Origin of the sequence: Caniella muris (assembly GCF_943193035.1) — a bacterium.
GTDB classification, from domain to species: domain Bacteria; phylum Actinomycetota; class Coriobacteriia; order Coriobacteriales; family Atopobiaceae; genus Granulimonas; species Granulimonas faecalis.
In genome coordinates this window covers 1,201,951-1,432,636 of the sequence record NZ_CALPCK010000001.1, presented here as the reverse complement: position 1 = coordinate 1,432,636, position 230,686 = coordinate 1,201,951, and the positions used below count along the sequence as shown (strand labels likewise).

The 230,686-nt window shown below is 69.8% G+C and carries 161 protein-coding genes, 8 tRNA genes, 1 other RNA gene and 1 riboswitch (2 of these 171 running past the window's edge); of the genes, 124 read left to right on the top strand and 46 right to left on the bottom strand.

What is annotated here, in order from left to right; translation table 11 throughout:
• A protein-coding gene (locus tag NFR49_RS06130) for a helicase C-terminal domain-containing protein (RefSeq protein ID WP_338032528.1) crosses the window boundary here: on the top strand, window positions 1-1,912 show its 3' portion. 1,040 nt of this gene lie to the left of the window's left edge; only the last 1,912 of its 2,952 coding nucleotides appear in the window; the start codon falls outside the window, past its left edge; the stop codon is at window positions 1,910-1,912.
• Between the two features lie 511 nt (window positions 1,913-2,423).
• Entirely contained in the window at window positions 2,424-4,943 is a 2,520-nt protein-coding gene (locus NFR49_RS06125) for a M28 family peptidase (protein WP_251158740.1), read from the top strand.
• A gap of 117 nt (window positions 4,944-5,060) precedes the next feature.
• On the opposite strand, the gene NFR49_RS06120 is transcribed toward NFR49_RS06125, so the two are convergent.
• Both NFR49_RS06120 and NFR49_RS06115 read right to left on the bottom strand, forming a co-directional pair.
• Complete coding sequence (locus tag NFR49_RS06120) at window positions 5,061-5,294, bottom strand: glutaredoxin family protein (protein ID WP_251158739.1); 234 nt, start codon at window positions 5,292-5,294, stop codon at window positions 5,061-5,063.
• 28 nt (window positions 5,295-5,322) lie between these two features.
• On the bottom strand, window positions 5,323-5,601 hold the full coding sequence (locus NFR49_RS06115; RefSeq protein WP_251158738.1) for a glutaredoxin family protein: 279 nt from the start codon (window positions 5,599-5,601) through the stop codon (window positions 5,323-5,325).
• 472 nt (window positions 5,602-6,073) lie between these two features.
• On the opposite strand from NFR49_RS06115, the gene NFR49_RS06110 reads away from it, so the two are divergent.
• From NFR49_RS06110 to NFR49_RS06065, 10 genes are all read left to right on the top strand, one after another.
• Window positions 6,074-13,174 carry an InlB B-repeat-containing protein gene (locus tag NFR49_RS06110; RefSeq protein ID WP_251158737.1) on the top strand — a complete coding sequence of 2,367 codons (7,101 nt, stop codon included), beginning with the start codon at window positions 6,074-6,076 and terminating at the stop codon, window positions 13,172-13,174.
• A 209-nt stretch (window positions 13,175-13,383) separates the two neighbouring features.
• Window positions 13,384-15,231, top strand: a complete 1,848-nt coding sequence (locus NFR49_RS06105) for a hypothetical protein (RefSeq protein WP_251158736.1) — start codon at window positions 13,384-13,386, stop codon at window positions 15,229-15,231.
• Window positions 15,228-19,457 carry a hypothetical protein gene (locus NFR49_RS06100; RefSeq protein WP_251158735.1) on the top strand — a complete coding sequence of 1,410 codons (4,230 nt, stop codon included), beginning with the start codon at window positions 15,228-15,230 and terminating at the stop codon, window positions 19,455-19,457. Before NFR49_RS06105 ends, NFR49_RS06100 begins: the two co-directional genes overlap by 4 nt.
• A gap of 263 nt (window positions 19,458-19,720) precedes the next feature.
• A tRNA-Gly gene (locus NFR49_RS06095) sits at window positions 19,721-19,795 on the top strand.
• 58 nt (window positions 19,796-19,853) lie between these two features.
• The gene (locus NFR49_RS06090) at window positions 19,854-20,360 is read left to right on the top strand and encodes a hypothetical protein (RefSeq protein WP_251158734.1); all 507 of its coding nucleotides are present in this window, start codon (window positions 19,854-19,856) and stop codon (window positions 20,358-20,360) included.
• Window positions 20,361-20,417: 57 nt separating this feature from the next.
• Window positions 20,418-21,695 (top strand): aminopeptidase, encoded by a 1,278-nt coding sequence (locus tag NFR49_RS06085; protein WP_251158733.1) that lies wholly within the window; start codon window positions 20,418-20,420, stop codon window positions 21,693-21,695.
• A 39-nt stretch (window positions 21,696-21,734) separates the two neighbouring features.
• Window positions 21,735-21,810: transfer RNA gene (locus NFR49_RS06080), tRNA-Lys, on the top strand.
• 101 nt (window positions 21,811-21,911) lie between these two features.
• Window positions 21,912-22,187, top strand: coding sequence for a DUF4177 domain-containing protein (locus NFR49_RS06075; protein WP_251158732.1), 276 nt, complete (start codon window positions 21,912-21,914; stop codon window positions 22,185-22,187).
• Window positions 22,188-22,189: 2 nt separating this feature from the next.
• Entirely contained in the window at window positions 22,190-22,420 is a 231-nt protein-coding gene (locus tag NFR49_RS06070) for an RDAC family protein (protein ID WP_251158731.1), read from the top strand.
• Window positions 22,421-22,804: 384 nt separating this feature from the next.
• Window positions 22,805-23,353, top strand: coding sequence for a hypothetical protein (locus tag NFR49_RS06065; protein ID WP_251158730.1), 549 nt, complete (start codon window positions 22,805-22,807; stop codon window positions 23,351-23,353).
• A 1-nt stretch (window position 23,354) separates the two neighbouring features.
• Here NFR49_RS06065 and NFR49_RS06060 read toward each other — a convergent pair whose 3' ends face one another.
• Window positions 23,355-24,251, bottom strand: coding sequence for a hypothetical protein (locus NFR49_RS06060; RefSeq protein ID WP_251158729.1), 897 nt, complete (start codon window positions 24,249-24,251; stop codon window positions 23,355-23,357).
• 136 nt (window positions 24,252-24,387) lie between these two features.
• On the opposite strand from NFR49_RS06060, the gene purB reads away from it, so the two are divergent.
• The 9 genes from purB (at window position 24,388) to NFR49_RS06015 (ending at window position 33,202) form a co-directional block, all read left to right on the top strand.
• Window positions 24,388-25,734, top strand: a complete 1,347-nt coding sequence (gene purB, locus NFR49_RS06055; RefSeq protein WP_251158728.1) for an adenylosuccinate lyase — start codon at window positions 24,388-24,390, stop codon at window positions 25,732-25,734.
• Between the two features lie 92 nt (window positions 25,735-25,826).
• Entirely contained in the window at window positions 25,827-27,218 is a 1,392-nt protein-coding gene (locus NFR49_RS06050; RefSeq protein ID WP_251158727.1) for a Sapep family Mn(2+)-dependent dipeptidase, read from the top strand.
• Window positions 27,219-27,471: 253 nt separating this feature from the next.
• Window positions 27,472-27,732 carry a TIGR03905 family TSCPD domain-containing protein gene (locus NFR49_RS06045; RefSeq protein WP_251158726.1) on the top strand — a complete coding sequence of 87 codons (261 nt, stop codon included), beginning with the start codon at window positions 27,472-27,474 and terminating at the stop codon, window positions 27,730-27,732.
• Between the two features lie 3 nt (window positions 27,733-27,735).
• The gene (locus tag NFR49_RS06040) at window positions 27,736-29,139 is read left to right on the top strand and encodes a Tat pathway signal protein (RefSeq protein ID WP_251158725.1); all 1,404 of its coding nucleotides are present in this window, start codon (window positions 27,736-27,738) and stop codon (window positions 29,137-29,139) included.
• 148 nt (window positions 29,140-29,287) lie between these two features.
• The gene (locus NFR49_RS06035) at window positions 29,288-30,007 is read left to right on the top strand and encodes a response regulator transcription factor (RefSeq protein WP_135977842.1); all 720 of its coding nucleotides are present in this window, start codon (window positions 29,288-29,290) and stop codon (window positions 30,005-30,007) included.
• 3 nt (window positions 30,008-30,010) lie between these two features.
• Entirely contained in the window at window positions 30,011-31,540 is a 1,530-nt protein-coding gene (locus NFR49_RS06030; RefSeq protein ID WP_251158724.1) for a HAMP domain-containing sensor histidine kinase, read from the top strand.
• 75 nt (window positions 31,541-31,615) lie between these two features.
• Entirely contained in the window at window positions 31,616-32,512 is an 897-nt protein-coding gene (locus NFR49_RS06025) for a phosphoribosylaminoimidazolesuccinocarboxamide synthase (protein WP_251158723.1), read from the top strand.
• Window positions 32,499-33,104, top strand: a complete 606-nt coding sequence (locus NFR49_RS06020; RefSeq protein ID WP_251158722.1) for a hypothetical protein — start codon at window positions 32,499-32,501, stop codon at window positions 33,102-33,104. The genes NFR49_RS06025 and NFR49_RS06020 overlap by 14 nt, the downstream gene beginning before the upstream one ends.
• A gap of 22 nt (window positions 33,105-33,126) precedes the next feature.
• Window positions 33,127-33,202 (top strand) — tRNA-Arg (locus NFR49_RS06015).
• 411 nt (window positions 33,203-33,613) lie between these two features.
• Here NFR49_RS06015 and pknB read toward each other — a convergent pair.
• The 9 genes from pknB to NFR49_RS05965 form a co-directional block, all read right to left on the bottom strand.
• On the bottom strand, window positions 33,614-35,491 hold the full coding sequence (pknB, locus tag NFR49_RS06010; RefSeq protein ID WP_251158721.1) for a Stk1 family PASTA domain-containing Ser/Thr kinase: 1,878 nt from the start codon (window positions 35,489-35,491) through the stop codon (window positions 33,614-33,616).
• A 137-nt stretch (window positions 35,492-35,628) separates the two neighbouring features.
• A complete protein-coding gene (locus NFR49_RS06005) occupies window positions 35,629-38,526 on the bottom strand; it encodes an FtsW/RodA/SpoVE family cell cycle protein (RefSeq protein ID WP_251158720.1) in 2,898 nt (965 codons plus the stop codon).
• Window positions 38,523-39,749 (bottom strand): Stp1/IreP family PP2C-type Ser/Thr phosphatase, encoded by a 1,227-nt coding sequence (locus NFR49_RS06000; protein WP_251158719.1) that lies wholly within the window; start codon window positions 39,747-39,749, stop codon window positions 38,523-38,525. Before NFR49_RS06000 ends, NFR49_RS06005 begins: the two co-directional genes overlap by 4 nt.
• Window positions 39,746-40,159, bottom strand: a complete 414-nt coding sequence (locus tag NFR49_RS05995) for an FHA domain-containing protein (protein ID WP_135977836.1) — start codon at window positions 40,157-40,159, stop codon at window positions 39,746-39,748. The genes NFR49_RS06000 and NFR49_RS05995 overlap by 4 nt, the downstream gene beginning before the upstream one ends.
• Window positions 40,159-41,292 (bottom strand): FhaA domain-containing protein, encoded by a 1,134-nt coding sequence (locus NFR49_RS10160; RefSeq protein WP_275557141.1) that lies wholly within the window; start codon window positions 41,290-41,292, stop codon window positions 40,159-40,161. Before NFR49_RS10160 ends, NFR49_RS05995 begins: the two co-directional genes overlap by 1 nt.
• Window positions 41,279-43,024: a serine/threonine-protein kinase gene (locus NFR49_RS05980; RefSeq protein ID WP_251158717.1), complete on the bottom strand. Its 1,746-nt coding sequence runs from the start codon at window positions 43,022-43,024 to the stop codon at window positions 41,279-41,281. The genes NFR49_RS10160 and NFR49_RS05980 overlap by 14 nt, the downstream gene beginning before the upstream one ends.
• A gap of 175 nt (window positions 43,025-43,199) precedes the next feature.
• Complete coding sequence (locus tag NFR49_RS05975) at window positions 43,200-44,132, bottom strand: hypothetical protein (RefSeq protein ID WP_251158716.1); 933 nt, start codon at window positions 44,130-44,132, stop codon at window positions 43,200-43,202.
• Between the two features lie 282 nt (window positions 44,133-44,414).
• Window positions 44,415-44,501 (bottom strand) — tRNA-Leu (locus NFR49_RS05970).
• A gap of 398 nt (window positions 44,502-44,899) precedes the next feature.
• Window positions 44,900-45,100 (bottom strand): DUF6724 family protein, encoded by a 201-nt coding sequence (locus NFR49_RS05965; RefSeq protein WP_135977832.1) that lies wholly within the window; start codon window positions 45,098-45,100, stop codon window positions 44,900-44,902.
• Between the two features lie 163 nt (window positions 45,101-45,263).
• Here NFR49_RS05965 and serS point away from each other — a divergent pair, with 163 nt between their 5' ends.
• On the top strand, window positions 45,264-46,559 hold the full coding sequence (serS, locus tag NFR49_RS05960; protein WP_251158715.1) for a serine--tRNA ligase: 1,296 nt from the start codon (window positions 45,264-45,266) through the stop codon (window positions 46,557-46,559).
• Window positions 46,560-46,705: 146 nt separating this feature from the next.
• The gene (locus tag NFR49_RS05955) at window positions 46,706-47,596 is read left to right on the top strand and encodes a helix-turn-helix domain-containing protein (RefSeq protein WP_251158714.1); all 891 of its coding nucleotides are present in this window, start codon (window positions 46,706-46,708) and stop codon (window positions 47,594-47,596) included.
• 64 nt (window positions 47,597-47,660) lie between these two features.
• Here NFR49_RS05955 and NFR49_RS05950 read toward each other — a convergent pair whose 3' ends face one another.
• Window positions 47,661-48,602 carry a patatin-like phospholipase family protein gene (locus NFR49_RS05950; protein WP_251158713.1) on the bottom strand — a complete coding sequence of 314 codons (942 nt, stop codon included), beginning with the start codon at window positions 48,600-48,602 and terminating at the stop codon, window positions 47,661-47,663.
• Between the two features lie 112 nt (window positions 48,603-48,714).
• Here NFR49_RS05950 and NFR49_RS05945 point away from each other — a divergent pair, with 112 nt between their 5' ends.
• Window positions 48,715-49,059: a hypothetical protein gene (locus tag NFR49_RS05945; RefSeq protein WP_251158712.1), complete on the top strand. Its 345-nt coding sequence runs from the start codon at window positions 48,715-48,717 to the stop codon at window positions 49,057-49,059.
• A 94-nt stretch (window positions 49,060-49,153) separates the two neighbouring features.
• On the opposite strand, the gene NFR49_RS05940 is transcribed toward NFR49_RS05945, so the two are convergent.
• Window positions 49,154-49,230, bottom strand: a tRNA-Arg gene (locus tag NFR49_RS05940).
• A 107-nt stretch (window positions 49,231-49,337) separates the two neighbouring features.
• Between NFR49_RS05940 and NFR49_RS05935 the strand changes: the two genes are divergently transcribed.
• A complete protein-coding gene (locus NFR49_RS05935) occupies window positions 49,338-49,706 on the top strand; it encodes a VOC family protein (protein ID WP_251158711.1) in 369 nt (122 codons plus the stop codon).
• 129 nt (window positions 49,707-49,835) lie between these two features.
• Here the strand turns inward: NFR49_RS05935 and NFR49_RS05930 are convergent.
• From NFR49_RS05930 to NFR49_RS05910, 5 genes are all read right to left on the bottom strand, one after another.
• Window positions 49,836-49,912 (bottom strand) — tRNA-Arg (locus NFR49_RS05930).
• A gap of 156 nt (window positions 49,913-50,068) precedes the next feature.
• A tRNA-Ser gene (locus NFR49_RS05925) sits at window positions 50,069-50,159 on the bottom strand.
• Between the two features lie 96 nt (window positions 50,160-50,255).
• Window positions 50,256-51,002, bottom strand: a complete 747-nt coding sequence (locus tag NFR49_RS05920; RefSeq protein ID WP_251158710.1) for a transposase — start codon at window positions 51,000-51,002, stop codon at window positions 50,256-50,258.
• A gap of 224 nt (window positions 51,003-51,226) precedes the next feature.
• Window positions 51,227-52,168 (bottom strand): tRNA glutamyl-Q(34) synthetase GluQRS, encoded by a 942-nt coding sequence (gluQRS, locus tag NFR49_RS05915; RefSeq protein ID WP_275557140.1) that lies wholly within the window; start codon window positions 52,166-52,168, stop codon window positions 51,227-51,229.
• Window positions 52,169-52,261: 93 nt separating this feature from the next.
• Window positions 52,262-52,777 carry a ferritin gene (locus NFR49_RS05910; RefSeq protein ID WP_251158709.1) on the bottom strand — a complete coding sequence of 172 codons (516 nt, stop codon included), beginning with the start codon at window positions 52,775-52,777 and terminating at the stop codon, window positions 52,262-52,264.
• 218 nt (window positions 52,778-52,995) lie between these two features.
• On the opposite strand from NFR49_RS05910, the gene rfbA reads away from it, so the two are divergent.
• The 18 genes from rfbA (at window position 52,996) to NFR49_RS05820 (ending at window position 74,619) form a co-directional block, all read left to right on the top strand.
• The gene (gene rfbA / locus NFR49_RS05905; RefSeq protein ID WP_251158708.1) at window positions 52,996-53,898 is read left to right on the top strand and encodes a glucose-1-phosphate thymidylyltransferase RfbA; all 903 of its coding nucleotides are present in this window, start codon (window positions 52,996-52,998) and stop codon (window positions 53,896-53,898) included.
• Between the two features lie 30 nt (window positions 53,899-53,928).
• Window positions 53,929-54,948 (top strand): dTDP-glucose 4,6-dehydratase, encoded by a 1,020-nt coding sequence (gene rfbB / locus NFR49_RS05900; RefSeq protein ID WP_251158707.1) that lies wholly within the window; start codon window positions 53,929-53,931, stop codon window positions 54,946-54,948.
• A gap of 15 nt (window positions 54,949-54,963) precedes the next feature.
• Complete coding sequence (locus NFR49_RS05895; protein WP_251158706.1) at window positions 54,964-56,433, top strand: sugar nucleotide-binding protein; 1,470 nt, start codon at window positions 54,964-54,966, stop codon at window positions 56,431-56,433.
• A gap of 645 nt (window positions 56,434-57,078) precedes the next feature.
• Entirely contained in the window at window positions 57,079-57,960 is an 882-nt protein-coding gene (locus NFR49_RS05890) for a glycosyltransferase family 2 protein (RefSeq protein WP_251158705.1), read from the top strand.
• 186 nt (window positions 57,961-58,146) lie between these two features.
• Window positions 58,147-59,313, top strand: a complete 1,167-nt coding sequence (locus NFR49_RS05885) for a glycosyltransferase family protein (RefSeq protein ID WP_251158704.1) — start codon at window positions 58,147-58,149, stop codon at window positions 59,311-59,313.
• A 151-nt stretch (window positions 59,314-59,464) separates the two neighbouring features.
• A complete protein-coding gene (locus NFR49_RS05880; protein ID WP_251158703.1) occupies window positions 59,465-60,778 on the top strand; it encodes a nucleotide sugar dehydrogenase in 1,314 nt (437 codons plus the stop codon).
• A 1-nt stretch (window position 60,779) separates the two neighbouring features.
• A complete protein-coding gene (wecB, locus tag NFR49_RS05875) occupies window positions 60,780-61,886 on the top strand; it encodes a non-hydrolyzing UDP-N-acetylglucosamine 2-epimerase (protein WP_251158702.1) in 1,107 nt (368 codons plus the stop codon).
• Window position 61,887: 1 nt separating this feature from the next.
• Window positions 61,888-62,979, top strand: coding sequence for a Gfo/Idh/MocA family protein (locus NFR49_RS05870; RefSeq protein WP_251158701.1), 1,092 nt, complete (start codon window positions 61,888-61,890; stop codon window positions 62,977-62,979).
• Window positions 62,976-63,557 (top strand): acyltransferase, encoded by a 582-nt coding sequence (locus NFR49_RS05865; protein ID WP_251158700.1) that lies wholly within the window; start codon window positions 62,976-62,978, stop codon window positions 63,555-63,557. Before NFR49_RS05870 ends, NFR49_RS05865 begins: the two co-directional genes overlap by 4 nt.
• Window positions 63,557-64,690: a DegT/DnrJ/EryC1/StrS family aminotransferase gene (locus tag NFR49_RS05860; protein WP_251158942.1), complete on the top strand. Its 1,134-nt coding sequence runs from the start codon at window positions 63,557-63,559 to the stop codon at window positions 64,688-64,690. The genes NFR49_RS05865 and NFR49_RS05860 overlap by 1 nt, the downstream gene beginning before the upstream one ends.
• 2 nt (window positions 64,691-64,692) lie before the next feature.
• Complete coding sequence (locus tag NFR49_RS05855; protein WP_251158699.1) at window positions 64,693-65,964, top strand: lipopolysaccharide biosynthesis protein; 1,272 nt, start codon at window positions 64,693-64,695, stop codon at window positions 65,962-65,964.
• A gap of 393 nt (window positions 65,965-66,357) precedes the next feature.
• The gene (locus NFR49_RS05850; RefSeq protein ID WP_251158698.1) at window positions 66,358-67,086 is read left to right on the top strand and encodes a glycosyltransferase; all 729 of its coding nucleotides are present in this window, start codon (window positions 66,358-66,360) and stop codon (window positions 67,084-67,086) included.
• Window positions 67,087-67,387: 301 nt separating this feature from the next.
• A complete protein-coding gene (locus tag NFR49_RS05845; RefSeq protein ID WP_251158697.1) occupies window positions 67,388-68,593 on the top strand; it encodes a hypothetical protein in 1,206 nt (401 codons plus the stop codon).
• A 66-nt stretch (window positions 68,594-68,659) separates the two neighbouring features.
• The gene (locus tag NFR49_RS05840) at window positions 68,660-69,871 is read left to right on the top strand and encodes a glycosyltransferase (RefSeq protein ID WP_251158696.1); all 1,212 of its coding nucleotides are present in this window, start codon (window positions 68,660-68,662) and stop codon (window positions 69,869-69,871) included.
• A gap of 275 nt (window positions 69,872-70,146) precedes the next feature.
• Window positions 70,147-70,470, top strand: a complete 324-nt coding sequence (locus tag NFR49_RS05835; RefSeq protein ID WP_251158695.1) for a hypothetical protein — start codon at window positions 70,147-70,149, stop codon at window positions 70,468-70,470.
• Window positions 70,448-70,900, top strand: a complete 453-nt coding sequence (locus tag NFR49_RS05830; protein ID WP_251158694.1) for a type II toxin-antitoxin system VapC family toxin — start codon at window positions 70,448-70,450, stop codon at window positions 70,898-70,900. Before NFR49_RS05835 ends, NFR49_RS05830 begins: the two co-directional genes overlap by 23 nt.
• Before the next feature lie 227 nt (window positions 70,901-71,127).
• A complete protein-coding gene (locus tag NFR49_RS05825; RefSeq protein ID WP_251158693.1) occupies window positions 71,128-73,155 on the top strand; it encodes a DUF4012 domain-containing protein in 2,028 nt (675 codons plus the stop codon).
• Between the two features lie 114 nt (window positions 73,156-73,269).
• Window positions 73,270-74,619 carry a glycosyltransferase family protein gene (locus NFR49_RS05820; protein ID WP_251158692.1) on the top strand — a complete coding sequence of 450 codons (1,350 nt, stop codon included), beginning with the start codon at window positions 73,270-73,272 and terminating at the stop codon, window positions 74,617-74,619.
• Window positions 74,620-74,912: 293 nt separating this feature from the next.
• Here NFR49_RS05820 and NFR49_RS05815 read toward each other — a convergent pair whose 3' ends face one another.
• A complete protein-coding gene (locus NFR49_RS05815) occupies window positions 74,913-76,076 on the bottom strand; it encodes a hypothetical protein (RefSeq protein ID WP_251158691.1) in 1,164 nt (387 codons plus the stop codon).
• 124 nt (window positions 76,077-76,200) lie between these two features.
• Here NFR49_RS05815 and NFR49_RS05810 point away from each other — a divergent pair, with 124 nt between their 5' ends.
• The 9 genes from NFR49_RS05810 (at window position 76,201) to NFR49_RS05770 (ending at window position 89,472) form a co-directional block, all read left to right on the top strand.
• Window positions 76,201-77,160 (top strand): hypothetical protein, encoded by a 960-nt coding sequence (locus NFR49_RS05810; RefSeq protein ID WP_251158690.1) that lies wholly within the window; start codon window positions 76,201-76,203, stop codon window positions 77,158-77,160.
• A 379-nt stretch (window positions 77,161-77,539) separates the two neighbouring features.
• Window positions 77,540-79,492, top strand: a complete 1,953-nt coding sequence (locus tag NFR49_RS05805; RefSeq protein WP_251158689.1) for a DUF2207 domain-containing protein — start codon at window positions 77,540-77,542, stop codon at window positions 79,490-79,492.
• A 389-nt stretch (window positions 79,493-79,881) separates the two neighbouring features.
• The gene (arcC, locus tag NFR49_RS05800) at window positions 79,882-80,850 is read left to right on the top strand and encodes a carbamate kinase (RefSeq protein ID WP_135977809.1); all 969 of its coding nucleotides are present in this window, start codon (window positions 79,882-79,884) and stop codon (window positions 80,848-80,850) included.
• Between the two features lie 204 nt (window positions 80,851-81,054).
• Entirely contained in the window at window positions 81,055-83,172 is a 2,118-nt protein-coding gene (locus NFR49_RS05795) for an InlB B-repeat-containing protein (protein ID WP_251158688.1), read from the top strand.
• 415 nt (window positions 83,173-83,587) lie between these two features.
• Window positions 83,588-84,652 (top strand): hypothetical protein, encoded by a 1,065-nt coding sequence (locus NFR49_RS05790; protein WP_251158687.1) that lies wholly within the window; start codon window positions 83,588-83,590, stop codon window positions 84,650-84,652.
• A gap of 396 nt (window positions 84,653-85,048) precedes the next feature.
• Window positions 85,049-86,650: a bifunctional phosphoribosylaminoimidazolecarboxamide formyltransferase/IMP cyclohydrolase gene (gene purH, locus NFR49_RS05785; RefSeq protein ID WP_251158686.1), complete on the top strand. Its 1,602-nt coding sequence runs from the start codon at window positions 85,049-85,051 to the stop codon at window positions 86,648-86,650.
• A gap of 324 nt (window positions 86,651-86,974) precedes the next feature.
• Window positions 86,975-87,670 carry a hypothetical protein gene (locus NFR49_RS05780; RefSeq protein ID WP_251158685.1) on the top strand — a complete coding sequence of 232 codons (696 nt, stop codon included), beginning with the start codon at window positions 86,975-86,977 and terminating at the stop codon, window positions 87,668-87,670.
• Window positions 87,671-87,763: 93 nt separating this feature from the next.
• On the top strand, window positions 87,764-88,429 hold the full coding sequence (locus tag NFR49_RS05775; protein ID WP_251158684.1) for a response regulator transcription factor: 666 nt from the start codon (window positions 87,764-87,766) through the stop codon (window positions 88,427-88,429).
• A gap of 2 nt (window positions 88,430-88,431) precedes the next feature.
• Entirely contained in the window at window positions 88,432-89,472 is a 1,041-nt protein-coding gene (locus NFR49_RS05770) for a sensor histidine kinase (protein WP_251158683.1), read from the top strand.
• Window positions 89,473-89,639: 167 nt separating this feature from the next.
• Here the strand turns inward: NFR49_RS05770 and rlmD are convergent, their stop codons facing one another.
• Window positions 89,640-90,827, bottom strand: a complete 1,188-nt coding sequence (gene rlmD / locus NFR49_RS05765; RefSeq protein ID WP_251158682.1) for a 23S rRNA (uracil(1939)-C(5))-methyltransferase RlmD — start codon at window positions 90,825-90,827, stop codon at window positions 89,640-89,642.
• Window positions 90,828-90,950: 123 nt separating this feature from the next.
• Window positions 90,951-91,146, top strand: a riboswitch (cobalamin riboswitch).
• A gap of 167 nt (window positions 91,147-91,313) precedes the next feature.
• On the opposite strand from rlmD, the gene NFR49_RS05760 reads away from it, so the two are divergent.
• From NFR49_RS05760 to NFR49_RS05740, 5 genes are all read left to right on the top strand, one after another.
• A complete protein-coding gene (locus NFR49_RS05760) occupies window positions 91,314-91,766 on the top strand; it encodes a DUF4430 domain-containing protein (RefSeq protein WP_251158681.1) in 453 nt (150 codons plus the stop codon).
• 148 nt (window positions 91,767-91,914) lie between these two features.
• Entirely contained in the window at window positions 91,915-92,886 is a 972-nt protein-coding gene (locus tag NFR49_RS05755; RefSeq protein ID WP_251158680.1) for an L-lactate dehydrogenase, read from the top strand.
• 341 nt (window positions 92,887-93,227) lie between these two features.
• A complete protein-coding gene (locus NFR49_RS05750) occupies window positions 93,228-94,694 on the top strand; it encodes a radical SAM protein (RefSeq protein ID WP_251158679.1) in 1,467 nt (488 codons plus the stop codon).
• Window positions 94,695-95,626: 932 nt separating this feature from the next.
• Window positions 95,627-99,769, top strand: coding sequence for a hypothetical protein (locus tag NFR49_RS05745; protein ID WP_251158678.1), 4,143 nt, complete (start codon window positions 95,627-95,629; stop codon window positions 99,767-99,769).
• Window positions 99,770-100,316: 547 nt separating this feature from the next.
• Window positions 100,317-101,024 (top strand): MgtC/SapB family protein, encoded by a 708-nt coding sequence (locus tag NFR49_RS05740; protein ID WP_251158677.1) that lies wholly within the window; start codon window positions 100,317-100,319, stop codon window positions 101,022-101,024.
• A gap of 31 nt (window positions 101,025-101,055) precedes the next feature.
• Here NFR49_RS05740 and NFR49_RS05735 read toward each other — a convergent pair whose 3' ends face one another.
• Window positions 101,056-103,173 carry a hypothetical protein gene (locus NFR49_RS05735; protein ID WP_251158676.1) on the bottom strand — a complete coding sequence of 706 codons (2,118 nt, stop codon included), beginning with the start codon at window positions 103,171-103,173 and terminating at the stop codon, window positions 101,056-101,058.
• A gap of 232 nt (window positions 103,174-103,405) precedes the next feature.
• Window positions 103,406-104,485 (bottom strand): 6-phosphofructokinase, encoded by a 1,080-nt coding sequence (locus NFR49_RS05730; RefSeq protein ID WP_251158675.1) that lies wholly within the window; start codon window positions 104,483-104,485, stop codon window positions 103,406-103,408.
• A 436-nt stretch (window positions 104,486-104,921) separates the two neighbouring features.
• Here NFR49_RS05730 and fusA point away from each other — a divergent pair, with 436 nt between their 5' ends.
• From fusA to NFR49_RS05690, 6 genes are all read left to right on the top strand, one after another.
• Window positions 104,922-106,976: an elongation factor G gene (fusA, locus tag NFR49_RS05725; protein WP_251158674.1), complete on the top strand. Its 2,055-nt coding sequence runs from the start codon at window positions 104,922-104,924 to the stop codon at window positions 106,974-106,976.
• A 595-nt stretch (window positions 106,977-107,571) separates the two neighbouring features.
• Window positions 107,572-118,608: a Spy0128 family protein gene (locus NFR49_RS10155; RefSeq protein WP_275557139.1), complete on the top strand. Its 11,037-nt coding sequence runs from the start codon at window positions 107,572-107,574 to the stop codon at window positions 118,606-118,608.
• A 523-nt stretch (window positions 118,609-119,131) separates the two neighbouring features.
• Entirely contained in the window at window positions 119,132-120,319 is a 1,188-nt protein-coding gene (locus NFR49_RS05705) for an FprA family A-type flavoprotein (RefSeq protein ID WP_251158673.1), read from the top strand.
• A 78-nt stretch (window positions 120,320-120,397) separates the two neighbouring features.
• The gene (locus NFR49_RS05700; protein ID WP_251158672.1) at window positions 120,398-120,592 is read left to right on the top strand and encodes a heavy-metal-associated domain-containing protein; all 195 of its coding nucleotides are present in this window, start codon (window positions 120,398-120,400) and stop codon (window positions 120,590-120,592) included.
• Window positions 120,593-120,613: 21 nt separating this feature from the next.
• Entirely contained in the window at window positions 120,614-122,023 is a 1,410-nt protein-coding gene (locus tag NFR49_RS05695) for a hemolysin family protein (protein ID WP_251158671.1), read from the top strand.
• A gap of 229 nt (window positions 122,024-122,252) precedes the next feature.
• The gene (locus NFR49_RS05690) at window positions 122,253-122,882 is read left to right on the top strand and encodes a sugar transferase (RefSeq protein WP_251158670.1); all 630 of its coding nucleotides are present in this window, start codon (window positions 122,253-122,255) and stop codon (window positions 122,880-122,882) included.
• A 146-nt stretch (window positions 122,883-123,028) separates the two neighbouring features.
• Here the strand turns inward: NFR49_RS05690 and NFR49_RS05685 are convergent, their stop codons facing one another.
• Complete coding sequence (locus tag NFR49_RS05685) at window positions 123,029-124,690, bottom strand: peptide ABC transporter substrate-binding protein (RefSeq protein WP_251158669.1); 1,662 nt, start codon at window positions 124,688-124,690, stop codon at window positions 123,029-123,031.
• A gap of 170 nt (window positions 124,691-124,860) precedes the next feature.
• Here NFR49_RS05685 and NFR49_RS05680 point away from each other — a divergent pair, with 170 nt between their 5' ends.
• From NFR49_RS05680 to NFR49_RS05650, 7 genes are all read left to right on the top strand, one after another.
• Window positions 124,861-125,763: a proline iminopeptidase-family hydrolase gene (locus NFR49_RS05680; protein ID WP_251158668.1), complete on the top strand. Its 903-nt coding sequence runs from the start codon at window positions 124,861-124,863 to the stop codon at window positions 125,761-125,763.
• 329 nt (window positions 125,764-126,092) lie between these two features.
• The gene (locus NFR49_RS05675) at window positions 126,093-127,661 is read left to right on the top strand and encodes an amidohydrolase (RefSeq protein WP_251158667.1); all 1,569 of its coding nucleotides are present in this window, start codon (window positions 126,093-126,095) and stop codon (window positions 127,659-127,661) included.
• Between the two features lie 379 nt (window positions 127,662-128,040).
• The gene (locus NFR49_RS05670) at window positions 128,041-129,897 is read left to right on the top strand and encodes a phosphotransferase (protein ID WP_251158666.1); all 1,857 of its coding nucleotides are present in this window, start codon (window positions 128,041-128,043) and stop codon (window positions 129,895-129,897) included.
• Entirely contained in the window at window positions 129,894-130,700 is an 807-nt protein-coding gene (locus NFR49_RS05665; protein ID WP_251158665.1) for a sugar phosphate nucleotidyltransferase, read from the top strand. Before NFR49_RS05670 ends, NFR49_RS05665 begins: the two co-directional genes overlap by 4 nt.
• Before the next feature lie 9 nt (window positions 130,701-130,709).
• Window positions 130,710-132,536 carry an aminotransferase class I/II-fold pyridoxal phosphate-dependent enzyme gene (locus NFR49_RS05660; protein ID WP_251158664.1) on the top strand — a complete coding sequence of 609 codons (1,827 nt, stop codon included), beginning with the start codon at window positions 130,710-130,712 and terminating at the stop codon, window positions 132,534-132,536.
• Between the two features lie 8 nt (window positions 132,537-132,544).
• Window positions 132,545-133,612 carry an NAD/NADP octopine/nopaline dehydrogenase family protein gene (locus NFR49_RS05655; RefSeq protein WP_251158663.1) on the top strand — a complete coding sequence of 356 codons (1,068 nt, stop codon included), beginning with the start codon at window positions 132,545-132,547 and terminating at the stop codon, window positions 133,610-133,612.
• Between the two features lie 5 nt (window positions 133,613-133,617).
• The gene (locus NFR49_RS05650; protein ID WP_251158662.1) at window positions 133,618-134,847 is read left to right on the top strand and encodes a DUF1015 domain-containing protein; all 1,230 of its coding nucleotides are present in this window, start codon (window positions 133,618-133,620) and stop codon (window positions 134,845-134,847) included.
• 93 nt (window positions 134,848-134,940) lie between these two features.
• Here NFR49_RS05650 and nadC read toward each other — a convergent pair whose 3' ends face one another.
• From nadC to nadA, 3 genes are read right to left on the bottom strand one after another with little or no spacing between them, the layout of a single operon-like run.
• On the bottom strand, window positions 134,941-135,795 hold the full coding sequence (nadC, locus tag NFR49_RS05645; RefSeq protein WP_251158661.1) for a carboxylating nicotinate-nucleotide diphosphorylase: 855 nt from the start codon (window positions 135,793-135,795) through the stop codon (window positions 134,941-134,943).
• 15 nt (window positions 135,796-135,810) lie between these two features.
• Window positions 135,811-137,067, bottom strand: a complete 1,257-nt coding sequence (locus NFR49_RS05640; RefSeq protein WP_251158660.1) for an L-aspartate oxidase — start codon at window positions 137,065-137,067, stop codon at window positions 135,811-135,813.
• Window positions 137,064-137,996 carry a quinolinate synthase NadA gene (gene nadA, locus NFR49_RS05635; protein ID WP_251158659.1) on the bottom strand — a complete coding sequence of 311 codons (933 nt, stop codon included), beginning with the start codon at window positions 137,994-137,996 and terminating at the stop codon, window positions 137,064-137,066. Before nadA ends, NFR49_RS05640 begins: the two co-directional genes overlap by 4 nt.
• 260 nt (window positions 137,997-138,256) lie before the next feature.
• Between nadA and NFR49_RS05630 the strand changes: the two genes are divergently transcribed.
• Entirely contained in the window at window positions 138,257-139,210 is a 954-nt protein-coding gene (locus tag NFR49_RS05630; RefSeq protein WP_251158658.1) for a glycosyltransferase, read from the top strand.
• Window positions 139,211-139,444: 234 nt separating this feature from the next.
• Entirely contained in the window at window positions 139,445-139,867 is a 423-nt protein-coding gene (gene tagD, locus NFR49_RS05625) for a glycerol-3-phosphate cytidylyltransferase (RefSeq protein ID WP_251158657.1), read from the top strand.
• On the opposite strand, the gene NFR49_RS05620 is transcribed toward tagD, so the two are convergent.
• A complete protein-coding gene (locus NFR49_RS05620) occupies window positions 139,864-140,682 on the bottom strand; it encodes a LicD family protein (protein WP_251158656.1) in 819 nt (272 codons plus the stop codon). The genes tagD and NFR49_RS05620 overlap by 4 nt on opposite strands.
• A 132-nt stretch (window positions 140,683-140,814) precedes the next feature.
• On the opposite strand from NFR49_RS05620, the gene NFR49_RS05615 reads away from it, so the two are divergent.
• The 3 genes from NFR49_RS05615 (at window position 140,815) to NFR49_RS05605 (ending at window position 146,214) form a co-directional block, all read left to right on the top strand.
• On the top strand, window positions 140,815-141,951 hold the full coding sequence (locus NFR49_RS05615) for a glycosyltransferase family 4 protein (protein ID WP_251158655.1): 1,137 nt from the start codon (window positions 140,815-140,817) through the stop codon (window positions 141,949-141,951).
• Between the two features lie 161 nt (window positions 141,952-142,112).
• Window positions 142,113-144,131, top strand: a complete 2,019-nt coding sequence (locus NFR49_RS05610; RefSeq protein ID WP_251158654.1) for a YidC/Oxa1 family membrane protein insertase — start codon at window positions 142,113-142,115, stop codon at window positions 144,129-144,131.
• The gene (locus NFR49_RS05605; protein WP_251158653.1) at window positions 144,121-146,214 is read left to right on the top strand and encodes a sulfatase-like hydrolase/transferase; all 2,094 of its coding nucleotides are present in this window, start codon (window positions 144,121-144,123) and stop codon (window positions 146,212-146,214) included. The genes NFR49_RS05610 and NFR49_RS05605 overlap by 11 nt, the downstream gene beginning before the upstream one ends.
• A 157-nt stretch (window positions 146,215-146,371) precedes the next feature.
• Here the strand turns inward: NFR49_RS05605 and NFR49_RS05600 are convergent, their stop codons facing one another.
• From NFR49_RS05600 to NFR49_RS05585, 4 genes are all read right to left on the bottom strand, one after another.
• On the bottom strand, window positions 146,372-146,980 hold the full coding sequence (locus NFR49_RS05600) for a hypothetical protein (RefSeq protein ID WP_251158652.1): 609 nt from the start codon (window positions 146,978-146,980) through the stop codon (window positions 146,372-146,374).
• A 329-nt stretch (window positions 146,981-147,309) separates the two neighbouring features.
• Complete coding sequence (locus tag NFR49_RS05595) at window positions 147,310-147,993, bottom strand: hypothetical protein (RefSeq protein ID WP_251158651.1); 684 nt, start codon at window positions 147,991-147,993, stop codon at window positions 147,310-147,312.
• A 9-nt stretch (window positions 147,994-148,002) separates the two neighbouring features.
• Window positions 148,003-148,719, bottom strand: a complete 717-nt coding sequence (locus NFR49_RS05590) for a hypothetical protein (RefSeq protein WP_251158650.1) — start codon at window positions 148,717-148,719, stop codon at window positions 148,003-148,005.
• Window positions 148,720-148,760: 41 nt separating this feature from the next.
• A complete protein-coding gene (locus tag NFR49_RS05585; protein ID WP_251158649.1) occupies window positions 148,761-149,324 on the bottom strand; it encodes a hypothetical protein in 564 nt (187 codons plus the stop codon).
• A 493-nt stretch (window positions 149,325-149,817) separates the two neighbouring features.
• On the opposite strand from NFR49_RS05585, the gene NFR49_RS05580 reads away from it, so the two are divergent.
• From NFR49_RS05580 to NFR49_RS05565, 4 genes are all read left to right on the top strand, one after another.
• Window positions 149,818-150,861 carry an ABC transporter substrate-binding protein gene (locus NFR49_RS05580; protein ID WP_251158648.1) on the top strand — a complete coding sequence of 348 codons (1,044 nt, stop codon included), beginning with the start codon at window positions 149,818-149,820 and terminating at the stop codon, window positions 150,859-150,861.
• A 69-nt stretch (window positions 150,862-150,930) separates the two neighbouring features.
• Window positions 150,931-151,887 carry an ABC transporter permease gene (locus tag NFR49_RS05575; protein ID WP_251158647.1) on the top strand — a complete coding sequence of 319 codons (957 nt, stop codon included), beginning with the start codon at window positions 150,931-150,933 and terminating at the stop codon, window positions 151,885-151,887.
• Window position 151,888: 1 nt separating this feature from the next.
• Entirely contained in the window at window positions 151,889-152,695 is an 807-nt protein-coding gene (locus tag NFR49_RS05570) for an ABC transporter ATP-binding protein (RefSeq protein ID WP_251158646.1), read from the top strand.
• Between the two features lie 448 nt (window positions 152,696-153,143).
• The gene (locus NFR49_RS05565) at window positions 153,144-157,805 is read left to right on the top strand and encodes an LPXTG cell wall anchor domain-containing protein (protein ID WP_251158645.1); all 4,662 of its coding nucleotides are present in this window, start codon (window positions 153,144-153,146) and stop codon (window positions 157,803-157,805) included.
• A gap of 276 nt (window positions 157,806-158,081) precedes the next feature.
• On the opposite strand, the gene NFR49_RS05560 is transcribed toward NFR49_RS05565, so the two are convergent.
• Complete coding sequence (locus NFR49_RS05560; RefSeq protein ID WP_251158644.1) at window positions 158,082-158,771, bottom strand: DedA family protein; 690 nt, start codon at window positions 158,769-158,771, stop codon at window positions 158,082-158,084.
• Window positions 158,772-158,837: 66 nt separating this feature from the next.
• Window positions 158,838-158,933: signal recognition particle sRNA small type (gene ffs, locus NFR49_RS05555), an RNA gene on the bottom strand.
• Between the two features lie 84 nt (window positions 158,934-159,017).
• On the opposite strand from ffs, the gene NFR49_RS05550 reads away from it, so the two are divergent.
• The 26 genes from NFR49_RS05550 (at window position 159,018) to NFR49_RS05425 (ending at window position 191,733) form a co-directional block, all read left to right on the top strand.
• Window positions 159,018-159,629, top strand: coding sequence for a sugar O-acetyltransferase (locus NFR49_RS05550; RefSeq protein WP_251158643.1), 612 nt, complete (start codon window positions 159,018-159,020; stop codon window positions 159,627-159,629).
• A 107-nt stretch (window positions 159,630-159,736) separates the two neighbouring features.
• Entirely contained in the window at window positions 159,737-160,429 is a 693-nt protein-coding gene (locus tag NFR49_RS05545; RefSeq protein ID WP_251158642.1) for an iron-sulfur cluster assembly scaffold protein, read from the top strand.
• A gap of 20 nt (window positions 160,430-160,449) precedes the next feature.
• On the top strand, window positions 160,450-161,484 hold the full coding sequence (locus NFR49_RS05540; RefSeq protein ID WP_251158641.1) for a GGGtGRT protein: 1,035 nt from the start codon (window positions 160,450-160,452) through the stop codon (window positions 161,482-161,484).
• Window positions 161,485-162,080: 596 nt separating this feature from the next.
• Entirely contained in the window at window positions 162,081-164,492 is a 2,412-nt protein-coding gene (dnaX, locus tag NFR49_RS05535) for a DNA polymerase III subunit gamma/tau (protein WP_251158640.1), read from the top strand.
• A 185-nt stretch (window positions 164,493-164,677) separates the two neighbouring features.
• The gene (locus NFR49_RS05530) at window positions 164,678-165,046 is read left to right on the top strand and encodes a YbaB/EbfC family nucleoid-associated protein (protein WP_338032527.1); all 369 of its coding nucleotides are present in this window, start codon (window positions 164,678-164,680) and stop codon (window positions 165,044-165,046) included.
• A gap of 4 nt (window positions 165,047-165,050) precedes the next feature.
• Complete coding sequence (gene recR, locus NFR49_RS05525; protein WP_275557138.1) at window positions 165,051-165,701, top strand: recombination mediator RecR; 651 nt, start codon at window positions 165,051-165,053, stop codon at window positions 165,699-165,701.
• A 401-nt stretch (window positions 165,702-166,102) separates the two neighbouring features.
• Window positions 166,103-166,252 (top strand): hypothetical protein, encoded by a 150-nt coding sequence (locus NFR49_RS05520; protein WP_251158639.1) that lies wholly within the window; start codon window positions 166,103-166,105, stop codon window positions 166,250-166,252.
• A 38-nt stretch (window positions 166,253-166,290) separates the two neighbouring features.
• A complete protein-coding gene (locus NFR49_RS05515) occupies window positions 166,291-167,055 on the top strand; it encodes an ABC transporter ATP-binding protein (RefSeq protein WP_251158638.1) in 765 nt (254 codons plus the stop codon).
• Complete coding sequence (locus NFR49_RS05510) at window positions 167,045-169,252, top strand: FtsX-like permease family protein (RefSeq protein WP_275557137.1); 2,208 nt, start codon at window positions 167,045-167,047, stop codon at window positions 169,250-169,252. The genes NFR49_RS05515 and NFR49_RS05510 overlap by 11 nt, the downstream gene beginning before the upstream one ends.
• A gap of 184 nt (window positions 169,253-169,436) precedes the next feature.
• Entirely contained in the window at window positions 169,437-170,360 is a 924-nt protein-coding gene (locus NFR49_RS05505) for a hypothetical protein (RefSeq protein ID WP_251158637.1), read from the top strand.
• 142 nt (window positions 170,361-170,502) lie between these two features.
• A tRNA-Asp gene (locus tag NFR49_RS05500) sits at window positions 170,503-170,579 on the top strand.
• Between the two features lie 157 nt (window positions 170,580-170,736).
• Complete coding sequence (locus NFR49_RS05495) at window positions 170,737-171,456, top strand: HAD family hydrolase (RefSeq protein ID WP_251158636.1); 720 nt, start codon at window positions 170,737-170,739, stop codon at window positions 171,454-171,456.
• Between the two features lie 29 nt (window positions 171,457-171,485).
• The gene (locus tag NFR49_RS05490) at window positions 171,486-172,325 is read left to right on the top strand and encodes an HhH-GPD family protein (RefSeq protein WP_251158937.1); all 840 of its coding nucleotides are present in this window, start codon (window positions 171,486-171,488) and stop codon (window positions 172,323-172,325) included.
• Between the two features lie 93 nt (window positions 172,326-172,418).
• Window positions 172,419-172,967, top strand: a complete 549-nt coding sequence (gene rbr / locus NFR49_RS05485) for a rubrerythrin (protein ID WP_135978423.1) — start codon at window positions 172,419-172,421, stop codon at window positions 172,965-172,967.
• 474 nt (window positions 172,968-173,441) lie between these two features.
• The gene (glgB, locus tag NFR49_RS05480) at window positions 173,442-175,748 is read left to right on the top strand and encodes a 1,4-alpha-glucan branching protein GlgB (RefSeq protein WP_251158635.1); all 2,307 of its coding nucleotides are present in this window, start codon (window positions 173,442-173,444) and stop codon (window positions 175,746-175,748) included.
• Window positions 175,749-175,784: 36 nt separating this feature from the next.
• Window positions 175,785-178,229 (top strand): glycogen/starch/alpha-glucan phosphorylase, encoded by a 2,445-nt coding sequence (locus NFR49_RS05475; protein WP_251158634.1) that lies wholly within the window; start codon window positions 175,785-175,787, stop codon window positions 178,227-178,229.
• Between the two features lie 66 nt (window positions 178,230-178,295).
• Window positions 178,296-179,444, top strand: coding sequence for a glucose-1-phosphate adenylyltransferase (locus NFR49_RS05470; RefSeq protein ID WP_251158633.1), 1,149 nt, complete (start codon window positions 178,296-178,298; stop codon window positions 179,442-179,444).
• Window positions 179,445-179,446: 2 nt separating this feature from the next.
• Window positions 179,447-180,541, top strand: coding sequence for a glucose-1-phosphate adenylyltransferase subunit GlgD (gene glgD / locus NFR49_RS05465; protein WP_251158632.1), 1,095 nt, complete (start codon window positions 179,447-179,449; stop codon window positions 180,539-180,541).
• The gene (glgA, locus tag NFR49_RS05460; protein WP_251158631.1) at window positions 180,541-182,028 is read left to right on the top strand and encodes a glycogen synthase GlgA; all 1,488 of its coding nucleotides are present in this window, start codon (window positions 180,541-180,543) and stop codon (window positions 182,026-182,028) included. The genes glgD and glgA overlap by 1 nt, the downstream gene beginning before the upstream one ends.
• A gap of 32 nt (window positions 182,029-182,060) precedes the next feature.
• A complete protein-coding gene (locus NFR49_RS05455) occupies window positions 182,061-185,459 on the top strand; it encodes a 4-alpha-glucanotransferase (RefSeq protein ID WP_251158630.1) in 3,399 nt (1,132 codons plus the stop codon).
• Window positions 185,460-185,753: 294 nt separating this feature from the next.
• Complete coding sequence (locus NFR49_RS05450; protein WP_251158629.1) at window positions 185,754-186,608, top strand: acyl-ACP thioesterase domain-containing protein; 855 nt, start codon at window positions 185,754-185,756, stop codon at window positions 186,606-186,608.
• An 11-nt stretch (window positions 186,609-186,619) separates the two neighbouring features.
• Window positions 186,620-186,970: a tautomerase family protein gene (locus NFR49_RS05445; protein WP_251158628.1), complete on the top strand. Its 351-nt coding sequence runs from the start codon at window positions 186,620-186,622 to the stop codon at window positions 186,968-186,970.
• Between the two features lie 21 nt (window positions 186,971-186,991).
• The gene (locus NFR49_RS05440; RefSeq protein WP_251158627.1) at window positions 186,992-187,471 is read left to right on the top strand and encodes a hypothetical protein; all 480 of its coding nucleotides are present in this window, start codon (window positions 186,992-186,994) and stop codon (window positions 187,469-187,471) included.
• A gap of 202 nt (window positions 187,472-187,673) precedes the next feature.
• Complete coding sequence (locus NFR49_RS05435; protein ID WP_251158626.1) at window positions 187,674-188,219, top strand: DUF2798 domain-containing protein; 546 nt, start codon at window positions 187,674-187,676, stop codon at window positions 188,217-188,219.
• A gap of 219 nt (window positions 188,220-188,438) precedes the next feature.
• The gene (locus NFR49_RS05430) at window positions 188,439-189,836 is read left to right on the top strand and encodes an FtsX-like permease family protein (protein WP_251158625.1); all 1,398 of its coding nucleotides are present in this window, start codon (window positions 188,439-188,441) and stop codon (window positions 189,834-189,836) included.
• Between the two features lie 157 nt (window positions 189,837-189,993).
• Window positions 189,994-191,733: an alpha-amylase family glycosyl hydrolase gene (locus NFR49_RS05425; RefSeq protein ID WP_251158624.1), complete on the top strand. Its 1,740-nt coding sequence runs from the start codon at window positions 189,994-189,996 to the stop codon at window positions 191,731-191,733.
• Between the two features lie 296 nt (window positions 191,734-192,029).
• Here the strand turns inward: NFR49_RS05425 and NFR49_RS05420 are convergent, their stop codons facing one another.
• The gene (locus NFR49_RS05420) at window positions 192,030-192,305 is read right to left on the bottom strand and encodes a LysR family transcriptional regulator (protein ID WP_251158623.1); all 276 of its coding nucleotides are present in this window, start codon (window positions 192,303-192,305) and stop codon (window positions 192,030-192,032) included.
• Here NFR49_RS05420 and NFR49_RS05415 point away from each other — a divergent pair.
• Window positions 192,291-192,464 carry a hypothetical protein gene (locus NFR49_RS05415; protein ID WP_251158622.1) on the top strand — a complete coding sequence of 58 codons (174 nt, stop codon included), beginning with the start codon at window positions 192,291-192,293 and terminating at the stop codon, window positions 192,462-192,464. The two genes, NFR49_RS05420 and NFR49_RS05415, sit on opposite strands and share 15 nt — an antisense overlap.
• Window positions 192,465-192,486: 22 nt before the next feature.
• On the opposite strand, the gene NFR49_RS05410 is transcribed toward NFR49_RS05415, so the two are convergent.
• Window positions 192,487-193,899 carry a Wadjet anti-phage system protein JetD domain-containing protein gene (locus NFR49_RS05410; RefSeq protein ID WP_251158621.1) on the bottom strand — a complete coding sequence of 471 codons (1,413 nt, stop codon included), beginning with the start codon at window positions 193,897-193,899 and terminating at the stop codon, window positions 192,487-192,489.
• 599 nt (window positions 193,900-194,498) lie between these two features.
• Here NFR49_RS05410 and NFR49_RS05405 point away from each other — a divergent pair.
• The 4 genes from NFR49_RS05405 (at window position 194,499) to NFR49_RS05390 (ending at window position 201,088) form a co-directional block, all read left to right on the top strand.
• Complete coding sequence (locus tag NFR49_RS05405) at window positions 194,499-196,550, top strand: lipase family protein (RefSeq protein WP_251158620.1); 2,052 nt, start codon at window positions 194,499-194,501, stop codon at window positions 196,548-196,550.
• A 173-nt stretch (window positions 196,551-196,723) separates the two neighbouring features.
• Window positions 196,724-197,458, top strand: coding sequence for a MurR/RpiR family transcriptional regulator (locus NFR49_RS05400; RefSeq protein WP_251158619.1), 735 nt, complete (start codon window positions 196,724-196,726; stop codon window positions 197,456-197,458).
• Window positions 197,459-197,625: 167 nt separating this feature from the next.
• On the top strand, window positions 197,626-199,515 hold the full coding sequence (locus tag NFR49_RS05395; protein ID WP_251158618.1) for a glucose PTS transporter subunit IIA: 1,890 nt from the start codon (window positions 197,626-197,628) through the stop codon (window positions 199,513-199,515).
• A gap of 151 nt (window positions 199,516-199,666) precedes the next feature.
• Window positions 199,667-201,088 (top strand): 6-phospho-beta-glucosidase, encoded by a 1,422-nt coding sequence (locus tag NFR49_RS05390; RefSeq protein WP_251158617.1) that lies wholly within the window; start codon window positions 199,667-199,669, stop codon window positions 201,086-201,088.
• Between the two features lie 345 nt (window positions 201,089-201,433).
• Here NFR49_RS05390 and NFR49_RS05385 read toward each other — a convergent pair whose 3' ends face one another.
• The 3 genes from NFR49_RS05385 to NFR49_RS05375 all read right to left on the bottom strand — a co-directional run bounded on the left by NFR49_RS05385 (window position 201,434) and on the right by NFR49_RS05375 (window position 204,039).
• On the bottom strand, window positions 201,434-202,312 hold the full coding sequence (locus NFR49_RS05385; RefSeq protein WP_251158616.1) for a spermidine synthase: 879 nt from the start codon (window positions 202,310-202,312) through the stop codon (window positions 201,434-201,436).
• Entirely contained in the window at window positions 202,309-203,556 is a 1,248-nt protein-coding gene (locus NFR49_RS05380; RefSeq protein WP_251158615.1) for a 6-phosphofructokinase, read from the bottom strand. Before NFR49_RS05380 ends, NFR49_RS05385 begins: the two co-directional genes overlap by 4 nt.
• Window positions 203,557-203,676: 120 nt before the next feature.
• A complete protein-coding gene (locus NFR49_RS05375; protein ID WP_251158614.1) occupies window positions 203,677-204,039 on the bottom strand; it encodes a YxeA family protein in 363 nt (120 codons plus the stop codon).
• Window positions 204,040-204,218: 179 nt separating this feature from the next.
• Here NFR49_RS05375 and NFR49_RS05370 point away from each other — a divergent pair, with 179 nt between their 5' ends.
• On the top strand, window positions 204,219-205,019 hold the full coding sequence (locus NFR49_RS05370; protein ID WP_251158613.1) for a MurR/RpiR family transcriptional regulator: 801 nt from the start codon (window positions 204,219-204,221) through the stop codon (window positions 205,017-205,019).
• A 333-nt stretch (window positions 205,020-205,352) separates the two neighbouring features.
• Here NFR49_RS05370 and NFR49_RS05365 read toward each other — a convergent pair whose 3' ends face one another.
• The 4 genes from NFR49_RS05365 to NFR49_RS05350 all read right to left on the bottom strand — a co-directional run bounded on the left by NFR49_RS05365 (window position 205,353) and on the right by NFR49_RS05350 (window position 210,285).
• Complete coding sequence (locus NFR49_RS05365; RefSeq protein WP_251158612.1) at window positions 205,353-206,519, bottom strand: DUF3810 domain-containing protein; 1,167 nt, start codon at window positions 206,517-206,519, stop codon at window positions 205,353-205,355.
• Between the two features lie 77 nt (window positions 206,520-206,596).
• Window positions 206,597-207,187, bottom strand: a complete 591-nt coding sequence (locus NFR49_RS05360) for an SGNH/GDSL hydrolase family protein (RefSeq protein WP_251158611.1) — start codon at window positions 207,185-207,187, stop codon at window positions 206,597-206,599.
• Window positions 207,188-207,250: 63 nt separating this feature from the next.
• Window positions 207,251-209,749: an excinuclease ABC subunit UvrA gene (locus NFR49_RS05355; RefSeq protein ID WP_251158610.1), complete on the bottom strand. Its 2,499-nt coding sequence runs from the start codon at window positions 209,747-209,749 to the stop codon at window positions 207,251-207,253.
• Between the two features lie 14 nt (window positions 209,750-209,763).
• Window positions 209,764-210,285 carry a DNA-deoxyinosine glycosylase gene (locus NFR49_RS05350; protein ID WP_251158609.1) on the bottom strand — a complete coding sequence of 174 codons (522 nt, stop codon included), beginning with the start codon at window positions 210,283-210,285 and terminating at the stop codon, window positions 209,764-209,766.
• A 212-nt stretch (window positions 210,286-210,497) separates the two neighbouring features.
• On the opposite strand from NFR49_RS05350, the gene NFR49_RS05345 reads away from it, so the two are divergent.
• From NFR49_RS05345 to NFR49_RS05300, 10 genes are all read left to right on the top strand, one after another.
• Window positions 210,498-210,806: a hypothetical protein gene (locus NFR49_RS05345; protein WP_251158608.1), complete on the top strand. Its 309-nt coding sequence runs from the start codon at window positions 210,498-210,500 to the stop codon at window positions 210,804-210,806.
• Entirely contained in the window at window positions 210,803-211,066 is a 264-nt protein-coding gene (locus NFR49_RS05340) for a hypothetical protein (RefSeq protein ID WP_251158607.1), read from the top strand. The genes NFR49_RS05345 and NFR49_RS05340 overlap by 4 nt, the downstream gene beginning before the upstream one ends.
• Before the next feature lie 245 nt (window positions 211,067-211,311).
• Window positions 211,312-213,006 (top strand): energy-dependent translational throttle protein EttA, encoded by a 1,695-nt coding sequence (ettA, locus tag NFR49_RS05335; protein ID WP_251158606.1) that lies wholly within the window; start codon window positions 211,312-211,314, stop codon window positions 213,004-213,006.
• Window positions 213,007-213,140: 134 nt separating this feature from the next.
• The gene (locus NFR49_RS05330; RefSeq protein WP_251158605.1) at window positions 213,141-213,626 is read left to right on the top strand and encodes a C-GCAxxG-C-C family protein; all 486 of its coding nucleotides are present in this window, start codon (window positions 213,141-213,143) and stop codon (window positions 213,624-213,626) included.
• 190 nt (window positions 213,627-213,816) lie between these two features.
• Window positions 213,817-214,896 (top strand): Gfo/Idh/MocA family protein, encoded by a 1,080-nt coding sequence (locus tag NFR49_RS05325; RefSeq protein WP_251158604.1) that lies wholly within the window; start codon window positions 213,817-213,819, stop codon window positions 214,894-214,896.
• Complete coding sequence (locus tag NFR49_RS05320; RefSeq protein ID WP_251158603.1) at window positions 214,893-215,633, top strand: DeoR/GlpR family DNA-binding transcription regulator; 741 nt, start codon at window positions 214,893-214,895, stop codon at window positions 215,631-215,633. Before NFR49_RS05325 ends, NFR49_RS05320 begins: the two co-directional genes overlap by 4 nt.
• A gap of 800 nt (window positions 215,634-216,433) precedes the next feature.
• On the top strand, window positions 216,434-218,083 hold the full coding sequence (locus NFR49_RS05315; RefSeq protein WP_251158602.1) for an MFS transporter: 1,650 nt from the start codon (window positions 216,434-216,436) through the stop codon (window positions 218,081-218,083).
• 80 nt (window positions 218,084-218,163) lie between these two features.
• Window positions 218,164-219,396 (top strand): glycoside hydrolase family 88/105 protein, encoded by a 1,233-nt coding sequence (locus tag NFR49_RS05310; RefSeq protein ID WP_251158601.1) that lies wholly within the window; start codon window positions 218,164-218,166, stop codon window positions 219,394-219,396.
• Window positions 219,393-220,298 (top strand): sugar phosphate isomerase/epimerase family protein, encoded by a 906-nt coding sequence (locus NFR49_RS05305; protein WP_251158600.1) that lies wholly within the window; start codon window positions 219,393-219,395, stop codon window positions 220,296-220,298. The genes NFR49_RS05310 and NFR49_RS05305 overlap by 4 nt, the downstream gene beginning before the upstream one ends.
• An 86-nt stretch (window positions 220,299-220,384) precedes the next feature.
• A complete protein-coding gene (locus NFR49_RS05300) occupies window positions 220,385-221,413 on the top strand; it encodes a LacI family DNA-binding transcriptional regulator (RefSeq protein WP_251158599.1) in 1,029 nt (342 codons plus the stop codon).
• Between the two features lie 86 nt (window positions 221,414-221,499).
• Here the strand turns inward: NFR49_RS05300 and NFR49_RS05295 are convergent, their stop codons facing one another.
• Window positions 221,500-222,138, bottom strand: a complete 639-nt coding sequence (locus tag NFR49_RS05295; RefSeq protein WP_251158598.1) for an RpiB/LacA/LacB family sugar-phosphate isomerase — start codon at window positions 222,136-222,138, stop codon at window positions 221,500-221,502.
• Between the two features lie 115 nt (window positions 222,139-222,253).
• On the bottom strand, window positions 222,254-223,069 hold the full coding sequence (locus tag NFR49_RS05290) for a gluconate 5-dehydrogenase (protein ID WP_338032525.1): 816 nt from the start codon (window positions 223,067-223,069) through the stop codon (window positions 222,254-222,256).
• Window positions 223,070-223,477: 408 nt separating this feature from the next.
• Here NFR49_RS05290 and NFR49_RS05285 point away from each other — a divergent pair, with 408 nt between their 5' ends.
• Both NFR49_RS05285 and NFR49_RS05280 read left to right on the top strand, forming a co-directional pair.
• Window positions 223,478-225,082 (top strand): glycoside hydrolase family 28 protein, encoded by a 1,605-nt coding sequence (locus NFR49_RS05285; protein WP_251158597.1) that lies wholly within the window; start codon window positions 223,478-223,480, stop codon window positions 225,080-225,082.
• A gap of 124 nt (window positions 225,083-225,206) precedes the next feature.
• Entirely contained in the window at window positions 225,207-229,967 is a 4,761-nt protein-coding gene (locus NFR49_RS05280) for a hypothetical protein (protein ID WP_251158596.1), read from the top strand.
• A gap of 199 nt (window positions 229,968-230,166) precedes the next feature.
• Here NFR49_RS05280 and NFR49_RS05275 read toward each other — a convergent pair whose 3' ends face one another.
• A complete protein-coding gene (locus tag NFR49_RS05275) occupies window positions 230,167-230,433 on the bottom strand; it encodes a hypothetical protein (RefSeq protein WP_251158595.1) in 267 nt (88 codons plus the stop codon).
• Between the two features lie 203 nt (window positions 230,434-230,636).
• Between NFR49_RS05275 and NFR49_RS05270 the strand changes: the two genes are divergently transcribed.
• On the top strand, window positions 230,637-230,686 hold the beginning of the coding sequence (locus NFR49_RS05270) for a cation diffusion facilitator family transporter (RefSeq protein ID WP_251158594.1). Its footprint extends 1,183 nt past the window's final position; only the first 50 of its 1,233 coding nucleotides appear in the window; its start codon is at window positions 230,637-230,639; its stop codon lies off the right edge, out of view.

The following is a 230,686-nucleotide window of genomic DNA, read 5'->3' as shown; positions in this document are numbered from 1 at the left end:
CGTGACCTGCGGCGTCGCCACCAAGACCAACGCCCTCACCGACCAGCTGGTCTCCCGCGAGCTCCCGCTCCTGGACGAGAACCTACCCGGTGGCCTGCAATATATAAGTCTTAAGGGATACGACCACTACCCGTGCCTGCGCAAGGTCGAGGGGGCCATGCTGCAGGACCTCCCGGTGGACCAGGTGAACGCAGCCGGGAGGTCCCGGAACACCGTGGAGTCCGACATGCTCACGGCCGTGGCCGTGACGCTCTCCGCCGCCTGTCAGACCCCCGAGGGCGACCTCGACTCCCTGGGCATCCGCTGGCGCAACGTGCCGCGGCAGATGATGACCACCACCCCCGAGGAGTGCCTGCACAACCGCTGCCCGTTCTTTGCCGAGGGGTGCCTGCTCCACGGTGCCCGCCGCAGGGCCGCCTCGGCGGACATCGTGGTGACCAACCACTCCCTGCTGCTCACCAACGTTGCGGCGGACCAGCGCATCCTCCCCCCTATCCGCCACTGGATGGTGGACGAGGCCCATGGGTTCGACGCCGAGGCCCGGCGCCAATGGGCCCTCGCCGTGGCCGCCCCCGACGCCCGCAGGGCCTTCGAGACCCTGGGCGGCGTGCGCTCCGGCGCCATCCACAAGCTCATGGTCCAGGCCGCGTCCAGCGAGGCCGGCACGCCGGTGGAGCGGGTCCTCACCAAGGGCTCCGCGTCGCTCGCACGGGCCATGACGCTCTCGGCCGATTTCTTCGACGACCTCGTGCTCGTGGCCCAGGGCTGCGGGCGCCGCGGCGGCTACGACACCGTCACCCTGTGGATCGACGACAAGGTACGGGCCACGGCCGAGTGGGCGCAGCTTGCGGAGAGCGGCCGCGCCTTCGAGGCGGCGCTGGAGGAGGCCGTGAGGTTCCTCCAGGAGGCCCAGGCCCTCGCCTTCGAGGGCATCCAGGACGCCTCCACCGAGATGGGGGATCCCCTGCGTACCCTCGGCAACCTGCGTCTGGCCCTCAAGACCGTGCTCGACGGCACCGACGACTCCTTCGTCTACTACCTCGAGGCCTCGTTTGCCAAGAACCGCCGGGGTGAGGAGCGTCTGGTGGCCGAGAAGCTCGACGTGGGCGCCGAGCTGGCGAGCCGCTGGTACCCGGAGACCAAGACCGTGGGGTACTGCTCGGCCACGCTGGCCGTGGGGCAGGACTTCAGCCACTTCGAGCACGCCGTGGGCCTGGACTGTCTCGGCCCTGGGGCGTCGCGGAGCCTGACCATCCCCTCCAGCTACGACTTCGACCGCAACATGGCCGTCGTGGTGGCCTCCGACCTGCCGGACCCCTATTCCCGCGACTACCTTCCGGCCATGGCGGACGCCCTCGTGGCCATCCACGAGGCGATGGGCGGCTCCGTGCTCACGCTTTTCACCAACCGCCGCGACATGGAGCAGCTCCACTCCATGGTCTCCCCCCGTCTGCGTGAGGCCGGCTTGGAGCTCGTGCAGCAGACGAGGGGTGCCAACGTCCGTCGCCTGCGCGAGAGGTTCGTGGGCGACGAGCGACTCTCGCTCTTCGCGCTCAAGTCGTTCTGGGAGGGGTTCGACGCCGCCGGTGACACCCTGCGGTGCGTGGTCATCCCCAAGCTGCCCTTCGCCAACCCCAACGACCCCTTGGTGAAGGAGCGCGAGGCCCGGGACCCCCGCGCCTGGTGGCACCACTCCCTGCCCGAGGCCGTGCTCGCCGTGAAGCAGGCGGCAGGAAGGCTCATCCGCTCCAGCCGCGACAAGGGCGTGCTGGTGCTCCTGGACAGCCGCCTCACCACGAAGCGCTACGGTCGCACGTTCATCAACTCGCTCCCCAGCTCTAACGTCACCCGTCTGGGTCAGGACAACCTCGGGGGCTTCATCGAGCTTTGGAGACGCAGTCACGAGGGTTGAGGCCGCGTTGGGGTATGGATGCACGGTATTGATTGAGAGGCGGGGCGTTCCAGAACGTTCCACCTCTTTGTAACCAGTGATATTACGAGCTAGTGATAGTTGTTACATATGCTGTTGTGACTCTGTTATGTGATGCATGCATTAGTAACTAATATCAAAACATATGATTTGAGAGTCGCGGTAACAGGTTCTGTCACGGTGATACACCATCCTTCCCTATGTCTCACGAGACCGTAAACCGGTGCGTACCAAGGGGTGTACGCCGTCACATCCACCGTAAAAATCGCAACGTGACAAAAGTGTCCGGGTGTCTTGTCCCACCACCTGGACACTTCTGTCACGTTCGATGTTTGTTGTCCGGACGGTTTGAGGGGACTTCCTGGGGCCTCCCCCACCCTGCGGGTTGGCAGGGATGAGGGCGTATACTTGCGGGTATCTTTGGCTCCGGCCCTTGAACGTGCCATAAACGAAGCACCCGGCTTCACGGCCGAACCGACGGAGGATGACGCCGATGTCCATGAGCGAGAAGTACCTCGACTACCTTGACTCCCGGATCGAGATAGCACCTGCGAACAGCCAGGAGGAGGTCAACGCCGCAGACATCCTGCAGGAGCTGCTCTCCAACGAGGGCCTCGAGGTGACCCGCCAGGACGTCACGGCCCCCAACGACACCCGCTTCATCGGCGGGATCCTCCTCGTGCTGGCGTTCCTCGGCATGGTGGTCTCCGGCATCGGCGGCATCGGCCTCGCGGTGCTCGGGTTCGTGGTCGCCGCCGTGAGCGGTGGCCTTCTCGTCCTGCGGTACTTGGGCATCGACCCCTTCAGCCGCATCCTGCCCCCGGCCCGCAGCCAAAACGTCGTGGGCTTCCACAAGGGAACCGGCCCCCACGCCGGCCGCGGAGTGCGTCCCATCGTCGTGATGGCCCACTATGACACCGGCCGCGAGGAGCTCCTCGCCAACCCGGCCGTCTCCCGCTACAGCGGGCTTGTGCTCCGCTGGGCCCCGCTGGGCCTGGCCGTCGCGGCCCTCTGCTGCCTCCTCCAGCTCGTCGTGGTGATTCCCGAAGTCGCCCTCAGGGTCATCTGGGTCGTCGGCATGGTCTGCGCGCTGCCGGGCCTCGTCTGCGGCATCAACGACATCGCCGCCCACTTCGCGCCCCTCACCGGCGCGGCCAACGACAACAACGCCTCCCTCGCCGCCATGCTCGGTGTGGCCGAGGACGTCTGCGGGGGCACCGACGAGGAGCGCGCCCAGCGCGCCGAGCTCCTCGCGCAGGCGGAGGCCGAGGCCGTCGCCCATGGGGCCCTCGACTCCCCCGTCGTGGTCGACGAGGTGCCTGCGGAACAGCGCGTCGTCACGCGAACCGTCACCGAGATGGAGCAGGTCGAGGGTGTGCGCCACGGAAAAGACGTGGTAGAGGCCCTCGGCATCCTTCCCGAGACATGTCAGATCGAGTACGTTGAGCCGCAGCCCGTTACGGTCGAGGAGGTCGTGGAGGAACCGGTCGACCCGGAGCCCGAGCCGGTGGCCGAGGCCCAGTCGACGCGACCCTCCATCCCCATCCCCGACTTCCTCTCGCGCAAGGCCGCGTCCCAGGAGACCGGCACCATAGAGGTGCGTCAGACCACCGGCCGCATCGCGACCGAGCCCGTCGTCTCGGGCCCCTCCTCCGTGAGCGAGCCCACGCCGCGCTCCGCCCGCCGCGCCGAGGAGCCTGCCCCCGAGACGGTGACCGTCCGCGAGACCCTCTCCGTGCCCGACTTCAGCCATATGCTCGACAACCCCGCCGGTAAGGAGGACGTCGCCCCGGTCGAGGATGTCATGCAGGGGGAGCCGCAGGAGCCCGTCGCGCCCACCCCGTCGACCGACGGGGCCACCGTCGCCATGCCAGTCGTGGAGCAGGCCACCCAACCCTCCCCCGCCCCCGACGTCGTGGACGACCCCTCCTGGGGCCAGACGGACTTCACGCCCCGCGGCTCCATCGGCTTCGCCCGCCGCGCGGCCCTGTTCGACCTCCCCGACCCCACCCAGGCGACCTTTGACCCGCTGGCCGCCGACAGCCCCTCCCCCGACGCCATGGAGGACGCCGCCTACGAGGTCCCGGGCCAGGAACCCGAGCCCCCGGCGGCAGAGGGCGTGTCCCAGCGCGTGGTGGTGTCCCAGAGCACCGTGCGCTCCAGCTCGTCCGACGGCCGTGTGACGGTCTCCCAGAGCCGTCGCGTCGTTGCGGTCCCTGCCGATCAGCCCCAGGAGGCGCCCGCTGCGGTGCCCATCGAGCCCGTTCGTGTGACGTCCCACGACAAGGCGCGGAAGACCTCCCTGCGCGACCGCATCTCCCACGGTCACGGCCGCAAGAAAGAGGAGCAGGACTCCATGAGCGAGTGGCTCGGCGTGGATGAGGACTTCGACGCCAAGGCCGACGGTGAGCGCATCGGCTCCTGGGACAACTTCTCCGAGGACGACGGCAACCGTCACCCGTGGAAGGGCGGCGCCACCCGCTCCGCCGAGCTCCGCGACGATGAGGGTGCCGACCCCACGGAGGACCCGGAGCTCGCCGAGGCCGTGCTCGACATGGACTACGTGGACCTCGTGGCCCACGACATCTACTTCGTGGCCGTGGGCGCCAGCGAGCTCGACCACGCGGGCGCCAAGGCCTTCGTGAAGGAGTACCGCCCCCGCCTGCGCGGCGCGTTCCTCATCAACCTGGATTCCGTGGGCGCCGGCCAGCTCACCCTCCTCACCGAGGAGGGGGCGGGCAACGTGCGCAAGGTGGACCGCCGTCTGCTCAAGAGCATCGACCGCATCGCCCGGGACCTCCACGTGCAGCTGCAGTGCTCGCCGCGACCCTGGGCCGACACCGACGCCACCTGCGCCATGCGCGCCTCGGTGCGCTCGGCCACCCTCATGGGCTGCGACCCCGGCGAGGTGCCGGCCCTGGCCCATACGGCCGAGAACGTCCCCCAGAACGTGAGCCCGGACCAGGTCGCCCAGGTGAACCTCATCGTCTCGGAGACCATCCGCAGGGCATGACGCCGACACCGTAAAACCCGTAACACGGTGGACGGTCCTGTTACAGGAAAAAGGGGCGCCCCCGACGGCATCCGGACCGTCGGGGGCGCCCCTTCCCATCTCTGGGAGAAACCCGCGTCAGGCGTAGAGCCCCTGCAGGTGGGCGAGGATGTCCTCGTCGCCGACGAGGCAGGTGCCGTCGTCCGTCACGAGGCAGGGGACGGACTGCTGACCGCTGACCTCCTGGAGCTCGGCGGCGCCGGCCTCCTTGGAGCAGTCGATGTAGTTGAACTTATCGGTAAGGCCCTGACCCTCGATCCAGGTGATGACACGGTGGCAGTGGGGACAGGTGGGAAGGTAGAACAAGGTCATAACAGCCTCCTGGTCTGAGACGGTCCGGTCAGCGGGCGAGGTCGTCCTCGGGGTGCTCGACGAGCTTGGCGAGGAAGGCGATGATGTCGTCGCTCTCGTAGAGGGGCTCACCATCGATGAACAGGCAGGGCACCTGGCGCTTGCCGCCCACCTTCACCAGGCGGTCTGCGGCCTCGGTGTCGGTGCTGATGTCGTACAGGGTGACGTTGTCCACGTCGTGGTCGTTCATCCAGGCAAGGACCTTGTGGCAGTAGGGGCAGGTGGGCTTGTAAAAGAGCTCGAGGGTGCGTGCCTTCTTCTCGGCCATGGGGCCTCCAATCGTCGGGTTTTCGCTTCAAGGAAGATTCCCAGGGCCTCGACGGCACAATCGATGGAGCCCTTCCCTTGATAGGTCCGTGGAGAGACCGTTCCCATCGTCGCCTTTAGATAATTATCTGTGTCTATCCGACAGTTCAGGATAAATACAGCATGGGCTGTTGAATGGCAACCTGTGGATTTGTTTTTCAGAATGGGACCTTTCTGAAGCGGAATCGTGCCGTATCGGGATGAATAAATATGACAATCTTGCCAAAAGTACCCGATAAAACGGCCTATTTACCCTTTCAGAGTCCCGTAAGTACAGTTTTCCTGAGCTTTTCTGTACTCCAACTGAATTTAGAGGCGTAGAATGTCTCACATCTACCCATATCTAACCTCGAAGGGAATGAGAGGTGCAGAAAATGTTGAAGAAGCTGAAGGGAGGGGTACATCGGCATTTGGCCAGGCTCTATGGCCTGGTAGTGTGTACCCTTCTCGCCTTCATCGGCCTTCTGGGGTCGGGCGCGTTGAGCCCTGCCTACGGGGCCATCGACGTGGGTGCCAACCCCACCCCCAAGGTCGACATCGCCGTGACGGTCCCTGCGGACTATCCCGGCACCTTCCTCGACTTCAAACAGGAGCTCACCCAGAAGCTCATCGACCAGGGCATGGACCCGTCGGCATTCCGTATCACCAACACCGACGTCTCCATCGACACCACCGACCTGAGCGGCTGGCTCGTGCGCGACCACTATCGCGACCAGGCCACCTATAACAGCATCGTGCCCGCCGACCAACGGGCCAACCAGCCCTTCCGCCAGGCCGACAACTCCCAGACCAACGGCACCGGCACCATCGAGAGCTATTTCAAGAACAACACCAACACCACGGGTAACAAGTGCAAGAACTTCGACCGGCACATCTACTCGTCCGTGGACGACCAGGGAAAGTCCTCCATGGTGTTCGCCGGTTACGGTACGCAGGCTCTGAGCGACTACATGATCTACCCCGCCTCGAGCGACTCCCGCCGTACCTTCTCCTTTGACATCAACCCCGCCGTCATCGACACCCACACCCTGGGCAGCTACGGCTTCTGGCTCAACGCCGGCATCGAGAACAACACGGTCTCCGGCTACGTGCTCATGTTCACGGCCGGCAGCAACGCCTGCACCCTGCGTAAGGTGAGCGTGGGGGCCGACACCACCCTGGCCGCCACCACCGGCACCCAGGTCGCGTCGGTGCCCACCATGAACTTCGGTCCCAAGAACATGGTTCGCGTGACCGTCGAGCTCAACAAGAACAGCGTCACCATGCAGTACCAGACCTACGACGCGTCCGGCAACCTCGGCGACCCGGTGAACCTCCTCAAGAACCAGCCCCTGGACAACACCGGGTTCAACGGCTTCGGACCCCTGGTCAACTATGTGAGCCACGGCTGCGCCTCCCTCTCGATCATGAAGTTCTCCGACCTCGAGATGAGCTACGCCGCCTCCGCCTTCGACGCCCTCAAGAACACCCAGTACTTCCAGGGCGCCGAGCAGAAGTACTTCATCAACCTCGCCGGCACCTCCAACGACCCCCAGATCCCCGACGAGTTCGGCGAGGCCGGCGGCACCAACCCCGACTACACCGACGGCATCAACCGCCTCAATGAGAACGAGATCTTCTACATCTCCAACGCCCAGGACGGCAAGGTGGTCACCGACTCCACCAAGGACGAGAACGGTGACACCACCCACCAGGGCCTCGGCGCCGACAACGGCTTCATCGCCATGGGCGACGACTACGTGGGCGAGATCGCCGGCTACATCTACAAGAACTTCGTGGAGGGAAAGAAGTTCAACCAGGCGCCCATCAGCTCCGAGCTGCCCCTGGCCAACTTCTACATCGTCAACAGCGACACCGACGAGCAGCTCATGACGGTGCACCTGCAGCACCTGGTGAACACCAACGGCACCGTCCCGGTCAACATGGTGGACAAGTCCATGACCGGCACCCTCTCCGGTGACGACGGCAAGCTGGTGAGCTGGCACTGGACCGTCTACGACCCCTCCAACACCAAGGTCTTCGACAAGACCTACGACGACCCCTCCAAGATCGAGGACTACCTGTTCACCAAGAACAGCGCCCACGGCCGCTGGACCTTCGAGCTCTCCGTCACCGACGACAAGGGCAACGTCTCCAAGGTCTCCCAGACCTATGTGACCGCCTACCTCGACAACGAGGAGCCCTTCATCGAGGGTGCCAACACCGGTAAGAACAAGGCCACCATCACCCTCACCGACACCGGCGAGGGCATCGACGAGGACGGCATCACCTTCATCACCGACGGCCGCGGCTCCGGTGTGGCGGCCTACTGGGTGACCAACGACGTCAACGCCACCCCCACCGACGAAGACTGGGAGACCCTGGCCATCCCCCAGCACCAGTTCGAGTTCGACCTCGACATCGTGGACACCTCTCCCTTGGTGGTGTGGGTGCGCGACGAGTGCGGCAACGTCGGCAACAAGGCCGTCTTCCAGCCCACCCATGTGCGCGTCGAGGACGAGAACGGCAACCCCATCGACGACTACTACGTCATCGGCGAGAAGCCCATCATCGTGCTGCCCGAGGACGACGAGGTCCCCGACCCCGAGGACGACCCTGAGAACAACAAGTTCAGCGGCTGGACCACCCCCGGCGGCGACCCGGTGACCCCGGGCTCCACCCCCGACCCCGAGGGCAACGAGATCATCATCCGCCCGTCCTACTCCAAGGACTACGCCAAGCTCATCTACCTGGCCAACGGCGGCGACATCTCCGGCAAGCCCTCCTCCGAGTTCCAGGTGGTCTCCAAGTCCTCCATCTACAAGAAGATCGAGGACCACAACGTGACCCCCACCCGTGAGGGCTACACCTTCGTGGGCTGGAAGCTCCTCAACACCGACGACGCCACCAAGGTGGCCGACTCCGCCTACATCAACAACAAGGACAACGTGGCCGACGTCACCGACCAGCTGGCCGTCAAGGAGGTCGACGAGGAGAGCGGCGCCGTCAAGCGTGACACCTACTACCTCGTGGCCCAGTGGGAGGTCGGCAACTACGTCGTGCGCTTCGACGCCAACGGCGGCTCCCTCGGCAACGTCCGCTCCATCGAGGACGTGGCCTTCGGCACCAACGTGGGCTCCCTCGCCATCCCCGTCCAGGGTCGTGGCGTGCCCACCAAGGCCGGCTACATCTTCCAGGGTTGGTCCACCACCAAGAACGCCATGGACGACTACGCCAACACCTTCGCCAAGTCCTCCACGGCCGATGCCGGCCTGACCACCGTGCCCGCCCCCACCATGCCGTCCCACGACATCACGGTCTACGCGGTGTGGAAGTACGACACAAGCAAGTTCATCGTCTCCTTCGACTCCGACGGCGGCAGCCGCGTGGGCGACGTCTCCTACCAGAAGGCCAACGCCCCCTCCTATGCCACCAGCTCCATGGCCCGGTTCCCCACCCCCTCCAAGACCGGTTACGACTTCACCGGCTGGCACTACGTGGAGGAGTCCGGTGAGATCCGCGAGGAGACCACCGACGGCACCGGTGCCCCCATCGTCACCGAGAACCACACCTTCAAGGCCACGTGGACCCCGCGCGACGACACCAAGTACACCGTCGAGTACTGGGTCAACTCCGGCGCCAAGGACGCCGAGGGCAACGCCGTCTACACCCGTGTGAACGACGCCTCCGTCACCAAGACCTACACCGCCACCACCGAGTCCACCGTGGCCGTGGCCGAGGGCGACAAGACGGCCGAGCTCACCGTTGACGGCACCAGGTACTGGTACAACGCCGACAACCCCAACAACGTGCTCACCGGCACCGTCACCGGCAGCCCGAGCCTGGCCCTGCGCCTCTACTACGACCGCTACCTCGACGTGGTGGTGAAGGCCGACAGCCACAGCACCGGTACCGGCACCGTGGAGTCCAAGACCGCCCAGCGTGAGGGTTCCAAGCCCACGGTCAGTTGGAAGGCCGACGCCGGCAGCCACGTGGCCAAGGTCACCGTGGACGGCGTGGTCCGCGACGACCTGATCGCCAAGGGCTCTTTCACCCCTGAGGACGGTCTCACCGACAACGTCAACATCGTGGTGGAGTTTGTGAAGGACTCCGGCACCACCGACCCCTCCGGCCCCACCGGCGGCGACGTGCCCCGCAAGGCCTACACCGTGACCACCGAGATCCACGGCTGCAACGCCTCCGACGGCTGCACCATCACCGGCACCAAGCCCTACCTGGCCGGTACCGACGCCCGTATCGAGTGGAACGTGTGCTCCGGTTGCAAGATCACCCGCGTGCTGGTGGACGGCCGCGAGGTGGAGGTCTCCGGCAACACCTTCGACTTCAAGGGCCTTGCCGCCGACCACAAGGTGGCCGTCTACGTGACGAGCACCTCCATGCCCACCATCGGCGGAACCAGCAGCGACGGTGCCTACACCATCACCGTGAACCGCTACGGCGGCGACAGCACCTTCCTCACCTCCTCGAGCAAGACCATCCCGTTCGCCGACGCCGCCAGCGCCGACTGGACCTTCACGTGGGACCGCAACGGGTCGGCCTACAAGGCCTACGAGATCCGCGTCGACGGCAAGACCGTGCGCGGCGGTCTGGACGCCAACGGCAACTTCAAGACCAACCTCAAGGATGCGGCCAGCTACGGCCTCACCCCCAACGCCAACCACGTCGTCGACATCTACTTCTTCCAGGAGCCGGCCTCCGAGGACGGCACCGACCCCGACCCGGTGGTGCCGGACTTCTCCGACCCCGACGAGTGGGTCAAGGTGACCACCCAGATCATCGGCGGCGCCGGTGAGATCGACGGCGGCTTCGTCTCCAAGAAGGTGGAGGGCGACACCCACACCGTGGAGTACAAGGTCGAGAACGGCGACAACTACGACTCCGAGGACTACACCTACTACCAGGTGAGCAAGGTCGAGGTCACCGGCGACACCGCCGCCAAGGTCGACCAGGACAACCAGCAGGTCACCGTCACCCTCACCCAGGATGCCGACGTGAAGGTCTACGTGGAGCCTGTGGTGCGCAAGGTGGAGACCTACAAGGTCACCCGCCAGGTGGTCGACGGCCAGGTCGTCCCCAACGCCGACGGCGGCTCCATCGTGGCCTCCCGCACGGTGGGTCTCTACGGCAACTATTCCAACATCCTCGCCACCCCCAAGTCCGGCTTTAGGGTGGGCGCCGTGGAGGTCACCGACAAGCGCAACGGTGCCGCCGCGTCCCAGACGGGCACCATCACCCACCTGATCGGGCAGGACGGCAAGATCGCCGAGACCATCAAGGGCAAGGTCACCTGGAACGGTGCCGCCACGGCCTCCGAGCAGGAGACCGCCGACGAGCCCCAGGCCCTCGCCGACCAGGTGAACCCCGAGGCGCTCTCGGCCGACCCGGCCGCCCAGGCGCCCGCCAGCGACCCGCGCAACGCCCAGTCCGACGAGCCCCAGGCCACCGAGCCCTTCGATGACCCGGTCGCCCCCAGCGTCTCCGCCCCCGTGGCTGACGAGGCCGACGGCACCGAGCCCGTGTCCGACGACGTCCAGGCCCAGGAGCCCGAGGGCGCCACGGCCGACGACGCCCTGACGGCCGCCGCCTCCCAACTCTCCGACGACGCCCCGGCCGACGAGGGCTTCTCCCTCATGACCAAGGCCTACGCCGACGGCACCAACGGCCCCGACGCCGACAAGAACGTCTTCACCGAGCCGGTCACCACCGACGGCAAGACCTCGGTGAGCATCACCAACATCACCGAGGACCAGATGGTGGTGGTCTACTTCGTGGCCGAGAGCGAGACGCCCGAGGATACCAAGCAGGTCGTCTCCGACCGTCAGGACGGCAAGCTCCACCGCGTCTCCGTGGTCTTCACCGACCCCGAGGGCAACGTGCTCGCCACCGAGCCCAAGACCGAGGGCGAGGGCTTCGTGCCCGACGGCGGCAGCGCCACCCTCTCCTGGGCCGACCTCGCTGGGTACCGTGTGGTCTCCGTCAACGGCGGGGCCGCAGCCAACACCATCAGCCTCGACAACGTCACCGCCGACACCGTGGTGACGGTGGTCCTCGAGCCCAACCGCCCCTCCGACCCCATCAAGGAGAGCGGATTCGAGCCCCGCTACGTCATCTCCACCGACGTGCGCGGTTACGGCGCCCTCACCATCACGCCCACCAAGACGGTGAGCGCCGGGGCCGACCACCAGGTGACCTGGGAGATCGACGGCGCCCCGGCCACCCAGGCCGAGGGTGACGAGGACGGCTCCTCCGCCATGCCCCTCAACGTCCCCTACATCATCGACGTCGAGGTGGACGGCGACTCCGCCTCTGTGAGCGACAACGTGTTCAACCACGGCGGGTCCCAGGTCTCCACCCGCTCCGCCGGCGACAAGGGCTTCACCAACGTGGATGCCGACCACCACGTGGCCGTGACCACCATCCTCCTGAACGAGGACACCGACGGTAACGGCAAGCCCGACAACAACGTGGACACCGACGGTGACGGCGAGCCCGACACCAACGTGGACACCGACGGCGACGGCGAGCCCGACACCAACATCGTCGACGAGGACGGCGACGGCAAGCCCGACCCCGACGTCGTCGACCCCGACGACCCGGACAAGGACCCCAAGAAGCCCACCACCAACATCGACAAGGACGGCGACGGCGTCCCTGAGGTCAACGTGGACACCGACGGCGACGGTAAGCCCGACGTGAACATCGACACCGACGGCGACGGCGAGCCCGACGTGAACATCGTGGACACCGACGGCGACGGCAAGCCCGACCCCGTGGATCCCAAGGACCCGGATTCACCCAAGGTCCCCACCACCAACGTGGACACCGACGGCGACGGCAAGCCTGACACCAACGTGGACACCGACGGCGACGGCAAGCCCGACATCAACATCGTCGACGTCGATCTGGACGGCAAGCCCGACCCCGTGGATCCCAAGGATCCCGAGGCGTCCAAGCCCAACGTGAACATCGACACCGACGGCGACGGCAAGCCCGACCTCAACATCGACAAGGACGGCGACGGCAAGCCCGACCTCAACATCGTGGACAAGGACGGTGACGGCGTCCCGGACCCCGTGGATCCCAAGGCCGACCCCGTGCCCACTCCCGATGTCAACGTGGACACCGACGGCGACGGCTGGCCTGACATCAACATCGACACCGACGGCGACGGCAGGCCCGACAAGAACGTGGACACCAACGGTGACGGCGTCTACGACTGGAAGGACGAGGGCCACCCCGATCACCAGAAGTACCTCGACTCGATCAAGGGCGGGGACACCAACGGTGACGGCGTCTACGACTGGAAGGACGAGGGTCACCCCGATCACCAGAAGTACCTCGACTGGCTGAAGAGCCAGAGCACGACCACCACGACCACGACCACCACGCGCAGGCTGCCCTTCACCGGCGGCGCGGTTCCCAGGACCGGAGACATCGCCTCCGTGGCCCCCGCCATGGGCACCCTGGGCGCCATCGCCCTGGCAGCCACCGGCGCCCTGGTCATCGGCCGCAAGCGTCGCGACGACGAGGAGTAACGGCAGCGGAGGAGGGCACCGCCCATCATCGCTCCCCAAAGGGCCCGTACCGAGAGGTGCGGGCCCTTTCCTGTGGCGGGGCGGGGCCCGCGGGCCGAGGGGACCGCCGCCGAACGTCCTTCGAGGGGTCCTGCAAAAGGAAAAGTGAGGTAGTGTATCTATATTCAGGCTGAATACAGCTGTCCCGATAAGGGAAGGAAGTGGAACCTATGAAGTCCAAACGCACCCACCCACGCCTTCTGTCCATGCGCACCGTGCTGGCCGCCGTGTTGGCCGTGGCCCTCTCGGTGCCCCAGCCCTGCGTGGCCGCCGTGGCCGAGGCGGTCCGGGAGGGGACGTCGACCACCGTCTTCGGCGGCGTCACGGTCACGGGCGGCGTGAGCGGCGTCGACTACGACGTGAGTATCTCGCCGCTCCTGCTCACCGTGAAGACGGGGACCCCGCTGAGCTTCTCGGGCACCGGCGAGGGCTCGATCAAGATCGCCGAGGGGGTGGACGCCTCCATCACCCTGGACAATCTGGACCTCACGAGCAAGAGCTCCGCGCCCTCGACGGCCGCGGACCGCAACTCGCCCATCGACCTCTGGCCCGGCTCGTCGCTCCACATCACCCTGGCCGACGGCTCCACCAACTACCTGCGCACGCAGCTCGACACCAACTGCGCCGGCATCCACGTGGCCGAGACCGCCAAGCTCACCATCGACGACTCCGTGACCAACCGCCTCGTCGACGGCACCCACGTGGAGGTGGACGGCGGCAAGATCGCCACGGCCGGCACGCTGCTCAACGGCACCGAGGTGGCCGTGGGCGACGAGATCCTCAAGCTCGCCTCCGACGACCCCGGCGTCCTCAAGGTGGCCGGCGGCTACGGCTGCGCGGCCATCGGCTCCGGCTCCATGGAGAACGCCGGGCTCATGGTCTTCGACGGCGGCTCCATCGTCGCGGTGACCTGGCGCGGCGTGGCCGTGGACCTCGACAACCCCGGTGCCGGCGGCGACGCCGACTCCCCGGTGAGCGGCAGCTACTACGCCAGCGCCGGCGCGGGCATCGGCGCCGGCTGCGGCGGCGGTGCCACCGACATGGTCTTCAACGCCGCCGACATCGACGCCTACGGCTCGTACCATGGCGCCGCCATCGGCGCCCCGCTGCGCTACGAGGGCGGCACCACCTACAACGGCGGCGCCCGCCAGCCCAGCGCCCTCACCACCACCCCCAACTCCACCTGCGGAAACATCACCATCAACGGCGGCTTCCTCAAGGCCCGCGGCTTCACCCACGGCAACGCCTTCGGCGGCGCCTGCGACTCCGCGGCCGCCCCGGGCGCCAAGGGCAAGGTCATCAAGGTCACCGGCGGCACCCTGCTGCCCACGTCGGGGAGCGGCCGTTGGGACCTCGGCGGCCGCGACGGCACCGTCATCGTCACCGGCGGCTCCATGCGCATCGCCAACATGAGCAAGTTCCAGGGCGACGGCCCGTGGTCCGACGAGACCAAGACCACCAAGCTCACCATGGTCACCATCGACATGAAGGCCGAGCTCGAGCAGCTCGACAGCCTCAACTCCAAGATCAGCGGCTGGCAGCTCCTCGTCAACGGGCAGCCCCACAGCTACGGCGCGCCAACCATGTTCGACGACGGCAAGCTGTACCTCTGGCTCTCCGACGCCTACCTCCAGAAGGACCCCGAGACCGGCAAGTCCGCCCGCATCGAGGTGCGCCTCAACTACATCGACGCCAACGGCAAGGAGCAGCGCCTCGAGCCCCTCTACGTGGAGGAGCTCGGCGGTTCCTCCGGGTCCACCCTCAAGCGCTACGTCAACATCGACCTCGACAACGAGGAGCTCGACCCCGCCGCCCGCGAGGTCGTGGCCGGCTACTTCTCCAAGCTCGACAAGTACTACGACGGCCTGCCCCTGCCCGGCCTCGAGCTCTCCGAGGAGGAGGGCCACTACATCTCCACCGCGGGCCTCGAGACCGTAAGCGCCTCACCGACTCCAGCTCCCTCGAGTACACCTACCAGACCGTCTCCGAGGAGGTCGACAAGAACGGCGACCCCGTGATCATCGGCTCCGGCTCGTCCCTGCCCACGGACTCCGGGCGCCAGCTCATCGAGATCGTCTCCAAGCAGTACGCCTCCGACCCCGGCATGCAGTCGTACTGGGGCCACCGCATCCGCGGCAACGCCGTCATCAACCCGGTGAACTCCGCCACCCAGGCCGACATCTCCTCCCTCGGCCACGGCGTCGACGTCGAGGTGGGAGGGGAGACCCGTTCCTACAGCGAACCCACGTGGGCCCAGGGCTCCGACTCCGCCATCGACTTCAACACCGCCACCATGGACTGCCTCGTGGTGCCCTTCGACGTGACGAGCGGCACCATCCCCGGCACCGACACGCCGTCGGCCGCCACGTGCGCGGCCCCCACGGGCACCGTGAGCCTCTACCTCGACGGCCGGCCCCTCACGGCCTCCCAGGGCGGCGTGATCGAGCTCGACGAGGAGACCTTCAGGGACACCTCCGTCCCCGTGGCGGTAGAGAAGGTCGACGGCCGCGAGCACGTGGTGGGTTACTTCAAGATCACGCGCTCCCAGCTCGAGGCCTGGGGCCTCGCCGCCACCGATGACAACCAGCACACCGTGCAGGTGCGCTACACGTCCGTGACCTCGGACGACCCGCCCCTGCGCGGCGACCGCTCCACGGGCCCGGCCTACGAGGACAGCGCCTACCTCGACTACTACGAGAGCGAGAGCCCGGTCACCAACGTCGAGATCGAGATGGCCCAGCCCGGCTTCACGCTCTACAGCGGCGCCCTGACGGCCACGGGCTTCGACCCGGCCGACCCCTTTGCCAAGGACCCCTCCGCCCTCGACGTGGCCGCGGCCCGCATCAGCTACCTCGACGGCGAGCGCGACGACGCCGGCAACCTGGTGGTGGGCGACGACGGCTCCCTCAAGACCTGGGTGGTCGACGCCGACTACGAGGCTGCACCGGCCCAGCAGGTGGTCGACGGCGCCACGTTCATCGGCAAGGACAAGGACTGGTTCGACGTCTACACGCTCACGAGCTCCGTGGGCGAGATCGACATCGTGAGCTCCGACCCCGGCGTCGTCGCCGTGGAGCCCAACGCCAGCCTCGTGGGGCGCCGCGCCCAGTACCGGCCCGGCACCTCCACCTACGTGGCCGGCACCAAGGCCCGCGTGGTGGGTACCGGCGTGGCCGTGATCACCGCCACCATCCACGGCACGGGCGCCTACGACGGGGCCACCCGCAGCTTCCGGGTGTTCGTGAACCCGGACCTCGCCACGGAGCCCACGCTCGAGGCGTCCATGACGGCGCGGGACGTCTCGCGCTCCGACGGCACCGTGCGCCCGGGCGACACCGTGCGCTACACCGCGGTGGTCTCCAACACCGCCGGCCTGACCATGTACCAGAACCCGGTCTACTCCCTCACCGTGCCGGCCGACGCCACGCTCTCGTCCCTGCGCCTCGTGGCGGCCGACGGCTCCGTGACCGCCCTCGAGGAGGGCAGCGGCTACACGCGCTCGGGCGACACCCTCACCGTGGCGAGCCTGCCGGCCCTCTACGGCGGCCAGTCCGTGCGCTTTGTGATGGACGTCACGGTGAACGACGGCGTGATCCTGCCTGAGCACGGGCCCCTGGAGGCCCTGCGCTCCGAGTGCGCCACCTGGGGCGTGTACGGTCAGGACAAGTTCCACGACGACGTGTTCCCGTGGGACACGCGCTTTGACTTTGAGAACGGCAAGGAGCTGGGCAACGCCGACGAGCCCGCCGCGAGCGCCTGGGCCGACCCCATGGCCGAGAAGCGGGACCCGTCCGACCCCTCCGACCCCGACCCCGACGACCCGTCCCACACCGTCGACGACGCCGAGGGCACCGAGACCCGCACCGTGGACCCCGGTGCCGTGATGGATGACGACGAGCTTGCCGAGGTGGCCGCCCGCATCGCCGCCGAGAACGGCAAGGGGCTCCCCGAGGGCGTGACGCCCACGGTGTCCGTGACGCGCGTCGACGGTGCCGGCAGGACCACCGTGACCGGTGGCGTGCCCCTCTCGGCCCCCGCCACCTACCGCGTGACCGTCACCTGGGAGCACGAGGGCGACGACGGCTCCATCACCACCACCGTGGTGGTGCAGGTGGACGTCACCGACGGGGACGACCACGACCTCGTGGTGGTCCCTGCCGACCCCGACGTGCCCGCGGGCGACATCTCCGTGGCCAAGACCTGGGTCAACGTGACGGCCGGTGCCGAGGACCGCGGCAACCGCGAGGTCGTGCAGGTGGGTGACGAGCTGCTCTACACCATCACCGCGACCAACGCCAAGGCGGGCTCCGTGTACCACGCCGCCGTGGTGGCCGACACGCTCCCCGTTGGCGTGGAGTACGTGCCCGGCTCCATCGAGGTCGTGTGCCGCCGTGGCACCGAGAAGGAGCGCCTGCTCAAGGCCGACGACTTCTCGGTCGACTACGGCGCCGACAGCCGCACGCTCTACGTGGCCGTGGGCGACCTCTACGGCGGCGAGACGGCCACCGTGCGCTTCAGGGCCCGCGTGACCGCCGAGCGCCTGAGCCACACCGACCCGCAGTCGCTCGTGAACGTGGGGCGCGCCTTCGGCACGCTGCCCACGGACACCCTGAGCGACCCCGACCCCGATCCCGACGACCCCGACGCCCCCAAGAAGGTCGTGGTGACGCCGCCCGACGACACCCCCGGGCCCTTCGGCGACGACAACCCGCCCGCCGACCCCACCCTCGACGACCGCAAGGACGAGGAGCCCGCGAACGTCGAGCTGGAGTACACGGAGCACGTGCGCGCCGTGGCCGCCGACGCCGAGGTCACCTCCATCACCCGCGACGAGCTTCTCGGGCACCTGCGCGGCTTCGCGGCGGCCGACGGCTACGAGCTCTCGGCCGAGCCCACCGACCTCGCGTTCACGGCGGCCCACGCCGTGGCGCCCCTCGGCCGCGCCGTCACCGGCGACGAGGCCACCTCGCTCGTCGAGACCGGCCGGAGCGAGCTTGCGGCCACCTATGTGGCCGAGGACGGCTCCCGGGTGAGGGCCGTCCTGCACCACGTGGTGTGGGACGACGACACCCCCGAGGACGAGCGCCCCGGCGACGACCCCGCACCCGGGACCTTCTCGGCGGCCATGACGGTCTCCGAGCGCGTCTCCGAGGGCACCGTCACCGCCTCCGAGCTCAAGGACCGTGCCCTGGCCCTGGCGGCCGACCGCGGCCTGACCCTGCCGGACGGCGTCGCCGCGGGCGACTGGAAGCTCGTGCGCGTGGCTGCCGACGGCTCCGAGGAGGAGGTGGCCCCCGACGCCGAGGTGGACCTCTCCGAGCCCGCGACCTATCGGGTGGACGTCTCCTACCGCCGCGAGGCCGCCGGTGACACACGCGGGCTGACCGGCACCCTGGCCCTGGGCTACGTGCTCTTTGACGGCACCTACCCCGAGAGCGACCCGGTGCCCGGCACCGTGGGCCCCGTGGCCCCCGCCGACCCTGACACGGCCCAGGTGACCGTGGCCAAGGAGTCCACCAACAAGACGCCCCACGGGGATGGCAAGGCCCATGTGGGCGACCTCATCTCCTACACCGTCACCGTGGCCAACGGCGGCGCTGCCGAGACCTGCGTGTACGACGTGGTGGTCTCCGACGAGCTGCCCGTGGGCGTGGAGGTCGTGGCCGGCACCATGACCCTGGAGCTCCCCGGCGGGGAGACGGTGGCCGTGCCCGACGCCGTGTACGACCCGGCGACCCACGCCATCTCGGTGTTCGGCGGCTCGCTCAAGGGTGGCGAGCAGGCGGTGCTGCGGTTTGACGCCCGGGTGACCGAGGACGCCGAGGGCCGCGACATCGGCAACCACGCCGTGGCGTCCTTCGTGCGGCCGTCCGACGCGCCCACGGAGACGATCTTCGGCCGCGACGACGACGCCCCCGCGCCGGGCGACCCCGCCAAGCCGGAGGACTTCGCCGGCTCCGTGGTCCTCGACCCCACGCCGGCCGCCTACCCCGACGGCGCCTCCGACCCGGTGGCCCCCGCCGAGGGCGGCTCCGGCGGCGCTGACGGCAGTGGCACCGATGGCTCCGGCGGCAGCGGCACCCTGAGGCCCGCCCTCACGCCGCTCTCCCGCGTGCCGGTGGGACGCATCCTGCCGGTCACCGGGGACGTGGCCTCCCTGGCCCCGGTGCTCGGCGGCCTCGCGGCCGTCGCCCTGGGCGCCACGGGCGCGCTCGTGGCACGGTCGCGCCGCCGCGACGGGTAGGCCCCGCCATCTATCTCCGCCTGAACGCGATTGAGGGCGACTTTCCGCGGGCGAAACCCCCGGAAGTCGCCCTCATCCGTGTTCAGGCGGGCAGAATCCGCCCCTGACCGCGTTCAGGTGGGGGAGGGGTCGCCCTCAGACGCGTTCAGGTGCCGAGTAGGGATGCCGATGGGCGCGGGTGTCGAGGATGGGTGATGGGGACGGGATGCCGTGCCGTCCCGTCGTGCCACACGGGCGCATCTGGGCTATAATGCAAGCCCGATGCGGGCATCGCCAAGTGGTAAGGCATCAGCTTCCCAAGCTGACATCCGCGGGTTCGAGTCCCGTTGCCCGCTCCATCGCGCTTCCGGCCCCCACCAAGGGGGCTTTTTTGTGTGTGGCAGACAGGAGGAGGCCATGCAGGAGAGGTTCGACCGGGGGATGGCGGAGGCGGTCAGGGCGTTCGTCGTGCGCAACCGCAACTCCGACGGTACCTATTCCCTCGACCCCAAGATCACGCCGGAGGCCCTGGTCTCCCTCATCCACGAGGCCGTCGGCGATGAGCTCTCGTTCTACCCCGAGGCCGACCAGCTGGTGTGGGACGTGGCCCGCCACATGGGGTTCGTCATACCGGCGTGCCCGGTGGAGTCGCGCGGCGACGCCAAGGCCTTCCTGGCGGAGTACGGGGTGAGGAACGCCGACCAGTGGTACCGGAGGTTCGGGTTCGACGACGACGTGATGAAGAACTTCTATGCGACATCCGTCCTCATGGCGCGCAACACCCCCTTCTGGCGCAAGCTGATTCCGGTGCCCAAGCTGGCCGCCACCAAGGCGTCGACGTTCGCCCCGTACCTCGTGGACGCGCTCGACTTCTGCCTTGGGTATGAGACGGGGGCGGACGACGACCGGCTGTTCCGCTGCTGAGCCGGCCCCGCCCGCACGCAAGGTCTTCCGCAAACCTCTGAAAGGAGTTGCCCGGTCATGAGCCGTGAGCTTACCGACGAGGAGTTCGACATCCAGATGGGGGCGCTCGCACCCCGTCTCAAGAAGTACGCGCACCTGCTGGTGCGCGAGGGCCTCGGCCTCACCGAGGGCCAGGAGCTCGTGGTGGAGGCGCCCGTCGAGGCCGTCTCCTTCGTGCGCGACGTCGTCGCGGCCGGTTACGCCGAGGGCGCCGGCCACGTCACCGTGGTGTGGAGCGACGAGGCCGTCACCCGCATGGAGTACGAGAACGTGCCCAAGGGGTGGTTCGAGCGCGTGCCCGAGTGGCGCGTCAAGCAGATGAACGGCCTCGCCGAGCAGGGCGCCGCCTTCCTGTGGCTGGACGGCGACGACCCCGACGGCATGGCCGGCGTGGACCAGGCCAAGGTGGCGGCCCGCCGCAAGGCCTCCAACACCCAGTGCGACGTGTGGCGTCACGGGTTGGACTTCGGCCTCAACGCCTGGTGCATCGGCGGCGTGCCCACCCGCGCCTGGGCCCAGAAGGTCTTTCCCGACCTCGGTCCCCACGCGGCGGTCGTCGAGCTGTGGGAGGCCATCCTCTCCGTGGCCCGCGTGACCGACGACCCCCAGAGCGCCTGGGAGACCCACAACGCCACGCTCGAGAAGAACAAGCGCTCGCTCAACCGCCGTCACTTCGACGCCCTCCACTACGTGAGCGAGAGCAGCGGCACCGACCTCGTGATCGGCCTCTCGCCGCGTCACATCTGGGACGGCGGCGCCGCCGAGACCCAGGGCGGGGTGCGGTTCTTCCCCAACATCCCCACGGAGGAGGTCTTCACCACCCCCGACCGCAACCGTGCCGACGGCATCGTCCACTCGGCCCTGCCGCTCGTCCACAACGGCAGCGTGGTGCGCGACTTCTGGTTCCGCTTCGAGGGCGGCCGCGTGGCCGACTTCGGCGCCGCCGAGGGGGCGGACGTCCTGGAGCACATCCTCGCCACCGACGAGGGCGCGGCCCGCCTGGGGGAGTGCGCGCTCATCTCCAAGAACACGCCCATCCGCGAGAGCGGCCTGCTCTTCTACAACACCCTCTACGACGAGAACGCCTCGTGCCACCTGGCGCTGGGCATGGGCTTCCCCGAGTGCTACGAGGGCGGCTACGACCTCTCGCCCACGGAGCTCGAGGCCTCCGGCGTCAACCAGAGCGCCCAGCACGTGGACTTCATGATCGGCACCGACGACCTCGACATCACGGGCGTCACCGCCAAGGGCGAGGAGGTCCCGGTGTTCATCCATGGCCAGTGGGCGTGGGAGTAGGGTAAGATTGCACACACCGCGCGCGACGCGTGCGTTCACGGGCCTTTAGCTCAGCTGGCAGAGCAGGAGACTTTTAATCTCAAGGTCGTGGGTTCGAACCCCACAGGGCCCACCATAGGCACAGACGCCCCCACCCGCCGACAGTCGGCGGGTGGGGGCGTTCCTTTTATATAGAATCGTGGACAATCCACGGAATCATGAGGGATGGGGGTTCCCATGGCAGGTTTCGAGTACCGCCACCGCGACGTGCCGTTCCGCGACTTCCTGGCCACGAACGTGGGCGAGGGGCTGCTTCCCAGGGGGGTGCGGGACAACGACGGTGCCTGCGCCGCTCTGGACCGCTGCATGGAGATCGTGGCCGAGGAGGCACGGGACGGCTGGCGTCTCGTGCAGGTGGTCCCCATGTTGAGCGAACGCGTGGCCTACATGCAGGGGAACGACCGGACCTGGGGCTACCGTGTGGTCCTGGAGCGTCCGGTGGGGGAGGAGTGACCATGGCCGTCATCACCACGTTCGACGTCGTCGACTGCAACCGCGCCCTCGCCGAGGCCGGTTTCTCCGGCTCGGTACACCTTCACGACGCCTGCGGGGCCCAGTCCCTCTCCTGGGACGAGTCCCTCGACTTCGGACCCGAGCCCGTGGGGCCGTGGCTGGAGCGGTTCTTCGCGTCCCGCGGCGCGACGGTGCGCGCCCTGGAGGGCCGGCGCCTCGTGGCGGGGAGCTGACGGGGCCCGCCGTGGCGCCGAGAGGGGACCCATGGCGCTCCGTTATGGAAATCGGTGAACGTATCTATATGATGGTGAGTTGATGTTACGGCGTTACGGGTACGGTCCTGTGTCACAACCGTCTTCGCAACGGCATCGCACCGCGGTGCAGATTCTTTAAGTCTGTATTTATAACAGCGTGTGGATACTGGCGTTACGGAATGCATATCCCGTTCAGGTACGGTGCGTTACGACGAGCGTCGAGTTAGGTCCAAGGTCACTTTCGTCACGGCATGCCGTCGCACGAAGACGGTGGGTAACACGCCTTAACGGCAGTGGGATACGGTGGGCCGGCGGTGATACAATGACCGTCACGTTTGTCGCACCCTAAAAGGAGCAAGCCCTGTGGCCACCCTCAAAGAACTCGCAACCCGCTGCAACGTCTCCAAGATGACGGTCATCCGCACCATCGACAGCCTGGGCCTGCGCGGCGAGCACGTGGTCAAGAAGGGCGAGCGCGGCATGCTCGACATCGATGATTACGCCGCCTCCCTCATCGCCGACACCCTGATGAAGCGCGCCGAGCCCCAGCCTGCCAAGGCGGAGGAGGCCCAGCCGGCGGCCGCGGTGGACGCCGCGCCGCGGGAGAGCGAGACGGCCGAGGTCTACCGTTCGTGGATCGAGGACAGCCGCCGCGCCTACGAGGAGCGCATCGAGGGCCTCAAAGAGCAGCTTGTTGCCAAAGACGCCCAGATAGCCCAGCTCACGTCGCTGCTCGAGGCCCAGAACGCCTCCATCGAGAAGGAGCGGGACGAGGCCCGGGAGGCGTCCGCCGCCCTGCGCGACGCCCTGATGAGGGCCAATTCGGCCACGGAGACCCTGGGCCGCATCAAGTCGGCCACGCTGCGCCAGCGGCTCTTCGGGTTCAAGGGGCTGCTTCCCTCGGGGGAGTGACCTAGTCGTCCACGGCCGAGAGGCCGACGCCGAAGAGGATCCCCAGGATCGTGGTGTAGACGATGCCGACGTCCGAGAGGCGGTAGTCGTTGAAGTCGACGCTCAGGGCCGTGTGGAGCTGGAGCACGTCGAGGACGTCCGAGACGAAGAGCACCGCCATCACGGCCAGCGGCGCCCAGAACAGCAGCTTGGGGAGCCACGAGGGGTAGCCGAAGGTGGCCAGGCCCCAGAGCCACGACACCACGAGCGAGGTGAGGAGGAACGCCCCGAGCGGCACGCAGGTGGAGCGTGTGACGAAGGTCACCGCCGGACCCATGGCCAGGATCCCCGCGTCGCTGGCCATCACGGCGAAGGCCAGCTGGAACGAGAGGGTCATCCACAGCAGGCAGGCGAGCGTCGCCTGGATGAGCCTCCTCCTCGGCGCCCGCAGAGCCGGGCCGTCCTTGGCCCGGGTGCTCACGGGCATGGCGAAGCCCATGGCGAGGCCGAGGAGCACGATGAGCCACGTGCCGCGCCGCACGATTTCGCTGGAGAAGGCGTCGAGCTGCCGGGCGGTCTCGGTGGCGGGCAGCGCGATGGCGCCCATGGTGGGGAAGGCCGCGATGAAGCACAGGAACCCGAAGGACGCCGCGGCCATGGCGTAGCGGAGGCGCCGGGGTACGCAGATGTCGCGCATGATGACCACCACCATGCCGGCGACGCAGGGGACGGCGTAGGCCACCACCATGCAGGCCAGGGAGCAGACCGAGGCCTCGCCGGCCGTCGCGGCCGGGTCCGCCAGGGCGCAGGTGAGCACGACGAGGCTCACCACGACGGCCGCACACAGCGCGATGCCGGCGTTGAGTATGGGCCTGCGCCCCGGGCGCGCGATGGCGCCGTTCATGTCGTCGTGGCCCATGGCCCCCCTCCTTCCCGAGATCCACACAAGAATACACCGCGTCCCGGCGGCCCGTGAGTCCGCACAGCCGCGGTTCAGCCGGTAGAATCGTCCCCAGTTAGCAGCCGGCCCCCGCCATCCGGAAAGGACGCCCCCCATGATCGACCGCTACACCCGCCCCGAGATGGGCCATATCTTCTCGCTCGAGAACAAGTACGCCATCTGGCAGGAGATCGAGGTGCTGGCGTGCGAGGCCCACGCCAAGCTGGGCGAGTCGGGCATCACCGAGGAGGAGGCCGCTTGGATCCGCGCCCATGCGGGCTTCGACGTGGACGAGGTGGACGCAATCGAGGCGGTCACCAACCACGACGTCATCGCCTTCCTCACCAACCTGGGCGAGCACATCGACGCCGAGGTCCCCGAGGGCGAGCCCAAGCCCAGCCGCCACGTGCACTACGGCATGACCAGCTCCGACCTGGGCGACACCGCCCTCTGTCTGCAGCTGGTGCAGGCCACCGACATCATTGTCGACGACGTCCGGCGCCTCGGCGGCATCTGCCTGCGCCGCGCCTTCGAGGAGCGCGACACCCTCTGCGTGGGCCGCACCCACGGCATCCACGCCGAGCCCATGACCTTCGGCATGAAGTTCGGCAGCTGGGCGTGGGAGCTGTACCGGGACCTGCGGCGCCTCGAGGACGCCCGCGCCAACGTGGCCTGCGGCGCCATCAGCGGCGCGGTGGGCACCTACTCCTCCATCGACCCGGCTGTGGAGGCCTACGTCTGCGAGCACCTCGGCCTGGACGCCGACCCGCTGTCCACCCAGGTGATCAGCCGCGACCACCATGCCTACCTCGCCGGCGTCCTCGCCACGACGGCGGCCACCTGCGAGCGCATCGCCACCGAGATCCGCAACCTGCAGAAGACCGACACCCTCGAGGCCGAGGAGCCCTTCCGCGCCGGCCAGAAGGGCAGCTCGGCCATGCCCCACAAGCGCAACCCCATCACCGCCGAGAAGGTCTGCGGCCTGGCCCGCGTGGTCAAGGCCAACGCCCAGGTGGCCTTCGACAACGTGGCCCTCTGGCACGAGCGCGACATCTCGCACTCCTCTGCCGAGCGCGTGGCCATGGCCGACTCCTTCATCGCCCTCGACCACATGCTCCACTGCCTCATCCGCATCGTGGACGGCCTCGTGCTCTACCCGGCCCAGATGCTCGCCAACCTCAACAAGACCCGCGGCCTCATCTTCTCGTCCAAGGTGCTGCTCGCCCTGGTGGACGAGGGCCTGAGCCGCGAGGACGCCTACGCCGTGGTGCAGGAGAACGCCATGGCCACCTGGCGCGAGATCCAGGCGGGCGAGCCCGGCACCACCTTCCGCGAGAAGCTCGCCGCCGACCCCCGGGTGTCCCTCTCCGAGGAGGCCCTCGACGCCATCTTCGACCCGCGCTCCTTCCTCACCCGCGTGGACGCGGTCTTCGACCGTCTGGGGGAGCTCTCCTTCGAGTAGGCGACTTGTCCGCTCTTTTCCGGTCCCCACGTTTCAGCACGGGGCTCAATGGGCACGAAGACCCCCGTGGAACCCAGGAGAGAGGAGAGGGCATGGCTGTTTCGAAGGAGATCTCGGAGTTCGTCGACGAGGTGTGGCCGAGCGTCAAGAAGGACATCGCGGCCCTGGTGGCGGTGGACTCCGTGGAGAACCTCGCCGCCGCGGCGCCCGGCGCGCCCTGGGGCCCCGGCCCCCGCGCGGCCATGGACGAGGCGCTCGACCAGGCCCGGCGCCACGGGCTCGAGACCTGCGACATCGACGGGCGCATCGCCTACGCCGACCTCTCCGGCACCGGCGACGGCGTGCTTGCCACCATCGCCCATGTGGACGTGGTGCCCGCCGGGCCCGGCTGGGACTCCAACCCCTTCGAGCTGCGCGAGCGCGACGGCTACCTCGTGGGCCGCGGCGTCGTGGACGACAAGGGGCCCTTCGTGCTCACGCTCTGGGCGGCCGAGTACCTCCGCCGCGCCGGCAGGCCGCTGCCCCGCACGCTGCGCTGCATCGTGGGCGTCAACGAGGAGACCGGCATGAAGGACGTGGCGGCCTACCTCGAGCGCGAGGGCGAGCCGTGGTTCCTGTTCACGCCCGACGCCGAGTTCTGCGTGGGCTGCGGCGAGAAGGGCCACCTCACGGCCACGTTCCTCTCGGGCCCCGTGGCCGGCGCGCCCCTCGTCTCGGTGAGCGGCGGCACCGTGGCCAACGCCGTGCCCGGCACCGCCACGGCCGTGGTGGAGGCCCAGGCGGCGAGCCTGCCCGCGGCCGACGGCATCGAGGTCCGAGACCTCGGCGGCGGCCTGGCCGAGCTGTCGGCCACCGGCGTGGGCGGCCATGCCTCGCTGCCCGACGGCACGGTCAACGCCATCGGCGTGCTCATCGGCTACATCGCGGACAACGGCCTGTACGACGAGCGCACCCAGGGCGGCTACGTGGCGTTCATGCAGGGGCTCCTCGCCTCCACCGACGGTTCCTCCGTGGGCCTCGACTCTGCCGACGACAAGTTCGGCCCCCTCACCATGGTGGGCGGCGTGGCCCGTACCGTGGACGGCCGCTTCACCCAGACCGTGGACATCCGCTTCCCGACGTCGACGACCTCCGAGCACCTGCACGCGGTCCTCTTCCGCTTCGCCGAGGAGCACGGCATGCGCATGAGCGCACCCCACGTCATGGAGTCCTCCTACATCGAGCCGGACTCCCCGCAGGTGAGGGCGCTGATCGACGCCTACGAGGGGGTGACCGGCCGGGAGGGTGACGCCTTCACCATGGGCGGCGGCACCTACGCGCGGCACTTCGCCAACGCGGTGTCCTTCGGCCCGGAGGGCGACGACCCCGACAAGCCCGAGTGGGCCGGCTCCATGCACGGTCCCAACGAGGCGGTGAGCGAGGCGGCCCTCAAGGAGGCCCTGGCCGTGTACATCCAGGCGATCGAGAACCTGATGGCGCTGTAGAGGCGCCCGCTGCGGGGGAGTGACAGGCGCGACAGGGGTGCCTGGCCCATCTGTCACTCCCCCTATTTCTCGATTTATGTCATCCGCCCCCTGACGGGCCGCCCCGGAAAAATGGGACAAAAGTGTCCGACCAATGGGACAGGGGGCCGTGTCCCGTGATGATGCCGTGACAACCGTGCGCAGGGTCTGTGCATGCAAGCTGAAAAACCCGGGCCGTCGTATACTTCTCCCCTGACGAAAGGGTTTTAGCTTCATGACCACCCATGACTTTGTGCCGCGCGGGGTCTGCTCCCGCGCGATCCATATAGAGCTCGAGGACGACGGCCGCACCCTGCGCTCCGTGTCCTTCGAGGGCGGCTGCGACGGCAACCTCAAGGCCATCGGCACCCTGTGCGCCGGCCGCCCGGTCGACGAGATCGTGGCCCTCCTCGAGGGCAACACCTGCGGCCGCCGGCCCACCTCCTGCGCCGACCAGCTCACCCGCGCCCTCCGGGCGGCCCAGGCGGAGGTGTAGCCCATGGCATCGACCCAGCGCCGGCCCACGCCGCGCCGGGCCGCCGGCCGCAGCGGCGCTCGCCCGGCTGCCGGCCGGACCCGCCCGGCCCCGTCCGGCAGCACCAGGCCCAAGACGCCCAAGACCCGGCCCGCCGCCACCCGCACGGCCGCCGGCTACGCCGTGCCGCGCCCCGAGGGTGCCGACCGTCCCGCCATCGACCGCCGCACCCTCATCAAGGGCGGCGCGGGCATCGGCGCCGTGGCGCTTCTCGGCTCGGCCCTGAGCTCCATCCAGGGCTGCTCGTCCAAGGGCCAGGCCGACACCCAGGCTCCCGACCCCGTGGTGGTCGACGAGGGCTCGGCCACGAGCGTCCTCGACTCCTACACCGCCGCCGACGCCGCCCCCGGCCTCACCCAGACCGGCGCGTGGACGCTGCCCCTGGGCACCGTGCTCACGCCGTCGGAGGGCCAGTGGATCGCCTGCACGCTCACCGGCGAGAACGCCAACCCGCCCGTGAGCGCCGGCGCGTTCTCCCTGGCCTCCGGCACGGTCCAGACCGTGGTGGAGCGCCCCCGCACCCAGGGTGCCACCTACGTGGTCTACGAGGCCCGCTGCTCCGACTCGGTCTACGCCTGGGTGGAGCTCGACACCGTCTCGGGCTCCTGGACCCTCTACGGCTCGGCCTTCTCGGGCGGCGCCCTCGCCGGCGAGCCCGTGGAGCTCTACTCGGCCGACACCGAGTGGGAGCCTCCCCTGATGGCGTGCTCCGGCGACGCCGTCGTGTGGCTCGTCATGCCCATGGCCTCCGGGTCGCAGTCCACCCAGGACTCCACCTGCCACATCTGGCGCGCCGGCCGGGCCGAGGGCTCTGTGGCGGTGACCTCCCACGGGCGTTTCGCCTGCGAGCCCACCGTCTCCGACGGCGTGGTCACCCTGGTGCCCCGCGTGCGCGAGGATGAGGGCGTCTACTACGGCATCACCGCCTACGACCTGGCGTCCGACCTCTCAAAGCAGGTGGACCAGCTCGTGCTGCCCCAGACCGTCAGGCCCTTCTCGGCCGTGCGCATGGGGGAGCGCTTCGTCTTCCAGATCGAGGCCAACTACCAGTCGGGCGGCCAGCTGGGCAAGATGGGCACCTACGTGTCGCAGGGGGACGGCTCGTTCGTCTCCGTGGCCCGCGAGCCCCTGGCGGCGCCGGCCGGCAAGGGCGACGTCTTCGTGGTGAAGGTGCGGGCCAGCTACGTGGTCGCCGACCTCGCCAACTCGACCTACGGCACCCTGGCCGCCGAGGACCGCGCCGTCGACTACGGCGAGTACCCGGCCCGCGTGGGAACGTGCGACACCTTCGTCACGTTCTGCACCGTCAAGGACCCCACCACCGGCTACCCCTCCGCGGTGTCGGTCCGGGCCTTCTCCGTGGCCTAGGCGGGCCGGTCCCTTTCACCCTTGTCACCCGTGCCCCCCTTTGGATGGAAATTCCCTTGCTGGGGTAGACTGGTATTTGTTCAGTTATATGGAACGGCCCGCGACACCGGGCCGTTGCACCGGTTTTTTGCGAGCAAGGGGGCCCTCCATGGCTTCAGACGCCAAGCGCATTCTGTTGGTTGAGGACGAGAAGGTAATCCGCGACGCCGTGCAGGCGTACCTGGAGCGCGAGGGCTACTGGGTGCGTTCCGTGGGCGACGGCCAGTCGGCCGTGGAGGAGTTCGAGAAGCACACCTTCGACCTCATCATCCTCGACCTCATGCTCCCCAAGCTGTCCGGCGAGCGCGTGTGTCGCGCCATCCGCGACACCTCCGACGTGCCCATCATCATGCTCACCGCCAAGGGCGAGGTGGAGGACCGCATCATCGGCCTCGAGCTCGGCGCCGACGACTACCTCATCAAGCCCTTCTCGCCCCGTGAGCTCGTGGCCCGCGTCCGTGCCCTGCTGCGCCGCGCCCGCGTGGAGGCCGAGCCCCAGATCGAGGTCCTGGACTTCGGCGACCTGGTCATCGACATCTCCGGCCACAAGGTGATGGTGGAGGGCAAGGAGGTCGACCTCACGGCCTCCGAGTTCAAGCTCCTCACCACCCTGGCCCGCTATCCCGGCCGTGTGTACACCCGCATGGAGCTCGTGGAGAAGGTCCTCGGCTACGACTTCGAGGGCTACGAGCGCACCATCGACTCCCACGTGAAGAACCTCCGCGCCAAGCTGGGCGACGACCCCCGCAACCCCAAGTGGCTCTACACCGTGCACGGCGTGGGCTACCGCTTCGAGGCCCCGGAGAAGCCGGCGGAGGAGCAGAAGTAGCCCATGGCCCGCGCCGACTCCCACAGCACCGCCCACGAGGGCCAGGACGGCCAGGAGCACACCGAGGGCCAGGGCGCCGCATGGCAGACCGGTAGGGCGGACGTCGGGCGTGGGCCGAGCTTCTCGAGCCGGCTCATCCTGTCGTTCGCCCTCACGGCGGTCATGACGGCCGCCCTGCTCGTGGCGGTGCTCGGCGTGGTGTGGGAGGGGCAGTTCCAGAGCTACACCCGCGACAACATGGAGCGCATGGCCTCCAACACGGCCAGCATGCTGGCCCGCGCCTACAAGGCCGCCGACGGCTGGGGCGCCTCCACCAACCAGGTGGTGAGCGCCGCGAGCGCCCAGGCGTCCGACGTGGGCATCCAGGTCATCAACGCCAACGGCACGATCATCTACGACGACACATGGCCCGCCTCGGCCGCCACCGGCGAGGACGGCGCGCCCTCCGTGTCGCTCGCCCCGGCCGCGCCGGAGTCTGCCGTCACGGCCCCCGTGGAGGTGGACGGTAAGCGCGTGGGCACCGTGCGCGTGTGGGCCTTCGGCTCCGACGCCCTGCTCACCAAGTCCGACGCCGCGTTCCGCAAGAATTCCTACGGGGCCATCGCGGCCGCGGCCTGCGCCGCCATGCTGCTCGCCTGCATCATGGGCGTGTTCATCTCGCACTCCCTCTCCAAGCCCATCCGGCGCATCGCGCAGGCCGCCAAGGCCCTGCGCAACGGCGACCTCACGGCCCGCTGCCGCGTGGACGGCGAGGACGAGATCGGCCGGTTGGGGGAGACCTTCGACGACATGGCCACGAGCCTCGAGCGCGACCTCACGATGGAGCACCGCCTCACCTCCGACGTGGCTCACGAGCTGCGTACGCCCCTCATGGCCATGCTCGTGAACGTGGAGGCCATGCAGGACGGCGTGCTGCCGGCCGACGACGAGCACCTGGCCCTCGTGGCCAGCGAGGTGCGCCGCCTGTCGCGCCTCGTGGACGCCATGCTGCGGCTCTCGCGCATCGAGAACGGGACCACGGCCGTCAAGCTGGAGACCTGCGACATCGGCGCGCTGGTGGGCGGCATCGTGGAGAGCCAGGAGGGGCTCTTCCGCGACCAGGGGCTCGAGCTCACCTACATCGGCCGCGCCCCCTCCGACGAGCTGCGCTGCGCGGCTGACCCCGACATGATCAAGCAGGCCGTCATCAACCTCATGAGCAACGCCATGCGCTACACGCCCGAGGGCGGCCACGTGGTGGTGTCCGTGGGCCGCGAGGGCTCCGACGTGGTCATCTCCGTGGCCGACACGGGCATCGGCATCGCCGAGGAGGACCTGCCCCGCGTCTTCTCGCGCTTCTGGCGCTCCGATGCCAGCCGCGAGCGCGTGAGCGGCGGCCTCGGCGTGGGCCTCTCCCTCGTGAAGGAGATCGTCTCCAAGCACAACGGCTTCGTGGAGGTGAAGTCGGAGCTCGGGCAGGGTACCGTGTTCATCGTCCACATCCCCGCCGAGCAGCCCTCCCACCGCGTCCGCGGCCTCGGGTCTACGCATTAGGGTTCCTCTACAATGGAGGGTCAGTGCGTCCGGAGAGAGGGGCGCCGAGGCCCACAGACGGGGGAGAGGACCCATATGGAGACCATGGACAGGCGGCCGGACGGCTCGGGCAAGGTCCGCGACATCTACGACTGCGGCGACAACCTCCTCATGGTGGCGAGCGACCGCATCAGCGCCTACGACTTCGTGCTGCCCGACGAGATCCCATCCAAGGGCGAGGTCCTCACCCGCATCTCGGCGTTCTGGTTCGACCGCTTCGCCGACCTTGTGCCCAACCACATGGTCTCCATGGACGTGGCGGACTTCCCCGAGGAGTTCTCCCGGTGGGCCGACTACCTGGACGGCCGCGCCATGCTCGTGAGGAAGGCCCAGCCGCTGCCCGTGGAGTGCATCGTGCGCGGATATCTCACCGGCTCCGGCAAGAAGACCTACGACGAGGACGGCACCGTGTGCGGTATCGCGCTGCCCGACGGCCTCCGGGAGGCCTCCAAACTGCCCGAGCCCATCTTCACCCCCTCCACCAAGGCAGAGCTGGGCGACCACGACGAGAACATCTCGTTCGAGCGGTGCGCCCAGATCGTGGGGCCCGAGGTGGCGGACCGTCTGCGCAGCCTCTCCATAGCCTTGTACAAGGCGGCTTCCGAGTATGCCGCCGAGCGCGGTATCATCATCGCCGATACAAAATTCGAGTTCGGACTCATCGACGGCGAGATCGTCCTCATCGACGAGTGCCTCACCCCCGACTCCAGCCGCTTCTGGCCCGCCTCCACCTACGTGGAGGGCGAGGTCCAGCCCAGCTACGACAAGCAGTACGTGCGTGACTGGCTGCGGGCCAACTGGGACATGGAGGGGGAGCCGCCCCACCTCCCGGCCGACGTGGTCGAGGGCACGGCCGCGCGGTACCAGGAGGCGTACGAGATCGTCTGCGGGGAGCCGTTCGTTCCCGCAAAGGAGCAGCATGTCTCAGCGTAATCCCAACAACGACCGCTCCCAGAAGCAGCGCACCGACGGCGTCTCGGGCATGACGCGCAAGGGCGCCTCCCGGGCCAAGCCGGTGTCCCAGGCGGGCTCCACGGTGCAGGTCGTGGAGCGCCGGTCCAAGGCTCGCTCCAAGGCCAACCCCGCCACCCTCTCCAAGGAGGAGAAGAAGGAGCTCAAGCGCCGCGAGCGCGACGAGCGCGACCGTGTGACGGTGGTCAGCAACATCCTGCAGCGCCAGGACCCGGCCTACGCCGGCCTGCGCCGCCTGTGGTGGATCCTCCTGGGGGCCGGCCTCGCCTTCACGGCCGTCTCCTGGATCTGCATGTTCATCGTCCCCGGCGCCTCCAGCGACCCGGGCACCCCCATGGGTATGGCCGCCATGGTCTGCATCATCCTGGCGTACGTGTGCATCATCGGCGGCTTCATCTTCGACTGGGTGAAGGTGCGCCCCATCCGCCGCAAGATCGAGGCCACCGTGGCCGGCATGACCGAGAAGCGCATGCAGCAGATCGTGGACGACGACTTCCGGCGCGAGGAGGAGGCCCGTCTGGCCCGCGAGCAGCGCAAGCGGGGTGCCAAGTAGGCTAGAATAGCCTTTGCACAACGCGCCTGTAGCTCAGGGGATAGAGCACCGCTCTCCTAAAGCGGGTGTCGACGGTTCGAATCCGCCCAGGCGCACCACGATAACCGCAGGCCGGGACCGCCAACGGGCGTCCCGGCCTTTTTGCTGCCGCGACCCGGCGGCCGGCCCCCTCTCCCGGCCGTCTCCCCTCGGCACCTGAACGCGTCTGAGGGCGCCCCCTTTCCCACCTGAACGCGGTTGAGGGCGGATTTGGCGCCCCTGAACGCGTCTGAGGGCGGATTCCGGCCCGTTCGGCCGTCCGGAGTCGCTCTCAACCGCGTTCAGGTGCCGAGGGGCACGGGGGACACGGGCGGCATGGGACGGCGGGGCAGGGGACGGCGGCAGGGGCTCGCGTGGGACAAAAGTGTCCGGGTGTTGGGACAAAAGTGTCCGACCAATGGGACAGACATGGGAAGGGGCCCGCGTCGTCGGATGCGCGGGCCCCTCGGGTCTCTCGATGATGCCGTCGGCTACTGAGTGTTGGAGTCCGAGCCGGTGTCGCCTGTGCCCTCGTTGCCGGTGTCGCCGCCCTGGTTGTCGGAGTTGCCGCCCTCGTTGCCGGTGTCGCCACCCTGGTTACCCGAGTTGTCGCCCGAGTTCCCGCCCTGGGACGGCGTCGTGGGGGTGGTGGGCTGCTGCGGGGTCGGCTTGGGACCCTTGCTGATGGTGAGCGAGATGGTGGTGCCGGCGGGCTGCTCGCCGTCGGGGGTGTACGAGATGACGCAGCCCTCGTCGACGGAGTCGCTGTAGACCGAGTTGCCCACCGACACGGCGAAGCCCGCGTTCTGCAGGGTGGAGGTGGCGCTGGACTCGGAGTAGCCGCGCACGTCGGGCACCGACTTGGAGTCCTTGCCCTTGGACAGGCTGTAGGTCACCGTGTCGCCCTCCTTGGCGGTGGTGCCGGCGGCGGGGGACTGGCTCACCACGAGGCCGCTGTCCACGGAGTCGCTGAACACGGAGTCGCCGGCCTTGGCCACGAGGCCGAGCTTGGAGAGGGCCTCCTGGGCCTGGTCGGGCGTCATGTTGTCGAGGGACGGCACCGTCACCTCCTGGGCCGGCTTCTTGCCCTTGGACACGGTGAGGTTGATCTTGGTGCCGCGCTCCTGGAGGGTGCCGGACTGCGGGTCCTGGTCGATGACCGTGCCCTCCTCGGCGGTGTCGCTGTACTCCTGGGTCACCGAGCCCACCTGGAAGAAGTCGGTCTGCTCGATGGCAGCCACGGCGGAGTCCTGGGTCATGGAGATGTAGTTGGGCACCGACTGGGTGGTGTTCTGGTTGCCCAAGGCAAAGTAAACGATGGCGCCGACGAGGGCGATGGCGGCGATCACGCCGACGATGATGCCCACCTTCTTGCCGGTGCCGCCGCCCGAGGGCTCGTCGTCCTCGTCATCGCTCTCCACCTTGGCGGCCACGCGGGTGGCGCCGGAGGGGTTGGAGACGCGGTTCATCTGCTGGGTGCCGCCGGCGCGGTTCATGCGGCTGGTGGGGCCGGCGGGGATCATCGTGGTGGCGTTGTTGGAGACCGAGACCACGCGGCCCGCCAGGTAGTCGGTGAGGGCGCGGCGCAGCTCGTCGGCGGTCTGGAAGCGCGCCTGCGGGTCCTTCATGAGGCACTTCATGATGATGGCCTCGAGCTGCGGGTCCACGTTGGGGTTGACCTGCGAGGGCGGCACGGGCTGCTCGTTGACCTGCTTGAGGGCCACCGAGATGGCGTCGTCCCCGTCGAAGGGCACCTTGCCGCAGCTGGCCTCGTACATGACGATGCCGAGGCTGTAGATGTCGGAGGTGGGGCCGAGGGGCTTGCCCTGGGTCTGCTCGGGCGAGACGTAGTGGGCCGTGCCGAGCACGGAGTTGTCGGCCGTGAGGTGGCTGTTCTTGGCCCGGGCGATGCCGAAGTCCATGACCTTGATGGTGCCGTCGGGCTGCACCATGATGTTCTGTGGCTTGATGTCGCGGTGGATGATGTCGTGCTTGTGGGCCACCGAGAGGGCCTGGCAGATCTGGGAGCCGATCTGGGCCACCTTGCGCGAGTCGAGGGCGCCGTGGGTGCGGATGCCGCTCTTGAGGTCGGTGCCGCGCAGGTACTCCATGACGATGTAGTAGGTGTCGCCGTCCTTGCCCCAGTCGAAGATGCCCACGATGTAGGGGCTCTGGAGGGCGGCGGCCGCCTGGGCCTCCTGCTTGAAGCGGGCGGCGAATGAGGGGTCGGCCGCGTACTGCGGCAGCATGGTCTTGATGGCCACCGTGCGCCCCAGGACCTCGTCGGTCCCGCGGTACACCGTGGCCATGCCGCCGATGCCGATCTTTCCCTGTACCTTGTAGCGTCCGCCAAGGATCCGCTCTGGCATATTCCGCTCCTGTTCCGTACGTGCCGGGGCCGTGGTGCTCGAGATGTGGGCGCCCTGCCTGTGTCCTGTTTTAACTGCGTTTGTGCCTGGTGCCGTCGATGTCTGTCAGTGGTGCGTGGGTGGTGCGGTCGTCTCCATCATGCCGCCGCCTGGATCTGGAGGGTCCGGGCGATGACCTTGCCGGCTATCGAGGTCGCCACGCCGCGGGCCTCCGCGTCGTTGGACCCCTCGATGCACACCGAGATGGCCAGGGTGGGCTTGTCGGCGGGTGCGAAGCCGATGAAGAGCGAGTTGATGCCGCTGCCGGTCTCGGCGGTGCCGGTCTTGCCGGCCACCGTGACGCCCGACAGCGAGGCCGCCCCGCCGGTGCCCGACTCCACCACGGAGACCATGGCGTCGGTGACCTCCCGGGCGGTGTCGGCCGAGATGGCCTGCCCGAGCGACTTGGGGGCGGTCTTTGAGATCTGGGTGCCCTCGGGGGAGAGCACGGAGTCGACGACGTAGGGGTTCATGACCACGCCGCCGTTGGCGATGGCGGCCGCCACCACGGCGTTCTGCATGACGGTGGCCTGGGGCCCGTTGGAGCCGGCGTGCTCGCCCACGGGCTGGCCGCAGCCGGCCCAGGCGGTCTCCCACTCGCTCATGTCGCCGGGGTTGGCCATGACGGAGGGGATGCACGAGAAGTCCAGGCCCAGGGAGCCGTCGTAGCCGAAGGCCTCGGCGTACTTGACGAGCTCGCCGGCGCCCTCCTGCACGGCGAGCTGGCCGAAGGCCACGTTGCTCGAGACGGCGAAGGCCTCGCGCAGGGTGAGGGTGCCGTACTCGCGGTCGCCGTCGTTGGTCACCGCGGCGCCCCCGATGTCCATGGAGGCCGGGGCGTCGAAGGTGGAGTCGAGCGAGAACGCGCCGGAGTTGAGGGCGGCCGAGAGGGTCACGGCCTTGAAGGTGGAGCCGGGCGCGTAGAGGGCCTGGGTGGTGCGGTCGACGAGGGCGCCGTTGCCGCTGGCGCCCGTGATGGCCGAGGCGAGGTCGTCGTAGGAGTAGGTGGGCGCGCTCGACTTGGCCAGGACGGCGCCGGTGGACGGGTCGAGCACCACGATGGCGCCCACCCGGCCGGCGAGGGCCTCGTCGGCCGCCTGTTGGATCTTGGAGTTGATGGTGAGCACCACGGAGTCGCCCGGCTGCTCGATGCCGGCGAGGGAGTTCATGGCCCCCTGCCAGCTGGAGTGGTCGGCGTGGCCGGTGAGGGCGTTGTTCATGGTGCTCTCGATGCCGGTGGCGCCGTACTGGGTGGAGAGGTAGCCCACGGTGTGCACGGCCAGGTTGCCGGCCGGGTAGCTGCGCACGTAGGTGCCGTCGGACTGCTTGAGCGACTCCGCCAGCGTCACGCCGTCCGACGTGATGATGGCGCCGCGCTGCACCTTGGCCGAACGGGCGATGGTGTGGTTGTTGGACGGCATGGACTGGTAGTCGCCGGCCTTGATGACCTGGATGAACGTGAGGTTGGCGATGAGCAGGGCGAAGAGCACCGTGAAGAAGGTGACGAGCGCCGTGAGGCGGTGCGAGAGGGCCACGCGGCCGAGCACGCCGGACTCGGGCGTCTCCATGCCGAAGCTCACCATGGCGTAGGGGCTGTCCTTGAGGGCGTCGTGCACCTGCGACACGCCGTTGGCGTGGAGCGCGGGGGTGACGGTGGAGCCGGCCACGCCCGAGCCGCTCACCAGCACGTTGTGGCCCGTGCCCTGGTCGCCGCAGCGCAGGAGCAGGCCCACGATGATGAAGCTGGCGAGCAGCGACGAGCCGCCCTGGCTCATGAAGGGCAGCGTCACGCCCGTGAGCGGCATGAACTTGGTGACGCCGGCCACGATGAGGAAAGCCTGGAAGCACACCGAGGTGGTGAGGCCCGTGGCGGTGAAGGCGGCCATGTCGCTCTTGGCGCGCGCCGCCGTGGCGAAGCCGCGCACGGCGAACAGCATGAACAGCAGGAGGACGGCGCTGGCGCCGAGCAGGCCCATCTCCTCGCCGATGGCCGAGAAGATGAAGTCGGACTCCACCACAGGGATGAGGCGGGGCATGCCGCGGCCCACGCCGGCGCCGAAGAGGCCGCCGTCGGCCAGGGAGTAGAGCGACTGCACGATCTGGAGGCCGCCGCCCTGGGCGTCGGCGAAGGGGTCGAGCCAGATGTTGAAGCGCACGCGCACGTGGTTGAACAGGAAGTAGCAGCCCACGGCGCCCACGGCGAGCAGGGCCACGGAGATGAGCACGTAGCTGGCACGGCCCGTGGTGACGTAGATCATCACCACGAAGATGGTGAAGAAGAGCAGGGCGCTGCCGAGGTCGCGCTCGAAGACCACGATGAGCAGCGACAGGCCCCACATGCAGAGCACCGGCGCGAGCATGCGCGGGCGCGGCAGGGTGAGCGGGCCGATCTTGCGGCTCGACACGCTCAGGAGCTCGCGGTTGGCCGCGAAGAAGCTCGCAAGGAACAGGACGATGGCGATCTTGGCCAGCTCGCCGGGCTGGAAGGAGAACGAGCCCAGCCTGAGCCACAGCTTGGAGCCGCCCTGCTCGGTGCCGAAGACCATGGGCAGCAGGATGAGCGCCACGCCGACGATGCCGATGGTGAACTTGTAGTCGGCCAGCTCGTCGAGGTTGCGCACCACGAACAGCGTGACCACCATGGCCGCCACCGAGAGGAACAGCCAGGTCACCTGGTTCATGGCCAGCGTGGGCGCCAGCCGTGTGACAAACGTGATGCCTATGCCCGACAGCACGAAGACGATGGGCAGGATGGCCGGGTCGGCCCCGGGGGCCAGCATGCGCACGGCCAGGTGCGCGGCGGCGAAGGCGGCGAACAGGCAGATGGGCACGGCCACGGTCTCGAAGGTGAGGGCCGCGCCGGTGTCCACCACGTACATGGCGTAGATGAGCAGCACGGGGACGGCGCCGGCGCAGAGGAGCAGGAGCTCGGTGGTGCGCCGGTTGGCCCCGCGCTCGAGGCGCTCCTGGGCGTAGGTGGAGACGTGTCCCATCATGACGCGGCACCTCCCTGGTCGCCGGAGCTCTTGAGCGTGTCGGCCGTCTCCTTGGCCTGGTCGGCGGCCTCCTGGATCTGGCGGCGGTAGTCCTCCACCGTGGTGCGGGCCTTGTCCTCGGACTCCACGGAGATGCCCTCGGAGAGGCGGCCCTGCACGGCCTCGGGCAGGGAGGCCACCGGGACGTCGGTCTCCTCCACGAGGTGGGAGAGGGGCACGCCGAGGAAGTCTCCCTCCATGCCCTGGTAGATGCCCACGGTGTCGCCGGAGGGGGCGAGGTAGAACGTGCTGTTGATGAAGAGGGAGAGTGCGGCGGCCGCCACGGCCAGGAAGGCCGCGAGCACGCCCACCCAGGCCAGGACCGCACGGCGGCGGCCGCGGCGGCGGATGTCCTCCTTGCCGTCGTTCCTGATGTCCACCACGATGACGGTCACGTTGTCGTGGCCGCCGGCGATGAGGGCGGCGGACACCAGGGCGTCGGCGCAGACCTGGGGGCTCGCCGAGGTAACGCAGATGTCCTCGATCTCGGCGTCCGTGATCATGGACGAGAGGCCGTCGGAGCACAGGATCACGCGCTCGCCGGCCTCGACGCCGATGGTGAAGTGGTCCGCGTACATGTCGGGGTCTGAGCCCAGGGCGCGGGTGATGACGGAGCGCGAGGGGTGCACGCGGGCCTCGTCGGCCGTGATCTCGCCGGCGTCCACGAGCTCCTCCACGAAGGAGTGGTCGTGGGTCACGCGCACGAGGGCGCCCTTGTGCAGCAGGTAGAGCCGCGAGTCGCCCACGTGGGCCACGGCCATGCGGTCGTCCTCGATGATGCAGGCCGTGGCGGTGCAGCCCATGCCCTCGCGGCCCCGCCCGGTCTCGGGGGCCGTGAGGACGTCCATGTTGGCCGCCTCGATGGCGGCTCCGAGCTGGGCGGAGTCCGCCGAGGAGGGCGCCTCCTTGGCGATGGTGTGGATGGCGATGGAGCTGGCCACCTCGCCGGCGGCGTGGCCGCCCATGCCGTCCGAGACGGCGAAGAGCGGCGGCCGGCAAAGGTAGGAGTCCTCGTTGTGGTCGCGGATGAGGCCCACGTCCGAGCGGGACCCCCATGCGAGACGCTGGTTGGACCCGGATTCGGAGTCCGATCCGGGTCTGCGTTCGAGGTCGAGCATGGGTCGGGAGGGGGCCGTTGCCTGGGTGACGCTCGCGGGCACGGGCAGGTGCTGCTCGTCCGTCATCGGCGGCTCACCCTAAGGACGGCGTCCCCCACCTGGAGGTCGTCGCCGTCGCGCAGGGTCACCGGCTCGGTCACGGTGCGGCCGTTGACCATGGTGCCGTTGGTGGACTCGAGGTCCTCGAGGACCAGGGCGGGCCCCTGGATGGTGAGGCGCGCGTGGTTGGCGCTCACGAAGGGCTCGTCGATGACGATGTCGCAGCTGGGGGAGCGGCCGATGACCACCGGCCCCAGCATGTCCACGTGCAGGCCGCGCAGGTTGCGGGGACCCTTCTCGAGGTCGAGGGTCCAGATGGCGGAGTCCTTGCGCTGCCCCTTCACCAGGCCGATGCCGGTGCGCATGACGGCGAAGAGGAAGAGGTAGAGCAGCACCACCAGGAGGATGCGGCCCGCGAACAGGACGATGTCGATCATCAGCCCTCCCGGAACTCGAGGTTCGTGAGGCCGAGGGTGATCAGGTCGCCGTCACGAAGGGCGCACTGGTCGACGTCGACGTCGTTGACCAGCGTGCCGTTGGTGGAGTTGAGGTCGGTGATGGTCCAGCCGGACCCGTGGTGCGAGAGCTCGGCGTGGCGCCGGCTGACGTTGGGGTCGCGCAGGACGATGCCGCCGGTGGTGCGCTCGCGGCCGATGACGCAGCGGTCGGAGGTGCACGAGTAGGTGCGGCCCGACTGGCGGTCGATGAGCAGGGCGCCCACGGGCGTGGAGGCCGGGCGCTGGTTGGCGTGGGGGTTCACGAGGGGCACGTTGCGGCGCTGGGTGGCCGGCGCGGGAGCCGGGGCCGGGGTCGCCGCAGGGGCCGGGACGGGTGCGGGGGCCGGGGCGGCGAGGCGCTGGTCGTTGTGGCGGGCGCGGGCCTGCTGGGCGCGCACCTCGTCGGACGGCGCGACGGAGCCCATATAGCCGGCGCGGGGCTGGGCCGGGGGCACGGGCGTGCCCGGGCTGCGGTAGCCGGCGGGCAGGGGCGCCGCGGGGCCGTGCTCCATGGCGTAGGCGTCCTCCACGACGTCGAGCACGGTGTCGGGGCTCATGACGTCCAGGCCGTCCTGGGAGGGGTCGGCCGCCGGGGTGCCGATGGGCCCGAGCCCGAGGTCGAGGTCGGCCGCCCGGGGCTCCTGGCGGGGCTGGCCCGCGGGGGCGCCGGTGTAGGCGCGCTCCTCCTCCCGCAGGCGGTCGAGTGTGCGGGCGTCCACGTTCTCGGCGAAGACCGAGAACTTCCCGTGCTTGAGGGCGGGGTCCACCATGAAGCGCACGAGGGGCTGGCCCACGAAGGTGTAGCCGCGCCGCTGGGCGTGGGCCTCCAGGAACAGGGCCGTCTCCTCGGTGAGGGTGGCGTAGAGCGGGCGCATGGCGGCGTCGTCCGCCTGCGACACGAGCACGGTGAAGAGTGCCGGCGCGGTGTCCACGCCGTTGATGACGTAGGTCTCGTTCTCCATCTCCGACGAGGCCTTCTTGGCGAGCTTCTTGAAGGAGAGGGGTGCTGCGGCCTGGGACGACGATCCGAAGATGCCTGCTATACGCTCTTCGAACACGTTAAGAAAGTTCACGGTCTTCCCCTTCCCGACGCAATTCGGGAGGCCCGAACAACGTGATCGCGACGATCATAAGTACCGTAGAGCCTAACGCAAGGCCCATGGCGGCGCCCGACGGTGCGCCCCATATCCCGCCAAACTCCAGACCCCCCGCCAGGGAGCAGCCCACGAGCGTGACGACGAGCGCGAGCACCTGCCCCGCTGCCGCGGCGCCCTCGGACCCCCTGCGCCCCATGGCCGAGGCCAGGGCGGCCGCCCCCGCCGAGAAGGCCGCGGCTGCCCAGGGGCCCGGCGAGGCCAGGGCGGCCGGCACGGAGGCGACGGCCTGGGCCACGGCGGCGGGGTCCGCCGACCAGAGCGCCCCCTGACCGGTGACCGCCCAGGTGACGACGGTCGCGGCGGCCGCCGTTCCGGCTGCGGCGGCGGGCTCCAGCGCGAAGCCGGCCAGGGCCGGGCACACGGTCCATGCGCCGAGGGCCGGCGCCGCCAGGACCGCGGGGGCCAGCGGCGCTCGGCCGCCCGCGAGGCGTAGGGGCACGAACCCGCAGGTCACCGCGACGGCGCAGCCGACCACGGCCTGGGCGGGCAGCCCGGCGGCGATGCCGGCGGCCGCGCACGCGACGCCGGCGAGGGCGAGCCCCGCGGCGCAGGCCGCCGTGGGCACCGCCGCCCCGGCCACGGCGGCCGCCACGATCAGGCAGACCACGGCCACGGGCCCGAGGCCGGCGAGCGGGGCGGCGCACTGCCATGCCAGCGCGGCGGTGCAGCCGGCCGAGGCCAGGCGGGCGGCCGCGGCGGGGAGCCAGGGGATGCGGCGGCCGGGCGGGTCGAGGGCGCGCCAGGCGTCCTCGTCGAAGGGTTCCTCGTCGGAGCCCTCGTCGTCCAGCAGCGAGACGATGGAGTCGCGGCCCTCGTCGGGGTCGCCGAGGGAGGGCAGCACCTCGCCGGCGAACTCCTCGGGGTCGGTCATGCGGCCGGCGGGGGAGGGGGCGAGGGCCGTCTGGAATGCCAGGGTGGCGGGGCCGGCCAGGCCCTCCTCGGCGTCGGAGAGCGGCGGCGCGCCCTTCTCGATGAGCTTGAGGGAGGCGGCCGGCGTGGTCGCCTCGAAGGGCCGCAGGCCGGTGAGGGCCTCGTAGCAGACGGCGGCCAGGGCGAAGACGTCGGTGCGCTCGTCGACGAGGTCGCCGGAGAGCTGCTCGGGGGGCATGTAGCCCACGGTGCCGCCCCGGGCCCCGCCCCAGCCGGCGGCGCTGGCGATGGAGGCCATGCCGAAGTCCGCGAGCTTCACCGAGCCGTCCCGGGCCACCATGACGTTGGCCGGCTTGATGTCCAGGTGCAGGACGCCGTTGTCGTGGGCGTAGGCCAGGGCGGCCGCCACGGACCTCAGCACGTGGGCCACCTCGCACCAGATGAGGACGCCCCCCTCCACCCGGGCCATGAGCTCGGCGAGGGTCACGCCGTCCACGTACTCCATGACGATGTAGGCGTAGCGGTCGTCCACGGCGAAGTCGTGGACCGTGACGATGTTGGGGTGGGTGAGGAAGCTGGAGGCGCGGGCCTCGGTCAGGGCCTCGTCGACCACCGACGCGGCGTCGCCCTCGGCGTCCAGCGGCAGGCACTTCACGGCCACGCGCCGCTGCAGGCGCACGTCCCAGCACACCAGGACCGACCCGAAGCCGCCGGTATCGCGCAGCTCTATGGTGCGGTAGCGGCCCAGGAGCAGGGCCGGCGATGTCTGAGTCTCCATGGGCGAGTCCTCGGGTGCGGTTGGGGTGTGGTGGGGCCGCCTGACCGCACCAGTGTACCGCGGGTGCCCCGGTTGGGGGCGGCCCGCCCACGGCGGAGGCCCCTGTGGCATGGATGCGGCCCCCTGCCGCGCCCGCCGTCCCATGCCGATGCCGCCTTTGGCATGGTCCCGTCCGTCACCAGAACCGGTGGGGGCCCAGCATGACCGCCCGGAGGCACCGGCGCTGCCAGGTGAAGCGGTCGTCGGGGTGCCACGACAGCCCCAGCCGCTCGGCCAGCCGGGCGCAGGCCATGGAGAAGAGCCGCTCGTCGTGGACGACGGCCGAGGTCCACGGGCCCACGTCTATGCCGAGCAGGTCCGAGGCCAGCTGCCTCTGTCGGTCCTTGATGGCCTGCTCGCGGTTGTCGTGGAACTCGGTGCTGTCGTACTCCACGCCAGCACCGGCGTCGGGCCAGTAGAGGTCCACGAGCATCGACCGTTGGCCCCCGACGGCCCGGCTGAGCTCGTCCGGGAGTTCAATTTTGGCGTTGAGCTCGGGTTTTGGCAGCCCCATGCCCCCATGGGCGGGCTTCAGGGCGAGCATGACCGTCAGGGCGGTCTCCATGGGGGAGCGCGAACGGTCGGCGACGGCGCCCAGGGCCTCCTCGAGCACGGCCCTGCCCTTTGCCGCGGGGGCTTTCCGGCAGAGTTCCTCCACGGCACCTGCGGTTATCAGGGGGTCGCGGGGGAGGCACCGGCCGATCGCCGGGTCGCACAGGTAGCTCGCCGCCATCGTGCACCCGAGCGCCGCCGTGCCGGCCACCCCGAGCGTCGCGGCCCTGAGCAGCAGGTAGAGCCCGGGTGTCGGCACGTGGACCGGGTCGCCCCCCGCAAGGGGCCCCTCGACCCGGAGCAGAGGGGACATCGGCGTCTCGAAGGCCGGCGTACGGTGGGGGACCGCGCCGTCCCGTCGGCAGCGGTCGTGCCCCGGGGCCACCATGAGGTGCACCGGCAGCCGCTGCGTGTCGGGGAGGCCGGCGAGGCTGCGGGCGAACGGGCCCATCTCGCTGTACCACGGCAGGTCGCGAACGGCGTCGGCCTGCCGTGCCGTGCACGTGGCCTCCCCCATGATGCGGTCCGCCTCTTCCTTCGGGATCGGTGTGAGCGGGGCTCGTGAGGCGTATGCGATCCAAGCACCCAGGTCGGTCAATACGGTACTCATGGGAATCAGTATGCACTAAATATGCCGGTTTATATTGGACTTCTCAAAAATCGTTTGACAAAAACCCGACAATCGCCCGACCGTTCCCCGACGGGGCCTGTCAGGTGCCGAGGTAGGGGTGTCCGGGGACGGGGCCGCGGGAGGCGCGGCGGCACAAAAAAAGAGCCCCGGGGGGCTCTGGAAGTGCGATGGTGCGGGCGAAAGGACTTGAACCTTCATGAGGGAACCCTCATACGGACCTGAACCGTACGCGTCTGCCAATTCCGCCACGCCCGCGTGAGTCGAAATTATACACGTCCGTCGCTCGGAGGCAACGGTTTTTTAGACAACGGCCGTTCGGACCCCAGGGGTGCGGGGTCGAGCCGCCATGCCAAAGCGGCCTTTGGCATGGACCTGCCGCCGCCAGGGCGCCCTGAGGCCCCTCGCAAGACCCCTCAACCCATGCCAAAGCGGCTTCTGGCATGGGCCCGCTGCCCGCCGACCCCCTGCGGCCCATGCCGGAGACGCCTTTGGCATGGAATCGGCGCGCCGGAGGTGCCGCTTTTGCCGAGAGACCCATGCCGGAGAGGCCTTTGGCATGGAGGGAGGCGCGACAAGGGCCCGCACCGCGGCATCCCACGGCACGGGCCCCGATGAAGGTCGCTGTATGAAGGTCGCTGGGCGGCGGCCGCAGCCTACTCGTCGTCCTCGTCGTCGCCGCCAAAGATGCCCGAGAAGATGCCGTCGTCCTCGCCGTCACCCTTGGGGTGGTCGAAGTACATCCTCTTGGTGCGGCGTTCGAGGATGAAGGCGATGAGCAGGCACAGGGCGATGCCGCCGATGAAGATGGCGGCCACGCCTGCGCGGGTGTCGAAGAGCCAGGTCACGAAATCCATGGGGGAACCTCTCATGCAAAAGGGCCTGCGGGCCCGTCCGGTGGGGCCGGGCGCGTAGGCGCAAGTATATACTGGTGCGTCAGGCCGCGCAGGTGCCGCCTGCCCAGCCGCAGGTACGGCGCCCGACGGCGCATCAAACGAGCCCTAGCGAAAGTGGGTCACCATGCTCGACATCAAGTTTGTTCGCGAGAACCCCGACGCCGTGGACGCCTCCATGGCCTCCCGCAACGGCTCTTGGGACCGCGACCGCTTCTTCGAGCTCGAGGCCGAGCGCCGCTCCGTGATCGCCGAGGTGGAGGGCCTGCAGGCGCGGCGCAACAGCGCCTCCAAGGAGATCGGCCGCCTCATGCGCGAGGGCAGGCGCGACGAGGCCGAGGCTGCCAAGGCCGCCGTGGCCGCCGACAAGGAGCGCATCGCCGAGCTCGACGCCCGCCGTGGCGAGGTCGAGGAGGCCCTCACCGACCTCATGAGCCACATCCCCAACATCCCCGACGAGTCGGTGCCCTATGGCAAGGACGACAGCGAGAACGTCGAGGTCAGGCGCTGGGGCACCCCGCGCGAGTTCGACTTCGAGGCCAAGGCCCACTGGGACCTGGGGCCCGATCTGGGCATCATCGACTTCGAGCGCGGCGTCAAGATCGCCGGCAGCCGCTTCTACCTGCTGGGCGGCATGGGCGCCCGCCTGGAGCGTGCACTCATCAACTTCTTCATCGACATGCACATCAAGGCGGGCTTCAAGGAGTGGTGGCCCCCGGTGATCACCAACGCCGCCACCCTCTACGGCACCGGCCAGCTGCCCAAGTTCGAGGACGACCTCTACCACGTGGAGCCCAACCTGTACCTCATCCCCACCGCCGAGGTCATGCTCACCAACATCCACCGCGACGAGATCATCGACGGCTCCAAGCTGCCGCTCAAGTACACCGCCTTCACCCCGTGCTTCCGCGAGGAGTCGGGGAGCGCCGGCCGCGACACCCGCGGCATCATCCGCGTGCACGAGTTCGACAAGGTGGAGATGGTCAAGTTCGCCCGCCCCGAGGACTCCATGAACCAGCTTGAGGCCATGACCCACGAGGCCGAGCTGTGCCTCCAGGCCCTCGGCCTGCCCTACCACGTGGTCACGCTTTGCTCGGGCGACCTGGGCTTCTCGGCCGCCAAGACCTACGACCTCGAGGTCTGGCTGCCCAGCTACGGCGACTACAAGGAGATCTCCAGCTGCTCCAACTGCTGGGACTTCCAGGCCCGCCGCGCCAACATCCGCTACAAGGACCCCAGCGAGTTCAAGGGCACCCGCTACGTGCACACGCTCAACGGCAGCGGTCTGGCCGTGGGCCGCGCCATGGCCGCCATCATCGAGAACTACCAGAACGAGGACGGCACGGTCACGGTCCCCGAGGCCCTCGTGCCCTACATGGGCGGGGTCACCGTCATCGAGCCCGAGGAGGGCGTGAACGCATAACAGGGTCTTTCACCTGTGTCTTTGCGCCCCCGCAACCCAAAGTTGCGGGGGCGTTCCCGTTTCTCAACCCAAAGGTGGTGGCCTGCAACCGGCCGTCGCGGCACGGTGGTCCCATCCGTCCGGCCACGTACAGGAAGGCACCGACCATGAACGTCTCCATTGCCCAGCGCCTGGCCACCCTGCGGCGCGAGCACGGTCTCACCCAGGAACAGCTCGCCGAGAGGCTCGGGGTCTCGCGGCAGGCGGTCTCCAAGTGGGAGCGCACGGAATCGAGCCCAGACACGGACAATCTCATCGCGCTCGCCCGGCTCTACGGGGTGACCCTGGACGAGCTGGTGTACGGGCCGGCCGGAGGAGAGGGTCCGGAGGGGCCGGCGGCCGAGGAACCGGTCGAGGCCGCGGCGGGAGCCGGCGACGCCGTCGAGTGCTCGTGGGACGACGGCGTGCGGGTGACGTCGGCCGACGCGTCGGTCTCCGTGGGGTGGGCCGGCGTGGACGTGCACGACCGCCGCACCGGCGACCACGTGGAGGTGGGCCCCGGCGGCATCCACGTGAACGCGTCCGACGGCGAGCATACCGTGCGCACCGAGGAGGACGGCTCGGTGTGGATCGACGACGAGCGCTACGACAGCTGGGCGGACGCCCACCGGGCCGAGGGGCACGGGTCCAAGCCGCGGGCGTTCGTCTCGCGCATCCCCTATGCGCCGCTGGCCATTATCGCGTTCCTCTGGCTCGGGCTCTTCGAGCAGCGCTGGGATGTGGGCGGCTGCCTGCTTGCCGTCATCCCCGCCTGGGAGAGCCTGTGCTCCGTGGCGAACGCCGTGGTGCGCGGCAAGCGCGGGCGCAAGCTGCGCGGGGCCGTGGCCGGCCTGTGCTTCTGGCTGGGGCTCTCGGGCTTTCTCGTGGTGGGGCTGCTCGAAGGGGCGTGGCATCCGGCGTGGGGCCTCATTCTCATGGGGCTGGCGGTGTCGCTGCTGGTGGACGCCCTGTGGCCGCGCCTTGCCGACGACACCGGGGAGGAGGCGCCGGCCGAGTAGCAGGCCCCCTGTCCCATCACCCGGACACTTTTGTCCCAAATCGCCGGCTTGGGCCCTACCCCTCCTACCCGTTTCCGCCCCCGCGGAAGAGGCGGCTCAGGTAGTCCGCGGCGCCACGGCGCACGGAGTCGAGCAGGCTCGGGTGCGCGGCCGACCAGTCCACCGGGTGCTTGAGCAGCCACTCCCGGGCAAAGTCCACCACGCCCTCGCCGTGGCCGGGGTTGAAGGTGTCCTCGCCGGGCACGGGCACGTTGACCGCGACGTCGGCCGCCTGGGCGTAGAGGATCTCGAGCTGTTGGGCGCCGTAGTCCATGCACTTGCCCATGACGTTGAGGATGGAGAGGTCGTTCACGGCCTTGTAGGTCTTGAGCATGTGCACGCCCACCACGGCGTCCACCGCCGAGCGGTCGAACAGCGGCGTGGGCAGGTTCATGCGGCGGCCGCCGTCCACCAGGGTGCGGCCTAGGAAATGGACGGGTTGCACCACCAGCGGGTATGCGCCCGACGCGGCGATGCAGGTGGCGAGGTCGTGGTCGCCCGGGACGGTGGTCCAGGCGCCCGGCCCCTCGAAGAAGCCGTCCGTGCCGGTGAACACCACGAGGTCGCCGGTGATGATGTCCACCGATGTGATGGCCAGGGGCATCTTGAGGTCCGAGAAGGTGGTCACGCCCGCCTCCTCGAGCAGGGGGCGGACCTGCTCCACCAGCACGCCGTTGTCCACGAAGCCCTGGCGGGTGACGGCCGAGATCACGTGGCGGCGCATGTTCTTGACGATGCCCGCCTCCTCCACGCTGACGTCCATCTTGAGCAGGAGGTCCTCGATCTGGGTGGAGGAGAGCCCCGCCGCGGTGAGCGTGGCCACGAGCGAGCCCATGGACGTGCCCGCCACCGCGCCCACGGGGATGCCGTTGGCCTCCATGTCGGCGAGCACCGCCACCTGGGCGTAGGACCGCCAACCGCCGCCGGCCAGGGCGAGACCCACACCATCAACCTTGTTAGCCGCCATAGGACCTCCCTCTTTTTTGTGAACGAGACCTTTCTACCGCCGCCTGCCGCCTCTAAACAGAACATATGTTCGTATTTAGGGTATACTCCTGTCAACACCGAGAGGAGAGCCCGTGAGCCGTTGCCCCGCAGCCCTTGCCCGCCCCCTGGCACCCGTGGTGCCCCTGTCACCCGGCCTGCAGGGGCCCGACGGCCCGTCCGTGGCCGTGGCGGACCTCGGCCACGCTGTCGCGGTGCTGGAGCGGGTGGCGTCCGGGGCGCAGGGGCCATGGCGGCGCGCGGTTACGGTGCCCAAGGGGGAGCCGCTCCGGGCCGCCCTGCGATGCCCCGAGGGGTGCGAGGTCCAGACGCTGGTACAGGACCTCTCGGCGCCCGGCGCCACGTTCGACGACCTGCTCGGGCTGCTCATGGCGGCCCGGGTGCCGTGCTCGGTGCGGGGCGACCCGTTCTGGCTGTAAGGTTTCTGGCTGTAAGGCGCCCGGCGGCACGACCCGGATTGGGGGCGCTTTCGACCGGCAAGAAAAAAGGCCCCGGAGGGCCTGGAAGATCGAGTGGTGCGGCGTACAGGATTCGAACCTGTGACGTTCTGATTCGTAGTCAGACCCTCTATCCAGCTGAGGTAACGCCGCGACTGATATTGAGTATCGTGGTAGGGTCCTCGTTTGTCAACCACCGAATACCGCCTTTTTCAGAGGCGGCGTCCGGCACCCGCCCGCTTCGTCCGAGGAGGCCCGTCATGGGAGCCCGTTTCGTCCATCGCTGCACCCACGTGCTCGACAAGGAAGCCACCGTCGCGTTCTATGAGAAGGCCCTCGGGTTCAAGGTGGTGAGGGAGTCCGGTCCCGAGGACGGATCGTGGACCAACACCTTCATGGAGAACGACGACTCCCCGTTCCAGCTGGAGCTCACGTGGAACCGCGGCCGCACCGAGCCCTATGACAACGGCGGCAGGGACACCCACATCGCGTTCCGCGTCTCGGACTACGACGCCTATCACCGCCTCCACGAGGAAATGGGCTGCATCGTGTTCGAGAACCCCAAGATGGGCCTCTACTTCATCGCGGACCCCGACGGCTGCTGGGTCGAGATCCTACCGGAGGACTGAGGCCCCGCGGGGAGGCTGCATAACCGGTGGCCACCGGTGCATGGGGGTGCGTGGGCAACCGGGCGCCTCTCCCGTGCGCCCGGCCCAGACCAGCAAGAAAAAAGGCCCCGGAGGGCCTGGAAAATCGAGTGGTGCGGCGTACAGGATTCGAACCTGTGACGTTCTGATTCGTAGTCAGACCCTCTATCCAGCTGAGGTAACGCCGCGTGCGAGAAATAGTATGTAACGGCGGTCCAAGGGTGTCAAGGACGAATTTTATTCAGCTTGGATACGGCTTCGTGCATGGGGACGGCGGTCTGCCGGGGCGCCGGAAAACAAGAGCAGCCCGCAGGCCACGGGGGCCTGCGGGCTGGGGCAGTCACTGGCGGAGAGCTGGGGATTCGAACCCCAGATAGGATTGAGTCCTATACTCGCTTAGCAGGCGAGCACCTTCGGCCTCTCGGTCAGCTCTCCGGGTGCGCACCCCATCATAACCCATCGCCGCGTCCCACTACCCGGACACTTTTGTCCCAATGGTCGGGCACTTTTGTCCCACGGGTTCACCGTCCCCTAACCCAAGGAGGCCCGGGACACGACTCCCCTCGACACGCCGGTAAGGCGCTCGATCGACCGGACGGTCATCCCGCCCTTCCGGAGGGTCGCCAGCGCGAGGTCCCGCTCGCCCCTCGCCATCGCCTTGACCTCCTTCGGGTCCGTTCCGCCCAACAGGCTGCGCGCCATCTCGAGAAGCGCCTCGGGTTGCACGTCCCTCTGGCGAACGGTCCCCGGAGCCGGCGGCGGCCCCTGGCCGGCGTGGGCCTCCTCAAAACCGTCCCACCCGCCAAAAAGGTCGAGCAGCCGCTCCACGTCCACACGGCCGCACCCCTCCATCACCTCGTGGTAGCTGCTCCACGGGTAGGCGTTGGTGGGGGAGAGCCCCGCCCGCTCCGGATTGCGGTGGACGTAGGGGACGAGGGTCAGCAGGTACCCGTCGTCTTCCACCGGAAGTCGCAGGTAGCGGCCCTGGAAAAGATGTCCCACACGGTCGTGCCGATGGTTGAACACCCGGGCGTAGGTAGAGTTCACACGGTGCATGAGTCTCGGGATGTCGTCCGCGTCCCCCTCGGCGACCATGTGGAAGTGGTTGTCCATGAGGCACCATGCGAGAAGCCCCACGTCGTTGGCCTCCAGGCCCTCGTCGAGGATTCTCAGGAGCTCGCGGCGGTCGTCGTCGTCCTCGAAGACGATCTGCCTGCCCGACCCGCGGGTCGTGATGTGGTAGATGTCCGAGCTGCTCTGTCGTCTGGCAAACGGCATGGGACCCTCCTTTACTCGCCGGCCCAGGCGTGGGCGGGCGGTGCGGGAGGGGGTGGGGAGAGAATATCTCACGGGGCGTGCCGCGGCTGTTAATAAGGGACACTTCGCGGAATGTTCAAAAGTACAAACCGATGGGAAGTTTTGTCGATAAGTGTAAAAGCGGCAAAGTGGGACAAAAGTGCCCGACCATTGGGACAAAAGTGTCCGGGTGGTGGGACGGCGGTTCAGGTTGTGATGCCGCCGCACGCGCTGTCGCAGGGGATGTCCCCGCGGCCTTGCAGCGGGTCCCAGGAGAAACCCTGCAGCAGCTCCGTCGGCGTCGTCGGGGAGTCGTCGTCCGTCAGGCCGGCCGCGTGGGCCAGGCGCCCCACCACGGCCTCGGGCCGCACGCCGCGGGCCCGGATGGCGCCCAGGTCGAGGTCGCCGTCGCGCTTGGAGAGGCGCCGGCCGTCGGTCGCCACCAGCAGCGGCACGTGGGCGTACTCCACCTCGGGCAGGCCCAGCAGGCGCTGCAGGTAGCGCTGCCTCGCGGCGGACCCCAGCAGGTCGCGGCCGCGCACCACCTGCGTCACCCCCATGGCGGCGTCGTCCACCACCACGGCCAGCTGGTAGGCGGTCACGCCGTCGCTCCTCCGCACGAGGAAGTCGCCGCACTCCCGGGCCAGCACCTCCCGGTGCCTCCCCGCCACGAGGTCGTCCACCTCCACGGTGCCGGCCGGGTCGTCGGCGTCGGGCACCGCCAGCCGCACGGCCGGCGCCCGCACCGCGCTCCGGCGCGCCACCTCCTCGGCAGAGAGCCCGCGGCAGGTCCCCGCGTACACGTAGGTGCCGTCGCTCGCATGGGGCGCGCTCGCCGCGTGGAGCTCGGCCCGCGTGCAGAAGCACGGGTACGTGAGCCCCAGCCCCGCAAGCCGTGCCAGCGCCTCCTCGTAGGCGTCGCCGCGCCGGCTCTGGAACACCGGGTCGCCGTCCCAGTCCAGGCCCAGCCACCGGAGGTCGTCCATGATGGCCTCCGCGCGCCCCGGCACCTGGCAGCGCGGGTCGAGGTCCTCCACCCGCATGACCACCGACCCGCCGCGGCTCCGGGCGCCCAGCCAGGCCATGAGCGCCGAGAAGGCGTTGCCCAGGTGCATGCGCCCGGAGGGGGAGGGGGCGAAGCGGCCCACGACGGCCCCTCCGCCCCCACGGCGCGCCGACCCGTGGCCGGGCGCGGTCAGGTTGTGCGAACTGTCTCCTGCGGGAGTGTCCAACGGGCCTGCCTACATCGCCTTCGCGGGCGCCACGAACGTGCGGGCGGCGTACTTGGTGTCGAGGCTGAACAGGCCGTCGGGGGAGCCGCCGAACAGCTCGTAGTCCTTGATCATGTCCTCGGCGTTGATCTCCTCCTCGCCCTGCTCGGAGATGTACCAGTCCAGCAGCTTCATGGTGCGGTAATCCTTGGCGGCCGCGGCGGCGGCGTAGCAGTCGTTGATGCAGGAGGTGATGTAGTGCTCGTGCCCGAGGCCGGCCTTGAGCGGGGCGATGTCGCTGTCAAAGGCCATGGTGGGCTGCTCGATGCCCAGCATCTTCACGGGGTAGTTGTTGTCGAGCAGGTAGCGGCGGAGGATCTTGGCGTGGGCCACCTCCTCCTCAACCTGGACCATGTACCAGTTGGCGTAGCCCTTGAGGCCGCGCTCCTCGTAGTAGTCGGCGAAGGTGAGGTACAGGTAGGCGCTGTAGAGCTCCTTGTTGATCTGGGTGTTGAGGAGCTCTCCGAGGTGCTCGTCGATGACCATGGGTTTTCCTTTCTGCTTGCTTGGGGTCTGGTCCCCTCACATATACCCGTGATTCTAACGCCCGTCGCATCCTGCGCTTTGGGTGAATACCGGCCCGGCCTCTGGGTGGCCGGTCTCGCTGGGGGCAATATTGGTTGGTGTCGGCGCATGTGGGTCGCTGGCAATACATCGCGGCCCGTCGATCTGTGCCGCTCACTACCAGAGGAGGTCTGGCGCCCGTGAAAGGCATCATTCTCGCCGGCGGATCCGGCACCCGGCTCTACCCGTTGACCGAGGTCACGTCCAAGCAGCTGCTCCCGGTCTACGACAAGCCCATGATCTACTACCCGCTCTCCGTCCTCATGATGGCGGGCATCCGCGAGATCCTGGTCATCTCGACCCCGGCGGACCTGCCCAACTTCGAGCGGCTCCTGGGCGACGGCAGCCGCTTCGGCATCGAGCTCTCCTACGCCGAGCAGCCCAGCCCCGACGGCCTGGCCCAGGCCTTCATCATCGGCGAGCGGTTCGTGGGCGACGAGCCGTGCGCCCTGGTGCTGGGCGACAACATCTTCTACGGCGAGGGGCTCAAGAAGGTGCTGCGCGGGGCCGTGGCCCACGCCGAGAGCGAGGGCGGCGCCACGGTCTTCGGCTACCACGTCGACGACCCCGAGCGCTTCGGCGTGGTGGAGTTCGACGACGACTACAACGTGGTCTCCATCGAGGAGAAGCCCTCCCGGCCCAAGAGCTCCTACGCCGTCACCGGCCTGTACTTCTACGACGGCCGCGTGACGGACCTGGCTAAGCTCGTGGAGCCCAGCGCCCGCGGCGAGCTCGAGATCACCGACCTCAACCGCCTCTACCTCGAGGACGGCACCCTCTCCGTGGTGACGCTGGGCCGCGGCTACGCCTGGCTCGACACCGGCACCATGGAGAGCCTCTACGACGCCGGCGACTTCGTGCGCGCCGTGGAGCGCAGCCAGGGCCTGCCGGTGTGCGTGCCCGAGGAGGTGGCCTTCGAGAACGGCTGGGTCGACCGCGAGGCGCTGCTCGCGGCGGCCGAGCGCTACGGCAAGAGCGAGTACGGCAGGCACCTCGCCGAGGTGGCCGAGGGCCGTCTCGTCCCCCACCACATCAGCGAGTGACAGTCCCCGACCGAGGAACGAGGAGCACCCATGCAGGAGACCTTCTCCCCTAGAAACATCGTCGTCACCGGCGGCTGCGGGTTCATCGGCAGCAACTTCGTGCGCTGGGTCGCCGAGAACCACCCCGAGACCCACGTGACCGTGCTCGACAAGCTCACCTACGCCGGCAACCCCGAGAACATCGCCGGCCTGCCCGCCGAGCGGGTGGAGCTCGTGGTGGGCGACATCTGCGACGCGGAGCTGCTGGAGCGGGTGGTGCCCGGCCACGACGCCATCGTGCACTACGCCGCCGAGAGCCACAACGACAACTCCATCTCCGACCCGGAGCCCTTTGTTAGGACCAACGTGGAGGGGACGTTCCGGCTGCTGGAGGCCGCCCGCAGGCACGGGCTGCGCTTCCACCACGTGTCCACCGACGAGGTCTACGGCGACCTCGCCCTGGACGAGCCGCGGCGCTTCCGCCCCGACGACCCCTACCGCCCGAGCTCGCCCTACTCCAGCTCCAAGGCGTCGTCGGACATGCTCGTGAGGGCGTGGCACCGCACCTACGGGCTGCCCGCCACCATCTCCAACTGCTCCAACAACTACGGCCCCTACCAGCACGTCGAGAAGTTCATCCCCCGCCAGGTCACCAACCTGCTCTGCGGGGGCCGCGCCAAGCTCTACGGCGACGGCAGGAACGTCCGCGACTGGATCCACACCGAGGACCACTCCCGCGCCGTGTGGGACATCCTCACCAAGGGCCGCCCCGGCGAGACCTACCTCATCGGCGCCGACGGGGAGAGGAACAACCTCGAGGTGCTGCAGGCCATCCTCACCGCCATGGGCCGCGACCCCGAGGACTTCGACTGGGTGCGCGACCGCCCCGGCCACGACCGCCGCTACGCCATCGACCCCACCAAGACCTGCGAGGAGCTGGGCTGGGAGCCCATCCACAACGACTTCTCCGAGGGTCTGGAGGACACCATCGCCTGGTACACGGAGCACAGGGACTGGTGGATGCCCGCCAAGGAGGCCACGGAGGCCAAGTACGCCGAGCAGGGACAGTAGGAAGGGGCCGTATCCATGGAGTTCGAGCGCGAGCTTGCGGCGACGGAGTCGCCCATCGACGGGCTGTACGTCGTCGACCTCTCGGTCCACGGCGACGACCGCGGGTGGTTCAAGGAGAACTGGCAGAAGGCAAAGATGGAGGCCGCAGGCCTGCCTTCGTTCAACCCGGTTCAAAACAACATCAGCTTCAACGCCGACCGCGGCGTCACCCGCGGCATCCACGCCGAGCCGTGGGACAAGTTCATCTCCGTGGCCTGCGGCTCCGTCTTCGGCGCCTGGGTGGACCTCCGGCCGGGCAAGGGCTTTGGCACGGTGTTCACGTGCGTCATCGACCCGTCGGTGGCGGTGTTCGTGCCCCGCGGCGTGGGCAACGCCTTCCAGGCCCTGGAGGACGGCACGGCCTACACCTACCTGGTGAACGCCCACTGGTCCGCCGAGCTCAAGAAGACCTACACCTTCGTGAACCTGGCCGACCCCGAGCTGGCCATCCAGTGGCCCATCCCGCTGGAGCAGTGCACGCTCTCCGAGGCCGACCAGCACCACCCCTTCCTGGCCGACGCCCTGGCCATGGGGCCCAGGCGCACCTTGGTCACCGGCTGCAACGGGCAGCTGGGCCAGGCCGTGCGGTCCCTGGCCGAGGAGCGCGGCCTGGCGGGATCCTTTGACTACTGCGACATCGACACCTTCGACATGTCCAACCCCGCGGCCTACGACGGCATTGACTGGAGCCTCTACGGCACGGTCATCAACTGCGGCGCCTACACGGCCGTGGACGCCGCCGAGACCGAGGAGGGGCGCCGCACCTGCTGGGCCGCCAACGCCCAGGGGCCGGCCCTGCTCGCCGCCACCTGCGCCGCCCGCGGCATCACGCTGGCGCACGTGAGCTCTGACTACGTGTTTGACGGGGTCGAGGAGCTCCATGGCGAGGACGAGCCCTTTGGCCCGCTGGGGGTCTACGGGCAGTCCAAGGCCGCCGGCGACCTGGCCGTGGCCGTGGCGCCCGCCCACTACATCCTGCGCAGCTCCTGGGTGGTGGGACGTGGCAAGAACTTCGTGCGTACCATGGCGGCCCTCTCCGACCGCGTGGCCGACGGCGACGATGCCCTGGAGCAGGTGACCGTGGTGGACGACCAGATCGGCGCCCTCACCTTCACCGACGACATGGCCCGGGCCATCTTCTGGCTGCTGGGCTACCGCGAGGGCGACGTGGAGCCGAGCGAGCCCGCGCCCTTTGGCACCTACAACCTCACCGGTGCCGGCGAGGCGGCGAGCTGGGCCGAGATCGCCCGGACGGTCTTTGAGGCGCGCAACGGCAACGGCAGCGCCGTCGTGCCGGTGACCACGGAGGCCTACTACGAGGGGGCGAAGGGCCCGGTGGCCCCGCGGCCGCACTTCTCTGGCCTGGACCTAGCCAAGATCCGCGGGACCGGCTTTGAGCCGGAGCCGTGGAGGGATACGCTGGCCGCGTACATGGAGGAGCTGTAGGCGGCTGTTGACGGTTCTTTGAGGCAGAGATGTCCGTGGGTGCGACACGTGCCCACGGGCATCTTTTTTCGTTATGCCGTGGCGGGCATCTCAACAATAATGAAACTTGGTTATTGGCACGATGATGGATTGTGAGCGGAGGGCAACTTCTGGGGGCCTCGCGATCCGGTAGCAATAAGGCCTGGTTTTGTGCCGTCTTATTTATACTAAATGCCAATTAGTATAAATAAGACGTCCCTAAAAAGGCTCTTATTGCTACTGAATCCGATCAAGGGGACCAGCGATGTCCCATGAAGTTCTGTAAAATTATTTCATAATGACTGTTCTTCCGACGGGTATCGCGTGAACGAGGAGGCTTGGGAGCGCCTGTTGGCAGAGTCGACCTTCTCGTTATGTTCGCCCAGGTCCAGCTGTCTGCTCGAGGCCGGGGATTGATGGGGCTTCTGGAGGGGGAGTAGGCGGCTGTTGACGCCGGATTGTCGACGCCCCCGGTGGCTTGTGGCCGCCGGGGGCGTTTTCTGTGGCACGGGGCTTCCCGGTCTATGCTCTTTGTTGAAAAAGCTGAGTGCATTTTAAAGTGACATAACTGGGTGCATCTCGCGGTATTACCTTTAGAGGGTAAAACTGTGAGAGGAAAATGCCACTGTGTCCGCGATTTCTTTGGTTTTGCCCACGCTGAACGGGGAGAACGAGCTGCCCGCCCTTCTGGAGGCCCTGGGTACCCAGACCCGCCCCGCAGACGAGATCGTGGTGGTTGATTCCGCATCGGACGACAACACCTGCGAGGTGGCCGCGTCTTATCCAGGCGTGCGCGTGGTGAGAATCGCTCGGGACGAGTTCAACCACGGGCTCACCCGAGACTTTGCCCTGCGTCAGACGACCGGCGACTACGTTGCCTTCATGACCCAGGACGCCGTTCCCGCCAATGGGCGCTACCTCGAGAACCTCGTGGCCCTGCTGGACAAGGACCCGCTGGTGGCCCTGGTGAGCGGTCGCCAGCTCCCCAAGCCCGACGCCCGTCGTTTCGAGCAGTTGGTGAGGGAGTTCAACTATCCGGCCGAGTCCAATGTGAGGACCATCGAGGACCTGCCCCGCCTGGGCATCAAGACCTATTTTGCCTCCGACGTGTGCTCCTGCTATCGACGGAGCGCCTATCTCGAGGTGGGCGGTTTTGACGAGGTGGAGACCAACGAGGACATGCTCATGGCCGCCAGACTGCTCAAGGCCGGCTACAAGGTGGCCTATGCGGCGGAGGCCGAAGTCTACCACTCCCACAACCTTACGCCAAAGGAGCAGTACCGGAGAAACAGGGCCGTGGGTGCCTTCCTGGCCGCCTACGACGGGGAGCTCGATGTCCCCGACGAGGTGGGGGAGGGTTCCCGTCTGGCAAAGAGCGTGCTGGGGGCGGTGCTTCGCGAGGGCAGGCCGGTCGAGGCCATGGCATTTGCGGCGGACTGCGCGGCGCGGCTTGCCGGCAACCGGATGGGACGGAGCAAGGTGCTCTTCCGCGGGTGTCCGGGTGCATAGGGACAAGAGGGGCTACGGCGGTAAAGAAATGATGGGCATGAAGGAGACCCTTAACGGTTCTCGTGGCAGCATGACGCTGGAGGAGTACGAAAGTTCGGTAACGTGTGCTCCGGCGCTCAAAAGTGCGGGTAGTCCAACGCCCGGCTCCAGATCGTGCGTTGTATGCCCTTACAAGGGGGTGGCGGCATGAGCGGCGTTGGGCGCCTGGGTTTTGTGGTTGTCGACTGGCCCGGCATTCAGAGGGCGACGCCGGGTATTGCTCGAAAGATTAAATGGCAGATGAAGGCCTTTGCGAATGCGGGGTTTGACGTCGAGCTGGTGGGCGTAGAGGGACACAGCACGCAAGGTGAGAAGCTGCTCGACAGGCTCCCCTTTTATTCAGATTACGGGGCGTGGCGTGCTGCGCTGGCTCCGGGTTATCGGGCTCTCTATATCCGTCGCCCGTCGTATGTGAGTGCGGGGATGTTGCGCGCCTTGGAGGTGTATCGGCGCGAGTGCCCTGGCGCTCCCGTGGTATTCGAGGTTCCCACCTGGCCTTACGATGCGGAAGACCGTACATGGAGGCGCCTCCCCCTTCATGTCAAGGATCTCATGCACAGAAGGCGACTTGGAGACGTGGTCGATTATGTGGCCGACCTGTCATGCGCCGATTCAATTCTTGGCATTCCTACGCTTCCTATCATCAACGGGGTTGATCTTGACGACATGCCCTCGCGTTCCCCCTCAGGAGAAGCCGCACCCGTTCTTAATCTTATGTGCGTTGCGGCTTTTGCGCGGTGGCATGGGGCCGATCGCGTGCTTCGGGGTATGGCCGTCTACCGTCGAGAAGGCGAGCCAGCCGGTCCGGTGCACCTCGAGTTGATCGGGGATGGTCCAGAGCTGGCCTCTCTCAGGCGGCTTGCAGACGATCTCGACGTTTCTCCCATGGTCACATTCCGTGGGATGCTCGGAATTGAGGACATCGCGCGGGTCTACGACCGCTGTCAGATGGGCATAGCTTCGCTCGGACTTCACCGCATCGGACTTGACCGGGCCTCGACGCTTAAAACCAGGGAGTACTTGGCTAAGGGACTGCCTTTTGTCTACTCTGGTTCCATCGATGTTTTAGAGGGGCGCGACGTCGACTTTTGCCTACGGGTTCCGGCCGATGAGAGCCCTCTTGATATAGAACAGGTGGTCCGGTTCTATAGGTCGCTGGTCTCCAATCGTACGGAGAGGGAACTTGTGGAACGGATTCGCAAGTTTGCGGAGCTGCATGTCTCCATGGACGCAGCCATGGGGCCAGTTTCAAGATATTTTCTGAGAAATCTGTCCATAAACGCGGGGGATTTAACCGGTAAAGAGTCGATTTAGCGCACTTGCATAGATTTCTTCTTGCGGTTGCTTCGTTGCGGCAGTGGGTCATTTTCTGGGCGAGTATGATGCTGAAAGGTCATTTATGTGACAAATGACCGCGACCAACATCATGCCGCTAGATTGCTGTGCAGCAAGGAAAGTACAAGCCATGAACAGAGACATTCTCGACCGCATTCAAGACCGCTCCATCACCTGTGGCACTGTGGGCCTCGGCTATGTGGGCCTGCCCCTGGCCGTGGAGAAGGCCAAGGCGGGCTTCCGCACCATCGGCTTCGACGTGCAGCCCGCCAAGGTGGAGATGGTCAACGCCGGTCAGAACTACATCGGCGACGTGGTGCAGGAGGACCTGGCGCAGCTCGTCTCCTCCGGCATGCTCGAGGCCACCAACGATTTCTCCCGCGTGGCCCAGTGCGACTTCATAGCCCTCTGTGTGCCCACACCCCTGGACGCCCACCAGCAGCCCGACACCTCCTATATGGAGGCATCGGCCAGAGAGATCGCCCCCCACCTCAAGCCGGGCGCCATGGTGGTCCTGGAGTCCACCACCTATCCCGGCACCACCGAGGACCTCATCCGCCCCATCCTCGAGGAGGGGTCCGGCCTCGTGTGCGGAAAGGACTTCTACCTCGGGTTCTCGCCGGAGCGTGTGGACCCGGGCAACCGCGTCTACAAGACCAAGAACACCCCCAAGGTGGTGGGCGCCATCGGTGAGGAGGCCCTCGAGTGCATCTCCGCCGTCTACGAGGCGGTGCTGGAGGGCGGTGTCACCCGGGTCTCCAGCCCCCGGGTGGCAGAGATGGAGAAGATCCTCGAGAACACCTACCGCAACGTGAACATCGGCCTGGTGAACGAGCTCGCCCAGCTCTGCGACGAGATGGCCATCGACATCTGGGAGGTCATCGACGCCGCCAAGACCAAGCCCTACGGCTTCACGGCGTTCTACCCTGGCCCCGGCCTCGGTGGCCACTGCATCCCGCTCGACCCCTACTACCTCTCGTGGAAGGCCCGGGAGTACGGTTTCCACACCTCCATGATCGAGGCCTCCATGATGGTGAACGACCGCATGCCCGAGTACTGCGTGGACCGTGCCGCCCGGGTGCTCAACGGCCGTCAGAAGGCCCTCAACGGGTCCCGAGTCCTGGTGCTGGGCGTGGCCTACAAGCAGGACATCGACGACTACCGTGAGAGTCCGGCCCTGAAGGTGGTCGACCTTCTCGAGCGCCGCGGCGCTGAGGTGAGCTACTTCGACCCCTGGGTGTCGAGCTATCGCTACAAGGGTGAGACCCGGGAGTCCATACCCGAGCTCACCCCGGAGGTCGTGGCCTCCGCCGACCTCGTGCTCGTGGCCTGCGGTCACACGAACGTGGATTACGAGATGGTCCAAGAGAACGCCCAGGCCGTCTTTGACACCAAGAACGCCATGAGGGGTGTCGTGAACCGCGACAACATCGAGGTGCTCTGAGGTGGCTGCGAACAAGGTTCTCACCGTTGTGGGGGCTCGGCCGCAGTTCATCAAGGCCGCCGTGGTTTCCCACGCGATCGCCTGCGAGGGGTCGCTCGAGGAGGTGTTGGTGCATACCGGCCAACACTATGACGCCAACATGAGCCAGACGTTCTTCGACGAGCTCTCCATTCCCGAGCCCGCCCACAACCTCGGTGTCTCGGGCGGAAGCCATGCCCAGATGACGGCGAGGATGATGGTCTCTCTCGAGGAGGTCATGGAGGCCGAGGGCCCCGATTGCGTGCTTCTCTACGGGGACACCAACTCGACTTTGGCGGCTGCACTGACCGCCGCCAAGCTTCATATCCCCGTGGCCCATGTGGAGGCAGGCGCTCGCACCCACAGCCGGACCAACCCGGAGGAGATCAACCGGGTGTGCGCCGACGCCGTGAGCTCCCTGCTCCTGGCGAGCACCCAGACGGGGGTGGACAACCTCGTCCTGGAGCACAACCCCGGCCGCGTCTCATTTGTGGGCGACCCCATGTACGACGCGTTCCTCGCCTATTCTGCGAGGTCCCGGAAGCCAGCCCTCACCGACCTGGGGTCGGGACTTCCCGTCGACGTCCCGGCACGGTTCTGCTACCTCACATGCCACCGAGAGGAGAACACGCGGGACCCCGGGACCTTGGCGGGCGTGCTCGACGCCATGCAGTCTCTCGACGTGCCGGTGATCTATCCCGTGCACCCGCGCAACAGGCGGGTCGCCCTCGAGCTTGCTTCCACCGGTGGGTACGGCAACGTGCTGTTCGTGGAACCGGTGGGCTACCTCGAGAGCGTATGGCTCGTCAACCGGGCCGATCGGGTGGTGACCGACTCGGGCGGCCTACAGCGGGAGGCATTCTTCGCCGGCGTCAAGTGCACGACGGTCCTCGACTTCGAGTGCTGGCCCGAGACCATGGTCGACGGGCGTAACATCCTGGCACGGCCCGACAAGGAGAGCGTGCTCTCGGCCATGGCCACGCCCCAGCGCGTGGATCCGGCCTATCTCCCTTTCGGCGACGGCCATGCCGCCGAAGGCATCGTGCGGGAGCTCGTGGAACTGACCCAGAACGTCGCCAAGGAGGCCTAGCGTGAAGTGCGCCATCATCGGCTGCGGCCGCATCTCCACCAACCACGTCACCGCCATCGAGCGCAACGGCTTCGACCTCGTGGCCGTCTGCGACGTGCTGCCCGAGCGCATGGAGTCGCTCCTGGCCAAGCACGGCCTCGAGGGCGACCGCTCCATCGCCCGCTACACCGATTACCGGCAGATGCTGGCCGAGCACCCCGAGATCGAGCTCGCGGCCGTGGCCACCGAGAGCGGCGAGCACGCCGGGATCGCCCTGGACCTCATAGACGCCGGGGTGAACTGCATCGTGGAGAAGCCCCTGGCCATGGCCATGACCGACGCCAACGAGATCGTGCGCCGGGCCGACGAGGCCGGCGTCAAGGTGTGTGCCTGCCACCAGAACCGCTTCAACGTGGCCGTGCAGAAGACCCGCGAGGCCCTGGAGGCGGGTCGCTTCGGGCGGCTGTCCAACGGGGCCGTGAACATCCGCTGGAACCGCAACCGCGCCTACTACGAGCAGGCCCCCTGGCGCGGCACCTGGGCCCAGGACGGCGGTTGCCTCATGAACCAGTGCATCCACGGCATCGACCTGCTGCGCTGGATGATGGGGGGCGACGTGGTGGAGGTCTACGGTGCCACCGGTCAGCGTCAGCACGGCTACCTCGAGGCCGAGGACATCGGCGTGGCCGTGCTCAGGTTCGCCGACGGCGCCGTGGCCACCGTGGAGGGCACCGTCAACGTCTACCCCCGCAACCTCGAGGAGACCCTCTGCCTCATCGGTGAGACCGGCACGGTGAAGATCGGCGGCACGTCCACCAACAACATCGACGTGTGGGACTTCGCCGACGAGACCGAGGCGGACCTGGCCAACAAGGGCCTGGAGGAGGCCACGAGCAACGTCTACGGCAACGGCCACACCGCCGTCTACGCCGACATGGCCGAGGCCATCCGCGACGACCGGCCCCCCTACATCGACGCCAGGGCCGGCCGCGACGCCCTCGAGGTGGTGCTCGCCATCTACAAGAGCCAGAAGACCGGCCAACCGGTGAGGCTGCCCCTGGGCGATTTTGCCTCCACCGACATGGCGGGGGAGTTCGGGGAGGGGTCGCTGTGAGCGAGGACCGCTTCCCGGGCGCCTTCGTGCATCCCACCGCCCTCGTCGACGAGGGTGCGGCCATAGGGGAGGGCACCAAGGTGTGGTGCTTCTCCCACATACAGGCGGGCGCCGTCATCGGCCGCGGCTGCACCTTGGGCCAGAACGTCAACGTGGCCGATAACGTGCGCGTGGGCGACGGCTGCAAGGTGCAGAACAACGTCTCCCTCTACGAGGGGGTGGAGCTGGCCGACGGCGTCTTCTGCGGGCCCTCCTGCGTGTTCACCAACGACCTCACGCCCCGTGCCCCCTATCCCAAGGGCAGGGCCGGCTACCGCAGGACCGTCGTGGGGCGCGGCGCCTCCATCGGCGCCAACGCCACGGTGGTGTGCGGCCACGAGCTGGGGGAGTGGTGCATGGTGGGGGCGGGCGCCGTGGTGACCGGCGACGTGCCGGCCCACGCCCTGGTGGCCGGCGTTCCGGCCCGTCAGGTGGGCTGGGTCTGCGAGTGCGGCGAGCGCCTGGATGCGGACCTCGCCTGTCCCGCCTGCGGCAGGCGCTACCACGAGGCCGGGGCGGGCCTGAAGGAGGCGCTGTGATGGATTTCAGGGACCTCAAGGCCCAGTACGCGGCGCTCAAACCCGCCGTCGACGGTGCGGTGGAGGCCGTCCTGTCCTCGGGGCGGTTCATCGGCGGCGCCCCGGTGGCGGAGCTCGAGGGGGCCTTGGCCGACTATGTGTCCATGGACCACTGCCTCACCTGCGCCAACGGCACCGACGCCCTGGAGCTGGCCCTCCTGGCCTGGGGCGTCGGCGAGGGCGATGCCGTCTTTGTGCCGGACTTCACGTTCTTCTCCAGCGGCGAGGTGGTGCCCCTGGTGGGGGCCACCCCGGTGTTCGTGGACGTTGACCCGGCCACCTACAACATGGACCCCGCCTCGCTGCGCCGGGCGGTGGCCTGGGTGCGGGAGAGCACGGGGCTCTCCCCAAAGGTGGTCGTCGCCGTGGACCTCTTCGGCCTCCCGGCCGACTTCCCCGCCCTCCGCGAGGTGTGCGACGGGGAGGGCATGTTCCTCCTGGAGGACGGCGCCCAAGGCTTTGGCGGCATGATCGGCGGGGCCCGCGCCTGCTCTTTCGGCGACATCTCCACCACGAGCTTCTTCCCGGCCAAACCCCTGGGCTGCTACGGCGACGGCGGGGCGGTCTTTACCGACGACGACGGCTGGGACGCCCTCATGGGGAGCCTCGCCGTCCATGGCAAGGGGACGATGAAATATGACAACGTGCGCCTGGGCATGAACAGCCGCCTGGACACCCTGCAGGCGGCCGTGCTCTCCGTGAAGCTCGAGGCCTTTGCCGGCCATGAGGTGGCCGACGTCAACCGGGTGGCCGCCTGGTACGGGGAGGCGCTGTCCTTCCTCGGGGCGCGCGGCTGGGGGCTCCCCGAGGTCCCCCAAGGCTATCTGAGCTCCTGGGCCCAGTACACGGTGAAGGTGCCCGAGGGCGCGGACCGCGCCGCGGTGCAGGCCACCCTCAAGGACCAGGGGGTGCCCACCATGGTCTACTACCCCCGCCCCATGCACAGGCAGCCGGCCTTTGACGGCGTGGGACTCTGTCCCGACGGCTGTCCGGTCACCTGCGAGCTGTGCGGCCGCGTGCTGTCCCTGCCCATGGGGCCCTACATGGGCCGAGACGACGTCGAGCGGGTCGCGGCCGCCCTCGAGGTCCTCTGACCGTGGCGGCCCTCGACCGCCTCAAGGGACCCTTCGCCAAGCTCTACCGGACGGGGTTCTTCCATATCTTCGGTGCCGGGACGATCAACAAGGCGGTCTCCAGCCTCACCATGATCGTGTTGGTGTGGCTCATCCCCAAGGCGGAGTACGGCCTCTACTCCTACGTGTTCAACATCGTGAGCATCTTCGCCCTGTTCAACGGGCTGGGGGCCTCGTCCGCCCTGCTCCAGCTCTGCTGCGAGCACATGGAGGACCGCCCCCTCATGCTGGCGGTGTTTCGCTACGGCGAGCGCTGGGGCAGGGTGGCCGACGTGGCCCTGGCCGTCCTCATCCTCGTCTACGCCCTGGTGGCGCCGGGGGCGCTGCCGGGTTCCCAGCCTCTGCTGGCCCTGTACTGCCTCTATCCCCTCGTGGTGCTCCTGTGCGAGCTTCGCCTCGTGTACCTGCGGTCGAACCTCGACAACAGGGCTTATGCCTATATGACTAACGTCCAGACCCTGCTTCTGGCGGGCCTCTCCATAGGCGGAGCCCTCGTTGCCGGCGTGCCGGGGCTCATCGCCGGTCAGTACGCCGCCTACGTGGCGAGCTTCGCCGTGCTCGCGTGGCGGCACCCGCTGCCGAAGCCGATGCCGGAGGAGCGCGACCACACTTTCAGTAAGAGGGAGTACTGGTACGTGGCGTTGGTGTCGTCCCTCAACAACGGGCTTAGCCAGGCGCTTGCGCTGCTGGGAACGTTTTTCGTGGGGCAGTACCTGGCGAGCGACACCGCCGTGGCTTCCTACAAGGTGGCCACCACCATCCCGTTCGCACTGCTGTTCATCCCCACCATGCTTATTACCTATATTTACCCTTACTTCGCTTCCCACAATACCGATGGCCCTTGGACGCGCCGTAATTACCTGCGACTTTCCCTTGTCAGCGCGGCGTGTGTGGGGAGCGTGGCTTTCGTTATGGGCGCACTGGGAGGGCCGCTCATCGGCCTTGTATTCGGCGAGCAGTACCTAGATGCCGTGCCGTCGTTCCAGATTCTGATCGTCGGATTCTTCGTTACGGCGGCTTTTCGCCAACCTGCGGGAAATCTGCTCGTGACCCAGAAGCGGCTTACCGCCAACACCGCTGTGGGCATCGCCTCCATCGTGCTCAACGTTGCGCTTTCGGTAATCCTCATCCCTTCCATGCAGCTGGAGGGCGCGGCATTGGCCTACACGGGGACGATGACGATGGGCGCGGTGCTCAGCTGCGGGTGTTATGTTCACGCAATCAAGGACCTCTAGGAAGCTGAATCGCGAGGCGAAGGGAGCGTAATGGAAGTATATGGAATGATGCGCCTGCGCCAGCCGGAGCCTCGTCGGGGCAGCAGCGGTCCGTCAGCCCTATGGACCGTGGTTCGTCTTTCTATGTTGCATTGCCCTCGAGATATGCGTCGGGTTCAGCTTTCTGCCGTGCGCTCGACACGTGTGCCCGTCGATGCATCGTGACCGGTTTTGTGGAGCATACCATGCATGCAACAGTGTTCAACTTGTTTTCAGAGAGCCTGTCTTCGATGATTAGTGGTCGGGCCGCTGAGACATTGGTTGACGGAAGGAGGGGACTGGGCGATGGCGTCCTTGCGTTGTCAGAGTGGCCTGGTTACCTGCGCGGACGCTTGACAGGGAGGGTAGACTAGGATGGTCGAGCAAGGAAAATGCGCCCCTCGGGTGTCCGTGGCCCTTGCAAGTTATAATGGGAAACAGTTCATAGAAGAACAGCTAGACTCCATACTTGCCCAGCTTACTTGTGACGATGAACTTGTGGTTTCTGACGACGGATCGTCGGATGGCGCATGGGAGCTCATTCTGCGGCGGGCCGGGGCGGATTCGCGCATCAGGCCGGTTCGCAACAGTCATCTTGGCGTCGTGGGCAATTTCAACAATGCCCTTTCTCGCTGTGTGGGGGATGTTGTTTTTATTTCCGACCAAGACGACGTGTGGTTGCCAGGAAAGCGTCAGGCGATGGTGGAGGCTCTCGAGGAGTCTGGGGCAGACCTTGTAATCCACCGTTGGAATCGGGTTGATAGGAGCGGAGCTCCTGTGGGGGGCGCCTCTCAGCCTGGCGATGATTTTGAGCTTGGGTTTTTTAGGAATCTAATTGCATCCCGTTATTCAGGGTGCTGCATGGCCCTCGATCGTCGAGCGCTTCGTTATGTCCTTCCACTTCCAAAAACAGTTTTGAACTACGATCGCTGGATTGGCCTGGCATGCGAGGCATTTGGAGGTGTGTATAAACTGGACGACGTGCTGCTGGATCATCGTATACACGATTCAAATGCCACCCCAAAAGGCCGTGGGGTTTTTGAAAGGCTAAAAGAGAGGGCGACCATTCTCTGGGAGTTGGCAAAGCGAAGGGGCTGTGCATAGGTGTTCAGCTTTCCGGCCGATTGCGGCCTTGCTGCCGGGTGGGGCGAGGGAGGATTTGGATCAGTGTCCTTTTTTCAACTTTTGGGGGCGGCAGGGGCACGTATGGGACGATGTTTATCGTGGCGGCCCCGTCCGTTACTGGGCACTTATTCGAAGGATGTCATGAATGTGCGCAGTGTCGAGCAAGGTGTACCAAAAAGGAGTGTTGCAAATGAATAGGGCCTTGCGCAATTTGCCGTCAAGGCTGGTTGCAGTACAGCCTCGCAGGTCTTTCCCCAAGCATTATTCCCCGGCAAGAAGCATGGATCAAAGAATGGTCTATGCCAGTGCTTTTTTTAAGTATAACCGAGAATTATTCTTTTATATTATCTTTTTCGCGTATGTGACGCTGACGATATCTAGAGCGGTTTTGCTCTTTCCGGTGCTCGGCCTTGACGTCGAGGCGCTTTATCGTGTGGAGAGCAAGGCGATAGCGCTGGCTCTCTTGGTGCTTTTCTGTCTAGGCGGCTACTGGCGAGTCAATCCTGTTCCAAAAATCACGCTGGTCGCAGCGTCTGTGGTGCTGTCGGCTTTTTCTGCGATAGACGCAATGCTGCTGACGCTATTTATACTGTGCGCAGAAGGGTCGGATATCAAGGCTCTGGCCCTGGTTTCTATGGTGGCGATGCTACTCATTGGCATCCCCAGTATTCTCGGCAATTTGCTGGGCGTTGTTCCGGACGTGGAGAGTTTTCGAGTCGATGGAAGCCGTCGTTTTGCCTATGGCTTTGCCCATCCAAATGGGTTCGGATTATTTGTTTTTATGATTACATTGGACTATATCGTGATTCGCTACGGCCGACTGCGTCTCGCAGAGCTCCTCGTTCCGATCGGGAGCGTGGCGATCATATTGGGACTGTGTGACTCGCGAACCATGACGATCATGGCCCTGTTTCTTGTTGTTCTGGTTTGGATGGGGAGGTTTGAGGGAAAGAGCGGGAGAGTTGGCTGGATAGGTTTTTCTGTCGGCGTTCTGGCCGCTGCTGGTTCGTATGCGTTGCTTGCCCTCTACCGTGCCGGCCTTCCGTTTGCTCACATGATGGATAGGGTGCTTTCCCAGCGGCTGAACTTCGGTTCTTACTACCTGACGAAGACGCCTCCTACGCTTATGGGCAGGGACTATTCTGCAGTGCCACTGCCAAACAACCCAAACGCGGTTGGGGTTCTCCTCGACAACGCGTATTACAGGCTTCTCCTGGTATTTGGCATTGTCTTTACGGTAGTTTTCCTGACATCGATAATAATCTTTTTGTTTAGGTCGGCAAAAAATGGCACGACGGGTGTCGTCTTTTGGGGCATCGTGGTTTTTTGCGTTGTCGGGGTGGCAGAAAGCGCGATGCTTTGCTTTGCCTACAATTACTTTCTGTCTGGGCTTTGCAGCCTGTGTTCAGGAGAGCAATCTGGCCATCTTAAAGTAACGGGTAGCAGCAAGAGTCAAGGGCTAAGACGCCTTTCCGTCTTTAAGTAATAAAATAGTATTTATATCAACTGTAGACAGAGGAGCGTTGTGCGCAGTTGTCGTCCGAAGCTCGTCATGATCACCGACTCCTATCCGTTTGGCTCTATTGAGCAGCCCTTTGTGGAGCCAGAAATACGTGCCTTTCTCGAGAACTGGGATGTCGCCATAGTCCCTATGGGGTCGTCGCGGACATTGAACCCTGCTTGCAGCCGTAAGGTTCTCTCCCAGGTCCAGGTCCTTTTGCCGAGAATCCCTTGGAATTCGGCCACCAAGGCTAGATATGGCCTTCTTGCTGCTGCTTCACCGATGTTCTGGCAGGAGGTCCGCCACTGTTCTCCAATGCAGGCCAAGACGGCCTGGGCGTATCTTTCCAAGGCGTTGTGGGCACGCTCGGCTTTCAAGGACTTAGGTCTCCTGGGCTCAATGGGGAGAACCTTGTTCTATTCGTTCTGGCTCAATACCTCGGCGCTGGCTCTAGCGCTCCTTCGTCAGGACTGCGGCGTGGGTCATGTTGTCTCTAGGACGAATGGATATGACCTCTATAACCATAGAATTCCAGCTGGGCGACAACCCTTTCGCATTCAAATGAAAAATAATATCGACAGGATACTTTTCTCGTGCCAAGTTGGTCGGGATTATTTCTGTCGTACGTTTGGGCCCGAGGCCATGCCCGGGCAGTACCAACTTGCTCGGCTTGGATGCTCGGACCACAGCGCTTTCGAGCGCGATGGTGCAGGCAAGTTCACCGTGATGAGTTGTTCGAGTGTCATTCCCCTCAAACGTGTTCGGTTGCTGGCTGAGGGCATCGCCCTCGTGGGGCGTGATTCGATACGGTGGATTCATGCCGGAGACGGCCCTGAGCTGGATGAGGTGCGTGCCTTTGCAGAGAGGGAGTCTCTTGATGCGACGTTCCTAGGGAACGTTCCAAATGATTCACTTATGAATTATTATAGCAACACCCCTATCGACCTGTTTGCGACCATGTCATCTTCCGAGGGCGGGTGTCCGGTTTCGGTGACGGAGGCGCTCTCGTTCTCGATGCCGATTCTGGCCAGTCGGGCTGGGGGCGGTGTTGTGGAGCAGGTCGACGCCTCCAACGGAATCTTGTTGGGGGACAATCCGTCGGCAAGGGAAGTTGCCGGGGCGCTTACGTCGTTTCTCGAGATGGGGCGTGGCCGTCTGGCGGCGATGGGTCGTTCGTCTCACAAGAAATGGGATAGGTATTTTGACGTCAGAAAGACGACGTCGCGAGTGGTTGGGCTAATGGAGGGGCTGTTGGAACAGTAAAAGGACAACTCCTCGTCGGCGCTCTTTGTTAGAGCGGCGATGTGCGCCGTCGGCAGTATGGAACTTCTGCATATTGCGATCGTCTCCGGCCGGATGACCCAGCCCCGCGGCCCGCTGCTACTTTCATAAGTTTTTATGAAATCGTATTTTGAACCGGTGCCTTCATGCGGGCATTTTCCTCCTGGCGACACGCGGGCCCTTCGAATCGGACTTTCTCTATGTTGATGTAATACGTGCTACAATTCTTCCTAATCCCACGGCTGTGAGGAGGCACCATGGCAACCATCAGCGCCCGGGTCCCCGACGAGGTCCGCCGGCAGGGTCTCAGCCGGTTGCGTGCCCAGGGGGCCACCGTGAGCGACCTGGTCAACGCCGCGTTCGACTACCTCATCCAGACGGGCGAGCTCCCCGGCCGCCCATCCAAGGTCCAGGGGCGTCGCGGTCCGCTGGGTGCGCGGGCGCTCAGCCCCGCCCAGGCCGACGAGCTGCGGCGGTCGCTGGAGGCCACGACGTTCCCGGACGCCGTCCCTGCGGACGGCGGAAACTACAAGGCCGCCCTCGCGGAGGGGAGGCGCCGTGACTACGAGGCTCTTTCTTGATACGTGCCTTCTGATCGACTACTTCTCGGCCCGCCCCCGCTTCTTCGACCCCATGGTCAAGCTCCGTGTCGCCGCCATGCTCGGGGACGTCCAGCTGTGGTGCAGCGCCAAGTCGTTCACGGATGTCTTCTACGTCTCCTCCAAGGGCGTCGACCCCGCCGACCTCCAGGAGGCGTTTCTCGAGAGCCTCGGCTTCCTGCAGGTGGCGTCTGTGGACGCCGACTGCGTCAGGGAGGCCTGCCTGCGCGGGTGGGACGACTTCGAGGACTGCCTCGTGGCGGTGACGGCGGAGTGCTGTCGGGCGGACGTCCTGCTCACCCGCGACGTCGCCGGGTTCAGGCGCTCGGCAGTGCCCGTCATGACCCCGGGCGAGTACCTTGCCGGCCTCAAGGAGGACGAGGGCGTCTGGTACGTGACCGAGACCCTGTGAGGTCGGGGCACGGCCGGCCCCTGTGCCCGGTTTCGGCGGGCCTGCGGTTCCGTCCCGCCCCGCCCCGTGGAGATTCGGTCCCACCGCCACCCTCTTCAGAGGGCAAGAAAACAATCCATAAATCCATGTATATACTGGTGGGCTAGCTGCCCGGGTCGCATTCGGCCTCGGCGACCCCATGCCATCGCCGGCGCCCCGCGGCGTCTTTGCCTTCCCTAGGAGGTTCCGTGTCTGCCAAGCACATGGCCCCCGGCCCGTCCGATCCCAAGAAGCGGCCGTCCCAGGGCCCCGCCCGCCGGGCCTCCCACGCCAGGCAGACCGCCTCCTCCTACGGCCGCACCCAGGGCGCCGGCCCCCAGCCGTCCCCGCACCGGGCCACCCGGGCGTCGCGGACGGCGGCGGCCCCTACGGCCTCTGCCCCCGCGACCCCCGCCCCCTCCCGGCACGGCGCCTCCGAGCTCGACCGCGTGAAGTCCCGCTCCGGCAGGCCCGCCCCCGGCAAGCGCCGCCGTCGCGGCCCGCGCTGGTGGCAGGTGACCCTCATCGTCGTCGCCGTGCTGGCCCTCGTGGCCGGTGCCTGCGGCTTTGCCATGTACCAGGACGTCAAGGCCATCCAGTCCGAGGTGGACGACGTCAAGCAGGAGTTCGCGGTCTACAAGGACGCCCTCATGAACGGCAAGTCCGACCAGCTCTCCGGCTCGGCCGCCTCGCTCGCCCAGAGCACCCAGTCCATGGCGGACCATGTCTCGAGCCCGCTCTGGCGCCTCGCCGAGCTGGTGCCCACCTACGGTCAGGACGTGCGCCAAGCCCGCGAGCTCGTGAACGCCGCCAACATCCTCGTGCACAACGGCCTCGTGCCGTTCTCCAACGACCTCAACGGCGTTTCGGTGAAGTCGCTGGTCAAGGACGGCGGCCAAGTGGACATCGAGATCCTCCGCAAGCTCATCGACGCCGTGCTCGAGATCCGCGAGCCCCTTCAGGACACCATCCACACGGTGCGGTCCATGGAGCCGTTCCACATCCAGCGCCTCAACGACCTCATCGACGGCGCCCGCTCCACCCTCGCCACGGCGGACTCCCTGCTCGACGAGGCCGACGATGTGCTCCCCCAGCTCCCCTCCATGCTCGGCGCCGACGGCCAGACCAAGACCTACCTCGTCCTGGCCCTCAACAACGTGGAGACCAACGCGGCCGGCGGCTTCCCCGGCGCCTGGGGCACCATGACGGTGACCGACGGCAGGATCAGCCTGGGCGACACGTTCGAGCCCTTTGCCCAGCGCCGCGACGGCGAGACCGGCGTGGACGTCACCGACGAGGAGATGAACGCCCTCAACATGACCGGCGCCAAGGAGAACCCCGCCGTCGCCCTGGCCACGCCGCAGTTCCCCCGCGCCGCCTCCATGGCCGCCCAGGTGTGGCTCAACTGGAACCACCAGGCCGTGAACGGCGTGGTAGCGGTGAGCCCGGTGTTCCTGCAGTCCCTCCTCGCCGTGACGGGTCAGTCCGTGGACGTTGAGGGCATCCACGTGGACGGCTCCAACGCCGCCACCGTGCTCATGCACGACACCTACTGGAACCTGCCCGTGGAGGCCCAGGACACGTTCTTTGCCGGGGTGGCCGGCTCGTCGTTCAGGGCGGTCTTCGCCGGGATCGGCAGTGCGGACAGCGGCGACCTGGCCAAGACCTTCATGGACGGGGCCCTCAGGCGGAACTTCCAGGTGTGGATGGCCGACGAGGCCCAGGAGGGCGCCATCGACGCCCTGGGATTCTCCGGCAGGCTCTCCGACGACCCCGCCAAGCCGGTGCTGGGCACCTACACCACGGACTACACCTGGTCCAAGATCGACTGGTACCTGAACATGAACACGCAGGTGGGCGAGGGCGTGAAGAACGCCGACGGCTCCACGAGCTACCAGGTGACCACTACGGTGGCCAACGCCATGACCGAGGAGGAGGCCGCGACGGCCCCCGAGTACGTCACCGGCAGCAACGCCGCCATGAAGCGCAGCCGCGGCGACATGGTGACGGGCCTGTATCTCTTTGCCCCGGCGGGCGGCACCATCAGCGACGTGCAGGCCACGGGCGGCGTGTTCTCCACCACGCAGTGCTCGGTGTACGGATTCGACGTCTGGCGCTGCCAGCTGAACGACGCCCCGCAGGAAACCACCACCGTCACCTACACCGTGACCACCTCGCCAGAGGCCACGGAGCCCCTCGCGGTGGACCGCACCCCCGCGGCCCGGACGTTCTCGTAAGAGAGGCCCCCGTGCCCGCTCCGTGAGCGGACCGGGGCCCGCCCTCCTCAAAATAGGCAACCTGTGCGACTATGGTGCCCCACGGGTTGTCCGGCCGGCGATGGAGGGCGGGCTTTGAGGCTTCTTCTCATAGGCGAGCACATGGCCCCGCTCCAGAGCGTCGCCACCCTGCGCTGGACCAAGCTCGGGAAGTACCTGGCCCTCGACCATGGCGTCGAGGTCGACGTCCTCACCACCCGCAAGGACTTCTCCGACCCCGCGGGGCGGTATCGCCGCGACGACACCCTCCTGGCCGACATGGAGCACTTTGGAACCTTCCGCCTGCTGAGGCCCCCGGTGGCCGTCCGGGCCTTTACCGGGGCGAGGTCGTGGGTGGCCCGGCGCCTCAGGGCCCGAGAGGGCGACGGCCCCGTCCAGGCGGCCGTGACCTACAAGGGCGCCTTCGAGGACCTGAAGTCCTTTGGCCGCCGGGTCGACCTGGCCCTGGGGCGCCTCCTCGCCGCCCGCGGCTCGGCCATGGATCTTTCTGCCTACGACGTAATCGTCTCCACGTGCGGTCCCGGCTGGCCCCACCTCGTGGCCCGGGCCGAGAAGCGCCGCCGCCCCGACGTGGTGTGGCTGGCCGATTTCCGCGACCCGGTGTCCCGCAACCCCGCCGACCGGCGCCTCTGCAAGGCTTACGGTGAGGTGGTGGCCTCCGCCGACGCCGTGCTCGCAGTGTCCGAGGGCACGGTGCCCCTGACCTTTGCCCGCCCCGGTCAGCCGGTCCACGTGCTCACCAACGGCTTCGACCCCGCCGACCGCCCCCGGCGTCCGGAGGGGGAAGGGCGCCCCCTCGACCGCTTCCGCGTCTCCTACACCGGCACCCTCTACCACCTCCCGTGGGAGACGGAGAACATCGCCACCGTGCTGCGCCTGCTCCAGGCCATGGTCGACGACGGGGAGATAGACGGCGAGCACCTGGAGTTCGTCTATGCCGGGGCGAGCTCCGCGGTCTTCCGCTGCCAGGCGGCCACGGTGGAGGGTGTCTCCTTTTCCGTGCGGGACCTCGGGCTGCTCCCTCGCCACGAGGTACTCGACCTCCAGCAGGCCTCGGCGCTGCTGGCGTTCTCCACGTGGAACACCTCCGCCCAGCAGGGGGTGATAACCGGCAAGCTCTGGGAGTACCTCATGGCCGGGGTGCCGGTGCTGGGGGCCTGCACCGGCGAGCTGGGCGGCTCGGAGGCGCGGCGGGTGGTGGAGTCGGCCCGGGCGGGCGTGGTCATGGAGGCGCCCACGGCCGCGGCCGACGCCGTGCGGGCCCGCAGGTTCGTGGCGGGGCTCTACCGCCAGTGGCTCGAGGAGGGGACCACCTCCGTCGACGTCGACGCGGCCTATGTGGACAGCCATTCCTACCCGGCCCTGGCCGCCAGGCTCATGGACGAGGTCGTTCTCCCGTTGACGGGGTCCCGGCACCGGTCGTAGGCGGTGGATTTCAAGGACCGTTACCTTTAAACTGTTGGAATCGTCCGGTTTGTTGGGAGGTACCCATGCACACCGCCCGTCCTAAGCACCGCACGGTATCCCGAGTTCGCCGCCGCGGCCTCTGGGTCCTCTCCGTCGCCGCGGTCGCGGCGCTTCTCCTGCTGGTGGGCCTTCTCGTTCCCGCGGAGCCCTTCGCCAGGCCCTAAGCTCCGTCCCGGGCGGCTTGTCCCAATGGTCGGACACTTTTGTCCCACCACTCGGACACTTTTGTCCCACCGGTCGGGCATCGCGGGCTAGCTCTCCGCGGTGGTGCCCTCCTCGGCCGTCAGGTCTGTCGGGACGATCTCCTCCGTCACGAGCGTCTTGCCGTCCAACGTGGCCGTCACGCTGACGCGCCTCACGGCCGGGCTCACGTCGAAGCCCACCGCCGCCACGACCCAGGCGAGGTCCCGGGCGGCTTCCTTGCCCAGCTTCCTGCGGGCGCCGCTGGGTTTCACCCGCAGCCAGCCGCTCTTGAGGGTTACGAGCTGCCGCTCGGGGATGCCGCCCTTGCCGGAGAGGTCCAGCGAGACCTGGAGCTCCGGTGCCGAGAAGCCCACCTCCACGGACACCTCCAGGGGCAGGCCCATCTCGTCGAGTCGGCGCACCACGCCCTCCCGCACGTAGGCGGGGTCGCCGTCCAGCGCGGCCCGGAGCTGGGCCACCGCCTCCTCCCGGGCCGCCTCGAGGGCGGCGACCTTCTCGCCCTGCGCGGCCACCCAGGCGTCGCGGCGCTCGCCCCAGGCCCGGCGGGCGGCGGCGATGCGGTCGCGGGCGCGGGACGCCACGTACTCCTCGCGCAGCTGCGTGGTCTTCCAGAAGGCGAGGGGGTTCACGGCCCGGCGGGCCTCCTCTCCCAGCTCGGCGGCGATGGCGTCGAGGGAGGGCTCCGGCTCGGCGAAGGGCTCGGTGTCGGCCGTCCAGCCTTGGGTCTCGGCGATGCTGGCCTCGTACCAAGAGGCGTCCCGGGGCGTGGGTGCGAGGGCGGCGATCTGTTCGATGGCCGCGACGCGCCGGTTGTAGGCCTGCTCGGCCTCGCATGCGGCGGCCTTGGCCTCCTCGCGGGCGAAGGCGGACGCGTGGCGGAAGGGCCGCGTGCCCTTGATGGCCGCGAGGAGCTCGGCCTCGTCCACGGCGTCGCCGATGACGGAGCCGTCGGCCGCGAGCACGGTCTCCACGCCGCCGGCCGTGCGCCTGACGGCTGCCCGGGCGTCGTTGCCCGCGAGCTCCCGCCAGCGTTCCAGCGCCTTGCGCTGCCGCCGCGTGGTGTCCGGGTCCTCCGAGCCGGGGACGGGTGCCACGACGTCGTGGGTGAACGCGGTGTCCTCGTCGGCCACCTCCGCACAGGGGTCGGAGCCCACGACGGCGCACAGGGTCTCGACGGCCGGTTTCTTGAACGGGTTGGGGAAGGGGACCATGGGCTCTCCCGGGGGTGGCGTCGCTGACAGGTTTCCGACCGTTTGTGTCAATGGTCAGGAAACTTAGTATATTCTGACCATGAACCGACCATCAACGATGGAATCCTGCGACCGAGGGGGACCCATGGGAAACGGCCTGAGCGACCTCGTCAGATCCACCTTCCAGAAGGTCACTGGGGCCATGGGCGGTGCCCGGGCGTCTCGCGGTGGCGCCGGGGACCCCGGTGCCACCGTCAGCGACGAGGACGTCCGTGCCGTGGTGAAGGGTGCCATGGGCCATGCCCGTGGTTTCTCCGCCAAGGTGGTGGCGCCGTGGGTCGTGGGAACGTGCTTCGCCCTCTCCGTGGTCTCCGGCGCGTTCGCCGGCGGCGCCCCCGCACCCGAGCCCGAGCCGGCCGATCCCCCGGCGCCCGTGGCCGTGGCCGAGGTGGAGGAGCCCGAGGAGGACCCCGCCGAGCCGTCCCAGGTGACCTTCTCCGTGGCCGTGCCCGCCGAATGGCCTGCCGACGGCACCGGCCCCGCCGAGGTGGCGGTGTCCGTCGCCGGTACCTCCGACGAGGGCGGCGCCGTGTCCGAGACCCTCTCCGTGGCGCCCGGGTCCGGCGCATCCCTCGACCTGGAGCCCGGATCCTACGTGGCCACGGCCCAGTCCGCCGAGGTCACGCTGGGCGACACGGTCTTCTCGGCCGGGCCGTCGTCCTTCACTGTGGACGGCTCGGGCGATGCCGTGAAGGTCTCGGTGACCTTTGCCGTGGACACGGCCAAGACCGAGGCCCTCGCCGCGGAGAAAGCCGCCGCGGAGAAGGCCGCCGCCGAGAAGGCGGAGGCGGAGCGCAAGGCCGCGGAGCAGGCGGAGGCGGAGCGTAGGGCCGCCGAGCAGGCCGCTGCGGAGCAGGCTGCGGCCGAGGAGGCCCGCCGCGCCCAGGAGGCGGAGGCGCAGCGCAACAGCCAGACGGTGTACATCACCGATACCGGCAAGAAGTACCACAACAGGGGTTGCCGTCACTTGAAGGAGAGCCAGCACCCCATCGCCCTCGACGACGCCGTGGCCCTGGGATACGGTCCCTGCAAGCACTGTCACTGACGCCGCCTGTCCCAATGGTCGGACACTTTTGTCCCACCTTTGTCCCGCGCCGGCCGGGCCCCTCCCTCCGCACCTGAATGCGGTTGAGGGCGGGTCTGCCGGGCCCATATCGGCGAGAATCACCCTGCAACGCGTTCATGCGGCGGATTTCCGCCCCTAGACGCATTCAGGTGCCGAGGAGGCCGGAGGAGGTCGCCCTCAGACGCGTTCAGGTGCCCTCTGGGGAACGGTGTCCTCAGGGGAACGCCGCCCGGGACGCCGGCCGCACGCCCCAGCCCCAGCCGCCCCGCGCCCCGCCCGGTAAACCTGAAAAACCCTTGTGGGGACATAAGCAATTCATTAGACTGTGGGGACCGTCCGCTCCTTTGGAGGTGGCCCTATGGTCGAGCATGTCCGGCGCCGTCGGCTCGGCGCCCTCCCGCTCCTGTTGGCCGTCGTCGCGGTGACGCTCGCCGCGTGGCTGGCCGCGCCCGCACCCGCCCTCGCCAAGTCGTACGAGATCCCGCGCGTGGACATCGACGCCACGCTGCAGCCCGACGGCACCCTCGTCGTCACCGAGGACCGCACCTTCTCGTTCGACGGCAGCTTCAACGGCGTGTACTGGCGCCTCCCCGCCGGCGACTACGAGGGTCGCTCCGTCGACCCGCAGGTGGAGTCGGTGGGCGTGGTCTCGCCGTCCGGCCAGCTGCAGGCGTTCTCCGAGGGCTACTCCGGGGCCACCGGCACCTACGAGCTGGACCCCGAGGGCACCTACACCGAGGTCAAGCTCTACAACCCGGCCGACGACGAGGACGTCACCTACCGCATCGTCTACCGGCTGCCGGGCCTCGCGTCCGCCTGGGCCGACACCGGCGAGCTCTACTGGAAGTTCGTGTCCGACGGCTGGGACGAGACCTCCCAGGACGTCACGTGCACCGTCCACCTGCCGGTGCCCGCCGGCCAGTCCGTGGAGCCCGAGGGCAACGTGCGGGCCTGGGGCCACGGCACCCTCGGCGGCTCGGTGTCGTTCAACGGCGACGACGTCGTCTTCTCGGTGCCCGCGGTGGGCGGCGACGACTTCGCGGAGGCCCGCATCACCTTCCCGGTCTCCTGGCTCTCCTCGGTGACGCCCTCCTCGACGCCGCGCATGGACTCGATCCTGTCCGAGGAGCAGCGCTGGGCCGACGAGGCCAACCGGCGCCGCGAGATGGCCCGTGCCGTCTACGGCGGCACCGGGGTGGCCGTGGTGACGGCGGGCGCCGCCTCGGTGGCCGTGCCGCTGTGGGTCCTCTCGCGCTATCGGAGGCGCCACCGCCCGGTCTTCCAGGACGAGTACTTCCGCGACGTCCCCTCCGACGACCACCCCGCCGTGCTCGGCGCCCTGCTCAACGACGGCGACGCCACGCCCGAAGGCTTCACCGCCACCCTCATGCACGCTTCCGACGCCGGGGCCGTCGACCTCAACCTCGTGGAGATCCCCAAGAAGGGGATCCTCGGGCGCCCCCGGGAGGACTACCAGCTGGTCAAGAACCCGCGCCGCGCCGAGGGCCTCTCCGACCCCGTGGACCGCGCGTTCATGACCTGCATCTTCGACGACGTGGCGCCCCTCGTGACGGGCTACGAGCCGCCCGCCGACGGCCGCGTGGCCCTGGACTTCTCGCGTCTCAAGAAGGTGGCCAAGAAGCATCCCGAGGAGTTCGTGGAGGCCTACGAGGGTTGGTCGTCCGCCGTGGAGGGCGCCTGCACCGCGCGCGGCTTCCTCACCGGGGAGTCCACGGGCGCCGGCTTCTGCGTCCTCTGCATCGTCCTGAGCGCCGTCGCCCTCGTCCTCGGGTTCGTCGCCCTCCTGGCGTTCGAGGCCCCGTTGCCCGCCTTCCTCACCCTGCTCCTGCCCGTTGCCGGCATCGTGGCGTCGTCCGTGGTCGTGGGCCGGCTCAAGGCCTACTCGGCCGAGGCCGTGGAGCTGCGCGCCAAGCTCGAGGCGCTGCGCCGCTGGCTCAAGGACTTCACGCGCCTGGAGGAGGCCGTGCCCACCGACGTCGTGCTCTGGAACCGCCTGCTGGTCATGGCCGTGGTCCTGGGCGTGGCCGACGAGGTGATCGAGCAGCTGCGCGTGGCCGTGCCCGAGCTCCTGGACGACCCCGGCTTCATGCCCACCTACATCTGGTGGAGCGCCCACGGGTCCATGGGGTCGCCGGCGTCGGTCTTCGGGGATGCGGCCGCCTCGAGCTATCAGGCGTCCACGGCGGCCGTGGCCGCGTCGTCCATGAGCTCGGGCGGTGGCGGTGGCGGCGGCTTCTCCGGCGGCGGCGGTGGCGGCTTCGGCGGCGGCGGAGGTGGCGGCGCCTTCTGAGGCCATCCGACGGGTTGTCATGGGTCCCGGGTGCTCGGTCTCGCGCGAGGCCGGGCACCCGGTTTTCTGTGGCGCCGCCTGTGGGCCCCCGCCCCGGGGTCTCAACGGCGCCCGGGGCCGGCAGGTTCCTGCAAAGGCGCCCAAGGACTATGCAAATGGCTGAGTTTTGGACCCGATGCAACTTCTATCGCATGAAATTCACGGATAGCTTCATACACGGTATCTTGAAAAAACCTATCTACCACTGAAAACGAGATACCTACCGCTCGGCGCAATGCATAAGCTCTCCATAATCTCTGGGCGCCTCGGGGGTATACCTGAAAAGGTAAGGCGCCCCGTGATTCTCGGCACGGGGCTTTGCGTTTCAATGGACTATTGGGAGGACACACATGGCTTCTGATTACACCAAGGCCCCGGGCAAGCCCGACCGCATCGTCGTGGCCCTCGGCGGCAACGCCCTCGGCGACAACCCCTCCGAGCAGATGGAGCGCATCGACGTCGCCGCCCCCGCTCTTCTCGGCCTCATCGAGCTCGGCAACGAGATCGTCATCACCCACGGCAACGGCCCCCAGGTGGGCATGATCCAGAAGTCGTTCGCCACCGCCAACGACATCAACCGCGAGATCCCGGCCATGGACCTGCCCGAGTGCGGCGCCATGAGCCAGGGCTACATCGGCTACCACCTGCAGAAGGGCCTCGGCAACGAGATCCGTCGCCAGGGCAAGCCGTGGCACGTGGCCACCATCGTGACCGAGGTCGAGGTCGACAAGAACGACCCCGCCTTCGAGAACCCCACCAAGCCCATCGGCCAGTTCCTCACCAAGGAGCAGGCGGACGCCCAGAAGGCCGAGAACCCCACCTGGCAGTTCATGGAGGACTCCGGCCGCGGCTACCGTCGCGTCGTCGCCTCCCCGGCGCCCAAGTCCATCGTTGAGATCGGCTCCATCCGCCACCTGCTCGACGAGGAGTACATCGTCATCGCCTGCGGTGGCGGCGGCATCCCCGTGTACGAGCAGGACAACGCCCTCGTGGGCGTCGGCGCCGTCATCGACAAGGACCTCGCCGGCGAGCTGCTCGCCGAGGACTGCGACGCCGAGAAGCTGATCCTCCTCACCGCCGTGGACCACGTGGCCATCAACTTCGGCAAGCCCGACCAGCAGGACCTCGAGGACATCACCGTCGAGGAGGCCGAGAAGTACCTGGCCGAGGGCCAGTTCGGCAAGGGTTCCATGGAGCCCAAGGTCAAGGCCGCCGTCAAGTTCGCCAAGAGCCGCCCCGGCCGTGTGGCCATCATCGGCTCCCTCGAGAAGGCCCCCGAGGCCATGAAGGGCACCAGCGGCACCCGCATCCACATGTAGGCTGCCCTAGAGCCAGAGCGTTCCTCCCAAGGCCCCCGCACCCGCGGGGGCCTTTTTCTGTCAACAGGTTGCCCTCATGCTTGCGAGTCTTTAAACGCGTTTGATTTTTCACGTTTTATGGGAACTCCAGTGGGAAAAAACCGGGCCGAGAGCCCCGGGGCTGCCAGCCACGGGACGGAAGGCTCGTTCGAGGAGGTCCCGGTCGTGGGCACATCTGGATATCGCTGGAAGGGGAGGGCGGCCGCCGTCGTGGCCGCCGCATGCATCGCGGGGACGGGCCTGTCGGTGGCCGTGACGCCGGCGCTGGCCGACCCCGACGGGGCTGCCGTGGAGGCGGCGGACCAGACCCGGATGATCTCCAACATGCGCTGGACCGTCACCGGGCCCGACACCGCCACGGCCTCGTGGGACGCCGTGGACGGCGCCCTGTTCTACGACATCAGAATCCTTAAGAACGGCGTTCAGGTCGATGACGAGAAGACCCAGGGTACCAGCTTCGATTTCACCGTGACCGATCCGGGTGCCTACACCTTCGCCGTGGGCGTGGCCCAGTCGGCCGGCGGCTCGAGCTCCGGTATCACCCAGGCCCGGGACAAGCTCCTCACGGTCTCCCTCGACCCCAACAACGGCGAGGCGGTGGAGCCCGTGGCCATGCTCGTGGAGGAGGGCGGCCGCCTCCGCGACAGGCCTGTCGACCCCTCCTGGGGGGCCAACGAGTTCAAAGGGTGGACCGCCTCCCCGGTGAGCGGCGCCCTGGTGGCCCCCTACGACTTCACGGGATGGGGTGCCCAGATCATGGCCCCTGTCACCCTCACGGCCCAGTGGCGTCTGGCGGCCCCTGCGTCGGTGACCTGGAACGCCGCCCACGACGGCGTGGGTTGGGACCACGTGGACGGGGCCTCCGGTTACCACGTGGTGGAGGCCGCCGGGGCGAACGCCCCCGACACCACGGTCTTTGACACCGATGTGGCCGCCGGCGTCTCCTCCGTGGGGGTGGACGCACCTGCCGACCCTGGGACCTATGTGGTCACGGTGGAGGCCCTGGGCGGGATGGGCGTCGCCCCCTCTGCGGCCACGGCCTCGGCCGCACTCCACAGCGTGGCCTTCGATGCCGCGGGCGGCTCGCCCACGCCTGCCATGGAGTTCGTGGAGGCCGGCCAGGCGGCTTCCCGACCGGTCGACCCGGTGCGCGACGGCTACGGGCTCGATGGCTGGTTCGCGCCCGGCGCGACTGCCGCTTACGACTTCGCCACGCCCGTGACGGCGCCGACGACCCTCACGGCCCGCTGGTCGCCGCTGCCGTGCTCGGTGCGGCTGGAGCTGAACGGCGGCACGCTGGACGGCCCCGACGTGACCTCCTACACCCCGGGCACCTCCGTGGCGCTGCCGTCTGCCACCCATGTGGGCTGCACCTTCGGCGGCTGGTACGAGGCGGCCGACTTCTCCGGCAGCCCGGTGACGCGGATCGACGCGACCGCCACGGGCGACAAGGTCTTCTACGCGCGGTGGGTCCCCGACACCTATCTCGTCTATCTCGACCCCGAGGGGGGCAGGATCCTCGATCGCCGCCTCACCCACTACACCTACGGCACCGGCCTCGTGCTGCCCCAGATGGTGACGAGGGCCGGCTACACCTTCGAGGGCTGGTACGCCACGGAGGACTTCACCGGCAGTCCGGTGGAGCGCATCGCCCCCGACGCAACGGGTGACAAGTCGTTCTACGCCCTCTGGCGCGCCAACGACTACGGGATCGTCTATGAGGCCGACGGCGGCGAGCTGCCCGAAGGCGCCCCCGACGGTTACGTCTATGGCGAGGGGTGCGAGCTGCCGGTGCCCACGAAGGCCGGCCACACCTTCGAGGGGTGGTACGAGACGGCCGACCTCTCCGGCGATCCGGTGACCGAGGTGGGCGCGGACGCCACGGGCGACAAGACCTTCTACGCCCGCTGGTCGGAGGACCCGGCCGACGTGCCCGGCGGTGACGCGTCTGGTGGCGGCACGTCTGGCGGGGCAGTGTCCGGCGGTGACCACGGCGCTGGCGGCTCCGGCGGGGCTGTGTCCGGTGGTGACGGCTCCGGTGAGGCCGTGGACAAGGGTCCCGGCGCGGGGTCTGACGGGGGCGGTGCCGCGGCCGGCGCGGATGCCTCCGCTGTCGACGGCCGGGCCAAGGTGGTTCCGGTGGGGGAGCGGCGCGACGCGGCGGTGGGCCTCGTGGCCGAGACGGGCGACTTCCAGCGGGGCGGCGGCGTGCTCCTCAGTATCGCCGCGGCGGTCGCAGCCGCTGCAACGGCGCTGGCGGCACGGCTGCACCGCAGGGCCTGAGGCAGCCGGCGCGCCGCGGGGCCTCCCTCGCCATCCCCTGGCGCCCCCTCTCGGCACTCCCCCTGGTGCCCCCCTCGGCACCTGAATGCGATTGAGGGCGACTTTCCTCGGGCAGAACCGCCGGAAGTCGCCCTCATCCGCGTTCAGGCGGCCGGAATCCGCCCCCAACCGCGTTCAGGTGTCGAGAGGGTCGCCCCCAGGCGCGTTCAGGTGCCGAGAGGGTGCCAGCCTCCGGAGCCGCCCGCCCTTCCCCGGCGCCGTCCGACACCCTGACGCACTTCCGACAGCCCCCCGACACCCCCTGACACCGGTGCCGCCAGAGGGTGTCGGAGAACGGTCGGAAAGGCGTCGAATCGCGGTCGGACGCGGTTGCTACGCTCTCCTCCCTAACGGAAGGACCGAGGGAGGAGAGAGAATGACAGTGGAGCGTACCTGCGAGATCGTCCCCATCGAGGCCGTCGACCCCCCGTCTCCCGGGGCGGGGCCGGTGGTGTCCCATGAGTCCGCCCTCTGGCTCTGGCGCCAGGGGTGGGCCCCCGTGCGGCGCCTCGACGCCGAGGAGTCCGTCGAGACCCTCGGCGCGGCCATGTGCACCGAGGGCGTCCGCCGGCTGAGGCGGTGGACGCGCCACCCGGCCGAGTGCCCCATCCACGTCCTGTGTGCCTCGCAGGACGTGCGCCGCCGGGTCAAGCGGGCGGTGTGCCATGTGGTTCCGGCGGCGTGCCGCGAGCCGGTCCCGCTCGTAGAGGCCCGCTCGCCGCATGGGGACAGCACGGTGACGGCGGTGGCGCCGGAGGTCTCGTGGGCGCAGCTGGCCCTCAGGGCCGGAGTCACGGTGGCGCGGGAGCTGGCCTGGGAGCTCACCGGCACCTTCCGTCCCTGCGACGACGCACCGTTCGGCCTCGACGGGCGGGAGCCGCTCGCCACCGTCGCCGACCTCATGGACGCCGCCGTCCTGCTGCGCGGCGGCTGCTTTCCCAAGCACGTCGACCGCATGCTCCAGGGGGTGTGCGACCGCACGGCCTCGCCCATGGAGGGTCGCATCGCCTGCCTCATGACGCTCCCGCGCCGACGCGGCGGCCACGGCATCCCGACGCCGGAGGTCAACCGTCCCATGGGGCTCATGCCGGAGGAGGCCCGGATCGTCGGTGCGGGCACCGTGGTCCCAGACTTCTGCTGGGAGGATGCGGGCCTGGTGGTGGAGTACGACAGCGACGCCGCCCACGGGGACGCCCGCGCTGCGGACCATGACGCCCGCAAGCGCACGCTGTACGCGGCGCGCGGCATCGTCTGCCTTTCCCTCACCCGCGGCCAGCTCATGGATCCCGCCGCCTGCGACGCGTTCATGGACGTGGTCCGCGGGCACCTCGGCATGGACCCGGAGGAGCCGCGTCCCGGCGTGTGGCGCAACCGGGTACGGCTCAGGCGCGCGCTTTTCGGCTGGAGCGCCGCCGGCCTCGCCGCGGAAGGAGTCGGGTGACGGTGTCGGGCGATGGAGCGCCGGGTGACGGGATGCCCGGTGGTTGCCGGGCCGTCGCCCTCTCGCCCTTCCTCCCTCCTCTCCCCATCTGAATGCGGTTGAGGGCGACTCCGAAGACGTGGCGGCGCCGGAATCCGCCCCCAACCGCGTTCAGGCGCGCAAAAACCGCCCCCAGACGCGTTCAGGTGCCGAGAGGGTCGCCCTCAACCGCGTTCAGGTGCCGTGGTGGCCGACGGCCGACGGCCGGCAGTTGACGGCCGCGCCGCAGCACCGCCCCGCGCCGCCCCGCCCCGGACCCGAGGCGCTCCTCTCGTTCGGCTACGATGGGAACCGCGGGAGCGAGAGACCCGCCGTGCCGCAGGCAGCGGCAAAACCAGGGAGAGAAGGGGAGGCCCAATGACAGACAGGCCCGTCAAGCGTGCGCTGGTCTCGGTGACCGACAAGACCGGCGTGGTGGAGTTCTGCCGACAGCTCCAGGACACCTACGGCGTCGAGATCGTCTCCACCGGCGGCACGGCCAAGGCCCTGACGGCCGGCGGCGTGGACGTGGTCGAGATCGGCGACTACACCGGCTTTCCGGAGATGATGGGCGGCCGCGTGAAGACGCTGCACCCCAAGGTCCACGGGGGCCTCCTCGCCCGCCGCGACGACGTCGGCCACATGGCCGAGGCCGAGGAGCACGGCATCCCGATGGTCGACCTCGTGTGCGTCAACCTCTACGAGTTCGAGAAGACCGTCGCCTCGCCCGACGTCACGTTCGCCGACGCCGTGGAGCACATCGACATCGGCGGCCCGTCCATGCTCCGCTCCGCCGCCAAGAACTCCGACAGCGTCACCGTGGTGTGCGACCCGGCCGACTACCCCGACATCCTCGACGACATGGCCGCCCATGGCGGCGCCACGTCCCTCGGGCTGCGCCGCCGCCTCCAGGTGAAGGCCTACACCACCACCGCGGCCTACGACACCGCCATCTCCGCGTGGCTCGCCGGCCGCCTCGCCGAGGCCGAGGGCGCCGAGGCCACGGCGTTCCCCGAGCGCCTCACCGTGGGCCTCACCAAGCAGGAGGACCTCCGCTATGGCGAGAACCCGCACCAGGCGGCCGCGTTCTACCGCGAGGACGACGCCCCGGCCCACTCGCTGGCCAACGCCGTGCAGCTCAACGGCAAGCCGCTCTCCTACAACAACCTTCTCGACACCGACGCCGCGTGGGCGGCCGTCCGCGAGTTCGACGAGCCCGCGTGCATCATCCTCAAGCATCAGAACCCCTGCGGCTCCGCCGTGGCCGAGGACGTCACCGCCGCCTACGACAAGGCCTACGCCTGCGACCCCGTGAGCGCCTTCGGCGGCATCATCGCCTGCAACCGCGAGGTGCCCCTCTCGCTCGTGGAACACTTCGCCGACGTCAACAAGCAGTTCGTGGAGGTGCTCATCGCCCCGTCGTTCACCGACGAGGCCCTGGAGCGCCTGGCGCGTCGCAAGAACCTGCGCGTGCTGGCCACCGGCGGCGTGGACGCCCCGGCGGCGCTGGAGATGCGCACGGTGGACGGCGGCCTGCTCGTGCAGGAGGTCGACCGCGTGACCGAGACGCCCGACGACTACCGCGTGGTCACCGAGCGGCAGCCCACCGAGCAGGAGCTCCACGACCTGGAGTTCGGCTGGAAGGTGGTCAAGACCGTGAAGTCCAACGCCATCCTCGTGGCCAAGGACGACGCCGGCATCGGCATGGGGCCGGGCCAGCCCAACCGCGTGGACTCCGCCATCATCGCCTGCGACCGCGCCCACAAGGCGTGCGAGCGCATGGGGCTGGCGCCGGAGAACCTCGCCGCCGCGAGCGACGCGTTCTTCCCGTTCCGCGACGACGTCGACGAGCTCGCGGCCCGCGGCGTGACCGCCATCATCCAGCCCGGCGGCTCCGTGCGTGACGAGGAGGTCATCGCCGCCTGCAACGAGCACGGCATCGCGATGGTCTTCACGGGCAGGAGGCACTTCCGCCACTAGGGCGAGGACCGTCGGGCCGACAGGGGGTCGAGGGGCATCGAGCCTCTCGGCCCCCTGTCCCGTTCGCGGCGTCACAGAGGTGCCTGGCCCATCTGTCACTTGGTATATTTCTCGATTGATGGAAGGCGCGCATCGGGGACACCGTGTGGCACCCGGGGATCCCGACCGACGTGGCGACAGCTCAACCGCGAGGTGGGACAAAAGTGCCCGACCATTGGGACAAAAGTGTCCGGGTGGTGGGACAGTGGGACAGTGGGGCGGTGGCGCTACCATGGTGGGGGCCGGCGCGCCTGCCGGCCCCATACGACCGTCCCAGGAGGCCCCATGCTCGACCCAGACCGCGACTACACCGACGCCGACCTCGCCGCCCTCGACGAGTTCACCCTGGGCGAGCCCGTGCTCGTGTGCCGCTGGCGCCTCTCGGACCGCCGCATCCCCATGGCCGGCCGCCACATCCGCGCCCTCGGCGAGCGCGTCACCGACGGCTGGGCCCCCACGCCGGAGTTCCTCGCCTGGGTGCGCCAGCACCTGGAGCAGACCCTTGACGCCGGCGCCGCCGACGACCCCGACGGCGTCCTCATGCTCGCCGTGGATGCCGCCGGCCACGGGGCCATGGCCGTGGGCCCCTACGAGCCCCTGGCCGACACCTCGGCCGCCGCCCTCGCCGCCCGCGCCGCCGCGTCGGCCGAGGAGGGCGCGCGTACGTCGGTGGCGCCCGAGACGCTCTGGGCCGTCGCGGACGGCGCCTTGCTGGCGGGCTTCGGCGACACGTTCACCTGCGGCGGCGCCGGCACCCTGCTCGTGGACCTTACGGAAACGTTAGGGCGCCCGGTGACCTTTGATGGGACACTGGCTCAGAGGGTCGCCGCAGGGGAGCCCTTCGACGAGGTCTTCCTCGTCTCCGACGAGCACGGCGTGGTGCCCGCATCCGACAACGGCGGCCCCACGGCCGAGACGTTCGCGGCCCAGCTCGGGAGGCTCCGCGAGGCCACGGCCGCCAAGCAGGGCCGCGGCATCTGACCCGGGCCACGGCCGGCCGCAGCCGCCCCGCCGCCCCGGCCGCGCCCGCAACCGCACCGCCGCACCCACCCGCCGCAGGCAGAAGGAGGACCCATGACGCGCATCGCACTGGTCGAGGACGACGCCGCCATCCGCGACGCCCTGGCCCAGATCCTCTCCCAGCGCGGCTACGAGCCGGTGCCCGTCACGGACTTCTCCCGCACGTCGCAGACCGTGTTCGATGCCGCCTGCGACCTCGTGCTCCTCGACCTCGGCCTGCCCGGCGTGGACGGCACGGTGGTCTGTCGGGAGATCCGCTCCCGCTCCGACGTCCCCATCATCGTGGTGACGAGCCGCAGCTCCGAGGTGGACGAGGTGCTGTCCATGACCATGGGGGCCGACGACTTCGTGGCCAAGCCCTACTCCGCCCACGTGCTCGCCGCCCGCATCGAGGCCCTGCTCCGCCGCGTCCAGGGCTCCCGGTCGCGCCCGGTGGTGGAGCACAACGGCCTCTCCCTCGACATCGAGGCCTCCTCCGCCGCGGCCAACGGCCAGACCGTGGAGCTCACCCGCAACGAGCTGCGGCTCCTCGCCTACCTCATGCGCAACGCCGGGTCCGTGGTGTCCCGCACGGCCCTCATGTGCGAGCTCTGGGACACCGACGCCTACGTGGACGACAACACCCTGACCGTCAACATCAACCGGCTGCGCCAGACGCTGGCCCGCATCGGCGTGCGCGACTACCTGGTCACCCACCGCGGCCAGGGCTACTCGGTGTGACCATGGAGTTCCTCCGGTTCCTGAAGCCCAAGCTGCCGGGCCTCGCCCTCTACGGGGTGGCCCTCTTCGTGGTCGCTGGGCTCCTCCGCCTGGTGGGGACGCCGCGCGACATGGTCTACCTCGTGCTGGTGACGCTCGCCGCCGTGGAGGCGGGCCGCCTGGCCATGGAGTACCTGCCGTCGGCGGGCTTCTGGAGGCGCGTGAGCCTCATCGGCCGCGCCCGCCCCGGCGACACCCCCAACGCGCTCGACCTGGCCTGCGACCTCCCGAGCCTGCGCTCCGGCCGCGCCGCCCTCGTGGACGACGCCGTGGACGCCCTGCTCGCCCAGGCCAACGCCGACGCCGCCGCCGTCAGGGCCGACTCCGCCGAGTACCGCGCCTTCATCGAGCGCTGGAGCCACGAGGTCAAGACCCCGGTGGCCGCCGCCTCCCTCATCGTCCAGGCCAACCCGGGCCCGGTGTCCGGCCGCATCGCCCCGGAGCTGCAGCGCATCGAGGACTACGTGGACCAGGCCCTCTTCTTCGCCCGCTCCTACACCGTGGACCGCGACTACGTGGTGCGCGAGACCACCCTCGGCGAGCTCGTGCGCGACGCCGTGCGCGCCCGCGCCACGCTGATCCAGGAGTCCGGCGTCTCCGTCTCCTTCGACGGCCTCGACCAGCCGGTCTACTGCGACCCCAAGTGGTGCGGCTTCATCGTGGGCCAGCTCGTGGACAACGCCTGCAAGTACATGGGGGCCGAGGAGAGCCCGCGCCTCTCGTTCACCGGCCGGAGGCTGGCGGCGGGCGGCTCGGCCGAGCGCGTGGAGCTGACCGTGGCCGACAACGGCGTGGGCATCGCGCCTCAGGACCTCCCCCGGGTGTGGGACAAGGGCTTCGTGGGCTCCAACGGCCGCGACCTCGCCCGGTCCAACTCCACGGGCATCGGCCTGTTCCTCGTGCGCGACCTCTGCCGCAAGATGGGCGTGGAGGCGAGCGTCTTCTCCGACGGCGAGTCGGGCACGGAGTTCCACCTGGTGTTTCCCATGGTGCAGAGGGGCTAGCAGCAGGCCCCCTGTCCCACCACCCGGACACTTTTGTCCCAATGGTCGGGCACTTTTGTCCCACGGAGCCCCGATGCGCGCCATTCATCAATAGAGAAATAGGCAAAGTGACAGATGGGCCAGGCACCTCTGTCGCATCATGCGGGTCCGGCGCGCCCTCCCGCCGGCTACCGCCTCCGCAGCGCCGCCACCGTCTCGGCGTGCTTGGTGTGCGGGAACATGTCCACCACCGTCAGCGACTCCAGCAGCCAGCCGCGCCGCACGAGGAAGTCCAGGTCGCGCCGCTGGGTCACCGGGTTGCAGCTCACGTACACGATGCGCCCGCACCCGCTGGCGTCGCACGCCGAGAGGAACGCCTCCGTGGCGCCGGCGCGGGGCGGGTCGAGCACCACGACGTCGAACCCGGTGCGGTTGCGCCTGGAGTCGGCCAGGTAGGCCGTGGCGTCGGCGCAGACGAACCGCGCCCGGTCGCCCAGCCCGTTGGCCCGTGCGTTGCGCCGCGCGTCGGCCACGGCCCCCTCCACGCGCTCCACGCCCACCACGGAGACGCCGTCCACGGCCTTGGCCGCGCACAGGCCGATGGTCCCGATGCCGCAGTAGGCGTCCAGCAGCGTCTGGCCCGGCTCCAGCCGCGCGCCGTCGATGGCCAGCCGGTAGAGCGCCTCGGTCTGCTCGGGGTTTGTCTGGTAGAAGCTCGTGGGGCCGATCTCGAAGGTCACGCCCAGCAGCGAGTCGTGCATGACGCCGGGCCCCAGCAGGGGTTTCGACGTGGGCCCCAGGATGGCGTTCGTCCGCCGCTGGTTGATGTTCTGCACTACCGACAGCCTGAGCGGCGCCGCCTCGGCCACGGCCTCGGCCAGCTCGCGGCCGTGGGCCAGGATGTTGCCGTTGGTCACGACGGTGAGCAGGCCCTCCTCGGTCCTCCAACCGGTGCGCACCACGGCGTGGCGCAGCATGCCGCGGCCCTTGTCCTCGTCGTAGGCGCGAATCTTCAGCCGTTCGGCCACCCGGGCCACGTCGTTGAGGACGGGCCGGCAGCGCGGGTCCTCGACCAGGCAGGCGGCGCACGGCACGATGCGGTGCGTGCCCCGCTCGTAGAAGCCGCTGCGGATCACGACGCCCTTGCCGGGCGAGAAGGGCGTGGCCGCCTTGTGCCGGTACCCCCGCGGCACCTCCATGCCCACGATGTCCACGTCGCCCGGGGCCGCCTCGCTCGCCCCGGAGCCCAGGAGGTCCGAGAAAAGCCCCACCACGGCCTCGCGCTTGCGGCGCAGCTGGATGGGGTAGGGGACGGCCAGCCATTCGCAGCCGCCGCACCGTTTGGCGATGGGGCAGGTGGGGGTGGCAAATCCCATGGGGGCTCCTTTTGCTCTCTCGACGTCGACACCAGAAGTCTAGCCGTCCTGCCGGCCGCTGCCACGCGCCGGCGCGCCCGGCGGATGCGGTACGCTAAAGGCAACCGCATATCATCGCAACCCGAGGGCACGGTTCGAACAGCTGTCTGCTTAGTAGATTAATAAGGAACCCGGTTTGAGTCCGGGACAGCCGCCACTACTGTGTTCGGGCAAAGGTGCGGGCGCATACCCATTGGGCCCGGTCCCGAGAAGGGGCCCGCACCGTCGGCCGAGGCCGACACCCGTGAGTCAGGAGACTTGCCTGTCCTCGATAGGTTCGACCGTCCCGGGCGTGTGGGTCGTGGTACCGGTGCTGTGATGCCCCGCCTGCCCCCGTGACCCGGCGCCATCGCCCGGGTGCCGCCCCGGCAGACCGGGTCGTCCCTCCCCGCCGCGCCGCTCTCCCAGACGGGAAAGACGGGCAATCGACGAGAGGAAGGCACGCCCATGAACCGCAAGACAGCCCAGAACCCCGCAGCCGGCCGCCGCACGCCGCCCCTGCGCAGCCGCGTCGCGGCACTGCTCGCCGCCGCGCTCATCGCGGCGGCACCGGCCCTCGGCGCCTGCTCCGCCGCCCCCTCCGCGCCTGCGGACGCGGGGCAGCAGGCGTCCGGGCAGCAGCAGGCGTCCGTCTCGGTGACCCAGAAGGTCGGAGACGCGGAGAAGACCGTGGAGGTGCCCGACGGCTCGACGGTCCTCGACGTCCTGAAGGCGTCGGGGGTGGACTTCGAGTCGAGCGACGGCTCCTACGGCGCCTATGTGACCTCCATCGACGGCAAGGCCGCCGAGGGCAACTCCGGCTGGACCTACTCCGTCAACGGCGAGCAGCCCACGGTGGGTTGCGGGGAGTACGAGGTCGCGGACGGCGACGTCGTGACGTGGGAGTACGTCTCCTTCTGACGCCTCGGGCGGTGACGCCGCCCCACGGCCGTTCGTGACCGTGGGGTGACGTGTGGCACGGCCTGCCTGCCGCCGCGCCGCGACGGCCGTAGCATGGGGGCGCCCGACCGCCGCGGCCGGGCGCCCCTTCGCGTGAAAGGACCTGCCCATGGGAACGTGCGTATCCGTCGGCATCATCGGCCTGGGCCACGTGGGCGCCCACGTGGCCAACAGCCTCATGCTCCAGGGCATCGCCGACGAGCTCCTGCTCTGCGACATCGCCTCGGGCGACGAGGACAACTCCAAGAAGCTGGCCGCCGAGGTCCAGGACCTCTCCGACAGCCTGGCCTTCTGCCCCCACAACGTGCGCATCGAGAACTGCGGCGAGGACTACGCCGCCCTGGCCTCGTGCGACGTCGTGGTCAACGCCGCCGGCAAGGTGCGCCTTGCCGCCGAGGACCGCGACGGCGAGCTCTTCTACACCACCGACACCGCCCGCCGCTTCATCCCCGTGCTGGCCCGCGCGGGCTTCTCCGGCGTGTGGGTGACCGTCGCCAACCCCTGCGACGTCGTGGCGACCCAGATCTGGAAGCTCGGCGGCTTTGACCCGCGTCGGGTCATCGGCACCGGCACCCAGCTGGACTCCGCCCGGTTCAGGCACGTGCTCTCCCGCGAGACGGGTATCGACCAGCACTCCGTGGGCGCCTATATGCTCGGCGAGCACGGGGCCACGCAGTTTGCCTGCTGGAGCCAGGTGAACTTTGGCGGCAAGCCCCTGGCCGAGCTGGAGCGTGAGGAGCCGGGGCGCTTCTCCCTCGACCGCGCCGCCCTGGAGGACGCCGCGCGCCGGGGCGGCTACGTGGCCATGGCCGGCAAGATGTGCACCGAGTACGCCGTGGCCAACGCCGCCGCGCGCCTGGTGCGGGCCGTGGTGTCCAACGAGCACGCGGTGCTCGCCTGCTCCACCCTCATGGACGGCATCTACGGCGAGGAGGGCCTGTTCTGCTCCGTGCCCTGCGTCGTGGGCGGCTCCGGCGTGGAGGCCCTCATGGTGCCCGACCTCACCGGGCCGGAGCAGGCGGCCTTCCACGCCAGCTGCGCCCACATCCGCGAGAACCTGGGCCGCGTGGGCCTGGCCTGACCGCCCCCTCGGCGCCCCGCGGCCGGGTCCCGCTCGCGGGGCGCCTTCCCTCGCCGTCCGCCGCGGGACCTATTCGCCCCAACCCACTCCCGTATATCACGCGCGGTCTCCAGTCTCATCAAATCCTTGTCGGGGGTAGACTGTTGCACTTGAGAACATGGGGGCTGGAGCAGCGGTTATCTCCGCTGTGGGCGTAATTGCCTACAGGTTGAAAACAGCTCGGTGCCACCTTGGTGAGGGGAGTGGTTTTGCCGTCCGGCGTCTTCTCCCTAAAAAAAGGGGGTACATGCAAGCCAGCCAACAACGCAGGGCCACAGCCCGCATGACAGCAAGGGGAGAGTATGCAGTCTAAGATCGCGCACGCCGCCGAGCGTACCGCCTTCGGTTTTGCCCTTGACGGCATCATCAACGCCGCCTCCAGCAAGGACCGCGAGAAGAACCTCGACAAGCTTGTGGACATGGGCTCCAAGCTCCTCAAGGACACCGCCCCCGGTGCCGCCCGCGGCCTGCGCGCCGGCCTGTACCCCGGCTCCAAGTGGGAGCAGTTCCTCTTCTCCCTCATGGACGAGGTGGACCACAACATCATCAAGACGGCCGTGCTCAACGGCGGCTACGAGGCCGCCTTCCGCGGCCTGCGTACCTGCACCGAGAACGCCGAGAAGTACCAGTGCAACGTGCCGTGGATCATCCTGTTCGACCCCACCACCGCCTGCAACAAGCACTGCATCGGCTGCTGGAGCGCCGAGTACGGCAACCGCTACAACCTGTCCTTCGACGACATGGACAAGCTGGTCTCCGAGGCCAAGGCCCTGGGCACCCACATGTTCATGCTCACCGGCGGCGAGCCCCTGGTGCGCAAGAAGGACATCGTCAAGCTGGCTGAGAAGCACAACGACTGCATGTTCAACATATTTACCAACGCCTCCCTCGTCGACCAGGCCTTCTGCGACGATGTGAAGCGCGTGGGCAACATCGCCTTCTCCATCTCGGTCGAGGGCTTCGAGGACTCCAACGACGGCCGCCGCGGCGACGGCTCCTTCCAGGAGGTCATGGCCGCCATGGACCTCATGAAGGCCAACGGCCTGCTCTTTGGCACCTCCACCGCCTACACCACCAAGAACTACAAGACCGTCACCTCCGACGAGTACCTCGACATGCTCATCGAGAAGGGCTGCCGCTACGCCTGGTACTTCCACCTCATGCCCGTGGGCGCCGGTGCCGGCACCGACCTCATGTGCACGCCCGAGGAGCGCGAGTACATGTTCCACCGCATCCGCGAGATCCGCGGCATCACCGGCGGCAAGCCCATCTTTGCCATGGACTTCCAGAACGACGGCGAGTACGTGGGCGGCTGCATCGCCGGCGGCCGCGTGTTCTGCCACGTGAACGCGGCCGGCGACGTGGAGCCCTGCGTCTTCATCCACTACTCCAACGCCAACATCCACGACAAGAGCTGGCTGGAGTGCCTGCAGCAGCCCATCTTCCAGGCCTACCGCGCCCACTACCCCTTCAACGACAACCTCCTCCAGCCCTGCCCCATGCTGGAGAACCCCGAGATCCTGCCCCAGATCGTCCACGAGGCCGACGCCCCCTGCACCGACTACGCCGCCCCCGAGAGCGTGGACGACCTCTGCGCCCGCACCACGCCCTACGCCGAGAGCTGGAAGGCCACCGCTGAGAAGCTCTGGCTCGAGGAGCACCCCACCGGCAAGAAGATCTACGCCGACGAGCTCTCCAACATGGCCGTCGACGAGAAGGCCAAGATCATCGCCGAGGCCGACCGCGAGAACGAGGCCGTGACCAACTAAGGCCCCGCCCCGCTGCCCCGAATCGGCGGCATCGAAGCGACATGCGCAGCCCGAACGACCCCGTGTATCCGGCGATACGCGGGGTCGTTCTCATGACCGCCCGCCCGCGCCTGCCTGTCCCAACACCCGGACACTTTTGTCCCAATGGTCGGGCACTTTTGTCCCACTTTGGCCGGGAACGGTGCTGCCGCGCGGGCGCCAGCGCCCCTGGAACGTCCTGCGGGCGGCTTCTCACCCGTAGAAGCTCCTGCGGGCGATCTGCGTGACAGAGGTGCCTGGCCCATCTGCCACTTCTCCTATTACGCAGTTGATGATGGCTGAGAGGTACTGCGCCCCTCGGCCCTCCTTGCCTTATCGCCCATGTCGCTCTGGCGGGGCACCCTGCCGTCATCTTGGCCGGGTGCTTCTGTCCCGCCACTCGGCACTTTCGCTGTCACACGGGGCTGGTGGTCCAAGCCCTCTTCCCCGGCATCTGTCCTGCGTCATTGTGGCGTACCGGTCGAAAAAACTCCGCTACCGTGGCGCACGCTTCGTTTGGTTTGGCAGGTCCCTCGCGCCGCCCATCGTGGCGCCCGCGGTCGGGGTCCCTCGTGCGGCACGTGACAGAGGTGCCTGGCCCATCTGTCACTCCACCTGGTTCTCCCTTTATGGCCATCGCCATACTGCAGAGGCTTCCGGCATGCGCCGCCCGTTTGGCTGATGGGTGCGGCCCGATCCCCGTGTGACCACCGGAGGGGTCCGACCAAAGTGGGACAAAAGTGCCCGACCATTGGGACAAAAGTGTCCGGGTGATGGGACAGGTGGTGGGACGGCCGAGCCTGGCCGGCGGGGTCCCGCCTTTATTGACAGGGATAGATTCCGGTCCTACGCTTGAAATCTAACTTAAAGAACGCTGCAAAAATGCTGCAAACATAGGGCGATTGGCGGTACAAATGAACTCTCTTACCCGCACCCTGGCCTCCCTGGCCGCTGCCACCCTCACCTGCACGGCCCTGGTGGCCCTGCCGGCGACCCCGGCTGCGGCCGCCCCGCCGGCCGGCTACACCCATCCGGCCGACGCCTGCCCCGTCACCGTCACCGGCGGCGTGGAGGGGCGCGACTACTACTACGCCTCCGAGACCTGGACGCGAAACCCCGGCAGCCCCGTCACAAGCACCCTCAAGAAGCTGGTGATCTGCTCCTCGACGCCCCTCACCCTCTCCACCGGGGGCGCCACGGTGGACGCCACCGTGTGGATCGAGGCCGGCACCCAGGCCAACATCACGCTGGACGGCGTGGACATCGCCTCCCACGTGCCGTTCACCATCGAGCGCAACCGCGACGCCGCCGGCAACTCCGTCGACCCCAAGACCAGCGTCCACATCACCCTGGCGGCCGGCTCCACCAACCGCCTCGAGGCTGCCGCGTCGGCCTATGCCCCGGGTATCCGCTGCGGCGAGGACACGGTCCTCGTCATCGACGACGACGTGGCCAACGTGGACGTGGACGGCGCCCCGGTGGACGTCACCGGCGGCCGCATCAAGGAGGGGACGGTCTACGTGGACCGCGACGGCGCCGTCCGTACCGCCGGCGCCGACGGCCCCACGACCAATATCAGCAACCTTGAGAGCCGCAACCCCGGGTCCCTGGAGGTCCAGGGCGGCTACCTCTGCGCGGCCATCGGCGGCAGCGACTGGGAGACCACCGGAGAGATGACCTTCAACGGCGGCTCCATCACGGCCCGGGCCGTGGGCGACGGCACCTACGGGTTCGGCGCCGGCATCGGCGGCTCCCACGGCGGCCACGGCACCACCGAGGACACCTGGATCACCTTCAACGGCGGCACGGTCACGGCCTGGGCCTCCTACCACGGCGCCGGCATCGGCGGCGGTGGCCCCAGCTACACCACCGCAGGCTCCACCAGCAGGGAGAACAACTACCGGTTCCCCGACGCCAAGCTCAGCGACCGCCTCCCCGGCAACGGCTTCGGGGCCAACTCCGGCACCCCGGTCCACTCCAAGGTCTGTGCCGGCAACCTGCGCTTCAACGGCGGTGTGGTGGTCCCCATCTCGGCCGACCACGGCAACGCCATCGGCCAGGGGTGCTTCTGCTGGAACGTGGGGCGCCAGATCGTCATCACCGGCGGCACCGTCATGCCCGACACCTCCCGTCAGGACCCCTCCTACGGCTATGCCCACGCCATCGGCGCCCTGGGCGGCGAGGTCTACGTCACCGGCGGCTCGGTGCGCATCGGCCAGGTGACCCACGACAACGGCAAGACCACCAACGAGAAGTACCAGGCCTACATCGGCGACCCCGTGGACCCCGACAACCTGCCCTCGGACTTCTACACCAACTTCTCCTCCGACACCGCCTACGGCGCCCTCGACAAGAGCAGTCAGGTCATGATGCGCACCATCAAGGTGCCCGGCGCCCTGGGGGCCAACGCCCGCATCACGTCGTTTGCCATGACGGTCAACGGGGTGTCGTACCCCTACGGCTCGCCCCACTCCACCGACGAGAACGGCAACCTCTACCTGTGGCTCCCCAAGACCACCGAGGGCGAGGTGCGCGTCAACCTGACCGCCGTGGACAAGGACGGCAACGTGGTCAGGACCGAGCCCTACTACATGGACGACGTCCAGAACGGCGGAGACCACCTCAAGCAGTACGTGATCTTCTCCATCGACCCCGAGAAGGTGCCCACCCTCAAGAACCTCACCAAGCGCTACGACGGCCTGCCCTGGGGCGAGGACGTCTCCGGCAAGCTCCTCTCCGAGGTGGCCCAGCAGGCCGTGGAGGTGGACAACCCGCCCGTGGCCGCCGGTCAGGACAAGAACAAGCTCGACAACGCCACCTCCATGGTCATGGAGTCCCAGCGCCTGGCCACCGACGAGAACGGCGACCTCATCCGCCGCCCCGACACCGGCGACGGCTCCAACGTCTACGAGGTGGACACGGCCTCGGCCATCACCAAGGGCTTCAACGCTAACGTGGGCAAGTACAAGCTCACCATCAGCTCCGACCAGTACGCCCAGGACGGCTCCTCCTTTGCCGAGAGCTTCTACGGCCACCGCTGCTACTACGACTACGCCGAGATCACGCCGGCCGACACCCAGACGCGCCTGGAGGTGGCGCGGGTGGGCTCCACGGCCGACGTGCGCCTGACCGCCCATGTGAGCCCGCGTCACGACGACGCGGTGACCGAGGCGCTCACCTGCGCCGCACCGGAGGGCGCCGTGCAGTTCTACATCAACGGCAAGAAGGTGGGGGAGCCGGTCGCCGTGGCGGACATGGGTGACGACGAGCTCGAGGACGGTTACCGGCAGTCGGTGGCCACCCTCACCGTGGGGCCCGACGACTACCGGTCCCTCCTGGTGAACCCGGCCGCGCCCTCGTCGTCCCGCGCCGCGGACGGCCTGGGCAGCCAGCGGGTCACCGCCGAGTTCATCCCCACCCAAAAGGGCAACTACACCGACTCCAACACCGACTCCAACGCCGACTTCTTCGTGGCCGTCGACCCCGAGTGGTGGTCCTACGAGAAGGTCTACGACGGGACGCCGGCGTTCGACGGCCTCGACGGCTCCCATATCCTGCCCTTCGTGCCCGCCGGTTTTGACGTGGCCCTCTCCTTCGACCCGGCCCAGGTGACCTACGCCCCCGACGGCTCCTCGGTGGGCACCCACCCCATCGTCCTCAAGGACACCGAGCTCACGGGTGCCGACGCCGACAAGGTGATCGTCATCGGCTACACCCGCGGCGACTCGCTGACGCTTAAGGGCACCGTGACCCCGCGCGACGTCACGGTGACCACCTCGACGTCCGTGGGGACGGCCCCCGCCCACCGGCCCTTCGGCGGGTCGTTCTCCTTCGGGGCCGACCTCGTGGCGGGCGACAGCCTCGAGGGGCTGCTGGGCGCCGCCTCCTTCGACATGGGCGGTCTCGACCCCTCGGACCCCGCACCCGGCCTCTACCTCGTGACCGTGCGGCCGGAGGCCCTCCGGGGCCTGGAGCCCGATGAGGAGGGTCGCTACACCTTGGGCAACTACCGCATCGCCGTGGAGGGCGCCTACGTGCGCATCGAGAAGGCGTCCCGGCCCGTGCGCGACGGGCAGATCTCCACCGTGGCCCAGGACGTGCCGGTGGGCGGCCCCCTCCAGATCACGGACACCCTGGACGGCACCCCTGTGGACACCGAGCGCTCCTACTTCAAGAGGGTGGGGGACGGCTGGGAGCCCGTGGACGGCGAGCCCACGGAGCCCGGCACCTATCTCGTGGTGTCTTCCGAGCGGAACCCGGGGCCGAGCCCGACGCTGCCCGGCAGCGACGTCTTCCGGATCGTGGGCGCCGACACCGACGGCGACGAGGCCCCCGGCCCCTCCAAGGAGCCCGTGTCGGTGTCCGCCGACGACATCGTGAGCGGCCAGGACCCGCGGGTGACCGAGACGGCCCCCGACGGCGGCCCCGTGGAGGTCACCCGCACCTACTGGAGGCAGGACCCTGTGGACCCCCGCCACTGGGAGCCCGTGGACGGCGTGCCCACGGAGCCGGGTACCTACCTTGTGGTGTCGGTGCCCACGGACCCCGACAGCCCCTGGGGCCCCGGTAGCGCCGTCTTCGTGGTGGAGCCGGCCCCGGCGGGGGACCCCGACCCCACGCCGGGCAACCCGGACAAGGGCCGGCCCGTGGTGACGGTCGAGGGTGTTGACGTCGTCGACGGCCAGGTGCGCCCCCGCGTCCTCGTGGATGGCAAGCCCTTCGACGGCGCCTCCGACCCCGAGGGCCGCCGCGTGGAGGAGGTCTACTACGTGAGGGAGCCCGACGGCAGCTGGCGGCGCCTGGCCGGTGCCCCCGACGGCCTCGGCGACTATCGCGTCGTGGTGCGCCTTCTCGACCGCGACGGAAACCTCCTGGCCGAGGCCTCCTACGACTTCTCCCTGGACGGCGCCGGCGCGGTGCTGCCGGCCACCGGCGGCCGGGCCGTGGTGCCGGTCACCGGCGACGTGGCCGCCGTGGCAGGTGCTCTGGGTGCCATGGCGGGCCTCGGCGCCGCGGCGGCAGCGGCGACGGCGGCGCGCCCGGGTCGCCGCCGCTGACAGGCGCCCCCCGTCCCACCGATGTCCCAATGGTCGGACACTTTTGTCCCATTTTGGTCGGGCACGGTTGCTGCCACGCGGGCGTCGGCACCCGCAGGACGTTCTGCGGGTGCCACTCCACCCGTAGAGGCTTCTGCGGGTGCCGATAGGGTCGCCCCGCCACCCGTGGAACGTTTTGCGGGCGGTTTCTCACCCGTAGAAGCTCCTGCGGGTGATTCGTCCGGGCCGTCGTCCCGTCGGCCGCACATGGCGGCGGTGCCCGGCCTATCCGCCGCTCTGCCTGTTTCTCGTTTTTTGGCACCCACCCATGTCGCAGCGGCCTCCGTCATGGGATTCGGCGCCGCTGGGACAAAAGTGCCCGACCATTGGGACAGAAGTGTCCGACCATTGGGACAAAAGTGTCCGGGTGGTGGGACAGCCTCGCGGCCCCGGGGAGGCCTCGGTCCGCCGCTTGGCCGACCGGCCGGGAATCAGGGGACATCCGCGGCCCCGAGGGGGTATGGAGCCAAAGGAGGGATAGTCCGGCGCCCTTGGAGGTGGCACGTCCATGCTAGGTCAGTACTTCGCGAGCCTCGGGGCCACGGCGGCCGGGTGGAGCACCGACGCGGTCTTCCTGCGGCTCATCCTGGCCGCGGTCGTGGGCACCGTCATCGGCATGACCCGGGAGTTCAAGAACAAGGGCGCCGGCGTCAAGACCCACGTGCTCGTGTGCCTGGGCTCGGCCCTCTCCATGATCGTGAGCCAGTACATCCTGGAGGAGATCCCCGGGGCCCAGCTCGACATGGTGCGCAACGGCGCCGCCGTCATCTCCGGCGTGGGCTTCCTCGGCGTGGGCACCATCATCGTCACCGGAAAGAACGAGGTCAGGGGCCTCACTACCGCCGCCGGCCTGTGGGTCTGCGCCTGCATCGGCCTCTGCGCCGGCATCGGTCAGGTGGACGCCACCCTGCTGGCCCTGGTCTTCGTCATCTTCACCTTCACGGTGCTCTCGCGGCTGGACGCCCTGGTGCACCGCTTCTCCAAGAAGTTCGACGTCTACGTCGAGTTCGAGAACCGCCACGCCGTCAAGGAGTTCCTCAAGAAGCTCCACAGCTGGGACTGCGCCTACGACAACTTCCTGCTCACGGGAGGTGAGAGCGGCAGCTCCTTCGTGGCCGCCACCCTCACCATCACCCTGCCCACCATGGACCGCAAGCAGGCCTTCGTCGACGCCATCCAGCGCCTGGAGTTCGTGAGCTTCTGCGAGGAGATCTAGGCGCCGGGGCGCTCCGGGAGGCCCGACCCCCTCACGAGGCCAGGGCCCGGAGCCTGTGCGCCACCGCCACCAGCACCGCCACGATGCCGAGGAGGAACGCCCAGCCCCCGTCGCCCAGGCGTGGCACGGCGCCGACGCCGGCTGCCGTCCTCGCCACCGCGGGGGAGACGGCCGCGCCGCCCTCGTCCGCAGCGGGGCCCATGGCGTCGGGTGCCGTGGCCTGGCAGGCGATGGCACCGGTACCCGCGGCATGGGCCTGTCCGCCGTCGGGGTCCGGTTCCGCGGGCGTCGCGGGGTCGGGCGTCGCCGAGGGCTCGCCGCCCCGGTCGTTGCCCGGCTGCGGGTCGTCGTGCGTGTCCGTCGCGGCGTCGGGGTCCGCGACGGTGACGGTGGCCGTCTTGGTGACCACGTGGGTCGGGTCGATGGCGTAGGAGTAGCGCACCGTGTAGGTGCCCGGGGCGAGACGGTCCACATGCCCGTCGCCGCGGCCGGAGGCCACGAGGTTCCCGTCGGCGTCAAAGAGCTCGAACCCGTAGTCGCCGTCCGCCGCGAGGTCCTCCGTGCCCGCGAGGCGCATGGTGCCCCGGTCGTAGCGCTCCGCCACGGCGGAGAGCAGGTTGTCCGCCGCATCCCAGGGACCGGGCCGGTCGAGGGAGAGGTCCCTCGTGTCGAACACCCGGCTCACCTGCAGGTAGATGACCCCGTTGGAGCGGATGACGGAGGAGTCCCGGTCGCTCGTGGTGTAGGAGTAGTAGGGCCAGATCCCGCTTCCGTCGGGCAGGATGTTGACGGTGTAGCCGAGGTCCTTGATGGAGTCGAAGGCGTTCTCGAGCTTGATGTCGAAGGAGCCGTCCGTGTAAAGGACGTCGCCCGCCACGCCGCGGTTCACGAAGATGAAGTCGGAGTAGGAGAGGGGCTTGAGGGCGTCCTGGACCTCCCGGGGCGCCGGGTCGTAGATGCGGGTCCCGTCCTCGTCGGTGGTCATGACGGTGGCGTCCCACCGGGCCTCGCCGCGGGTCATGCGGCGGACGGCGTCCATGAAGGCGGTGCTCGGCGCCCCCACGGCGACGCTGGACCCGGCGGAGTCGACGGTGCGGAAGTCGCCACCGCGCCAGTAGTAGCAGTAGGCCCCCAGGTCGAAGGTGCGGCTCCCCGCGGCGGAGGCGAGCGCCTTGTCGGCGGTCCCGTCCGCGATGGACTCCACCTGGGCCCGTATGGCGTCGTAGTTTGCGATTCTCAGCGGAATCGCGGTGTCGAGGGAGGCACGGGCGTCCAGGTAGCCGACGGCCATGATCGCGATGAGGCGGTCCCACGAGAACCCGGGGTCGGCGGCGCGGAGCTGGTCGAGCGTGAGGTAGCGGCCGGCCTCGACGCTGTAGAGGGTCTCCTCGTCGTCCAGGCCGAGCTTGAGGGAGTCGCCCCGGACCCGGCTGCCGTCGACGACGACGTCGGGGCGGTAGGGGTCCGAGAGCTGGCCCGCCGTCTTGGCGAACCGGTTGAGCATCACGATCTCCTCCACCCTGAGGCGCTCGTCGGTGGCGTTCTCGATCCTGACGTGCCCCTCGAAGGCGGCGCCCGACTTGGTGAGGTCGAGGATGGCGCTGTCGTTGTTCCAGCCCGTGGCCATGGTGGCGCCGGTGGCGGTGTCGGTGGCCGAGACGGATGTGCCGTGCGCCACGGCGCCGTCGCCCCTGAGGGATCCCTCGGTGCCGTTGTAGATGACGGAGCCCACCTCCCGGGACGCGTCGGCGGCCGGGGCCTGCGCCGCGGCGGTGGGGGAGGGGTCCCCGGCTGCAGCGGCCCCATCGGATGTCGCCTCGCCGCCGCTTGCCGCGTCGTCGGCTGCCTCCCCGGCCACGGCGCCCTTGTCGGCTGCCTTCGCCTCGCCGGCCGCGACGCCCTTGTCGGCTGCCGCCGTCTCGTCCGCGGCCGCGACGTCCCCGTCCGAGGGGTCGGCGTCTGCCGGCGCCGCCACGTCCTCCGCCGCCACCGGTTGCGCCACGTCCTCCGCCGCCAGTGCGGGCGTCGCCCCGACCAGGACGACGGAGGCGCCGAGCGCGGCTCCCAGAAGCCCGGCTGTCATTCTCCGGTCGGGGAAGATGTCGGCGATGCTGCGGTGGTTGCGGCCGTGCGGTGTGCGGGGCGCCATGGCGTCCGCTCCTCTCTCTGTAGATATGTATGTATTTACATATCTACATTCGAGAGGTATGCATTAATTTTAAGCATGATTTACGGTGGAAATGTACACGATTCGGGGACATCTCGTCCTGCCGAGAGGCCCGTCCCCCGAGAGGCCCAGGCCCCGCCCGTGCCGACAAAACGGCCCCGCGCGCCAACCGACGCGCGGGGCCTGTCGACCGTCGGCCGCCTGCCGTGCGGCCCTACCGGTCGCCGAAGGAGATGCCCAGGTCGCGGGCCTCGCGGACCATCTCGCCGTCCGGGTCCACGTACTTGAGCTTGCCGGCCACGTCCTTGAGGGGCACGCGGCACATCTTGCCCTTCCGCTGGCTCACCATGAAGCCGTACTTCCCCTCGAGGCAGCCCATGGCCGCCTCCACGCCGCACTGCATGGCGAAGATGCGGTCCTGGGCGTCGGGCTGGCCGCCGCGCTGGGTGTGGCCGGGCACGGCCACGCGGACCTCGCGGTCGGTGCGGGCGGCGATCTGGTCGGCGATCTCGTAGGCCACGGACGGCATCACGCGCTTGGCCAGCTTGGCCTTGTACTCCTTCTTGGAGAGCGCGGCGTCCTCCTTGGAGATGGCGCCCTCGGCGGCCACGATGATGGCGTAGCGCTCGCCGTCGGCGTGGGCCTCGTCGATGGCCTCCACCACGTTGTCGATGTCGTAGGGGATCTCGGGCAGCAGGATGACGTCGGCGCCGCCGGCCACGCCGGCGTACAGGGGGATCCAGCCAACCTTGTGGCCCATGATCTCGATGACGAACACGCGCCCGTGGCTCGTGGCCGTGGTGCGGATGTCGTCGATGCACTTGGTGGCCACCTCCACGGCGCTCGTGAAGCCAAAGGTCATGTCGGTGCCCCAGGTGTCGTTGTCGATGGTCTTGGGCAGGGCGATGACGTCGAGGCCCTCCTGCGAGAGGCGGTTGGCCGTCTTGGTGGAGCCGTTGCCGCCCAGCATGAACAGGCAGTCGAGCCCCAGCTTGCGATAGTTGGACACCATGGCCGGCACCTTCTGGACGCCGTCGGCCGTGGGCTTGTCCAGCTCCTTGAAGGGGGTGCGGCTCGTGCCCAGGATGGTGCCGCCGTGGGTGAGCGACCCGGCGAAGTCCTCGGGCGAGAGCCGGGTGTAGCGGTTGTAGATGAGGCCCTGGTAGCCGTCGAGGAAGCCGTAGACCTCGACCTTCCCCTCCGTCTTGAAGGCCAGGGTCTTCACGATGGCGCGCATGGTGGCGTTGAGCGCCTGGCAGTCGCCGCCGCTCGTGAGCATTCCTACTCGCAGCATGGACGGGCTCCTCTCCTCGATGACTCATCGACTTCAAAAAGTGTGGCACAAGCTGCCGGCCGTTGATGTACGGGCCCCGTGATTGCCTGGACCGGCCGACGGGGCGGCCCGTCCCTCTCCGCGGCGTCGTTCGGCCCCGGTTGTCTGAGATTGCGGTTTCCGGCCGGCTCCGGAGGGGAGGGGGGCGGCAAAACGGCCTGCGATCGCGGTTTCCTGCCGGTATCGGCGCTGCGGCGGCGGCCGCAAGGGCATGGAATCGCGATTTCCGACCGGCCCTGCCCCGACCCGGCCCCGCCCCCGCCCCGGCGCGACCCGCCGCTCGCGGACGGGCGTCGATTCGACACATCTGCCATACCAGTTGTGGGGTAGGCTGAACAGAAGGTAAACCACGCCGCGGCCCCGCAGCCGCGGCGACGTCTCTTATTGGGAGGCAGCCATGGCAGAGAAGGTCAAGAACGTCGTGCTTGTAGGCCAGGGTGGCGTTGGTAAGACGATGCTCGCCGAGGCCATGCTCCACCTGAGCGGTGCCACCAGCCGCCTGGGCGGCCACTCCGGAACCAAACCCACCCTCGACTACGACCCCGAGGAGGAGAAGCGCTCCTTCTCCATCAAGCTCTCCGTGGCGCCCGTGAACTGGGAGGGCTGCCGCCTCAACGTCATCGACGCCCCGTGCTACCCCGACTTCATCGGCGACGCCTACTCGGCCATGGCCGCCTGCGAGACCGCGGTCTTCGTGGTGGACGCCGCCTCGGGGGCCCAGTCCACCACCACGCGCCTCTGGTACGCCGCCGAGGACCTCTCTCTGGCGCGCGCGGTCTTCGTCAACCGCATCGACCGCTCCGAGACGGCCTACGATGACACCCTCGCGGCGCTCACCGAGCGCTTCGGCAACCGCCTCGCCCCCGTGACGCTGCCCATGGGGGTGGGCAACGACTTCGAGGGCATCGTCGACGTCATCCGCATGAAGGGTCGCCGTCTCGGCCCCGACGGCAAGGCCCAGGTCTTCGACCTGCCCGAGCAGTACGTGGACGCCGCCCAGGCCGCCCGCGACGCCATTTGCGACCTCGTGGTGGAGGCCGACGACGACCTCATGATGAAGTACCTGGAGGGCGAGCCCCTCACGGACGACGAGGTCGAGGGCCTGCTCTCCCGCGCCATCGCCGAGCGCATCTTCGTGCCGGTGTTCGCGGGCGTGTGCACCAAGGAGGAGGGCGTCGTCTCCCTCCTGGACGACATCGTGGCGTACTTCCCCAGCCCCGACACCTACGGCAAGGTCCCGCTGGTCAACGGCGAGCTGCTCGACGTGGACCCCGACGACGACCGCCCGGTGGTCTTCGTCTTCAAGATCCTCAACGACCCCCAGCAGGGGCGCCTCGCCTTTGCCAAGGTGCTCACCGGCACCGTCACGCCCGGCCTGGAGCTCGTCAACGCCCGCACCCGCAAGACCGAGCGCCTGGCGCACCTCTACCGCATGATGGGCCGCGACACCACCGAGGTGAGGAGCGCGGAGGCCGGCGACATCGTGGTGGTGCCCAAGCTGGACGCCCAGACCGGCGACACGCTCTCGGCCACCGGCAAGGTGGAGGCCGCGGCGTTCCGCTTCCCCAACTCGCTCTACCGCATCGCCATCGAGGCCGACCAGCGCGGCAGCGAGGACAAGCTCTTCACCTTCCTCGAGAAGATGGCCGACGCCGACCCCACCCTCAAGGTGGACCGCGACGAGGACACCGGCCAGACCGTGATCAGCGCCATCGGCGAGGCCCAGGTCTCCGTGCTGCTTGACCGCCTGGAGAGCCGCGCCAACGTGGGGGCCCACACCGTGCCCCTGCGCATCCCGTACCGCGAGACCATCCGCCGCACCGCCACGGGCCACGGCCGCCACAAGAAGCAGACCGGCGGTGCCGGGCAGTTCGCCGACGTGCGCATCCGCATCGAGCCCAACCCCGACGGCGGCTACGAGTTCCTGGACGAGGTCGTGGGCGGCGCCGTGCCCCGCGGCTTCATCCCCGCGGTGGACAAGGGCGCCCAGGAGACCATGCGCGACGGCGTGCTGGCCGGCTACCCCATGATCGACGTCAAGGTGGCCCTCTATGACGGCCAGTTCCACCCGGTGGACTCCAACGAGATGGCGTTCCGCACCGCCGCGCGCCTGGGCTTCCAGGACGCCGTATCCCAGGCCGAGGCCGTGCTGCTGGAGCCCATGGCCACCCTGCACATCACCGTGCCCGAGAGCTACGCCGGCTCCATCATGGGCGACATCTCGGCCTCCCGCGGCCGCGTGGAGGGCATGGAGACCACCGACAAGGGCGAGGTCTCCATCCAGGCCCGCGCTCCGTACGCCGAGGTGGTTGACTACGCCACGCGCCTGAGGTCGCTCTCCCGCGGCACCGGCGAGTACACCGTCGAGGTGGAGGGCTACGAGCAAGTGCCCCACGACGTCCAGGAGCGCCTGGCCAAGGAGTACCAGGAGCGTCGCAGCCAGGGGAGGTAGCCTCCCACCGGGCCCGGATCCGGGCCACCCATACCCAAGCGCTTGAGGGCGCCCCCGACGGTTCCGTGCCGTCGGGGGCGCCTTTTTTCTGATGGGGCGGGGGACCGGGCCCGCCCTTGGCGGGTTTCAGGCGCCCCTGAGGGGACGCGGTTCCGAGGGGATGTGGTTCCTTCGCGTACGGGGCCATAGGCAACCGTTTGCCGATTTTTTGAGGAGGGGACCCGGGGCACGGGGGCCCTGTGCCTTAAATTGCGCCCTCTTTTTATTTCAGGCAGAGGGTATTCCGCCGCCGGCGATGGCGGACGGTTTCACGCCGCCGTTTCTTGATGTCATCCGGATATGACAGAAGACTCTTTTTCTAACTGACAGACTGTGCGATGTCGGCCGTAGGGTGTCAGAGAGATGGATAGTATCACTCTGTTTTAAGTAACACGATAAAACTACTCTCTCCCATATATACAGGGAACTTATTACCAACAAAACAGAAGCTTGATTTGCCTCCTTCACCGGTAAAGACTGGCAGAACGAATAAGTGTCCAAATGACCACCGGCCTGTCTATGCACACCTTATATACAGGCAAGAAGGAGAGAGACCATGGACGTAAGGCGCCTCGGGTCCCGTCGGCAGCCGAGCCCCCAGAAACGCCCGGGCCTGCGCTGGGCCGCCGCCCTGCTGGCAGCGGCCGTGGCGGCTGTCGTCGCCGTGGGGGCCACCACGGCGGGGGCCTCGACCCAGACCCTGACGTGGGTGGCCGACCCCTCCACTGCCGACGGCTTCAGCGCCATCCTCGGCAACGAGGAGCCCCTCAACGGCCGCTTTGCCGGCCGTGTGTGGACCGACAAGTCGGTGACCACCGACGCCGCCCAAGGCGCCCAGGGGGTCTTCCACACCACCTTCTCGGCCCTGGGGTCGTCGAGGGTGGTCAACAGGGAGGTGGAGAACCCCCTGGACGTGGCCTTCATCGTCGACCTGTCCGGGTCCATGGAAGGCGGACGCATGAGGGCCGCCACCGAGGCCCTCGACGCCACGGTCAAGCAGCTCATGGAGGCCAACCCCTACAACCGCGTGGCCGTGAGCACCTTCAGCAGCAGCGGTCGCGATGCCAACCGGGAGAACCCGATCCTGCCCCTGGGCCACTACGACAAGACGAGCTTCACCTACCAGGGAACGACCGGCGGCGGAACCGGAACCGGCGGCGGAGGGCCCACCCTCACCGTGACCGCCAGCGGCCGGCCTGACACCACTGTGAGAGTCGCAGGCGGCACCAACACCCAGATGGGCATCTACCGGGGCATGCAGCCCCTGGCCCAGGCCTCCGACACGACCCTCACCGTGGGCGGCACCGAGCTCCGGCGCGTCCCCGCCGTGGTCCTGTTGAGCGACGGCGCCCCCACCTACTCCCAGAGCGCCACGGACTGGTGGAACCCCACCTCGGGTTCCCAGGTGGGCAGTGGCAATACCGACTCCATCTATTGGGGTAACGGCATGCTCGCCCTCATGGAGGCCTCCTACTGGAAGCAGCAGGTGGACAGGCACTACGGCGTGGACGGCCCCTCGAGCACCCAGGTCTTCACCGTCCGCGTGGGCGACCTCACCGGCAACGAGCTCAACCTTGCCAACGTGACCCTCGACCCGGCCCGCTACCTCGACCCGGCCAACGGCCCCCTCTCCTCCCAGGCCGAGGATATAGCCACCGCCTGGAACACCTACCGCAATGGGGGGCGCCCCTCGGTGCAGGTGGGGGACGGCGCAACCGTCACCCTCAGCCACCCCGCCGCTGCTGACGACATAACGTCTCTCGCCTACAACGACGGCGCCTACGTGGCCGGCACCGACGACCTCTCCGACATCTTCGCAAGCATCATCACCCAGCTCCAGCAGACCGCCTTCAACCCGGTGACCGACGCCATGGGCGAGACGGCGACGCCCCTCACCTACCGCGACCCCATCGGCCGCTACATGACCGTGCGGGAGGTGCAGGAGGTGGAGCTCTTTGGCACCGCCTACCCGGTGACCAAGAACGCCGACGGCACCTACTCCCTCCCCAACCGGGAGGTCGTCAACCCGGTGTACGGGACCTCCTTCAACCTCGGCGACATCAAGCTCTCCGTGGACACCGGTGACGACGGCACCGAGGAGCTCACCTGCGTGCTCCCCGCCGACGCCCTGCCGGTGCGCGTGGAGACGATCACCGTCGACGGGAGTGGCAACCAGACCGACTACACCTCCAACCGCGGGTCGGTGGAGGCCCAGCCGTTCAGGCTCCGCTACACCGTGGGCTTCTCCGACGCCGTGATCTCAAACGGGGCGGTGGACCTGACCCGGGTGGACGCCGACTACAAGGCCGCCCACCGCAACGCCGACGGCGGCGTGGACTTCTACAGCAACCGCTACAGCGCCAAGGGCGCCGCCGACGCCGAGGGGCCCGGCAGCACCCGGACCGTGGGCGACGCCACGGTGACCTTTGCCCCCTCGGCCAGCAACCGCTTCTATTACTTCCAGGCCAACCGCCCCGTCTACGGCGACGGCACCGAGGGGGAGCTGGGCGAGGGCGGCAGCGTGGGCACCCAGCTCACCTCGATCGACCAGATCGACCCCGACGGCACCTACTACGTGGTCATCGACTACCACCGTCAGGGCTCCGCCCGCATCGTGCAGTACGTGGTGCCCTTCAGTGGCGCCGAGCTCACGGCCCAGGACTCCGTCGAGGTGGTGGACGGCGCCGTGGTCACCCGCATCGGCTCCCCGCGCCTGGGCAACGCCCGTTGGGCGGCCATCCCCAAGGCCGGCAACCCCACCGGCACCGCCTCCCTCTCCCTCTCGCCCCTCTTCGACTACACCCACGGCGAGGCGAGCGACTACCAGGTGGTGCAGCGCCTGGGCAACAACGGGCGCGTGACCGTGCCCGACACCGCCGTGCGGGTGCAGAAGGCGGTGTCGGCCGCCGAGGGCGTCACCGCCCCCGACCGCGACTTCACCTTCACCGTGACGGCCCCCGGCCGCTCCGACGGCCAGGAGGAGCTCACCGTCTACGAGCCCGCCCAGGACGGCGGGTGGACCCCGGTCACCGACGCCGACGGCAAGCCGGTCACCCAGACCGTCACCTGGGCCGGCGGCAAGGCGACGGTGGTCCTCAAGGCCGGCCAGTCCGTGTTCGTCGAGCTCGTGCCGGGCACCCGGTGGAGCGTCTCCGAGGAGTCGGTGGACGACCCCGCCTTCTCCCTCGTGGACAGGGAGGGCACCGGGGGTGCCGCGGCGGACCCCGATGACGGGACCGCCGTCTCCGGAACCGCGTCGGGCGGCACGGTCCAGGGGGCCGTCTTCACCAACGCCTACACCACCACGGCCACTTGGGACGGCATCCGCCTGAACAAGGTCATGGAGGGGAACCTCGCTAGCGGTGAGCCCCGCGGCTTCAGGGTGGGCGACCACTTCTCCTTCGAGATAGACGCCATGGGCTCCGCGCCCCTGCCCCAGGCCCCCCGGGCCGACGGCTCCGGGGACTTCCCGGTGTCCTCGGTGGAGGTCTCCGTGGAGGGGGTCAACGACGACGGCACCCTCGACCTGAGCTCCGTGTACCGCGGGACCGCCGGCGATGAGTCCGCCCCTCGGAAGGTGCAGGGGGCCGCGGACTTCTCCGCCGCCTTCCCCTCCATCGTCTTCGACGCGCCGTCCCCCGACGGGGGATGGGTCTACGCGGTCTGGGAGAGCCGTGCCACGGCCCAGAACGTGGTGGCCGGCGTGACCTACGACCCCACGGTCTACCAGTTTGGCATCCCGGTGACGGTGGACCCCGCCGACCCCTCCGCCCTCGTGGTGGGCGACGTGACGGTGGGCCGCTGGACGGGGGGCTCCGCCGACCAGGACCCCCAGCCGGTGGAGGGCTACGCCCCCGGTGACCCGGTGACCTTCACCAACACCTATGACACCTCCGAGGTCCGGCGCTTCTTCGGCGTGCGCAAGACCCTCTCCGGCACCGCCCTGGAGGACGGCCGCTTCACCTTCACCCTGACGGGCGTGGGCGCCCATCCCATGGACGCCGACGACGTGGCCGCCCTGGCGGGTGGCGTCATGACCCGCGGCGACGCCGAGGGCTACCCCTACGACGGGGCCTCCGTGCCCCCCATGCCCGACGGCGTCACCGGGAACACGGTCACGGCCCAGAACAACGCCGGTGGCTTGGTGTCGTTCGGCGGCATCCGCTTTGAGCAGGCGAGCGCCTCCGTCGTCGAGAGCCCCGATGCCGAGACCCTCCACCGCGGCGTGGTCTACAAGTACACCGTGGCCGAGAACGTGCCCGCCGGCGCCACCGGCGGCGTCCTCGACGGCGTCACCTACGACACCGCTACCCGCGACATCTACGTCTACGTCCACGTCGAGGCCGGTGACGGCGGCGAGGTCGTGCGCTCCCAGGTGATCTATCCCGACGACTCCGGCGTCGACGGCGACCGCGTGACCTTTGCCAACAGTTACCAGGCCCGCGGCGAGGCCCCCATCCAGGCCGTCAAGGCCATGGACGGGCGTCCCTTCCGCGAGGGTGACACCTTCACCTTCACGCTGTCGGAGCTCTCGGCCGGCGGGGTCGAGACCCTGCTGCAGGAGAAGACCGTCACGGTGTCCGCCGCCGGGGCCGGCGCGGGTCCCCTGACCGTGCCCTTCGACGCCCTGACCTACGTCCACGACGGCGCCCGGAGCGACCTGGGCACCCACACCTACGTGCTGCGCGAGGTGGCCCCGGCCGCCGGTGACGCCCTGGCCGGCGTCTCCTACGACACCGCGCCCCGCACGGTCACGGTGGAGGTCTCCGACAACGGCGACGGCACCCTCTCGACCGCCGTGGCCTATCCCGACGGCGCCGACCGGGTCGCCTGGACCAACCGCTACGAGGCCCCCGTGGCCGCGGTGGCGCTGCCCGGTACCAAGACCTTCGAGGGAGGGCCCATCCCGTCCCAGTCCTTCGGCTTCTCCACCTGGGTCACCGACGACACCTACGGCACCGACGGCGTGACCCCGTCCTCCACCTGGGTGGGGGAGGGCACCTCCGACACCGCCCCCGACGGGTCGGTGAGCTCCACGGCCCCGATCCCGTCGCTCCTGCCCTCCGGGACCTACGGCCCCGGTGAGTACCACTTCGTGGTGGCCGAGAACCCCGGCTCCTCCGCGGGGGTCACCTACGACCCGGTGCGCTACCAGGTGCACCTGACCGTGACCGACAACTTCGACGGCACCGCGACCCCCTCCGTCGAGGTGCGCTCCTCCACCGACGGCGGCGCCACCTGGGGGGAGTGGGGTGAGCCGGCCGACGGCGGCCTCGCCTTCACCAACGCCTTCGAGGGGGTGGGCCAGGCCGTGGCCCGGCTCTCCAAGGTGACCCTCGACGCCGAGGCCCCGGCCGAGGGCTACGGCTTCGAGCTGCGTATCCAGCGGTGGGATGACGACGGAGGCCGGTGGGTGGCCGCCAAGGTCGGGGAGGTCCGCGTCCAGGGCCTCGAGCCCGGCGCCGACGGCACCTACTCTCTCAGGAGCGACGCCGACGGCTCGATCCCCCTGGGCGACCTCGTGTTCCTCCGGGAGGGCACCTACCGCACCGACCTCACCGAGGTCCTGCCCTCCGGCGACCGCATCGACCTGGGTAACGGCAGCGCCGTGGTGGACGGCATGGCCTACGACACCCACACCGCCAGCGCCGCCTACCATGTGGTGCGCAGCGGCGTCTCCCTCACGGTGAACCGCCTCGGCGCCAACACGCTGGCCTTTGTCAACGACGGCGGCGTGCCCGTGTCCAAGGCCGTCTATGCGGACGACGTGGCGGACCCCTCCACGCTGCCCCAGGGCCCCTTCACCTTCACGGTGTCGGGCCTCGGGGAGGGCCAGACCGCCTACCTGGTGGTCGACGGCACCGATGAGGCGGTCGCCCTCACCGACGGCGGCACCTTCGAGCTCTCGGGCGGCCAGTCCGGGCGCATCTACGGCCTCGGCCAGGGCGGCTCCATCAAGCTCACCGAGTCCGCCCAGGACGGCTTCACCCCTGACAGCGCGGAGCTGACCGGCACCGTCGTGCCCGGTGCCGCCGCCGAGGGGGCGGCCTTCCGCAACAAGTACACCCCCGGCGTCGCCAAGCAGCAGTTCTCCGTTTCCAAGGAGCTCACCGGCCGTGACTTCAAGGACGGCGAGTCCTTCACCTTCACCCTCGCGGGCGAGGGCGACGCCCCCATGCCCACCGAGGACGGCCGCACCGTCACGGTGAGCGAGAACGACGGCAGGGCCGCCTTCGGCGAGATCGCCTTCGACAGGGTCGGAACCTACACCTACACGGTGGCGGAGCAGGCCGGTGACGACGGCGACGGCCTCGCATACGACCGCTCCGTCTACACCGTCACGGTGGACGTGACCTACGACGCTGAGACCAAGGCCCTGACGTCTGTGGCCTCCTACACCAAGGACGGCCAGCCGTACGAGCCGGCCGACGGCGCCATGGCCTTCACCAACGCCTACACGTCCACCGGCAAGCTGAGCGGCGACGCCGCCGCCAGGCTCGACGTCACCAAGACCCTCACCGGCCGCGACATGACCGACGGCCAGTTCACCTTCGCCGTGGAGCCGGTCGACACCGACGGCGCCAAGGCCTCCGAGAAGCTCGGCGCCGTGGAGCTCCACAGCGTCGCCGCCAAGGCGGGCGAGGCGGCCAAGGCCGTCAACGACAAGGGCGAGACCCTCGGCGACCTGCTCGGCGCCGTCACGTTCACCCAAGCCGACGCCGGCAAGACCTTCTCCTGGACCGTCTCCGAGAACGGCGCGGACAGCCCGGCCCCCGGCTACACCATGGACACGTCCGTCTACACCCTCTCGGTCTCCGTGACCGACAACGGCGACGGCACCGTCACGGCCACCACCTCCGTCACCAAGGACGGGGAGGAGGCCGACGCGGCGGCCTTTGCCAACGGGTACGGCGTGAAGACCCTGACCTCGCCTGTGACTGACCAGGTCAAGGTGGGCAAGGAGCTCACCGGCCGCGCCCTCAAGGACGGGGAGTTCACGTTCGAGCTCGTGGACGGCAACGGCGACGTCGTGGCCACCGGCACGAACGCCGCCGACGGCACCGTGACCTTTGACCGCGACCTCACCTTCTCCGCCGCGGGCGAGTACGCCTACACGCTGCGCGAGGTGAAGGGCGGCCTGGCCGGCATCACCTACGACGAGACCGTCCATGACATCGTCCTGACCGTCACCGACAACGGCGACGGCACCCTGTCCGTGTCCCGCAAGGAGGGCACGCCGGAGTCCGTCACCTTCAAGAACGCCTACACCTCCACCGGCTCCATGGACGGCGTGGCCTCGGTCAACGTCACCAAGGTCCTCACCGGGCGCCCGCTGGCCGCCGGCCAGTTCTCCTTCCTGGTGAGCCCCGATGACGACGCCTCCGCCGCCAAGCTGGTCGAGACGTCCCTGACCAACCGGGCCGCCGCCGCGGGCGAGCCCGCCGCCGCGGTGAGCCCCGACGGCAAGGCGCTCTCCGAGCTCTTCTCCGCCATCGCGTTCACCCAGGCCGACGCCGGCAAGACCTTCTCCTGGACCGTCTCCGAGAAGGGTGCCGACAAGGCCCCAGACGGCTACCGGCTCGACTCCTCGACCCACAGGGTTACGGTCAGGGTGGCCGACGACGGCGCCGGTAAGATCACCGCCACGACCTCCGTCGACGGCACCGAGGTGACCTCCGGCACCGCCGAGGTGCGCTTCACCAACGCCTACGGGTCCGAGAGCGACCCCGGCGCCGCCGAGGGCTCCGGCCGCCTGACGGCCAAGAAGGAGCTCACGGGCCGCAAGCTCGACGAGGGCGAGTTCACCTTCGTCATGCGCGACGCCAAGGGCAACGAGGTGAAGACCGTCACCAACGCCGCCGACGGCACCGTGGACTTCGGCGCCGTGCGCTACACCTCCGACCAGGCCCTGAAGGACGTGGCCGAGGGCATCGCCACGATGACCGCCGACGCGGACGGTAACCCCGTCTACCGCTACACCTACACGCTCTCCGAGGACGAGGCCAAGCTCCCCGGGCTCGTGACCCCGAGCGTCTCCTCCATCGTGGTGTCCGTGGACGTCACGGACAACGGCGACGGCACCATGACCTGCGACGTCACGTGGCCGGAGAGCGGCAGCACCTTCAAGAACGCCTACCGTGCCGAGGACGTCAGCCTGTCCATCGTGGGCGCCAAGGTCTTCTCGGTGCCCGACGGCCTTGACGGCGTGGACGCCGAGTCCCTGGCCGGCAAGTTCAGCTTCACGCTGTCCGACCAGGACGGCAAGGAGCTGGCCACCGCCACCAACGACGCCTCCGGGCAGGTGGCCTTCCCGCCCATCACCTACACCCATGACAGCCTGGGCGGGGCCGAGGAGCGCACGTTCACCTACACCGTGACCGAGACGGGATCCGTGCCCGGCATCACCAACGACGGTGAGGCCAAGACCGTGACGGTCATCCTGTCCCAGAACGAGGACGGCTCCCTGTCGGCCCGTGTGGGAGGCGAGGGCCCGGACTTCACGTTCACCAACAGCTACGGGGTGGGGGAGCTGGCCTCCTCCGTCACCGACCAGATCGCGGTGAGGAAGACCCTCACCGGCCGCGCCATGGCCGAGGGTGAGTTCCACTTCCGGCTCGTCGACGCCGCCACCGGGGAGACCGTCGCCCAGGGCACCAACAAGGCCGACGGCACCGTGGAGCTGTCCCCGGTCACCTACACCGAGCCCGGCACGTACACCTACGTGCTGAGCGAGGTCGCCGGTGACGCCCCGTCCGTGTCCTACGACGACGGCGAGTTCACCGTGGTCACCACGGTCACCGACAAGGGCAACGGGGAGCTTGAGGCCGAGCATGTGGTCGAGGGCGGCTCCGTCACCTTTGAGAACACCTACACCCCCGCGGCCGCCAGGGCCACCCTGTCCGTCTCCAAGCGGCTCGTGGGCCGCGACTTCCGGGAGGGCGAGACCTTCTCCTTCACCTTGGCCCCCCAGGACGGCGCACCCATGCCCGCCGCCGGCGGTGAGACCGCCACGGTGAGCGAGAACCAGCGGCAGGCGGACTTTGGCGCCATCACCTTCACGGCTCCCGGCGAGTACCGCTACACGGTCTCCGAGGTGGGCGGGGGCACCACCGAGGATGGCGTGACCTATGACGGCAGCACCTTCACCGCCGTGGTCACGGTGGGCGACGACGGGCGCAGCGGCCGCCTGGAGGCCACCGTGGCCTACCGGAACGCCGACGGCGCCCCCGTCACGATCCCGTCGTTCGTCAACACCTACGCCTCCACCGGCTCCATGGACGGCGTGGCCTCGGTGAACGTCCTCAAGACCCTCACCGGCTGTCCGATGGCCGCCGGCCAGTTCTCCTTCTCGGTAACGCCGGCCGACGAGGCCTCCGCCGCCAAGCTGGCCGAGACGTCCCTGACCAACCAGGCGTCCGCCACGTCCGGTGCCCCCGCCGCCGTGGTGACCGCCGACGGCAAGACGCTCTCCCAGCTCCTCTCCGCCGTGACGTTCACGCTGGAGGACGCGGGCAAGACCTTTGCCTGGACCGTGGCTGAGACCTCCGAGGCCGCGCCCGGCTACACCGTGGACCGGCGCACCCACACGGTGGAGGTCAGGGTGGCCGACAACGGCAACGGCACCATCTCCGCCACCACCTCCGTGGACGGCACCGAGGTGTCCGGTGACCACGGCTCGATCACCTTCGAGAACGGCTACCACGCCGAGAGCGACCCCGGCGCCGCCGAGGGCTCCGGCCGCGTGAGCACCACCAAGGAGTTCGCGGGACGCCCCCTGGCCGCCGGTGAGTTCACCTTCGTCATGCGCGACGCCAAGGGCAACGAGGTGGCCACCGCCACCAACGCCGCCGACGGCACCGTGGACTTCGGCGCCGTGCGCTACACCTCCGACCAGGCCCTGCAGGACGTGGCCTCCGGCGTGGCCGTGCAGACGGGCACCGCCGACAAGCCCGTCTACCGCTATACCTACACGCTCTCCGAGGTCACCGACGCGCTGCCTGAGAACGTAAGCGCCGAGGTCCCCACGGTGACCGTGGCCGTGGACGTGACCGACAACGGTGACGGCACCATGACCTGCTCCGTGGTCTGGCCCTCCGAGGGCACGCCCGCAGGCTTCGTGAACGCCTACGAGGCCGACCCGGTGGATCTCACCGTCGCCGGCACCAAGGTCTTCACCGCGGCCGAGGGCCTCTCCGTGCCCGACTCCGTGTACGGGGCCTACACCTTCACCCTCACGGACGAGGCCGGCAACGTCCTCGGTACCGCGACGAACGACCGCTCCGGCTCGGTGGCCTTCCCGCCCATCACCTACACCCAGGACAGCCTGGGCGGTGAGACGGAGCGTACGTTCACCTACACCGTGACCGAGACCGGCTCCGTGCCCGGCGTCACCAACGACGCCGACCCCACCCGCACGGTCGTCGTGAGGCTGGTCCAGGGGGCCGACGGCCGCCTGCACACCGAGGTCACGGGGCTGCCCTTCACCTTCACCAACACCTACGGCGTGGAGGCGCTCGACACCTCCGTCACCGACCAGGTGAAGGTGACCAAGAACCTCGACGGCCGCCCCCTGGCCGACGGCGAGTTCCGGTTCCAGCTCGTGGATGAGGACGGCGAGGTGGCGGCCAGCGGCACCAACGCCGCCGACGGCACCGTGACCCTGTCCCCGGTCGCCTACACCGAGCCCGGCGTGTACACCTACACCCTGGTCGAGGTGAACGACGGGAAGCCCGGCATCACCTACGACGATGCCGTCTACACCGTGACCACCACCGTGGTGGACGACGGCGACGGCACGCTCTCCGCCACCCATGAGGTGGCGGGCGGCGAGGCGGTGTTCGACAACACCTTCACGGCCACCCCCGTCGTCGACCCGGCCTTCGGCGTGGCCGCCAAGAAGGTCCTCGTGGGCCGCGACTGGACCGACGACGACGCGTTCGACCTCGTGGTCACCGCCGAGACCGAGGGCGCGCCCATGCCCGACCCCGCCACCGTGACGGCCACCAAGGAGAGCCCCATGGGGACCTTCGGCGCGGTGACCTTCTCCGAGCCCGGCACCTACTCCTACCTCGTGGGCGAGAAGGCCGGTGACGAGGAGGGCATGGCCTACTCCCAGGCCCTGTACCGGGTGGTCTACGAGGTGACCAGGGATGAGGCCACCGGCGGGCTCTCCATGGCCGCCTCCGTCACGCGGGTCAGGTCCGACGACGGCGCGGATGTGGACGAGGCCTGCCCGGCCGACGCCCCCATGGAGTTCGTGAACACCTACACCGCCCCCGAGGGTCCCGCCGAGCCCGGCGGGCCCGAGGAGCCTGGTGGGCCTGAGGAGCCCGGTGAGCCCGGGCAGCCCGAGGAGCCTGGCGAGCCCGGTGAGCCCGGTGGGCCCCAGGGGCCCGGCACCCCCGGGCAGCCCTCCGACCTGGTGGAGAAGCTGCCCGAGCCCCTCAAGGCCGTGGTGGTGCCCGTCACCGGCCTGATCGCCAAGACCGGCGACGTGGTGGCACCCCTCCTGCCGTGGATCGGCGCCGGCGCGGCCGCGATCACGGCCGGCGCCCTCCGGGTGCTCAAGGGCGGCAGGCGCCGCAAGGACTGACGCCCCGACGCCCAGCCGCGCCAAGCGAACCGGCCGCTTCGGCCGCGCCAACCGAACCGGCCGTTGAGAGGGCCCGTCTCCCCCAGGGGGACGGGCCCTTCTCGTCCTTCTCGGCGCCCTCCTTCGTCCCCTCGTCCCTCGACCCCCCCCCTCGCCCCCCTCCGCACCTGAACGCGTCTGAGGGCGACCTCCTCCGCACCTGAACGCGTCCAGGGGCGGATTCTGCCCACCTGAACGCGGTCAGGGGCGGTTTTCGGCCCCCGCCAGCTCCCCGGGTCGTCCTCAATCGCATTCAGGTGCCGAGGGGGAGGGGTGCCGAGGGGGAGAGGTGCCGAGGAGGCCCGGCCCACCCGGCCCCTTGGTATGCCAAACCGTCAAAACCCGTGGAAGCTCCATCGAAAGGCGCCGCGATGGGGTCCGCCGCCCCTTATGGGGGTACATTCAGACGCAGACCGTCACTCCGGCCCCGACCGCGGGCCGGCTCGCGCCCCCGGGATTCCCCCGGGGCTTGAAAGGAGCTTTGATGCAGGTCGCACAGCAGATCAAGCCCGATATCTACTGGGTGGGTGCCCTCGACTGGAACGAGCGCCACTTCCACGGCTACACCACCGAGAAGGGCATCACCTACAACGCCTACCTGATCGTTGACGAGAAGGTCACCCTCATCGACACCGTCAAGGAGAAGTTCCACGACGAGCTGCTCCAGCGCGTGTCGTCCGTGATCGACCCCGCCAAGATCGACGTCGTCATCACCAACCATGTGGAGATGGACCACTCCGGCAGCCTGCCCCTCGTCGCCCAGGCCTGCCCCAACGCCACCTTCTACTGCAGCACCAAGGCCGTCGGCGAGCTCGCCAAGCACTACCAGGGCGCGGGCATCGACTTCCAGCCCGTCAAGACCGGCGACACCCTGAACATCGGCAAGCGTACCCTCACGTTCGTCGAGACCCCCATGGTCCACTGGCCCGACAACATGGTCACCTACGACGAGTACGACAAGGTGCTCTTCTCCAACGACGCCTTCGGCCAGCACTTCGCGTCCACCACGCGCTTCGACGTGGACTCCGACTACTGCGAGGTCATGAAGCAGGCCCGCAAGTACTACGCCAACATCGTGCAGCCCTACGGCATGCAGGCCGGCAAGGCCCTCGCCGCCGTGGAGGGCTTGGACCTCGAGATGATCTGCCCGGCCCACGGCGTCATCTGGACCGAGCACATCCCCGACATCCTCGAGTGCTACGGCCGCTGGACCAAGAACGAGCGCGTGGACAAGTGCGCCATCGTCTACGACACCATGTGGGACTCCACCGAGAAGATGGCCAAGGCCATCTGCGAGGCCTTCGTGCAGGAGGAGATTGACTGCCGGTACTTCGACCTCAAGTACACCCACGAGAGCGACATCCTGGCTTACATCCTCGACTGCAAGTACGTGTGCGTGGGCTCCTCCACCCTCAACATGCAGATGATGCCCAACGTCGCCAAGTTCCTCACGTACTTCCGCGGCCTCTCCCCGCGCAACGACACCCGCATCGGCCTGGCCTTCGGATCCTACGGCTGGGCGCCGGTGGCCCAGAAGCAGGTGCAGCAGGTGCTCGCCGACACCGGCTTCCAGCTGCCCCTGGACCCGGTGAGCCTCAACTGGCGCCCCGACCAGGCCTACTTGGACGACCTTCAGGAGAAGGTGCGGACCATGGTGGCCGCCGCGGAGTGAGCCGGCGGTTCACGGTAGTATCGGAGGGGCCCGCCTAGCGGGCCCCTTCTCGTATCCCGATTATGCAAGGAGGAAGCTATGGGAAAGATTTCCGTATCGGGAATGCACTGCAAGCACTGCGAGATGCTCGTGACCATGGAGCTCGAGGACCGCGGCGCCACCGACGTCGCCGCCGATTCCGCCTCGGGCACCGTGACCTTCGAGGGCGACCTCACGCCCGAGCAGGTCGAGGAGGCCGTCAAGGCCGCCGGGTTCGAGCTCGCGCGCTCCTAGCGAAGTAGGTCGAACACGTAGATGGACATAGCCGTAAGTATCGTCGTCACCTTGCTGTTGACCCTGGTCAACGGCTTCTTCTCCATGAGCGAGATGGCCCTGGTCAACGTCAAGCGCCCCCTGCTGGAACGCGACGCCGAGGAGGGCAGCGCCAAGGCCAAGACGGCCCTCGAGCTCTCCGGCGACTCCGGCGACCTGCTGGCCGCCATCCAGGTGGCCATCACCCTCGTGGGATTTGCCAGCTCCGCCGTGGCCGCCACCAACCTGTCCGACCCGTTCGCCGTGTGGATGGCCTCCGTGGGCGTGCCCGCCACCGTGGCCGCCGGCCTGGCGCCCGTGATCATCACCCTCGTGGTGTCGTACTTCTCCATCGTCATCGGCGAGCTGGTGCCCAAGCGCATCGCCCTGGCCGACTGCGAGGGCGTCTCCAAGCGCGTGGCAGGCTTTCTCAAAGGCTTCACCGTGGCCGCCAAGCCGCTCATCTGGATCACCGCCAAGAGCGCCAACGGCATCTCCCGCCTGCTGGGCGTGCGGAGCGCCGACGAGCGCCAGAACGTCTCCGAGGAGGAGATCCGCTACATGGTGAGCGACGCCGAGGAGCTCACCGACGAGGAGAAGTCGATGATCCACGAGATCTTCGACCTCGGCGACGCGGCCGCCCGTCAGGTCATGGTGCCCCGCGTGGACATGACGGCGCTCGAGGACACCGAGACCCTGAGCTCGGTGCTCGCGTGCATGCGCAAGACGGGTTACTCCCGCATCCCCGTCTACCACGAGGACGTGGACCGCATCGTGGGCATCGCCCACATCAAGGACCTCATCAGCCCCATCATCGACGAGGGCAAGGGCGACGCCCCCATCGCCGGCTACGTGCGCGAGGCCGACTTCGTGCCCGACACCAAGGACATCATCCCGCTGCTCTCCGAGATGCAGACGAGCCACGACCAGATGGTCATCGTGGTGGACGAGTACGGCGGTACCGCCGGCGTCATCACCATCGAGGACATCGTGGAGGAGGTCGTGGGCGAGATCGAGGACGAGTTCGACCCCGACAACAAATACCTCACCAAGCTCTCCGAGCGCGAGTGGCTCGTGGACGGCCGTTTTCCCATCGACGACGCCGCCGAGCTGGGCTGGCCCATCGAGGAGTCCGACGAGTACGAGACCGTGGCCGGGTTCATCCTGGACCTCGCCGACGGCCTGCCGGGCCCGGGTGAGGTGTTCGACGTGGATGGCTGGCGCTTCCGCGTGCAGTCCATGCGCGGCCGCCGCATCGCCCTGCTGCGGGTGATCGCGCCCGAGCCCGAGGCCGAGCCCGACGAGGGCGAGGAGGCCGGGGAGGACGCCGACCGCGACGGCTGGCTCGACCGCCTGCGCGGCGGCCACGACCAGCGCCCCGACGACGACGGGGAGGACGCCGGGGAGGAGTGACCCCGGCTGAAGGGGCCGCTGCCCCGGATGCCCTTGCGATGATGCACCTCTGGACCAGCTGGTCCAGAGGTGCATTTTTTGTCACACACAGACTTGGAAAGTAACTTAGCGTAAGATAAATCCGTTTCTATGGGTAATCTTTTGACCCTGTATTTCAGGGACGAAGTCTGTGGATAAGGCCCGAACGGTGCTGACGAAGAGAAGAGAGAGCGGCTCCCCCCGAAGAGCCATGGGCCGTGCAGGCGACCCGTGGGGCTACCGCTTTGTCAAACGCCTCGCCGACATCGTGGTGTCGCTCCTCGTCATCGTCGTACTGCTCGTGCCCTGCCTCGTCATAGCCGTGGTCATCGCCCTCCAGTCCAAGGGGAGCCCCTTCTACACCCAGGAGCGGGTGGGGCTGGGCGGCCGTCACTTCAACCTGCTCAAATTCCGGTCCATGGCGGCCGACGCCGACGACGTGGAGCGCTACTTCACCCCCGAGCAGCTGGACCAGTGGGAGAAGGAGCGCAAGGTCGACGACGACCCGCGCATCACCTCCGTGGGCCGCTTCCTGCGCCGCACGTCCATCGATGAGCTGCCGCAGTTCCTGAACGTCCTCGCGGGGCAGATGTCCATCGTGGGGCCACGCCCCGTGGTCGACGCCGAGCTGGGCCAGTACGGCGACTGCGCCGCCGAGTTCTGCAGCCGTCTGCCGGGCATCACCGGCTGGTGGCAGGTGGAGGCGCGCAACGACGCCGACTATTCCACCGGCACCCGCCAGGAGCTGGAGCTCTACTACATCGAGCACGCCTCGCCGGCCCTGGACCTCCAGATCTTCCTGCGGACCTTCGGGGCGATGGGCCGCGGCACCGGCCGCTGACCGCACCCCTGTCCCATCACCCAGACACTTTTGTCCCAACGGTCGGGCACTTTTGTCCCACCTGCCGGGGTGTCCCAACGGTTGGGACAAAAGTGTCCGACCATTGGGACGCGGCCATCGGGGCACGGCCGCTCGTCGCCTCGCCGTCACACCTCCAGCCACATGGTGCTCGCCTGCGGCAGGATCTGCGGCGTGATGCGGAAGTCGTGGCAGCGGGCCGTGGCGCACTTGGCCAGACCTCGCCAGTTGAGCGGCGCCACCGGCATGAGCGAGGCGGCGTAGGCGTCGCACTCGTGCATGGCGGCCACACGCTTCTCCTCGTCCTCCACAGCGCGGGCGGCCATGATCATCTCGTCGAACCGCTCGTCCTTGAAGTGGCTCATGTTGTCGGACGACCCCGAGTAGAACAGCGGGTAGAGGTAGTTGTCGGCGATGGGGTAGTCCGCGTACCAGCCGCGCGCGGCCACGGAGAAGTCGCCGGAGTAGTACTTGTCGAGCATGGCGGCGTACTCCACCTGGTCGATGGAGGCGTCGATGCCCACGGCGTCCCAGTCCGAGATCATGGCCTCGTACTCGGTCTTGTCGTTGGCCGCGTTGGTCATGAGCTTGACGGCCAGGCCGCGCCGGCCGTCGGCGCCTGCGGGGTAGCCGGCCTCGTCCAGCAGCTGCCCGGCCTTCTCGCGGTCGAAGGAGCACTGCCAGGTGCCCGGCGTGGAGCCGGCGATGGCCGGCGGCACGATGTCGGTGGCCGGGGTGCCCGCACCCTGGTAGACCGTGGTGCAGATGGCCTCGCGGTTGATGGCCAGCGAGAGGGCCTGGCGCACCCGCACGTCCTTCACCAGCGGGTCCTCCACGTTGAAGACCAGGTACTGCGTGTAGAGCATCTCGCCCGAGAAGTACTGGTGCCCGGGGTTGGCCACGTAGCCGCCGTCCTCGGCCTCGCCGTAGCGCTCCTTGGACTGCGACGCCTGGTTGAGCGGCACGTTGGCGCAGTCGCAGCTGCCTGCCTCCACCTCCTTGTAGGCGGTGAGCGTGTCGCGGTAGACCGTGAAGAGCATGCCGGCGACCTTGGGTTTGTCACCCCAGTAGCCCTCGTAGGACTCCAGCTCCACGAACTGGCCGTCCTTCCACTCGCCCTTCATCTTGAAGGGGCCGTTGCCTACGGGCGCCATGGCGTAGGCGTGGTAGTCGTCGCCGCGGCCGCGGCCCTCGGGGATGGGTGCGAGCGTGCAGGCGGAGCAGACGAAGGGGAAGTCCGCGTAGGGTGCGGAGAGGCGCACCTTGAAGGTGGTGTCGTCGGGCGCCGAGAGGCCCGTGAACTCCACGGCCTCGCCGCTCACGAGGTCGTCGTAGCCGTCGACCATGGACAGGTGGTAGGCCACGGCCGACGGCGTGTCGGTGGTGGAGGGGTCCACGAGGCGCGTCCACCCGTAGACGAACGACTTCGCCGTGACCTTGGAGCCGTCGTGGAAGGTGGCGTCGTCGCGCAGGTGGAAGGTCCACTCGTCGGCCGCGTCGTTGCACTCCCAGGTGAGGGCCATGCACGGCACGAGCTCCTTGGTGGTGGGGTCGTAGCGTGTGAGCGGGTCGAACAGCTGGTAGCACACGGCCATGGCGTTCTCGTCCTCCAGGGTGCAGGGCTCCACGCCGGTGGGGTTCTGGATGCCGTAGCTGAGCGTGCCGCCGGACTGGCCGGCGGACTGGCCGCCGCCCTGCCCCTGCCTGCACCCGGCGAGGGCCGCCGCAGCGGCCGCCGTGGCCAGGGCGCCCGCCTTGACGAACTGCCTGCGCTCGAGGTTCTCGGTCATGGTGGTCTCCTCCGTCGTGGACGCGCTTGAGTGAATGGTGCGCCGCCGGCCGGTCGGGTCTGCCGGGCGGATGCCCTCCCTTTCCTGTCTCTTAACTGACAGGCAACGGCCCGGCCCTATGCTGGTGCGGACCGCCCCGGTGAAGCGGGGGCGCGACGAGGGGAGATGCTGTGGCCGCGACCGTCGCCGAGAAGACCGGCACCATGGACTTCCACGGTTACCGGACCTGGTACCGCGTGGTGGGGGAGCGCGCCCCCGGACGGCTGCCGCTGCTCACCATCCATGGTGGGCCGGGCAACAGCCATTACTACCTGCGGTCCTTGGATGCCCTTGCCGAGAGGTGCGGGCGGCAGGTGGTCTACTACGACCAGGTGGGGTGCGGAAACTCCAGCCCGTTGGCAGACGTGGCGGCCGAGGCCTCCGCGGGGCTCTTCGAGGAGGAGCTCGTCGCGTTGCGCAGGCACCTGGGGCTCGACCGCTGCCACATCCTGGGCCAGAGCTGGGGCGGCATGCTCGCCATGCAGTACGCCTGCCACCACCCCGAGGGTGTGGCGTCCATGGTGGTGGCGAGCTCGCCGGCGTCCATGGACCTCTGGTTGGAGGAGGCCGTGCGCCTGCGCGGCTACCTGCCCCGGGAGATGGCCGAGGCCCTGGCCCAGGCCGACGAGGACGGCGACTACGGGCGACCCGAGGTCGAGGCGGCGAGTGCCGAGTACTACCGGCGCCACGTGAGCGCGGTACCCGAGGACGAGCGCCCCGACGACGTGCGCAAGCCCTGGCCTGACCCCCACGGCGACGAGGTCTACCACGTCATGCAGGGCATGAGCGAGTTCGTGGTCACGGGCAAGCTGAGCGGCTGGTCCGTGGTGGACGGGCTGCCGTCTGTGACGATCCCCACCCTCGTGACCTCCGGCACCGCCGACGAGGCCACCGCCCTGGTGTGCAAGCAGATCGTGGACGCCATCCCCGGCGCCCATTGGGAGCTGCTGCGCGGCACGCACTGCGTGCACCTGGAGGACCGGGAGGGCTACAACGCCGTCGTGGAGCGGTTCCTGGAGGCGCACGACAGGTAGGGGGCGTCCTCTGGACCCCCTCGCCACCAACCTCCTCCTTGCCGCCTGAACGCGATTGAGGGCGACTCCCTGCGGGCGAAACCGCCGGGAGTCGCCCTCGTCCGTGTTCAGGCGGGCGAAATCCGCCCCTGACCGCGTTCAGGTGGGGAGGGGGTCGCCCCCAGACGCGTTCAGGTGCCGAGCTCCGTCCCAGCACCTGCCCCGGCACCCACCTGCCCCGGCACCCGGACACTTCTGTCCCACTTTGCCGGCCCGTGCCTCGGCCCCATTCCCGCTGTCCCAGCTGCTACCCTTGGGGTGCTGCCGGCGCAGCCAACGGAGGGAGAGCCATGAAGGTGTACGAGGGGACCGTCCTCACCGTCGACGCCCGGGACACCCGGGCCCGCTACCTCGTGGAGGACGGCGGGCGCATCCTCCATGTGGGCGACGCCCTGCCCGATGCCTACGCCCACGCGCCCCGGGAGCACCTGGGCGGCCGCGCGCTCTGCCCGGCCTTCGTGGACACCCACGAGCACCTGGCCTCCTTCGCCACGTTCCACGCCGGCCTCAACGTCATGGACGCCCGCTCCAACGCGCGGATCCAGGCCATGGTGGCTGACTTCGCCCGCACGTCGTCGGCCAAGCTGCTCATCGCCTTCGGCGCGTCGCCCTACTCGGTGGAGGAGGGCCGGCTCCTCTCCCGCGCCGAGCTCGACGAGGCCTGCCCCGACCGCCCGATCATGATGGTCAAGTACGACGGCCATGCCTGCGTGGTGAACTCGGCACTGCTCGCCCTCGTCGAGAGGAAGGTGGCCGGTCTGCGCGGCTACCACCCCGACACCGGCGAGATGAACCAGGAGGCGTTCTTCGCGGTGTCCGACTACGTCACCGGAAGCCTCTCCATCCCCGAGCTCGTCTCCAACATCCAGGGCGCCATGGACTACCTGGCGTCCAAGGGCATCGGCATGGTGCACTCGGTCTCGGGTGTGGGCTTCGCCGGCGACCTCGACATCTCGCTCGAGACCTGGTTGGCGAGGAGCGCCCGCTCCGGCTTCCAGGTGCGTGTGTTTCCGCAGTCCATGGATGTCTCCGTGGCACGGAGGCGCGGCCTGCCACGCATCGGCGGCTGCTTCGCCTGTGCGCTGGACGGGTGCTTCGGCAGCCACGACGCCGCCCTCATCGACCCCTACGTCGACGACGAGGGCGGCAACGGCGTGCTCTACTACACCGACGGGCAGGTGCGCGACTTCTGCGTGGAGGCCAACCGCGCCGGCCTGCAGATCGAGATGCACGCCATCGGCGACGCCGCGTTCGACCAGGCCGCCCGCGCCCTCAAGGCCGCCCTCGACGATACGCCGCGCGAGGACCACCGCCACGGCATCATCCATGCGTGCCTGCCCACCGAGGAGGGCCTGGCCATCTGCCGCGAGTACGGCATCCAGTTCCCCGTGCAGACCAGCTTCATCGGCTGGCCGCAGGAGCCGGACGCCTACCTGGCGCGCATCCTCGGACGCGGGCGCGCCGACCGGCTCAACCCGCTGCGCACCTACTGGGACGCCGGCATCGTGCTCTCGGCCGGCAGCGACGCGCCCTGCACCGACCCCGACCCGGTGCTCTGGATGCAGCGCGCCTGCAACCACGACGTGCCGGGGGAGTCGCTCACCGTGGCCGAGGCCCTGCGCATGTGCACGTACAACGGCGCGTGGGCCACGTTCGACGAGGACGAGCGCGGCTCGCTCGGGGTGGGCAAGGTGGCCGACATGGCGGTCCTCTCGGCCGACCCATTCGCGCTGGGCCCGGAGCGCCTGGGCGAGCTGCGCGTGGAGGGCCTGATCCTGGGAGGGGAGCCCTACCGGCCCCAGGGCGGCACCTGGCTGGGCGCGGTGGCGAGGGGGCTCGTCTCGCGCGCCAAGGCGTGACCCTCCCGGCCCGCCACGCCAGCATCGTCCCAAATCCAAATCCGCACCTGAACGCGTCTGAGGACGACCCGGGCCGCACCTGAACGCGGCTGAGGGCGGAATCGGGCCACCTGAACGCGCGTAGGGGCGGATTTCGCCGTGGGCCGATGCCGGAAGTCGCCCTCAGACGCGTTCAGGTGCGAAGAGGGGGTGCAGGGAGGGGAGGGGCGTGGAGAGGGGGAGAGGAGCAGGAAGGGGTGAGGGGAGAGGCGCAGGAAGGGGTGCGGAGAGGGGGTGCGTCGCCTCCCGGTGCGGGCTTTGGGTGGAGGGGGCCGCGCTGCCGGGAGGGGCATTCCGCCCGGGGCTATGATGTTCACCTGTAAGTGGTGTTCATACCATCGTGAACATCTGCCCGCACCGCATCTGCCCGCACCTTAAGGAGAGACCCCTGTCCCCGCGCACCCTCACCCGTTACGAGTTCGCCGTGCTCCAGGACGCGGCGCTCAACGGCCCCCGCCCCCAGCGTGCCGTCGCGGCGGCCGGCCGCATCTCGGTGGGCTCGGTCAACAAGGCCGTGCGCACCCTCCGTGCCCACGGCCTCCTCGCCCCCGACGGCGCCCCCACCCCGGACGGCCTCGCCACCCTCGAGCCCTACCGCGTGCGCAACGCCGTGATCCTCGCGGCCGGTGCCGGCACGCGCCTGTCGCCGCTGTCCTTCGAGCGCCCCAAGGCCGCCTTCGAGGTGCGCGGCGAGGTGCTCGTGGAGCGCCAGATCCGCCAGCTCCGCGAGGCCGGCGTCCAGGACGTCGTCGTGGTGGTGGGCCACATGAAGGAGGCCTTCTTCTACCTGGAGGAGGACTTCGGCGTCACCCTCGTGGAGAACCCCGACCATGCCTCCCGCAACAACAACGGCTCGGTCTGGGCCGCGCGCGCCTGGCTCGGCAACTCCTACGTGGTGTCGTCCGACGAGTACTTCTGCGAGAACCCCTTCCGCCCCTACCGCTACGAGTCGGTCTTCTCGGTCTGCCGGGCCGCGGGCCCCACCGAGGAGCAGGTCGTCACACTCGACCCCCAGGGGCACATCGCGCACGCGTCCCGCGGCGGCGACGGCGGCCTCTACCTCCTCGGCCCCGCCTACCTCGACCGCGCCTTCGCGGAGCGCTACCTCGCCATCCTCGGCGAGGAGTACGTCCTCCCGGCCACGGCGCCCAAGCTCTGGGAGCAGGTCTTCGCCGAGCACACCGCCGAGCTCCCCATGGCCGTGGAGGAGCTGCCGGCCGGCACGGTCTTCGAGTTCGACTACATCGGCGACCTCATGGCCTTCGACCACGACTTCTTTGCCAACGTGGACTCCGCGATCCTCGAGAACATCTGCGCCACCCTGGGCTGCCCCCGCGACGACATCCGCGGCCTCGCGCCCGTCTCGGCCGGCCTCACCAACCTCTCCACGCTCTTCTCCGTGGGGGGCACCCGCTACATCTACCGCCACCCCGGCGCCGGCACCGAGCAGATCGTCAACCGCGCCGCCGAGGCCCACGCCCTGGCCGTGGCCCGCGACCTCGGCCTCGACGACACCTACGTCTTCGAGGACCCCGAGCAGGGTTGGAAGGTCTCCCGCTTCGTGGAGGGTTGCCGGGACTTCGACTACCGCGACCCCCGCGACGTGGAGCGGGCCCTGGCCCTCGTGCGGCGGCTCCACGGGAGCGGCGCCACGTCGCCCTGGTCGTTCGACTTCTTCGAGGAGGGCACCAGGATCGCCGGGCTCCTCCGCCGCCGCGACTACCCGCTGCCCCGCGACTTCGACGGCCTGGAGGCCCGCGTGGCCGTGCTCGCCCGCGCCATGGCCGCCGACGCCGGCGAGCCCGTGCTCTGCCACAACGACTTCTACGGCCCCAACCTGCTGGTGACCGACGACGCCATGCGCCTCATCGACTGGGAGTACGCCGCCATGGGCGACCCGTTCTGCGACCTGGGCAACTTCGTGGCCCAGGGCTCGGGCTACTCCGTGGACGAGGCCCTGGCCGTCCTGCCGGTCTACCTGGGGCGCCCCGCCACCGACGCCGAGGAGGCGCGGTTCCTCTCGGCCGTGGCCGTGGTGGGTTGGTACTGGTATGTGTGGGCCATGTACAAGGAGGCCATGGGCAACCCCGTGGGCGAGTGGCTCTACGTTTGGTACAAGGCGGCCAAGACCTTCTCGGCCGCCGCCGAGAGACGCATCGGGGCGCCGGAGCGCGCCCAGGAGGGAGCAGCCCTGTGAGCACGCTCACCCGCGCCGAGTTCGACGAGCGCCTGGACCGCTGGAGGGCGGGCACGGCCACCGAGGCCGACCTGGCGGACCTCGAGCCCTACCGCGCCCGCCAGGCGGTGCTCCTGGCCAGCGGCCTGGGCAGCCGCCTGGCGCCCATCACCGTCAACACGCCCAAGCCCCTGGTGGACGTCTGCGGCACGCCCATCATCGACACCATCGTCAAACCCCTGGTGGACGCCGGCATCGAGAGCATCTGCGTGGTCACCGGCTACCGCGCCGAGCAGTTCGAGCTCCTGCGCCGCCGCTGGCCCCAGGTGGAGCTGGTCCACAACCCGCTCTTCGACACCACCAACAACATCTCGAGCGCCGTGGCCGCCGGCGACCGGTTCAGGAACGCCTACGTGTTCGAGAGCGACCTCTACATCAAGAACCCCTCGATAATCACCCCCTACCGCTACCGGTCGTGCTACCTGGGCGTCCCCGTGGCGTCCACCGAGGACTGGTGCTTCGACACCGACGCCGACGGCCGCATCCTCGACCTGCACCGCGGCGGCACCGACTGCTGCCACATGTTCGGCGTGAGCTACTGGACCGCCGAGGACGGCGCCCGCCTGGCCGAGGACCTGCCCGTGGCCTTCGCCGAGGAGGCCAACCGCCAGCGCTTCTGGGACGACGTCCCCTGCGTGCTGGCCCGCGACCGCTACGACGTGCACGTGGAGCCCGTGACCTTCGACGATATCGCGGAGATCGACTCCCTGGCGGAGCTCCAGGCCATGGACCCGCGCTACGTCGTGAACACCCCCCAACGCTGAGGAGAGGCAATGCAAGGACTGATTCTCGCGGCCGGCATGGGAAAGCGCCTGAAGTCGCTCACCGCCCACAACACCAAGTGCATGGTCAAGGTCAACGGCGTCACCATGATCGAGCGCGCCCTCGCCCAGCTCGACCGCCTGGGGCTCTCGCGCATCGTCATCGTGGTGGGCTACGAGGCCGCCAAGCTCAAGGACTACATCTCCACCCTCGACGTGGCCACGCCCGTCGAGTTCGTGGACAACCCCGTCTACGACCGCACCAACAACATCTACTCCCTGGCCCTGGCCGCCGGGCAGCTCCAGGAGGACGACACCATCCTCCTGGAGAGCGACCTCATCTTCGAGGAGGGCGTGCTCTCCGAGCTCGTGGACGACCCCCGGCCCACCCTCGCCCTCGTCGACAAGTACGAGAGCTGGATGGACGGCACCGTGGTCACCCTGGACGACGACGACTCGATCCTGTCGTTCGTGCCCGGCAAGCGGTTCCGCTTCGAGGACATGGACCGCTACTACAAGACGGTCAACATCTACAAGTTCTCGAAGGAGTTCTCCCGCAACGTCTACGTGCCGTTCCTCAAGGCCTACAGCCAGGCCCTGGGCAACAACGAGTACTACGAGCAGGTGCTCCGCGTCATCACCATGGTCGACACGAGCGAGATCCTGGCCAAGCGCCTCACCGGCCAGAAGTGGTACGAGATCGACGACCTGCAGGACCTCGACATCGCCGAGTCCATGTTCGCCGTGGGCGAGGAGGTGCGCACCCGCCTCGTGGCCTCGCGCTACGGCGGCTACTGGCGCTACCCGCACCTCGTGGACTTCTGCTACCTCGTGAACCCGTTCTACCCGCCCAAGCGCCTCATGGACGAGATGAAGGCCAGCTTCGAGACCCTCGTGACCCAGTACCCCTCGGGCATGCGCGTGAACTCCCTGCTCGCGGCCAAGAACTTCGGCGTGTCCCAGGACCACGTGGTGGTGGGCAACGGCGCCGCCGAGCTCATCAAGGCGCTCTTCGAGAACCCCGACGCCGCCGTCGAGGGCCCCTGCGGCCACATCCGGCCCACGTTCGAGGAGTACCCCAACCGCGGCCGCGCCGCCGACACCGTGACCTACGTGCCCTCCGACCCGGACTTCGCCTACACGGCCGACGACATCGTCTCCTTCTTCTCCGAGCACCCCGTGCGCCAGCTCGTGCTCATCAACCCCGACAACCCCACGGGCAACTACCTGCCGGTGGCCGACGTCTGCCGCGTGGCCCAGTGGTGCGAGGACAACGGCGTGCGCCTGGTCTACGACGAGTCGTTCGCGGACTTCGCCGAGGAGCCGGGCAACAGCTTCCTCGACGAGGGGCGCCTGGCGCGCTTCCCCCACATGGTGGTGGTGAAGTCCGTCTCCAAGAGCTACGGCGTGCCGGGCCTGCGCCTGGGCGTGGCGGCCTCGGCCGACAAGGGGCTCGTCGACGCCCTCAAGGGCGACGTGGCCATCTGGAACATCAACTCCCTCGCGGAGTTCTACCTGCAGGTCGCCGAGAAGTACAAGGCCGACTACGCCCGGAGCCTCGACGAGCTCCGCGCCGAGCGCGCGCGCTTTGCCGCGGAGCTGGCCGGGGTGCCGCACCTGCGGGTGATGCCGAGCCAGGCCAACTACCTGTTCGTGGAGGTCGAGGGCGCCATGACGGCCTCCGAGCTCACCGAGCGCCTGCTGTGCGAGCGGGAGCTCTTCATCAAGGACCTCTCGGCCAAGGTGGTGCGTGACGGGCGCCAGTTCGTGCGCATCGCCGTGCGCGACCGGGCCGACGACGACAGGCTCGTGGCCGCGCTCCGCGGCTACCTGGGTTAGGAGGGGCCGTGAGGGTCTGTGTGGTGGGTGCCGGCAACGTCGGCATGCTCATGGCGGCGGAGTTCGCCGCCCGGGGCCACGAGGTGGCGGTGGTCACCTCGCGGCCGCAGGAGTGGTCGCGCACGGTGGACGTGCTCGCGCCGGACGGCGACGTGCTGTCCACCGGCGAGCTCGCCTGCGTGACGGCCGACCTCGCCGAGGGGGCCGCCGGCGCGCGCTACGTCTTCGTGACCTACCCGGTCTACCTGTTCGGGCGCCTGTGCGACGGGCTCGCGCCCCTCGTGGAACCGGGCCAGCGGGTGTGCTTCGTCCCCGGCGCCGACGCCGAGTTCTACTGCGCCGGGCTGCTCGAGGCCGGCGCCGTGGTGTGCGGCCTCCAGCGCGTGCATTCCGTGGCCCGCATCGCCGAGCGCGGCCGCAGCGTCTACGAGCTGGGACGCAAGCCGTCCCTGCAGGTGGCGGCCATCCCGTCGTCCGAGACGGCGGAGGTGGCGGCCGAGCTCGCCGACCTCTTCCGGATGCCGGCGACGTGCCTGGGAAGCTACCTGGCCATGACGCTCACGCCGTCCAACCCGGTGCTGCACACGTCGCGCATCCGCACGATGTTCTCCGACTGGGCGCCCGGCGTCTCCTACCCCGAGAACCACCTGTTCTACGAGGGCTGGGACGACGCCGCGTCCGAGGCCCTGCTCGCCGCCGACGCCGAGGTCCAGGCCGTGTGCGCCGCCCTGCCGGAGCTCGACCTCTCCGGGGTGCGGCCGCTCACCGAGCACTACGAGAGCCCCGACGTGCCGTCCATGACGCGCAAGATCTCGCACATCCCGGCCTTCGCGGGGCTGCGCTCCCCCATGAGGGAGACGGATGCCGGCCGCTGGGTGCCGGACTTCTCGTCGCGCTACTTCTCGGCCGACTTCGCCTACGGCCTCAAGGCCATCCGCGACGTGGCGGCCGCCGCCGGCGTGGCCACCCCGGCCCTGGACGACATCTGGGACTGGTACGTGGCCGCCGCCCGGCCCGAGCGCGAGCTCGAGGGCGTGCCGGCCACCCGCGACGGCCTGCTGGACCTCTACCGGTAGCCGCCATGGAGCTCACCCCGTTCCGCTGCCTGAGGCCGGCGCCCCGCCTGGTGGGGCGCCAGGTCTCGGCGCCCCTGGACGTCTTCGACCGCGACCGCGCCTTCGGGCTGGTGGCGTCCAACCCGCTGTCGTTCCTCGCCATCGACTGGCCCGACACCCTCTACCCGCTCGAGGCCCACGTGGACCTCACCGAGGCCTACGCCAAGGCCCGCGACCTCTTGGAGTGGCGCCGGGAGCGCGGCGTGCTGGTGGAGGACGACGAGCCGAGTCTCTACGTCTACACCATGGAGGAAGGCGGCCATCGGCAGACGGCCGTGGTGGGCTGCCTGCCCGTGGAGTCGTTTCTCGACGGCACCGTGCGGCGCCACGAGTCGACCCTGGAGGAGAAGGAGGACGCCCGCGCGGCGCACATCGACGCCCTGGGCGCCCAGACCGGCCCCGTGTTCCTGACCTTCGGCGACAGTGACGACGTGTCCCGCGCCGTGGCCGACGTGCAGGGCGGCGAGCCCCTCTACCGCTTCACGGCCGACGGCGTGGCCCAGACCGTGTGGCGCGTGCCGGCCGGCGGGCGGGGTCGCGCGCTGGCGGAGGCCTTCTCGGGCGTGGGTGAGGCCTACGTGGCCGACGGGCACCACCGGGCCGCCTCGGCCGTGCGGGTGGCCCTGGCGCGCCGCGCGGGCGACCCGTCCCTGCCCGCCGACGCCCCCTGCAACCGGGTGCTCGTGGCGATGTTTCCCGCCGGGCAGCTCAAGGTGCTGCCGTACCACCGCATGGTGACCGGCGTGGGCACGGCCGAGCGCGAGGGGCTCGCGGCCGCCGTGGAGGCCGCGGGCTTCTCGGCGGCGCCGGCCGACGGCCCCGTGGCCCCCGCCGAGAAGGGCGCGTTCGGCATGTTCGACGGCGCGCGCTGGTGGCTGCTCAGGGCGCCCGAGCCCGAGGGGGACGACCCGGTGGCCGCCCTGGACGTCTCGGCCCTGCAGGAGCGGGTGCTGGGGCCGGTGCTCTCGGTGGCCGACCCGCGCCGCGACCCGCGCCTGACCTACGTGGCCGGCACCGTGGGCCCGGAGGCGCTGGAGGCCGCCGCCCGCGAGGCCGGCGACGCCGTGGCGTTCACGGTGTACCCCACGGCCATCGACGAGCTCATGGCCGTGGCCGACGCCGGCGAGCTCATGCCCCCCAAGTCCACCTGGTTCACGCCCAAGCCGTTCTGCGGCCTCTTCGTGCGGCGCGTCTAGCCTGTCCCAACACCCGGACACTTTTGTCCCAATGGTCGGGCACTTTTGTCCCATCATCAGCCATGCAACGGGCGGGGGCCAGCGGGGGCGCCCTCAGTCCAGGTACTCCAGGTGCTTCAGGGACAGGTCCAGGATGGGGCTCGAGTGCGTCAGGGCGCCGGAGCTCACGTAGTCCACGCCCAGGTCGGCGAGCTCGGCCACGCGGGTCTCGTCCACGTTGCCGGAGACCTCCACCTCGGCGCGGCCGTCGATGAGGGCCACGGCCGCGGCCATGGCGTCGTGGCCCATGTTGTCGAGCATGACGATGTCGGCGCCGGCCTCGACGGCCTCGGCCACCTGCCCGAGGGTCTCCACCTCCACCTCCACCTTGCGCACGAACGGCGCCCGCTCCCGGGCCGCCGCCACGCCGGCCGCGATGCCGCCGGCGGCGTCCAGGTGGTTGTCCTTGAGCATGACGCCGTCGGAGAGGCAGAACCGGTGGTTGCCGGCCCCGCCCACGCGCACGGCCTCCTTCTCGAACACCCGGAGTCCCGGCGTGGTCTTGCGCGTGTCCACGAGGCGGATCCCCGTGCCCTCGAGCAGGCGCACCATGGCCCGGGTGTGGGTGGCGATGCCGCTCATGCGCTGCAGGAGGTTGAGGGCCACCCGCTCGGCCGAGAGGAGCGCCCGCACGTCGCCCTCCACGGCGCCGAGGGTCTGGCCGGCCGCCACGTCGTCGCCCTCGCCGACCTCCGCCACCAGGCGGGCGGTGGGGTCCAGCAGCCGGAACGCGCGCTCGAAGACGTCGAGGCCGCAGATCACGCCGTCGCCCTTGGCGATGAGGAGCACGCGGGCGCGCCGCGGCCGCAGGGCCACGGCGTCGCAGGAGGCGTCGCCGAAGGGCATGTCCTCCAGCAGGGCGGCGCGGATGGCGGGCTCGGCCACGAGGGTCATGGTCTCGGGGCTCATGGGGCTCCTCTCGTCTCAGGCCGTCGCGTCGGCGGCCGCGGCCGCGCCTGCGGGCGGCCGCATCTCGGGATGGGCGGCGCCGGGGGCCACGCGGGGAGGCTCGCCCGAGGCCGTCTCGGCGCAGCGGGCGGCGAACACCATGGCCTCCAGCAGTGAGTTGCTCGCCAGCCGGTTGCTGCCGTGCACGCCCATGCAGGCCGTCTCGCCGCAGGCCAGGAGGCCGTCGAGCGACGTGCGCCCCCACAGGTCGCACGCGATGCCGCCCATGAGGTAGTGCTGGGCCGGCACCACGGGCACCGGCTCGGCCAGGATGTCGTGGCCGGCGGCGAGGCACGTCTCGTAGATGTGCGAGAAGTGCCCGCGCACCACGTCCTCGCCCACGGCCGAGAAGTCCAGCCGCACGGAGCGCGACCCCTCCCGCCCCATCTGCTCCCGGATGGCGGCCGTGACCACGTCTCGTGGGGCGAGCTCGTCGCAGAAGCGCCTGCCGTCGGCGCCGATGAGTACGGCCCCCTCGCCGCGGCAGCTCTCGCTGATGAGGAAGGCGCGGCCGGGCCCCTCGGAGTAGAGCGACGTGGGGTGCACCTGCACCCAGTCGAGGTGCTCCACGGCCACGCCGTGGCGCCGGCAGGCCTCGATGCCGTCGCCGGTGAGGCACGGGTAGTTGGTGGACCGCTCCCAGAGGCCGCCGACGCCGCCCGTGGCCAGCACGACGGTCCCGGCACGGAGCTCCACGGGGCCGTCGGCGTCCCGGGCGAGCAGCCCCGCGCAGCGGCGGCCGTCGGTGCCCTCCTCCACCAACAGGTCCTCCATGGGGCAGCGCTCGCGCACCTCCACCCACGGCAGGGCGCGTACGGCGGCGAGCAGGGCCTCGGTGACGGCGGCGCCCGTGGTGTCGGCCCGGTGCACGATGCGCGGCCGGCTGTGGGCGCCCTCGCGCGTGTGGTCCAGCGAGCCGTCGGGGCGGCGGTCGAAGGCCACGCCGAGGGAGAGCAGGGCCTCGGTCACGGCGGGGGAGCCGTCGACCATGGCCTCCACGGCGGCGCGGTCGTTGTCGCCGTGGCCGGCCGCCAGGGTGTCGGCGATCCACGGCTCGCGGTCGTCGGGGCCGGTGAGCGTGCACATGCCCCCCTGGGCGAGCATGGAGTCGCAGGTGGCGGCGTCCTCCTTGCAGATCACGAGGGTGCGGGTGCCCTCGGGCAGGTTGAGCGCGCAGAAGAGCCCGGCCACGCCGGCGCCGGCGACGACGACGTCCCAGTCCTCCACCCTCACCGGGCGCCACCGCCCCGGGCGGCGAGCTCGAGCATGCGCTCCAGGGGCGCCCGCGCGGCGTCGGCGTCGGGGGGCAGCGGCACCTCTCCGGAGCCGGTCTCCAGGCACGCCAGCACCTTCTCGGGCGTGATAGCGGCCATGTCGGGGCAGCGCGGCGCCGGGGCGGGGAAGTGCACCCGCTTGCCCGTGCCCTCGCAGCGCCGGGCGATCTCGTGGCCCACGCCCTCCACGGTGCAGACGACGAAGTCCCCGGCGTCCGACCCCTCCACGGCCTGGATGATCTCGGCCGTGGAGCCCACGACGTCGGCGAGGGCCAGGACGTCGGCGGGGCACTCCGGGTGCGCGAGCACGACGGAGCCGGGGTGGCGGTCCCGCTCGGCGGCCACGGAGCCGGCGGGGATGTCGCGGTGGATGGGGCAGCAGCCCGGGTTGAGGATGACGCGCTTCTCGGGCACCTGCCCCGCGACGAAGCGCCCGAGGTTCTCGTCGGGGATGAAGAGCACCGTGCGCTGGGGGAGCGCCCGCACCACGTCCACGGCGTTGGACGAGGTCACGCAGACGTCCGAGAGGGCCTTGAGGGCGGCCGTGGAGTTGACGTAGCAGGCCACGGCGAGGTCGTCCTCCTCGGCGCGGCAGCGGCCCACGAACGCGGGGTCCACCATGTGGGCCATGGGGCAGTCGGCGGAGGGCTCGGGCAGCAGCACGCGGCGCCCGGGGTTGAGGAGCTTCACGGACTCGCCCATGAAGCGCACGCCGGCCATGATGACGGTGGACGCGTCGCACGTGGAGGCGATGCGGGCCAGGGCGAAGGAGTCCCCCACGAAGTCCGCCAGGTCCTGGGTCTCGCCGGGCACGTAGTAGTGGGCGAGCACCACGGCGTCGCGCTCGCGTTTGAGGCGCTCCACGGCCTCGCGGATGTCTTGGCCCATGGGCCACCTCTCTCTGGGTGCGGGCGCCCCCGCGCCCGCTCAGGGCGTAAGTATGACCGGTTATGAGGGGAGTCTCAAGGGGTTGGGGAGCTTGGGTCCCCGGTGGGTAGGTACCGTGTTGCTCGGAACGGGTTTGGCAACAATGGTTCCGAACGCTTCGAGGATGCGTCTGGGGGCCCGGCGCCCAGCCGCTCCGTCGCCGGCCGTGCCCGAGGGGCGGTGGCCGGCGAACCGCCATAGACCGAGAAGGGGGCGCCCCAATGGTGCAAGAGACCGGTGGGCCCAAGGTGAACGTGCTTCTGTCCCTGTATAGACCCGACCCCGGCTACCTCGAGGAGCAGCTGTGCTCCATCAAGGGACAGGACTGGCCCGACCTCGAGGTCGTCTGCTACAACGACTGCCCCGACGACCCGGTGGACCGGTCGGCGATCGAGGCGGCCTTGGCCCCGGTGCCCGTGCGCTTCCTGCCCGGCGGCACGGAGTCCCTGGGCTACGTGGGGGCCTTCGAGAAGCTGACGCGAGCCAGCGACGGGGACTTCGTGTTCTTCTGCGACCAGGACGACGTCTGGGACCCCGGGAAGATATCCACGATGGTGCGGGCCCTCGAGGAGGACGGGTCGCTGCTGGCCGTGTGCGACTACCGGACCATCGACGGGACCGGCAACGTCATCAGCCCTACGGTGCGGCACCAGGGTTCCCGCCGGTTCATCGACACCTGGGATACGGGGGACGACGTCGTGGCCCACGACGTCTTCCAGTGCCTCGCGCCGGGCATGGTGCTGGGCATGCGCGGCCCCTTTGCCCGCTCCATCGTGCCGTTCAGCCGTAGGACCGGCCACGACAAGTGGGCGATCGCCTGCGCGGGGATCGAGGGCGTCGTCTCCTACGTGCCCGAGACCCTGGCGTCCTACCGCCGCCACGGGGCCAACGTCACCGGTGCCCTTCAGGGGGTGGACACAAAGGCCGACTACCGCGCCAAGCGCTGCGCGGACCACGACGGCGTCATCGACGACCTCGAGGCACGCTACGGCGACGTCGCCGCCCTCAAGGAGGCTCGGGAGTTCAGCAGGGCGCGCCTGGCCGGAAACGTCGTGGGAATCTGGCGCCACCGCGACCTCGCTCCCGACCAGGCGCGCTTCGAGACGGTCCTCGCGCTCGTCCCGTCGCCGCTCTTCCCCGTCCTCAAGAAGGCGGTGCGACGGGTCGCCCCCTAGGTCCCGGCTTGCCCGCCGGCCGTGAGAGGGGTCTCGAGGGGCGGTGCCCCGGACCGTCGTCGCCATGCCACAGGCGCCTCCGGCATGGGTCGGCATCCCCTCGCGGCCCGAAACCCATGCCGCAGGGGCCTCCGGCATGGCCCGCTCGCCCGGGGTGCCCCCACCCGGCATCCCCGCGGCCTGCGGCGGTGGTAGAGTCGGCAAATCTAAACTGATGCAGAAATGGAGACCTCCATGAAGCGGGTCATCACCTACGGCACCTTCGACCTCTTGCATTACGGCCACATCAACCTGCTCCGCCGTGCCAAGGCCCAGGGGGACTACCTCGTGGCGGCGCTCTCCACCGACGAGTTCAACGAGCGCGAGAAGGGCAAGAGGACCTACTTCCCCTATGAGCGGCGCAAGCAGCTGCTGGAGGCCATCCGCTACGTCGACCTGGTGATCCCGGAGGACTCCTGGGACCAGAAGGTGACGGATTGCGAGAAGTACCAGGTGGACACCCTGGTGATGGGGGACGACTGGGAGGGGAGGTTCGACTTTCTCGAGGACCGCGGCGTGGACGTGGTCTACGTCCCCCGCACCCCCGAGGTGTCCACCACCCAGATCAAGCGTGACCTGTTCTCCGAGAGCCGCCTCCCCCAGGGGCAGGCGTCCTAGGCGCCGAAGTCCAGCTCCTCGGGGGCGTGGGTGAACCGCTGGTCCTCCGGCGGGAGCGCCTGCCAGTCCCCGTACTTCCTCTCCAGGTAGGCCACGGGGTCGTGGGGCCCCATGACGGTCAGGCCGTCGAACTCCATGGGCCGCGGCGGCAGCAGGTATTCCCCGGGCATCGGGGCGCCCTGGGCGTAGCAGGGGTTGATCCAGGTGTCCCCCGGCGTCTTGCACGCCCAGGCGTCCTCGAAGCGACGGCCGATGAGGCCCTTGGGCACGAACCGCGCCACCTGGTGGGCCACGGCGCAGGCCGCCCGGGCCGCCCCGTTGGGCACGTTGTTGGGGTGGGCGATGTACTTGAGGTAGCTCACCCGCTGCCAGGCCAGCATGCGCCGCCGCTGCCGCCGGGCCGCCGCGGGGTCGGCGTCCAGGGGCACGTAGGGGAAGACGTCGATGAAGATGCCCTGCCGGAGGCCCGCCTCCCGGCACGGCCGGTCGACGAAGAGGGTGTCGTCCTTCCAGAGCTTCGCCCACAGCATCGGGTAGTTCTCGGTGTTGTCCCACGTGTGGAGGGACAGGTCCCGGGGCAGCACGGCGGGCGCCTCCCGCAGGAACCTCCGGTAGTCGTCGACGGGCATGGCCACGTCCACGTCGTCGTCCCAGGGGATGAAGCCGCCGTGACGGACGGCGCCGAGGACCGTGCCGCTGTCGACGAAGTAGGTGAGGCCCAGCTCGGAGCACACGCCGTCGAACACGGAGAGTATGCGGGTCATCTCGGCCTGGAGCCGCTCGAGCGAGTCTCCGGGGTATCTGCGGGCGGCCATGGGGCTCCTTCCAGCCGCAGGCGCGATGGTGCCTGCATGGGCAACGGGTTTCTCAGTACCATACCCCTCGTCCAAGGTCCACGATGGACGGGCCGGCACGGGGCCGGCTCTGAGACTAGGGGGTCCGCTTCCATGGCGCCGCACCGTTACGCGATCTTCTCGGCCCAGTACCTGCCCTCCCTGGGCGGGGTCGAGCTCTTCACCGACAACCTCGCCCGCGAGCTCGTCCACGAGGGCCACCAGGTGACCGTGGTGGCGTCCGCGCGCAAGGACGCGCCGGCCCGGGAGGACCGCGACGGCTTCCAGGTGGTCCGCCTGCCGGCCGCGCAGCTGCTGGACGGCCGCCTGCCGGTGACGGTCAAGGACGGCGCCTACCGCCGCATCTGGAACCGCCTGCTCGCCGAGGACGTGGACCGCGTGCTCGTGAACGCGCGCTTCTACCCGCACTCCCTCGAGGGGCTGCGCTACGCCGCCGAGAAGGGCGTGCCCTCGGTGGTGCTCGAGCACGGCAGCGCGCACCTGTCCTTCGGCATCCCGGCGGCCGACGCCTTCGTGGAGCGCTGGGAGCACCTGGTGACCTCCCGGGTCAAGGCGGCCCGCCCCGCGTTCGCCGGCGTGTCGCTGGCGGCCTGCCGCTGGCTGGCGCACTTCGGCATCGAGACGGACGCCGTGGTCAGCAACGCCATCGACGCCCCGGCCTTCCGGGAGGGCTCCTCGGGCCGCGACTTCCGTGGCGAGCTGGGCATCGCGCCCGACACCTTCATGGCCTGCTTCGTCGGCCGCTTCGTCGTGGAGAAGGGGCCGCTCGCCGTGCTCGACGCCGCGCGGCTGCTGCCCGAGGTCTCCTTCGTCATGGCCGGGGCCGGCCCGGAGGACGACCACGTGCGCGCCGTGGCCGACTACCTGCCCAACGTGAGCCTCGTGGGGCGCCTGGACCGCGCCGACGTCTCCGCCCTGCTCTCCAGCGCCGACTGCCTGGTGTCGCCCACGCGCTCCGAGGGCATGGCCACGTCGCTCCTGGAGGCGGGCGCCTGGGGCTGCCTGCCGGTGATCTCGCCGGTGGGCGGCGTGGAGGACGTCCTGGGCGACTCCTCGTGGGGCGAGGTCACGGGCGTCACGGCCGACGAGGTCACGGCCGCCGTCTCGCGCCTGGCGGACCTGCCGGCTGAGGAGCGCGCACGCCGGTCCGCCGCCTTCCGCGACCGCGTGGAGACGGGCTTCACCTGGGAGCGCACGGCGGCGCAGCTGGACGCGGCCTTTTCGGTGTGACAGGCCGGCCCGGTATCCCGTCTCTGCCCCCGTCCCCGTTGGCGGGGGCTTCCTGGCCGTTGGCGTGAGCTCTGAGCGCAGTTTCTATGGAGCTGCGCGCAGAAACGTATTATCTGAAAGGTTTTTTCAAATCACGCCCACCCCAGACGACAAGGACCGCGGTGCTGCAGATTCTCGCCGACCTCTTCGGGGCCGTTCTGGACCCCATCTACGGCCTCACCGGCAACTGGTGGGTGGCCATCGCCCTCTTCACGGTGGTCACCAAGGTCATCCTCATGCCTATCTCTCTCTGGTGCCAGAAGAACTCGCTGCTCGTGGTGAGCCTGCTGCCCCAGGTCAACGCCATCAAGGTCAAGTACTTCGGCGACCGCGAGGCCATCGGGGAGGCCCAGAACGCCCTCTACAAGGAGCACGGCTATCACCCGCTCCTCTCCATGCTCCCGCTGGCCATCCAGATCCTCATCCTGTTCGGCCTGGTGGACGTCATCCGCTCCATCACGGCCTCCGGCGCCCCCGGCACGGAGCTCCTCGGCCTCGTGCCCATCCGCGACGGCGGCTGGTCGTGGGCCATGCCGGTGCTGGCGGCGCTCTCCTCGGCCGCCCTCGGCCTCGCCCAGAACCACATCAACCCGCTCCAGCGCGAGCAGTCCGCTGCCGAGAAGGCCTCCACCAACGGCCTGTCCATCGCGCTGTCGGCTGTCCTCGGCGTGTCGGTGGCCAGCGGCATGGTCTTCTACTGGATCTGCTCCAACCTCATGGCCATCGGCGTGCAGCTGGCCTGCAACGCGATCATGGACCCCAGGAAGCGCGTGGACTACCCGGCCCTCCGCGCCTCCCAGGAGGAGCTCGCCGCCCTGGAGAACCTCAACAAGCGGGCCGGGTCGCGCTTCAGGCCGGACCCCCTGGCCCGTCGCGAGCGCGCCGACATCGCCCGCTTCAACGACGTCATCGACAAGTCGCTGGTCTTCTACTCCGAGGGGAGCGGCTTCTACAAGTACTTCCGCGGCGCCATCGAGTGGCTGCTGTCCCACTCCGACGTGCGCATCCACTACATCACCAACGACCCCGACGACCAGGTCTTCAAGATCCACGAGACCCAGCCGCGCCTCATCCCCTACTACGTGGGCGAGAAACGCCTCATCACCCTCATGATGAAGATGGACTGCGACGTCTTCGTGGCCTCCCTGGCCGACCTCGACAACTACTACCTCAAGCGCTCCTACGTGCGCCAGGACATCGAGTACGTGGACATGCTGCACCACATGACATCGATGCACCTTGTGGGCGCGGCCAACTGCCACGACCACTACGACACGATCTTCTGCGTGGGCCCGCACCAGGTGGCCGAGACCCGCGCCTCCGAGCGGCTGCGCGGCGTGCCGGCCAAGAACCTCGTGGAGGTGGGCTACGACCTGCTCGACCGCGAGCGCGCCGAGTTCCGCGACCGCGCCCCGGCCCCCGTGCGGGGCCGCCACTTCAGGGGGGCCCCGGCCGCGGCGGCCCCGACCGGCCGGCCCATGGCCCTCGTGGCCCCCTCGTGGCAGGACGACAACCTCCTCGACCTCTGCGGCGAGGAGGCCGTGCGCTCCCTCGTGGACGCGGGCTTCTCCGTCGTGGTGCGCCCGCACCCCGAGTACGTCAAGCGCTACGGCCCCCGCTGGGAGGCCCTCAAGGGGCGCCTCGCCGACGTCTCGGGCTCCGTGTCGTTCGAGGACTTCTCCGGCGAGGGGTCCATCTTCGACGCCAGCGTGCTCGTGACCGACTGGTCGTCCATCTCGTGTGAGTACTCGTTCACCACGGGGCGCCCCACGGTCTTCGTGGACACCCCCATGAAGGTGGGCAACCCCAACTGGCGCGACATCGGGCTCGAGCCCACGGACATATCGCTGCGCAACCGCATCGGCCGCAGCGTGGCCGTGGACCAGATCGGCTCCCTCGGGCAGGTGGCCCACTCCATGGTGGCCCGGCCCGAGCACTGGCGCCGCGTCATCGAGGACGTCTACGACGGCTTCGTCTTCAACCACGGGCGCGGCGGCGAGGTGGCCGGGCGCTACCTGCTCGACGCCGTGCTCTCCGCCCAGGCCCGCCGCACCGGCGCGGCCGACGCCAGACCCGCCGCGGGCGACACCGCCGTCGCCCCCGCGGCCATCGACCCCAAGGAGGGAAGCCGTGAGGCCTAAGACCCGCCGCACCCTGGCCCGCCTCGCCCTCGACGGCGTCTGGGCCCTCGCCTGCGTGACCCTGGCCCTGGCCCCCACGCCGGCCCTCGCCTACGTCGACCCGTCCGTGGTCACCTACACCATCCAGGCCCTGGCCGGCGTGGCCGTGGCCCTCTCGGCCGTGGTCGGCGTCGTGTGGCGCCGCGTGCGCCGCCGGGTGTTCGCCCTGCTCAAGATCGACGAGAACCGCGACAAGGTGCGCGACCCGGAGGTGCACGAGATCGACCCGTCCGCCCCGGGCGCCGCGGCGCTCCTCGCCGAGGCCGACGCCGCCGCCACGGCCGACGAGGCCCTCGTGGGGCCCAACCGCCCCCAGAACGTGCGGTGGCTGCCGCGCCTGCTCCTGGCCCTGGTCGCCTGGGGCTGCCTCGTCTACACCCTGGGCGTCGTGACGCCGCTCGAGATCGTGGCCACGAGCCTCGACAGCTTCACCTTCGGCGTCGGGCCCCTGTTCGGGCCGCTCGTGGGCTTCGCCGTGGCGCTCGCCGCGGGCGGGGCGCTGCTCCTGTCGCTCGTGCGCGGCCGCGGCTTCACCGTGGCGGTGTCCGTGGTGGCGGCGCTGTCCGTGGCCTGCTTCGTGCAGTCGGCGTTCCTCAACACGGGCCTGCCCGTGGCCGACGGCAAGGCCGTGGCCTGGGAGGACTACACCAAGATCACGCTCGTCTCGTCCCTCGTGTGGGTGGCCCTCGTGGCCGGCGCCGCGGCCCTCGCCCTGCTCAAGGGCCGCTCCGCCAAGACGGCGGCCTGCGTGCTCTCCGTGGTGCTCGTGGCCGTGCAGTCCGTGGGCCTCGTGACCACGTGGAACGAGCAGCAGCAGGTGCTCGACGCCGCGGAGTCCCAGAGCACCGTGTGGGACGGCAAGCCCCTCGTGACCACGGAGGGCATGTACGAGCTGTCCGGCAAGGACAACGTGGTGATGATCGTCCTCGACACTTTGGACAACTCGTTCATCGACAAGCACACCCTCGTGCGCTACCCCGACGCCCTGGACGGCTTCACGGGCTTCACCCGCTACGCCAACACGTCGGGCGTCATGATCCCCACCCGCTACGCCATGAGCTCGCTCGTGACGGGCCAGAACCTCGACGACGGCGACGAGGTCTGGGACAACGCCAAGATCGCCGAGTGGTACTCCGAGGAGAACCTCGTGGACGCCATGCGGGGGGCGGGCTACGGCGTCAACGTCTACGCCACCGACATGCCCCAGGGCACGGCCTCCCTCGTGGGCCGCGTGGGCAACGTCCACCGGGTGGACCTCGAGGCGCCGTTCTGGCCCACGGTCACCGAGCTCTGGAAGTGCTCGCTCTACCGCGAGGCCCCGTGGGCGCTCAAGCCGCCGTTCTGGTTCTACTCCGGCGATGTGGTGGGCAGCCTCGTGGGCGAGGGGGACGCCGGCGACAAGACGCCGTTCAAGCTCGACGACGCCGCCATGCTCGACACCCTCCGGACCACGGGCCTGTCCGTCGGCGACACCGTGGAGGGGGAGAAGGGCACCTACCGCCTCATCCACATGTCGGGCGCCCACAGCCCCATCACCCTGAGCGTCGACGGCGAGCGCGTGGAGGAGGGCACCACCGACCTCGTGGACCAGATCCGCGGCTCCCTCAAGATCGTGCAGGCGTACCTCGACGAGCTCAAGCGCCTGGGCGTCTACGACGACACCACCGTCATCATCACCGCCGACCACGGCGAGTGGTACCTGGCCGACGAGATCTTCGAGCCCTCGAGCCCCTTCCTGATGATCAAGCCGGCGCAGTCGGCCGAGGCCGACGCGGAGCCCCTCAAGGTGAGCCACGCCCCCGTGAGCCAGCGCGACCTGCCGGCCACGCTGCTCAAGATCATGGGCGACGAGGGCTACGGCGAGTGGGGCCGCGCCATCGACGAGATCGGCGAGGACGAGCAGCGCACGCGCCTGTACAACGCCACGTCCGTGATCGGCGACAGGCACGTGTACACGGCCATCAAGGAGTGGGCTATCACCGGCGACGTCAACGACTGGTCGGCTTGGGAGAAGACCGGCCGGGAGTGGCCCATCGACCAGTGACGGGTCGCCGGGGCGCCGGCGTGGGACGTGCGATGAGGAAGGCGCCCGCCGTGGGAGGTTCCTGCGGCGGGCGCCTTCGTGTGGCGCGGCTTGGGTGTGTGCGGGCGGCGGCGCCGGGCGGGTGCCGGACGGCCGGGGCGGCGTTGGGCGGCCGGGGCTAAAGGCCGAGGGAGCCGCCGAGGGCGGTCACCACGCGGTCGAAGCGCGCGGGGCCCAGGAGGGCGAGCATGAACAGGGCGAAGAGGCCGCCCACGGGGTCGGAGTCGGAGAAGCGCTGGTAGAACTGGGCGACCTTGCGCACGTAGGCGTTGTCGAGGTTCTCCACCGACAGCATGTGGATGATGTAGTTGGCGTTCCAGTGGAAGGCCACGACGTCGGCGCCGGACATGAGGCGGGTGCAGCGCTCGTAGACCTGCTCGGCCAGCTCCTCGTTCTCGCAGAACTGGGCGGTCACCTCGTCGAGGAGGGCCTCGGGCCACTCGCCGTCGCGCACGTGGTCGATGGCGGCCTCGTCGGCGGTGATCTCGACGAGGATCTGGGGCGGGAGGAGGGCGGCGAGGATGTCGTCGCCGTCGGTGCCGAGGGGCTCCACGATGGTGGGTTTGGAGGCGTTCTCGAAGACGTCGGCGTCGCCGATCTCGGCGAACTTGGCCGCCCAGTTGACGCCCATGGACTTTCCGCCGGTGAGCATGCCTGCCAGGATGCGCGGTGTGAGTGCGATGCCGGTGGTCACGTAGACGGGTTCGGTTCTCTCGTTGTCGCTCACAGGCCTGTCCTCTCCCTGGGTGCTGCCGTGATATGCAAACTCCACAATTCTAGCCGATGGGGCGCGCCGGGCATCGGGGACCCTGCGGAAGGTCGCCGGTCGCGCGGGGGGCAGGGGTGCCCGGGTGACGGCAGGTGGCGGCGGGGAGGGCCGGCCATGCCGGAGGCCCCTGTGGCATGGGTTTCCGGCCCGAGAGGCGACAAAACCCATGCCGGAGACCGCATCGCGCCACGGTGGCGTGGGACAGAAGTGCCCGGGTGATGGGACAGGGTGATGGGACAAAAGTGCCCGACCATTGGGACAGAAGTGTCCGGGTGATGGGACGGGCCCTAGGACCGGGCACCCACCTTGCGCTCCAGGTACTCCACCAGCTGCTCGGGGGTGCCGCCCCGCAGGGTGCGCTTGTCCCAGCAAATGTCCTCCAGGTCGGCGCGCTCGGCGAGCTTGTCGGCGTAGGACGGCGAGAACATGTTGTGCAGCACGCTGCCCACCTCGCCGTCGCCGGCAACCAGCACCACCAGGTGCTCGGTCTCCTCCACGTGGGAGAAGGCCTTGTAGGGCTTGGCCACGGAGCCCGCGGGCCGGCCGTCCCGCAGCACGCAGCAGCGGGCCTCGGACAGGCAGGCGCTCGACCGCAGCTCGCAGCGCTGGTCGTTGCCCGTGCCCACGCCGTGGCGGGCGAACCAGTGGTCGGCCGTCTTGCGCCACGAGCGCTTGGGCCAGAACAGCGTGAAGCCCGTGACGGCCAGGGCCACCGACCAGCCGAGCAGGGCCAGGATGGCCACGCCGGCCACGACGCCCCACGCCGTCATGACGCCCGCGGCGACGGTGCCCCAGATGTAGGCGGCCAGGACCACGGCCCAGACCACGGCCATGACCAGGCCGTCGCGCTTGTTCATCGACCGGTCCTTGGCCGAGACGAGCTCCCTCAGCAGGGGCTCGTCCACGACGAGGGTCGACTCGTAGACCACGTCGCCGGCGCTCATCGCCGGCATGCTCTCGGATGCTGCCATGGGTTCCTCCTAGCGGCGCCGGTCGCGGCGCGCCTGCTTCCTCTGCCGACGGGCCTCCTTCTTGGCGGCGTCCCGCTCGCGCTGGGCCGCCTGAACGCTGCCCCAGCCGTCCAGCGTGCGGCACACCTTCTCGCATCCTCGCACGAAGGCGCCGCGGTCCGGCTCCACCACGTGGGACCCCACGAAGTGCACGAACTCGGCGTTGCCGCCGCGCACGAAGCCGTCCATGGCCACGATGACCAGGGCCGACTGCCCGGCCATGGTGAGGCAGCACACGGTGGGCGTGGCCACGGCGCGGTTGAAGGCGCGCCACGGGAACACCTTGAAGGGGCCGTCGCCCACCTTGACGCCCAGGCCCTCCTCGGTGGCGTAGAACACGCGGTCGCGGGAGGCCTCGCCGGCCTTGTCGAGCTGCGAGATCATGCGGCGGGCGCTCTCCATGGGCAGGCGCGAGCCCTGCCACACGGTCATGAGGCCCACGAGGAGCACGAGCACGAACGCGAGGGTGTCGGCGCCGAAGGCGAGCCGCCACACCAGGGCGAACACGCCGAGCGCGATGCCGAAGGCGAAGTAGACGAGCCGGAGCACCGCCGAGGTGGTGAGCCGGCAGCCCTCCTTGACCATGTCGTTGGTGAGGTGCGTCTCGTTGACGAGGGGCGCGTCGGTGGGCACGCCCTTGGGGAGGGGCGCCGCCTTCCCCTTCTTCGACTGCTTTGAGCGGGCCATGGGCCCCCTTTCTCGTACGGTTTGGAGGGACGCCCCGGTCGTCAGCGCCCCTCGGAGGAGCCGCGGGACTCGACGAGGGCCAGACAGGCGCGGAAGCGCTGGAGCGACAGGGCGCGGCGCGGGATGAGGGCCAGGGAGCCGTCGCGGAAGCGCACCACGATCATGGAGTCGGAGTGCTTGACGTCCTTGACCTCGGCCAGCGGCGTCACCTCGGCGTCGCGGTCGGCGCGGACCACCTCGATGCGGTCGGGCCAGACGTCCACGGTGACGCGGCGGGCGTCCTCGGGCAGCGCCACGGCGCTCCAGCCCTGGGCCGCCACGCGGCGGGCCACGGCGTCGCCCCAGCGGCCCGCCACCACGAGGAGCACGGCGCACACGATGGCGCCGGCCACGGCGACGGCCGGGTTGGCGTCGGGCACGAGGAAGCAGAACGCCACGAGCGCCACGAGGCACACGGCGCAGGCGATGTAGGCGGGGTTGGTGGCGCCGCCGGGCACGAGGAGGCTCGTGGCCTCCTGGGTCATGAGGCTGGTGAGCTCGTAGCTCGCGTGGAACGCGGGCTTCTCGGCGGGTGCCTCGGGGCGCTTGGGCTTGGAGTGGGGCATGGGTGGGTCCGTTTCGGGGGTGGTCGGGTGCGTGTGACGACAAGATTCTAGCCAACTGCGCCTCGGGGACCCAGCTGGGTTTCAACTCGGTAAAGCGGGACCGCGCCCGTTGACAGGCGCGCCGGGCCGGGTCTAGAGTCCTTCTCAACCGAATACCGGTACCCCAAACCGACGAAGCGGAAGTAAAACCGCCCCAAGCGCCTACAGAGAGCCCGTGCAGCTGAGATGCGGGTGGTGGCAGGACGGCATAATGGACCCGCCGAGGGCGCGGAGAAGCGCAGCAGCGTGGAAGCCGCGACGGGAGCTCCCGTTACAGAGCAGGGCGTGCACGCGCCCGCAAAGAGGACGGAGACCTCCTCCGTCAATCAAGGTGGCACCGCAGGTGTTTCGACGTCGAGACGCTTGTCCTTGAGTCCGATCCAGACCGGGGGCGAGCGCTTTTTCATGGCCGCCCCACGGGTCCGGCGCCACCGGACCCAGAAAGGAGCGAGCGATGAACCCGACGACCCCCGACCCCAAGCGCTTTCCCAAGAGCGGCCTCCGCGGCGGCCTGATCTGCGCGCTCGTGCTCTGCCTCGCGCTGGGCGTGGCGCTCACCGGCTGCGGCCAGGCCACCTCGGCCCAGGACGAGGCCGGCTCCACCGGCGACAAGAGCGACCCCGTCAAGGTCTGCTTCGTCGAGGTCGTGGAGAACGACGCCTTCGTCACCATGATGAACGGCTTCAAGGACGAGATGGCGGCCCAGGGCTACGACAACGTCACCTACGACGTCCAGAACGCCCAGGGCGACACCTCCACCCTCAACCAGATCGCCGCCCAGCTCAAGTCCTCCGACTACGACGTCATCGTGCCCATCGCCACGCCGGCCGCCCAGGCCTGCGCCAACGCGGGCATCGCCACGCCCATGGTCTTCATGAGCGTCACCGACCCGGTGGCCGCCGGCCTCATGGCCGACCTCGACAAGCCCGACAAGGGCATCACCGGCACCTCCAACACCTCCGACGTCAAGGCCATCTTCGAGTTCGCCGACAAGCTCGACCCCAAGGCCCTCTCGGGCAAGGTGGGCATCCTCTACTGCTCCGGCGAGAAGAACGCCGAGGTCACGGCCAAGGCCGCCGAGGAGTACCTCAAGGGCCGCGGCATCGAGGTCGAGGTCCGCACCGTCACCAACAGCTCCGAGGTCCAGCAGACCGGCGCCGCCCTCGCCTCCGACGTGACGGCCATCTACGTGCCCGTGGACTCCGTGGTCCAGAGCTCCATGACCGCCCTCACCGAGGCCGCCACCAAGGCCGGCGTGCCCGTCCTCGGCACCGACCCCGTCATGGTCCAGTCCGGCGCCCTCGAGTCGGTCTCCTGCTCCAACACCACCCTCGGCGCCAAGTCCGCCGACATGGCCATCAAGGCCCTCACCGGCACCCCCGTCGCCGACATGCCCGTGGAGGTGCTCGCCTCCGACGACTACGCCGTTAACGGCACCACCGCCAAGGCGCTCGGCGTGGAGGTCTCCGACTCCGGCGACTACCGCGTCATCGACTAGCTGCGCCCCGCACCCCCGGCGCCCCGTCCCTCCGGCGGGGCGCCCGCGTCTCCCCAGGAGGATCTCCCCATGACCCTGCAGGTTCTCTTCGACGCCCTCATGCTCGGCTTCGAGTACTCGTTGCTCGCCGTGGGCGTCTACGTGACCTTCCGCGTCCTCGACATGGCCGACCTCACGGTCGACGGCTCCTTCGGCCTCGGCATGGCCTGCTCGGCCGTGCTCACCGTGGCCGGGCACCCCTACCTGGGCCTCGCCGTGGGTTGCGCGGCCGGCGCCCTGGCCGGCTGCGTGACCGGCCTCCTCGTCACCAAGGCGCGGATCAACCCCCTGCTCGCCGGCATCATCACCATGACGGGCCTCTACTCCGTGAACATCTACGTGCTCGGCGCGCCCAACGTGAGCCTGCTGTCCACCGTGCGGTGCTTCGACCCCATCGTCTCCGCCCTCGGCGGCGCCGCCACCGTGGACGCCGTGAAGATGGGCTTCGTCGTGCTCGTGGTGGCCGTGGCCGTGGCGGCCCTCGCCGGGTTCTTCCGCACCGAGGCCGGCCTCGCCATGCGCGCCGTGGGCGACAACGAGGCCATGAGCCGCGCGAGCTCCATCAACACCAACGCGTTCAAGGTGGGCGGCCTGGCCCTCGGCAACGCCATGGTGGGCCTCACCGGCGCGCTGCTGGCCCAGTACCAGGGCTTCGCCGACCTCTCCAGCGGCACCGGCATGGTCATGGTGGGCCTCGCCTCCGTCATCATCGGCGAGGTCTTCGGCGGCCGCCGGTCCGTCACCCGCGGCCTCGTGTGCGCCGTGGCGGGGTCGGTGGCCTACCGCCTCATCATCCAGCTCGCGCTGTCGGTGAACCTCATCGACGCCAACGCGCTCAAGCTCGTCTCGGCCGTCATCGTGGGCGCCTTCATGGCCGTCCCCTCGGTGAGGGCCGCCCTGGGCGAGCGTTCCGTACGCATCAAGGCCAAGGGCGCCATGGAACGGCTGCTCGCCGAGGACGCCCAGGCCCTCAAGGGAGGCGAGTGACATGGCCATGCTCGAGGTCCGCGGTGTCGAGAAGACCTTCAACCCCGGCACCAACGTCGCCCACCGGGCGCTCGACGGGGTGGACCTGTCCATGGGGGCCGGCGAGTTCGCCTGCGTGGTGGGCTCCAACGGCGCCGGCAAGTCCACGCTGTTCAACGTCATCGCCGGCTCGGTGACCCCGGACGCCGGGCTCGTGTCCATCGACGGCAGGAACGTGACGTTCGACCCCGACTACCGCCGCGCCCGCGTGCTGTCCCGCGTGTTCCAGGACCCGCTCATGGGCACCGCCCCCAGCCTCACCGTGGCCGAGAACGTGGCGTTGGCCCTGGGCCGCTCCAAGCGCGGCAGCGCCCTCAGGCCGGCCATGCGCCGCGAGAAGCGCGAGCTCATCGCCGAGCGCCTGCGCGATCTGGGCTTTGGCCTGGAGGACCGCATGGACGTGCCCGTGGGCGCGCTCTCCGGCGGCCAGCGCCAGGCCGTGACGCTGCTCATGGCCACCATCGGCAACCCGTGCCTGCTGCTGCTCGACGAGCACACCGCCGCCCTCGACCCGGCGGCCACCGAGCGCGTGCTCGAGCTCACCGACCGCATCGTGGCCGACCAGGGGGTGGCCACCCTCATGGTCACCCACGACCTCGGCGACGCCCTGGCCCACGGCACCCGCACCCTCGTGATGCACGACGGCCGCATCGTCGCCGACGTCTCGGGGGAGGAGCGCGCCTCCATGGACGTGGACGACCTCCTCGAGCTCTTCCGCTCCACGGCCGGCACGGACCTCGCCGACGACAAGGTGCTGCTCAAGGCCTGACGCGCCGTCGCCCCTCTCGGCACCTGTGGCACCCGCCGCCCCACGCGCCTGTGGCCCCTCCGCGCCTGCGGCCCCTCCCTGCACCCCCTCTCCGCACCTGAACGCGGTTGGGGGCGACCCTCTCGGCACCTGAACGCATCTGGGGGCGGATTTACCGCGCCTGAACACGGTTGAGGGCGGATTCGGCGCCGATACGGCTACCGGACCCGCCCTCAATCACGTTCAGGTGACGGGGGTGCCAGGGGAGAGATGCCGGGGGAGGACCCGGCCACGCGGAGGATGGCCCGGCCGTGGCCGCGCCACGCCCCGCCGGCATGACGCCCCGCCCTCCCGGAATGGGAGAAAAATAGGTACTCTGCGCTATACTCTTTCAGATGAATTTGGATAATGCCCACCGGACTCCCCGTACCGGTGGTCGCAAGCCAAGGTTCTCGGGAAGAGGCACACCATGAGACGCACCTTCAAACGCACCGACCCTTCCTCCGGCACCGCCCTGCCCGCACGGCCGCTCCGCCTGCTCGCGACCGCGGCCCTGGCGGCACTCGTCGCCGTGTCGCCGGTCGCCCCCGTCGCGGTCCGCGCCGCCGGGCTCGCCGACGTCGTGCCCGTGACGGCCACCCGCGCCAACCAGGACGACGTCCAGCTCTTCATCAAGGCCGGCGCCGCCACGCCTGTCGACGGGCTGGCCAACACCTACAGCTTCCCCGACCTCAAGGTCACCACCGAGCCCGCCGGCGCCAAGTTCCAGAGCATCACGGTGCAGTTCACCACGGGCATCACCGCCGCCGACGAGATCTACTTCAACTCGGCCCACCAGCAGAACAACAGCGAGGCGCTGCCCGCGGGCTTCGTCCGCTACAGCGGCAACAAGCACGGCAACCGCTCCATCAACTACACGCAGGCCGGCGGCGCCACCGCCGAGCAGTGGCAGGAGTTCCTCTCCCGCTACCTCACCGTCCAGCTGGCGGACAACACCAACACCAAGGGCCTCCGCATCGTGGCCAGCCTGGCGCCGGTGAGCACCACCCGCGACTACAACTCGCTCAACGGCCACTACTACGAGGTGGGCCGCGACAGCACCGGCTGGTCCACCGCCCTCCGCCGCGCCGAGGAGCACGCCTACATGGGCATGCAGGGCTACCTGGTGACGGTCACGAGCCAGGCCGAGCAGGACTTCGTCTTCTCGCTGGTGCACACCGACACCTGGATCGGCGGCACCACCGACGACGCCTACACGCAGCGCACGAGCGACTGGGCGCAGAACTACCGCACGGACAACGTCGGCGTCCCCACCCGCTGGGCCGACAGCCGGACGTTCAACGGCGCCGGTGTGGTGAGTGCCTACTACTGGGTCTCGGGACCCGAGGCCGGCCTCAAGATGGGCGACGCCTCCACGGGCCAGCGCTGGTACCCGGCCACCAACCCCGAGACCGGCGAGCAGATGTTCATGCTCTGGGCCTCCAGCCAGCCCGACCAGTCCGCCGGCAACGAGAAGTACATGCAGCTGGCGGTCGACTTCGGCAACTCCGCGCGCGACGGCCGCTGGAACGACCTTCCCGACAGCACCTATCCGCTGCCCTACATCATCGAGTACGGCGACATGCCGGGCGACAAGGAGGCGGGCGACGGCGAGGGCGGCGCCGATGCCACCGTGGACGTCTACGTGAAGGTCGACATCGTGGTCGACCCCACGGGCCGCACCATCACCACCGAGGCCGACGACGTGACCGTGGGCGACCCCCTCAGGGTCCGGGAGAACGTCAACGGCGACACCGACGTCAAGACGCACCACATGGACGCGAACAACCAGGAGGCCGGCGTCACGCCCGCCGCCGTCACCCGTGTCTACCAGGTGCGCGACGCCTCCGCACCCGGCGGCTGGCGCGACCTGCGCCCCGACGAGGCCAACGCCGAGGGCGAGCCCTTCCACGCCGGCACCTACCGCGTGACCTCCTCGGGCGTCTACAGCGTGGACGCCTCCGGGACCACCATCCAGGATTACGTCCCCGGCACGGCCACCTTCACCATCCGGCCCAAAGCCCTCGACGCCACGGTCCCGGCCGACCCGGACGGCCCCGGCGCCTTCGAGACCCAGGACCCGGAGACGGGGGAGACGGTCGAGGTGTCCGCCCGTCGCTGGACCAAGGTCTACGACGGCTCGCCCTACCTCGAGGGCGGCCGCGTCTCCGTCTCGGACGGCACGGTCCCCGGCGCCTCCGTCTGGCTCGAGTTCGACGCGGCCGAGCTCTCCTCGGCCGACGCCGGCTCCCGCGACCTCGTCCTCCACGGGGCGCGCCTGGCGGGCGCCGACGCCGCCGACTACCGTCTGCCCGGCCTGAGCGACGCCGGCGACCTCACGGTGAGGGGCACCGTGACGCCGCGCCCGCTCACCGTGTCCAGCCGCTGGTTCTCCGACCCCGCCGCGAGCCCCGCGACCTGGGTGCGCGACGTGGCGCTCGTCGACCCCGACGCGCCCGATACCGAGCCCGCCCACACCGACGCCGCCGTCTTCGACGCCGCCTCCGCCACCGGGACCGCCGCCGACGGTGCCGGGCACACCTGGCCCGTGGCGTGGCCCGCCAACATGCTCGCGCCGGGCGACACCCTGGAGGACGAGCTCGGCGCCGTCTCCTTCAGCCCCCGCACGGCCGGCGGCCTGGCCCTCAGCCACGCCCGCCCGCAGATGGGTACCTACGGGCTCTCGTTCTCCTTCGACAGGCTCCTGACCGGCGACGACGGCACGCTCGTGACCCCGAGCGGCAACTACTCCGTGACCCTCGTGCCCGCGTCCCTGCGGGTGACCGACCGCCGCACCGTGGTGGTCACCGACGGCCACCCCGTCTCCGTCACCGAGCCCGTGAAGCCGGCCGACCCGACCCCCGACCCCGTGGCGCCCGAGGATGTCGAGCGCCTCGTGTGGGAGACCTTCGGCCCCGACGGCCCGGCGCCCACCGGCGGCACGGTGCCGCCGCTGCCCGACGGCGTGGAGCCCGTGACGGTCATCAAGAAGGGCGGCGTGCCCGTCGATGAGATCGACCCCACCAAGCCCGGCGAGTACACCGTCGAGGTCACCTACCCCAACCCCGACGGCACCGACTACGTGGCCGAGGTCACCTACGTCGTGACGCCCGACCCCGGGCAGTCCGACGACCCCGCGGCCTTCACCGTGACCACGCGCCTCGAGGGCGCCACCCAGGGCGCCACCGTCACGCCCACGACCGCCTACGCCCCCGGCGCCGACGGCCGGGTGACCTGGGCGCCGGGCCCCGACTGCTACGTCGTCTCCGTGGAGCTGGACGGCCGGGCCGTCGACCCGGCGTCGACCTCCCTGGACCTCCCGTCCCTCTCGGCCGACCACACGGTGGTGGTCACCCTGGCCAGGAACCCCGTCATCGCGGGTTCGTCCTCCTCGGGCTTCTACACCGTGACCGTCAACACCTACGGGGCGGGCGCCGAGACGAGCCCATCCCAGGTGCTCGAGCCCGGCGGGGACGGCCTGGTCTCTTGGGCCGCGGCCGAGGGCTACCGCGTCTCCGCCGTCTGGGTGGACGGCGTCCCGCTGGACGACGCGGCCGTCGCGCGGGGCTCCGTGGCCTTCTCGTCCATCTCGGGCAACCATGTGGTGGACGTCTACACCGAGCGCGCCGACGGAGCCCCGTCGCTCCGGGCGGACGACTTGCGCGTGACCACCCGGATCGAGGGCGGCCCCGGCAGCATCACCGGAGGCGCCACGGTGGGCGTCGGCGGCTCCTACCATGTGGCCTGGGAGCCGGTGATCCAGACGACGCCCGACGTGGACTCCGCCGACTACGCCGTCTACGAGGTCTCGGGCGTCTCGGTCAACGGCCTTCCCGCCGCCGGCCCCGCCGACCGCGAGATCGGCCTGGACAACATCCGCGAGGACAAGGACGTCGTGGTCTCCCTGTCGCCGGTGGTCTACCGGGTGTCCGTGCAGTCCTTCGGCCCGGGTACGGCCGCGCCCTCGCGCACCGTGTTCAAGGGGCAGGGCTACCGCGACGTCTTCGGCACGCCGGACGCCGGCTCCCGCATCACCTACATCGAGGTGGACGGCACGGTGTACTACGACGAGCGCGACGCCGCCGCGGGGTCGCTCGTGCAGGCCGCGCGCTTCGAGGGCGCCGGCGTGTTCCGGCAGGCGCGCGCCGCGACGCCGGTCTTCCCCGACCCCTCCCTGGACCCCCGTGAGGCCGGCGCCGCCGGGATGGCCCTCGACTTCTCCGGCATCGCCGAGGACCACGTGGTGAAGGTGTACTTCGCCAAGGAGGGCGAGGACCCCGTGAACCCCGACTCCCTCGCCGCCGACGGCCTCGTCCAGGTGGTCCCCGGCGTGGAGGGCGGCCCCGGCACCGTCACCGTGGGCGACCCCGGTGACCCGGCGGCCCCCGGCAACGGCGTCGTCGACCCCACGAAGGACGTGGCCGTGACCTGGGACGTCCCCGAGGGCTACGTGCCCGTCAAGGTCGTGGTGGGCGACCGCGAGTTCCCCGTGGACCCCGAGACGGGAACCGCGACCATCCCGGCCGGCACGCTCCAGGACGGCGACAGGGTCACGCTGGTGGTGGAGAGGCACGCCCCCGGCGACGACGAGGTGCCGTCCCGCACGGCCCCCGGGGAGGCGCCCGAGCAGCTGCGCGTGGAGACCTCGCTCTCCGGCGGCATGGGCTCCATCACGGCGGGCGCGCTGGTGGACCGCCACGGCTCCTACACCGTGGAGTGGAGCGCTGCCGCGGGCTACCGCGTGGCCAAGGTGATCGTCGACGGCGTGGAGCGCCCCGACCTCCTGGAGGCCGGCAGGTGGACCTTCGAGGACGTGGGCGAGCACCACTCCGTCGAGGTGCTCCTCGAGAAGGTGCCCGACCCCGTCGACCCGCCCGGTGACGAGAACGGCGGCACCTCGACGCCCGGCGCCCCGGACGCTCCGCTGCCCGACACCGGCGGCTCCTCCGACCCCGCCGCCTCCGGCGACGTGCGCCCGGTCTCGGTGCTGCCCGCCACGGGCGACGCGGCGACCCCGCTGCCCGCGCTCACCGCGGCCGCGGTGCTCGTCGCGGGGACGGCCCTCGTCCTCGTCCGCCGCTGGCGGGGGTAGGGGGGACCTCCCACCTCGGGGGCAGGGGGGGACTTCCCACCTGAACACGGTTGAGGGCGGGTCCGGCTGCCGCATCGGCGCCGGGCCCGCTCTCGTTCGTGTTCAGGTGCGCGAAATCCGCCCCCAGGTGCGTTCAGGTGCCAAGAGGGTCGCCCTCGACCGCATTCAGGTGCGGAAGAGGGGCGGGGAAGAGAGGGGTGCGGAGGGAGGAGGTGCCGAGAGGCGCCACGAGGGCAGGCCGTCCCGGGGCCGGGCCCCAGCCCGTCCGCGGCCCGCCTACTCGTCGTCCCGGTCCTCCTCGGCCAGCCGCCTCTCCTTGCGGTGGGAGAGTCGCGCCTTCACCAGGCCGGCAACGGCGGGGATGGCCGAGATGAGCACGATGCCCACCACCACGAGCTCGAAGTGCTCCTGCACCGCGGGGATCTGCCCGAAGAAGTAGCCAAGCAGGGTGAAGAGCGACGACCACACGATGCCGCCGAGCACGTTGAAGCCAAAGAAGTGGTGCCACTTCATGCCGCCCACGCCGGCCAGGAACGGCACGAACGTGCGGATGAAGGGGAAGAAGCGCCCCAGGAAGATGGAGACGCCGCCCCACTTGTCCATGAAGGCCTCGGACTGCGCCACGCGCTCGGGCGTGAGGGCCTTGATGCGGCCGCTGTCGATGATGCGTCGGCCCAGGAAGTGGCCGATGAAGAAGTTGCACTGGTCGCCGAGGATGGCGGCGGCCCACACGAACAGGAGCAGCTCCCAGATGGGCAGCACCTGGCCGGCCTCGCCGTGGCAGAGCACGCCGGCGGCGAACAGCAGGGAGTCGCCGGGCAGGAACGGCATGAAGACCACGCCGGTCTCGATGAACACCACCAGGAAGATGAAGCCCACGGCCACCATGGGCCCCTGGGCGATCCAGCCCTGGATGGCCGCCATGGGGTCCTGCAGCAGGCCGGCGATGAATGCGATGAAGTCCATGGCGCTCCTCGGGCGAATCGGTACGGAAGCGCCCCCCGGGCCGCACGGCTCGAGGGGCGCGCTGCGTGCCAGGCGGGAACGGGCGCCCACCAGAGGCCCCTTATGGCTGCTACCTCCCGGTCCTGACCAGGTTCGGGACATGGTGTCGCCCGCCCCTGCCGGACACGCATGGCCCATAGTATAGCGGTGCGGGGCCCGCGCCGGCCCTGAGCGCCGCGACCGCCGTTTCTACAGAGAGGAAGCATCATGGACGCCGCGACCGCCACCCACGCCGAGCGCATGGCCGCCGGCCTCTGGTACGACGCCAACTTCGACCCCGAGCTCCTCGAGGCCCGTCGCCGGGCGGCCTCGGCCTGCCACGCCTTCAACACCTGCGACCCGGCGGACGCCGAGAGGGCCGAGTCCCTCATGCGCGCCGTGCTCGGCTCGGTGGGCGCGGCCGTGGAGGTGCTCGCGCCCCTCACCGTGGACTACGGGTCCAACGTGACCCTCGGCGACGGGTGCTTCGTCAACCACGGCGCCTACTTCATGGACGGCGCCCCCATCGTCTTGGGGAGCCATGTCTTCGTGGGTCCCGACTGCGGGTTCTACACCGCCTGCCACCCGCTGGTGCCCGAGGAGCGCAACGCGGGCTGGGAGCGGGCCCTCCCCATCACGGTGGGCGACGACGTGTGGATCGGCGCCAAGGTGTGCCTGCTGCCCGGCGTGACCGTGGGCGCCGGCTCCGTGGTGGGCGCCGGCTCGGTGGTCACCCGCGATGTGCCGCCCGGGGTCGTGGCCGCGGGCAACCCGTGCCGGCCGCTCCGCGCCGTCACCGACGCCGACCGTGTGCTTTCCGGTGGCGTTTCGCGCGACTGAGGCCTCGCGGCCCGCGCCGGCACTCCCCGCGTTTAGAATGGGGGGAGTCGTCGAGCGGGGGACCCGCCGCGTCACCCGCTCCAGTGAGAGAAAGAGAGAGGAGCGGCATGATTTACTCGACAGAAGTGGAGGCCATGTGCCCTGTGGCCAAGGGCGCCTACCACGGCCCGGCACCCATCCCCGAGGAGGGCAAGTGGGTCCAGGCCAAGGAGGTCTCCGACATCTCCGGCCTCACCCACGGTGTGGGCTGGTGCGCGCCGCAGCAGGGCGCCTGCAAGCTCACGCTCAACGTCAAGGACGGCATCATCGAGGAGGCCCTCGTCGAGACCATCGGCTGCTCGGGTATGACCCACAGCGCCGCCATGGCCTCCGAGATCCTGCCCGGCAAGACCATCCTCGAGGCCCTCAACACCGACCTCGTGTGCGACGCCATCAACACCGCCATGCGCGAGCTGTTCCTGCAGATCGTCTACGGCCGCACCCAGACGGCCTTCTCCGAGGGCGGCCTGCCCATCGGCGCCGCCATGGACGACCTCGGCAAGGGCCTGCGCTCCCAGGTGGGCACCATGTACGGTACCAAGGCCAAGGGCGCGCGCTACCTCGAGCTCGCCCAGGGCTACGTCACCAAGCAGGCGCTCAACGACAAGGACGAGATCGTCGGCTTCGAGTTCATCAACCTCGGCGTGCTCGCCGACGCCCTGAAGGACGGTCTCGACGCCGCGGCCGCCGTCGAGAAGGCCACCGGACGCTATGGCCAGTGGGACAACCCCGCCAAGGTCATCGACCCCCGTCACGAGTAGGAAAGGAGCTGAAGTCACCCATGGCAGTTACGTTCGAAGGCTACGAGCGCCGCATCGACAAGATCAACGAGACCCTCGCCGAGTACGGCATCTCCTCCCTGGAGGAGGCCCAGAAGATCTGCGAGGACCACGGCATCGACCCGCGCGCCATCGTCCTGGGCGTCCAGTCCATCGCGTTCGAGAACGCCGTCTGGGCCTACACGGTGGGCTGCGCCATCGCCCTCAAGAAGGCCGAGAGGGGCGAGGTCAAGACCGCCTCTGACGCCGCCGCCGCCATCGGCGTGGGCCTGCAGTCCTTCTGCGTGCCCGGGTCCGTGGCCGACGACCGCAAGGTGGGCCTGGGCCACGGCAACCTCGGCGCCATGCTCCTCGGCGAGGACACCGAGTGCTTCGCCTTCGTGGCCGGCCACGAGTCGTTCGCCGCGGCCGAGGGCGCCATCGGCATCGCCAACAACGCCAACAAGGCCCGCAAGACCCCGCTGCGCGTGATCCTCAACGGCCTCGGCAAGGACGCCGCCCAGATCATCGCCCGCATCAACGGCTTCACCTACGTCAAGACGTCGTTCGACTACTACACCGGCGAGCTCACCGTCGTGGAGAAGATCCCCTACTCCGACGGCCCCCGCGCCGCGGTGAACTGCTACGGCGCCGACGACGTGCGCGAGGGCGTGGCCATCATGTGGAACGAGAACGTGGACATCTCCATCACGGGCAACTCCACCAACCCCACGCGCTTCCAGCACCCGGTGGCCGGCACTTACAAGAAGGAGCGCCTGGAGAACGGCAAGAAGTACTTCTCCGTGGCCTCCGGCGGTGGCACCGGCCGCACGCTGCACCCCGACAACATGGCCGCCGGCCCCGCCTCCTACGGCATGACCGACACCATGGGCCGCATGCACTCCGACGCCCAGTTCGCCGGTTCCAGCTCCGTCCCGGCCCACGTGGACATGATGGGTCTCATCGGCATGGGCAACAACCCCATGGTCGGCGCCACCGTCGCGTGCGCCGTGGCCGTGGAGGAGGCCATCACCGACGCCATCGAGAAGGGCCTGTAGCCCTCACCGGCGCCACCCGGCATCGCCCCGTCTCGCAGGGCCCCGACCGCACCGCGCGGCCGGGGCCCTGCCCCGTGTCCCACCGCTTATCCCAGCACCTGTCCCACCACCCGGACACTTTTGTCCCACTTTTGGTGCGCTCATGGCCTCGGTGAGCGGCTTGGTAGCCTTCGGTGAGCGGATTCGGGCCGCCCGGCCCTTCGGTGAGTGGATTTCTGCTCACCGAAGGGCCCCTGTCCGCTCACCGAACGCCCCCTATCCCCGCCCTCCGTCGCCCACCCGCCAAAACCTACCGTTCGCCGGGAGGGTCCCCCGTTTTCCCGCGGCCGAGAATGAGGGGCCGCCCCCGCGGTACAAGGACGACAACGGCGCGCCTCGCCTCCTCTTCTCCTTGGCCACTTGGCTGTGGGGCCCGGCACCCCGCCCCCTGCCAGACGCATCCCTCTTGGCGGGCGCGCCATCGTCTTCACCTGCGGTCGTGCTCTCTCCCTCTCTCGGACGACCGCCGAACGGCGCCCCAACCCGGGGCGCCGTTTCTCTTGCCGCCGTCCCGGTCGCGTACAATGGACAACCCGAGCCGGGACGGGAGGAAAGCCATGGAGTCTCTGTACCGCAAGTACCGCCCGCAGACCTTCGACGACGTCGTGGGCCAGAAGACCGTGGTGTCCACCCTCGAACGGGGTGTCCAGAGCGGCGGCCTCGGCCACGCGTACCTCTTCTGCGGCCCCCGCGGCACCGGCAAGACCACCCTGGCGCGCATCCTCGCCAAGGCCGTGGCCTGCGACCAGGGGGCGGGCCACCTGCCCGACGGCACGTGCGAGCAGTGCGTGGCCATCGCCGAGGGCCACCACCCCGACGTCCACGAGCTCGACGCCGCCTCCCGCACCGGCGTGGACGCCATCCGCGAGGAGATCGTCAACCGCGTGGACTTCGCCCCCACGGTGGCGCGCCAGAAGGTCTATATCGTGGACGAGGTCCACATGCTCACCACGGCGGCCTTCAACGCGCTGCTCAAGACCCTCGAGGAGCCCCCGGCCCACGTGGTCTTCGTGCTCTGCACCACCGACCCGCAGAAGATCCCGGCCACCATCCTGTCGCGCGTGCAGCGCTTCGACTTCCGCTCCATCGACGACGCCGACATCCGCGAGCGCCTGGAGTACGTCTGCCGCGAGGAGGGCTTCTCGGCCGAGCCGGAGGCCATCGACATCGTGGCGCGCCACGCCCGCGGCGGCATGCGCGACGCCCTCTCCACGCTCGAGCAGCTCTCCGTGTTCGGCGACGGGTCGATCACCGCGGCCGACGCCCGCGACCTCCTGGGCGTGGCCGACTCCGCCGCCCTCGACGCCGCCGTGGCGGCCCTGGCCTCCCGCGACGCCGCGGCCCTGCTCGGCCTGGTGGCCGACCAGACGTCCGCCGGCAACGACCTCCTCCGCTTCTGCGACGGCCTCGTGGGGCGCCTGCGCGACCTCTACGTGGCCGCCGTCGCCGGGCCGGTGGAGTCGCTCCTGGGCGGCACCGAGGAGGAGCGCGCCGCCCTGGCGGCCCAGGCGCGGACCCTGGAGTCCGCCGAGAGGATCTCGCGCTACCTGGACTGCCTGGGCTCCACGGCGCTCTCCATGCGCACGGCCCGCAACCCGCGCCTCACCTTGGAGGTGGCGGTCTCGCGCCTCGTGCGGCCGGAGACCGACATGACGGTGGAGGCCCTGGCCGAGCGCGTGGCCGTGCTCGAGCGCGCGCTGGCCGGCGGCGCCGGTGCGGCGCCGGTGCAGGTTGCGGCGCCGGCCCTCGGGGCGGGGGATGGGCGGTCCCAGGCGCCGGCGGCTGCCGAGAGGAACGCGGCGCCGCAACGGGCGGCCGCGCCCCAGGTTGCGCCCGCCGCCGAGCGGGAGGCCCGCCCGGCCTCGGCCGCCGCTGCCGCCGCCGTCCCGCCGCGGCAGCCGCAGGCCCAGGCCCCGCAGCCCGCGGCCCAGGCGGCCAAGCCCGCATCGGCCTCCGCGCCAACGCCGGCGCCCAAGCCCGCCCCGCAGCCGACGCCCGCGCCCAAGCCACCCGCTCCCGCACCGACGCCAGCGCCGGCGCCCAAGCCCGCACCGGCCGCCCCCGCGCCGTCGGCGACGTCGACGCCCGGCGACCCGCGCCTCGGCGCGGCTTGGGACACCGTGCTCTCCGTGCTCCGTCAGACGAGCGCCCCCACGCACGCCCTCCTCATGAACGCCCGCCCCCTGAGCGACGACGGCCACACGCTGGTCATCGAGTCGCCCCAGGCCGGCTTCGTCCAGGGCCTCCTCGGCCGCCCCGACGTCTCCCAGGCCGTCTCCCAGGCCCTCTCGCAGGCCATGGGCCAGCGCACCGTCGAGGTCCGTGCCGCCGGTGCGCCCGTCGGACCGGCGCAGGGGTCTCCCGCCACGGCGGCTCCCGCCCCTGCTTCCCGCCCCGTCCCGCAGCCCTCGTCCCGCCCGACGGCCCCCCAGGTCGCACCGGCCCCCCAGGCGTCGGCCCCCGCCGCCCGGCCGGCCACGCCCCAGCCCGCATCGCAGGCGCCCTCCTCGGCGTCGGCCCCCGGTGCGTCCGTGCCGCCGTGGGAGGAGGCCTCTGCGGCCACGGCGACCGCCGTGGCGCCCCCCGAGTCCGATGACGATTGGGTCCCCCTCGAGGCCTACGGCATGGCCCCGACCGCCGGCGCCGCCGAGCAGCCCGACGGACCGGCCGGGCAACCCGCCCCGGCGTCGGCCCCCAAGCCTGCGTCGGCCCCCGCCCCGGTGTCGGCTTCGGCCGCCCCGCAGCCGGCCCCCGCGCCCAACCCCGCCGCGCCCGCCCCGCAGCCGGCGCCCCCCGGCCTCACGGACCCCTTCGCCGAGGCCGCCTCGCAGGCCGCCGCCCGACCCCAGGCCGTGGACCCCTCCACGCTGCCGCCCGACCAGGCCTCGGCGTTCGAGCTGGCCTCCTCGGTCTTCGGCGAGGGCGTGCGGGTGCTCCCGGTTGAGGGCGACGGCCCCTTCGGCGCCTGACCGGCCCCGGGGCATCGGCCCCGCCGTCCCCGGCCGCCCCGAGCCGGCTCGGCACCCCTGCGTGGGACAAAAGTGTCCGACTGTTGGGACAGGGGCACGACCGGGCAAATGGGGTGCCGCGACCGCTACAGTTGTGACAGCACCGCCGGCCCCCGCCGGCGCACACCCGACAGAAAGGTCAACCCATGGCTAAGAACCGCATGCCCCGCGGCGGGATGCCCCGCGGCAACATGGGCGGCGTGAACATGAACCAGCTCATGCAGCAGGCCAAGAAGATGCAGGAGCAGCTCGCCCAGGCCCAGGACAAGGCCAAGGAGCTCGAGGTCTCCGCCAGCGCCGGCGGCGGCATGGTCAAGGTGGTCGCCTCGGGCGACATGCAGCTCAAGTCCATCGCCATCGATCCCGAGGCCCTCGACCCCGACGACGTCGAGCTGCTCCAGGACATGATCCTGGCCGCCGTCAACGATGCCCTCAACTCCGCCTCCGAGGCGGCCAACAGCGAGGTGGCCTCCGCCACCGGCCTGGGCGGCATGGGCATCCCCGGCCTGTTCTAGCCCCTTGTACGGCAGCGACCCCACGGGGGCGCCCCCGGGCGCCCCCTCCCCATCCCCCGACGGCGACCGCCGAGCGCTCACGCGGCTCCTCGACGAGCTCGGGCGCCTGCCCGGCATCGGCCCCAAGTCGGCCCAGCGCATCGCCTACCACCTGCTGTCGGTGGACGGCGAGGAGGCCCGGCGCCTCGCCCAGGCCATCCTCGACGTCAAGCGCCTCGTGCACTTCTGCCCCGTGTGCTTCTCGTACGCCACGGGCGACGTCTGCGACGTCTGCGCCGACACCTCGCGCGACCGCTCCTCCATCTGCGTGGTGGCGGAGCCGCGCGACGTCTCGGCCATCGAGCGCACCGGCGTCTACCACGGCCTCTACCACGTGCTGGGCGGCGTCGTCTCGCCCATGGACAAGGTGGGCCCCGAGCAGCTCCACGTGCGCGAGCTCATGGCCCGGCTCTCCTCCGACGAGGTGGCCGAGGTGATCCTCGCCACCAACCCCGACGTGGAGGGCGAGACCACCGCCACCTACCTGGCCCGCACCATCCGCCCCCTGGGCGTCAAGGTGACGCGCCTGGCCTCCGGCCTACCCGTGGGCGGCGAGCTGGAGTATGCCGACGAGGTCACCCTCGGCAGGGCCATCGAGGCCCGTCGCATGGCCTGACCCCGCCCGTCGGCCCGCGACCGTCGGCCACCCCACCCCTTCTCGCCCCCTCCCGCACCTGAACGCGTCTGAGGGCGACCCTTTCCCCGCCTGAACGTGTCTGGGGGCGGATTTCGCACCCTTGGGCGCCCTGGAGGGCGGGTTCCCGCGCAAACCGGCGCAGGGGCCCGCCCTCAACCGTGTTCAGGTGCCGAGGAAGGTGCCGAGGAAGGTGCCGATAGGGGCCGCCGGGAGGGGTGCCGATACGGGCCCCGCCCGCTGCGGCCCGCCGGCTGCGGCCCGCCCCGGCGGGCCCTCCCTTACGGCACTGTCACCCACCGTAAGCCCAATCGATGGCAGCCCCCGGGGCCCTCCTCCACCATGGGAGTCGTCAGAAACGCCGACCCGTGAGGAGGAGCACCATGATGAAGCGGGCCCTCGACACCTACTTCGAGAACAACCAGGCCGTGCTGGACGGTTCCATGTCCACCGTCGAGCTGGCGTGCTGGACGGCCTTCATGACCGTCGTGGGCGCCGTGATGATGGCCGCCCTCTGGGTGTTCTCCCGCTGACCCTCCCCACCGCACGATCCCTGGAGAAAGGAACCGCCATGTCCAACGTCCTCGAGGTCCGCGACCTGGTGAAGGTGTACGGGGGAGGCCTCGCCAGCGCCACCCGGGCCCTCGACGGGGTGAGCCTCACCGTCGCCAAGGGCGAGTCGGTGGCCATCATGGGCCCGTCCGGCTCCGGCAAGACCACCCTGCTCAACTGCATCGCCACCATCGACCGCCCCACCTCCGGCGAGGTGGTGGTTGACGGCACCGACGTCGCCCACATGCGCCAGCGCGCCCTGGCCGACTTCCGCCGCACCCAGCTGGGCTTCATCTTCCAGGACTCCAACCTCCTGGACACCCTCACCTGCCGCGAGAACATCGAGCTCCCGCTCACCATCGCCCGCCGCAAGCCGTCGTTCATCCGCGAGCGCACCGAGCAGGTGGCCGCCTCCCTCAACGTGTCCGAGGTGCTCGACAAGTACCCCTACCAGGTCTCCGGCGGCCAGGCCCAGCGCATCGCCGCCTGCCGCGCCATCGTGGCCGACCCGGCCCTCGTGCTCGCCGACGAGCCCACGGGCGCCCTGGACTCCAAGAACTCCAAGGTGCTCCTCGAGTCCTTCGAGCGGCTCAACCGCGACTACGACACCACCATCCTCATGGTCACCCACGACGCCTACGCCGCCAGCTACTGCCACCGCGTGCTGTTCATCCGCGACGGCAGCCTCTTCACCGAGGTCCGCCGCGGCGACCGCGACCGCCGGGAGTTCTTCGCGGAGGTCAACCGCGTCATCTCGGTGATGGGGGGTGGCGATGCTCGTTAAGATCGCCCTCGGCAACGTCCGCCGCTCCCTGCGCGACTACGCCGTCTACTTCGTCACCATCGCCCTCGGTGTGGCGGTCTTCTACGCCTTCAACACCATCGGGGTCCAGGGGGAGTTCCTGTCCGGGTCGGCCAGCGAGACCCTGCTCTTCATCGCCGACCTGCTCCACGGCCTCACCTACGGCCTGGCGGTGGTCCTGGGGTTCCTCATGGTCTACGCCAACAACTTCCTCGTGCGCCGCCGCAAGGAGGAGTTCGGCCTCTACCAGATCCTGGGCATGACCCGCGGCCAGGTGGGCCTCATCATGGCGGTGGAGACCCTGGTGGCCTCCGTGGCCGCCTTCCTGGTGGGGCTCGTGCTGGGGCTCTTCGCCTCGCAGCTCCTGGTCTTCGTCTCGGCGGCCATGTTCAACGAGACGGTCAAGGAGTTCCGCTTCATCGTCTCCGAGGAGGCCATCGTCACCGTGGCCTCCTGCTTCGCCGTCACCTTCGCGGTCATGCTCCTGTTCAACCTGCGCACCATCTCGCGCCTGCGCCTGGTGGAGCTCGTGCGGGGCGGCAGGGCCAACGAGTCGGTGCGCCTCAGGCGCCCGGTGCTCTCCGCCGTGGCCCTGGTGGTGTCCGTGGCCCTCATCGTCTGGGCCTACCAGCGCCTGCTCACCATGGGCTTCCCCGTGATGATGGGGGCCACGTCGGGCGACGACGGCCAGGCCAACATGCAGTTCGCCATCACCACGGCCATGGTCACGGCCGGCACGCTCCTGCTGTTCTGGGCGCTGCCCACGGTGCTGGTCAAGGGGGCCGAGAGCCTCAAGCACTTCTACCTGCGCGACCTCCACATGTTCACCGTGCGTCAGGTGGCGAGCCGCATCAACTCCAGCTCGGCCGCCATGGGGGTCACGGCCATGGTGCTCTTCCTCGCCGTGACCTCGGTGACCACGGGCATGGCCCTGGCCACCTCCCTCAACGACTCGCTCCTGCGCTGCAACCCCTACACCGCGTCGGTGAACGCCTTCTACTTCGATTCCGGCAACATCCAGGCGTTCTCCTCCGAGGGCAGCGGCCAGGCCTTCGCCGAGGCCACCGCCCCCGTGGACATGGTCGAGAACTACCGGAGCCTGGGCATCGACTTCGACCGGTTCTGGGCCCGCACGGCCCAGGTGAACACCTACGACCAGCACGCCCCCGGGGCGCCCGAGGGCGGCACGTCCCTGGCCGACGTCGCCGAGGCCACCGGCACCATGGGCTTCTGGCGGGAGTACAATCTCGCGGACGTCGTGGCCGACACCTACCCTGTCCTGGAGCCCCTCTCCAGCTACAACGCCTCCCGACAGCTCCTGGGCATGGAGCCGGTGTCCCTCGACGAGGGGTCCGTGATCGTGACCACCGACAGCCCCTCCACCTTCGGCCGCTTCTGGGACCAGGTGGCCGCCTCGGACCGGCCCATCTCCGTGGCCGGCCGCGACCTCACCGTCCAGGAGGTGGTGACCGACGAGAGCGCCGCCCTGTTCGACTCCGGCGTCTCCCAGAACCTCGGCACCCTCGTGGTCCCCGACGACATGGTGGCCGGCCTGGCCCCTGCCACGTCCTTCCTGCAGTTCATGGTCCCCGACGACCAGGCGGAGGCCTTCGACGAGTACTTCAACGAGAACTCCCTTCCCGCATCGGCCCTGCTCGCCCGCGGCGAGTCCGATGCCAACGTGGAGCGGGCCAACTGGCTCATGGACGGCGGCCGCGCCGTGGGATCCTTCACCTACTCCAGCACCTTCGCCTCCCAGCGGGAGAGCTCGGGCAGCCTCACGGGCCTCGTGGGCTACATGGCCGTCTACATCGGCTTCGTCCTCGTGATGTCGGTGGCCGCGGTGCTCGCCATCCAGATGCTCTCCGGCGTGGCCGACTCGGCCGGGCGCTACCGCCTCCTCAACGAGCTGGGATGCCCCCGGGGCCTCCAGGACCGCTCCCTGCTCAGCCAGGTGCTCTTCTACTTCCTGCTGCCCCTGGCCGTGGGCGTGGCCCACTCGGCGGTGGCCCTCACCAAGGTGGGCGAGATCGTCTCCTTGATCACTCCCTTCGACATCGTGGGGGCCACGGCGGCCGGCGCCCTGGTGTTCGTGGTGGTCTACGGCGGCTACATGGCGGTGTGCTGGGCGCTTTCGGCCGGCACCGTGCACCGCACCGTGAGCGAGGCGCGCCGCTAGCCCTCTGACCGACGCCTCGGCCGAACGGGCCCCTCTCCGTGGAGTTGCTGCGGAGAGGGGCCCGTTTTCACGTTCGTGGATACCGGGGCGGGCGACGGGCGGGTATCCGGGGTTGCCAAACCGTCTAAGATGCTGGGGTAACCATTGCCGAGGCACGGGCACGGGCCCGCACATCGAGGAGACCATGGCGAACAACCCCTACAGCGACGGGTCGTCCCGTACGCCAAGACACGCCAAGCACGCCGCAAAGCCCGGGACGTCGCCGGAGCCGCGCCGCCCCGGCGCCCGGAGGCAGCGGGGGCCGGCCCCCGTGCCCCGCGCCGCGTCCGGCCCCGTGGACGTGCCCCCCGTCTCCGGCCCCGAGGACGTCGTCACCGTGCCCGACGGCGCCCCGCGCCCCATCGGCGTTGACCCCTCCGAGACCGGCGCCTTCTCCACCCTCGCCTCGGGTCAGGGCGCCGTGCTCCACGACCGCGGCTCGGCCTCCGAGGCCGCCTCGGCCGCCCGAGAGAACTTCCGCCGCGGCGGCTCGGCGCGCCTGCACCAGGGCAAGCGCCCCCACGTGGCCTCCCGCCACGGCGGCGCCCGCGTGAGCCGGCCGGTGGCCATCGGCCTGGGCGTGGCGGCCGCCTGCGTGGTGGTCGTGCTCGCCGTGGTGGTCATCGGCGCGCTGCACACCGTGCCCACGTCCCTCGACGGCGGCGAGGGCCAGGCCCCCACCCGCGTGGAGCAGACCCAGGACGACCAGGGCCAGGGCATCGAGTACGCCGGCTACACCTACGGCGTGCGCCAGGACGACGACGGCGCGGGCTACTCCTTCGTGCGCACCCAGGGCGCCGACGGCGACCCCCAGGTGCTGTTCCGGCTCCAGGGCACGCCGGTGACCGTGGTGCTCTACAACGGCGGCTTCCTCATCCCCGAGAACCTCGGCGAGTCGTGGAACGTGGTCTCGTGGGTCATGGGCGACGGCTCCGTGGAGTCGGTGCTCGCCCACGACGACGGCACCCCGGTGGAGGGGAGCGGCACCGTCTCGTCCGCCAAGCTGGACGGCTCCAACCTGGTGCTCTCCTTCGACAACGACGTGACCGAGACCGTGGCCCTGGGGTAGGACCCTGTCCCATCACCCGGGCACTTTTGTCCCAATGGTCGGGCACTTTTGTCCCAAACGGCGGCGTCGGGAAAAAAGTTCCGATTCACGCTTGCATCGCCGGCCGCAGTCGTGCAATACTAACGCTCGCGCCAAGGCGCACGGGGTGTTAGCTCAGCTGGTTAGAGCGCCGGCCTGTCACGTCGGAGGTCGAGGGTTCAAGTCCCTTACATCCCGCCACTTTGGACCTGCAGGGCCGGAGGTTTTCCTCCGGCCCTTTTTCTTATGAACGCCGCCGCCGGCCTTTTCGCGCCTTTCTTCCCCCTGCCCCTGATAGGCCCTATGCTGTTGGGGTATCTGCACCGCTATGGGAACGTTTTCGAGGAGAGTCCGGCCAGTGGCCAGAGTGGATGACAGCAGCACCGGTCGACGGGGGCAGGCCGCCGCGCCCAAGGCGCGTCTGGCCGTCTTCGACTACGACGGCACCATCATCTCGGCCCAGTCGGGCACCCAGTTCACCAAGTACTTGCTGGTCAACGGCTATATCAGCCCGCTCTCGGCCCTCAAGGTGATGCTCTGGGGCGCCCGCTACACCCTGCATCTCCCGCACGACCAGGCGGCCGTGCGCGGCTACCTGGTGAACGACCTCGACCGCCTCACCAGGGCCCAGATCCAGGAGATCATGGGCCGCTTCCACGACGACGTCCTCACGCGATTCTACCGCCCCGCCGCCCTCGAGCAGGTGCGGGCCTGCCGCGAGGACGGGTGCGTGTGCGTGCTGGTCTCGGCCACCTTCCACGGCATCGCCCGGGCCGCCGCGCGCCACATCGGCATGGACGCGTTCCTCGCCACCCGCATGGCCGTGAACGAGGAGGGCCACATGACCGGCGCCGTGGACGGCGAGGTGGTGGAGGGTGCCGGCAAGTGCCGCGCCGTGACCCGCTGGGCCGACGGGCGCTTCGGTCCCGGCAACTGGGTGGTGGAGTACGCCTTCGGCGACCACCACTCCGACGAGGAGATGCTCTCCCTCGCCCAGCACCCCTACGCCGTGGACCCCGGCCGCTCCCTGCGCTCGGTGGCCAAGCGCCGCGGATGGCCGGTGCTGCTGTGGGAGTGACCGACGCCGACGGCCGTCGGCCCGCCTCGATGGACCCGTTCCGCCGCCACGTGCTCGCGGAGGGGCGCCTTCACTGGCGCGACCTGCCCTGGCGCCGCACCCGCGACCCCTATGGGGTGTGGGTGAGCGAGGTCATGCTCCAGCAGACCCAGGTGTCGCGGGTGGACGGGCGCTGGCAGCGCTGGCTCGCGCGCTTCCCCGACCCGGCGTCCCTGGCCGCCGCCGAGACGGCCGACGTCCTCGCCGAGTGGCAGGGGCTGGGCTACAACCGCCGCGCCCTGGCCCTCCAGCGGGCGGCGTCCGAGATCTGCGAACGTTGGGGCGGCCGGGTGCCCCGGGACGCGGCCGACCTCGTCTCGCTGCCCGGCATCGGGCCCGCCACGGCGGCTGGGATCCGCGCCTTCGCCTTCGATCTCCCCGGGGTCTACCTCGAGACCAACGTGAGGGCGGTCTTTCTCCACGAGTTCTTCCCCGACGGCGAGAAGGTCCCCGACCGGGTGCTCGTCCCCCTGGTGGAGGAGGCCTGCCCGGAGGAGGGGGCCCGCCGCTGGTACTACGCCCTCCTCGACTACGGGGCCCATCTCAAGAGGACCGTGCCCAACCCCTCCCGGCGGTCGGCCGCCCATGGGCGCCAGTCGGCCTTCGAGGGCTCCCGGCGCCAGAAGCGCGCCGCCCTGGTGCGCCTGCTCCTGGAGGCGCGGGAGGCCGGGGCCGGCGGCCTCACCCTGGACGACGCCGTGGCCTGCCTGGGGGAGCAGGAGGCGGCCAGGGGGCGTCCGGAGCCCGCCGCCGGGTTGGTGGGGGAGCTCCTGGACGAGCTCGCGGCCGAGGGGTTCTGCCGCAGTGGGGACGGAATGTGGAGTTGCTGATAGGGCCGTCCCCGTCGGCGCGGTTGGGTATCCTAACCTCTGAAAGTTGGGCAAATGCCCGTGTCACAGGCCATCACATCCAAGGAGGACAGGATGCCTACCATCGATTTCAACGAGTCCCAGACCAAGAAGAACCTGGAGATCGCCTTCGCCGGCGAGTCCCAGGCCGCGATGAAGTACAGCTACTACGCCAAGCAGGCCGCCAAGGACGGGTACGTCCAGATCGGCGACATCTTCTCCGAGACCTCCGGCAACGAGTCCATCCACGCCAAGCTCTGGTTCAAGTACCTCCACGGCGGTCATGTGCCCGACACCATGACCAACCTCAAGGACGCCGCCTCCGGCGAGAACTACGAGTGGACCGAGATGTACGCCGAGTTCGCCAAGGTCGCCAAGGAGGAGGGCTTCTCCGAGATCGCCGCCAAGTTCAAGCTCGTCGGCGACATCGAGAAGACCCACGAGGAGCGCTACAACAAGCTCGTCGACCGTATCGAGAACGGCGAGGTCTTCTCCCGCGGCGACACCACCGTGTGGCAGTGCCTCAAGTGCGGCTACCTGCACGTCGGCCCCACCGCCCCCGAGGTCTGCCCCGTCTGCGGCCACCCGCAGTCCTACTTCCAGCAGCGCGCCGTCAACTACTAAGGCGCCCGGCCCAAGGCCGACCCCTGGATTCGAGCCCGGTCCCTCCTCGGAGGGGCCGGGCTTTTCTCGTCTCCCGGCAGGCCGCACCGGGGCACTCGCCAGGGCCTCCCCGCGGGGAGAATTCTATCCGGTACCTAACTAATCCCTTTGAAAAAATAAGGGTTATAGTGTGAAAAAATGTCTCCGTTCCGTGGTCAACCCCGACGGTCGCCGACGGTTTATCGCAGTTTTATCCCCGATGGACCCCATTTGCAAAGAAAAAATAATACTGGGATGTACCAGCATAAACACTGGTTTTAGAGGGGTATTTCGACAAAAATCGCAGTGGGCGGCGCTGTTTTACTTGTATATGTGGGATGCACCGGGTATCGTAGGCTCACGTAATCGCAAAATACCCTGAAGAGCGTCGGGCAACAGCCTGAACGGAGGGCCGGGTTCCGCGGGGCCACGGCCGCAGAGAAGGGAGGGCGCTTCATGGGCGCCACCGAACACACCATCACCAAAGACGACCTTTACCTGCTGGCCAAGGGCGACTGGAACCGCAGCTGGGAGAAGATGGGTGCCCACAAGGCCACCGTCGACGGCCAGGACGGCTACACCTTCGCCGTGTGGGCCCCCGGTGCCCGCAAGGTCACCGTCATCGGCGAGTTCAACGAGTGGAACACCGAGGCCGACCCCCTGACCGAGACCCCCAACGGCGGCGTGTGGCAGGGCTTCGTCCCCGGCGCCGCCGAGGGCCAGCTGTACAAGTTCTACATCCTGTGCGACGACGGCTCCGAGCAGTACAAGGCCGACCCCTACGCCTTCTGGAGCGAGTGCCCCCCGGGTACCGCCTCCCGCCTCGCCGACCTCTCCGGCCACGTGTGGAAGGACGGCCTGTGGATGGGCCGCCGCGGCCGCACGGACCACTTCAAGCGCCCGCTCAACATCTACGAGGTGCACCTGGGCTCCTGGAAGCGCCACGACGACGGCCTCGACGGCCTCGGCACCGGTGAGGGCGGCGGCTCCTACCTCACCTACGACGAGCTCTCCGAGGAGCTCGTGAGCTACGTGGCCGACATGGGCTACACCCACATCGAGCTCATGCCCGTCATGGAGCACCCCTTCGACGGCTCCTGGGGCTACCAGACCACCGGCTACTACGCCCCCACCGCCCGCTACGGCGACCCCTGCGCCTTCATGAACTTCGTCGACAAGTGCCACCAGGCCAACATCGGCGTCATCCTCGACTGGGTGCCCGGCGGTTTCTGCCGCGACATCCAGGGCCTCGTGCACTTCAATGGCCACAAGCTCTACGAGAAGGAGGAGCACCCCAACTGGGGCACCTACAAGTTCGACTACGCCCGCGGCGAGGTGCGCACCTTCCTCACCTCCAACGCCCTGTTCTGGCTCGAGGCCTACCACGCCGACGGCATCCGCATGGACGGCGTGACCTCCATGCTCTACCTGAACTTCGGCGTCGACGACCCCTCCCAGAAGAAGTTCAACGAGAAGGGCACCGAGGAGGACCTCGTCGCCATCGACTTCGTGCGCCACGTCAACGAGACCGTGGGCAAGTACCACCCCGACGCCATGATGATGGCCGAGGAGTCCACCGCGTGGCCCCTCGTGACCCGTCCCGCCGAGGTGGGCGGCCTGGGCTTCCACTACAAGTGGGACATGGGCTGGATGAACGACACCCTCAACTACTGCAAGACCGACTTCCCGTACCGCCCGGGCAACCACAACCTGCTCACGTTCTCGATGATGTACGCCTACTCCGAGAACTACGTCCTGCCGCTGTCCCACGACGAGGTTGTGCACGGCAAGGCGTCCCTCATCCAGCGCCAGCCCGGTGACTGGTGGCGCCAGTTCGCCGGCCTGCGGAACCTCGCCTTCTACCAGATGACCCACCCGGGCGCCAAGCTCAACTTCATGGGCAACGAGATCGCCCAGTTCATCGAGTGGCGCTACTACGAGGGCATCCAGTGGTTCCTCACCGACGAGTACGACACCCACCGCAAGTTCCAGCACTTCGTCCGCGAGCTCAACCGCTTCTTCCGAGACAACAAGGGCCTCTGGCAGCACAACTACGACGAGAGCGGCTTCGAGTGGATCGACGCCGACAACAGCGAGCAGTCCATCGTCTCCTACGTGCGCCACGGCGACCGCCCCGTGGACGACCGCGTGGTGGTCATCAACTTCGACCCGGCCACCCACGAGGAGTTCCGCCTCGGCGTCCCGCGCGAGGGCAACTACGTGGAGGTCTTCAACACCGACGCCGTGGAGTTCGGCGGCTCCGGCGTGATCAACGAGGGCACCCTTGTCTCCACGCCCACGGCCACCGACCGCTGCGAGGACTCCATCGTCCTGCGCGTGCCGCCCCTGGCCGGCGTGGTGCTCAAGCGCACCGGCAAGTCGTCCTACGTGGCCCCCAAGCCCAAGGCGGCGCCCAAGAAGGCTGCCCCCAAGAAGGCTGCGCCCGCCAAGAAGGCCGCCGCTGCCGCGAAGGACGAGGCGCCTGCGGCCGCGCCCGCCAAGAAGGCCCCGGCCAAGAAGGCGCCCGCCAGGAAGGCCCCGGCCAAGGCCGCCGCTGAGAAGCCCGTCGCCCCCAAGCCGGCCGCCAAGGCCGCCGCGCCCAAGGCCGAGGCCGCCAAGAAGGCCGAGCCCGCCGCCTCCGTCGCCGAGGCCCGCGTGAAGAAGGCCGCCGCCTCCGCCGCCAAGGCCGCCCCGGCCGCCAAGAAGGCCCCGGCCAAGAAGACGACCGCCAAGAAGCCGTCCAAGCGCTCCACCAAGCGCTAGGGGACGGCCCCCATGACTTCGAGAGAGAGCGCATACATGAAAAACGAGATCTTCAAGGACACCGAGCAGTTCAAACGCGAGTACCGCCGTATGGTCGAGTCCGAGGTGGGCAAGGGCTTCGACGAGGCCGACGACTACGAGCGCTTCGCCGCCCTCTGCAAGCTCGTCGCCTTCCGCGCCCGCGCCATCCACGTGCGCAACGACAACGCCATCGAGGCCCAGCGCAAGAAGCGCGTCTTCTACTTCTCCCTCGAGTTCCTCATCGGGCCCCTCCTGGAGAACTACCTGCTCAACCTCGGCATCCTCGACACCGTGAGCGAGGGTCTCGCCGAGATGGGCACGAGCCTCGACGCCGTCGCCTCCTGCGAGGTCGACCCCGGCCTCGGCAACGGCGGCCTCGGCCGCCTGGCCGCGTGCTTCCTGGACTCCATGGCCCACGAGGGCATCGCCGGCTACGGCAACGGCATGCGCTACCGCTACGGCCTGTTCCGCCAGGTCATCAAGGACGGCCGCCAGGTGGAGGAGACCGACAACTGGCTGGCCAAGGGATACCCCTGGGAGGTGCGCCGCCCCGAGTCCGCCGTGCCGGTGACGTTCGGCGGCCAGGTGGTGCGCCACGAGGAGGACGGCCGCTACTGGTTCACCCTCGAGGGCGGCGAGACCGTCAACGCCGTGCCCTACGACATCCCCGTGGTGGGCTACGGCGGAAACACCGTCAACAAGCTGCGCGTGTGGGCTGCCGAGCCCGTGGAGGAGCGCTTCGACCTCGACGCCTTCAACGAGGGCGCCTACGCCGACGCCTCCAAGTTCCGCACGGACGTCGAGGCCATCTCCACGATCCTCTATCCCAACGACGCCGGCGAGCACGGCCGCATCCTGCGCCTCAAGCAGGAGTACCTGTTCGTGGCCGCGGGCATCGGCTCCATCATGCGTACCTTCAAGCGCGAGCACACCGGCGCCGACGGCACCGTCGACTGGGCCGCGTTCCCCGAGGCCATCGCCATCCACACCAACGACACCCACCCGGCCATGTGCGGCGCCGAGCTCCTCCGCGTGCTCGTGGACGAGGAGGGCCTGGACTACGACACCGCGTGGGGCATCGTCACCCGCTCCATCAGCTACACCAACCACACGGTGCTGCCCGAGGCCCTGGAGAAGTGGCCCATCGACGTCTTCCGCCGCCTCCTGCCCCGCATCTACATGTGGATCGAGGAGATCGACCGCCGCTACCGCGAGAACTTCATGGCCGAGCACGGCGACCGCATGGACCTGCTGCGCGACACCGCCATCCTCTGGGACGGTCAGGTCCGCATGGCCAACCTGTCCATCATCTGCTCTCACTCCGTGAACGGCGTGGCCAAGATCCACACCGACATCCTGGAGCGCGAGGTCCTCAAGGACTTCTACGAGCTCACGCCCGAGAAGTTCAACAACAAGACCAACGGCATCTCGTTCCGCCGCTTCCTCGGTAACGCCAACCCCAGCTACTCCAGGCTCATCACCGACGCCATCGGCGATGGCTGGCTCGACGATGCCAGCGAGCTCAAGCGCCTCGAGGCCTTCTCGGCCGACCCGGTGTTCCTCGACGCCATGGCCGACTCCAAGCGCCTCAACAAGGAGCGCCTGGCCCGGTACGTGCGCGAGCAGACCGGCGTGGAGCTCGACTGCGACAGCGTCTTCGACGTCCAGGTGAAGCGCTTCCACGCCTACAAGCGCCAGCTGCTCAACATCTTCAAGGTGATGGACGTCTACAACCGCATCGTCGCCGACCCCTCCTACCGCCCCCGCCCGACCTCCTTCATCTTCTCGGGCAAGGCCGCCCAGAGCTACACCTACGCCAAGGAGGTCATCCGCCTCATCAACTCCGTGGCCGACGTCGTGAACGGCGACCCCCGCGCCAACGAGATGATCAAGGTGGCCTTCATCCCCAACTTCTCCGTGGGCAACGCCGAGCTCATCTACCCGGCCGCCGAGATCTCCGAGCAGATCTCCACCGCCGGCATGGAGGCCTCCGGCACGTCCAACATGAAGCTCATGGCCAACGGCGCCATCACGCTCGGCACCCTCGACGGCGCCAACGTCGAGATCGCCCAGCTGGCCGGCCGCGAGAACATCGAGATCTTCGGCCTCGAGGTGGCCGACGTCGAGGGTTACAAGTCCCGCGGCGACTACTTCGCCTGGGACGAGTACAACCGCGACCGCGACCGCCTCGGCCGCGTGGTCGACGAGCTCGTGGACGGCACCTTCGCCCGCCTGTCCGGCGACTTCAGCCTCATCCACGACGGCCTCATGCACCAGAACGACGCCGACTTCGTCCTCAAGGACTTCCACTCCTACGTGGCCGCCTGGGAGCACCTGGGCGAGGTCTACGGCGACCGCCGCCGCTGGAACCAGATGGCACTTGCAAATACTGCGAACTCGGGATTCTTCAGCTCCGACCGAACCATCCGCGAGTACGCTGAAGACATCTGGCACGTTTAGAGTATTTTCAAATTGAGGGAGTGGCCGACGCCGTCGGCCCCCCTGACAGATCGGAAGGGGTGTCAAATGAGCAAGAAGGAGTGCCTCGCCATGCTTCTTGCCGGCGGCCAGGGTTCCCGTCTCGGGGCTTTGACCCGGTCCATCGCCAAGCCCGCCGTGTCCTTCGGCGGCAAGTACCGCATCATCGACTTCGCGCTCTCCAACTGCGCCAACTCGGACATCAACACCGTCGGTGTCCTCACGCAGTACAGGCCCTACCTGCTCCACAGCTACATCGGGACCGGCGCGGCCTGGAACCTCGACGAGCGCGGTGCGGGCGTCTCCGTGCTCCCGCCGTTCGCCACCGAGGCCGGCGGCTCCTGGTACGCCGGCACGGCCGACGCCATCTACCAGAACCTCGGCTACATCGAGAGCAACGACCCCGAGTATGTGCTCATCCTCTCGGGCGACCACCTGTACTCCATGGACTACCGCAAGATGCTGGACGTCCACATCAAGAACAACGCCGACCTCACCATCTCGGTCATGCCCGTGCCGTGGGACGAGGCCAGCCGCTTCGGCATCATCACCAAGGACGAGGACGACTCGGTGATCAAGTTCACCGAGAAGCCGGCCCAGCCCGACTCCAACCTCGCCTCCATGGGCATCTACATCTTCTCCACCGACCTCATGGTGCAGGCCCTCAAGGAGGACGCCGCCGACCCCGACTCCGAGCACGACTTCGGCAACAACATCATCCCGAGGATGCTCGAGGAGGGCCGCCGCATCTTCTGCTACGAGTTCAACGGCTTCTGGCGCGACGTCGGCACCATCTCGTCCTACCACGACACCGCCATGCAGCTGCTGGGCGCCAACCCGGAGTTCAACCTGTACAACAAGGACTTCCCGGTCATGAGCAACGCGCCCACCCGGCCGCCCCACCTCATCGGCACCGCCGCCTCGGTGGACGACTCCCTCGTGGCCAACGGCTGCCGCGTGTTCGGCGAGGTCAAGCACTCCATCCTGTCCACCGACGCCTATGTGGGCCCCCGCGCCCACGTGGTCGACTCCATCCTGCTGCCCGGGGCCAAGGTCATGGCCGGCGCCTACGTGGTGAACGCCATCCTGGGCGAGGGCGCCGTGGTGGAGGAGAACGTCAAGTTCGGCAGTGTCGACAAGGTCAAGGACACCGTCGTCGTCGGTGACAACGTCGTCGTTGGAAAGGGGGAGGAGTAACCGTGGATCGCTGCATCGGACTCATCACCGCCAATTATTCCGTCAAGAACCCGAGTGCCCTCACCGAGTCGCGTCCCCCTGCGGCGCTCCCGGTGGCCGGCCGCTACCGCATGGTCGACTTCGCCCTGTCCAACATGGTGAACGCCGGCATGCGCACCGTGGGCCTCATCCTGCCCTACAACTACCGCGCCCTCATGGACCACGTCGAGAGCGGCAAGGACTGGTCGCTCGACCGCAAGCACGGCGGCCTGTTCAACCTGCCCGGCTCCGCCTTCGGCAGCTCCCGCTCCGGCGCGCGCTTCCTCATCCGCGACCTCATCGAGAACCGCATGTTCCTCGAGAAGGAGACCCGCCCCTACGTGGTCCTCTCGGCCGCCAACATCATCCTCAACATGGACTACAGCGAGCTCATCGACGAGCATGTGAAGTCCGGCGCCGACATCACCGTGGTGACCAAGCGCGCCTCCGAGGAGAACGTCTCCCTCACCGGCTTCCACACCGAGAACGGCCGCGTGACCGGCGTGCACCAGGGCGTCCAGTTTGGCGATACCGCCTTCATGGACACCTTCATCGTCTCCATCGACATCCTCAAGCAGCTGCTCGGCTGGTACAAGGCCGTGGACTACCTCGACCTCTTCGAGGCCCTCATCGGCGACCTCGACCGCGTCAACGTCCAGACCTTCACCTTCGACGGCCCGGCCATGGCGGTCTTCTCGGCCAAGTGCTTCTACAAGAACTCGATGAAGCTCCTCGACCCCGAGATCGACGACGAGATCTTCGGCGACGAGCGCCCCATCTACACCAAGGCCCACGACAACCCGCCCGCGAAGTACGAGCCGGGCTCCAAGGTGTCCAACGCCCTGGTGGCCGGCGGCTCCCGCATCGCCGGCTGCGTGGAGAACTCCATCCTCGGCCGCAACGTCATCGTCGAGGCCGGCGCGACCGTCCGCAACTCCATCATCATGCAGTCCTGCACCGTCGAGAGCGGCGCCCGCGTGGAGAACGCCATCATCGACCGCGACAACGTGGTACCCGCCCGTACCGAGCTCCGCGGCACCACCGACGACGTCCTCATCAAGGGGAAGGGATCCCTCTAGTGTCCGCCAAGGTTCGCAGGAAGCTCCGCATCGTCTTCGCCTCCGCCGAGGCCGCCCCGTTCACCAAGACGGGCGGCCTGGGCGACGTGGCCGGCTCGCTGCCCAAGGCCCTCGCGGCCGCGGGCTGCCGCGTCGCGGTCATGACGCCCAAGTACGGCTCCATCAAGCAGGAGTACGTCGACCGGATGGAGCACGTCTGCGACTTCTACCTCAACATGGGGTGGCGCAGCGAGTACTGTGGCCTCGAGCGCATCGTGTCCGACGGCGTGGAGTTCTACTTCATCGACAACGAGCACTTCTTCAAGCGCGACGGCGGCCTCTACGGCTACTTCGACGACGGCGAGCGCTTCGCGTTCTTCTCCAAGGCCATCACGGAGAGCCTGCAGTACCTGCCTGACTTCCGGGCCGACGTCCTGCACTGCAACGACTGGCAGACCGCCCTCGCGCCGGTCTTCCTGCGCGAGTACTACCAGGGGCTGCCGCTCTACGACAACGTGCGCACCGTGTTCTCCGTGCACAACGCCAAGTTCCAGGGCCAGTACGGCGACTCCGTGCTCGACACCGCCGGCCTGCTCTCGGCTCCCAAGGCCGTCAGCCAGATGTACTGCGCCCCCAAGACGGTGAACTACATGCAGGGCGCGCTCATCTACTCCGACCTGCTGTCCACCGTGAGCCCCACCTACGCCCAGGAGCTCAAGACCCCGTTCTTCGGCGAGGGCCTGGACGGCATCTTCCGCCAGCGCGAGGGGGCGCTCCACGGCATCGTCAACGGCATCGACGTGGACTCCCTGAACCCGGCCACCGACCCGGCCGTGCCGTTCAACTACTCGATCGACGACATGGCGGGCAAGGCCGCCTGCAAGGAGGCCCTCCAGCGCGAGCTCGGGCTGGAGGTCAACGCCGAGCGCCCGCTCGTGGCCATGGTGACCCGCCTCACCAAGCAGAAGGGCCTCGACCTCGTGCAGTACGGCCTCGAGCGCCTGCTGGGCCGTTCGGTGCAGGTGGCCGTGCTGGGCACGGGGGACCGCGCCTACGAGGACTCCCTGCGCTACTTCGACTGGAAGTACAAAGGGTCCATGAGAGCCGTCATCGACTTCGACCTGGGCCTGTCCCAGCGCATGTACGCCGGCGCCGACATGTTCCTCATGCCGTCGCTGTTCGAGCCCTGCGGTCTGTCGCAGCTCATCTCCATGCGCTACGGCACCCTGCCCATCGTCCGCGAGACCGGCGGCCTCAAGGACACCGTCACCCCGTACAACCGCTACACCGGCGAGGGCACGGGCTTCTCGTTCGCCAACTTCAACGGCGAGGAGATGTGCGACTGCGTGCTCAACGCCTGCGAGGTATTCTGGACCGACAAGCAGGCCTGGTCCTCGCTCCAGCGGCAGGCCATGGGCCAGGACTTCTCCTGGACCGTCGCGGCCAACCGCTACATCGACCTGTACTCGTCGCTCCACCCCGAGGTGATCTCGCCCGACCGCGGCTAGTCGGACGGCACCCCGAGAACGAGAGGAAAACCATGAGAGCCCTTCACAACAGCAGGGGCTCCCGGTACAGAGACCCATACGGCGCCGCCCCCCAGGGCGGCGTCGTCACGTTGACCGTGGACGTGTGGGACGACCCGGGAACCCAGGCATCCATCCGCACGTGGGTCGACGGCGTCGGCGAGACCTTCCTGCCCATGGAGCTCGTCGACACCGCCGACGACGGCCGCCTCACCTTCACCGGCGAGGTCCCGTGCGAGGAGCTCGGCATCGTCTGGTACGCCTTCCTCCTCGAGGGCTCCGACGGCACCGTGCGCTACTACGGCGCCCGCGAGGGCCGCACCGGCGGCGTGGGGCAGATGTACGACCACATGCCCCCGTCGTTCCAGATTACCGTGTACAGGCCCCGCGAGGTGACGCCCGACTGGTACAAGGGCGGCATGGTCTACCAGATCTTCCCCGACCGCTACAAGCGCGGGGCCGACTGGCGCGAGCGCACGGAGGCGGCCCTCTCCCAGGAGCGCGTGGGCGGCGTGCCCCGCTCCCTGGTGGATGACTGGGACGAGCCGCCCGCGTACAAGCGCGACGACTCGGGCCGCGTGGCCGAGTGGGAGTTCTACGGCGGCACGCTCGAGGGCATCCGCGAGGAGCTGGGCCGCATCCGCGACATGGGCTTCACGGCCATCTACCTGAACCCCATCTTCGAGGCGCAGTCCAACCACCGCTACGACACGGGTGACTACCTGGCCGTGGACCCCATGCTGGGCGACGAGGCCGGGTTCCGCCGCCTGTGCGCCGAGGCCGCCGAGATGGGCATCTCGGTGATCCTCGACGGCGTGTTCAACCACACGGGCGTGGACTCCCGCTACTTCAACAAGTTCGGCAACTACGACTCCGTGGGGGCCTGGCAGTCGCCCGACTCGCCGTACCGCCCCTGGTACCTCATGCAGGAGGACGGCACCTACACCTGCTGGTGGGGTGTGGACGACCTGCCCGACACCGACAAGGCCAACCCCGAGTGGCAGGACTTCGTCTACGGCCCCGACGGCGTGGTGGCCCACTGGCTGCGCGCCGGCGCCCGCGGTTGGCGCCTGGACGTGGCCGACGAGCTCAACGACGCCTTCATCGCCGGCATCAAGGCCGCCGAGGACCGCGTGCTGCCCGACGCCCTGCTCCTGGGCGAGGTGTGGGAGGACGCCTCCAACAAGCTGGCCTACGGCGAGGTGCGCAAGTACCTCTGCGGCACCGAGCTCGACAGCGCCATGAACTACCCGTTCAGGGAGGCCCTGCTCCACTACGTCTGCGGCACCTGGCCCGCGGAGGAGATGGCGGAGCGCATGGCGTCGCTCAAGGAGAACTACCCGCCCGACGCCTTCTACGCCACCCTCAACCTGCTGGGCAGCCACGACCGCACGCGCCTGCTCACCATCCTGGGCGGCGCGCCCGACAAGGACTCCCTCACCGACGACCAGCGCCGCGGGTACCGCCTCTCCGAGGGGCAGCGCGGCCTCGCCAAGGGGCGCCTGTGGCTGGCCACCCTCGTGCAGATGTGCTCGCCGGGCGTGCCCTGCGTGTACTACGGCGACGAGGCCGGCCTCGAGGGCTACACCGACCCGTACAACCGCGGCACCTACCCCTGGGGCCACGAGGACGCCGACTGCGGCGCCATCTACAAGAACGCGATGGACCTGCGCCGGCAGTTCCCAATGCTCGTGAACGGCGGGTTCGAGCCGTTCTCCGTGGGCCCCGACGTCTACGGCTTCTGGCGCACGCCGGCGGCCGGCGACGACGAGGCCGGGGAGCGCATCTGCGTGCTCGTGAACCGCTCGCTCTCCGACGTCCACGAGGTGCGGCTGCCCATGGTGGCCGAGCTCTGCGACGACCTGGTGAGCGGCCGCGTGCCCGAGTGCGACGGTGACGAGGTTGTGGTGACCCTGGGCCAGCTGGGGAGCGCCCTGCTCTACTTCCACGGGCCGAGCCCCCTGGCCAAGCCCTTCGAGCGGGGCCTGGGCGTCATGTGCCACATCACGTCGCTGCCCCGCGAGGAGGGGCCGGGCACCCTGGGCCCCGAGGCCTACGACTTCGTGGACTGGCTCGAGCGCTGCCACCAGGGCTACTGGCAGGTGCTGCCGGTGAACCCCACCGACTCCTTCGGCAGCCCCTACGCGGGGCTCTCCGCCTTCGCGGGCAACACGGCGCTGGTGGACGGGTGCGGCAGGACCCTCGAGGGGCTCTGGGAGGCCTGGGAGGCCAAGGGCGTGGCCGGGCTGCCGGCGGGCCTCGCCGGGCGCGGCCGCGTGGACGAGCGCGTGTTCACCGAGGCACGCCTCTCGGCCTTCTCGGAGGCCAACGCCGACTGGCTCGACCCCTACTGCGCCTTCATGGCCGTGCGCGATGCCGTGGCGGCCGGCGAGGTGGCCGTGGATGCGGACGACGGCGTCCCGCTGGAGTCCGTGGCCTGGCAGGACTGGCCGGCCCGCTACCGGGAGTACTCGCCGGCGCTGCTCGACGACCCGGTGCTGGCGGGGCGCGTGGGCTTCCACCGGTTCTGCCAGTGGGTGTTCCAGGAGCAGTGGGACGGCCTCAAGGCCTACGCCAACGACCGCGGCGTGTCGCTCATCGGCGACATGCCCATGTACGTGAGCGAGGACTCCACCGACACCTGGGCCAACCGCGAGGTCTTCAACCTGGGCGAGGACGGCTGCAAGGACGAGTCGGCCGGCGTGCCGCCCGACGCCTTCGCCCCGGAGGGGCAGCTGTGGGGCAACCCCACCTACGACTGGGACCGCCTGGCCGACGACGGTTACGGCTGGTGGGTCGAGCGCCTGCGCAGGGCCTTCGAGCTCTACGACTACGTGCGCCTGGACCACTTCGTGGGCTTTGAGAACTACTACTCGGTGCCCACCGGCAAGAAGGCCACCGAGGGCCGCTGGCTGCCGGGCCCGGGCAAGGCGCTCTTCGAGCGGGCGGCCGAGGTCTTTGGCCCGCTGCCCGTGATCGCCGAGGACCTGGGCACCATCACGCCGGCCATCCGCGGTCTCGTGGCCCAGTGCGGCTTCCCCGGCATGGACGTGCTGGAGTTCGCCGACGCCGACCTCAGGGGCGGCTACACCCCGACCCCGGGCAAGGTGGCCTACACGAGCACCCACGACACCGACACCCTGCTGGGCTTCGTGCGCTCCGCCTACGGGATCGCCGACGACAACGAGGCGCTTACCGTCGCCGAGAGGATCATGGCCGACGCGCTCCGGAGCGACACGCGCGTGGTCATGATGCCGCTGCAGGACGTCATGGGCCTGGGCACCGAGGCCCGCATGAACGTCCCGGGCCAGGCCGAGGGCAACTGGCGGTGGCAGGCCGACGCCGAGGGCCTGGCATCGGCCGAGCCGCTGCTGCGTCTGCTGACGGAGGAGAGCGGCAGGTCCCCGCGCTAGGCACGATGTGACAGAGGTGCCTGGCCCATCTGTCACTTATCGCAATGGGCGCCCTGCATGGGTTGCCCGCGTTCGCCAAGGCCCCTCTGTCCAAGGGGGCCTTGGTGAACCTCTTTTGAACCGCTTTTTGCGCTATGGGGTCTTCTGTGAGCGGCCGTGCATGAAACCGTGTGAGGTTGGGACAAAAGTGTCCGACCATTGGGACAGAAGTGTCCGGGTGGCGTCGGGGAATAAACCCCGCGCACCAGCCCCGCGACTGGGCGCCGCACTCGCGCCCGCCCCAAGGAGAGACCTGTGGCCTTCCGGACCGTTTACACGCCCCTGTACCGCGATGCCGACGAGAGCGGCCGGGTCGGCACGCTCGGGCTCCTCGCCATGCTCCAGGAGTCGGTGCTCGGCCACGCCGCCGCCTTGGGCCTCGACCACGACGACCTCGTGCGCACCCGCGGCATCGGCTGGATGTTCGCCCGCTACCGGCTGGCCGTGGCCCGCAAGGCCGCCGTGCGTGTGCCGGTCACCCTCACCGCCTGGATCTACGCGGCGCCGGGTGCGCGCTTCCTCAACAACGAGGTCCTCGTCGAGCAGGACGGCGCCCTCGTGGCGGCGGGCCGCGTGGAGAGCTGCTTCTACGACGTGCGCGCCCGGGCCGTGGCCGCGCCGGAGGCCGTGGGCCTGCCGCCGTCGGCCCTGGAGCGCGACCTCGGCACGGCGCCGGTGGGGCCGTGGCGCGACCTCCCGGCCGACCCCGCGCCCCTCGACCGCGTGCGCACCCACACCGTGGGCTTCACCGACCTCGACTCGTTCCGGCACATGACCAACCTGCGCTACCCGGGCCTCGTGGTGGACGCGTTCCCGTCGGCCGTCTACGACCGCCTCGAGGTCCGCGACATGGAGGTGCACTTCCTGCGCCAGTGCTTCGAGGGCGACCGCCTGGACGTCCTGCGTGCCGACGGCGTGGACGCCTCCCGCCTGCCCGCGCTGGCGGACGCCGGGCTCCCGCCCTCCGTCGGCCCCGCGCCCCGGCCGGAGCCGCCGTCCTCGTCCTCCGTGCTCGTGTGCCGTGACGGTCAGGTGGTGGCAGCGGCCCTCGTGGCCATGGGCGCGCCGGCAGGGTCCGTCGGCGGGTACAACCCACTCGTCAGCCAGTGAGAGGAGAGGCCATGCCCGTGATCCGCACCTACACCTCCGAGCCCGTCTCCGAGAGCCAGCGCGGCACCCTGAAGTCGTTCTACGGCGCCCTCATCGCCAAGGTCCCGGGCAAGAGCGAGCCTTGGCTCATGTGCGTCTTCGACGACGACCTGCCCATCTATATGGGCGGTTCCGCCGACGAGTCCGCGGCCTACGTGACCGTGGACGTCTTTTCCCGCGCCGCCGTGGACCCGGCGGTCTGGGGGTCCATGACCGGGCCCATCTGCGACGAACTCCGCGACGTCCTGGGCATCGACCCGGCGCGCGTCTACGTGCGGTACGGCTCCACCCCCGACTTCGGCTGGAACGGTTCGAACTTCTGACAGATGAAGGGGATGGTCCCTGTGGAGAAGCTGCCTCCCGTGGAGAAGGTCTACGAGGCCTGGACGGCCGTCGAGGACGGCCATGCGTGCCTGGGCGACGACGGCGCCACCTGCACCGTGGTGTCGAGCGACGGCGCCAGGCGCTACACGGTGCGCCGCGAGACGGGCGCCGACGGCCGCGAGGTCTACCGCAGCAACGACAACGCCACGTACTGGCAGGGCTACGCCGGCTACCCGGTGATCGCCATGCTCATGTTGGAAGGCAGGGTGCCGCTGGACCTCACCGTCGCCGGCTGGTTCGCCGGCGTGGACTGGCATGCCGTCAACGCCGCCCACAAGGGCGACTACGCGGCGGCCGTGGCGGCGGTGGAGGCGGGGCGCGGCCTCAAGAAGGAGCGCGTGACCCATGCGCGGCAGGATGCCGAGAAGGTCCTGGAGGCCCTGGCGGCCCTGGACGTCGCCGTGGGCCGCAACGGCGCCAAGGTGGAGGAGCTGGGCTAGGGGAGCGGCGGCGGTGCCGTCGAGCATGGCCACCCTCCGGCTGTGGCGCCCTCCGGTCGACGCCGGCGCTTACGCGATGCCCCCGCTTTGCGCTAGGCTGGTTGCGCGGCCGCCGTCAGGCCGTCCGCCGCCTTCGCGACGGGCCCGCGGGGCGCCTCGGGCGCCCGGGCACCTCCACCTCCCACCAGAAGGACAACTCCATATGGGCAACACCGCTCCCGTCGCCAGGGCGACCTACGGCGACTACGTGACCAAGCGCGTGGGCCGCGCCGAGGGCCGCTACGAGACCTGGGTCTTCAAGGTCTGCATGCTCACGGGCATGCTCCTGCTCATGGTCCCCTGGGGCCACGTGGTCCACGGCGCGCTCCCCGCCGACGCCTTCGCCCGGGCGGCCCCCGCCTACGGCGTCGGCTGGGTCGCCGCCATGGCGGTGCGCCTGGTCGTGGGCGACCCCATCGTGGCGCTCGTGGCCTCCAGGCTCGTGAGCCGCCTCTCCGGCGACCGATCCCGCTCCGTGGCCATGGCCCTCACGAACATCCTGGTGATGGCCACGGTCATGAGCCTGTACGGCGTGGTCGTGGGCGGCGTCGACGACGTCCTCGGCGCTTGGGTGCCCACGCTGCCCGCCATCTGGGCCTTCGCGTTCTGCCTCAACCTCTTCCTCGTGGGTCCGGTGGCCACGTGGGTCACCCTCAGGGCGGCCCGCCCGGCCCGGGCCGCCCTCGCCCGGGCCCGCGCCGAGGCATAGGGGCCGCCCTGCCGGGAGGGATCGCCCGTGGGGCCCGCACCGCCGCGGCGGTGCGGGCCCCACCCTTACACCTCCGTCACCGCGATGTAAGCCCGGGCGATGGCAGCGGCGCCCCGGGCGGCGCACCATGGGAGTCGCCGGCTGCCCCCTTGCCAGCCGGCCGGGCGTCGGGCGCCGGTCCCACGCCCGACGACCCGCCCCCTCCCGAAAGGCCCCGCCATGTACCTCAAGCTGGCCCTCGGCAACGTGCGCCGCAGCCTCAAGGATTACTCGGTGTTCTTCGCCACCCTCGCCTTCGCGGCCTGCCTGCTCTACTCGTTCTCCGCGTCCGGCGACTACCTCGCCGCCATGGCCCTCACCGAGCGCCAGCGCGCCACCCTGGGATCCCAGCAGCTCAACACGGTGATGAGCGCGTTCTCGGTGTTCGTCGTCATCGTCTTCGCCTTCCTGGTGAGCTACGGGTTCCGGTTCATCCTCAGGCGCCGCAAGCGGGAGTTCGCCCTCTACGCCATCCTGGGCATGGACGGCCCCCATGTGTCGAGGATCCTGCGCTACGAGGGGTTCCTCGTGGGCGCGGCCTCCTTCGCCGCCGGCGTCGCCGCGGGCGTGGTGTTCTCGCCCTACTTCATGCTGCTCGAGGCCTACGTCTTCGGCGTGACCTGGGCCCCGGCCCTCGTGTTCTCCACGGGCTCGTTCCTCTGGACCTTGGGCTGCTTCGCGGCGCTCGTGGCCGTGGCCTGCGTCTCGTCGGGACGGGTGGTGTCGAGGAGCACCCCCGCCGCCCTGTTCTCGGCCGACAGGCGTCCGGAGCGGCTCCTGGGCGAGGGGCGCCCGTGGGCCCAGCGGCTCCAGCTGGTCGGCGGCGCCGTGCTCGTGGCGGCGGTGTGGGCGACGGTCCTGCTCCAGCCCGGCATGTTCCTCGCGATGCTGCTCCCCTTTGGCATCGTGGCCCTCGCGGGCACGTACCTGCTGTTCCGCTCGCTGGCCCACCGCGTCCCCGCGTGGCTGCGGAGGCACCCCCGCCGCTACCTCTCCGGCCTCACGTGCTTCACGGTGCGCCAGGTGGAGGCCAAGGCGTCCAGCTCGGCCATGGCCATGGCCATGGTGTGCGTGCTGCTGGCCTGCGGCGTGTGCATGGTGGTCGCGGGCCTGGCCTTCTCGGTGGGCATCAGGGACGGCGTGGACCCCTCCGCCGGCATAGCCGACCCGTTCGCATGGGCGCCCATCGGCTTCATCGGCCTGTTCTACGGCATCGCCTTCCTGCTGTCGGCCATGGCGGTCCTGGCGCTGCAGCAGCTCTCCGAGGCCGCCGACAGCGCCGCCCGCTACCGGGTGCTGGCGGACCTCGGCGCCGACGACGCCATGATGGGCCGCTCGCTCCGCTCCCAGCTGGCCGTGTACTTCGGGGTGCCGCTCACGGGCGCGCTGCTCCACGACGCCGTGGGCCTCACCCTGATCTACCTCCTCGCCATGGGCGTGGGGGCCGGCGGGTTCGGCGCCATGGCGGGGGCCACCGTGGCGGGCGTCGTGGCGTTCATGGCCCTCTACTACGCCGTGACCTACGCCGAGTGCCGGCGGATCCTCTTCGCCGGCGGGGCTGCGCGCCGCGAGGCCTGACACCTCATCCGGGCCGCCGGCGCCCGCCGCCCCCGGAACGGGTACGCACCCCGCGGGCCCGGCAAACGGTTCACAGACTGAAACAAAGTTGAACATTCTGCCGCCGTTGGCTAGACTCGGGCCTCTGGAACGAGCACCCGCGTGGAGAGGATCGCCCATGCCCTGGTACGACGAGGCCGTGTTCTACCACATCTACCCGCTGGGTCTCCTGGGCGCACCGCGCCAGAACCCCTACGGCGAGCCGCGGCACCGCCTGCCGGAGCTCGTCCCCTGGCTCGACCACCTGAGCGACCTCGGCGTCACGGCGCTCTACATCGGCCCGCTGTTCCAGAGCGTGGGCCACGGCTACGAGACCTGCGACTACCGCCTCGTGGACACGCGCCTGGGCACCAACGACGACCTCCGGGACCTCGTGGCCGCCGCCCACGACCGCGGCATCCGCGTGGTGCTCGACGGCGTGTTCAACCACGTGGGCCGCGACTTCTTCGCCTTCCGAGACCTGCTCGAGCACCGCGAGGCCAGCCCCTACCGCGACTGGTTCTGCAACGTGGACTTCGGCGGGGACAACTCCTACGGCGACGGCCTCTCCTACGACACCTGGGGCGGCTACGACCTGCTCGTCAAGCTCAACCAGCGCAACCCCGCCGTGCGCGACTACCTGCTGGACGCCGTGCGCATGTGGGTGGCGGAGTTCGACATCGACGGCATCCGCCTGGACGCCGCCGACGTGCTGGACTTCGACTTCATGCACGCCCTGCGCGCGGTGGCCAACGCCGTGAAGCCCGACTTCTGGCTCATGGGCGAGGTCATTCACGGCGAGTACAGCCGCTGGGTCAACGGCGACACGCTCCACGCCGTGACCAACTACAGCCTCCACAAGGCCCTCTACAGCGGCCACAACGACCACAACTACTTCGAGATCGCCCACACCGTCAAGCGCAACTACGACATGGGCGGCGACCGCGTGGACGGCCTGCGCCTCTACAACTTCGTGGACAACCACGACGTGGACCGCATCTGGACCAAGCTGGACGACAAGCGCCACTTCGAGCCGGTCCACGTGCTCATGTACACGCTGCCAGGCACGCCGTCCGTCTACTACGGAAGCGAGTTCGCCATCGAGGGCAAGCGGACCCCCTACGCCGACGACATGCTGCGCCCGGCTCTGGACCTCGCGGACTTCCGGGACTCGCCGTCGGCCGCCCTCATCGCCGCCCTGGGCGCCATCCGCCGCGAGACGCCCGCCCTGTCCTATGGCGAGTACCGCGAGCTGGCCCTCACCAACCGGCAGTACGCCTTCGCCCGCACGCTGGAGGGCGGTGACAGTGCCATCGTCTCGGTGAACAACGACGACAGCCCCGCCACGGTGACCGTGGACGCCCTGGGCCGTCCGGCCTACACGGGTGCGCTCACCGGGCGCACGGCGAGGGCCCACGACGGCGTGGTGGACCTGCCCATGGAGGCGTGCTCGGGCGAGGTGTGGCGGCCCGCGGACGGCGCCGCCGGGGAGGGTGCTGCGGATAGCGGTGCCGCTGCGGCCGCGGAGGCCGCCCGCGAGGCCCAGCGCCGCATGCGGGAGGATGCCGAGCGGCGCTGTGCCGAGGAGGAGTCCCGCGCGGCCGAGGCCCGTGCCGCCGAGCAGGAGCTCCTCGACCGCGCCCGGGAGGCTGTGGCTCGCGAAGCCGACGACGGGGAGGGCCGGGAGACGCCCGAGCTGTCCATGGACTTCCTCCTCGGGCACGAGAGGCCCTTCGAGGACATGACCGTGCAGGAGCTGCAGCTCTCGGTCCTGGCCCAGATGGCCATGCGTGGCCCCGTCACCGAGCAGATGCGCCGCGACGTGGCCGAGAACACCTACCACGACTCCCTGGTCAACTGGGCAAAGAGCTTCAACTAGGGGCCCTCGCCCCGCGCCCCCTGTCCCATTGTCCCATCACCCGGACACTTTTGTCCCAATCGCCGGACGGCCCACCCGCAGAAGCTCCTGCGGGTGGGAAATCACCCGCGGAACGTTCTGCGGGTGGCAGAACGGCGCCGCCGACACCCGCAAAAGCTTCTGCGGGCGGGAAATCACCCGTAGAAGCTTCCGCGGGTGTCCGGTCAAAGTGGCGAAGGGCCGCCCCCCGAAGTGGGACAAAAGTGTCCGACCATTGGGACAGGCGGCGGGTCCCGGGCCGGTCTGCTTCCGCCCCGCTACCTGCCGAGGGCCGCGGCCACCACGGCCCGCAGGGGCGCCGGCGCGCGGGTGCCCATGCGCAGGGGACGGCACCGGTGCCCCTCCTCGGCCACCGCCGTGACGAGGTCGTCGTAGGCCGAGAGCACGGCGGAGGCCCGCGCCACGGCCACCCGACCGCACCCATTGGGCGTCATGGAGTTGGGGGAGCGGTCGAACAGCTCGCATCCCAGCTCGGCCTCGAGGCACCTCAGGGAGCGGGAGAGGTCCGGCTGGGTGATGTGGAGGAGCTGCACCGCGAGCGCATCGAGGAGAACATCGACATCTTCGACTTCGAGCTCTCCGAGGCCGAGATGGACGAGGTCGCCTCCCTGGACCGCGGCGCGAGCGAGATCGTGGACCACGGGGACCCCGCCTTCATCCACATGATCGGCACGATGAGGATCCGCGGGTGACGGGACGGCTTGCCCGGGCGCCCTACTCCCACCCGTCGGCGGCCTCCAGGGCCATGGCGCGCACGTAGGCCTCCACGCCCATGGACGCCGCCCGGGCCGCGTCGGACACCAGCTCGGACTGCTCGGGGGAGAGGCGCACCGTCACGGTGGTCCCGGTCGCCCCGCGTCGGTCCGGCTCGCCGGAGCCCGCCGTCCCGGCGGTGCCCGCTGTCCCATCGTCCGCGGCCTGCTGCACGGCGGGGCCGCCCGTCTCGGCCATCTGGGACAGCACCCACTCGTAGGGGACCTTCTCCTGCTCCACGCGGCGCGGGCCCGGGCAGTCCTTGGAGCAGAGCCGCTTGTAGAGGATCCTGTCGGCCCCGCTCAGGTGGTTCAGCCGCGCGGCACGGTGCGTGCCCTCGTCCACGTCCACGCCAAAGCGCGAGAACCGCCGGTAGGTGCCGCCGTCCATGGCGAGGGTCCGCACGGCCACGCCCCGCGCCTCGCAGGCAGCCACGAAGCGGTCGGCAATCTCCAGGCCCGCGGCGTCGATGTCGCCCCAGTAGTAGACGCGCTCGGCCGCCGCCAGCCACGGCAGGTCGTCGAGGGCCCGCGGCGCGGTGGCGCCCTGCCCCCACAGGCACACGGCCCCGGGGACCGACAGCGGGAACGCCTCCATGGAGTCGCGGTTCTCGCTCACCACGACGGTCCTCGGCTCGTACGGCGGCTCCCAGGGCGCGTCGCCCGACAGCGCGAACGCGAACCGGGGGTGCCCCGGGTCCGCCGTCCACTCGGGGTCCAGCAGCCGCCACTGCCACACGCGCTCCCGCTCCGAGAGGCCGAGGCTGCGCCGATGGGTGAGCAGCAGCACGCAGTGCCGGCGGTCCCGGTCGTCCAGCCACTTGCTCCCCAGGCCGTCGATGGGCAGCTGCCGCGCGGTGAGGCCGGTGGGGTCGTTGGCCAGGAACCAGTTGGCCACCTCCAGCAGGAGCGCGACCTCCTCGCGGTCCCAGCACTCAGACAGGCAGAGGAGCTCCTCGGTCTCCCCGGCCGAGAAGGGCCCGTAGGGGCGGAACGCGCGGGCGTGGGCGTTGAGCCGCGACATCGTGGCCGAGAAGGGTCCCGAGAGGCGCGAGACGTCCTCGGGGGTGAGGCCGACCAGGGCCGCCGGCAGCTCCATGGGGGTGCCGGTGGCGGGGTCGGCGCGGGTCACGGCGGTGTGGGAGAGTCGCGCCTCGGCGATGCCGCGGCCGAGCTCGTCGGCGGCCTCGAGCCAGGGCTGCGGGTCGGCGTCCAGCTCCCGCTGGGAGGGGGCGCCGAGGTCCAGGCCGAACGGCTCCGGCGGCTCGGCGTCGCGGAGCAGCGCGGCGGCGTACGCGAACCGCCGGGCCTCGAAGTGCCGCAGCACGGAGAAGCGCACCTCTCCGAAGGTGGGATAGCGTCGCTCCTGTGCCATGGGCCCTCCTCGCCGTCGCCGCCGTGCCGCGCCCCATGCTACCGGATGTGGCAGAGGGGGTGCGGCACCCCTCGCGCGCGACGGGGTGCGCGTGACTGGGGTGCCTGGCCCATCTGTCACTTCTCATATTGCGATCGTGATGTTAGGTCGCGGCGGCGACCGTGGCCCGAGTCGGGGTCTCTCCGCAACGGCGCCCTGCAGGGCCGCCCTGCAACGCCCCTCTGGCGCGGGCCCGCGTTGCCGTGCGCCCTCCAACGCATTTTCGCCGCAAGGGGGCCTTGGAGGGCGGGTTTCGGCACGCAAAGGCGCCCCGATGCGCGACCCGCCGCCCCGCAGCGGCCCCCTGCCGCAACACCCCGTTGCAGGGTGCCCCTACAGGGCGGCCCCGCCGCACGCCGCCGTTGCAGGGCGCCCCCGCACGTCGCCCGCGCCCTCGCCGCGGCGGGGGCCTCGACCGGGGCGGCCCCGCGCCGTCGGCGAGGTGGGACAAAAGTGTCCGGGTGTTGGGACAGGTGTTGGGACGGGGCGCCGGGATGCGTGCGTCGCGGGGTAGAGACCATCCCGACAGACCCGCGCCCACCGATCCCTCGGGAGGCCCCATGCAGCCCGCCATACCCTACGACCAGCTCCTCGCCAGCCCCACCCTGCGGCGCGTCGAGGTCTCCTACGGCACCGACGACCCAAAGATCGAGCACGAGACCAAGGAGGGCTACATCCCCGCCTCCTGCACGGCGCCCTTCGACCCGGCGTGGTTCTCGCTCCCGGCGGATCGCTACAACCCGCTGCTGGCCACGTCGTCCATGGGGCTCGCCTCGGCCACCTACGGCAACCGCCAGGCCAACGGCTTCTCCTACATCCTCGACACCATGGCCGCCTACGGCTTTAAGGACGTGGACATCAGCTCCTACCTGCATCGCAACAGGGACGACCACACCGACATCGACCATGACGTCAACCTCGTGGCCTACGCCTTCGGCCACCAGGCGCTCGTCGGCCCCGACGGCGAGGAGTTCGAGCTCGTGGCCTGCGTGGTGCGCGGGACGTCGCCCACCCTCGAGTGGCTCTCCAACGCCGACGTCGCGGACTCCGTGGAAGACGGCGGCTACGCCTCGCTCCGCTGGCACGAGGGCTTCCGCGCCAGCGAGCTGGAGTGCCTGGGCAACATCGAGCGCTACCTGCGCGACCACGGCCTGGACACCGCGACCACCCGCATCTGGAACTGCGGCCACAGCCGCGGCGGCCCCGTCTCCAACATCCTGGGCATGGACCTGGACATCTGGGGCGACCGGGGCTTCTCCGTGACGCCCGACCACGTCTACACCTACACCCTGGCCTGCAGCCTCACGACGTTCGACGGGGACGCCCACGGCCCGCGCTACGGCAACATCTGGAACATCAACCACCCGGAGGACTTCATCGGCCGCATCCCGGCCGCGTACTGGGGGTTCCGCCGGTACGGCACCGACGTCTTCCTGCCCTCCATCGCCACGTCCTACCGGGCCTTCCAGCGCACCAAGGCCGACGCCGACAGGCGCTTCCTCACCCTCGGCGGCGCCCGGGCCTACACCGTCCACGGCATCGCCGGCCCCGACACCTTCGTGCATGAGGCGGTGTGCTGTGCCGCCACGGTGGCCGAGATGTACACGCTGCCCCATGCCGCCGGGCGCCGCTGGCACCCGTTCAGCGACTTTTTCCAGGCGTTTTGCCGGGTGGCCGGAACGGGCGGCCTCGAGCGGGTGAAAGCCGCGGCCTCCCTGGCCCGGCTGGCCGCCGGGGCCTACTGGCACGCCTTGAGCTACTTCGTGGAGGACCAGTTCCTCAAGCCCCTGAGCCCCATCACCCACAACGAGCAGCACTACCTGGCGCGCCTGGAGGCCGTCGACGCCCTCGTCGAGGACGTCCTGGACGGCTGGCGCGCCGACACCCGGCGCATCACCTTCTACGGCACCCTGGACGTGGACGTCGTCTGCCTCGACGACCCGCACCCCACCGACACCTTCGACGACGGCACCGTGAGCCTCGAGGGGGCGGCGCTCCAGCCCCGGGCCGAGGGCGGCCGCGTGGTGAGCCGGATCGTGGGCGGCAAGGTGGACCCCGACCTCCTCGACACCCCCGACTCCGTGGCCGTCTATGCCGACCACCGCGCCGACCGCCTTTGCCTGTGGTTGCCTGTGGACGGCCGCTACCTCGTACGCCTCACCGCCCGGGAGGACAACGCCGCCATCGACGCCACCTGCGCCGTCTGCCACCCCGAGGGGGCGGTGCTCGCCCAGGAGGCCTTCTCGGCCGGGTCGCTGGCCGCCGGCCACTCCCTGGTCCTCGACGGGGCCGACCTCGTGGGGCGCCTGCCCCAAGGGCGCGTGGAGGAGGCCTGGGCCAGCTTCGCCGAGAGGGGCGACTTCCCGCCGACGCTCGCCGTGGACGCCGTGCCGTACCCGCCCCGCCCCGACGGCGGCGATGCCGTGGGCGACCGCGGCCTCATGGCCGGCGACCACGCCCTGCTCCGCGCCTACGAGGTGGCTGGCCACCGGTTCCGCGGGTGGCACGAGGATGCCGGCGACGGGACGCCGGGGCGCCTCGTGAGCCGCGACCGGGTCATGACCGTCAAGGTGGGGGAGGAGGACGCCCGCTACGTGGCGGTCTTCGACTGACCCGCCCCGCCCCCTGTCCCATCACCCGGACACTTTTGTCCCAACGGTCGGGCACTTCTGTCCCACGGGCCGCACGGGGCCGCGCCGCCTGTCGCATAATCAAATGATGAATGGGATACGTGCCAGGCGGGCCAGACGCCCTGTCGCGGCCGTGCCCGAGGAAGGGAGCCGCCTTGTTCTCCACCGAGCAGATCCAGAGCCTCAACGCCCTCGAGCTCGAGGTCTACCGTTACGTGGCCTCCCACCTCCAGGCCGTGCCCTACATGCGCATCCGCGAGCTCGCCGCCGGGGCGCACGTCTCCACCTCCACGGTCCTCCGGTTCTGCCGCAAGATGGGCTGCGACGGCTACGCCGAGTTCAAGCTGCGCCTCAAGGACCTCGCCGGCGACCGGGCCGTGCAGCCCGGGGCCCTCCGGGGCGACGAGCTCCGCGGCTTCCTCTCCCGCCTGGAGCGCGGGGCCTTCGACGGGGACCTCGACCGCGCGGTGTCGCTCCTCGCCCCCGCCGAGGAGGTGCTCGTCTTCGGCGTGGGCAACTCCGACGGCATCGCCCACTACGCCGCCCGCTACCTCTCCAACGTGGGCAAGCTGGCCGTGGCCTTCTCCGACATCTACTACCCGGTCTTCCGCACCCATCCCGAGCAGAGCGTGGCCCTCGTCCTCTCGGCCAGCGGCGAGGTGGGCGTCATCCTGGAGATGGCCGGCAAGCTCGCCGAGCGGGGCGTGCCCATCGTCGCCGTCTGCGCCAACTCACGCTCCACGCTCTCGAGGATGGCGACGGTGCGGCTCTCCTACGGCACCACGGTCACCCGCGACGACCAGAGCGTCGACTATACGAGCCAGGTGCCCGTCGTGGTGCTGGTGGAGGCCATGGCGCAGCGCCTCGGCGAGCGCCTCCTGGAGGGTTGAGCGGACGCCGCGCCCCGGCGGCGGGTGCGCCGCGCGCCGTCCCCGTTACCCGCCGCGTAACGCGTTCCAAAACAACGCAGGTGCGTTGTGGACGAAAGCGCCGCTCGATAGGGTCGTTCTTGTCAGCACGGCACGGCCGTCAGGCCGCGACCCCAGAAGGAGACCCCATGGCACAGACCAAGGTGCGCGACTACGCACGGCTTGCCGCAGACATCCAGGAGGCGGTGGGCGCCGAGAACATCCTCAGCGCCGCCCACTGCGCCACGCGCCTGCGCCTCGTACTCGCCCAGACCCCCGACGACGCCGTCACCGACCGCATCTCCAAGATGCCCGGCGTCATCCAGGTGGTGCAGAGCGGCGGCCAGTACCAGGTCGTCATCGGCACCCATGCCAAGGACGTCTACGAGGCCCTCGCCAAGATCGCCACGTTCGACGAGGCCGCCGCACCCGCGGTCAAGCAGTCCGTCCTCGACCGCGTCATCGCCACCATGTCCGCGGTGTTCGCGCCCTTCGTGTACCTGCTGGCGGGCGCCGGCCTCATCCAGGGCTGCCTGATCATCGGCACGGTGCTCGCCCCCGCCTTCGCCGAGACGAGCACCTACTCCGTGCTCAGCTTCGTGTCGTGGGCGCCCTTCACCTTCCTGCCCGTGCTCATCGCCATCACGGCGTCCAAGCACTTCAAGTGCAACACCTACATCGCCGTGGCCTGCTGCGCGGCGCTCTGCTCCCAGGGGTGGGCCGAGATGGCGGCCATGATCGCCGACGGCCAGCAGCTCACCTTCCTGGGCATCCCCCTGGCCCAGACCACCTACACCAGCTCGGTGCTCCCGCCGCTCTGCCTGGTGTTCGTGCTCTCCTTCCTCGAGCGCTTCCTCGAGCGCACCGTCAACGAGGTGGTCAGGCCCATCGTCGTGCCCTTCGTGTGCCTCGTGGTCATGGTGCCCCTCACCATCTGCGCCATCGGCCCGGCCTCGGACGTCGTGGCCAACGGCATCGCCCTCGGCTACAACTGGCTGCACCAGACCGCCCCGGCCCTGGCCGCCGTCGTCATCGGCGGCTTCTGGGAGGTCGCCGTCATCTTCGGCGTGCACTGGGGCGTGACCCCCATGGTCATGGCCAACTTCGCCAACTACGGCTTCGACACCTTCCAGGCCTTCCAGACCTGCGCCGTCGTGGGTGCGGCCGCCGCGTGCTTCGGCGTGTTCCTCGGGTCCCGCAAGAAGGACCAGCGCTCCGTGGCCCTGTCCGCCGGCATCACCGGCGTCTTCGGCATCACCGAGCCCGCCATCTACGGCGTGATCCTGCCCCTCAAGCGCCCGTTCGTCTTCGGCTGCATCGGCGGCGCCGCCGGTGCCCTGGCCATCTCCTTCTTCCACTCCGCCAACTACGCCTATGCCGGCCTGCCGAGCCTGCTCACCACCGTCAACTCCATCAGCGCCTCCAACCCCACGAGCTTCCCGGGCATGCTTCTCGGCTGCGCCGTCTCCATCGTCGTGACCGTGGCCCTCTGCCTGGCCCTGGGCATCGGCGAGGAGGCCGAGGGCGAGTCCGTGGCCGAGGGGGCCGCCGCCGGTATCTCCGGCACCCCGTCCCTCGTGGCCCCGTGCGACGGCACCGTGGTGCCCATGGAGCAGGTGGACGACCCCATGTTCGCCTCCAAGGCCATGGGCGACGGCGTGGCCATCGAGCCCGCCGGTGGCTCCTTCGCGGCCCCAATGGCCGGCGAGGTCGTGCTCGTCTCCGAGACCGGCCACGCCTACGGCCTGCGCGGCGCCGGCGGCGTGGAGATGCTCGTGCACATCGGCCTGGACACCGTGCGGCTGGGCGGCGAGGGCTTCTCGGCCAAGGTGGCCGTGGGCGACGTGGTGGACGCCGGCCACCCGCTCTGCGACGTGGATCGCTCCGTGGTGGAGCGCGAGGGCCTCGCCATGACCACCATGATGGTGGTCACCGACCCGGCCGGCTACGAGCTCGAGCCCGTGGCCGAGGGTGCCGTGGAGGCCGGCGCCGAGCTCATGGCCTTCGTGCGCCCCGAGCTGGCCGTGGAGATGGCCTAGGCCCCGTCCCCCTGTCCCACCACCCGGACACTTTTGTCCCAATGGTCGGGCACTTTTGTCCCACGGGCCGCGCCGGAAGGCCCCGGCCCCTGGGACACCTCGCTAACACCCCGGCGGGCACGCTCGCCACCTCCGTGAAAGGACGAGAACCATGAAGATGCCGAAGGACTTCCTCTGGGGCGGCGCCGTGGCCGCCCACCAGCTCGAGGGCGCGTGGGACGTGGACGGCCGCGGCCCCTCCGTGGTCGACGTGCTCACCGGCGGCTCGGTCACCGAGGCGCGCCGCATCACCGACGGCGTGCTCCCCGGCGAGCGCTACCCCAACCACGAGGGCATCGACTTCTACCACACCTTCGCCGACGACGTGAAGCTGTTCCAGGAGCTCGGCTTCCGCTGCTTCCGCACCTCCATCTCCTGGAGCCGCATCTTCCCCAAGGGCGACGAGGCCGAGCCCTGCGAGGAGGGCCTGGCCTTCTACGACCGCCTCTTCGACGCCCTGATCGGCGCCGGCATCGAGCCGGTGGTGACCCTCTCGCACTTCGAGATGCCCTACCACCTGGCCCGTGAGTACGGCGGCTGGCTCGACCGCCGCTGCATCGACTTCTTCTACCGTTTCGCCACGACCTGCATGGAGCGCTTTGCCGGCAAGGTGCGCTACTGGATGACCTTCAACGAGATCAACAACCAATCCAACGTCACCAACGACCTGTTCGGCTGGACCAACTCCGGTATCCTCTTCTCCGAGCAGGACGACCCGCTGCGCGCCCTCTACCAGGTGGCCCACCACCAGTTCGTGGCCAGCGCCCTTGTGGTGTGCGAGGGGCACCGCATCGACCCCGGGATGAAGATCGGCATGATGGGCTCCTACGTGCCCTACTACCCCTACTCCTGCGACCCGGACGACGTCCTGCTCGCCCAGCAGTCCATGCACGAGCGCTACTACTTCTACGACACGATGATGCGCGGCCACTACCCCTTCTACGCCAGGCGCATGTGGGAGGGCGGCCGCGAACCGCGCATGGAGCCGGGCGACCTCGAGGTCATCGCCGCCGGCATCCCCGACTACGTCGGCTTCTCGTACTACATGTCCAACGCCGTGCGCGCCTCGGTGAGCGAGGAGTCCGACGGCCTGTCCGGCGGCAACGCCCATACCGTGGACAACCCCTACGTGGAGGCGAGCGACTGGGGCTGGCAGATCGACCCCGTGGGCCTGCGCTACGCGCTGAACGAGCTGTACGAGCGCTACGAGAAGCCCCTCTTCATCGTGGAGAACGGCTTTGGCGCCCTGGACGTGCTCGAGGACGGAAGGGTGCACGACCGGTACCGCATCGACTACCTGGCCGCCCACATCCGCGAGATGGAGAAGGCCGTGGAGGACGGCGTGGACCTCATGGGCTACACCCCCTGGGGCTGCATCGACGTCGTGAGCTTCACCACCGGCGAGTACGCCAAGCGCTACGGGTTCATCTACGTGGACATCAACGACGACGGCACCGGCACGGGGGCCCGCATCAAGAAGGACTCCTTCGACTGGTACCGGAACGTGATCGCCACCGACGGCGAGGAGCTGTAGGGGCCTCGCCTCCCGGGCCCACCCTGCCGGCGCTGTCCCATCACCCGGACACTTTTGTCCCAATGGTCGGGCACTTCTGTCCCACTCGGACGCATGGGGGTGCCCGGCCACCCGCAGAAGCTTCCGCGGGCGGGAAACCGCCCGTGGAACGTCCTGCGGGCGATGGGGCGTCCCCGTCGGCACCCGCGGAAGCTTTTACGGGTGGAAAGGCGCCCGCAGAAGCTTCCGCGGGCGCCGGCGTCCGCGTGACGGCCGGGGCGCCGGCCCGTTGGGGCGCGGCTGCTGGGACAAAAGTGCCCGACCGCTGGGACAAAAGTGTCCGACTGGTGGGACGCGGCCGCTCGCTCACAGGGGGTAGGCGCCCGGCACCTCCCGGTCCGCGTCGCTCGCCACCAGCAGGTGGTTCTCCTCCTCGGCCAGGGGGTCGGGGCACGGCACGTCCCACACGTGGGAGAAGGTGCCGAGCAGGGCGTCCCGCGCCGCGAGCACCGGCGACGGGTCGGTGGGGGAGCAGACCACGTTCGCCACGTAGAGGCCGCCGGGGGTCAGGGCGCCCTTGGCCAGCGAGAGGCCCACGGGCGAGAGGAGCGCCTCGGGGGCGTCGGTGCCGGCGTAGGCGTCGTTGATCACCGCGTCGAAGGGCCTGCCGCCCTCCACGGCCCTCCGCGCGAGGAACCGCAGGCCGTCGTCGGTCACCACCCGCAGGCGGGGCTCGCCGGAGGGGGTGGAGCCGGCCCGGGCCACGGCGTCGTCCAGGTGGAACTCCCGGCGGGCGACGGCCACCACGGCCGGGTCCACCTCCACCACGGTCACCTGCACGGCGTCGTCCACGGCCACGGCGTGCCGCGGCCACGCGCAGCCCGCGCCGCCGATGACGAGGACCGACCGGCCGTTGCCGGACCCTTCGACGGCAGCCCGCCCATCCGGGCCCCCAGCCCCCTCGGCGGCCCCGTCGCGCAGCACCAGGTCGAAGCCCCGGGCGTAGGCGGCCGCGGGCTCGTCGGGGTCGTCCAGGTACATGACCGTCTGCCAGCCGCCGCCGAGCGACAGCACCCGTATGGCGCGCCCGTCGGGCCCCTCCGTGGTGAACAGGTGCGCCACGCCGAACATCGTGGGCACGAAGCGGTCGTCCCTCCGTCCCAGCACGGTCGCGGCGGCAGCGGCGGCCACGGCGGCCCCGGCGCCCACGGCCACGGCGGCCGCGGCCCTCAGCGGACCCCTCACACGTCCTCCTCGGGAAGCCACAGGTGCCAGGGCAGCCCCTCCACGAAGGTGGGCGCGGCCTCGCCCTGGATGAGCGGGCGCACGTACTCGCGCATCTCGTCGGTCACGCCCATGCCGTCGGGGCGGATCCACTCGGCCGGCACCGGGCGCACGCGGTTGGCCACGGCCGAGATGGCCGACAGCCCGTAGGACACCGAGTAGGGCCGGTTGTGCTCGCGGCTCATCACCGGGACCATGCCCGTGCAGCCGTCCTTGGCCGCCTGCACCGCCACGCCTCCCAGGGTGGAGGCCTCCTCGAGGTCCGTGGCGCTCGCCAGGTGCGAGGCGCAGCGCTGGAGCGTGGAGAACTCCACGGCGCGCGTCTTCACGCCCAGGCGCCCCTTGACGAGGGCGGCCAGGTAACGGCCCACGCCGCTCTGGGTGGCCACGTGGCCGAAGGCGTCGATGCCCACGGACTCGTCGCGGAACAGCGGCTCGCCGTCCGCGCGCACCACGCCCTCGCTGGCGGCGACCACCACGGTGTCGCGCTCCTCCAGGAGCCCCTCCACGGCGGCCACGAAGGCGTCGACGTCGAGCGGGGCCTCCGGCAGCAGGATGAGGTCGGGGCCGCCGGCGCCGGGGCGCCCGGCCAGGGTGGAGGCCGCCGTGAGCCAGCCGGCGTCGCGGCCCATGATCTCCACCATGGTGACGCTCTTGAGGAAGTAGGCGGCGGAGTCGCGCGCCACCTCCTTCACGGCGCAGGCCACGAACTTGGCCGCGCTGCCGTAGCCGGGGGTGTGGTCGGTGCCCACCATGTCGTTGTCGATGGTCTTGGGCACGCCCATGAAGCGGATGGGGCTGCCTGCGCGATCGCCGTATCGGGCGAGCTTCTCGATGGTGTCCATGGAGTCGTTGCCGCCGATGTAGAGGACGGCGTCCACCCCGAGGGTCTCGAAGCGCGAGAAGAGCCGCTCGAACGACGCGGTGTCGCCGTCGGGGTCGGGGAGCTTGTAGCGGCAGCTGCCGAGCAGGCTCGCCGGCGTGCGGCGGAGGAGGTCGAGCTGGAGCGGGTCCGAGAGCAGGCCGTCGAGGTCCACCACCCGGCCGGCCAGCACGCCCTCGATGCCGTTGCGCATGCCCAGCACCCGGGCCCCCAGCTGGTGGGCGCACTCGAAGACGCCCGCGAGCGTGGCGTTGATGGCCGCCGTGGGCCCTCCCGACTGACCGACCAGCACCGTCGCGTTCCAGCTCTCCCGTGGCGCCATGGCACCCCTCCCTTGCGTACCTACCATGCACGCACCACTTTAGGGTAACCGGGGGCCCGACGGCCCCGCGACCGGCCGCGGGCGGGGTCCGGCCGCGGGGTGCCGGGCGCCGCCGCGCCGTCACGCCCCGGCTGCCTCCGGGGCAGGCAGGGCGGCGCGGGCGGCCTCGGGTATCTGGTCCCAGGCCACCTCCTCCCACGAGACGACGCCCACGAGGGGGCGCGTCTCGAGCAGCAGGTAGGCCTTGTCGCGCAGGATTCGCTCGGTGTCGAGGGTCACGGGCGCCGGCTTGCCGTCGGGCGTGGCGCCGTCCAGGGAGTAGGAGTAGACCATGCCCCCGTGGGGCTCGATGGACCGCACGCGGTTGTCGTCCACCTGCACGTAGACCCGGCCCGGGTCGCTGTACTCGCCGTAGAGCACCACGGCCGCGATCGCGCACACGCCCAGCGCGGCCACGAGACCGACGACGACCTTCCTTGCCATGGGGACCTCCCGCCTGTCTGGGGCGCCGGCCGTCCGGCGCCCGGTGGCCCCATGGTCCCAAGGGGCCCGGTGACGGGCCATCGAAGGAGGTGACAGGGCGGTGACGCTTCTGTAAGGAGGGATGGTGCCCCGTGCGGTATGGTGGGGAGAACAGCCTCCGAGCGACAAGGAGCCCTCCCGTGGACCGTTCGCGCCGCAACCTGCTCACGTCGTTGCTCGCCGCCTACAACGGGGGCGCCGGCTCCCCGACGGGCCGGGTGGCGGCCTACCTCCTCGAGCACTTCGGCTCCCTCTCCCAGATATCCAGCCGCGACGTCATGGCCGCGGCCGACGTCACCCGCCCCGAGCTCCGGAGCGCCGTGACGACCCTCGGCCTCGCCGACGTCGCCCGCTGCGGCGGCGAGTGGCAGCTCTTCCGCGACTTCTTCCTCGGCTATGTGGCGTCCGGCGGCGACGCGGGCCGGCTGCGCTCCGAGATCGACCGGCTCTACGACTCCGTGGACGCCGCGCTGGGCACGCCCGTGACGGCGTCGCTGGTCTCCTCGCTCCACGACGCGCGCTCCGTGGTGGTGCTCACCGCCGACTCCTCGGCCGCCGCTCTGGCCGAGTTCCAGCGCGCCATGGTCATGGAGGGGCGCCTCGTGCGCCTGGTGTGCGAGAGCGACCCCAAGGAGGCCCTGCTGGCGTCGCTGGGCCCTGCCGACCTGCTCGTGGCCGTGTCCACCTCGGGCGGCTCCGTGAAGCGCTGCCTCGACCTCCTGGAGGGCTGCGGGGCCTGGAAGGTGCTCGTCTCGGCCTGCGACGACGAGCTCGTGCAGACCCCCTTTGACGACGCCCTGCTCATCGGTCACGCCATGGCCGAGGGCGAGCCGCTGCACCGGGTCTTCGCGACCTACGGCGTGGCGTACCTGTTCGACCGGCTCTTCGCCGAGTACGCGAGGGAGTGGGACCCCGAGCGCGGCCAGGCGGCCGCGGAGTAGGGGCCGTCCGCGGCTGTCCCCCTCGGCACCCCCCTTCTCGGCACCCCTTGCCGCCGTCCCCCTTGCTGCCCCCTCTCTCGGCACCCCTCTCGGCACCTGAATGCGTCCGAGGGCGGCCCCTTCCGCACCTGAACGCGTCTGAGGGCGGATTTCCCCTCCCTGAACGCGCTTGGGGGCGGATTCTCCGGTCCGGCGCCACCCGATGTCGCCCTCAACCGCATTCAGGTGCGGAGGAGGAGTGCGGAGGAGGAATGCGGAGGAGGAGTGCGGAGGAGAAGGGAGAGTGAGAGGGGAGAGGGCGAGGGGGTGGAAGGGGCAAGGGGCGCAGCGGTCTCAGGCGCCCCGGAGGGCCGGGTCCGCCAGCAGGAGGTCGACCATGAGGCCGTAGCTGGCCGTGCCCGCCTGCTGGCCGTTGGCCTTGAGGTAGCCGTCGTTCACGGCGTCGCCGAGGTCCTGGAGGGGGCCGCGGTAGGCCGCCGCCATGTCGGCCCGGGCGGCGCGGTCACCTGCCACGGCCAGGTCCCTCTCGCCGTGGATGCGGGCCCAGGCCTCGGGGTCGGCCCGGTGGAGCGCGGCCATGGCCTCGTCGTAGGCCATGGTGAGGCCGCTGTAGCGGGCGAGGGGGTCGTCCGATGCCGCGCAGGCCAGGTAGCCGATGTAGTTGGCCTCGTCCTCGCGCATGAACCCGGCGCGGTGGGCCAGCTCGTGGCCCATGGTGGCCGGGATGGAGAGGCGCGGCCAGTCGCAGCTGACGTTGGCCTCTGCCGTGTAGGGGAAGTAGACGCCGGTGATGCCCACGAGGGACATGGCGCGCGACGCCAGCACCGGCTTGGGGTCCGAGAAGTCCACGGCAAAGAGGCCCGGGTAGCGGTCGTTCAACGCCCGTACCTGCGACGTCGCTGCCCGTGCCATGGCGGGGAAGTCGCCGGCGGCGCCGCTGGCGGTAGACGGCCGGCTGCGGAGCCAGCCGTCCGAGACGGGCCCCAGGGCGGCGCGGCCCTCGTCCACGCGCCGGCCGAGCTCCTCGCAGAGGGCCGCCAGGCGCCCGGCGCGCTCCTCGGCCGGGAGGGCACGCACCTCCTGCAGGGCCGGCCCGTAGCCGGTGAGCTCGGCGAAGGTGGGCCGGCTGTAGTTGAGGCCCTGGAGCGCCATGAAGAGCGCCCAGGCTGCCGCGACCACGGCTGCGGCCGGCACCGCGCGGCGCCCGGCGGCGGCGAGGCGGCGGCCGCGGCCGGCACGGACGACGGCCGCGACGGAGCGTGCGAGGTAGACGACGGCCACGACGGCCGCCGCGACGATGACCCACTCCGCCACGGAGAAGGGCACGAGCCCGGGCAGAAACCCCACGGCGTCGGAGAGGGCCACGTAGGGGCCGCAGGCCCAGGCGTCGGAGGGGTGCGCGGCGAGCCAGGACGAGCCGGCGAGGGCCGTGGCCGCCGCGGCGAGGCATGCGCCCGCGGCAACGGTGGCGCGGCGCGGGCGCGGGTGGTGCAGGTGCATGGCCCCTCCTCTCGACGGCCCCACCATACCGGACGGGCGTGACAGGGGGCGGCGACGCGGGTTCGAGGCGACGGCGGTCACGCGTCGCTGCCGGCCCCGCCCCTCTCCCCAAGCGCCCCTGCCAGCACGCGGGCTGCCAGCTCGCTGCCGGCCTCGCTCGGGTGCACGCCGTCGGCGGCGAGGAGGCCGGCGCCCACGGCGCTCCCGTCGCCGGCCTCCCAGAACGCCGCGCCCACGTTGGCCACGGCCACGCCGCACTCCCGCTCCGCACGTCCCAGCGCCGCCTGCATGGCTCCGTGCATCTCCGCAGGGGAGAGGTCCAGCCTCCCCAGGGCCGCGCTCCCGGCGCCGAAGGCCCACGTGCCGTACACCACCGGCACCGCGCCCGCCTCCCGGGCCATGGCCGCCAGCCGAGCCACGCTCTCCAGGAACCGCCCGGTCGCCGTGACCGGGCCGTGGCTCATCTCCTGCAGCACGAGCGCATCCACGCCGCCTGCGGCCAGCGCCGCCGCCGTGGCCCCGCCCAGCCGTGTGGCCGGGTTGGCCTGCTCCGCCAGCCGAGCGCCGCCGCGGGCGTGCACGGCCACCTCGCGCCCGAGGAGCTCCGCCAGCCGGTCGGGCATCCCGTTCCGCGTGGTCAGGCTGTTGCCCAGCATCAGGACCGCCACGGCGCCCCCTCCCTCATGTTCATCGACATCCACATGACGACGCGACACGCCACGCCCTCGACGTCACTCGCCGCGGCCGTCCAGCTCCCGCGCCAGGAACCGGCCCGTGACCGACTCCGGGCAGGCCGCCACCTCGGCCGGGCTGCCCGCCACCACCACGGTGCCGCCCCGCTCGCCGCCGCCGGGGCCCAGGTCCACCACATAGTCGGCGTTGGCGATCACGTCCAGGTCGTGCTCGATCACGAGCACCGTGGCCCCGTGGTCGACGAGCCCCTGGAGCACGCCGAGCAGCGACGCCACGTCCAGCGGGTGCAGGCCGATGGTGGGCTCGTCGAAGACGAAGAGCGCTCCGGTCTGGTCGCGCCGCATCTCGCTCGCCAGCTTGAGCCGCTGGGCCTCGCCGCCGGAGAGCGCCGGCGTGGCCTCGCCCAGGGTGAGGTAGCCAAGGCCCAGGTCGTGCAGCGTCTCCAGCTTGGAGCGCACGGCGCGCGGCCCGTCCAGGGCGTCGAGCAGCTCGTCCACCGTGAGGGCCATGAGCTGCGGCAGCGTGCGGCCGCCCCCGTCGTGCACGGCGTCGGCGGCCGGCGCGTAGCGGCTGCCGTGGCAGGCGGGGCACTCCACGTCCACGTCGGGGAGGAATTGCACGTCCAGCGACACCTGGCCGCACCCGTCGCACGCCGGGCACCGGAGCGAGCCCGTGTTGTACGAGAAGTCGCCGGCCTTGAGGCCGAGGGCGCGGGCCTCGTCGGTCTTGGCGAACTCCCGGCGCAGGGCGTCCAGCACGCCGGAGTACGTGCCCACGGTGGAGCGCACGTTGGCGCCGATGGGCGTGGCGTCGATGAGGTCCACCCGCCCGATGCCGCCGGGCTCCACCAGGTCCACGCTCTCCGGCAGCGGCAGCCCGGCCCCCGCCGCCCGGAGGGCCGGTACGAGCTCCTCGAGCACGAGCGTGGTCTTGCCGGAACCCGACATGCCGGTCACGCAGGTGAGGCGTCCCACGGGGACGGAGACGTCCAGCGCCCGCACCGTGTGCAGCGGCTCGGTGACCACGCGGACGGCGCCGCGGTCGAAGGTCCCCTCTGCCGGCGCCGGCGTGCGCACGGCCACATGCTCGGCCCCCGAGAGGAACGGGCCTATGCGCGAGGCCGGGTCCGCCTCCACCTGGGCCACGGTGCCCTGGCACACCACACGGCCGCCGTCGGCGCCGGAGCCGGGCCCCATCTCCACGAGGTGGTCCGCGTGGGCCAGCACCCGCACGTCGTGGTCCACGAGCACCACGGAGTTGCCGTCGTCGAGCAGGTCGTCCACCACGCCCAGGAGCCCCTCCACGTTGGCGGCGTGCAGGCCGATGGACGGCTCGTCCAACACGTAGAGCACGCCGGTGCAGCGGCTGCGCACCGCCCGGGCCAGGGCCACGCGCTGGCGCTCTCCGGTGGAGAGCGTGGACGAGGCGCGATCGAGGGTGAGGTAGCCGAGGCCCAGCTGGAGCAGGCGTTCCATGGGGGCGCGCATCTCGTCGGTGATGGAGCGGGCCATGGCCACCATGTCGTCGGGCATGGTGCCCGGCACCCGGGGCACCCAGTCGGCCAGCCCCTCCAGGGTCATCTCGCAGGCCTGGGCCAGGTCGATGCCGTCCACCTCGGGCGAGCGGGCCGCCTTCGACAGGCGCGTGCCGCCGCAGTCGGGGCAGGGGGCCTCGGTGAGGAACTTGGACACGCGGGCGAGGCCCTTGTCGTCCTTGACCTTGGCCAGCGCGTTCTCCACGGTGCGCTTGGCCGAGTAGTAGGTGAAGTCGAGCTCCGCGGCGGTGTCCGAGCCCTTGGCCTTGTACAGGATGTGGCGCTTCTCGGCCGGGCCGTCCAGCACGATCCGCTTCTCCTCGTCGGTGAGCTCGTCGTAGGGGACGTCCGTGCGCACGCCCATCTCGCCGGCCACCTGGGCCATGAGCGACCACATGAGCTGGCGCCACGGGGCCACCGCCCCCTCCTCCAGGGTCTTGGAGCCATCGGGCACGAGGGAGTCCATGTCCACCTCGCGCACCACGCCCGTGCCGCCGCAGGTGGGGCAGGCGCCGCCGGCGTTGAAGGAGAGGTCCTCGGCGCCGGGGCCGAGGAACGACTCGCCGCACACCGGGCACACGATGGGCTCGTCCAGGGCCACCGCCTGGGACGGGGGCACCAGGTGGCCGTTGGGGCAGCGGTGGGACGAGAGGCGTGAGAACATGAGGCGCAGGTAGTTGAGGAGCTCCGTGGAGGTGCCGAAGGTGGAGCGCACGTCGGGCACGCCGGGGCGCTGGCGCAGCGCCAGGGCGGCCGGGACGTGGCGCACGTCGTCCACGTCGGCGCGGGCCGTCTGGGCGATGCGCCGGCGCGTGTGGGTGGAGAGGCCGTCGAGGTAGCGGCGGGACCCCTCGGCCCAGAGCACGCCCAGGGCCAGGGAGCTCTTGCCGGAGCCCGACAGGCCCGCGACGCCCACGAGCTCGCCCAGGGGGATGTCCACATCGATGTCCTTGAGGTTGTGCACGCGGGCGCCGCGCACCTCGATGGCTGCGGGACGGGTCATGGCGGTCAGCTCCTTTAGACGACGGGGCGCCCCTCGGCCAGGTCCCTTACGGGTGCGTAGGCCTCCACGAGTGCGTCCAGGGACATGCGCGCGTTGGCCGGGCTCGTGGAGGGCATCGCCAGGTGGGGCAGGTCGGGCCAGAGGGGCGCGTCGAAGCGCTCGTAGTAGCGGGCCGCCGCGGCGCCGCAGGTCACAACGGCCTCGACGGGGGCGGCGTCCAGGATGCGGGACAGGTCGTTGGGCCGCGGCCTCCTGATGGAGGCGTCGGAGGCGCCCACGATCTCGCAGCCGGCGAGCACGTCCCACACGGCGAGGCGGTGGCGCAGCATGAGGCGCTTCTTCTCGGCGACGGTGGTGGCGGGCGGCTCGTCCCAGAGGCGGGCCATCACGGGCCAGAACCGGTTTCTGGGGTGGCCGTAGTAGAAGCCGTACTCCCGCGACTTGGGGCTCGGCATGGTGCCGAGGAGCAGGACGCGGCTGCGGCCGTCGAAGAGCGGCTCGATGGTGTGGGTGACGACGGAGGGCGTGGCGGCCATGGGTGCCTTTCGGGCCGGGTGTGGGACCGTGTAGCCAGCATAGGCCTCCGGGGCCGACGGCACCCTTGGCGGGCCCCGCCGGTGTGCGGGGTCCCCGATCTACTGGGGACCCTTTGGGGGCATAGGGGACCATGGAGGGGCCCGGACGAGGGCCCGGTGTCGGCAAGGGGCCCGGGCGAGGGGCCGCCCGGGGGAGAGGAGACCTTGGCGCCATGGACGTCACCTTTGACAAGCGCGGCTGCGAGCGGGCCCTCCGCCGCTGGCCCGACCTCGGCGACCGGGTCCGCGAGGTCGTGGCGGCCCAGGCCGGGGCGGGGTTCTCCCATTGCAAGGGGGCCGGTCGTTGGCGGGGGCGCCCCCTCAGGGAGTGCCGGGTGAACTCCCGGGACGCCGGCAGCGTGCGGGTGGCGTTCTGGGCCGATGGTGACGCCGCGGGCGTGGTCTATATCACCCAGACCCTCGTGCGCCGGGACTTCCTCCGCGAGCTCGGGCGCTTTCTCGGCAGGGAGGGGCGGTCATGAGGCTCGTCGCCATGAAGCAGGCGCTCTCCCGGGCCCAGGGGCTCTGCGGCCGCGGGGCCGAGGGGGCGGTGGAGCTCCTCACCTTCAAGAAGGACCGCTCCGTGACGGTGACCGCCGCGGGCGGCACGGTGACCGTGGCCGAGCGGGGCTTCTCCTCCCAGGCCGTGGAGGTCCCTGCCGGCGCCGAGGCCCGCCGGGCCCTCCGCGACGCCTGCAAGCGGGAGTTCCCGAGGAGCAACAAGCTCTACATGCGCCCGTGAGACCGGGGCCCCTGTCCCATCACCCGGACACTTTTGTCCCAATGGTCGGGCACTTTTGTCCCACCTTGCGCAGGCGCCCGCAGATCATCAATCAAGAAACAGGATAAGTGACAGATGGGCCAGGCGCCTCTGCCACGCCCGGCCGGGCCCCGGTGCCGTCGGGATTTCTTGGGAAGGCGCCCGTCCTGATGCATGATGGAAGGCTGACACCCAAGCCCCTCCGAGCCACGAAAGCAGGGACGCCCATGGCAGAGTTCGTCTACCAGATGTACGAGGCCCGCAAGACCGCCGGCGACAAGGTCATCCTCGACGACGTGTCGCTCTCGTTCTTCCCCGGCGCCAAGATCGGCGTCGTGGGCCCCAACGGCATGGGCAAGTCCACGCTCCTCAAGGTCATGGCCGGCATCGAGGACGTCTCCAACGGCGAGGCCCGCCTCACCCCCGGCTACACCGTGGGCATCCTCGAGCAGGAGCCCAAGCTCGACGAGGACGCCACCGTCATCGAGAACATCCGCCAGGCCTTCGGCGATCTCCTGGCCAAGATCGACCGCTTCAACGAGATCGGCAACGAGATGGCCGAGCCCGACGCCGACTTCGACGCCCTCATGGCCGAGATGGGCACCCTGCAGGACCAGATCGACGCCTCCAACGGCTGGGACCTCGACTCCCAGCTCTCCCAGGCCATGGACGCCCTGCAGTGCCCCGACCCTGACACGCCGGTCTCCGTGCTCTCCGGCGGCGAGCGCCGCCGCGTGGCCCTCTGCCGCCTGCTGCTGGAGGCCCCCGACCTGCTCCTCCTCGACGAGCCCACCAACCACCTCGACGCCGAGAGCGTCCTCTGGCTCGAGCACTTCCTCCAGAACTACGAGGGCGCCGTGCTCGCCGTCACCCACGACCGCTACTTCCTCGACCACGTGGCCGAGTGGATCTGCGAGGTGGACCGCGGCCAGCTCTTCCCCTACAAGGGCAACTACTCCACCTACCTCGACACCAAGGCCGCCCGCATCGCCGCCCAGGGGACCCAGCAGGCGCGCCTGGCCAAGCGCATGAAGGCCGAGCTCGAGTGGGTGCGCTCCAGCCCGAGCGCCCGCCTCACCAAGAACAAGGCCCGACTCGAGCGCTACGAGCAGATGGAGGCCGAGGCCCGCAGCGCCAAGAAGCTGGACTTCGCCGAGATCCAGATCCCCGTGGGCCCGCGCCTGGGCGCCAAGGTCCTCGAGGTGGAGCACCTGGAGAAGGGCTTCGACGACGCCTCGGGCGAGCGCCGCGTCCTCATCGACGACCTCTCGTTCACCCTGCCGCGCAACGGCATCGTGGGCGTCATCGGCCCCAACGGCGTGGGCAAGACGACGCTGTTCAAGACCATCGTGGGCCTCGAGGAGCCCGACGCCGGCACCGTGGGGCTGGGCGAGAGCGTGAAGCTGTCCTACGTGGACCAGAACCGTGCCGGCATCGACCCCGACAAGACCGTGTGGGAGGTCGTCTCCGACGGCAACGACTTCATGATGGTGGGCGAGACCGAGGTGCCGAGCCGCGCCTACGTGGCCGCGTTCGGCTTCAAGGGCGCCGACCAGCAGAAGAAGGCCGGCGTGCTCTCCGGCGGCGAGCGCAACCGCCTGAACCTGGCCCTCACCCTCAAGCAGGGCGGCAACCTGCTGCTCCTGGACGAGCCCACCAACGACCTCGACGTCGAGACCCTCTCCAGCCTCGAGGCCGCGCTCCTCGACTTCCCCGGCTGCTCCGTGGTGATCAGCCACGACCGCATGTTCCTGGACCGCATCGCCACCCACATCCTGGCCTGGGAGGGCACGGACGAGGAGCCCGGCCACTGGCACTGGTTCGAGGGCAACTTCGAGAGCTACCAGAAGGACCGCGAGAGGCGCCTGGGCCCCGAGGCCAGCCGCCCGCATCGCATCCACCGCAAGCTCACCCGCGACTAGGGTCCCGCCCCCTGCCGCAGCCGCCCGTCCCGCCAGGCCCGTGCCGCCGAAGGTCGCGGCACGGGCCCGGTTCCTGTTTGGAAAAACCATGGTATTGTTGCATTGATATATAAAAATGCGACAAGGAGAAAACCATGAACATAGGTGCCGTGGCTGTGAGCCCCAACAAGGTGGCCCGAGACGCCGAGGAGAACTATCGCGGCGGTTTCTTTTGCTGCGAGGCCCTCATGCGGGCGGTCTGCGACAACTTCGACCTCGACGTGGCCGACGACGTGGTGGCCATGAGCTCGGCCATGGCCGTGGGCATGGGGCGCTCGGGCTGCGTGTGCGGGGCGCTCAACGGCGGGGTCATGGCCCTGGGCATGTTCTTTGGGCGTACGACCCCCGACGGCCCCGCGGACCCCAAGGTGCGCCGCGCCATGGCCCTCTCCAACGAGCTCCACGACTGGTTCCGGGCCAACAACGGCAAGAACGCCGTCTGCTGCCGTGTGCTCACCCGGGGCATGGACATGGCGGCCGGCGAGCACAGGGAGCAGTGCATCGCCCTCACGGGCCTCTGCGCCTGGAAGGTGGCCGACATCGTCTGCCGCGAGCTGGCCATCGAGAACCTCGACGGCTGAGGCCGGGCCGCTGGGGGCGGGCAGGGCGGCGGACGAGGCTGGGACAAAAGTGTCCGGGTGTTGGGACAAGGCGGGGCGGCAGTCTCTCCATTTTCTGTGCATTCTCGCGCAAAACGCGCAAAAATGCGCAATACTAGCCACAGTCACGCAAGAACCGGCGCCACAGCCGCACCTATCACCGGGAGGTCCCATGTCGGAGCACGCCCCGCTCGACGCCGCCGCAGCCGCGGAGGCCGCCTTCGCCCGCGCCCAGTCCCAGCCGTTCCCCGACGATGTCTTCACCGCGCCCCGGCTCAACTGGGCCGTCATCGGCTGCGGCGTCATCGCCAACCAGATGGCGGAGTCCCTCGCCCTCGCCGGCCGCCGCCTTGCCGGCGTGGCCAACCGCACGGCTTCCAAGGCCCACGCCTTCGCCGAGCGCCACGGCGTGCCCCGCGTCTACGAGACCGTCGAGGAGCTCTACGCCGACCCCGCCATCGACGCCGTCTACATCACCACGCCGCACAACACCCACATCGCCTACCTGCGCGACGCCCTCGCCGCCGGCAAGCACGTGCTCTGCGAGAAGGCCATCACCCTCAACTCCGCCGAGCTCGATGAGGCCCGCGCCCTCGCCGCCGAGAACGGCGTCCAGCTCATGGACGCCACCACCATCCTCCACATGCCCCTCTACCGGGAGCTCCGCCGCCGCGCGGATGCCGGCGAGTTCGGCCCGCTCAACCTCGTGCAGGTGAGCTTCGGGAGCTACAAGGAGTACGGCGACCTCACCAACCGCTTCTACAACCCCGGCCTGGCCGGCGGCGCCATGCTAGACATCGGCGTCTACGCCCTCACCTTCGCCCGCCTCTTCATGGAGAGCCAGCCCGACGAGCTCGTCTCCCTCGGCAACCTCGCGTCCACCGGCGTGGACGAGAAGGGCGGCATCGTCGCCCGCAACGCCGAGCAGCAGCTCGCCGTCGTCAGCCTCTCGCTCCACTCCAAGCAGCCCAAGCGCGGCGTGCTCTCCTTCGACCGCTGCTACATCCAGGTGGACGAGTACCCCCGCGCCGACAGCGCCAGGATCGTGTGGACCGAGGACGGCTCGGTGGAGGAGGTCGCGGCCGGCGAGGAGGCCTACGCCCTCTGCTACGAGATGGCCGACCTCGAGCGCGCCGTGGCCGGCGACGGGGACGCCCGCGCCCTCATCGGCTACGCGGCGGACGTCATGGACCTCATGACGTCCCTCCGTGCCGCCTGGGGCGTCGTGTACCCCGAGGAGCGGCAGGCGTGATCGCGCGGCAGCGCCTGGACCGGATCGTGGAGACGGTGAGCCGCAACGGGGCGGCCACCGTCCCCGAGCTGGCCGAGTCGTTTGGCATCAGCGAGTCGACCATCCGGCGCGACCTCGACAAGCTCGACTCCGCCGGGCGCCTGGTGAAGGTCCATGGCGGCGCCGTGTGCCTGGAGGACGAGCATGTGCGCCGCGAGCTGACCATCGGCGAGCGGGCGGACCTCCACACGGCCGAGAAGGCGCGCATCGCCCGGTACGCGGCATCGCTCATCGGCCCCGACGACCTCGTCTACATAGACGCCGGGACCACATGCCGCGTGCTCGTGGACCATATCGAGGAGACCCGCGCCTCCTATGTCACCAACTCGCTGGACAGCGCGGCGGCTCTCGCGGCCCGCGGGCTCTCGGTGGTGGTGCTCGGCGGCGAGGTCAAGCCCGCCACGGCGGCGCTCGTGGGGCCCGAGGCCGTGGAGACGCTGTCGCGCTATCGGTTCACCCTGGGGTTCTGGGGCGCCAACGGCGTGAGCCGCGAGTACGGGCTCACCACGGCCGAGCGGCTGGAGGCGCAGGTGAAGAGGCTCTCGATCGCGCGGGCCGAGCGGCCCTTCCTGTTGGCCGACCACACGAAGCTCGGCCGCGTGGGGCCGGTGGTGTTCGACCCGCTGGATGCGGCGACGGTCCTCACGGACGAGGTGCCGCCCGACTGGGCCGACGTCGCGACGGTCCGCGCCGTCTGACGGGGGGGGGGTCGCGGCCGGTGAGCCCCCGGCCGCTGCGCCCCACTCCTCCCACTCCCCTCTTCCACCTGAACGCGATTGAGGGCGACTCCCAACGCGCTTCTGCGCCGGAAGTCGCCCTCATCCGTTTTCAGGGGTCCGGAATCCGCCCCCAGGTGTGTTCAGGTGCCGAGAAGGGCGCCCCCAACCGCGTTCAGGTGGGGGAGGGGGTGGCGACGCCATGCGAGCCCGACCAACGTGACGGCGGCTCGACGGCGGGCGAGGTTGGGACAAAAGTGCCCGACCATTGGGACAAAAGTGTCCGGGTGGTGGGACGGTGGTGGGACGGGGGCGCGGCCGCTGAAACTGGTTCCAACGACCGCTCGCCGGAAGCAAACCGATTTACTGAGCTGAAAAAATCAACTCAACAGAACATATTCTGATAATCCGCCGCCTTTCGGGGGGATAGGCTTGCACCTGCGCTTATCCCAACAAAAACCGAGGATGCCCCCATCGATAAAAAGTCCGGGGCCTTGCGCCGCCACCGGTCCCGCGGGGCCGCCCGACCGTCCCCGTTATTGCTGAAAAACAAAGAGTCTGCTGGAGAAACGCCAGTTTATCGCCCAAATCTCCGCGCCGGATAAACTAGGATGCCAGTTAGCGAGATGCACGGATAAACCGATTTACGCACCGGCTTACCCGCGTCGTCGAATTCCTCCCGTGTCCGGACGCGGCCGCGGGGGAGCCCATGGGAAGCGCATCGCATCGACGTGTCCCGCCCGGCCGTCCGGGCCGGGACGGCCATCAGAGAGGAACCGTCAATGAAACCCAAAGAGCACAGGGTCTCCCTCGCCACCCGCCTGGGCTACGGCTCGGGCAACCTCGTGGGGTCCGGCGCCCTGGCCATCTCCAGCGCGTGGCTCGTCATCTTCTACACCCAGTACGCCGGCCTCACCATGCCCGAGGCCACCCTCATCTACTCGGCGGCCCTGCTCGTCGACACCTTCGCCAACCCCATCTGCGGCTTCGTCACCGACGCCTTCAACAACACCTGGCTCGGCCGCAGGTTCGGGCGTCGCCGCTTCTTCATCCTGCTCTCCATCCCGGTGCTCGGCATCCTGAACCCGCTCATGTGGGTGGTCGTGCCCAACGGCTTCGCCTACTACTTCGTGGTCTACGTGCTCTACAACCTCATGTACACCATGGTCATGATCCCCTACGACGCCCTACCGGCTGAGATGACCAGCGACTACAAGGAGCGCACCTATCTCTCCGGCCTCCGCGCCATCTTCGGCAAGGTGGCCAACTTCCTCACCGCCGCCCTGCCCGGCATCTTCTTCGTGGTCTTCGGCAACGACAACCCCATGGCCTTCTTCGTCCTCGGCTGCGCCTTCGGCGTCATGATGGCCGCCGCCATGACCTTCGTCTACATCACCACGTGGGAGCGCCCCGTGTCCGAGGAGACCATGGAGCGGGTTGCCAGCCCCGTCGAGGGCCTGAAGAAGCTCTTCATCGACATGTTCTCCACCCTGCGCATCAAGACCTTCCGCAACCTCCTCGGCATGTACCTGTTCGGCTTCGGCGCCGAGTGGCTCTTCAACTCCCTGTTCGCCTACTTCGTGATGTACGTGCTGTTCCTGCCTAAGGCCAACGCCAGCGCCTGGCAGTCCATGAGCTCGATCCTCCAGCTCGTCTCCACCCTCGTGGTCATGGGCATCGTGGCCAAGAAGGGCTTCCGCAAGCCCTACATGGTCGCCGAGGGCGTGGTCATCGCCGCGGCCGTCGCCTACGTGCTCTGCGGCGTCTTCGGCATCGACGCCGCCAGCGCGGCCGGGTTCGCCGGCATCACCGCCATCGTGGTGGTCTTCGGCCTGGGTACCGGCGCCGTCTACTACATCCCCTGGCAGGCCTACCTGTTCGTGGCCGACGTCGACGAGGTGGTCACCGGCCGCCGCCGCGAGGGCACCTTCTCGGCCGCCATGCACCTGTGCGGCAAGCTCATGAACTCCGCCGTGGTGGCCGTGCTCGGCATCGTCATGACCGCCTGCGGCTACATCTCCGGCACCTCCGGCGACGTGACCCAGCCCGCCACCGTCACCACCGGCGTCCTCGCCGTCATGCTCGTGGGCGTGGCCGGCCTCTCCGTCCTGGGCATCGTGGCCGCCAAGCTCATGAAGCTCGACCAGGAGACCGACACCGTCGTCCAGAACGAGTGCGCCCGCATCAAGGCCGGCGGCCGCATGGAGGACGTGGACCCCGAGGTCAAGCGCATCTGCGAGGAGCTGTCCGGCGTCCCCTACGAGCTGTGCTTCGGCCACAACACCATCGGCTATCACACCCCCGAGGAGACCGCCCGCATCAAGGCCGAGCTCCCGGCCCGCAAGCTCCTGTCGTTCGGCCTGTCCCCCGAGGACGCGGCCGAGGTGGCCGAGGGAACCTCCCACGACCCCGCGCCCGACCAGGCCGCCTAGGGGCCGCGAGGCCCACACCCACACCGCCTTGGGGGCGGGGCCTGCGGGTCCCGCCCCTTATCGAGAGAGAGGACCCTCCCATGGGCTGCAACGCCATCCTCGACCGCTACATCAGGCAGCTCATCGAGGACTCCACCCCCGAGGCCCCGGCCTGGAACATCGAGAAGATCCGGTCCGGCGCCCCCAACACCTGGAACTACATCGACGGGTGCATGATCAAGGCCCTCATCGAGCTCTACGAGATCACGGAGAGCCCCGGCTACCTCGCCTTCGCCGACAGCTACATCAGCTGGTTCGTGGCCGACGACGGTACCATCAAGCACTACGACCCCGAGGAGTACAACCTCGACAACGTCAACGCCGGCAAGACCCTCTACAAGCTCTTCGAGCTCACGGGCCGCGAGAAGTACCGCCTGGCCATGGACACCATCTACGGCCAGCTGGAGCGCCAGCCCCGCACCAAGGAGGGGAACTTCTGGCACAAGGCCATCTACCCCCACCAGGTGTGGCTCGACGGCCTCTACATGGCCCAGCCGTTCTACATGCAGTACGAGCTCGCCTTCCACGACCGCAGGGCCTGCTCCGACTCGTTCCACCAGTTCATGGTGGTGCGCGACCTCATGCGCGACGACCGCAACGGCCTCTACCACCACGCCTACGACTCGAGCCGCCGCCAGTTCTGGTGCGACCCGGTCACCGGGCTCTCCCAGAACTTCTGGCTGAGGGCCGAGGGGTGGTTCGCCATGGCCCTCGTGGACACCTGGGAGCTCATGCCCGCCTCCATGAGCTGGGAGCGCGACGTCCTGCGCCAGATGCTCCAGGATCTCATGGACTCCATGGAGCCCTACCGCGACCGCGAGACCGGCATGTGGCACCAGGTGATCAACCTGCCCGGCATAGCCCCCAACTACCTCGAGACCTCGGGTTCGGCCATCTTCGCCAACGCCCTCATGAAGGGGGCCCGCCTGGGCGTCCTCGACGCCCGCTGCTACGACCTGGGGCGGGAGACCTTCGACGGCATCTGCCGCACCTGCCTCTCGGAGGAGGACGGCGTGCTGTCCCTGGACAACATCTGCCTGGTGGCGGGCCTCGGCAACGAGGGTCACCGCGAGGGGACCTTCGACTACTACATGCGCGAGCCCGTGGTGCGAAACGACGCCAAGGGCGTGGCCCCGCTGGTGCTGGCCTACATCGAGACCATGCGCCACGACCGCCTCGCCGGCGCCTGCGACCCGGCGGGCCCCGCGGGGCCGTGCTCCTGCGACGACCCCTTCGGCGGCTACGTCGCCGGCGTGAACGGCGCCGGGCGGTGACGGGCCCGACGGCCGCCTCCCCGGCCGCCGCCCCCTGGCCGGTGACCCCGGGGGTCCGGCTCGCGGACGTGCCGGGCGCCACCCTCGAGGAGCGGGTGCTCCGCGCCGGCGACCTGGGGTTCTCCTGCGTGCAGCTGCCGAGCAAGCTCGTCTACGCCTCCTACGGCATCGACCGCACCGGCCTCACCCCGGGCCTGGCCCGGCACCTGGCGGACGTTGCGGCGCGCGCCGGCGTCTCGGTGGCCGTGCTCGGCTGCTACCGCAACCTCGCCCTGACCGAGGACGAGGGCCTCGGGAACGAGCTGGCCGAGTTCCGCGCCTGCGCGAGGTTCGCGTCCTGGCTCGGCGGGTGCGTCGTGGCCACGGAGTGCGGCCGGCCCAATCGGGAGAACGCCATCGGCCCCGACCGCCTGGGCGCCGCCGCCATGGACCGGCTCGCCCACGGCCTCGAGGGGGCGCTGGACGCCTGCGCGGCCTCGGGCGTGACCCTGGCCGTGGAGCCCGGGTTCAACGAGTGCGCCTGCTCCGCCGAGCGGTGCCACGAGCTCCTCGACCGCCTCGGCGGCCGGGGGCTCGCCGTGGTCTGGGACCCGGTGAGCCTGCTCCACCCGTTGGCGGTGGGGCGGGCGCCCGAGCTCTTCTCCCGGTTCATCGACCTGTGCGGCGACGCCGTGGTCGCGCTCCACGTGAAGGACCTCGAGGTGGTGGCCGACGAGGCGCGCCCCGAGTGGTGCGACGGCACGGGCCGGCGCATCGTGTGCCACGGCATCGGCGAGACCGGCGGGGTGGACCTCTCGCCCGTCCTGGAATGGGCGGCCGTGGCCAAGCCCTGGGTGCCGGCCATCGTGGAGAACGGCAGCCCGGACGGGCTCGCCGGCTGCCTGGCCCGGCTCCGGGGGTAGGGGCCCCGGCCGTTTCCGGCCTCGCCGCGCCCGCCCCTACGCTCTCGGCTATGATGAAAACCGATTTACCGCCGAAAGGGGAGCCCATGGCCGCAGCCAAGAAGAAACGGGTCACCATCACCGACATCGCCGAGCTCGCCGGGACCTCCAAGACCACGGTGAGCTTCTACCTCAACGGCAAGACCGACCGCATGGCCCCCGCCACCCAGGAGCGCATCCGGGCCGCCGTGGAGGCCACGGGCTACGTGCCCAACCCCCTGGCCCGCGGCATGAACGCCAAGTCGAGCCGGCTCGTGGGCGTGGTGGTCAACGACATCGCCAACGCGTTCTCGGGCCGCATCGTCCGCGGCGTCGAGCGGGTGTGCCACGAGGCCGGCTACCGGGTGCTCGTGAGCAGCTCCAACGACGACGTCGCCGAGGAGCGCGCCTACATCGACCGCCTGCTGGCGGTGGGGGTCGACGGCTTCATCGTGCAGCCCACGGCCCAGTTCCGCGAGGTGTCCCGCACCATCGAGGAGGCCGGCAAGGAGCTCGTGTTCTTCGACTCCAAGTTCTACGACCACGGCGGCAGCTGGGTGAAGACCGACAACTACGACGCCGTCCACGCGGCGGTCTCGTCCCTGGCGGGGGCCGGCTACGACCGCTTCCTGCTGGTGGGGGCCGCCCCTGAGCTCCTGAGCTCGCGCATCGAGCGCACGGGCGGCTTCGTGGACGCCATGGGGGCGGCCGGGGCGGACTACTCCTCCTACACGGTCCCCGACTCCGGCGTGGACGTGGGCGACCTCACCGCCTGGCTCGAGCGGAACGTGGACCCCGGCCGGCGCACCCTGGTCTTTGCCCCCAACTGCTGGGCGCTGCCCGACGTCTACGTGGCCATGCGCCCCTTCTACGACCTGATGCCCGGCACCGTGGGCCTGCTCGGCTTCGACAACCCCGACTGGGCCGCCGTGGCGAGCCCGGCCGTGAGCTGCATCGAGCAGCCCGCCTCCGAGGAGGGCGAGGCGGCCGCGAGGATCCTGCTCGACCTCATCGACGGCACCGACGCCGTGCCCCACCAGCAGGTGCTCCCGTGCTCGGTGATGTGGCGGGCCACGACCCTGCCCCCCATGGCCTAGCGGCCTCGACGGCCGCGGGAAAGAAAGGCCCCGGAGCGCGCGGACGTCCGCACGCTCCGGGGCCTTTCCCGTGGCCTGGGCAGGGGCTAGGCGCGCAGCTCGCGCACCTTGGCGACCACGGCCTCGTCCGTGGCGTTGGGGAAGAAGAGCTCGTCGAAGCGCTCGCCGGCCAGGGCGCCGCGCACGAGGTCGCGGTCGATGCCGTCGAGGAGCTCGGGGAACGGGCGGAAGTTGTTGGCGCGCACCGCGTCGAGGATCTTCTTGTTGCGCTGCTCGGGCTCGACGCGGTCGGCGGGGTAGCCGTTGCCGGAGCCGAAGGAGAAGAGCTTCTCGAAGGTGTAGGCAAGGTTGAGCTCCTGGCCCCAGCCGTTCTTGAGGGCGAAGGGGATGGCCACGGCGTTGCCGTCGTTGATCTGGGCAAAGGTGTAGGCGTCGAGCGGGTCCTCCACGTGGCCGCAGAGCACGCCGGGGAAGCTGTTGAGGGCGAGCATGGCGCCCTCGCCGGTGCCGCAGCCGGTCACCACGTAGTCGGCGGCGCCGCCGTTGAGCAGCACGGCGGCGAGGATGCCGTTCTGGACGTAGGTGAGCGGGGCGGAGCCCTCCTCGGCGTACATGCCGAAGTTGAGCACGGTGTGGCCGAGGGGCTCCACGACGTCGCGGAGGGCCTTCTCGATCATGGGGTTCTTGGCGTTCTGGGAGTTCTCGGTGATGAGGGCGATTCTCACGGTGGTTCCTTTCTGCTTGGGAGGGGAGGGAGGCGCGCGGTGCCGGGCGCGGCTGGGTGGAACACCCGGCACCGGGCGCGGACGGAAGGGCGCGTTCGGACGGCCAGGGGCGCGGCTAGGCGGGCTGCTTGCCGATGTAGGCGAGGATGCCGCCGTCGACGTAGAGGATGTGGCCGTTCACGAAGTCGCTGGCGTCGCTCGCCAGGAAGACCGCCGGGCCCATGAGGTCCTCCGGCGTGCCCCAGCGGCCGGCCGGGGTCTTGGAGACGATGAAGGCGTCGAAGGGGTGGCGGCTGCCGTCGGCCTGGCGCTCGCGCAGGGGCGCGGTCTGGGGCGTGGCGATGTAGCCGGGCCCGATGCCGTTGCACTGGATGTTGGCCTCGCCGAACTCGCTGCAGATGTTGCGGGTGAGCATCTTGAGGCCGCCCTTGGCCGCGGCGTAGGCGCTCACGGTCTCGCGGCCGAGCTCGCTCATCATGGAGCAGATGTTGATGATCTTGCCGTGACCCTTCTCGACCATGGCGGGGATGACGGCCTTGGCCATGATGAAGGGGGCGGTGAGGTCGGTGTCCACCACCTGGCGGAAGTCGGAGACGCTCATCTCCTCCATGGGGATGCGCTTGATGATGCCGGCGTTGTTCACCAGGATGTCGATGGTGCCGAGCTCGTCGGCCACCTTGGCCACGAGGTCGGCCACCTGGGCCTCGTCGCAGACGTCGGCGATGTAGCCGCGGGCGTCGATGCCGGCGGCGCGGTAGTCCTCGAGGGCCGCATCGAGGTGCTCCTGGCTGCGGCAGTTGAACGCCACCCTCGCCCCGGCCTGGGCCAGGGCGCTGGCGATGGCGAACCCGATGCCGTAGGCGGCGCCGGTGACGAGGGCGACCTTGCCCTCGAGGGAGAAGCTTCCCATGACGTCGAAGGGTCGGTCCATGGTGGTGCCTTTCTCACGGGCCCCGAAGGGCGGTTGACGGTGCCAGTGTGGGTTAGAAAACCGGTTTAGTCAAGAAGAAACGACGAGTACGTGGGGTTTCTTGACAGGATTTGCCGTTGAAACTGGTTCCAACGACCGTTCGCGGGGGAGTCTTGGCAAGAAAAGATGTAATACGGTTTACTTACCAGTGTGCCCGGAGGTCAAGGGAGCCGCGCCATGTCGGGGCGCGGGCCCCGTCCGGGCGGGCGGCGTCACCTGCAGCGCCGCCGGGCTCCACCGGGGGCCCTCCCGCGCGGCGATGTCGCACCCGAGGGCTCCCGTCCCCCTGTCCCGCTGTCCCATCACCCGGACACTTTTGTCCCAATGGTCGGGCACTTCTGTCCCATCGAGCCGAGAGGAAGCCGGCCCATGGAAACCGCCGATGTCGTCTGGATGCCCCGGAAAGCCACCGTCGCCTGGGCCTGCGCCCGCGCCGCCGTGGTGGAGGCCGGCCCCGGGGCCTTCTCGCTCCCGGTCCCGCGCCGCGTGCTGGTGAACGGCGAGGACCGCGGCCTCACCGACCGCGTGGTCGTCTACGTGGAGGGGCTCGAGCCGGGCACGCGCAACGTGGTGCGGCTGGAGCCCGTGGACGGGTCCGCGCCCTGGGAGGCCGTGGTGGAGACGCCGCCGGAGTCCGTGCGGCTCGACGTCCGCGACTTCGGGGCCGCGGGCGACGGCCGTCGCGACGACACCGGCTCAATCCAGGCGGCCGTGGCCTGCTGCGCCGAGGGCGGCACCGTGGAGGTGCCGGCGGGGCGTTACCGGGTGTCGAGCCTGTGGTTCAAGGACGGCGTCTCCCTCCACCTGGCCCAGGGGGCCGAGCTCCTGGCCGTCTACGACCGGGAGGGGCGGGCGTTCCTCCCTCCCAGCCAGGCCCGCACCGACGACGGCGCCCCGTACCCGCTCGGCACCTGGGAGGGGGAGTCCTGCGCCATGTTCGCCGCCGTCGTGAACGCCGTGGGGGTCCGCGACGCCTGCGTCTACGGCCCCGGCACGGTGGACGGCCGGGCCACCGCCGACACCTGGTGGCACGACCCCAAGCGCATCCGGGTGGCCGCCCGGCCCCGCCTCGTCTTTTTCGAGGGGTGCGAGCGGGTGGCCCTGGTCGGCTGCACCCTCAGGGACAGCCCCAGCTGGAACGTGCACCCGGTGCTCTGCCGCGACGCGAGGTTCCTCTGCCTCGCACTGAAGGGCCCGGCCGACTCCCCCAACACCGACGGGGTCAACCCCGAGAGCTGCACGGGCGTGCTGGTCTCGGGGTGCGAGTTCTCCGTGGGCGACGACTGCGTGGCCATCAAGAGCGGCAAGCTCTCCATGGAGCGCCCGGTGCGCCCGCCCTGCACGGCCGTGCGCGTGACCCACTGCTCCATGCACGACGGCCACGGGGCCGTGGTCATCGGCAGCGAGACGGCCGGGGGCGTCTCCGACGTGGTGGTGGAGGACTGTGTCTTCACCCGGACCGACCGGGGCCTGCGGGTGAAGACGAGGAGGGGCCGCGGCCGGGACTCGCTGGTGACCTCCGTCGTCTTCAGGCGCATCGCCATGGAGGGGGTGGGGGTGCCGTTCGTGGTGAACGCCTTCTACAACTGCGACCCCGACGGCATGGAGGCCTGGGTCCAGGACCGCTCGTGCCGGCCGGTGGACGCCACGACGCCCCGCCTGGGCCCCTTCACGTTCGAGGACATCGCCGTGCGCGGCGCCCGGTGGTGCGCCGCCTGGGTGGCGGGCCTCCCGGAGGACCCCGTGGACCGGCTCGTGTTCCGCCGGGTGTCGGTGGCCTTTGACGACGACCCCGACGAGGGGGCGCCGGCCATGGCGGGCGGCGTGGACGCCCTCTCCCGGGGAGGGCTCGTGGTCTCGGGGGTGCGGCTCCTGGACTGCGACGACGTGGTGCTCTCGGGGGTGGACGGGCCGCTCCTGACGGTGGACGGCGTCGAGGTGCCGGCGGGGGACGGGTTGCGACGGGCCCGGTAGGCCATGGCAAAGGGCACTTCTTTTCAAGGGAATTGAAGAGTATATTCAGGTCAATTCAAGATTGACCTGAACGTGGGCCGCGGCCCGTTGGAGGCGGCCCCTGCCCCTTGAGGAGGAGCCTGCCATGGTAAAGCCGTCGTTCGGCCGGCGCGGACGCAAGTTGCTGCTCGCCGCCCTTCTCGCCCTGTCGGTGGCCGTCCCTGCCCCGGTGGCGCGGGCCTTTGCCGAGGGGGTAGACGGCCTGTGGGCCCAGGCGGCCCAGGACGGCCGCGCCTGGTCCGCGGCGGGCGACCTCAAGGTGGCGGGCGGCGTCGAGGGCGTCGACTGGCGGCTCGACGGCACGGTGCTCCACGTGACGGGCCCCGCGCCGCTGACCCTGGCCAACGCCGACGGCGTGGCCACCTCCGCCACCACGGTGCGCGTGGATCCCGGCGTGGCGGCCGACCTCACCCTGGCCGGGGTCCACATCGCCTCTGCCGCGGCCTGCCCCATCGACGTGGCCACCAACCTCTACGGCACGGCCGACGGCAGCCGGGCCGCCCGTGGGTCCCAGATCGTGGCCCCCACCTCCCTCTACCTCAAGGTCGCCGACGGCACCGAGAACAGCCTCACGGTGACCGCCGGTGGCTCCATCTACGCCGGCATCCGCTGCGGCGAGGGCTCCTCGCTCGTGGTCGACGACGGGCGCGACAACCGCGACGCGTCGGGCGCCATGGCCCGGGTGGAGGGAGACAAGGTGGTGGCCGACATCGTCCTGTCCGACGGCACCGCGGTGGGGGCCGGGTCCCACGCCTCGGCCCTCGACAGCGACGACCCCGGGTACCTCGAGGTCCACGGCGGGGGTCAGGGCTCGGGCATCGGCGGCTCCTCCTACGAGGACGGCGGCACCCTCACCTTCAACGGCGGGCGCCTCAAGGTGGACGTCTACGGGTGGAACTTCTCCGGCGAGGGTGGTGCGAGCTACTCGGCCGGCATCGGCGCCGGCGGCGAGGCCAACGGCACCGCCACGGCCATGACCTTCAACGGGGGCACCATCGAGACCCATGGCAGCCTCCACGGGGCCGGCATCGGCGCCGGTCACAGCGACAGTTCCGGCTACGGGGCCATGCTCCCCGACGCCATCCCCACGCCCCGCCTGGGCCGCGGCGTGACCTACGCCGGCGACATCAACATCAACGGCGGCTTCATCGAGTCGTTCGGCGGGTGGCACGGGGGCGCCTTCGGCAGCGCGTGCTGGTCCACCAACGCCGGCCACACCGTCACCGTCACCGGCGGCACCCTCATCCCCCACCACGGAACCGGTGGCGGCGGGGCCCACTCCGACGGCGGCCGCTACAACGTCTTCCCCGACATCGGCGGGTCCGGCGGCTTCGTGGTGATCTCCGGCGGGTCGGTGTTCTGCACCGACCCCGTCCGCTACTTCCTGGGCATCGGCGACACCGCCTGGAGCAACGACGCCGGCATGGCCCCGGGCTACAACACCGGCGACCCCAACGACCCCAACAAGGTCTTCATGGTCACCATAGACCTGTCGGCCGAGATCAAGCATGTGAACGCGGACGGCACCGTGGTGGGAGGCGACAACCTCATCCACGACTGGGAGCTCCTGGTGGCCGGCCAGCGCTACGACTACGGCGCGCCCCACCGCTTCTACGACGGCAAGCTCTACCTGTGGCTGCCCAAGCAGGCTACCTCCGAGCAGGTCACGGTCAACCTCTCCTACGTCGACGAGAACGGCGACGTACAGAAGGTCAACCCGCTTTTCAGAAACCCCGGCCAGGAGGACACCCTCAAGCGCTACGTGGACTTCGAGCTGCCGGCCTCCTACACCGACAAGCTTGTGAAGCCCTACGACGGCTTGCCCTTCGAGCCCTACGACATCGGTGGGGCGGGGAACTCCATCACCACCGACGAGACCCTGCCCAAGACCCTCTCGGACCCCGACAAGGTCACCTACAAGTACCAGGTCTACACCGGGCGCGACGGCGAGCCCGTGGGCCCCGAGGTGTCGGAGGACGGCGGCCTGCCCTCCGACGAGGGCGTCATGCGCCTCACCATGACCTCCACCCAGTTCTCCGACAACCCCGACCCCATCTACGCCGACTTCAAGGAGAACTACTGGGGCCACAGGGCCGTGGGCTGGTGCGAGATCACCCCGGTGCCCTCCCGGGTGGCCCTCGTGGAGGCGCAGTGGGTGACCGACGGCGCGCCCGGCTCGGACGGCCACGACGCCCGCCAGGCCATCAAGGTGGCGGCCGACATCTCCGGCGGCTTCTTCGACGACGACCCCGAGCGCCCCGTGGCCGAGACCTGCAAGGCCCCGGAGGGCAAGGTCCAGCTCTATGTGGACGGCGAGGCCGTGGGGGAGCCCGTGGAGCTTCTCTTTGAGCCCGAGGTAGTGGACGGCGCCCGTTCTGTGACGCTGCCCCAGAACGCCTGGAGCGTGGACAACGGCGCCGGGGGCAGCACCACCCGCTTCGAGTACACCTTCGTGCCCGCCGAGCAGGACGTCCTCGTGCCCACGGCCACCGACGACCGTGAGCACGAGGTCACCGTGCGCTACCTGCCCTCGAAGAACTACCTGGCCAGCGCCAACCCCACCGAGGACGACGGCGTCCCCTCCGCCACGGTGCGCATCGACCCCGTGGACCCCGGGGCGAAGGTGGATCCGGTCCCCGGCGACCCCGACGACCCCGACGACCCGGCCAACCACCTGGTGGTGGAGCAGGACAAGCCCGAGGCGGGCGACGACGGAAACCTCCTGGTGGAGGGGACCGTGACCACGGTCTTCCGGGCCCCCACCGAAGACGACCCCCATCCCGGCCGCGTGGAGCTCAAGCTCTCCACCGCCAGCTCCGCGCCGGTGAGGGTCACGGCCTCGGACGGGTCGGTCTTCACGGCCCAGGTCGTATGCGACGAGGACGGCGTGCCGGTGCGCGACGAGGCCGGCCGCATCACCGTGACCCTCGACCCCGAGGCGGTGGGCAAGGGCAACCTCACCATCGTGCAGGAGCCCAACGGCGCCTATGTGGGCACCACCTTCTCCTTCGAGGTGACGGTGCTGCCCGACGCGTCGGTGGAGCCGGCTCCCGCCGTGGCCAAGGCCGTGGTCAACCTCACCCACCCCGACGGCCCCACCCGCCCCGGCGACCGGCTCCGCTACACCGTCACGGCCTCCAACGGGGCCGCGGGCTCGGCCTGGACCGACGTCGTGGTCACTGACGCCCTGCCCTCCTGCCTCGAGCTCGACGGCGGCTCGGTCCACCTGACCAACGGCGCCGACCTCCTGGACGTCGACGGGCGGCCCGCCGAGGGCGACGGGCCCCTCGCGCCGGGCCGGTGGCGCCTCTCGGCCCCCGGCGCCGACGGCAGGGCGGTGCTCGAGGTCGCCTGCGGGACGGTGTACGGCGGGTCGTCCGCCACGGTGACCTTCGAGTGCGTCGTGGCCGACGACGCCGTCGGTCGCGACGCGGCCGCCGCGGACCTCTCCAACAGCGCCTCGGCCACGGGCACCCGGCCCAACCCCGACCAGAGCGAGGGGGCTCCCCCCACGGTGGGGCCCGTGGAGCCGGACGACGCCCCGGCGGTGACGCCCCCCGGCGGCGGGCAGGTGGTCCCGGGCAAGCCGGCCGACGGCGCCCTCGCCTCCCGGAAGACCGTCGAGAACCTGAGCCGTCCCGCCCAGGCGGGGCGCACCCTGGTGGGCGACCGCCTGCGCTACACGGTGGAGGTATCCCTCGGCGGCTCCCCGGCCACCCGGGTGGACGACGTGCGGGCGGCCGACCCGCTCCCCGCGGGCATCGAGCCGGTGCCGGGCACCGTGCGCCTCACCACCCCCGACGGCCGCGAGCTGACGGTGGACGACGGGTGCTACGACGCCCAGACCCGCATCCTCGCCCTGCACTGCGGGGAGCTCTGGGGCGGCGAGTCGCTCACCGTGACCTTCGAGGCCGTGGTGGGGGCCTCCGCCCTGGGTTCCGACGGTGCCAACGTGGCCTACGTGGGCGCCTCCGTGCCCCAGGCCCCAAGCGACCCCGACGCCCCCGTCCCGGGCACCGCCGTGGACCCCGACGACCTCCCGTCCCTCGACCCCGACGCGCCCGACGACCCTGACGACCCCGGTGTCGTGGAGGTCGCCACCCCGCCGGCTACCCCGCCCCTGATCCTGGGGTCCGACCCGGCCCCGGAGGATGTGGTGGTGACCAAGGAGGCCGAGAACCTCGACCGCTCCGACGGCACCACCCGGGTGGGCGACACCGTCCGCTACCGGCTCTCGCTCTCCCTCCGCCAGGAGGGGTCGGCCCTCATGGGCGCGGTGCTGCGCGACGACGTCCCCCGGGGCCTCGAGCCGGTCTCGGGCTCGATCCGCCTCCTGGGCCCCGACGGTGCCGACACCGCCGTGGGCGACCGGTGCTACGACCCGTGGAGCAGGACCCTGGCGGTCTCGGTGGGCACCGTCTGCGGCCCCCAGACCGTGACCCTCGTCTTCGACGCCCTGGTGACCCCCGACGCCGCGGGCCGCGACATCGGCAACGTCGCCATCGCCTACGGGGAGATGCCCTCCCAGGTGTCGCTGCCCCTGTCGGGCCCCGACCGGGGCGAGCCGTTCTCGCCCGCGGGCGGGTGGGGCCTCTACGAGCGCACCCACCCGCGCTACGGCAGCGACACCGTCTGGCCTGCGGGGGCGGGCCCCGACGGCGGCGTCCTTCCGGCCGACCGCGAGCTGCCCTCCACCGGCTCCGACGGCCGGCGGGCCATCGTCTCGCGCCACCCCCTCGGCCTCCTGCCCGTGACCGGCGACGGGCCGGCGGTGGCCGGGGCCCTGGCCCTGGCGGCGTCCGCGGCGTCTGCGCTTCTCGGCCTCGTCCGGCGGCGCCGCCCCTAGGCGGCGGCTGTGGCGGGCGCCCCCGGTCGGACCCCGTGCCGGCCGGGGGCGCCTTCTTGTCTCGGGGCCGCCGGGGGTGGGCCCGGGCGGCCCTGCAACGGAGAAGGGCGCCCCCGGGCCGACGGGTTCGGTCAGGGGGCGCCCTCGGGCGAAATCTTGTCAGGGGCCGGGTCGACGCGGCCCGGCCCCGGCGGCCGGCCTACTCCTCGCCGGTCACGCTCTCGGAGACCTCGGCGTAGCGGTTGCCGTTCTCGTCGGTGCCCACGGTGAGGTTCTCCTCGACGACGCGGTCCTCGGCGCCGTCGACGGCCTTGGCCACCGCGGGGTCGCCGTAGCTGCCCTCGACGTCGTAGTTGGGCTTGATGGAGGCCTCCATGGAGTGGGTCTCGTTCTCCAGGGCCCCCTCGCGGATGACGTCGTCCACCAGGGTCTTCTCGGCCTTCTCGGCGTTCATGTGCTCGGACATCGCGTCCCCTTTCTCCGGCGCCCCTGCGGGGCTGCCCTTGCTTTGCAAAAGACCCTGTTCCCCGAGGGGCCGGTCCCTTGAATCGGCGTCGCGGCCCGCCACGGGACACCCATGGGACGCGCCCCGGGTGTAGGGTCCGGGGGTGGGCGGGTAGGAACCTGATGTCCTGTGAGAACGCGAACGAACGAAGGCGACCGCACCCCATGGCAAGCACCCGCACCGACGAGAAACCCACTGCCGAGAAACCCGCAGG

What these genes read in the sequence shown, in the direction of transcription:
- arcC (WP_135977809.1), top strand. Translation starts at nt 79,882, where the DNA reads ATGGCTTCTGATTACACCAAGGCCCCGGGCAAGCCCGACCGCATCGTC.
- NFR49_RS05590 (WP_251158650.1), bottom strand. Translation starts at nt 148,719, where the DNA reads ATGGCCCGCTCAAAGCAGTCGAAGAAGGGGAAGGCGGCGCCCCTCCCC.
- NFR49_RS05895 (WP_251158706.1), top strand. Translation starts at nt 54,964, where the DNA reads ATGGAGTTCGAGCGCGAGCTTGCGGCGACGGAGTCGCCCATCGACGGG.
- NFR49_RS05750 (WP_251158679.1), top strand. Translation starts at nt 93,228, where the DNA reads ATGCAGTCTAAGATCGCGCACGCCGCCGAGCGTACCGCCTTCGGTTTT.
- NFR49_RS05310 (WP_251158601.1), top strand. Translation starts at nt 218,164, where the DNA reads ATGGGCTGCAACGCCATCCTCGACCGCTACATCAGGCAGCTCATCGAG.
- NFR49_RS06060 (WP_251158729.1), bottom strand. Translation starts at nt 24,251, where the DNA reads ATGGGCCACGACGACATGAACGGCGCCATCGCGCGCCCGGGGCGCAGG.
- NFR49_RS06005 (WP_251158720.1), bottom strand. Translation starts at nt 38,526, where the DNA reads ATGATGGGACACGTCTCCACCTACGCCCAGGAGCGCCTCGAGCGCGGG.
- NFR49_RS06045 (WP_251158726.1), top strand. Translation starts at nt 27,472, where the DNA reads ATGACCACCCATGACTTTGTGCCGCGCGGGGTCTGCTCCCGCGCGATC.
- NFR49_RS05835 (WP_251158695.1), top strand. Translation starts at nt 70,147, where the DNA reads ATGGCAACCATCAGCGCCCGGGTCCCCGACGAGGTCCGCCGGCAGGGT.
- NFR49_RS05315 (WP_251158602.1), top strand. Translation starts at nt 216,434, where the DNA reads ATGAAACCCAAAGAGCACAGGGTCTCCCTCGCCACCCGCCTGGGCTAC.
- NFR49_RS06030 (WP_251158724.1), top strand. Translation starts at nt 30,011, where the DNA reads ATGGCCCGCGCCGACTCCCACAGCACCGCCCACGAGGGCCAGGACGGC.
- NFR49_RS06085 (WP_251158733.1), top strand. Translation starts at nt 20,418, where the DNA reads ATGAGCCGTGAGCTTACCGACGAGGAGTTCGACATCCAGATGGGGGCG.
- NFR49_RS05395 (WP_251158618.1), top strand. Translation starts at nt 197,626, where the DNA reads ATGGCACAGACCAAGGTGCGCGACTACGCACGGCTTGCCGCAGACATC.
- nadC (WP_251158661.1), bottom strand. Translation starts at nt 135,795, where the DNA reads ATGAGCCCCGAGACCATGACCCTCGTGGCCGAGCCCGCCATCCGCGCC.
- serS (WP_251158715.1), top strand. Translation starts at nt 45,264, where the DNA reads ATGCTCGACATCAAGTTTGTTCGCGAGAACCCCGACGCCGTGGACGCC.
- NFR49_RS05860 (WP_251158942.1), top strand. Translation starts at nt 63,557, where the DNA reads ATGGATTTCAGGGACCTCAAGGCCCAGTACGCGGCGCTCAAACCCGCC.
- NFR49_RS05280 (WP_251158596.1), top strand. Translation starts at nt 225,207, where the DNA reads ATGGTAAAGCCGTCGTTCGGCCGGCGCGGACGCAAGTTGCTGCTCGCC.
- NFR49_RS05615 (WP_251158655.1), top strand. Translation starts at nt 140,815, where the DNA reads ATGGCGCCGCACCGTTACGCGATCTTCTCGGCCCAGTACCTGCCCTCC.
- NFR49_RS06090 (WP_251158734.1), top strand. Translation starts at nt 19,854, where the DNA reads ATGCAGGAGAGGTTCGACCGGGGGATGGCGGAGGCGGTCAGGGCGTTC.
- NFR49_RS05975 (WP_251158716.1), bottom strand. Translation starts at nt 44,132, where the DNA reads ATGGGGGAGGCCACGTGCACGGCACGGCAGGCCGACGCCGTTCGCGAC.
- NFR49_RS06120 (WP_251158739.1), bottom strand. Translation starts at nt 5,294, where the DNA reads ATGACCTTGTTCTACCTTCCCACCTGTCCCCACTGCCACCGTGTCATC.
- NFR49_RS05435 (WP_251158626.1), top strand. Translation starts at nt 187,674, where the DNA reads ATGGGCAACACCGCTCCCGTCGCCAGGGCGACCTACGGCGACTACGTG.
- NFR49_RS05380 (WP_251158615.1), bottom strand. Translation starts at nt 203,556, where the DNA reads ATGGCGCCACGGGAGAGCTGGAACGCGACGGTGCTGGTCGGTCAGTCG.
- NFR49_RS05290 (WP_338032525.1), bottom strand. Translation starts at nt 223,069, where the DNA reads ATGGACCGACCCTTCGACGTCATGGGAAGCTTCTCCCTCGAGGGCAAG.
- NFR49_RS05575 (WP_251158647.1), top strand. Translation starts at nt 150,931, where the DNA reads ATGACCCTGCAGGTTCTCTTCGACGCCCTCATGCTCGGCTTCGAGTAC.
- NFR49_RS05325 (WP_251158604.1), top strand. Translation starts at nt 213,817, where the DNA reads ATGTCGGAGCACGCCCCGCTCGACGCCGCCGCAGCCGCGGAGGCCGCC.
- NFR49_RS05995 (WP_135977836.1), bottom strand. Translation starts at nt 40,159, where the DNA reads ATGATCGACATCGTCCTGTTCGCGGGCCGCATCCTCCTGGTGGTGCTG.
- NFR49_RS05690 (WP_251158670.1), top strand. Translation starts at nt 122,253, where the DNA reads ATGGGCCGTGCAGGCGACCCGTGGGGCTACCGCTTTGTCAAACGCCTC.
- NFR49_RS05430 (WP_251158625.1), top strand. Translation starts at nt 188,439, where the DNA reads ATGTACCTCAAGCTGGCCCTCGGCAACGTGCGCCGCAGCCTCAAGGAT.
- NFR49_RS05595 (WP_251158651.1), bottom strand. Translation starts at nt 147,993, where the DNA reads ATGGCAGCATCCGAGAGCATGCCGGCGATGAGCGCCGGCGACGTGGTC.
- NFR49_RS05470 (WP_251158633.1), top strand. Translation starts at nt 178,296, where the DNA reads ATGAGCAAGAAGGAGTGCCTCGCCATGCTTCTTGCCGGCGGCCAGGGT.
- NFR49_RS05505 (WP_251158637.1), top strand. Translation starts at nt 169,437, where the DNA reads ATGGCGAACAACCCCTACAGCGACGGGTCGTCCCGTACGCCAAGACAC.
- NFR49_RS05570 (WP_251158646.1), top strand. Translation starts at nt 151,889, where the DNA reads ATGGCCATGCTCGAGGTCCGCGGTGTCGAGAAGACCTTCAACCCCGGC.
- NFR49_RS05740 (WP_251158677.1), top strand. Translation starts at nt 100,317, where the DNA reads ATGCTAGGTCAGTACTTCGCGAGCCTCGGGGCCACGGCGGCCGGGTGG.
- NFR49_RS05410 (WP_251158621.1), bottom strand. Translation starts at nt 193,899, where the DNA reads ATGGCACAGGAGCGACGCTATCCCACCTTCGGAGAGGTGCGCTTCTCC.
- NFR49_RS05275 (WP_251158595.1), bottom strand. Translation starts at nt 230,433, where the DNA reads ATGTCCGAGCACATGAACGCCGAGAAGGCCGAGAAGACCCTGGTGGAC.
- NFR49_RS05520 (WP_251158639.1), top strand. Translation starts at nt 166,103, where the DNA reads ATGATGAAGCGGGCCCTCGACACCTACTTCGAGAACAACCAGGCCGTG.
- NFR49_RS05620 (WP_251158656.1), bottom strand. Translation starts at nt 140,682, where the DNA reads ATGGCCGCCCGCAGATACCCCGGAGACTCGCTCGAGCGGCTCCAGGCC.
- nadA (WP_251158659.1), bottom strand. Translation starts at nt 137,996, where the DNA reads ATGGGCCAAGACATCCGCGAGGCCGTGGAGCGCCTCAAACGCGAGCGC.
- NFR49_RS05650 (WP_251158662.1), top strand. Translation starts at nt 133,618, where the DNA reads ATGGAGCTCACCCCGTTCCGCTGCCTGAGGCCGGCGCCCCGCCTGGTG.
- NFR49_RS05660 (WP_251158664.1), top strand. Translation starts at nt 130,710, where the DNA reads ATGCAAGGACTGATTCTCGCGGCCGGCATGGGAAAGCGCCTGAAGTCG.
- tagD (WP_251158657.1), top strand. Translation starts at nt 139,445, where the DNA reads ATGAAGCGGGTCATCACCTACGGCACCTTCGACCTCTTGCATTACGGC.
- purH (WP_251158686.1), top strand. Translation starts at nt 85,049, where the DNA reads ATGACAGACAGGCCCGTCAAGCGTGCGCTGGTCTCGGTGACCGACAAG.
- NFR49_RS05730 (WP_251158675.1), bottom strand. Translation starts at nt 104,485, where the DNA reads ATGCTGCGAGTAGGAATGCTCACGAGCGGCGGCGACTGCCAGGCGCTC.
- NFR49_RS06000 (WP_251158719.1), bottom strand. Translation starts at nt 39,749, where the DNA reads ATGACGGACGAGCAGCACCTGCCCGTGCCCGCGAGCGTCACCCAGGCA.
- NFR49_RS05910 (WP_251158709.1), bottom strand. Translation starts at nt 52,777, where the DNA reads ATGGTCATCGACGAGCACCTCGGAGAGCTCCTCAACACCCAGATCAAC.
- NFR49_RS05735 (WP_251158676.1), bottom strand. Translation starts at nt 103,173, where the DNA reads ATGGCGCCCCGCACACCGCACGGCCGCAACCACCGCAGCATCGCCGAC.
- NFR49_RS05580 (WP_251158648.1), top strand. Translation starts at nt 149,818, where the DNA reads ATGAACCCGACGACCCCCGACCCCAAGCGCTTTCCCAAGAGCGGCCTC.
- ettA (WP_251158606.1), top strand. Translation starts at nt 211,312, where the DNA reads ATGGCAGAGTTCGTCTACCAGATGTACGAGGCCCGCAAGACCGCCGGC.
- NFR49_RS05560 (WP_251158644.1), bottom strand. Translation starts at nt 158,771, where the DNA reads ATGGACTTCATCGCATTCATCGCCGGCCTGCTGCAGGACCCCATGGCG.
- NFR49_RS05375 (WP_251158614.1), bottom strand. Translation starts at nt 204,039, where the DNA reads ATGGCAAGGAAGGTCGTCGTCGGTCTCGTGGCCGCGCTGGGCGTGTGC.
- NFR49_RS05585 (WP_251158649.1), bottom strand. Translation starts at nt 149,324, where the DNA reads ATGCCCCACTCCAAGCCCAAGCGCCCCGAGGCACCCGCCGAGAAGCCC.
- NFR49_RS10155 (WP_275557139.1), top strand. Translation starts at nt 107,572, where the DNA reads ATGGACGTAAGGCGCCTCGGGTCCCGTCGGCAGCCGAGCCCCCAGAAA.
- NFR49_RS05700 (WP_251158672.1), top strand. Translation starts at nt 120,398, where the DNA reads ATGGGAAAGATTTCCGTATCGGGAATGCACTGCAAGCACTGCGAGATG.
- NFR49_RS05565 (WP_251158645.1), top strand. Translation starts at nt 153,144, where the DNA reads ATGAGACGCACCTTCAAACGCACCGACCCTTCCTCCGGCACCGCCCTG.
- NFR49_RS05955 (WP_251158714.1), top strand. Translation starts at nt 46,706, where the DNA reads ATGAACGTCTCCATTGCCCAGCGCCTGGCCACCCTGCGGCGCGAGCAC.
- NFR49_RS05845 (WP_251158697.1), top strand. Translation starts at nt 67,388, where the DNA reads ATGGATCAAAGAATGGTCTATGCCAGTGCTTTTTTTAAGTATAACCGA.
- NFR49_RS05545 (WP_251158642.1), top strand. Translation starts at nt 159,737, where the DNA reads ATGATTTACTCGACAGAAGTGGAGGCCATGTGCCCTGTGGCCAAGGGC.
- NFR49_RS05760 (WP_251158681.1), top strand. Translation starts at nt 91,314, where the DNA reads ATGAACCGCAAGACAGCCCAGAACCCCGCAGCCGGCCGCCGCACGCCG.
- NFR49_RS05510 (WP_275557137.1), top strand. Translation starts at nt 167,045, where the DNA reads ATGCTCGTTAAGATCGCCCTCGGCAACGTCCGCCGCTCCCTGCGCGAC.
- NFR49_RS05515 (WP_251158638.1), top strand. Translation starts at nt 166,291, where the DNA reads ATGTCCAACGTCCTCGAGGTCCGCGACCTGGTGAAGGTGTACGGGGGA.
- NFR49_RS05885 (WP_251158704.1), top strand. Translation starts at nt 58,147, where the DNA reads ATGAGCGGCGTTGGGCGCCTGGGTTTTGTGGTTGTCGACTGGCCCGGC.
- NFR49_RS05770 (WP_251158683.1), top strand. Translation starts at nt 88,432, where the DNA reads ATGGAGTTCCTCCGGTTCCTGAAGCCCAAGCTGCCGGGCCTCGCCCTC.
- NFR49_RS06070 (WP_251158731.1), top strand. Translation starts at nt 22,190, where the DNA reads ATGGCCGTCATCACCACGTTCGACGTCGTCGACTGCAACCGCGCCCTC.
- NFR49_RS05805 (WP_251158689.1), top strand. Translation starts at nt 77,540, where the DNA reads ATGGTCGAGCATGTCCGGCGCCGTCGGCTCGGCGCCCTCCCGCTCCTG.
- NFR49_RS05850 (WP_251158698.1), top strand. Translation starts at nt 66,358, where the DNA reads ATGGTCGAGCAAGGAAAATGCGCCCCTCGGGTGTCCGTGGCCCTTGCA.
- NFR49_RS05340 (WP_251158607.1), top strand. Translation starts at nt 210,803, where the DNA reads ATGAGGCTCGTCGCCATGAAGCAGGCGCTCTCCCGGGCCCAGGGGCTC.
- NFR49_RS05755 (WP_251158680.1), top strand. Translation starts at nt 91,915, where the DNA reads ATGGGAACGTGCGTATCCGTCGGCATCATCGGCCTGGGCCACGTGGGC.
- NFR49_RS05530 (WP_338032527.1), top strand. Translation starts at nt 164,678, where the DNA reads ATGGCTAAGAACCGCATGCCCCGCGGCGGGATGCCCCGCGGCAACATG.
- NFR49_RS05630 (WP_251158658.1), top strand. Translation starts at nt 138,257, where the DNA reads ATGGTGCAAGAGACCGGTGGGCCCAAGGTGAACGTGCTTCTGTCCCTG.
- NFR49_RS05980 (WP_251158717.1), bottom strand. Translation starts at nt 43,024, where the DNA reads ATGGAGACTCAGACATCGCCGGCCCTGCTCCTGGGCCGCTACCGCACC.
- glgB (WP_251158635.1), top strand. Translation starts at nt 173,442, where the DNA reads ATGGGCGCCACCGAACACACCATCACCAAAGACGACCTTTACCTGCTG.
- NFR49_RS05490 (WP_251158937.1), top strand. Translation starts at nt 171,486, where the DNA reads ATGGACCCGTTCCGCCGCCACGTGCTCGCGGAGGGGCGCCTTCACTGG.
- NFR49_RS05775 (WP_251158684.1), top strand. Translation starts at nt 87,764, where the DNA reads ATGACGCGCATCGCACTGGTCGAGGACGACGCCGCCATCCGCGACGCC.
- NFR49_RS06115 (WP_251158738.1), bottom strand. Translation starts at nt 5,601, where the DNA reads ATGGCCGAGAAGAAGGCACGCACCCTCGAGCTCTTTTACAAGCCCACC.
- NFR49_RS05695 (WP_251158671.1), top strand. Translation starts at nt 120,614, where the DNA reads ATGGACATAGCCGTAAGTATCGTCGTCACCTTGCTGTTGACCCTGGTC.
- NFR49_RS05840 (WP_251158696.1), top strand. Translation starts at nt 68,660, where the DNA reads ATGATCACCGACTCCTATCCGTTTGGCTCTATTGAGCAGCCCTTTGTG.
- NFR49_RS05920 (WP_251158710.1), bottom strand. Translation starts at nt 51,002, where the DNA reads ATGCCGTTTGCCAGACGACAGAGCAGCTCGGACATCTACCACATCACG.
- NFR49_RS05345 (WP_251158608.1), top strand. Translation starts at nt 210,498, where the DNA reads ATGGACGTCACCTTTGACAAGCGCGGCTGCGAGCGGGCCCTCCGCCGC.
- dnaX (WP_251158640.1), top strand. Translation starts at nt 162,081, where the DNA reads ATGGAGTCTCTGTACCGCAAGTACCGCCCGCAGACCTTCGACGACGTC.
- NFR49_RS06050 (WP_251158727.1), top strand. Translation starts at nt 25,827, where the DNA reads ATGGCTGTTTCGAAGGAGATCTCGGAGTTCGTCGACGAGGTGTGGCCG.
- NFR49_RS05675 (WP_251158667.1), top strand. Translation starts at nt 126,093, where the DNA reads ATGAAGGTGTACGAGGGGACCGTCCTCACCGTCGACGCCCGGGACACC.
- NFR49_RS05550 (WP_251158643.1), top strand. Translation starts at nt 159,018, where the DNA reads ATGGACGCCGCGACCGCCACCCACGCCGAGCGCATGGCCGCCGGCCTC.
- NFR49_RS06105 (WP_251158736.1), top strand. Translation starts at nt 13,384, where the DNA reads ATGAAGTCCAAACGCACCCACCCACGCCTTCTGTCCATGCGCACCGTG.
- NFR49_RS05705 (WP_251158673.1), top strand. Translation starts at nt 119,132, where the DNA reads ATGCAGGTCGCACAGCAGATCAAGCCCGATATCTACTGGGTGGGTGCC.
- fusA (WP_251158674.1), top strand. Translation starts at nt 104,922, where the DNA reads ATGGCAGAGAAGGTCAAGAACGTCGTGCTTGTAGGCCAGGGTGGCGTT.
- rfbB (WP_251158707.1), top strand. Translation starts at nt 53,929, where the DNA reads ATGCAGGAGACCTTCTCCCCTAGAAACATCGTCGTCACCGGCGGCTGC.
- NFR49_RS06020 (WP_251158722.1), top strand. Translation starts at nt 32,499, where the DNA reads ATGTCTCAGCGTAATCCCAACAACGACCGCTCCCAGAAGCAGCGCACC.
- NFR49_RS05350 (WP_251158609.1), bottom strand. Translation starts at nt 210,285, where the DNA reads ATGGCCGCCACGCCCTCCGTCGTCACCCACACCATCGAGCCGCTCTTC.
- NFR49_RS05405 (WP_251158620.1), top strand. Translation starts at nt 194,499, where the DNA reads ATGCAGCCCGCCATACCCTACGACCAGCTCCTCGCCAGCCCCACCCTG.
- NFR49_RS06125 (WP_251158740.1), top strand. Translation starts at nt 2,424, where the DNA reads ATGTCCATGAGCGAGAAGTACCTCGACTACCTTGACTCCCGGATCGAG.
- NFR49_RS05540 (WP_251158641.1), top strand. Translation starts at nt 160,450, where the DNA reads ATGGCAGTTACGTTCGAAGGCTACGAGCGCCGCATCGACAAGATCAAC.
- NFR49_RS05745 (WP_251158678.1), top strand. Translation starts at nt 95,627, where the DNA reads ATGAACTCTCTTACCCGCACCCTGGCCTCCCTGGCCGCTGCCACCCTC.
- NFR49_RS05810 (WP_251158690.1), top strand. Translation starts at nt 76,201, where the DNA reads ATGGGAAACGGCCTGAGCGACCTCGTCAGATCCACCTTCCAGAAGGTC.
- NFR49_RS05455 (WP_251158630.1), top strand. Translation starts at nt 182,061, where the DNA reads ATGAGAGCCCTTCACAACAGCAGGGGCTCCCGGTACAGAGACCCATAC.
- NFR49_RS05355 (WP_251158610.1), bottom strand. Translation starts at nt 209,749, where the DNA reads ATGACCCGTCCCGCAGCCATCGAGGTGCGCGGCGCCCGCGTGCACAAC.
- NFR49_RS05330 (WP_251158605.1), top strand. Translation starts at nt 213,141, where the DNA reads ATGAACATAGGTGCCGTGGCTGTGAGCCCCAACAAGGTGGCCCGAGAC.
- NFR49_RS06075 (WP_251158732.1), top strand. Translation starts at nt 21,912, where the DNA reads ATGGCAGGTTTCGAGTACCGCCACCGCGACGTGCCGTTCCGCGACTTC.
- NFR49_RS06035 (WP_135977842.1), top strand. Translation starts at nt 29,288, where the DNA reads ATGGCTTCAGACGCCAAGCGCATTCTGTTGGTTGAGGACGAGAAGGTA.
- rlmD (WP_251158682.1), bottom strand. Translation starts at nt 90,827, where the DNA reads ATGGGATTTGCCACCCCCACCTGCCCCATCGCCAAACGGTGCGGCGGC.
- NFR49_RS06025 (WP_251158723.1), top strand. Translation starts at nt 31,616, where the DNA reads ATGGAGACCATGGACAGGCGGCCGGACGGCTCGGGCAAGGTCCGCGAC.
- NFR49_RS05365 (WP_251158612.1), bottom strand. Translation starts at nt 206,519, where the DNA reads ATGCACCTGCACCACCCGCGCCCGCGCCGCGCCACCGTTGCCGCGGGC.
- NFR49_RS05950 (WP_251158713.1), bottom strand. Translation starts at nt 48,602, where the DNA reads ATGGCGGCTAACAAGGTTGATGGTGTGGGTCTCGCCCTGGCCGGCGGC.
- NFR49_RS05790 (WP_251158687.1), top strand. Translation starts at nt 83,588, where the DNA reads ATGACAGTGGAGCGTACCTGCGAGATCGTCCCCATCGAGGCCGTCGAC.
- NFR49_RS05815 (WP_251158691.1), bottom strand. Translation starts at nt 76,076, where the DNA reads ATGGTCCCCTTCCCCAACCCGTTCAAGAAACCGGCCGTCGAGACCCTG.
- NFR49_RS05780 (WP_251158685.1), top strand. Translation starts at nt 86,975, where the DNA reads ATGCTCGACCCAGACCGCGACTACACCGACGCCGACCTCGCCGCCCTC.
- purB (WP_251158728.1), top strand. Translation starts at nt 24,388, where the DNA reads ATGATCGACCGCTACACCCGCCCCGAGATGGGCCATATCTTCTCGCTC.
- NFR49_RS05445 (WP_251158628.1), top strand. Translation starts at nt 186,620, where the DNA reads ATGCCCGTGATCCGCACCTACACCTCCGAGCCCGTCTCCGAGAGCCAG.
- NFR49_RS05880 (WP_251158703.1), top strand. Translation starts at nt 59,465, where the DNA reads ATGAACAGAGACATTCTCGACCGCATTCAAGACCGCTCCATCACCTGT.
- NFR49_RS05475 (WP_251158634.1), top strand. Translation starts at nt 175,785, where the DNA reads ATGAAAAACGAGATCTTCAAGGACACCGAGCAGTTCAAACGCGAGTAC.
- NFR49_RS06040 (WP_251158725.1), top strand. Translation starts at nt 27,736, where the DNA reads ATGGCATCGACCCAGCGCCGGCCCACGCCGCGCCGGGCCGCCGGCCGC.
- NFR49_RS05300 (WP_251158599.1), top strand. Translation starts at nt 220,385, where the DNA reads ATGGCCGCAGCCAAGAAGAAACGGGTCACCATCACCGACATCGCCGAG.
- NFR49_RS05685 (WP_251158669.1), bottom strand. Translation starts at nt 124,690, where the DNA reads ATGACCGAGAACCTCGAGCGCAGGCAGTTCGTCAAGGCGGGCGCCCTG.
- NFR49_RS05285 (WP_251158597.1), top strand. Translation starts at nt 223,478, where the DNA reads ATGGAAACCGCCGATGTCGTCTGGATGCCCCGGAAAGCCACCGTCGCC.
- NFR49_RS05965 (WP_135977832.1), bottom strand. Translation starts at nt 45,100, where the DNA reads ATGGATTTCGTGACCTGGCTCTTCGACACCCGCGCAGGCGTGGCCGCC.
- pknB (WP_251158721.1), bottom strand. Translation starts at nt 35,491, where the DNA reads ATGCCAGAGCGGATCCTTGGCGGACGCTACAAGGTACAGGGAAAGATC.
- NFR49_RS05390 (WP_251158617.1), top strand. Translation starts at nt 199,667, where the DNA reads ATGAAGATGCCGAAGGACTTCCTCTGGGGCGGCGCCGTGGCCGCCCAC.
- NFR49_RS05425 (WP_251158624.1), top strand. Translation starts at nt 189,994, where the DNA reads ATGCCCTGGTACGACGAGGCCGTGTTCTACCACATCTACCCGCTGGGT.
- rbr (WP_135978423.1), top strand. Translation starts at nt 172,419, where the DNA reads ATGCCTACCATCGATTTCAACGAGTCCCAGACCAAGAAGAACCTGGAG.
- NFR49_RS05935 (WP_251158711.1), top strand. Translation starts at nt 49,338, where the DNA reads ATGGGAGCCCGTTTCGTCCATCGCTGCACCCACGTGCTCGACAAGGAA.